At 73.3% G+C, this 230,686-nt stretch carries 182 protein-coding genes, 5 tRNA genes and 1 pseudogene (2 of these 188 only partly in view); 68 read left to right on the top strand and 120 right to left on the bottom strand.

The genetic code is table 11. The features are described from left to right. On the bottom strand, positions 1 to 869 hold the 5' portion of the coding sequence (gene hrcA, locus MMF93_RS10905; protein ID WP_114018276.1) for a heat-inducible transcriptional repressor HrcA. It extends 148 nt beyond the left edge of the window; the window shows 869 of its 1,017 coding nt (coding positions 1-869); its start codon is at positions 867 to 869; its stop codon lies off the left edge, out of view. A gap of 313 nt (positions 870 to 1,182) precedes the next feature. Here hrcA and MMF93_RS10910 point away from each other — a divergent pair, with 313 nt between their 5' ends. From MMF93_RS10910 to hemW, 4 genes are all read left to right on the top strand, one after another. Next, the gene (locus tag MMF93_RS10910; RefSeq protein WP_242757468.1) at positions 1,183 to 1,902 is read left to right on the top strand and encodes an MBL fold metallo-hydrolase; all 720 of its coding nucleotides are present in this window, start codon (positions 1,183 to 1,185) and stop codon (positions 1,900 to 1,902) included. 100 nt (positions 1,903 to 2,002) lie between these two features. After that, positions 2,003 to 2,863 (top strand): DUF3097 domain-containing protein, encoded by an 861-nt coding sequence (locus tag MMF93_RS10915; RefSeq protein ID WP_242751077.1) that lies wholly within the window; start codon positions 2,003 to 2,005, stop codon positions 2,861 to 2,863. Positions 2,864 to 3,038: 175 nt separating this feature from the next. After that, positions 3,039 to 3,377, top strand: coding sequence for an SCO4225 family membrane protein (locus tag MMF93_RS10920; RefSeq protein WP_242751080.1), 339 nt, complete (start codon positions 3,039 to 3,041; stop codon positions 3,375 to 3,377). A gap of 82 nt (positions 3,378 to 3,459) precedes the next feature. Further along, positions 3,460 to 4,683, top strand: a complete 1,224-nt coding sequence (gene hemW, locus MMF93_RS10925) for a radical SAM family heme chaperone HemW (protein ID WP_242751082.1) — start codon at positions 3,460 to 3,462, stop codon at positions 4,681 to 4,683. Positions 4,684 to 4,732: 49 nt separating this feature from the next. Here hemW and MMF93_RS10930 read toward each other — a convergent pair whose 3' ends face one another. Beyond that, entirely contained in the window at positions 4,733 to 6,055 is a 1,323-nt protein-coding gene (locus MMF93_RS10930; protein WP_423835397.1) for a PP2C family protein-serine/threonine phosphatase, read from the bottom strand. A gap of 243 nt (positions 6,056 to 6,298) precedes the next feature. Here MMF93_RS10930 and MMF93_RS10935 point away from each other — a divergent pair, with 243 nt between their 5' ends. Further along, positions 6,299 to 6,892 (top strand): response regulator, encoded by a 594-nt coding sequence (locus MMF93_RS10935; protein ID WP_242751085.1) that lies wholly within the window; start codon positions 6,299 to 6,301, stop codon positions 6,890 to 6,892. An 88-nt stretch (positions 6,893 to 6,980) separates the two neighbouring features. Here the strand turns inward: MMF93_RS10935 and MMF93_RS10940 are convergent, their stop codons facing one another. Next, on the bottom strand, positions 6,981 to 8,873 hold the full coding sequence (locus tag MMF93_RS10940) for an AMP-dependent synthetase/ligase (RefSeq protein ID WP_242751087.1): 1,893 nt from the start codon (positions 8,871 to 8,873) through the stop codon (positions 6,981 to 6,983). A gap of 264 nt (positions 8,874 to 9,137) precedes the next feature. Further along, positions 9,138 to 11,012, bottom strand: a complete 1,875-nt coding sequence (gene lepA, locus MMF93_RS10945) for a translation elongation factor 4 (RefSeq protein ID WP_242751090.1) — start codon at positions 11,010 to 11,012, stop codon at positions 9,138 to 9,140. 342 nt (positions 11,013 to 11,354) lie between these two features. Between lepA and rpsT the strand changes: the two genes are divergently transcribed. Beyond that, a complete protein-coding gene (rpsT, locus tag MMF93_RS10950) occupies positions 11,355 to 11,621 on the top strand; it encodes a 30S ribosomal protein S20 (protein WP_242751092.1) in 267 nt (88 codons plus the stop codon). 425 nt (positions 11,622 to 12,046) lie between these two features. Here the strand turns inward: rpsT and holA are convergent, their stop codons facing one another. Beyond that, positions 12,047 to 13,033: a DNA polymerase III subunit delta gene (holA, locus tag MMF93_RS10955; RefSeq protein WP_242751095.1), complete on the bottom strand. Its 987-nt coding sequence runs from the start codon at positions 13,031 to 13,033 to the stop codon at positions 12,047 to 12,049. Between the two features lie 177 nt (positions 13,034 to 13,210). On the opposite strand from holA, the gene MMF93_RS10960 reads away from it, so the two are divergent. Beyond that, complete coding sequence (locus MMF93_RS10960) at positions 13,211 to 13,456, top strand: hypothetical protein (protein ID WP_242757470.1); 246 nt, start codon at positions 13,211 to 13,213, stop codon at positions 13,454 to 13,456. A gap of 199 nt (positions 13,457 to 13,655) precedes the next feature. Here the strand turns inward: MMF93_RS10960 and MMF93_RS10965 are convergent. From MMF93_RS10965 to MMF93_RS10990, 6 genes and pseudogenes are all read right to left on the bottom strand, one after another. Further along, positions 13,656 to 16,073, bottom strand: a pseudogene (locus tag MMF93_RS10965) (ComEC/Rec2 family competence protein); the annotation flags it as partial. Between the two features lie 332 nt (positions 16,074 to 16,405). Next, the gene (locus MMF93_RS10970) at positions 16,406 to 17,551 is read right to left on the bottom strand and encodes a ComEA family DNA-binding protein (protein WP_242751097.1); all 1,146 of its coding nucleotides are present in this window, start codon (positions 17,549 to 17,551) and stop codon (positions 16,406 to 16,408) included. 948 nt (positions 17,552 to 18,499) lie between these two features. Next, a complete protein-coding gene (locus tag MMF93_RS10975; protein ID WP_242751099.1) occupies positions 18,500 to 19,345 on the bottom strand; it encodes a DegV family protein in 846 nt (281 codons plus the stop codon). A gap of 35 nt (positions 19,346 to 19,380) precedes the next feature. Continuing rightward, on the bottom strand, positions 19,381 to 20,181 hold the full coding sequence (locus MMF93_RS10980) for a hypothetical protein (protein ID WP_242751101.1): 801 nt from the start codon (positions 20,179 to 20,181) through the stop codon (positions 19,381 to 19,383). A 183-nt stretch (positions 20,182 to 20,364) separates the two neighbouring features. After that, a complete protein-coding gene (gene leuS / locus MMF93_RS10985) occupies positions 20,365 to 23,238 on the bottom strand; it encodes a leucine--tRNA ligase (protein WP_242751103.1) in 2,874 nt (957 codons plus the stop codon). 447 nt (positions 23,239 to 23,685) lie between these two features. Then, positions 23,686 to 23,758, bottom strand: a tRNA-Ala gene (locus tag MMF93_RS10990). A gap of 245 nt (positions 23,759 to 24,003) precedes the next feature. Between MMF93_RS10990 and MMF93_RS10995 the strand changes: the two genes are divergently transcribed. After that, positions 24,004 to 25,326 (top strand): glycosyltransferase 87 family protein, encoded by a 1,323-nt coding sequence (locus MMF93_RS10995; protein ID WP_242757472.1) that lies wholly within the window; start codon positions 24,004 to 24,006, stop codon positions 25,324 to 25,326. On the opposite strand, the gene MMF93_RS11000 is transcribed toward MMF93_RS10995, so the two are convergent. The 8 genes from MMF93_RS11000 to MMF93_RS11035 form a co-directional block, all read right to left on the bottom strand. Beyond that, a complete protein-coding gene (locus MMF93_RS11000; RefSeq protein ID WP_114021268.1) occupies positions 25,305 to 25,538 on the bottom strand; it encodes a hypothetical protein in 234 nt (77 codons plus the stop codon). The genes MMF93_RS10995 and MMF93_RS11000 overlap by 22 nt on opposite strands. 7 nt (positions 25,539 to 25,545) lie before the next feature. After that, positions 25,546 to 25,740, bottom strand: coding sequence for a hypothetical protein (locus MMF93_RS11005; RefSeq protein ID WP_242751106.1), 195 nt, complete (start codon positions 25,738 to 25,740; stop codon positions 25,546 to 25,548). Between the two features lie 335 nt (positions 25,741 to 26,075). Continuing rightward, positions 26,076 to 26,148, bottom strand: a tRNA-Ala gene (locus tag MMF93_RS11010). A gap of 126 nt (positions 26,149 to 26,274) precedes the next feature. Continuing rightward, the gene (locus MMF93_RS11015) at positions 26,275 to 26,928 is read right to left on the bottom strand and encodes a histidine phosphatase family protein (RefSeq protein WP_242757473.1); all 654 of its coding nucleotides are present in this window, start codon (positions 26,926 to 26,928) and stop codon (positions 26,275 to 26,277) included. Beyond that, positions 26,925 to 27,392, bottom strand: a complete 468-nt coding sequence (rsfS, locus tag MMF93_RS11020) for a ribosome silencing factor (RefSeq protein WP_242751108.1) — start codon at positions 27,390 to 27,392, stop codon at positions 26,925 to 26,927. The genes MMF93_RS11015 and rsfS overlap by 4 nt, the downstream gene beginning before the upstream one ends. A 247-nt stretch (positions 27,393 to 27,639) precedes the next feature. Next, positions 27,640 to 29,499, bottom strand: coding sequence for an LCP family protein (locus MMF93_RS11025; protein ID WP_242751110.1), 1,860 nt, complete (start codon positions 29,497 to 29,499; stop codon positions 27,640 to 27,642). Further along, the gene (gene nadD / locus MMF93_RS11030) at positions 29,496 to 30,131 is read right to left on the bottom strand and encodes a nicotinate-nucleotide adenylyltransferase (RefSeq protein WP_242751112.1); all 636 of its coding nucleotides are present in this window, start codon (positions 30,129 to 30,131) and stop codon (positions 29,496 to 29,498) included. The genes MMF93_RS11025 and nadD overlap by 4 nt, the downstream gene beginning before the upstream one ends. Positions 30,132 to 30,198: 67 nt before the next feature. Next, on the bottom strand, positions 30,199 to 30,369 hold the full coding sequence (locus tag MMF93_RS11035) for a hypothetical protein (RefSeq protein WP_181856594.1): 171 nt from the start codon (positions 30,367 to 30,369) through the stop codon (positions 30,199 to 30,201). Between the two features lie 281 nt (positions 30,370 to 30,650). On the opposite strand from MMF93_RS11035, the gene MMF93_RS11040 reads away from it, so the two are divergent. Then, positions 30,651 to 31,808, top strand: coding sequence for a M48 family metallopeptidase (locus MMF93_RS11040; RefSeq protein WP_242751114.1), 1,158 nt, complete (start codon positions 30,651 to 30,653; stop codon positions 31,806 to 31,808). A gap of 76 nt (positions 31,809 to 31,884) precedes the next feature. Here the strand turns inward: MMF93_RS11040 and MMF93_RS11045 are convergent, their stop codons facing one another. The 5 genes from MMF93_RS11045 to proB all read right to left on the bottom strand — a co-directional run bounded on the left by MMF93_RS11045 (position 31,885) and on the right by proB (position 37,290). Next, positions 31,885 to 33,009 (bottom strand): SCO2583 family membrane protein, encoded by a 1,125-nt coding sequence (locus MMF93_RS11045; RefSeq protein WP_242751116.1) that lies wholly within the window; start codon positions 33,007 to 33,009, stop codon positions 31,885 to 31,887. A gap of 146 nt (positions 33,010 to 33,155) precedes the next feature. After that, positions 33,156 to 33,860 carry an SCO2584 family spore wall biosynthesis protein gene (locus MMF93_RS11050; RefSeq protein WP_242751118.1) on the bottom strand — a complete coding sequence of 235 codons (705 nt, stop codon included), beginning with the start codon at positions 33,858 to 33,860 and terminating at the stop codon, positions 33,156 to 33,158. 191 nt (positions 33,861 to 34,051) lie between these two features. Continuing rightward, positions 34,052 to 35,416 (bottom strand): glutamate-5-semialdehyde dehydrogenase, encoded by a 1,365-nt coding sequence (locus tag MMF93_RS11055; RefSeq protein ID WP_274709445.1) that lies wholly within the window; start codon positions 35,414 to 35,416, stop codon positions 34,052 to 34,054. A gap of 136 nt (positions 35,417 to 35,552) precedes the next feature. After that, a complete protein-coding gene (locus tag MMF93_RS11060; RefSeq protein ID WP_242757477.1) occupies positions 35,553 to 35,927 on the bottom strand; it encodes a hypothetical protein in 375 nt (124 codons plus the stop codon). A 256-nt stretch (positions 35,928 to 36,183) separates the two neighbouring features. Further along, complete coding sequence (proB, locus tag MMF93_RS11065) at positions 36,184 to 37,290, bottom strand: glutamate 5-kinase (protein WP_242757479.1); 1,107 nt, start codon at positions 37,288 to 37,290, stop codon at positions 36,184 to 36,186. A 752-nt stretch (positions 37,291 to 38,042) separates the two neighbouring features. Between proB and MMF93_RS11070 the strand changes: the two genes are divergently transcribed. Together MMF93_RS11070 and MMF93_RS11075 are read left to right on the top strand one after the other, a co-directional pair. Then, positions 38,043 to 40,139 carry a hypothetical protein gene (locus MMF93_RS11070; RefSeq protein ID WP_242751120.1) on the top strand — a complete coding sequence of 699 codons (2,097 nt, stop codon included), beginning with the start codon at positions 38,043 to 38,045 and terminating at the stop codon, positions 40,137 to 40,139. Between the two features lie 315 nt (positions 40,140 to 40,454). After that, positions 40,455 to 41,705 carry a phospholipase D-like domain-containing protein gene (locus MMF93_RS11075; RefSeq protein ID WP_242751122.1) on the top strand — a complete coding sequence of 417 codons (1,251 nt, stop codon included), beginning with the start codon at positions 40,455 to 40,457 and terminating at the stop codon, positions 41,703 to 41,705. Positions 41,706 to 41,719: 14 nt separating this feature from the next. Here the strand turns inward: MMF93_RS11075 and MMF93_RS11080 are convergent, their stop codons facing one another. The 18 genes from MMF93_RS11080 to MMF93_RS11165 all read right to left on the bottom strand — a co-directional run bounded on the left by MMF93_RS11080 (position 41,720) and on the right by MMF93_RS11165 (position 65,428). Beyond that, complete coding sequence (locus MMF93_RS11080) at positions 41,720 to 42,313, bottom strand: Uma2 family endonuclease (RefSeq protein WP_242751124.1); 594 nt, start codon at positions 42,311 to 42,313, stop codon at positions 41,720 to 41,722. Between the two features lie 114 nt (positions 42,314 to 42,427). Beyond that, entirely contained in the window at positions 42,428 to 43,876 is a 1,449-nt protein-coding gene (obgE, locus tag MMF93_RS11085) for a GTPase ObgE (protein ID WP_242751126.1), read from the bottom strand. A gap of 201 nt (positions 43,877 to 44,077) precedes the next feature. Beyond that, positions 44,078 to 44,335, bottom strand: a complete 258-nt coding sequence (rpmA, locus tag MMF93_RS11090) for a 50S ribosomal protein L27 (RefSeq protein ID WP_114021255.1) — start codon at positions 44,333 to 44,335, stop codon at positions 44,078 to 44,080. 13 nt (positions 44,336 to 44,348) lie between these two features. Then, positions 44,349 to 44,672, bottom strand: coding sequence for a 50S ribosomal protein L21 (gene rplU / locus MMF93_RS11095; protein ID WP_114018249.1), 324 nt, complete (start codon positions 44,670 to 44,672; stop codon positions 44,349 to 44,351). A gap of 285 nt (positions 44,673 to 44,957) precedes the next feature. Continuing rightward, positions 44,958 to 49,412 carry an Rne/Rng family ribonuclease gene (locus MMF93_RS11100; RefSeq protein WP_242751128.1) on the bottom strand — a complete coding sequence of 1,485 codons (4,455 nt, stop codon included), beginning with the start codon at positions 49,410 to 49,412 and terminating at the stop codon, positions 44,958 to 44,960. A gap of 250 nt (positions 49,413 to 49,662) precedes the next feature. Continuing rightward, positions 49,663 to 50,526, bottom strand: coding sequence for a TIGR03936 family radical SAM-associated protein (locus MMF93_RS11105; protein WP_242751130.1), 864 nt, complete (start codon positions 50,524 to 50,526; stop codon positions 49,663 to 49,665). Positions 50,527 to 50,808: 282 nt separating this feature from the next. Next, entirely contained in the window at positions 50,809 to 52,056 is a 1,248-nt protein-coding gene (locus MMF93_RS11110) for a hypothetical protein (protein ID WP_242751132.1), read from the bottom strand. Beyond that, positions 52,053 to 52,634, bottom strand: coding sequence for a GNAT family N-acetyltransferase (locus MMF93_RS11115; RefSeq protein ID WP_242751134.1), 582 nt, complete (start codon positions 52,632 to 52,634; stop codon positions 52,053 to 52,055). Before MMF93_RS11115 ends, MMF93_RS11110 begins: the two co-directional genes overlap by 4 nt. Before the next feature lie 77 nt (positions 52,635 to 52,711). After that, the gene (locus tag MMF93_RS11120; RefSeq protein WP_242751136.1) at positions 52,712 to 54,637 is read right to left on the bottom strand and encodes a TIGR03960 family B12-binding radical SAM protein; all 1,926 of its coding nucleotides are present in this window, start codon (positions 54,635 to 54,637) and stop codon (positions 52,712 to 52,714) included. 282 nt (positions 54,638 to 54,919) lie between these two features. Then, positions 54,920 to 56,119 carry a rod shape-determining protein RodA gene (gene rodA, locus MMF93_RS11125; RefSeq protein WP_242751138.1) on the bottom strand — a complete coding sequence of 400 codons (1,200 nt, stop codon included), beginning with the start codon at positions 56,117 to 56,119 and terminating at the stop codon, positions 54,920 to 54,922. Beyond that, positions 56,116 to 58,398: a penicillin-binding protein 2 gene (gene mrdA / locus MMF93_RS11130; RefSeq protein ID WP_242751140.1), complete on the bottom strand. Its 2,283-nt coding sequence runs from the start codon at positions 58,396 to 58,398 to the stop codon at positions 56,116 to 56,118. Before mrdA ends, rodA begins: the two co-directional genes overlap by 4 nt. 76 nt (positions 58,399 to 58,474) lie before the next feature. After that, positions 58,475 to 59,224 (bottom strand): rod shape-determining protein MreD, encoded by a 750-nt coding sequence (gene mreD, locus MMF93_RS11135; RefSeq protein WP_242757481.1) that lies wholly within the window; start codon positions 59,222 to 59,224, stop codon positions 58,475 to 58,477. Between the two features lie 9 nt (positions 59,225 to 59,233). Continuing rightward, the gene (gene mreC, locus MMF93_RS11140) at positions 59,234 to 60,169 is read right to left on the bottom strand and encodes a rod shape-determining protein MreC (protein WP_242751142.1); all 936 of its coding nucleotides are present in this window, start codon (positions 60,167 to 60,169) and stop codon (positions 59,234 to 59,236) included. Positions 60,170 to 60,308: 139 nt separating this feature from the next. Next, entirely contained in the window at positions 60,309 to 61,328 is a 1,020-nt protein-coding gene (locus tag MMF93_RS11145) for a rod shape-determining protein (protein ID WP_114021246.1), read from the bottom strand. A gap of 258 nt (positions 61,329 to 61,586) precedes the next feature. Next, positions 61,587 to 62,000, bottom strand: a complete 414-nt coding sequence (gene ndk / locus MMF93_RS11150; RefSeq protein ID WP_242751144.1) for a nucleoside-diphosphate kinase — start codon at positions 61,998 to 62,000, stop codon at positions 61,587 to 61,589. A gap of 176 nt (positions 62,001 to 62,176) precedes the next feature. Continuing rightward, complete coding sequence (locus tag MMF93_RS11155) at positions 62,177 to 62,530, bottom strand: DUF4233 domain-containing protein (protein WP_114021244.1); 354 nt, start codon at positions 62,528 to 62,530, stop codon at positions 62,177 to 62,179. Further along, positions 62,531 to 64,090, bottom strand: coding sequence for a bifunctional tetrahydrofolate synthase/dihydrofolate synthase (gene folC, locus MMF93_RS11160; protein WP_242751146.1), 1,560 nt, complete (start codon positions 64,088 to 64,090; stop codon positions 62,531 to 62,533). Positions 64,091 to 64,159: 69 nt separating this feature from the next. After that, entirely contained in the window at positions 64,160 to 65,428 is a 1,269-nt protein-coding gene (locus tag MMF93_RS11165) for an ABC transporter substrate-binding protein (RefSeq protein WP_242751148.1), read from the bottom strand. 126 nt (positions 65,429 to 65,554) lie between these two features. Between MMF93_RS11165 and MMF93_RS11170 the strand changes: the two genes are divergently transcribed. Together MMF93_RS11170 and MMF93_RS11175 are read left to right on the top strand one after the other, a co-directional pair. Further along, complete coding sequence (locus MMF93_RS11170; protein WP_242751150.1) at positions 65,555 to 66,220, top strand: TetR family transcriptional regulator; 666 nt, start codon at positions 65,555 to 65,557, stop codon at positions 66,218 to 66,220. Further along, complete coding sequence (locus tag MMF93_RS11175) at positions 66,217 to 66,981, top strand: glucose 1-dehydrogenase (protein WP_242751152.1); 765 nt, start codon at positions 66,217 to 66,219, stop codon at positions 66,979 to 66,981. The genes MMF93_RS11170 and MMF93_RS11175 overlap by 4 nt, the downstream gene beginning before the upstream one ends. A gap of 166 nt (positions 66,982 to 67,147) precedes the next feature. Here the strand turns inward: MMF93_RS11175 and MMF93_RS11180 are convergent, their stop codons facing one another. Next, complete coding sequence (locus MMF93_RS11180) at positions 67,148 to 69,790, bottom strand: valine--tRNA ligase (RefSeq protein ID WP_242751154.1); 2,643 nt, start codon at positions 69,788 to 69,790, stop codon at positions 67,148 to 67,150. Positions 69,791 to 69,922: 132 nt separating this feature from the next. On the opposite strand from MMF93_RS11180, the gene MMF93_RS11185 reads away from it, so the two are divergent. The 3 genes from MMF93_RS11185 (at position 69,923) to MMF93_RS11195 (ending at position 73,239) form a co-directional block, all read left to right on the top strand. After that, a complete protein-coding gene (locus tag MMF93_RS11185) occupies positions 69,923 to 70,990 on the top strand; it encodes a hypothetical protein (protein WP_242751156.1) in 1,068 nt (355 codons plus the stop codon). A gap of 357 nt (positions 70,991 to 71,347) precedes the next feature. Then, a complete protein-coding gene (locus MMF93_RS11190) occupies positions 71,348 to 72,337 on the top strand; it encodes a hypothetical protein (protein ID WP_242751158.1) in 990 nt (329 codons plus the stop codon). Positions 72,338 to 72,396: 59 nt separating this feature from the next. Continuing rightward, a complete protein-coding gene (locus tag MMF93_RS11195; RefSeq protein ID WP_242751160.1) occupies positions 72,397 to 73,239 on the top strand; it encodes a hypothetical protein in 843 nt (280 codons plus the stop codon). Positions 73,240 to 73,364: 125 nt separating this feature from the next. On the opposite strand, the gene clpX is transcribed toward MMF93_RS11195, so the two are convergent. The 5 genes from clpX to MMF93_RS11220 form a co-directional block, all read right to left on the bottom strand. Continuing rightward, positions 73,365 to 74,648 carry an ATP-dependent Clp protease ATP-binding subunit ClpX gene (gene clpX, locus MMF93_RS11200; RefSeq protein WP_242751162.1) on the bottom strand — a complete coding sequence of 428 codons (1,284 nt, stop codon included), beginning with the start codon at positions 74,646 to 74,648 and terminating at the stop codon, positions 73,365 to 73,367. Between the two features lie 177 nt (positions 74,649 to 74,825). After that, the gene (locus MMF93_RS11205; protein WP_114021234.1) at positions 74,826 to 75,485 is read right to left on the bottom strand and encodes an ATP-dependent Clp protease proteolytic subunit; all 660 of its coding nucleotides are present in this window, start codon (positions 75,483 to 75,485) and stop codon (positions 74,826 to 74,828) included. A gap of 100 nt (positions 75,486 to 75,585) precedes the next feature. Continuing rightward, entirely contained in the window at positions 75,586 to 76,203 is a 618-nt protein-coding gene (locus tag MMF93_RS11210; protein ID WP_114018229.1) for an ATP-dependent Clp protease proteolytic subunit, read from the bottom strand. A gap of 229 nt (positions 76,204 to 76,432) precedes the next feature. Further along, positions 76,433 to 77,845 carry a trigger factor gene (tig, locus tag MMF93_RS11215; protein ID WP_242751164.1) on the bottom strand — a complete coding sequence of 471 codons (1,413 nt, stop codon included), beginning with the start codon at positions 77,843 to 77,845 and terminating at the stop codon, positions 76,433 to 76,435. A gap of 102 nt (positions 77,846 to 77,947) precedes the next feature. Next, positions 77,948 to 78,024, bottom strand: a tRNA-Pro gene (locus tag MMF93_RS11220). A 56-nt stretch (positions 78,025 to 78,080) separates the two neighbouring features. Here MMF93_RS11220 and MMF93_RS11225 point away from each other — a divergent pair. After that, positions 78,081 to 78,151: transfer RNA gene (locus tag MMF93_RS11225), tRNA-Gly, on the top strand. A 223-nt stretch (positions 78,152 to 78,374) separates the two neighbouring features. Here MMF93_RS11225 and MMF93_RS11230 read toward each other — a convergent pair. Beyond that, entirely contained in the window at positions 78,375 to 78,569 is a 195-nt protein-coding gene (locus MMF93_RS11230; protein WP_114021232.1) for a hypothetical protein, read from the bottom strand. A 589-nt stretch (positions 78,570 to 79,158) separates the two neighbouring features. Here MMF93_RS11230 and MMF93_RS11235 point away from each other — a divergent pair. Next, positions 79,159 to 80,400 carry an acyltransferase family protein gene (locus MMF93_RS11235; protein WP_242751166.1) on the top strand — a complete coding sequence of 414 codons (1,242 nt, stop codon included), beginning with the start codon at positions 79,159 to 79,161 and terminating at the stop codon, positions 80,398 to 80,400. Positions 80,401 to 80,481: 81 nt separating this feature from the next. Here MMF93_RS11235 and MMF93_RS11240 read toward each other — a convergent pair whose 3' ends face one another. The 3 genes from MMF93_RS11240 to MMF93_RS11250 form a co-directional block, all read right to left on the bottom strand. Further along, positions 80,482 to 83,016 (bottom strand): FtsX-like permease family protein, encoded by a 2,535-nt coding sequence (locus MMF93_RS11240; protein ID WP_423835592.1) that lies wholly within the window; start codon positions 83,014 to 83,016, stop codon positions 80,482 to 80,484. A gap of 44 nt (positions 83,017 to 83,060) precedes the next feature. Continuing rightward, positions 83,061 to 83,912 (bottom strand): ABC transporter ATP-binding protein, encoded by an 852-nt coding sequence (locus MMF93_RS11245; RefSeq protein ID WP_242751171.1) that lies wholly within the window; start codon positions 83,910 to 83,912, stop codon positions 83,061 to 83,063. 141 nt (positions 83,913 to 84,053) lie between these two features. Further along, positions 84,054 to 85,217 (bottom strand): PP2C family protein-serine/threonine phosphatase, encoded by a 1,164-nt coding sequence (locus tag MMF93_RS11250; protein WP_242751173.1) that lies wholly within the window; start codon positions 85,215 to 85,217, stop codon positions 84,054 to 84,056. A 124-nt stretch (positions 85,218 to 85,341) separates the two neighbouring features. On the opposite strand from MMF93_RS11250, the gene MMF93_RS11255 reads away from it, so the two are divergent. Then, on the top strand, positions 85,342 to 86,598 hold the full coding sequence (locus MMF93_RS11255; RefSeq protein WP_242751175.1) for a GNAT family N-acetyltransferase: 1,257 nt from the start codon (positions 85,342 to 85,344) through the stop codon (positions 86,596 to 86,598). 80 nt (positions 86,599 to 86,678) lie between these two features. Here MMF93_RS11255 and MMF93_RS11260 read toward each other — a convergent pair whose 3' ends face one another. Both MMF93_RS11260 and MMF93_RS11265 read right to left on the bottom strand, forming a co-directional pair. Continuing rightward, entirely contained in the window at positions 86,679 to 87,527 is an 849-nt protein-coding gene (locus MMF93_RS11260) for an Fpg/Nei family DNA glycosylase (protein ID WP_242751177.1), read from the bottom strand. Between the two features lie 4 nt (positions 87,528 to 87,531). After that, positions 87,532 to 88,029, bottom strand: coding sequence for a ribose-5-phosphate isomerase (locus tag MMF93_RS11265; RefSeq protein WP_242751179.1), 498 nt, complete (start codon positions 88,027 to 88,029; stop codon positions 87,532 to 87,534). 220 nt (positions 88,030 to 88,249) lie between these two features. Between MMF93_RS11265 and MMF93_RS11270 the strand changes: the two genes are divergently transcribed. After that, the gene (locus tag MMF93_RS11270) at positions 88,250 to 89,758 is read left to right on the top strand and encodes an amino acid permease (protein WP_242751181.1); all 1,509 of its coding nucleotides are present in this window, start codon (positions 88,250 to 88,252) and stop codon (positions 89,756 to 89,758) included. A gap of 372 nt (positions 89,759 to 90,130) precedes the next feature. On the opposite strand, the gene MMF93_RS11275 is transcribed toward MMF93_RS11270, so the two are convergent. Next, positions 90,131 to 90,739, bottom strand: coding sequence for a biotin transporter BioY (locus MMF93_RS11275; RefSeq protein WP_242751183.1), 609 nt, complete (start codon positions 90,737 to 90,739; stop codon positions 90,131 to 90,133). A 374-nt stretch (positions 90,740 to 91,113) separates the two neighbouring features. Between MMF93_RS11275 and MMF93_RS11280 the strand changes: the two genes are divergently transcribed. Beyond that, complete coding sequence (locus MMF93_RS11280) at positions 91,114 to 92,565, top strand: amino acid permease (protein WP_242751185.1); 1,452 nt, start codon at positions 91,114 to 91,116, stop codon at positions 92,563 to 92,565. Between the two features lie 191 nt (positions 92,566 to 92,756). After that, positions 92,757 to 93,398: a superoxide dismutase gene (locus tag MMF93_RS11285; protein WP_242751187.1), complete on the top strand. Its 642-nt coding sequence runs from the start codon at positions 92,757 to 92,759 to the stop codon at positions 93,396 to 93,398. 146 nt (positions 93,399 to 93,544) lie between these two features. Here the strand turns inward: MMF93_RS11285 and MMF93_RS11290 are convergent, their stop codons facing one another. Beyond that, complete coding sequence (locus tag MMF93_RS11290; RefSeq protein ID WP_242751189.1) at positions 93,545 to 94,183, bottom strand: DsbA family protein; 639 nt, start codon at positions 94,181 to 94,183, stop codon at positions 93,545 to 93,547. A 166-nt stretch (positions 94,184 to 94,349) separates the two neighbouring features. Between MMF93_RS11290 and pepN (MMF93_RS11295) the strand changes: the two genes are divergently transcribed. Beyond that, positions 94,350 to 96,995 (top strand): aminopeptidase N, encoded by a 2,646-nt coding sequence (gene pepN / locus MMF93_RS11295; RefSeq protein WP_242751191.1) that lies wholly within the window; start codon positions 94,350 to 94,352, stop codon positions 96,993 to 96,995. Positions 96,996 to 97,066: 71 nt separating this feature from the next. Here the strand turns inward: pepN (MMF93_RS11295) and MMF93_RS11300 are convergent, their stop codons facing one another. Continuing rightward, on the bottom strand, positions 97,067 to 98,128 hold the full coding sequence (locus tag MMF93_RS11300) for a LysR family transcriptional regulator (RefSeq protein ID WP_242751193.1): 1,062 nt from the start codon (positions 98,126 to 98,128) through the stop codon (positions 97,067 to 97,069). 284 nt (positions 98,129 to 98,412) lie between these two features. Here MMF93_RS11300 and snpA point away from each other — a divergent pair, with 284 nt between their 5' ends. Further along, on the top strand, positions 98,413 to 99,105 hold the full coding sequence (snpA, locus tag MMF93_RS11305; RefSeq protein ID WP_114021220.1) for a snapalysin: 693 nt from the start codon (positions 98,413 to 98,415) through the stop codon (positions 99,103 to 99,105). 260 nt (positions 99,106 to 99,365) lie between these two features. Here the strand turns inward: snpA and pepN (MMF93_RS11310) are convergent, their stop codons facing one another. Both pepN (MMF93_RS11310) and MMF93_RS11315 read right to left on the bottom strand, forming a co-directional pair. Next, positions 99,366 to 101,975, bottom strand: a complete 2,610-nt coding sequence (pepN, locus tag MMF93_RS11310) for an aminopeptidase N (protein WP_242751195.1) — start codon at positions 101,973 to 101,975, stop codon at positions 99,366 to 99,368. A 145-nt stretch (positions 101,976 to 102,120) separates the two neighbouring features. Then, complete coding sequence (locus MMF93_RS11315; protein ID WP_242751197.1) at positions 102,121 to 103,026, bottom strand: LysR family transcriptional regulator; 906 nt, start codon at positions 103,024 to 103,026, stop codon at positions 102,121 to 102,123. Between the two features lie 74 nt (positions 103,027 to 103,100). Here MMF93_RS11315 and MMF93_RS11320 point away from each other — a divergent pair, with 74 nt between their 5' ends. Continuing rightward, the gene (locus tag MMF93_RS11320; protein WP_242751198.1) at positions 103,101 to 103,826 is read left to right on the top strand and encodes an EamA family transporter; all 726 of its coding nucleotides are present in this window, start codon (positions 103,101 to 103,103) and stop codon (positions 103,824 to 103,826) included. Between the two features lie 39 nt (positions 103,827 to 103,865). Then, complete coding sequence (locus tag MMF93_RS11325) at positions 103,866 to 104,081, top strand: EamA family transporter (protein WP_274709536.1); 216 nt, start codon at positions 103,866 to 103,868, stop codon at positions 104,079 to 104,081. A 44-nt stretch (positions 104,082 to 104,125) separates the two neighbouring features. On the opposite strand, the gene MMF93_RS11330 is transcribed toward MMF93_RS11325, so the two are convergent. The 7 genes from MMF93_RS11330 to MMF93_RS11360 all read right to left on the bottom strand — a co-directional run bounded on the left by MMF93_RS11330 (position 104,126) and on the right by MMF93_RS11360 (position 111,459). Further along, positions 104,126 to 105,031, bottom strand: coding sequence for a hypothetical protein (locus MMF93_RS11330; protein ID WP_242751200.1), 906 nt, complete (start codon positions 105,029 to 105,031; stop codon positions 104,126 to 104,128). 121 nt (positions 105,032 to 105,152) lie between these two features. Continuing rightward, the gene (locus MMF93_RS11335) at positions 105,153 to 105,389 is read right to left on the bottom strand and encodes a hypothetical protein (RefSeq protein ID WP_114021217.1); all 237 of its coding nucleotides are present in this window, start codon (positions 105,387 to 105,389) and stop codon (positions 105,153 to 105,155) included. Between the two features lie 47 nt (positions 105,390 to 105,436). After that, the gene (locus MMF93_RS11340; RefSeq protein ID WP_242751201.1) at positions 105,437 to 107,146 is read right to left on the bottom strand and encodes an alpha-L-fucosidase; all 1,710 of its coding nucleotides are present in this window, start codon (positions 107,144 to 107,146) and stop codon (positions 105,437 to 105,439) included. A gap of 124 nt (positions 107,147 to 107,270) precedes the next feature. Continuing rightward, positions 107,271 to 109,130 (bottom strand): 4-alpha-glucanotransferase, encoded by a 1,860-nt coding sequence (locus MMF93_RS11345; RefSeq protein WP_242751202.1) that lies wholly within the window; start codon positions 109,128 to 109,130, stop codon positions 107,271 to 107,273. Continuing rightward, positions 109,130 to 109,411 (bottom strand): hypothetical protein, encoded by a 282-nt coding sequence (locus MMF93_RS11350; protein ID WP_114018208.1) that lies wholly within the window; start codon positions 109,409 to 109,411, stop codon positions 109,130 to 109,132. Before MMF93_RS11350 ends, MMF93_RS11345 begins: the two co-directional genes overlap by 1 nt. Positions 109,412 to 109,816: 405 nt before the next feature. Beyond that, positions 109,817 to 110,653: a YwqG family protein gene (locus MMF93_RS11355; protein ID WP_242751203.1), complete on the bottom strand. Its 837-nt coding sequence runs from the start codon at positions 110,651 to 110,653 to the stop codon at positions 109,817 to 109,819. A gap of 266 nt (positions 110,654 to 110,919) precedes the next feature. Beyond that, a complete protein-coding gene (locus MMF93_RS11360) occupies positions 110,920 to 111,459 on the bottom strand; it encodes an HNH endonuclease (RefSeq protein ID WP_242751204.1) in 540 nt (179 codons plus the stop codon). Between the two features lie 276 nt (positions 111,460 to 111,735). On the opposite strand from MMF93_RS11360, the gene MMF93_RS11365 reads away from it, so the two are divergent. After that, positions 111,736 to 112,722, top strand: a complete 987-nt coding sequence (locus MMF93_RS11365) for a mechanosensitive ion channel family protein (protein WP_242751205.1) — start codon at positions 111,736 to 111,738, stop codon at positions 112,720 to 112,722. A gap of 140 nt (positions 112,723 to 112,862) precedes the next feature. On the opposite strand, the gene MMF93_RS33800 is transcribed toward MMF93_RS11365, so the two are convergent. The 7 genes from MMF93_RS33800 to MMF93_RS11405 form a co-directional block, all read right to left on the bottom strand. Next, positions 112,863 to 115,313: an FHA domain-containing protein gene (locus MMF93_RS33800; protein WP_479685624.1), complete on the bottom strand. Its 2,451-nt coding sequence runs from the start codon at positions 115,311 to 115,313 to the stop codon at positions 112,863 to 112,865. Positions 115,314 to 115,397: 84 nt separating this feature from the next. Then, positions 115,398 to 116,747, bottom strand: coding sequence for a vWA domain-containing protein (locus tag MMF93_RS11380; RefSeq protein WP_242751206.1), 1,350 nt, complete (start codon positions 116,745 to 116,747; stop codon positions 115,398 to 115,400). A gap of 179 nt (positions 116,748 to 116,926) precedes the next feature. After that, the gene (locus MMF93_RS33675; protein ID WP_423835399.1) at positions 116,927 to 118,054 is read right to left on the bottom strand and encodes a PP2C family protein-serine/threonine phosphatase; all 1,128 of its coding nucleotides are present in this window, start codon (positions 118,052 to 118,054) and stop codon (positions 116,927 to 116,929) included. 662 nt (positions 118,055 to 118,716) lie between these two features. After that, positions 118,717 to 121,500 carry a serine/threonine-protein kinase gene (locus MMF93_RS11390; RefSeq protein ID WP_242751208.1) on the bottom strand — a complete coding sequence of 928 codons (2,784 nt, stop codon included), beginning with the start codon at positions 121,498 to 121,500 and terminating at the stop codon, positions 118,717 to 118,719. Next, the gene (locus MMF93_RS11395; RefSeq protein ID WP_242751209.1) at positions 121,497 to 122,825 is read right to left on the bottom strand and encodes a hypothetical protein; all 1,329 of its coding nucleotides are present in this window, start codon (positions 122,823 to 122,825) and stop codon (positions 121,497 to 121,499) included. Before MMF93_RS11395 ends, MMF93_RS11390 begins: the two co-directional genes overlap by 4 nt. Positions 122,826 to 122,899: 74 nt before the next feature. Next, the gene (locus MMF93_RS11400) at positions 122,900 to 123,946 is read right to left on the bottom strand and encodes a glutamate ABC transporter substrate-binding protein (RefSeq protein WP_242751210.1); all 1,047 of its coding nucleotides are present in this window, start codon (positions 123,944 to 123,946) and stop codon (positions 122,900 to 122,902) included. Positions 123,947 to 124,026: 80 nt separating this feature from the next. Continuing rightward, entirely contained in the window at positions 124,027 to 125,463 is a 1,437-nt protein-coding gene (locus MMF93_RS11405) for a hypothetical protein (protein WP_242751211.1), read from the bottom strand. 501 nt (positions 125,464 to 125,964) lie between these two features. On the opposite strand from MMF93_RS11405, the gene MMF93_RS11410 reads away from it, so the two are divergent. The 6 genes from MMF93_RS11410 to MMF93_RS11435 all read left to right on the top strand — a co-directional run bounded on the left by MMF93_RS11410 (position 125,965) and on the right by MMF93_RS11435 (position 136,196). Then, on the top strand, positions 125,965 to 126,735 hold the full coding sequence (locus MMF93_RS11410; protein ID WP_242751212.1) for an ABC transporter ATP-binding protein: 771 nt from the start codon (positions 125,965 to 125,967) through the stop codon (positions 126,733 to 126,735). Then, positions 126,732 to 127,808 carry an ABC transporter permease gene (locus MMF93_RS11415; RefSeq protein WP_242751213.1) on the top strand — a complete coding sequence of 359 codons (1,077 nt, stop codon included), beginning with the start codon at positions 126,732 to 126,734 and terminating at the stop codon, positions 127,806 to 127,808. Before MMF93_RS11410 ends, MMF93_RS11415 begins: the two co-directional genes overlap by 4 nt. A gap of 106 nt (positions 127,809 to 127,914) precedes the next feature. Then, positions 127,915 to 128,316 (top strand): globin, encoded by a 402-nt coding sequence (locus tag MMF93_RS11420; RefSeq protein ID WP_242751214.1) that lies wholly within the window; start codon positions 127,915 to 127,917, stop codon positions 128,314 to 128,316. Positions 128,317 to 128,478: 162 nt separating this feature from the next. Next, positions 128,479 to 132,036, top strand: a complete 3,558-nt coding sequence (locus MMF93_RS11425; RefSeq protein WP_242751216.1) for an FtsX-like permease family protein — start codon at positions 128,479 to 128,481, stop codon at positions 132,034 to 132,036. Between the two features lie 3 nt (positions 132,037 to 132,039). Continuing rightward, positions 132,040 to 134,934 carry an ABC transporter permease gene (locus tag MMF93_RS11430; RefSeq protein ID WP_242751218.1) on the top strand — a complete coding sequence of 965 codons (2,895 nt, stop codon included), beginning with the start codon at positions 132,040 to 132,042 and terminating at the stop codon, positions 134,932 to 134,934. Continuing rightward, entirely contained in the window at positions 134,931 to 136,196 is a 1,266-nt protein-coding gene (locus MMF93_RS11435; protein ID WP_242751219.1) for an ATP-binding cassette domain-containing protein, read from the top strand. Before MMF93_RS11430 ends, MMF93_RS11435 begins: the two co-directional genes overlap by 4 nt. A 22-nt stretch (positions 136,197 to 136,218) precedes the next feature. Here MMF93_RS11435 and MMF93_RS11440 read toward each other — a convergent pair whose 3' ends face one another. Genes MMF93_RS11440 through ettA form a run of 3 tightly spaced genes read right to left on the bottom strand, consistent with a single transcriptional unit; the run spans position 136,219 to position 138,974 of the window. After that, positions 136,219 to 136,899, bottom strand: coding sequence for a DUF8185 domain-containing protein (locus tag MMF93_RS11440; protein ID WP_242751220.1), 681 nt, complete (start codon positions 136,897 to 136,899; stop codon positions 136,219 to 136,221). After that, entirely contained in the window at positions 136,880 to 137,305 is a 426-nt protein-coding gene (locus MMF93_RS11445; protein WP_114018194.1) for an acyl-CoA thioesterase, read from the bottom strand. Before MMF93_RS11445 ends, MMF93_RS11440 begins: the two co-directional genes overlap by 20 nt. Before the next feature lie 4 nt (positions 137,306 to 137,309). Further along, positions 137,310 to 138,974 (bottom strand): energy-dependent translational throttle protein EttA, encoded by a 1,665-nt coding sequence (ettA, locus tag MMF93_RS11450; RefSeq protein ID WP_242751221.1) that lies wholly within the window; start codon positions 138,972 to 138,974, stop codon positions 137,310 to 137,312. Between the two features lie 535 nt (positions 138,975 to 139,509). Here ettA and MMF93_RS11455 point away from each other — a divergent pair. Then, positions 139,510 to 140,205 carry a hypothetical protein gene (locus MMF93_RS11455; protein ID WP_242751222.1) on the top strand — a complete coding sequence of 232 codons (696 nt, stop codon included), beginning with the start codon at positions 139,510 to 139,512 and terminating at the stop codon, positions 140,203 to 140,205. Positions 140,206 to 140,707: 502 nt separating this feature from the next. On the opposite strand, the gene MMF93_RS11460 is transcribed toward MMF93_RS11455, so the two are convergent. The 4 genes from MMF93_RS11460 to MMF93_RS11475 all read right to left on the bottom strand — a co-directional run bounded on the left by MMF93_RS11460 (position 140,708) and on the right by MMF93_RS11475 (position 149,668). Then, on the bottom strand, positions 140,708 to 142,201 hold the full coding sequence (locus MMF93_RS11460) for a TQXA domain-containing protein (RefSeq protein WP_242751223.1): 1,494 nt from the start codon (positions 142,199 to 142,201) through the stop codon (positions 140,708 to 140,710). Positions 142,202 to 142,392: 191 nt separating this feature from the next. Next, positions 142,393 to 143,151, bottom strand: a complete 759-nt coding sequence (locus tag MMF93_RS11465; protein ID WP_242751224.1) for a single-stranded DNA-binding protein — start codon at positions 143,149 to 143,151, stop codon at positions 142,393 to 142,395. A 125-nt stretch (positions 143,152 to 143,276) separates the two neighbouring features. Further along, positions 143,277 to 146,012 carry a GTPase gene (locus tag MMF93_RS11470; RefSeq protein WP_423835593.1) on the bottom strand — a complete coding sequence of 912 codons (2,736 nt, stop codon included), beginning with the start codon at positions 146,010 to 146,012 and terminating at the stop codon, positions 143,277 to 143,279. Between the two features lie 1,289 nt (positions 146,013 to 147,301). Then, on the bottom strand, positions 147,302 to 149,668 hold the full coding sequence (locus tag MMF93_RS11475) for a GTPase domain-containing protein (protein WP_242751226.1): 2,367 nt from the start codon (positions 149,666 to 149,668) through the stop codon (positions 147,302 to 147,304). Between the two features lie 343 nt (positions 149,669 to 150,011). Here MMF93_RS11475 and MMF93_RS11480 point away from each other — a divergent pair. Beyond that, positions 150,012 to 150,084 (top strand) — tRNA-Arg (locus MMF93_RS11480). A gap of 300 nt (positions 150,085 to 150,384) precedes the next feature. Here the strand turns inward: MMF93_RS11480 and MMF93_RS11485 are convergent. After that, a complete protein-coding gene (locus MMF93_RS11485) occupies positions 150,385 to 151,278 on the bottom strand; it encodes a LysR family transcriptional regulator (protein WP_242751227.1) in 894 nt (297 codons plus the stop codon). A 91-nt stretch (positions 151,279 to 151,369) separates the two neighbouring features. Between MMF93_RS11485 and MMF93_RS11490 the strand changes: the two genes are divergently transcribed. Further along, positions 151,370 to 152,233 carry a PhzF family phenazine biosynthesis isomerase gene (locus MMF93_RS11490; RefSeq protein ID WP_242751228.1) on the top strand — a complete coding sequence of 288 codons (864 nt, stop codon included), beginning with the start codon at positions 151,370 to 151,372 and terminating at the stop codon, positions 152,231 to 152,233. Positions 152,234 to 152,359: 126 nt separating this feature from the next. Here the strand turns inward: MMF93_RS11490 and MMF93_RS11495 are convergent, their stop codons facing one another. The 4 genes from MMF93_RS11495 to MMF93_RS11510 form a co-directional block, all read right to left on the bottom strand. Continuing rightward, the gene (locus MMF93_RS11495) at positions 152,360 to 153,241 is read right to left on the bottom strand and encodes a glycosyltransferase family 2 protein (RefSeq protein ID WP_242751229.1); all 882 of its coding nucleotides are present in this window, start codon (positions 153,239 to 153,241) and stop codon (positions 152,360 to 152,362) included. Between the two features lie 161 nt (positions 153,242 to 153,402). Next, the gene (locus MMF93_RS11500; RefSeq protein ID WP_242751230.1) at positions 153,403 to 154,494 is read right to left on the bottom strand and encodes a glycosyltransferase family 2 protein; all 1,092 of its coding nucleotides are present in this window, start codon (positions 154,492 to 154,494) and stop codon (positions 153,403 to 153,405) included. Positions 154,495 to 154,503: 9 nt separating this feature from the next. After that, the gene (locus tag MMF93_RS11505; protein WP_242751231.1) at positions 154,504 to 154,695 is read right to left on the bottom strand and encodes a DUF2795 domain-containing protein; all 192 of its coding nucleotides are present in this window, start codon (positions 154,693 to 154,695) and stop codon (positions 154,504 to 154,506) included. Positions 154,696 to 154,977: 282 nt separating this feature from the next. Next, on the bottom strand, positions 154,978 to 156,273 hold the full coding sequence (locus MMF93_RS11510; RefSeq protein ID WP_242751232.1) for an MFS transporter: 1,296 nt from the start codon (positions 156,271 to 156,273) through the stop codon (positions 154,978 to 154,980). 711 nt (positions 156,274 to 156,984) lie between these two features. Between MMF93_RS11510 and MMF93_RS11515 the strand changes: the two genes are divergently transcribed. From MMF93_RS11515 to MMF93_RS11570, 12 genes are all read left to right on the top strand, one after another. Then, positions 156,985 to 157,983 (top strand): NAD-dependent epimerase/dehydratase family protein, encoded by a 999-nt coding sequence (locus MMF93_RS11515; RefSeq protein WP_242751233.1) that lies wholly within the window; start codon positions 156,985 to 156,987, stop codon positions 157,981 to 157,983. Positions 157,984 to 158,084: 101 nt separating this feature from the next. Further along, a complete protein-coding gene (locus MMF93_RS11520) occupies positions 158,085 to 159,842 on the top strand; it encodes a carbamoyltransferase family protein (protein ID WP_242751234.1) in 1,758 nt (585 codons plus the stop codon). Next, the gene (locus MMF93_RS11525; RefSeq protein WP_242751235.1) at positions 159,839 to 160,873 is read left to right on the top strand and encodes a glycosyltransferase family 2 protein; all 1,035 of its coding nucleotides are present in this window, start codon (positions 159,839 to 159,841) and stop codon (positions 160,871 to 160,873) included. The genes MMF93_RS11520 and MMF93_RS11525 overlap by 4 nt, the downstream gene beginning before the upstream one ends. Further along, complete coding sequence (locus tag MMF93_RS11530; RefSeq protein ID WP_242751236.1) at positions 160,870 to 161,616, top strand: D-glycero-alpha-D-manno-heptose-1,7-bisphosphate 7-phosphatase; 747 nt, start codon at positions 160,870 to 160,872, stop codon at positions 161,614 to 161,616. Before MMF93_RS11525 ends, MMF93_RS11530 begins: the two co-directional genes overlap by 4 nt. Then, the gene (locus MMF93_RS11535) at positions 161,613 to 162,812 is read left to right on the top strand and encodes a glycosyltransferase family 9 protein (RefSeq protein ID WP_242751237.1); all 1,200 of its coding nucleotides are present in this window, start codon (positions 161,613 to 161,615) and stop codon (positions 162,810 to 162,812) included. The genes MMF93_RS11530 and MMF93_RS11535 overlap by 4 nt, the downstream gene beginning before the upstream one ends. Beyond that, positions 162,809 to 163,774 carry a glycosyltransferase gene (locus tag MMF93_RS11540; protein ID WP_242751238.1) on the top strand — a complete coding sequence of 322 codons (966 nt, stop codon included), beginning with the start codon at positions 162,809 to 162,811 and terminating at the stop codon, positions 163,772 to 163,774. Before MMF93_RS11535 ends, MMF93_RS11540 begins: the two co-directional genes overlap by 4 nt. Beyond that, positions 163,774 to 165,036, top strand: a complete 1,263-nt coding sequence (locus MMF93_RS11545) for a glycosyltransferase (RefSeq protein ID WP_242751239.1) — start codon at positions 163,774 to 163,776, stop codon at positions 165,034 to 165,036. The genes MMF93_RS11540 and MMF93_RS11545 overlap by 1 nt, the downstream gene beginning before the upstream one ends. Before the next feature lie 193 nt (positions 165,037 to 165,229). After that, entirely contained in the window at positions 165,230 to 165,910 is a 681-nt protein-coding gene (locus MMF93_RS11550; RefSeq protein ID WP_242751240.1) for a D-sedoheptulose-7-phosphate isomerase, read from the top strand. Between the two features lie 61 nt (positions 165,911 to 165,971). After that, a complete protein-coding gene (gene rfaE2, locus MMF93_RS11555; RefSeq protein ID WP_242751241.1) occupies positions 165,972 to 167,609 on the top strand; it encodes a D-glycero-beta-D-manno-heptose 1-phosphate adenylyltransferase in 1,638 nt (545 codons plus the stop codon). Next, entirely contained in the window at positions 167,606 to 168,856 is a 1,251-nt protein-coding gene (locus MMF93_RS11560) for a glycosyltransferase family 9 protein (RefSeq protein WP_423835400.1), read from the top strand. The genes rfaE2 and MMF93_RS11560 overlap by 4 nt, the downstream gene beginning before the upstream one ends. Next, positions 168,853 to 169,746 (top strand): polysaccharide pyruvyl transferase family protein, encoded by an 894-nt coding sequence (locus tag MMF93_RS11565; RefSeq protein ID WP_242751242.1) that lies wholly within the window; start codon positions 168,853 to 168,855, stop codon positions 169,744 to 169,746. The genes MMF93_RS11560 and MMF93_RS11565 overlap by 4 nt, the downstream gene beginning before the upstream one ends. Positions 169,747 to 169,980: 234 nt before the next feature. Then, positions 169,981 to 170,538 (top strand): type 1 glutamine amidotransferase domain-containing protein, encoded by a 558-nt coding sequence (locus MMF93_RS11570; RefSeq protein ID WP_242751243.1) that lies wholly within the window; start codon positions 169,981 to 169,983, stop codon positions 170,536 to 170,538. A 90-nt stretch (positions 170,539 to 170,628) separates the two neighbouring features. Here the strand turns inward: MMF93_RS11570 and MMF93_RS11575 are convergent, their stop codons facing one another. The 3 genes from MMF93_RS11575 to MMF93_RS11585 all read right to left on the bottom strand — a co-directional run bounded on the left by MMF93_RS11575 (position 170,629) and on the right by MMF93_RS11585 (position 174,510). Further along, complete coding sequence (locus tag MMF93_RS11575) at positions 170,629 to 170,877, bottom strand: hypothetical protein (protein ID WP_242751244.1); 249 nt, start codon at positions 170,875 to 170,877, stop codon at positions 170,629 to 170,631. A 41-nt stretch (positions 170,878 to 170,918) separates the two neighbouring features. Then, on the bottom strand, positions 170,919 to 173,564 hold the full coding sequence (locus tag MMF93_RS11580) for an ATP-binding protein (RefSeq protein ID WP_242751245.1): 2,646 nt from the start codon (positions 173,562 to 173,564) through the stop codon (positions 170,919 to 170,921). A gap of 214 nt (positions 173,565 to 173,778) precedes the next feature. Beyond that, positions 173,779 to 174,510, bottom strand: coding sequence for a Crp/Fnr family transcriptional regulator (locus MMF93_RS11585; protein WP_242751246.1), 732 nt, complete (start codon positions 174,508 to 174,510; stop codon positions 173,779 to 173,781). A 195-nt stretch (positions 174,511 to 174,705) separates the two neighbouring features. On the opposite strand from MMF93_RS11585, the gene MMF93_RS11590 reads away from it, so the two are divergent. Together MMF93_RS11590 and MMF93_RS11595 are read left to right on the top strand one after the other, a co-directional pair. Further along, positions 174,706 to 175,464 carry a hypothetical protein gene (locus tag MMF93_RS11590; RefSeq protein WP_242751247.1) on the top strand — a complete coding sequence of 253 codons (759 nt, stop codon included), beginning with the start codon at positions 174,706 to 174,708 and terminating at the stop codon, positions 175,462 to 175,464. 10 nt (positions 175,465 to 175,474) lie between these two features. Further along, positions 175,475 to 175,885 carry a hypothetical protein gene (locus tag MMF93_RS11595; protein ID WP_242751248.1) on the top strand — a complete coding sequence of 137 codons (411 nt, stop codon included), beginning with the start codon at positions 175,475 to 175,477 and terminating at the stop codon, positions 175,883 to 175,885. Positions 175,886 to 176,240: 355 nt separating this feature from the next. Here MMF93_RS11595 and MMF93_RS11600 read toward each other — a convergent pair whose 3' ends face one another. After that, the gene (locus tag MMF93_RS11600; RefSeq protein WP_341483328.1) at positions 176,241 to 177,647 is read right to left on the bottom strand and encodes a helix-turn-helix domain-containing protein; all 1,407 of its coding nucleotides are present in this window, start codon (positions 177,645 to 177,647) and stop codon (positions 176,241 to 176,243) included. Positions 177,648 to 177,827: 180 nt separating this feature from the next. Between MMF93_RS11600 and MMF93_RS33340 the strand changes: the two genes are divergently transcribed. Further along, entirely contained in the window at positions 177,828 to 178,457 is a 630-nt protein-coding gene (locus MMF93_RS33340) for an NAD-dependent epimerase/dehydratase family protein (protein ID WP_274709537.1), read from the top strand. Then, positions 178,451 to 178,897: an NAD-dependent epimerase/dehydratase family protein gene (locus MMF93_RS33345; protein WP_274709447.1), complete on the top strand. Its 447-nt coding sequence runs from the start codon at positions 178,451 to 178,453 to the stop codon at positions 178,895 to 178,897. Before MMF93_RS33340 ends, MMF93_RS33345 begins: the two co-directional genes overlap by 7 nt. Here MMF93_RS33345 and MMF93_RS11610 read toward each other — a convergent pair. Continuing rightward, positions 178,894 to 179,733 carry a glycosyltransferase family 2 protein gene (locus MMF93_RS11610; RefSeq protein ID WP_242757487.1) on the bottom strand — a complete coding sequence of 280 codons (840 nt, stop codon included), beginning with the start codon at positions 179,731 to 179,733 and terminating at the stop codon, positions 178,894 to 178,896. The genes MMF93_RS33345 and MMF93_RS11610 overlap by 4 nt on opposite strands. A 119-nt stretch (positions 179,734 to 179,852) precedes the next feature. Between MMF93_RS11610 and MMF93_RS11615 the strand changes: the two genes are divergently transcribed. Both MMF93_RS11615 and MMF93_RS11620 read left to right on the top strand, forming a co-directional pair. After that, on the top strand, positions 179,853 to 180,536 hold the full coding sequence (locus MMF93_RS11615; protein WP_242751249.1) for an LbetaH domain-containing protein: 684 nt from the start codon (positions 179,853 to 179,855) through the stop codon (positions 180,534 to 180,536). A gap of 393 nt (positions 180,537 to 180,929) precedes the next feature. Next, positions 180,930 to 181,568, top strand: coding sequence for a transglycosylase SLT domain-containing protein (locus MMF93_RS11620; RefSeq protein WP_242751250.1), 639 nt, complete (start codon positions 180,930 to 180,932; stop codon positions 181,566 to 181,568). A 161-nt stretch (positions 181,569 to 181,729) separates the two neighbouring features. On the opposite strand, the gene MMF93_RS11625 is transcribed toward MMF93_RS11620, so the two are convergent. The 13 genes from MMF93_RS11625 to MMF93_RS11685 all read right to left on the bottom strand — a co-directional run bounded on the left by MMF93_RS11625 (position 181,730) and on the right by MMF93_RS11685 (position 194,700). Then, positions 181,730 to 182,707: a lantibiotic dehydratase C-terminal domain-containing protein gene (locus MMF93_RS11625; protein WP_242751251.1), complete on the bottom strand. Its 978-nt coding sequence runs from the start codon at positions 182,705 to 182,707 to the stop codon at positions 181,730 to 181,732. Beyond that, positions 182,704 to 185,592 (bottom strand): hypothetical protein, encoded by a 2,889-nt coding sequence (locus MMF93_RS11630; protein WP_242751252.1) that lies wholly within the window; start codon positions 185,590 to 185,592, stop codon positions 182,704 to 182,706. Before MMF93_RS11630 ends, MMF93_RS11625 begins: the two co-directional genes overlap by 4 nt. Next, positions 185,589 to 186,698 carry a PqqD family peptide modification chaperone gene (locus tag MMF93_RS11635; protein WP_242751253.1) on the bottom strand — a complete coding sequence of 370 codons (1,110 nt, stop codon included), beginning with the start codon at positions 186,696 to 186,698 and terminating at the stop codon, positions 185,589 to 185,591. The genes MMF93_RS11630 and MMF93_RS11635 overlap by 4 nt, the downstream gene beginning before the upstream one ends. A gap of 198 nt (positions 186,699 to 186,896) precedes the next feature. Further along, positions 186,897 to 187,067 (bottom strand): thiocillin family RiPP, encoded by a 171-nt coding sequence (locus tag MMF93_RS11640; protein ID WP_114018164.1) that lies wholly within the window; start codon positions 187,065 to 187,067, stop codon positions 186,897 to 186,899. 70 nt (positions 187,068 to 187,137) lie between these two features. Beyond that, complete coding sequence (locus MMF93_RS11645; RefSeq protein WP_114018163.1) at positions 187,138 to 187,314, bottom strand: thiocillin family RiPP; 177 nt, start codon at positions 187,312 to 187,314, stop codon at positions 187,138 to 187,140. Between the two features lie 62 nt (positions 187,315 to 187,376). After that, positions 187,377 to 187,556: a thiocillin family RiPP gene (locus MMF93_RS11650; RefSeq protein ID WP_114018162.1), complete on the bottom strand. Its 180-nt coding sequence runs from the start codon at positions 187,554 to 187,556 to the stop codon at positions 187,377 to 187,379. Between the two features lie 41 nt (positions 187,557 to 187,597). After that, entirely contained in the window at positions 187,598 to 187,765 is a 168-nt protein-coding gene (locus tag MMF93_RS11655) for a thiocillin family RiPP (RefSeq protein WP_242751254.1), read from the bottom strand. A gap of 148 nt (positions 187,766 to 187,913) precedes the next feature. Next, the gene (locus MMF93_RS11660) at positions 187,914 to 188,672 is read right to left on the bottom strand and encodes a nitroreductase family protein (protein WP_242751255.1); all 759 of its coding nucleotides are present in this window, start codon (positions 188,670 to 188,672) and stop codon (positions 187,914 to 187,916) included. Then, the gene (locus MMF93_RS11665; protein WP_242751256.1) at positions 188,669 to 190,348 is read right to left on the bottom strand and encodes a nitroreductase family protein; all 1,680 of its coding nucleotides are present in this window, start codon (positions 190,346 to 190,348) and stop codon (positions 188,669 to 188,671) included. Before MMF93_RS11665 ends, MMF93_RS11660 begins: the two co-directional genes overlap by 4 nt. A 6-nt stretch (positions 190,349 to 190,354) precedes the next feature. Then, positions 190,355 to 191,050 carry a TOMM precursor leader peptide-binding protein gene (locus MMF93_RS11670; protein WP_242751257.1) on the bottom strand — a complete coding sequence of 232 codons (696 nt, stop codon included), beginning with the start codon at positions 191,048 to 191,050 and terminating at the stop codon, positions 190,355 to 190,357. Between the two features lie 55 nt (positions 191,051 to 191,105). Beyond that, entirely contained in the window at positions 191,106 to 192,647 is a 1,542-nt protein-coding gene (locus MMF93_RS11675) for a YcaO-like family protein (RefSeq protein ID WP_242751258.1), read from the bottom strand. Further along, positions 192,647 to 193,822: an ABC transporter permease gene (locus MMF93_RS11680; RefSeq protein WP_242751259.1), complete on the bottom strand. Its 1,176-nt coding sequence runs from the start codon at positions 193,820 to 193,822 to the stop codon at positions 192,647 to 192,649. The genes MMF93_RS11675 and MMF93_RS11680 overlap by 1 nt, the downstream gene beginning before the upstream one ends. Further along, positions 193,819 to 194,700: an ABC transporter ATP-binding protein gene (locus tag MMF93_RS11685; protein WP_242751260.1), complete on the bottom strand. Its 882-nt coding sequence runs from the start codon at positions 194,698 to 194,700 to the stop codon at positions 193,819 to 193,821. Before MMF93_RS11685 ends, MMF93_RS11680 begins: the two co-directional genes overlap by 4 nt. Positions 194,701 to 195,206: 506 nt before the next feature. Here MMF93_RS11685 and MMF93_RS33680 point away from each other — a divergent pair. Beyond that, a complete protein-coding gene (locus tag MMF93_RS33680) occupies positions 195,207 to 195,515 on the top strand; it encodes a helix-turn-helix domain-containing protein (RefSeq protein WP_359188810.1) in 309 nt (102 codons plus the stop codon). A 214-nt stretch (positions 195,516 to 195,729) separates the two neighbouring features. Here MMF93_RS33680 and MMF93_RS11690 read toward each other — a convergent pair whose 3' ends face one another. Together MMF93_RS11690 and MMF93_RS11695 are read right to left on the bottom strand one after the other, a co-directional pair. After that, positions 195,730 to 196,065, bottom strand: coding sequence for a winged helix-turn-helix domain-containing protein (locus tag MMF93_RS11690; protein ID WP_242751261.1), 336 nt, complete (start codon positions 196,063 to 196,065; stop codon positions 195,730 to 195,732). Continuing rightward, the gene (locus MMF93_RS11695) at positions 196,062 to 196,493 is read right to left on the bottom strand and encodes a hypothetical protein (RefSeq protein WP_114021166.1); all 432 of its coding nucleotides are present in this window, start codon (positions 196,491 to 196,493) and stop codon (positions 196,062 to 196,064) included. The genes MMF93_RS11690 and MMF93_RS11695 overlap by 4 nt, the downstream gene beginning before the upstream one ends. A gap of 527 nt (positions 196,494 to 197,020) precedes the next feature. Between MMF93_RS11695 and MMF93_RS11700 the strand changes: the two genes are divergently transcribed. The 3 genes from MMF93_RS11700 (at position 197,021) to MMF93_RS11710 (ending at position 199,564) form a co-directional block, all read left to right on the top strand. After that, positions 197,021 to 198,091 carry a PucR family transcriptional regulator gene (locus tag MMF93_RS11700; protein ID WP_242751262.1) on the top strand — a complete coding sequence of 357 codons (1,071 nt, stop codon included), beginning with the start codon at positions 197,021 to 197,023 and terminating at the stop codon, positions 198,089 to 198,091. Between the two features lie 98 nt (positions 198,092 to 198,189). Then, on the top strand, positions 198,190 to 198,621 hold the full coding sequence (locus MMF93_RS11705; RefSeq protein ID WP_242751263.1) for a pyridoxamine 5'-phosphate oxidase family protein: 432 nt from the start codon (positions 198,190 to 198,192) through the stop codon (positions 198,619 to 198,621). A 253-nt stretch (positions 198,622 to 198,874) separates the two neighbouring features. Then, positions 198,875 to 199,564 (top strand): LysM peptidoglycan-binding domain-containing protein, encoded by a 690-nt coding sequence (locus MMF93_RS11710; RefSeq protein ID WP_242751264.1) that lies wholly within the window; start codon positions 198,875 to 198,877, stop codon positions 199,562 to 199,564. Between the two features lie 147 nt (positions 199,565 to 199,711). On the opposite strand, the gene MMF93_RS11715 is transcribed toward MMF93_RS11710, so the two are convergent. The 11 genes from MMF93_RS11715 to MMF93_RS11765 form a co-directional block, all read right to left on the bottom strand. Next, the gene (locus MMF93_RS11715) at positions 199,712 to 201,280 is read right to left on the bottom strand and encodes a vWA domain-containing protein (RefSeq protein WP_242751265.1); all 1,569 of its coding nucleotides are present in this window, start codon (positions 201,278 to 201,280) and stop codon (positions 199,712 to 199,714) included. 146 nt (positions 201,281 to 201,426) lie between these two features. Then, the gene (locus tag MMF93_RS11720) at positions 201,427 to 205,245 is read right to left on the bottom strand and encodes a BTAD domain-containing putative transcriptional regulator (RefSeq protein WP_242751266.1); all 3,819 of its coding nucleotides are present in this window, start codon (positions 205,243 to 205,245) and stop codon (positions 201,427 to 201,429) included. A 102-nt stretch (positions 205,246 to 205,347) separates the two neighbouring features. Then, positions 205,348 to 205,827, bottom strand: coding sequence for a pilus assembly protein TadG-related protein (locus MMF93_RS11725; protein WP_114021160.1), 480 nt, complete (start codon positions 205,825 to 205,827; stop codon positions 205,348 to 205,350). Then, entirely contained in the window at positions 205,824 to 206,279 is a 456-nt protein-coding gene (locus MMF93_RS11730) for a TadE/TadG family type IV pilus assembly protein (RefSeq protein ID WP_423835594.1), read from the bottom strand. The genes MMF93_RS11725 and MMF93_RS11730 overlap by 4 nt, the downstream gene beginning before the upstream one ends. A gap of 2 nt (positions 206,280 to 206,281) precedes the next feature. Beyond that, on the bottom strand, positions 206,282 to 206,662 hold the full coding sequence (locus tag MMF93_RS11735; protein WP_242757491.1) for a TadE family protein: 381 nt from the start codon (positions 206,660 to 206,662) through the stop codon (positions 206,282 to 206,284). An 87-nt stretch (positions 206,663 to 206,749) separates the two neighbouring features. Continuing rightward, a complete protein-coding gene (locus tag MMF93_RS11740) occupies positions 206,750 to 207,016 on the bottom strand; it encodes a hypothetical protein (RefSeq protein WP_114021158.1) in 267 nt (88 codons plus the stop codon). A gap of 48 nt (positions 207,017 to 207,064) precedes the next feature. Next, positions 207,065 to 207,991, bottom strand: a complete 927-nt coding sequence (locus tag MMF93_RS11745; RefSeq protein WP_114021157.1) for a type II secretion system F family protein — start codon at positions 207,989 to 207,991, stop codon at positions 207,065 to 207,067. Beyond that, a complete protein-coding gene (locus MMF93_RS11750) occupies positions 207,988 to 209,022 on the bottom strand; it encodes a type II secretion system F family protein (RefSeq protein WP_242751267.1) in 1,035 nt (344 codons plus the stop codon). Before MMF93_RS11750 ends, MMF93_RS11745 begins: the two co-directional genes overlap by 4 nt. Before the next feature lie 5 nt (positions 209,023 to 209,027). After that, a complete protein-coding gene (locus MMF93_RS11755) occupies positions 209,028 to 210,344 on the bottom strand; it encodes a TadA family conjugal transfer-associated ATPase (protein WP_242751268.1) in 1,317 nt (438 codons plus the stop codon). After that, a complete protein-coding gene (locus MMF93_RS11760) occupies positions 210,341 to 211,657 on the bottom strand; it encodes a hypothetical protein (protein WP_242751269.1) in 1,317 nt (438 codons plus the stop codon). Before MMF93_RS11760 ends, MMF93_RS11755 begins: the two co-directional genes overlap by 4 nt. Before the next feature lie 289 nt (positions 211,658 to 211,946). Continuing rightward, positions 211,947 to 212,693 (bottom strand): hypothetical protein, encoded by a 747-nt coding sequence (locus MMF93_RS11765; RefSeq protein WP_242751270.1) that lies wholly within the window; start codon positions 212,691 to 212,693, stop codon positions 211,947 to 211,949. 425 nt (positions 212,694 to 213,118) lie between these two features. Here MMF93_RS11765 and nhaA point away from each other — a divergent pair, with 425 nt between their 5' ends. Continuing rightward, on the top strand, positions 213,119 to 214,642 hold the full coding sequence (nhaA, locus tag MMF93_RS11770) for a Na+/H+ antiporter NhaA (protein WP_242751271.1): 1,524 nt from the start codon (positions 213,119 to 213,121) through the stop codon (positions 214,640 to 214,642). 3 nt (positions 214,643 to 214,645) lie between these two features. Here nhaA and MMF93_RS11775 read toward each other — a convergent pair whose 3' ends face one another. Next, positions 214,646 to 215,905 (bottom strand): hypothetical protein, encoded by a 1,260-nt coding sequence (locus tag MMF93_RS11775; RefSeq protein WP_242751272.1) that lies wholly within the window; start codon positions 215,903 to 215,905, stop codon positions 214,646 to 214,648. A 423-nt stretch (positions 215,906 to 216,328) separates the two neighbouring features. Between MMF93_RS11775 and MMF93_RS11780 the strand changes: the two genes are divergently transcribed. The 3 genes from MMF93_RS11780 (at position 216,329) to MMF93_RS11790 (ending at position 219,309) form a co-directional block, all read left to right on the top strand. Beyond that, on the top strand, positions 216,329 to 217,696 hold the full coding sequence (locus tag MMF93_RS11780) for a hypothetical protein (RefSeq protein WP_242751273.1): 1,368 nt from the start codon (positions 216,329 to 216,331) through the stop codon (positions 217,694 to 217,696). Continuing rightward, entirely contained in the window at positions 217,696 to 218,529 is an 834-nt protein-coding gene (locus tag MMF93_RS11785) for an SDR family NAD(P)-dependent oxidoreductase (protein ID WP_242751274.1), read from the top strand. The genes MMF93_RS11780 and MMF93_RS11785 overlap by 1 nt, the downstream gene beginning before the upstream one ends. Positions 218,530 to 218,664: 135 nt before the next feature. After that, the gene (locus tag MMF93_RS11790) at positions 218,665 to 219,309 is read left to right on the top strand and encodes a dihydrofolate reductase family protein (protein ID WP_242751275.1); all 645 of its coding nucleotides are present in this window, start codon (positions 218,665 to 218,667) and stop codon (positions 219,307 to 219,309) included. A 122-nt stretch (positions 219,310 to 219,431) separates the two neighbouring features. Here MMF93_RS11790 and MMF93_RS11795 read toward each other — a convergent pair whose 3' ends face one another. Both MMF93_RS11795 and MMF93_RS11800 read right to left on the bottom strand, forming a co-directional pair. Further along, positions 219,432 to 220,127, bottom strand: coding sequence for a DUF5701 family protein (locus tag MMF93_RS11795; RefSeq protein ID WP_242751276.1), 696 nt, complete (start codon positions 220,125 to 220,127; stop codon positions 219,432 to 219,434). A gap of 254 nt (positions 220,128 to 220,381) precedes the next feature. Then, a complete protein-coding gene (locus tag MMF93_RS11800; protein WP_242751277.1) occupies positions 220,382 to 221,110 on the bottom strand; it encodes an MBL fold metallo-hydrolase in 729 nt (242 codons plus the stop codon). 196 nt (positions 221,111 to 221,306) lie between these two features. Between MMF93_RS11800 and MMF93_RS11805 the strand changes: the two genes are divergently transcribed. From MMF93_RS11805 to MMF93_RS11820, 4 genes are all read left to right on the top strand, one after another. Further along, complete coding sequence (locus MMF93_RS11805; protein WP_242751278.1) at positions 221,307 to 221,786, top strand: hypothetical protein; 480 nt, start codon at positions 221,307 to 221,309, stop codon at positions 221,784 to 221,786. Continuing rightward, the gene (locus tag MMF93_RS11810) at positions 221,783 to 226,063 is read left to right on the top strand and encodes a DUF6531 domain-containing protein (protein ID WP_242751279.1); all 4,281 of its coding nucleotides are present in this window, start codon (positions 221,783 to 221,785) and stop codon (positions 226,061 to 226,063) included. Before MMF93_RS11805 ends, MMF93_RS11810 begins: the two co-directional genes overlap by 4 nt. A 453-nt stretch (positions 226,064 to 226,516) precedes the next feature. Next, positions 226,517 to 226,843 carry a hypothetical protein gene (locus MMF93_RS11815; RefSeq protein ID WP_242751280.1) on the top strand — a complete coding sequence of 109 codons (327 nt, stop codon included), beginning with the start codon at positions 226,517 to 226,519 and terminating at the stop codon, positions 226,841 to 226,843. A 122-nt stretch (positions 226,844 to 226,965) separates the two neighbouring features. Further along, positions 226,966 to 229,149, top strand: coding sequence for a pentapeptide repeat-containing protein (locus tag MMF93_RS11820; protein ID WP_242751281.1), 2,184 nt, complete (start codon positions 226,966 to 226,968; stop codon positions 229,147 to 229,149). Positions 229,150 to 229,204: 55 nt separating this feature from the next. Here the strand turns inward: MMF93_RS11820 and MMF93_RS11825 are convergent, their stop codons facing one another. Continuing rightward, positions 229,205 to 229,603 (bottom strand): hypothetical protein, encoded by a 399-nt coding sequence (locus tag MMF93_RS11825; RefSeq protein ID WP_242751282.1) that lies wholly within the window; start codon positions 229,601 to 229,603, stop codon positions 229,205 to 229,207. A 469-nt stretch (positions 229,604 to 230,072) separates the two neighbouring features. Between MMF93_RS11825 and MMF93_RS11830 the strand changes: the two genes are divergently transcribed. Together MMF93_RS11830 and MMF93_RS11835 are read left to right on the top strand one after the other, a co-directional pair. Further along, entirely contained in the window at positions 230,073 to 230,504 is a 432-nt protein-coding gene (locus MMF93_RS11830; RefSeq protein ID WP_242751283.1) for a hypothetical protein, read from the top strand. Beyond that, on the top strand, positions 230,491 to 230,686 hold the beginning of the coding sequence (locus MMF93_RS11835; protein ID WP_242751284.1) for a DUF6571 family protein. Its footprint extends 2,108 nt past the window's final position; the window shows 196 of its 2,304 coding nt (coding positions 1-196); the start codon lies at positions 230,491 to 230,493; its stop codon lies off the right edge, out of view. Before MMF93_RS11830 ends, MMF93_RS11835 begins: the two co-directional genes overlap by 14 nt.

Below are 230,686 nucleotides of genomic sequence, written 5' to 3' on the forward strand. Positions count from 1 at the left end.
GTGGAACTCAGTCCCTCGTGCTGGTTCTCGTGCCCGATTCGTACGGTCATGCCCGAGTCCTTCGCCTCACCGAGCAGCTTGAGGAGGACGACCTGCTCCTCCAGCGCCTCCAGGACCGGGCGGATCGTGAGCGGGAAGTCGTGCCCGAAGCGGGTGAGGTTGGCGGTGCCGCCGATCATCAGCCGCTCCTCGGTCTCCTCGACCAGGGTCTCCAAGAGGGTGGCCAGGACCGTGGAGATGGTGGCGCGGTCGTCGGCGTCGAACGCCTCGGGCAGGTCCTGCACCAGGGAGGGCACCTCGGTGAAGCGCTGCCCGACCACGCGGCTGTTGAGCCGGGCGCGCAGATCGGCCAGCACCGTCTCACCGATCGGCGCCGGGCAGTCGATCAGGCGCTGCTCGACGCGTCCGGTGTCGGTGATCAGCACCAGCATCAGCCGCGCGGGCGCGAGCCCCAGCAGCTCGACGTGGCGCACCGTCGAACGCGTCAGCGAGGGATACTGCACGACGGCGACCTGCCGGGTGAGCTGCGCCAGCAGCCGCACCGTGCGCCCCACCACGTCGTCGAGGTCGACGGCGCCGTCGAGGAAGTTCTGGATCGCGCGCCGCTCCGGCGACGACAGCGGCTTGACGCCGGCGAGCTTGTCGACGAACAGCCGGTACCCCTTGTCCGTGGGGATGCGCCCCGCGCTGGTGTGCGGCTGTGCGATGTAGCCCTCGTCCTCCAGGGCCGCCATGTCGTTGCGCACCGTGGCCGGCGACACCTTCAGGTTGTGCCGTTCCGTGAGGGCCTTCGAGCCCACCGGCTCCTCGGTGCCGACGTAGTCCTGGACGATGGCGCGGAGCACTTCCAGCCGGCGCTCGCTGAGCATGGCGCACACCTCCCGTCCGGCCGCTGGTCCTGGTTCGTTCCCTGGCGGTCATCCCTGGCACTTCGCCTGGCACTCTGCAGGCCGGAGTGCCAAGCCCCTGAGCAAGTGTACGGCCGGTCACCACAGCCGGGGCAAGGGCCGCCTCATCCGCCGCCCCGAACCGTACCCCGGGCGCCGGGAGGGGGCGCCGGCCGCGCACTGCCGTTAGCGTCGTCGTATGCAGGCGCAAGGGGACAGTCGTACGCACACGCCACACATGCCGCACACGGCGCACCCACCGCGGGCCGCGGGCGCGGAAGACGCCGGCGTTCTCATGGGTGGCGACGGCCGGGCCTGGGAGCGGCTCGCGGACGGGGTGGTGCGGCGCAGGCTGCCGGAGTGGGACGCGACGGTGGGCGCCGTCAGCGGCGACGACGGGGCCCTGGTGATCGACACCGGCTCCTCGCTGCGGGAGGGCGCCGGAATCCGGGCCGACGTGACCGCGCTGCTGGGCCGCCGGGTGCGGTGGGCCGCGCTCACGCACCCGCACTTCGACCACGTCTTCGGCACCGCCGTCTTCTCCGGCGCGCAGGTGTACGCGGCGGTCGGTGCCGCCGCGTTCCTCGACCGGCACGGGGAGGCACTGCGGGACGACGCCGTCGCACACGGGTTGCCGGAGGACGAGGCCGCCGAGGCGGCCGACGTCCTGGCGCGCCCGCACCACCCCGTCAGCGGGCAGCTGACCCTCGACCTGGGGGGACGCGAGGTCGTCCTGGTCAACGTGGGTCCGGCGCACACCGAACACGATCTGGCCGTGCTGGTGCCCGGAGACCCCGACGTCGTCTTCTGCGGCGACCTGGTGGAGGAGTCGGACGAACCCCAGGCGGGAGCCGACGCCCACCCCGCCCGCTGGCCCGCGGCGCTCGACCGGCTGCTGGCACTGGGCGGCGAGGAAGCGCTGTACGTACCCGGGCACGGGGCCGTCGTCGACGCGGCGTTCGTGCGGGCGCAACGGGAGGAGCTGGCGCGGCGGTTCGCCGGACCCGATGCGTAGCGGGACACCGCCCGACGCGTAGCGGGACTTCGCCCGACGCATAGCGGGACGCCGCCCGACGCGTAGCGGGACCGGGCCGGGCACATAGCAGAATGTGCCCATGCGCAGCCGTCATGACCGTTACGACAACCCCGACCTGACTCCCCCGTGGAAGCGGAAGCAGCCCGTGCCCGAGGTGGCCGCCGAGCCCGACCTGGTGGTCGAAGAGGTCACCACGGGGTTCTGCGGGGCGGTCGTACGGTGCGAGAAGACCGCCGAGGGGCCGACCGTCACCCTGGAGGACCGCTTCGGCAAGCACCGGGTCTTCCCCATGGCGCCGCGCGGCTTTCTGCTGGAGGGGCGGACCGTCACGCTCGTACGGCCCCGCGCCGCCCCCGCCGCGGCAGCCGCCAGGGGACCGCGGCTGACCGCCTCAGGTTCGGTCGCCGTACCCGGCGCACGGGCCCGGGTGGCGCGCGCCGGACGCCTCTACGTCGAGGGACGGCACGACGCGGAGCTGGTGGAGAAGGTGTGGGGGGACGACCTGCGCATCGAGGGGGTCGTCGTGGAGTACCTGGAGGGCGTCGACGATCTCCCCGCCGTCGTCGAGGCCTTCGCACCCGCACCCGACGCACGGCTCGGGGTGCTCGTGGACCACCTGGTGCCGGGGTCGAAGGAGTCGCGGATCGCGGCGGAGGTGGATGCGCGCAGCGGCGGAAACGTGCTGGTCGTCGGGCACCCTTACATCGACGTCTGGGAGGCCGTGAAACCCGCATGTGTGGGGATCGGCGCGTGGCCGAAGGTCCCCAGGGGGACGGACTGGAAGCTGGGCGTGTGCGCGGGGCTGGGCTGGGAACCGAACACGGGCGCCGCCTGGCAGCGCATCCTGGGCAGCGTGCGCTCCTACAAGGACCTGGAGCCCGCGCTGCTGGGCCGCGTGGAGGAGCTGATCGACTTCGTGACCGCCCCGGAGGACGCCTGAGCGGCGGCCCTCGCGCCCCCCGCGCCCCGCCTCCTGTCCCCCTCACGGCTCGCGTACGCGTACCAGGTGAGTACGCGTACTCATGCCGGGCCGCGCGGGGCCTGCCTACCGTGGCAGAGCACACCGCACACCACAGCGTCGCACTCGCGTGCGACCGGGATCAGGGGGTCTGGTCATGGCAGAGTCCGGGGACACGAAACGCCTCACCACCGCTCGGGGACTGCTGCTCAACCCGGCGTCGCTGGCCTACCTCGCGCTGGTCGTGGCCGCCGTGCTCTTCACCATCGGCGTCAGCCTGTTCGACTCCGGGCCCGACGCCTCGTTCGCCGGGGTGTGGATGTTCTTCGCCACAGCGCCCGTCTCCGTGCTCTTCCTGCCGCTCGTCCCCGACAGCGGCTGGGCCATGGCGCTGCTGATCGGCCTCTCCGCGCTGGTGCAGGCCGCCGCGATCGGCGCCGTCTACCGGGCGCTGCGCGGCCGGCGTCTCACCACGGCGGGGGGCACGGCCGCCTGACCCGCGGGCGTCGTCCCCGCTCCTGACCATTGTCCCCGTTCCCGGACGCAGGGCTTCGTCCGGGAACGGGGACAATGGACAGATGCCCTCCGCACTTCCCGACGGCGAGCCGATGCCCGCAGACGGCTCGCTGCCCCGCCACGCGCTCGACGGCGCGGCCACGCGCCCGCTCGGCTTCTATCTGCACGTGCCGTACTGCGCCACCCGCTGCGGCTACTGCGACTTCAACACCTACACCGCCTCCGAACTCGGCGGAACCAGCCGGGACCGGTACGCGGAGCAGGTCGTCGAGGAGATCCGCCTCGCCCGCCGGGTGCTCGGCGAGGACCCGCGCCCCGTCTCGACGGTGTTCGTCGGCGGCGGCACGCCCACCCTGCTCCCTGCGGCCGAGCTGGGGCGGATGCTGACGGCGATCGACCAGGAGTTCGGACTGGCCGAGGACGCCGAGGTCACCACGGAGGCGAACCCGGAGTCCGTCGACCCGGCGTACCTGGCGCAGCTGCGCGGGGCGGGCTTCAACCGGGTCTCGTTCGGCATGCAGAGCGCCCGCGCGCACGTGCTGCGGGTGCTGGACCGCACCCATACGCCCGGCCGCCCCGAGGAGTGCGTCGCGGAGGCCCGCAAGGCGGGGTTCTCGCACGTCAACCTCGACCTGATCTACGGCACCCCGGGCGAGACGGACGACGACTGGCGGGCCTCGCTGGACGCCGCGCTGGCCGCAGGACCCGACCACGTCTCCGCCTACGCGCTGATCGTCGAGGAGGGCACCAGGCTGGCGCGGCGGATCCGGCGGGGCGAGGTGCCGATGACGGACGACGACGTGCACGCGGACCGCTACCTGATCGCCGAGGAGCGGCTGAGCGCGGCGGGCCTGGAGTGGTACGAGGTCTCCAACTGGGCCGCGGCCGGAAAGACGGCCGCCCGGTGCCGCCACAACGAGCTGTACTGGACGGGGGCCGACTGGTGGGGCGCAGGGCCCGGCGCGCACAGCCACGTCGGCGGAGTGCGCTGGTGGAACGTCAAGCACCCCGCCGGCTACGCGAAGGCCCTCGCCGAGGGCCGCTCGCCCGGCGCGGGCCGCGAGATCCTCGACGCCGAGGACCGGCGCGTCGAACGGATCCTGCTGGAGCTGCGGCTGCGGGACGGCTGTCCCCTGGACCTGCTGGCCCAAGACGGGGCGCAGGCCGCACAGCGGGCATGCGACGACGGCCTGCTGGAGCCGGAACCCTACGCACGGGGACGCGCCGTTCTCACCCTGCGGGGCCGTCTGCTGGCGGACGCCGTGGTGCGGGACCTGGTCGACTGAGCAGCCGCCCGGACGGGCCGGCGGGCGGGGTGCGGGGTGCGGGCCGCGCTCAAGCGGTACGGAGGTCCGTGCGCGCTCGAACGTCGTGTGGGAGCCGCGGTGGCCCGCTCGGCACCTGGAGCACCAGCATGGCCAGATCGTCGGCGGGCAGGTCAGGGGCGAAGGCGTGGACCGCGCGCCGCAGACGCTCGGCGGTGGCGCCCGCGTCCAGGCCCGCGCAGTCCGCGAAGAGGGTGGCCAGCCCGTCGCCGTCGTCGAACAGGTGCCGCCCGCTGCGGCGTTCGGTCACACCGTCGGTGACGCACAGCAGCGTGTCGCCGGGGTGCAGGGTGAAGGACTGGCTGTCGTAGTCCACCTCCTGTGCGACACCGAGCAGCAACTGCGGGAGCGCGGCGGTGCGGACGGCGCCCGAGGCGTCGCGCACCAGCGGCAGCGGATGGCCCGCGCAGGTGAGCGTGCAGTCCACCAGCCCGTCGCGGAAGGCCAGTTCGCCGTAGATGACGGACAGGAACCGTGCCTGCTCCCCCACCTCGCGGTTGAGCCGGTTCAGCGTCTCGGTGACCGAGTAGCCCTCCTTGGCGAGCAGCCGCAGCACGGGGCGGGCCAGACCGGTGACGACGGCGGCCTCGGGGCCGCTGCCGCACACGTCGCCGAGCGCGAAGCGCCAGCGGCCCGACGGCAGCCGCAGCAGATCGTAGAAGTCGCCGCCCGCCCACGCCCCCTCGCCCGCCGGCTCGTAGACGAGCGCGGTGTCCAGGCCCGGGACGTGCACCTCCTCACTGGGCAGCAGCCCTCGCTGGAGGACCTGGCTGATGGTGGCCTGGAGGGTGTAGCGGCGCGCCGAGAGCACGGCGAGAGCCACCCGGCGTGCGAAGTCCTCGACCAGTCCGAGGACTCCGTCGGGAAACCGCGGCACCCCCTCCCGCCCGAGCACCAGCGAACCGAGGGTGCGCCCACCGACCACCAGGTCGCAGCGGACCTCGGCACCGGCAAGCCCGGCGGCGCCGGCCGGTTCCTGGTGCCGGTGCCAGGGGACGGCCCGGCCCGGGAGGGCGCGGGGGGTGCCCAGCGGCGGGTGAAGGGTGAGTTCGGCGCGCAGCGCGGCGATGCGGCCCTCCTGCGCATGCCACACCCGGGCGAGCCGGGGCGGCCGGGGACGCTCCTCGTCCCGCAGCCACACCGCGCACCAGTCGGCGAAGCGGGGCACCATCAACTGCCCGGCGAGCGAGGCGACCTTGTCCTCGTCGGTGTGTCCGGCCAGCAGGTCCGAGGCCTCCGCGAGAAAGGAGAGGGCACCCTGACCCGCCCAACCGCCGCCCTGACCGGCGGCGACCCGCGTGCCGGTCTCCGCCTCCGCCTCCGTGTGCGGCATCGTGCCTCTCCCCCTGGCCCAGCTGCTCCGTCACCGCTCAGCGCGGTGAAGCAAGAGTGACAGAAGGGGCCCGCTCATACGCGTGGAGTCACGGAAAAGGTGGCTGAAAATCCCCTCACCGGGAAGTAAAGCGTCCCCTAACCACCAAGCGCCCCCCGAAGGTTGACACACCGCGACGGCCGGGTACCGTGCTCGCCTTCCACCCGTTCGAGAATCAACCACCGGCGACACCGACGAGGAGCGATGAGCAGGGGATCCACGAGGGGCACCGGCCGCCCACCACACGACGCGGGCGTCCTGCTCGTCGACGACATGGAGGACAACCTCGTCGCGCTGGAAGCCGTGCTCTCGACGTTACACGTCCCGCTGGCGCGTGCGGCGTCCGGCGCGGAGGCGGTGACCGTCCTCGAACGGGAGGAGATCGCGCTCGTCCTGCTCGACGTCGCGATGCCGGGCATGGACGGCTTCGAGACAGCCCGGTGCCTGAAGAGCTCCGACCCGACCAAGGACCTCCCCGTCATCTTCCTGACCGGACCGCACGCCACCCGCGAGTCCGGCCCCTCCTTCCGGGGCTACGCCACCGGGACCGTGGACTACGTGCCCAAGCCGTTCGACCCCTGGGTGCTGCGCACCAAAGTGAGCGTCTTCCTCGACCTCGACCGCAAGAGCCGCCGGCTGTGCCAGTTGCTGACGGAGGAGCAGCACCGGCTGGACGACTTCGCACGCCGGCTCGAGGCGGTCGAAACCCACCTGGCCGACGGCGGCACCGACACCGCGCGGCTCGCCCGCGACGTGAGCCACCTGGCCGACACGCTGAACGAGCTGCGCGGCGTCTGAACGAACTGGGCGGCGTCTGAGCGAGCTGCGCAGCATCTGAACGAGCCGCACGGTGCCGCGCGAACGGTGTGCGAGCGCTGCGGCGGGCTCAGCGCTCGCGGGCGCCCTCGTACATCTCGTCGATCAGGTCGCCGAACTTCTTCTCCACCACCGGGCGCTTCATCTTCAGGCTGGGCGTCAGCTCTCCGTGCTCGATGTCGAGGTCACGCGGGAGGATGCGGAACTTCTTGACCGTCTGCCAGCGCTGCAGGCCGCTGTTCAGCTCCTCGACGTAGCCGTCCACCAGGGCGCGCACCTGCTCGGAGACGACGACCTCCGCGTACGGCTTGCCCTTGAGGTCCTCCTGGTCCGCGGCCCAGGCCATGACGGCGGGCTCGTCCAGCGCGATCAGGGCCGTGCAGAAGTTCCGTCCCGCACCGTGCACCAGGATGTTGGACACGTACGGGCAGACGGCCTTGAACTGGCCCTCCACCTCCGCCGGCGCGATGTACTTGCCGCCCGAGGTCTTGATCAGGTCCTTCTTGCGGTCGGTGATCCGCAGGTAGCCGTCCTCGGACAGCTCGCCGATGTCGCCGGTGTGGAACCAGCCGTCCTCCTCCAGCACCTCGGCGGTCTTGTCCGGCAGGCCGTGGTAGCCCTCCATGATGCCGGGGCCGCGCAGCAGGACCTCGCCGTCGTCCGCGATCCGCACCTCGGTGCCCGGCATCGGCTTGCCGACCGTGCCCGTACGGAAGTTGTCGCTGCGGTTGCAGAAGCTGGCGGCCGACGACTCGGTGAGCCCGTAGCCCTCCAGCACCGGGATACCGGCGCCCGCGAAGAAGTAGCCCAGGTCGGGGGCGAGCGCGGCGGATCCCGACACGCAGCCGACCATGCGGCCGCCGAACGCCTCCCGCAGCTTGCTGTAGACCAGCCGGTCCGCGATGGCGTGCTTGACCCTGAGACCGGCGGGCGCGTCCGGCACACCGGTGCGGCGCTGGTTGTCCTGCGTCGCCTTCGCGTACTCGCGGGCGACCTCGGCCGCCCACAGGAAGATCTTGTACTTCGCCGGCCCGCCGGCCCGCGCCTTCTGGGCGACGCCGTTGTAGACCTTCTCGAAGATCCGCGGCACCGCGCACATCTTCGTCGGCTGCACGACCGGCAGATTGTCGATGATCTTGTCGATCCGGCCGTCCACGGCGACGACGTGGCCCGAGTCGATCTGCACCGAGATCAGCATCTTGCCGAAGACGTGCGCCAGCGGCAGCCACAGGTACTGCACGTCGTCCTGGGTGAGCAGGCCCGCCTGCGGGACCGCCCTGGCCATGTACGACCAGGCGTCCTGCGGCAGCCTTACCCCCTTCGGCCTGCCCGTCGTGCCCGAGGTGTAGATCAGCGTGGCCAGCTGGTCGGCGCGCAGGCCCTCGACCGTCTCGGTGACGGCGCGCGGGTGTTCCTCGCGGTAGGCGGCACCGCGGCGCTCCAGCTCCGCGAAACCGATCACCCAGCCGCTCGCGGCGTCCTCGGCCTCGGGCTCGCCGTCCATCAGCACCACGTGCGCCAGCTCTGGCAGCTCGTCCCGGTGCGCACGGACCTTCGCGAGCTGGGTGGCGTCCTCGGCGATCAGCACACGGCTGGCCGAGTCGGCGAGAATGTAGGCCACCTCGTCGGCGTTCGTGCTGGGGTAGACCGTCGTCGTGGCCGCCCCCGCGCACAGAATCCCCAGGTCGGTCAGGATCCACTCGATCCGGGTACCGGAGGCGATGGCGACCCGCTCCTCGGGGCGCACCCCCAGGTCCATGAGGCCAGCCGCGATGGAGAAGACCCGCTCCGCCGACTCGCGCCAGCTGTAGGAGCGCCACTCGTCGGGTCCCTCGCCCTGCCCCGCGGGACGGATGACGGGGTACCGGTAGGCCTCCGCGTCCGGGGTGGCCTCGACCCGCTCCAGAAAGAGCGTCGCCACGGAAGGCGGCCGGTTCTCGATCAGGGACTGTGTGTCGCTCACGCCATCCTCCGGGACCCGCGTCCTTGCGTCCTGTGTGTCGGCTGCTCGCTCGAGTCGGCTCGCCGCGTCGCCTCGCGCTCACCGGCTCTGCCTGACCGACAAGTTTTATGACTGGCGAGTAACTACTGAGCAGAGATCAGACTAAAGGCAGCAGCCCCCTTACGTAAGGGGGCTGCTGCGCGGAACGCCGCCGAAGCGGAGGGTGACGGCACCGAGCCCCTTTCCCGGGGCTCGGAGGCCTTGTGGCCCGGCGTCGGACGCGGGCTACTTCTTGGACTTGCCCTCGCCGCCACCACCGCTGTCGTCGGTCGACAGCGCCGCGATGAACGCCTCCTGCGGCACCTCCACCCGGCCGACGACCTTCATCCGCTTCTTGCCCTCCTTCTGCTTCTCCAGCAGCTTCCGCTTCCGCGAGATGTCCCCGCCGTAGCACTTGGCCAGCACGTCCTTGCGGATCGCGCGGATCGTCTCGCGGGCGATGATGCGGGCACCGACCGCCGCCTGGATCGGCACCTCGTACTGCTGCCGCGGGATCAGCTCGCGCAGCTTGTTGGCCATCCGGGTGCCGTAGGAGTACGCCTTGTCCTTGTGGACGATCGCGGAGAACGCGTCCACCTTGTCACCCTGGAGCAGGATGTCGACCTTCACCAGATCGGCCGTCTGCTCGCCGGTCGGCTCGTAGTCGAGGGAGGCGTAACCCCGGGTGCGGGACTTGAGCGCGTCGAAGAAGTCGAAGACGATCTCCGCCAGCGGCAGCGTGTAGCGCAGCTCGACCCGGTCCTCCGACAGGTAGTCCATGCCCTGCAGGCTGCCGCGCCGCGACTGGCACAGCTCCATGATCGCGCCGATGAACTCGCTGGGCGCGATGAGCGTCGCCCGCACCACCGGCTCGTGCACCGTCGCGGTCTTGCCGGTGGGGAACTCGCTGGGGTTGGTCACCACGTGCTCGGTGCCGTCCTCCATCTCCACCCGGTAGACCACGTTGGGCGCCGTGGCGATCAGGTCGAGCCCGAACTCGCGCTCCAGCCGCTCCCGGATCACCTCCAGATGCAGCAGCCCCAGGAAGCCCACCCGGAAGCCGAAGCCCAGCGCCGCCGAGGTCTCCGGCTCATAGGTGAGCGCGGCGTCGTTGAGCAGCAGCTTGTCCAGCGCGTCCCGCAACAGCGGGTAGTCGGAGCCGTCCAGCGGATACAGCCCCGAGAACACCATCGGCTTCGGGTCCTTGTAGCCCGGCAGCGGCTCCTCGGCGCCCTTGGTCTGCTGGGTGACCGTGTCACCCACCTTCGACTGGCGCACGTCCTTCACGCCGGTGATCAGATAGCCGACCTCGCCCACACCCAGCCCGTCTGCGGGCTTCATCTCCGGCGAGTTCGCGCCGATCTCCAACAGCTCGTGCGTGGCGCCCGTCGACATCATGCGGATGCGCTCACGCTTGCTGAGCAGCCCGTCGACGACCTTGATGTAGGTCACCACACCGCGGTACGCGTCGTAGACCGAGTCGAAGATCATCGCGCGGGCCGGGGCGTCCGCCGCCCCCGTCGGCGGAGTGACCTGACGGACGACCTCGTCCAGCAGCTCCTCGACGCCCTCGCCCGTCTTCGCCGAGACCTTCAGCACGTCCTCGGGCTCGCAGCCGATGAGGTGCGCCAGCTCCGCCGCGAACTTCTCGGGCTGCGCGGCCGGCAGGTCGATCTTGTTCAGCACGGGGATGATCGTGAGGTCGTGCTCCATCGCCAGATACAGGTTGGCGAGGGTCTGCGCCTCGATGCCCTGCGCGGCGTCCACCAGCAGGATGCACCCCTCGCACGCCGCCAGGGAGCGGGAGACCTCGTAGGTGAAGTCGACGTGCCCCGGGGTGTCGATCATGTTGAGCACGTGCGGGGTGCCCGGATCGTCCGAGGGCGCCCAGGGCATCCGCACGGCCTGGGACTTGATCGTGATGCCCCGCTCGCGCTCGATGTCCATGCGGTCGAGGTACTGCGCGCGCATCTGCCTCTTGTCCACGACGCCGGTCAGCTGGAGCATCCGGTCGGCAAGCGTGGACTTGCCGTGGTCGATGTGCGCGATGATGCAGAAGTTACGGATCAGCGCCGGGTCGGTACGGCTCGGCTCCGGCGCGTTCGTTGGGGTCGCGGGCACGCAGTGTCCTGTCGGGTCTGGCCTGTCGGGATCTTCGGGCGGTGTCTCGTCGTCGGACGCTGTCTGGTCGTCGGACGGTGTCTCGTCGTCGGGCAGGGTCTGCCGTCGAGCTGGCTTCGTCGTCGGGCTGGTTCTGTCCTGGGGCTGGGTCGAGCTGGGATAGAGCTGGGTTCGCGGGATTCGCGCGGGTGTGTCGCACACCATGGTCCCATGCGTGCGGGACACCGAGGGGATTGGGAGGGGCAGGTGCCCGACTGGTAGCCTGGGCGACTGTGCCTTATGGCACTGATGCGGTGCCCCACGGCACCGGCGTTGGAAACTCCGAACCGCAAAGGCTCTTTCGTGGCGAACATCAAGTCCCAGATCAAGCGGATCAAGACGAACGAGAAGGCGCGCCAGCGCAACAAGGCCGTCAAGTCCGAGCTGAAGACCGCGATCCGTCGCACCCGCGAGGCCGTCGCCGCCGGTGACACCGCCAAGGCGACCGAGGCGCAGAAGGAGGCGGCCCGCAAGCTCGACAAGGCCGTCAGCAAGGGCGTGCTGCACAAGAACAACGCCGCCAACAAGAAGGCGGCGCTGGCCAAGCACGTCTCCACCGTCAACGGCTGACCTCTCCTCTCTCATCCTCTCTCAGCTCGACGGGGCACCGGCCCCATCCGGCTCGGGCGTCGTGAGGCGGGCCCTCTCTCATCCGCCGTACGCCCGGACCACCGCTTGAGACAGCGCTCCGCACGCGGCCTGCGTTCGCCACGCGGGTGCGGCGCACACACAGCACACCACGGAAGACCCCGCTGCTTTCCTCTTCCCCAGGGAACGGCGGGGTCTTTCGCATGCCCGGGGCCCTCTCTCCCCGGTGGAGGCCTGGGTCTGTGGGGCGTGGGCCTAGTGGCACCTACGCCCACGGGGCCGGGGCCGGGGCCCGGATGTCGGAAGGGGCGGGGAGGGCTCGGGTCAGCGGGAAGGGGCGGGCTCGTCGGTCAGCAGGAGTCGGCGAGACGTGGGGGCCTGCGGGAAAGGGCCGGGCCGGGCTTCGGTCAGCGGGAGCGGGCGGCGCCCGCGATGGTGACGACGGCCTTCTCCAGCGCGTACTCCGGATCGCTGCCGGCACCCTTGACCGCCGCGTCCGCCTCCGCGACGGCCCGCAGCGCGGCAGCCACGCCGTCCGGCGTCCACCCACGCATCTGCTGGCGCACGCGGTCGATCTTCCACGGCGGCATGCCCAGCTCCCGCGCCAGGTCGCCGGGGCGCGCCCCGCGCGGGGCGCCGGCCAGCTTGCCGATCGCCCGCACCCCCTGGGCCAGCGCGCTGGTGATCAGCACCGGCGCGACACCGGTGGACACCGCCCAGCGCAGCGTCTCCAGCGCCTCGGCCGCCCTGCCCTCGACCGCCCGGTCGGCGACGGTGAAGCTGGAGGCCTCCGCCCGGCCCGTGTAGTAGCGGCCGACCACGGCCTCGTCGATCGTTCCCTCGACGTCGGCGGTGAGCTGCGTGCAGGCGGAAGCCAGCTCCCGCAGGTCGCTGCCGATGGCGTCGACCAGCGCCTGGCACGCCTCGGGCGTCGCCGAACGCCCCAGCGTCCTGAACTCCCCGCGCACGAAGGCCAGCCGGTCGGCCGGCTTGGTCATCTTCGGGCACTCGACCTCGCGCGCGCCCGCCTTGCGTGCCGCGTCCAGCAGCCCCTTGCCCTTCGCGCCGCCCGGGTGCACGAGGACAAGAGTGATCTCCTCCACCGGCGCGGACAGGTACGCCTTCACGTCCTTGACCGTCTCCGCCGCCAGGTCCTGGGCCGCGCGCACGACCACGACCTTCCGCTCGGCGAACAGCGAGGGACTGGTCAGCTCGGCGAGCGTGCCCGGCTGAAGCTCCCCCGAGGCGAGGTCACGCACATCGGTGTCGGCGTCGGCGGCCCGCGCCGCGTCGATCACAGACCGCACGGCCCGGTCGATGAGCAGCTCCTCCTGGCCCACCGCGAGGGTCACGGGGGCCAGCGGATCGTCGGAGGTCTTCTTACGCGCAGCCATTCCGACCAGGATCCCACGCCGCACCGACAGCTGAGCACCTCCCGGCCCCGGCACCGGCCCCCACGCCAGGCTCGGTCCCACTCGCGGTGGTCTGCCCTCAGGAGCAACCGAGCCAGGAGCAACCGAGCCCCCCGCCGCCCCGGCAGGGCCCTCCGCTGGGAGAATGCCCCGGTGACGGTGAGCGACACGCGGCATGTACTGGTACTGCCCGACAGGGACGCGGCCGAGGAGGTGGCCGTCCAGCTGGAGCTGCGGCTCGGCCTCCCTGATGAGCCCGAACTGGTCCGCGACGCCCTCGCCGGGGAGGACGACGCGGAGGACGCACAGTGGCTGGTCGTCCTCGAAGACCCGCACGCCGCCTACGACACCGCCCTCCTGGCCTCCCTCGCGGAGGAACACGAGGGCTGGCTGGAGACCGACTGAGCCGCCCGGCACGCTCGTCGTACCCCGCTGCCGCCGCGTGCCCCGATGCCACCGAACGCCCCGCCGCCGTGTAGTCCGGCGCCACCGCGTGACCCGACGCCGATGCGTGGCCCGGCGCCGCTGTGTGGCCCGGCGCCGCTGTGTGGCCCGGGGTCCCTCCCGCCGCGACCGGGTCGCCCCGCTGGGTGACCACGGCAGGGGTGCCGTCCGGGCGCCGCACCAGTGCCAGTGCCCCGTTGCGGTCCGTCCGCGCGACCAGCGCCCCCGCGGCGGCCAGCGCATCCAGCGTCTCGGGGGCCGGATGCCCGTAGGGGTTGTCGCGCCCCGCCGAGACGAGGGCCACCCGCGGGCGCAGCCGCCGCAGCAGCTCGGGATCCTGGAAGCGCGAACCATGGTGCGCCACCTTCAGCACGTCCGCCCGCGGCAGATCAGGCCGCAGTGCCAGCAGTCCCTGCTGCGCTTCCGGCTCCAGATCGCCGGGCAGGAACAGGCTGAGACCCGCCGTACGGACGAGCAGTGTGACACTCGCGTCGTTGGCGCCTTCCCCGCTCTCCCCACTCTCCCCGTCAGCCTCGCCGCTCCCTCCCCCACTGCCGCCGCTTCCCTCCGGCACACCGCCTCCCGTGGCCTGGGGCCACACCACCTCCCATCGCAGGTCTCCGACGCGGCGCCGCTCGCCCGCGCGGGCGGTGAGCACCGGCACCCCCGCCCGCCGTGCCGCCTCGCGCACGAACTCCGCCTGCCCTGGGGGCCGCGCCAGCCCCGTCGTCTCGACGGCTCCCACCTTCCTGCCCCGCAACACCCCCGGCAGGCCCGCCACGTGATCGGCGTGGAAGTGCGTCAGCACGACCAACGGCACCGACGTCACGCCGAGCCGGCTCAGACACCGGTCGACCGCTGCGGGATCGGGCCCGGCGTCCACCACCACGGCTCCGCCCGCCCCACCCCGCTCCGCGTCCACGGCCAGCACCAGCGCGTCGCCCTGGCCCACGTCGCACGCGACCATCCGCCACCCCGTCGGCGGCCACCCCGTGAACGGCCGGACCAGCGGCACCGGCCGCACCACCGCCACCAGCAGTGCCAGCACGCACGCGGCACACCACCACGGCCGGTACGGCAGCCGCAGCCGGGCCGCCACCAGGATCAGCCCCGCCAGCAGCGCCGCGAGCCCCAGCGCCCCCGACCAGGACCCCGGCCAGCCGATCTCCGCGCCGGGCAACTCCGCGCCCGTCCGTGCGATGCCCGCGATGGCCTCCACCGGCCAGCTCGCCAGCCACGCCAGTGCCTTCGCCACCGGCATCGCGAGCGGCGCGGCCACCAGCGCGGCGAAGCCGAGCACGGTGGCCGGCGCGACCGCGAACTCCGCCAGCAGGTTGCACGGCACCGCCACCAGGCTCACGTGCGCCGCCAGCACCGCGACCACCGGCGCGCATCCGGCCTGCGCCGCGGCTGCCGCGGCCAGGGCTTCCGCCAGCCTGCCCGGACACCCTCGTCTGCGCAGGGCCGCGGACCAGCAGGGCGCCACCGTCAGCAGGGACGCGGTGGCCAGCACGGAGAGCAGGAATCCGAAGTCGCGCGCCAGCCAGGGGTCGTAGAAGACCAGCACCAGCACCGCCGCGGCCAAGGCGGGCAACAGCGAACGCCGCCGCCCCGTGCCGATCGCCCATACCGTGATCAGCCCGCAGGCCGCCGCCCGCAACACACTCGGCTCCGGTCTGCACACCACGACGAAGCCCAGTGTCAGCATGGCCGCGACCACCGCCGTGGTCCGCAGCGGAAGCCCGAGTCGGGGAGCGAGCCCCCGCCGCTCCGCCCGGTGCGCGAGCCCCGGCGGACCGATGAGCAGGACCAGCAGGATCGACAGGTTCGCTCCGCTCACGGCGAGCAGATGCGTCATGTCCGTGGCACGGAAGGCCTCCTCGAGCTCCCGGCTCAGCCCGGAGGTGTCGCCGACCACCAGCCCCGGCAACAGCCCCCGCGCGTCCTCGTCGAGACCGGTGACGGCGTTCCGCAACCCGGCGCGGAGCCGGCCCGCGGCCCGTTGCACGGCTGTCGGCCGCCCGACGACCTCGGGCGGACCCGAGTCGGCCCGCAGCACCGCCGCGATGTCCCCGCCTCCTCGCCCGTCGGAGTCGGGCGGCACGAGGTCGCCGTGCACCCGGAGGCGGGTGGAGGGCAGCAACCGCAGCCAGGCGGCGCGGGACGGCGCGGCGCTCGCCTCCGGGCCGCTGTCCCGGCCGCTTTCCTCGCCCCTCCCCTCCTCCGTGCTTCCCTTGCCCCTCCCCTCCCCCGCTCCGCCCTCCTCCCCGTCCAGCCTGACCAGGAGCAGTACCGGTGTGCGCAGCCGGGTCCTGGAGTCGTCCCCGGCCACGAGGGCGACCGCCTCCGCCTGGACCACCACGACTCCGGGCGACTGCTGTGATCCCCACACCCGGGGCCGGGTCGCCCGGGGATCCTTCGTGACGGTGACCTCGACGGTCGCCTCCGCCTGCCTTTCGGCCAGCTCGGGCAACGGCCCCCTGTGCAGATCGGCCGCGTGGAGCGCGGCGCTGCCGCCCGCGGCCGCCGCGCACAGGAGGCAGACCGCCGCGCCGAGGAGCACGGTGCGCCTGCGCATCCCGGTGCCGGCCTGGGCCTGGGACCCGGGGGCCGCCCGGTCCGCAGCACCGGTCGGGGTGGTGGCTCGCGCGGAGGGGCCGGCCCTCGCGCTCCCGCCCAGCAGTGCGAGGGCCACCAGCACGAGCCCGGCCAGGCCGCTCAGGGCGACACCGACCGCCGCCCGCGTCCCGGAGACGCCCAGTGCTCCGGCGGCCGCCGCCCAGGCCGCCAGTGCGGGCCCGACCAGCCGTAAGTCCCGTGGCTCCTTCGGTGTCTGTGCTGCTTCCGCTTCGCCCGGGCGGCCGTCGGGACGAGCCGGGTCCGAGGCTGCCGCCCGTCGGCGGCTCGTGCTCACGGTGTGACCTTGGGTTTGATGTCCGCGAACCGCTTCTCGCCGATGCCGTTCACTTCCTTGAGCTGGTCGATCGACGTGAAGCCGCCGTGTTCCGTGCGGTAGTCCACGATGTGCTGGGCCAGCACGGGCCCGACGCCCGGGAGGGTTTCCAACTGCTCCGGGGTGGCCGCGCTCAGGCTGACCGGTGCCGCGGGCCCGCCGCTCGCCGCGCCGGTGGACGCACCGCCGCCCGCGGTGGCGCCGGGCGGCGCGGCGGCCCCGCCCTTGCCGGGCTTCCCCACGACGATCTGCTCCCCGTCCACCAGCAGCCGCGCCCGGTTCAGCCCACTGGTGTCGGCCCCCTTGCGGAGCCCGCCCGCCGCCTCCAGCGCGTCGGTCACCCGCGATCCCGCAGGCAAGCGGTGGACTCCGGGATCGCGCACCTTTCCCGATACGTCCACCACGAGCCGCTTGCCCGGCGACGCGCTGGTGGAGGCCGCGGGCTCACCGCCAGAGCCCGGGCCGGGGGAAGCGCCGCCCGGTGAGCGCGCTGTCGGGCCTCCTTGCGGGGCGCCTTCCGCGCTCGGGACGGCGACGCCCTGGGGCCGGCCCGTCCAGAAGTGGTGCACCGCGAACCCCACCGCGACCAGCAGCACCAACACGAGCGCCACCAGTGTCTTCGGCTCGATTCCGCAGCGCAGCCGCAGCCACGTCGGCAGCCGTTCCTCCAGTGCGAGCCCCCAGCGCTCCCGCCAGGGCAGCCCCGCCCGCACTCCGCGCTCCCCGTCGCGCTCGGTGAAGAACCCGCCTCCCACCCGCCCCGGCTCGGAGCCGTCGCCCGGCCCATGGTCCTCGTCCTCGTCGTGCTGCCCCGTGTGCTCCTCCCCGTGCCGCCGTGCGGCAGGCGGCAGGTGTTCCGCTCCTCCTGCACTCCCTCCAGCGCGTCCTCCCGCCTGCTGCCTGCTCCTGGGAGGCTCCGGCCGCTCGCCACGGTGGGGCCCGGTGCCCGGCGACCGGCCCGCGCCGCTGCTCCACTCCTCCTCCGGTTCTGCACGCCCCCGCCCCGGGCCCGGGTGCAACCGCTTGCGGCTCCGCTGGACGGCCTCGCGGGCCGTCGCGATGGCCTCCGCCCGGGGCATGGCGATGGCCTCCGCCCGGGGCATGGCGATGGCCTCCGCCCGAGGCATGGCGCGGGGCGCGGCCCACGCCTCGTGCTCGGGCGCGGGCCGCTCAACGAGAGGGCGGGTCCTGGCGCGTGGCTCGGGCAGCTCGTCCGCCCCGTCGAACGGCTCAGCGAGTGGCTCGCCAAGTGGCTCAGCGAAAGGTGCGCCGGGAGGCGGCGCCCCCTCGTGGAGAGGGGGCGCCTCGCCCGGGAGCTGCGCCGTCTCACGAAGCGACGCCGTCTCAGGGAACGGAGCCGTCTCATCCCGGAGTGGGGGATCGGCGAGCAGCGACCTTGCTCGGGTGGCCGGCCCTCCCGGATCGGGTGCCGTGCGCCGCGAGCGGCGTACGAGACGGTGTCCGTCCCGCCGGCCCGGGCCCGTGCCCGGATTGCCCCGCGGACCTCGGGGCGGTCGGCGCCGGGCCGGACGACGGCTGAGCGCGCCGGCCGCGCGCACGTCGGCCCGGCCGCCCGCGACGGCTACGCCGTCCCGTTCCCCACGCGGGCCCCCCGTCCCGCCCTGTGCACCTCCCGGATCCCCCACCACCCCGCCCTGGCCACCGGCCGGGGCCGGCGCTTCTCCTCCGCGGGCCCCGGGCGGGCCGGCCGTCCCCGCGTCGTCGTCGCCATCGGCCCAGCGCGGCGGCGGCCTCCGGCCGCTCGGTGCTCCGCGCGCTGCCGCACGCGCCGAGGCCGCGTCGGCCGCGTCGGTCACCCACGTCTGCGGGCGCCCCCGTACCCCGCGCTCCGCTCCGGGCTCTCCCACTCGTTCGCTCATGTCCAGGACGGTAGGCAGCCCTGTCACCGCATGATGATCTTGCTCGAATCCGGTGGAGAACCCGCGAGTTGTGGATAACTCGCTCACCCACCCGGGGGACACCGGGGGAAGGGTGAGAGCAGCTGCGCGGAGCCGTGAAGCGCCCGGGAGAGCAGCCTGGCTGAACGAGCCTCACCTGACGGACAGCACGGCCCCCAGCAGCCCAGGCCCCGTGTGGGCGCCGATGACGGCGCCCACCTCGCTGACGTGCAGTTCCCGCAGTCCGGGTACTCGCTCGCGGAAGCGTTCCGCGAGCTTGGCCGCGCGTTCGGCCGCGGCCAGGTGGTGGACGGCGATGTCCACCCGGGCGTCCGCCGCGCGGTCCACGATGATCTCTTCGAGGCGGGCGACGGCCTTCGACGCGGTACGGACCTTCTCCAGCATTCCGATGCGCCCGTCCTCCACCTCCAGCAGCGGCTTGACGGCGAGTGCCGAGCCCAGCAGGGCCTGTGCCGCGCCGATCCGGCCGCCCCTGCGCAGGTAGTCGAGCGTGTCCACGCAGAAGACCGCGCAGGTGGCCTCCGCACGCTTCCGTGCGGCGGCCACGGCCTCGTCCAGCGTGCCGCCCGCCTCGGCGGTCTCGGCGGCCGCCAGGGCGCAGAAACCCAGGGCCATCGCCACGACGCCGGTGTCGACGACCCGCACCGGGACGGAGGCTTCCCTGGCCGCCAGCAGGGCCGCGTCGTAGGTGCCGGAGAACTCGGAGGACAGGTGCAGCGAAACGATGCCCTCGGCCCCCGCTCGTGCGGCGGCCCGGTAGGCACGGGCGAAGGTGTCGGGGCTGGGCCGGGACGTGGTCACGGGGCGCCGTTCGCGCAGCGCGGCCTCCAGCGAGCGGGCCGAGATCTCCGTGCCCTCTTCGAGCGCCTCGTCACCGAGTACGACGGTGAGCGGCACGGCCTCGATCGCGTGCCGCCGCAGGGCCTGGGGCGGCAGGTAGGCGGTGGAGTCCGTGATGATCGCGAGGCGGCCGTGCATGGAACGGAGCGTATCGGGCGGGTGAGGGGGCGGGCTCAGGAGGCGCTGCGCGGGGGTCGTTTCCCGAACGTGTGCGGCGTACGCCCACGGTCGGCCGCCGGGTCGGTCCACGACGGGTCGAGACCCTGCCCCGACGGGCCGAGCTCGGGCCGGCTCTCGGTTCCCCCGGCGGCTTCTCCGGTACCTCGCCGGTTCGTTGCGGGGGGCGTCTCGCGCTTCCTTCCGCTGGTGGACCGCTGCGCTTCCGCGTCGGCGGGCGCGCTCGCGGTCGGGTCGGACTCACGGGCCGGGCTCGGGGTCCAGTGGCGCAGGGCGCCGGACTCGATGTCGATCTGGCCCCGCAGCGCGTCCAGCCCCTCGGCGTCGAACTGGCGTGCCCGGTCCTGGGCCGCGAAGCGCAGCGAGTCGGCGGACTCCTTGATGCGGTGCATCCGCTCGCGCGCGTCCTGAAGCCTCCCGGTGACCCGCGTTCTGTCCGGTTCGTGCTCCATCAGGAGCCGCAGCTCGCCGTCGAGCTGGCGGGCGTGCTCGTGCAGGCGGTCCAGCAGGTGGACCGCGTCGGAGAGCCCCGGGTCGTCGCGGGCGCCGGCCTCCAGTGCGGCGCGCGTTCCGTCGATGGAGTTGCGCAACTCCAGGCGGATGCGGGCGGCTTCGCCGACCGGTCCCGGCTGGGCAGAGCGGGCCTTGAGCGTCGTCTCCTCGACCGTACGGCGCACCTGCGCGCCCGTGCGCTCCACGCCTGTCTTGACGGCTCGCACGCCCCGCACGGTCGCGACCGTGACCAGGGCGAGGACGGCCAGCACAAACACCAGCCCGATGACGACTGCCACGTCCACAGGTCGCTCCTCCGTCGTCGGTCCGTCCCACCGTCTCCGTTCAGCCTAAACGGACGGGGGCCGCCGCGGGTTCCGCAGAACCCGGAGCAGCCCCCGTGAAGCCCCGTAGGGGTCGGCCCGGACACTCAGACCGCAGCGACCAGGCCGGGGAGGCCCAAGGCCGGAAGTCAGGGGCCGGGAGACTCAGGCCGGGACGATGTTGACCAGCTTCGGCGCGCGGACGATCACCTTGCGCACCTCGGCGCCGCCCAGCGCCCTGACGACCACGGGCTCGGCCAGGGCCGCCGCCTCCAGGTCCGCCTCGGAGGCGGAGGGCGAGACTTCCAGGCGGGCCTTGACCTTGCCCTTGATCTGGACGACGCAGGTGACCGTCTCGTCCACCAGGTAGGCCGGGTCGGCCAGCGGGAAGTCCTGGTAGACGACGCTCTCCTGGTGGCCCAGCCTGCGCCACAGCTCCTCCGCGACGTGGGGAGCCAGCGGGGCGATCAGCCGCACCATCGTCTCCACGACGGAACGCGGAACCTCGCCCAGCTTGGTGACGTGGTTGTTCAGCTCCGTGATCTTCGCGATGGCGGTGTTGAAGCGCAGTCCGGCCATGTCCTGGGTGACGCTGTCGATCGCCTTGTGCACCGCGCGCAGCGTCGCCTCGTCCGGCTCCGTGTCGACGACGGTCGTCTCGCCGGTCGCCTCGTCCACCGCGTTGCGCCACAGGCGCTGCAGCAGCCGGAACTGGCCGACGACCGCACGGGTGTCCCAGGGCCGTGAGACGTCCAGCGGCCCCATGGCCATCTCGTACAGCCGCAGCGTGTCGGCGCCGTACTCCGCGCAGATCTCGTCCGGGGTGACCGCGTTCTTCAGGGACTTGCCCATCTTGCCCAGCAGGCGGCTGACCTTCTCGCCCTGGTAGTAGTACGCGCCGTCGCGCTCGACCACCTCGGCGGCGGGCACGGCGATACCGCGCGCGTCCCGGTAGACGTACGCCTGGATCATGCCCTGGTTGTACAGCTTGTGGAACGGCTCGGCCGAGGAGATGTGCCCCAGGTCGTGCAGCACCTTGGACCAGAAGCGCGCGTACAGCAGGTGCAGCACCGCGTGTTCGGCGCCCCCCACGTACAGGTCCACACCGCCGGTCGGCTGCCCCTCGCGCGGGCCCATCCAGTAGCGCTCGACGTCGGGGTCGACCAGCTTGTCGTCGTTGCGCGGGTCCAGGTAGCGCAGCTCGTACCAGCACGAGCCCGCCCAGTTGGGCATGGTGTTGGTTTCGCGGCGGAAGCGCCGCGGGCCCTTGCCGTCGCCCAGGTCCAGCGTGACGTGGACCCACTCCTCGTTCCGCGACAGCGGCGTCTCGGGAGAGGTGTCGGCGTCGTCCGGGTCGAAGGTGCGCGGGGAGTAGTCCTCGACCTCGGGCAGCTGGAGCGGCAGCATCGACTCGGGCAGCGGGTGGGCGATGCCGTCCTCGTCGTAGACGAGGGGGAACGGCTCGCCCCAGTAGCGCTGCCGGCTGAACAGCCAGTCACGCAGCCGGAAGTTGACCGTGCCCTCACCCAGCCCGTGCTCCTCCAGCCAGCGCCGCATCCGCTCCTTGGCCTCGGCCACGCCCAGGCCGTCCAGGCTGATGCCCTCGCCCGTGGAGTTGACCAGGGCGGCGTCGTAGGAGCTGAAGGCGTCCGCCCACGCCGACGGGTCCAGACCGCGGCCGTCGTTCGGCTCCACGACGCAGCGCATCGGCAGTTCGAAGGCGCGCGCGAACTCGAAGTCGCGCTGGTCGTGCGCGGGCACCGCCATGATCGCGCCGGTGCCGTAGCCCATCAGCACGTAGTCGGCGATGAAGACGGGCACCTGCTCCTGGCTGACCGGGTTGGTGGCGTAGACGCCGGTGAAGACACCGGTCTTGTCCTTGGCCTCCGCCTGGCGCTCCACGTCCGACTTGGCCTCCGCCTGCGCGCGGTAGGCCGCGACGGCCTCGGCGGGGGTCGCGTAACCGCCGGTCCACACCTCGTGCGTGCCCTCGGGCCATGCCTGAGGGACCATGGAGGCGACCAGCGGGTGCTCGGGCGCCAGCACCATGTAGGTGGCGCCGAAGAGGGTGTCCTGGCGGGTGGTGAAGACGTCGATCGTCGCGTCTCCCACGGGGAAGGCGATACGGGCGCCCTCGCTGCGGCCGATCCAGTTGCGCTGCTGCAGCTTGATGGCCTCGGGCCAGTCCAGGTCGTCCAGATCGTCCAGCAGCCGGTCCGCGTAGGCGGTGATCCGCATGTTCCACTGGCGCAGCTTCGCCTTGAAGACGGGGAAGTTCCCGCGCTCGGAGCGCCCGTCCGCGGTCACCTCCTCGTTGGCCAGCACGGTGCCCAGGCCCGGGCTCCAGTTGACCGGCGCGTCCGAGGCGTAGGCCAGCCGGTACTCGCCCAGCAGGTCGGCCCGCCCGCGCTCGCTCAGCTCGCTCCACGCGCCCCAGCCCTCGGGGGTCGGGCGGGCGCCGGAGGAGAACTGTTCGACCAGTTCCTCGATGGGGCGCGCCGTGCGGGCCTCGGCGTCGTACCAGGAGTTGAAGATCTGCAGGAAGATCCACTGGGTCCAGCGGTAGTACTCGGGGTCGATCGTCGCGAACGACCTGCGCTGGTCGTGGCCCAGGCCCAGGCGGCGCAGCTGCGCCTTCATCTGGACCATGTTGGCCTCGGTCGAGGTCCGCGGATGGGTGCCCGTCTGCACGGCGTACTGCTCCGCGGGCAGCCCGAAGGCGTCGAAGCCCAGGGTGTGCAGCACGTTGTGCCCGGTCATGCGCTGGTAGCGGGCGTAGACATCGGTGGCGATGTAGCCCAGCGGGTGCCCGACGTGCAGCCCCGCACCCGAGGGGTAGGGGAACATGTCCATGATGAACTTCTTGGGCCTGGCGGCCGTCGCGGGCTCCCCGCCCAGCGGGCCCTCGCCGGGGTTGGGCGCCTCGTAGGTGCCCTGCTTCTCCCAGAAGTCCTGCCAGCGTGCCTCGATGTCGGCAGCCAGCGCCGCCGTGTAGCGATACGGGGCCGCGGTCTCGGCGGCGGTGGTGGTCTCGCTCATCGTCCTCAAAGCTCCATCGGTCGTCTCTGCCCAGCGCTCCTGAAACGAAAAAACCCCTCGCACAGGAGGGGGAGCCGCGCCGATTCCGGTCCGCGGAGAAGGGACCGGCAGTGGTTCAGCGCGGCTCGCTAAGCAGAAGGCGTACGGCACGCATAGCGCTCAGGGTACCGCACGGGAAAAGGAGCCCAACCGGAGCCCGGGAGACCCAGCACGAAGAGATCATCCCTCCGATTCCACCCCGACGACACGACAGAGCCAAACCCGGAGAGACGAAGACAGCCCCCCCAACCAACACAACAGAGCTCGCGAGGGGTTGACCCCAATTCGGCCGGCAACCCTCAAAGGGGGTGTGGGTGGCGAAGCCCCCACAAACGCGGCGAAGCCGCAAAAACAAAGGAAGCGAGACGGCCTGCGCTCTCCGCAGGCACACCTCGCCTCTCGCTTCCGTGGAGCTAAGGAGAATCGAACTCCTGACCTCTTGCATGCCATGCAAGCGCTCTACCAACTGAGCTATAGCCCCGTGGGGTGGTCCGCCGGGGTCTTCCCCGCGGCGGCTCCGCCAGCTTACACGGCGTGGGCGGCGTTTCGCCAAATCGGTTTCCCGCCGCACCGGGGACGGGCGGCACGGGCCACCCGTTCCCGCCACTGACCAGCCGGTACTGTCGCCCCGTGAGCACGTTGCAACAGGCCGTCGAGAGCAAAGGGACACCGACGCTCAGGGGGTACCTGCTCCGCCGCCCGGTCACGCTGGCGGCGGCCCTGTGCATGGTGTCCTTCGCCGCCTTCTGGGCGGCACAGCGCACGGCGGACGTCTCGATGATCGACCTGATGGTCTACCGGGCGGAGGGATGGACCGTCCGCGGCGGCTACGACCTGTACGCGATGCGGGCCACCCACGCCGACCTGCCGACCACGTATCCGCCGTTCGCCGCCCTGCTGTTCATGCCGCTGACGCTGCTGGACGTGACGGACATGCGGGGCGTGGCGACCTTCGTCAATCTCGGCCTGCTGGTGGCCCTCGTCCATCTGACGCTGCGGCTGCTGGACCGCCCACTGCGCGTCCCCCGTACCGCCGCGACGCTGGTGATCGCCGCGGTGGCCGTGTGGTGCGAACCGGTGTGGACGACGCTGCGCTACGGGCAGATCAACCTGCTGCTGGCCGTGCTGGTGCTGTGGGACCTGACGCGGCGCGAGGGGCACCGCTGGGCGGGGGTGGGGATCGGTGTCGCGGCGGGCATCAAGCTCACCCCCGCACTGTTCGCGGTGTTCCTCGCCCTGTGCGGCCTCGTCCACGGCGTGAGCAGGGTGCGCCGTACGGGCCGCGCGAACGAGCTGTGGAACCCCTGGATGCGGCAGGCTGCCGTGGCCACCGCGACCTTTTCGGCCACCGCGCTGCTGTCCGCCGTGCTGCTACCGCGCGACTCACGGCACTTCTGGGGAGAGGCCCTCTTCCAGTCGGGACGGGTGGGTCGCACCGAGATCACCGACAACCAGTCGCTGAGCGGCGTCGCCGCCCGTCTGCTGCACACCGGCGATCCGGGTGCGCTGTGGGTCGCGGCGGCGGTGACGGCGGCCGTGCTGGGGCTGGGAGCCGCGACGGCGGCCACGCTGGCCGGACAGCGGCGGCTGCCGCACGCCTCCGCGTGGGGGGCCGTCGCCTGCGCGGTGACGGCGCTGCTGATCAGCCCCATCTCCTGGTCCCACCACTGGGTGTGGTGCGTTCCGCTGGTGCTGCTGCTCGGCACCGAGGCGCACCGCCGTGCCGGCCGCCGCTGGGTGGCCGCGGCCGCGGCGACGATGGCGGTCTTCTGCACCTACGCGCTCTGGTGGGTGCCCCGCGACGCGGACGCCGCCCGCGCCCCCGAACTGGGCCAGAACGGCGCACAGATGCTGCTGTCCGCCTGCTACCCGCTCGCCGGGACGGCGTTCCTCGTGCTGACGGCGGTCGTGGCGCTGCGGGCCCTTCGCGGGCGGAGTGCGGGAGAGCGGCAGATCTCAGCGGGGCGGGCCGGCGGCAGACGTCAGAGGCGCGGGACGACGGAAGGTGTCAGGACGGCGGCGCGGAGTCAGGCCGTCGCGAAGGAGTAGAACCGCTTGAGTGCGCAGTGGGCGTCCAGCAGGCGTCCGTAGATCGGCTCACCGTCGAGCTCACGGTAGGTCTCGATCGGGTCGCCCTTTATGATCAGCGCTCGCGCACAGTCCTCGCACCAGTACTGGTACGCGCTGTTGGCCGGCTCCATGTCGCGCACGATCGGGGTGCCGCTGCCGCACCAGTCGCACTTCCTGCTGTGGGCACCCATCGCTCACTCAGCTCCAGATGTGGCCGCAAGCCGTGCACACGTAGGACACTCCTCCATTGTCGCCGAGCACTTGGGCGACGTTCGCCGAACCACAGGACGGGCACTGCAGGTTGTCCGGGACGCCCTTGGGGCGCTCCTGGCGGGGCGGGGACCATGCGGATGCGGGCTCGGTGGCGTCCTCGCCGAGGACCGTCGCCGGCATCGCACTCGTCCCTCCCTGGGCCTTCCCCCCTCCAGCCGTCACGATTCTGCCACGTTCCGCAGCCCTGCCTTAAGGCCCGGTCAGCGATCCGCTGCGGGGCCCCGCCTCCTACGCCGCTTCCCCGCAAAGGACTTCCGAACCGCAGAAAGAGAGAACACGGACGAAGAGAGAACACGGAGGAAGGGCGACACCGTCCGAAGAGAGCACCGTCTCTCTCGCCGAGCCCGCGTCGGGGGCGGGGGTGGCGAAGCCCACAAAGCGCGGCGAAGCCGCGCAAAACGAAGGAAGCGAGATGGCCTGCGCTTCCCGCAGACACATCTCGCCTCTCACTTCCGTGGAGCTAAGGAGAATCGAACTCCTGACCTCTTGCATGCCATGCAAGCGCTCTACCAACTGAGCTATAGCCCCGCGCTCCGGCACCTGAGTGCCGCGAACGAGAAGAATCCTAGCGGGTGGCCAGGCCGAATGAGAAATCGGCCCGAGGGCCGCCGACCTCGGCCACCCCGCCACCCGGTCCCGGCAGGAGCCGCCGGCTCAGTCGTCGTCCCCGAGCACGGGCTCGGGCAGGCTGCCCGCGTTGTGCTCCATGAGCCGCCAGCCGCGCACCGTCTCACCCAGCAATGACCAGCTGCAGTTGGACAGGCCGCCCAGCGCCTCCCAGGTCGGGGAGGGAAGGCCGATGAGCCGCCCGATGGTGGTCCGGATGGTGCCGCCGTGGCTGACGACGACGAGGGTGCCGTCGTCCGGGAGCTTGTCGGCGCTGCGCTCCACGACGGGTGCCGCGCGGTCGGCGACCTCCGTCTCCAGCTCGCCGCCGCCGCGCCGCACCGGCTCGCCCCGCTTCCAGGCCGCGTACTGCTCGCCGTAGCGGGCGACGATCTCTTCGTGCGTGAGCCCCTGCCAGTCACCCGCGTAGGTCTCCCGCAGGCCCTCGTCGTAGGTGACGTCGATCCCGGTGAGGGCGGCCAGCTCGGTCGCGGTGGCCACGGTGCGCCGCAGGTCGGAGGAGACGATCGCGTCCGGGCGCAGCGCCGCCAGCAGCCGGGCGGCACGCCGCGCCTGGTCGAGCCCCGCGTCGGTCAGCGGGATGTCGGTCGTGCCCTGGAAGCGGCGTTCGAGGTTCCACGCCGTCTGGCCGTGCCGCCACAGAACGATCTTGCGGTTGCGGACCGCCGCGGTGCCGTTCAGCGCAGCTCTCCGTCCAGCTCGTCGGACGTGTCCGCCGCGGCGTCCTCCCCCTCGGCGCCTGCCGCGTTGGCGTGCTCGGCGCCCTTGCCGCGGGTCGCCTCGGCGTCCTCGGGGAGTTTCAGTTCGGGGCAGTCCTTCCACAGCCGCTCCAGGGCGTAGAAGACCCGCTCCTCGCTGTGCTGCACGTGGACGACGATGTCGACGTAGTCCAGCAGCACCCAGCGGCCGTCCCGCTCGCCCTCGCGGCGGGCGGGCTTGGCGCCCAGCTCCTTGAGCAGGCGCTCCTCGATCTCGTCGACGATGCCCTTGACCTGCCGGTCGTTGGGGGCCGAGGCGAGGAGGAAGGCATCGGTGATGGCGAGCACGTCACTGACGTCGTAGGCGACGATGTCGTGGGCGAGCTTGTCGGCGGCCGCCTGCGCGGCGGTTTCGATGAGCTCGAGGGAACGGTCGGTGGCGGTCACAGGCAAGGCTTTCGAGTCGGAAGCATGTCGTATTCCAGGGTCTCACGGCCGCCCGGCGGCCTCTGTCCTTCGCCCCCGCGGCCGGGCCGCCTGGCGGCCTCGCTCACAGAGACCGAGGCCGCGCTCACGGAAGGTGACGCGCACGCGTGCGGCGGGCCGCATGCGGCGGCGCGCAGACACGGGCACGGCAGGGGCGCACGGGCACGGCACGGTACGCGCGCACGGGCCCGGGGAGGCGGGCAGGGTCTCAGCCTTCGTAGTCGGCGCCCAGCTCGACGGTGACGTCCGCGTTGGCGGTGGTGTCCTCTCCCTTGCGTACGGCGCTGCCCGGCAGGCCCAGGGTCTTGGCGACCTGCTCGGCCCTGGACTTCTGGGCCGCCTCCGCGTAGGTGACCAGCGAGGTGGTGCGGGTGGCGCCGGTGCCGCCCTTGACGACGGTGTAGCCGCCGTTGACCAGGGCAACGGACGCGGTGGCGTCCAGGCCGCGCTTTCCCGTGGCGTTCTTCAGGCTCACTCTGGGCGCCGCGTCGGGGTCGGAGTTCTTGACGGTACCGCCGAGGACCTTGCCCACGATCCGGTCGCTGACCTGCCCGCTGAGAGTGCCGTTCGCCCGCACGGGAACCACCTGCGAGCGGTAGTCGCCCTTCTTGGCGTGCGCGGCCAGCTTGGCGAGCGAGGCGCCGAGCTGCGGCTCGGACAGCGACGGGTCGGGGATCTGGCCCAGCGACTCGACGGTCCTGGTGGCCCCGCGCGGCTCGCTGGAGACCTTCTTGAGGACCGCCCGCATCACCCGGCCGAAGCGGGCGAGCTGCTTGTCCTGCGGCTCGCCCTGGGCCCGGTAGGTGGCGTAGGCGACGGCGGCCCTGCCGTCCATCTCCTGCGCCGAGCCCTGCTCGACGAGTGGTCCCGAGCCCTTCTTCTCACCGGGCACGGCGGTGTCCGTGTCCACGGAGATACCGCCCACGAGTTCGACGAGCTTCTCCAGGAAGGGCGTGTCCAGCCGCCAGGTGCCCTTGATGTCGGAGCCGAGCAGGGTGTTGAGCGCGTCCCTGGTGGGCCCCGCGCCCTGGTCGTCGACCGACTTGCCGAGCGTCGTGGTCGTCCCGTCCTCCGTGGTGACGGCCAGTGCGTTCGGCAGCAGCAGGGACGTGCCCTGGCCCGTGCCTGCGTTGTCGACCAGCAGCGCGGTGGAACTGTCGCCGTTCTCCTCGCGCAGGTGTACGACGATGACGTCCCGGTGCTTGCCCGCCGCGGCCCCGCTCTTGTGCTCGTCGCCTCCCGTGCCCGGCAGCATGCCCGCGTACCAGAGGTAGCCGACGCCGCCGGCCACCACGAGCGCCAGCACGACGACGAGCGCGACGATCCGGTTGCGGCCCCGGCGCTTGGCCTCCTCGCGGCGCTCCGTGCGGGACTCGCTGAACTTCAGCCAGTCGATGACGTCCTCGGACTCGTCGCTGGCCTCCTCGACGAAGGAGAACTGCTCGGTCTGGTAGCCGTCCTCCCCGCCACCGGACTGCTGACGCGCCTGCGGCGGCCGCCCGGGCGGATGCTGGCCCTGCTGCGCCTGCTCCGGCGCCTGGCGCTCTCGCGACGGCTCCCCGGGGCCGTAGGTCCCCTGCCCGGCCTGCTCCGGTGCGTACTGCTCCTGCCCGGCCTGCTCCGGTGCGTACTGCTCCTGCGCGGGCGCCGGGGCCTGCTCGGGGAACCAGGCCTGCTGCCGGGTGTGCTGCGACTGCTGCGGGGCGGCCGGCTGCTGCCCGTACGGGGCGTGGGCGCCGTAGCCGTACGTGCCCGCGTGGCCGCCCTGCTGCGGGGCGGTGTCCGGATGGCCGGAGTACGCGTCGTGACCCGGCTGCTGCCCGGCGGCGCCGGCCTGGCCGTAGGGGTCGTAGGTGCCGTACCCACCCTGGCCGGCCGCGGCGTCGTAGCCGCCCTGGGCCTCGTAACCGCTCTGGGCCTCGTAGCCGCCCTGGGCGCCGTAGCCGCTCTGGGCGCCGTAGGGCTGGTCGTACGCGTCCTGCCGGCGGTAGACGGGCCTGCCGTACTCGTCGTAGCCGATGATCTCGGGTTGTGGTGCGTACGGGTCGTATCCGTAGCCGTCGCTCACGCTTGCGATTCCTCCCCTGGGCCGCTCCGGTACAGCGCGCGTTTGCTGATGTACCGGACCACGCCGTCAGGGACGAGATACCAGACCGGATCGCCGCGTTCCACCCGTGCGCGGCAGTCCGTCGAGGAGATGGCGAGCGCCGGGACCTCCACCAGGGAGACACCCCCCTGGGGCAGCCCGGGATCGGCCAGCGCGTGCCCCGGACGGGTGACGCCGATGAAGTGGGCCAGCGAGAACAGCTCTTCGGTGTTGCGCCAGCTGAGGATCTGCGACAGCGCGTCGGCGCCGGTGATGAAGAACAGGTCCGTGTCCGGGTTGGCCTCGGCCAGCTCGCGCAGCGTGTCGATGGTGTAGGTCTTGCCGCCGCGGTCGATGTCGATGCGGCTGACGGAGAACTGCGGGTTCGACGCGGTCGCGATGACCGTCATCAAGTAGCGGTCCTCGGCGGGCGAGACCTGCTTGTGGCTCTTCTGCCACGGCTGCCCGGCGGGGACGAACACGACCTCGTCGAGGTGGAAGCGTGCGGCCACCTCGCTCGCGGCCACCAGGTGGCCGTGGTGGATGGGGTCGAAGGTGCCCCCCATCACGCCGAGCCGCCGCTTACCGGTGCCGGGCACTATGTCCTCTCCCATGCGGGACGACCCTATCCTGTGCCGTTTCGTGAGACGTGTGTACGGACGCCCGCGCCCGGTGGGACGCTCAGCGGTCCCGGTTGAAGCGGGTGGTGATCCACAGCAGCAGGAAGAGCGCGACGAGCGCGCCCCCACCCGTCAGATACGGGCTGAGGCTCTCGTGCCGTGCGCTCTCGCCGTGCTCGCCGCTGGAGGCGAGGGTCAGCAGGGCGTCGTGTGCGGTGCTGGGCAGCATCATCGTCGGCAGAACCTATCCCGTGAGGCGCGGACACTGGGTGGCGCTTCTCCGGGCCGCACACCAGGGGGCGGCACGAAGTGCGCAGCCACATCGTAAGCGGCCGCCTCGCGCCGGCTCACGCCGACTCAGCCCACACGGGTCGGGAGGCCCGCGAAACAGGTGGGGAGCGGGCGGTGAGCGGGGTGGTGCGTGAGAAGGGAGACGTCCGGACGCAACGGGAGGGCCGCGCTCCGCGTCCCACACTCTAGTGTGGACAGCCCAGTCGAGGAGGGGGAAAGACCATGACAGACGGCACTGGCGGTACGGATCGCCTGCCGGGCCGCGAGAGGCGGCGCTTCCCGGGTATCTCATCCCGGGCGTACGAACACCCGACCGACCGCTCGGCGCTGGTGTCGCTGCGCAAGCTGAGCGGTTTCGACACGGTCGTCAAGGCGCTGAGCGGGCTGCTGCCCGAGCGCAGCATGCGGCTGCTGTACCTCTCCGACTCGGTCCGGGTCAGCGACCAGCAGTTCGCGCACCTCAACGCGATGCTGCGGGACGCCTGTTACATCCTGGACCTGGAGAAGGTCCCGCCGATGTACGTCACGCAGGACCCGAAGCCCAACGCGATGTGCGTGGGCATGGACGAGCCGGTGATCGTGCTGACCACGGGCCTGGTCGAACTCCTCGACGAGGAGGAGATGCGCGCCGTGGTCGGCCACGAGGTCGGGCACGCGCTCTCCGGTCACGCCGTCTACCGCACCATCCTGCTGTTCCTGTCGGACCTCGCCATCAAGATCGCGTGGATTCCGCTGGGCAGCGTGGCGGTGCGGGCGCTGGTGATCGCCCTGCGCGAGTGGTTCCGCAAGTCGGAACTGTCGGCGGACCGCGCGGGGTTGCTGGTGGGCCAGGACCTGCAGGCGTCCATGCGGGGCCTGATGAAGCTGGCAGGCGGCAACCACCTGCACGAGATGAACGTGGACGCCTTCCTGGCGCAGGCCAAGGAGTACGAGGCGGGCGGCGACGTGCGCGACTCCGTGCTCAAGATCATGAACGTGCTGCCGCGCAGCCACCCGTTCACCACGGTGCGCGCCGCCGAGCTGAAGAAGTGGGCGGAGAGCCGCGATTACCAGCGGATCATGGACGGCCACTACCCCCGGCGCCAGGAGGACAGGGAGGCCTCGATACGGGACTCCTTCCGTGAGTCCGCGACCCACTACTCGGACTCGATGCGCAACAGCAAGGACCCGCTCATGGGCATCGTGCGCGACATCGCGGGCGGTGTCGGGGACGTCGGCGGCCGGCTGCGCGACACCTTCACGGGCCGGGGCTCCGGCGGCGGCCAGGGCGGCTCGAACGGCAACACCAACGGCGGCAACGACAACGGCGGCAACGACAACGGCGACACCGGCTCGGACGCGGACGGCACCGGACGCCCCGGCGGGTCAGAACCGAGCTGACGCCGGCCCCGTCACCGACCCCGCGACGCCCCTCGGAAGGGCAGGGAGAAGGGCTGAGGCTTCTCGGAGAAGAGCCTCAGCCCTTCTCCCTGCCGGGATGGGCCGGGCTCGGCTGGGCACTGGGCGACAGCAGCCCGCACATGGAGGCGGTGGACCGGCCCCGCGCGAAGGGGTCGGTCCCCGCCTTTCCCGCGTCCTTGGCCCTCTCCCCCGCCAGCAGCGGCGCCAGGCTGTCCGCGGGGTCCTCGCCGCAGTTCATCGGCCCCGCCCGCATCGAGACCTGACGCAGGGTGACCTGGTGGTCGCGCAGGTCACCGCGCTCGAAGTGGAAGCGCACCTCGCGGCGCACGGAGAAGAGCGAGGTGCCCCGCTCGGCGTCCTCGCCCTCGCCGGCGTCGGCGGGCCGTACGGCGTACACGAAGACGTGGTCGGCGGTGACCTCCAGCGCGTTGGCGGAGACCTCCTGGGCGGTGAGGGTGCCGTGGACGCGTACCTGCTCGCCGGCCAGCGCCGCCTTGGCCGGGTCGAAGCGCACCATCCAGGCGGTGGCGGCATGCCGTCCGTCGTTGCGTGGGTTGTTCACGCTCTGGTCGAACTGGCGGTGCTGGCGCGGGTCGAGCAGCTCGCGCACGGGCCGCACGGCGCTGCCGGTGAGGACCCTGGGGTCGAGCGAGCTCTGGACGATGTAGTCCTTGGCCCCCAGTAGCGCGGCCTGAACCTGGTTTTGGGTGAAGTGGTCGCTGCTGCGAACGGGTGAGGGCAGCGTCACCCCGTCGGCCCCCTTCTCGAAGCTCGCGGCGGGGCTGTGCTCGAACAGGTCGTCGGGGGTGGCGCCGGCGACAGGGTCGAGGGGGGCGAGCGGCATCAGTTCGCTGTGCACGGGCTCCGCCTCCGGCTTGGCGGGCGACCTGTAGGGGTTCCGTATGCCCATGTAGATCGCGGTGCCGAAGGCCAGGGCGATGAGCAGGACCAGGATCAGACCCTGCCGGGAGAAGCCCAGGCCCAGCCGGCCGTGGCGTTCACCCTCGGGGCGGGCGCGGACGGCGGCGTGCTCCTCGTCGTCCAGCCGCTCCTGGGCGGAGAACTCCTGGAGCTGCGCAGCGTTGACGAACGACTCGTCGAACACCAGGGACCGGTATTCGTCGTCGCCGCCGGGAGCCCCGTCGGGCGTCCCGTCAGGAGGTTCCACTCGCCCTGCCATACCCACAGGGTAGAACCGCGCGCAGGGAGGTAAACGACGCGGTCCCGGACAACTTGCCGAAGCGCCGGTGTCCTGTTCTCCTACGCCGTCCGCCGGGCGCGCGGGGCGGTGGGCGGGCGGCGTCAGCCGCCGGGGGGCTGCGTGCGTCAGCCGCCGGGTGGCTGCGCGGTGACGGTGGGCAGCGCGCCGGGATCGGTCGGCTCCACGCCGGTGGAGGCGGGCGGCGGGACGGGCTCGTCGCGCTGGTCGGAGGTGCCCCGGTAGAGGGCGGAGAAGGCGAGCGCGACCATGCCGATCCCCATCACGACGGCGAGCACCCAGGCGATCGGCCGCTGCCAGCTGCGGTGGCCCCGGTAGGGGCGCGGAGCGCTGCCGCGCGCCGCGTACGGGCCGTGGGCGCCCCGCGCGTACCCGAAGTCGGCGCCGTGTTCGTACGCCTCCAGCTCGGGCGGGAGCCCGCCGGGACCGTACTCCCCGTAGCGGCCGGGGCGGCCGAACCTGTCGTCGTCACCGTCCGGGTCCTCGTCCCAGACGCCCTCCTCGGGCGGCTCGCCGTACGGGGAGTCCGGGAATTCGGCCATGCCGCGGCCGTGCACCAGGCCGTCCTCCGCCACCCGCGGAGCGTCGGTCTCCGTGTGCTCTGGGTTTTCTGCGTGCTCTGCGCGTTCCGCGTGCGACTGGGCAGCGGCCGCGCGCACGCGCTCCGCCGCGCTCGGCTCATGGACCTGCGCGGCCCGTACGAAACTCTCGTCGAGCACCACGGAGGCGAACACGTCGTCCGCCGCCCCGTGGTCGCGGTACTCGGGCTCCTCACCGTCCGGGAACGGCTGGCCCCCCACCTCGTCCGGCACGCGGTCCAGCGTAGACCTATGCGGTCAATTTGGGCAGGGCGAACGGGAATCCGGCCAGAGTCGGCGGGAAGAGGGCGGGAAACGCACCCGGCGCCGCCCGCCCGTACCGGTCCAGCGGCTCCGCGGGACGGCGGCTCAGCAGGACGGCGGCTCAGCAGGACGGGGGCGGCAGAACGGGGGGGCTCAGCGGCTCAGCGGCGGATGTGCCCCTCACCGGTGACCACGTACTTCGTCGAGGTCAGTTCGGGCAGCCCCATCGGGCCGCGGGCGTGCAGCTTCTGCGTGGAGATGCCGATCTCGGCCCCGAATCCGAACTGCGAGCCGTCGGTGAACCGGGTGGAGGCGTTGACCATGACGGCCGCGGCGTCCACCAGCGCGGTGAAGCGGCGGGCCGCCGCCGTGTCCGAGGTGACGATGGCCTCGGTGTGACCCGAGGACCACGTGCGGATGTGCTCGACGGCGGCGTCCAGCGAGGGCACGACCGCCGCGGCGATGTCGTGGGAGAGGTACTCGTCGGCCCAGTCCGCCGCGGTGGCCGGCACCACCGCGAGGCCGTCCGCCGCGCCACCCGCCTTCTGCCAGGCCGCGTCGCCGTGCACCGTCACGCCCGCCTCGGTCAGCGCTTGCAGGGCCCGCGGGAGGAAGACGTCGGCGATGCCCTCGTGCACCAGTACGGTCTCGGCGGCGTTGCAGACGCTGGGACGCTGCGCCTTGGAGTTGACGAGGATGGCCAGCGCGGTCTCCACATCGGCGCTCTCGTCGACGTAGACGTGGCAGTTGCCCGTGCCGGTCTCGATGACGGGCACCGTCGACTGCTCGACCACCGTCTTGATCAGCGAGGCGCCGCCACGCGGGATGAGCACGTCCACCAGGCCGCGGGCGCGCATCAGCTCGGTGACGCTCTCACGGCCGCGTCCGGGCACCAGCTGCACGACGTCGGCGGGGAGCCCCGCCTCGGCCACCGCGTCCCGCACCACGGCCACCAGAGCCGTGTTGGAGGCGTGCGCGGAGGAGGAGCCGCGCAGCAGGACGGCGTTGCCGGACTTGAGGCAGAGCGCGGCGGCGTCGACGGTGACGTTGGGGCGCGCCTCGTAGACGATCCCGACGACGCCGAGCGGGACGCTGACCTGCCGCAGCTCCAGACCGTTGGGCAGGGTCGAGCCGCGCTGGACCTCGCCCACGGGGTCGGGCAGCGCGATCACGTCGCGCACGTCGGAGGCGATGGCCGCCACCCGCTCGGGCGTGAGGGTGAGCCGGTCGACGACGGACTCGGGGGTGCCCTCGGAGCGCGCCGCGGCCACGTCGTCGGCGTTGGCGGCGACGATCTCGCCGGTGCGCGCGACGAGTGCGTCGGCGATACCGGCCAGCGCGGCGTCACGGAGCGTGCGGGGCGCCGGGGCGAGAGCCGCTGCGGCGGTGCGCGCACGCCGCGCCACCGCGTGCACGGGGCTGTCCGCCGCCGGTGCGGCGGCGCCGGGCCGCGCGGCGTCGGCCGGAGGCGTCGGGGCCCCGTCGGCCGGGGACGTCGGGGAGCCGCTGGTCTGGGATGCGCTCATGGCGCGCATGGTAGCCGGGACCCGCGAGGAGGCGCCCCGGCGTCTCACGGCTGCGCCGCACGGGCCGGCCGCGCACGGCACAGCCCGCGTACGGGTGGCAGTCCGCGTACGGGTCGGAGCAGCCCCCCCGCGCGGGTCAGAAGGGGTGGACGCCGACCGGGCTGGCCGGTGGCGGTCCGTAGCCCTCCGCCACCCGCTGGTGAAAGGTCTCGCGGCCGATCACCTCGAGGCCGACGATCTCCCAGGGCGGCAGCTTGGCCGAGGACCGGTGCTCGCCCCACAGCCGCAGCGCCACGGCGGCGGCGTCGTGCAGGTCCTCCGCCTCCTCCCAGTAGCGGATCTCGGCGTGATCGTTGGCGTAGCGGCTGGTCAGCAGGAAGGGGTGATCGTGAGCGAGCTGTTCGAGGGCGCTGCGCACCTCGGCGAGCGGCGCCTCCCGCCCGGCGACGCTGAGCGTGATGTGCCAGAGCCGGGAGCCGATGCGTTCCTCGGACTGGGGAGAAGGCGCCATGTCGACGCTGGCCAGTCGTCCCACCGGTGGCCTCCTGGAGTGGTGCTGGTGAGTGCGGCGTGGGGAGGGGTGCGTGCACGTGCGGGTGCACGTGCCGCGCGGACCGCCCGAGTCAAAGTTGACCAGTCCACGCGGGCCCGTGGGGCCGTTTTGCGGAAGGTGTCCGTGGAAAGGCTGGTCTTTTTCCCTGTCCCCATCGGGTAGGGCACCGCTCAGCTGTACGACCGGCACGGGCCGCACAACCGCCCGGAAGTCCTCACGAGCGCAGCAACACCAGGTCGTCGCGGTGGACGACCTCCCGCTCGTAGGCCGGGCCCAGCTCCCTGGCCAGGTCTCGGGTGGAGCGGCCGAGCAGCCGCGGCAGCTCCTTCGCGTCGAAGTTCACCAGCCCCCGCGCCACCGCGCGCCCCGCGGCGTCCCGCAGCTCCACCGGATCGCCCGCCGAGAAGTCGCCCTCCAGACCGGCGATGCCCGCGGGCAGGAGCGAGGTACGGCGCTCCACGACGGCCCGCACGGCACCCTCGTCCAGGGTGAGCGCCCCGGTGGGCGCCGAAGCGTGCGCGAGCCACAGCAGCCGCCCCGCAGCGCGTCGCCCGGTCGGGTGGAAATAGGTGCCCGTCTCGCGACCCGCCAGCGCGTCCGCCGCGTGCACGGCGGAGGTCAGCACCACGGGCACTCCGGCACCGGCCGCGATGCCCGCCGCCTCCACCTTGGTGACCATGCCACCGGTGCCCACACCCGCGCGGCCCGCGCTGCCGATGTCCAGGCCCTCCAGTTCGGCCGGGCCGCGCACCTGGTCGATGCGGCGGGTGCCGGGCGTGGCCGGGTTGCCGTCGTAGAGGCCGTCCACGTCGGAGAGGAGGACCAGCAGGTCGGCGCGGACCAGGTGGGCGACGAGCGCGGCGAGCCGGTCGTTGTCGCCGAAGCGGATCTCGTCCGTGGCCACCGTGTCGTTCTCGTTCACGACGGGCACGGCGCCCATCGACAGCAGCTGCCCGAGGGTCCGGTAGGCGTTGCGGTAGTGGGCGCGGCGGCTGGTGTCGTCCGAGGTCAGCAGCACCTGCCCGACGCGGCGCCCGTAGCGCGCGAAGGACGCGGTGTAGCGGGCCACCAGCAGCCCCTGGCCGACGCTGGCCGCGGCCTGCTGGCGGGCCAGGTCGCGGGGGCGCTTGGTGAGGCCCAGCGGGGCGAGTCCCGCGGCGATGGCGCCGGAGGAGACGAGCACGATCTCCCGGTCGGGGCGCCCGGCGTGCTGGGCGAGGACGTCGACGAGGGCGTCCACCCGGTCGGCGTCCAGGCCGCCGGCCGCGGTGGTCAGCGACGAGGAACCGACCTTGACGACCACGCGGCGGGCGTCCCGCACGGCCGCGCGGTACGACGCCTCGGGCCCCGGCCGGCGGCGCGCCGCACCACTGTCCGTGCTGCCCGCCCCCGGCACCGCGTCGGCCGCGCCGCCCCCTGGCGCCCCGGCCGCACCGTGCCCTGGCCCCTCGGCCACACCGGCCGACGGCACCTCCGCCACACCGGCCGACGGCACCTCCGCCGCACCGGCTGACGGCACCTCCGCCACACCGGTCACCGGCATCTCGGCGGAATCGGCCGACGGCCCCTCGGCCGCACCTGTCACCGGCGCCACGGCCGCCCCGGCCGCTCCGGCCGACGGCGCCTCCGCCGTACCGCCGTCGGGCGGGCGCACCACGCCGTCGCCGGGTGTCGCCTCCCCGCCGTCGCCACGCGACACGGCCGCGCCCGCGGCCGCGCCGTCGCCGCGCCGTTCGTCGCCGGTGGTTTTCGTCCTGCCTGCCACGCCCGTACGTACCCCTCGTACCCATGCCGCCGCGGCGCGCCCGGGGTGTCCGTGTGCGCCCCTGACCGGTGACCCGCCGCGGGTTCTCGTCCGCAATCTACGTCAGCGCTGGTCCGGGGCGCTCATCCGTTCCGCGCAATGGACGGGGGCGGATGGTTACCTTTGACCACGTAAGCACGTATCCGGGTCCGTCGAAGATTGTCACTTGACCCGCGGGCGACATACGGTCAGGGGTCGACCCTGGCCCCACCGCCACCGGCCGCCCCTTTTTCTGCAGACCCTCGATCTCCATGCCAGGAGCCCAGCCCGTGCCCTCTGCCGGACTCTCCCCACGACGCGCCGTGCAGCTCGCGGCGCTGCTCGCGCTGGCGGTGTTCTACACCGCACAGCTCGCGGGTGCGCTGTTGCCGAACGTGCCCGTCTTCCTCACCGCCTCCCTGGCGGGCCTCGCTCTCGACCTGTACCTGACGCACCGGCAGCCGGGGCTGCTGGCGCTGCTCGGGAAGGTCCGTTTCGACGTCACCACCCGCCAGCTGCTGCGCGACATGCTGATCGTCATCGGGCTGGTCCGGATCCCCGACGTGCCGCCGGACATAGAGCGCCCGCTGACCCTGTTGCTGCTGCTCGCCTACGCGGCGCACTTCCTGTGCCAGGCGGTGGCCCAGCTGGTGCGCCGTACCCGCACGCTGCCGGTCGTCACCCGCAACATCGACGCCTCGGCGCTGCGGCTGACCGACGCGCCCTCCCGGCTGCTGGCCCGGCAGCCCAGCCGCAGGCTGCTGCGCTTCTCGATCCCCGGCACCGTCGGGCTGATGCTCTCCGCCGGCCTCTCCCAGCAGGAATGGGGTCTGGTCGGGGTCAGCTGCACGTTCCTGCTGTCGCTGGGCAGCGCGGTCTACCTGGGCACCTGGCTGCTGCCCAAGAAGCGCTCCCGCAGCGAGAACGAGGTCATGGCGTGGCTGGACAAGTGGCTGGCGGCCTACAAGCCGACCGTCGGCATGTACTTCTCCGGCGGGACGACCAGCGCGTACCAGGCGAACATGTGGCTGAGCACGCTGGCCGAGCTGGACGGGCGGCCGCTGATCGTGCTGCGTGAGCGGTTCATGGTGCAGAAGATCGACGCCACCGACGTCCCGATCGTCTGCATCCCCAAGGTCGCCCACCTCATGCACCTGGAGCACTCGACGCTGAAGGTGCTGCTGCACCCGGCGAACTCCGGCAAGACCTCGCAGGTGCTGCGCATCCCCACCCTCAAGCACGCCTTCATCAACCACGGCGAGTCCGACAAGCTCTCCTCCTGCAACCCCTACGCCAAGGCCTACGACCAGGTGTGGGTCGCCGGCGAGGCCGCCCGCGAGCGCTACGCGCTCGCCGAGGTGGGAGTGGACGACAAGGACGTCGTCGAGGTCGGCCGCCCCCAGCTGACCCCGATCCAGCACGCCGACGAGCGGGCCGCGGCCGCCGCGAGCGACTACACCACGGTGCTGTACGCGCCGACCTGGGAGGGCTGGGACGGCAACCCGGGCAACACCTCGGTGCCGCTGGCGGGCGAGCACATCGTCGCCGCGCTGCTGGCCGACCCGAAGGTGCGGCTGCTGTACAAGCCGCACCCGATGACCGGCTCGGTCGACCCGCGCGCGGGCGCCGCCGACCAGCGCATCCGCGCCATGATCACGCAGGCCAACGTGGAGCGCGGCGCCGGGCGCCGCGACCCGCAGGCCACCGCCGAGCTGGAGCGGCGGACGGCCGTCCTGGACGAGGCCACCACCACGGCGTTCCGCGCCAGCGCGGACGAGATGGAGCGGATGAAGGGCCAGGGCACCCCGCAGGAGGGCAACGCCGAACGGGTGCGCGAGGCGACCGAGGCGTGGGAGGCCGCCTACTGGGCGTCCTTCCCGGTCTCCGAGCACCAGATCGTCACCGGGCCGCGCCCGGCGATCTTCAGCTGCTTCAACCAGGCCGACCTGCTGATCTCGGACGTCTCCTCCGTCGTCTCGGACTACCTCAGCAGCGAGAAGCCGTACGCGGTGGCCAACACCAGCGGCATGACCGAGGAGGAGTTCCGGCACGCCTTCCCGACGGTGCGGGCCGGAACGGTCCTCACGCCCGACGCCCAGCAGATCCCGGCCCTGCTGGAGTCGGTGCGCGACGCGGGCAAGGACACGCTGGTGGGGGCGCGCAAGGAGCTCAAGACGCGCCTGCTGGGCCCCTCGGAACCGCCGTCCCTCGCGCGCTTCAACGCCGCGGCGCTGAAGCTCGCCGACGAGACGGAGGCCCGCAACGTGCGCGTCGCGCGGCGCACGGCCGAGATCCCCGGACAGCGGGAAGCGGAGGAGGCCGCCGAGGAGGCGGAGATGGAGGCGCCGGGCGGCGCCTCCGATCCGGAGGACGCGGTCACCCCGTAGCCGCGCATCCAGTAGCCGCGCACCCGGTCCGAGTGCCCCGGCGGAGCCGTCACCCGTTCGGGCGGCGCGTGCGGCGCACACCGGCGCACGGGAGCGCGAGACGGTGGAAGGGCCCCAGGAGGATTCGCCTCCTGGGGCCCTTCCGTCTTCGTGCGTCACACCAGCCCCACGCGTAGCGGCTGGCCGGCGAGACGGGCTGAGCAGGAGCTTCTGGCGTCCCTACCCTCGCTTGCGACCCGGCCGTACCTCCCGGTACGGCCGCACGGTCCGCACCAGCCAGCCGCCAGGAGGGCCCCTTTGTCGCGTTTGTCGCGTTTGTCACGTCTGCGAGCCGCCGCACCACCCCTCGCCCTGCTGCTCGGCGCCGGGCTCACGCTCACCACTCCCCCGTCCGCCGCGGCGGCCTCCCCGGGCACGGGACCGGTCTTCAACCAGCCGAACGGCACCGCCGCGCAGCAGCGCGCCATCCGCAGCGACCTGCTGGACCGCGTCGAGGCCGCCGCCCCGCGCTCCACCATCAAGGTCGCGCTCTACCACTTCTGGGACGCCGAGGTGGCCCGCGCGCTCGCCACCGCGCACACCGCGCCGGAACGCCGCGTCAACGTCCAGGTGATGCTGGACGAGTCCAGCGTCAGCTCCATGCCCTCCAGCACGTCCTACTCCATCCTGCGCAAGGCGCTGGGCACCGACCGGGCGAAACGGTCCTTCGTCGGACTCTGCCCCGAGAACAAGTCCTGCCTGGGCGACCCCTCGGCGGGCAACTCCATCGCGCACAACAAGTTCTGGCTCTTCTCGCGGACCGGCGGTTTACGCGACGTCGTGGTGCAGACGTCGTCGAACTTGTCGACGGGCAGCTACACCAAGTTCTGGAACGACGCGATGGTCGTCGCCCAGCGCGGCACGTACGCCGCCTACAGCCGCTACTTCGACAAGGTCGCGGGATCCGACTGGCGCTCCTGGCGCTACACCCGCGCCGCCGCCTCCCCCTACACCAGCTACTTCTTCCCGCGCCCGCGCGGCGGCGACACCGTGACGGGCATTCTCGACAACGTCACCTGCCGCTGGAAGGACGCCTCGGGCAGCCACCGCACCCGCGTGCGGCTGGCGATGTTCAAGCTCACCCGCCAGGGCGTCGCCGAGAAACTCGCCTCCCTCCAGCGCCAGGGCTGCGCCGTCGACATCGTCTACGCCCAGACCGACAGCGAGGCCAGCACCGGCTCCCCCGGCACCTGGGAGGCCCTGCACGCGCCGGGCGGTCCTGCCGTGCGGTGCCTGCACTACGACGACGACGGCGACCCCGGCACCTCCCGCGAGGTCGTCCACTCCAAGACCCTGATGATCGAGGGACGTTACGCCAAGGCCACCGACAAGCTGGTGTGGACAGGCAGTCACAACTACTCGGGCCCCGCCCTGACCAAGAACGACGAGACGCTGTTGAAGGTGGACAGCGACAGCGTCCACGACGCCTACGCCGACCGCTACCGCGCCCTGCGCGCCTCGGCCCTGCCCGGTACCAGGGACAACACCCCCAGCTGCAAGGGCGTCAGCCCCCAGCCGGAGGACTGAGGGCCTCGGGGACGTCAGGGAGAGGGGGCCCGCCGCCCGGTCGCGGCGAGGTCGACGTCCACCGCGAACGGGACGGAGACCTTCAGCCGGTCGTGATGGATGCCCGTCAGCGCATACCCTCCGCTCGCCGGATCCCTCTCGTACAGGTACGCGGCCGTGCCGCCGCCGTTGTTCTCGATCCGCCAGTAATGGGGAATGCCGGCGGCGGCGTACTTGCGTGGCTTGGTGTCGCGGTCACGGTCCTCGGAGTCGGGTGAGACCGCCTCCAGTGCCAGTACCACGTCTTCGGGCAGGTAGTAGGTGGAGGGTGACTCGCGCTCGTACGCCTCGGCGGTGACGACCACCACGTCCGGTTCTGGGACCTGCCGCTTGGCCAGGCGGACAGCCATCTCGCGATCGGCGCGCAGGTGCCCGGGTGCCTGGCCGTCCAGCGCGGCGAGCAGGAGGTTGATCACCCGGCTGTGCCACTTCTCCTGCGGGCTCACGAAGACCAGGCTCCCGTCGATGAGCTCGGTGTGCGGAGGGAGGCCGGACAGCCGCAGGAAGGCCTCGGCGGTGAAGCCGCCTGGTGGCGGGATCACCCAGTCCGGAAGCGGCTCGACGCTCATGGGGGCAGAATAGCGTCCGTCCACGGGCAGTCGCCTTCCGCCCGTGGACGGACGTGGGGAGGGCCTCCGGGGGGGCCGTGCGAGGAGACGCGGTCCGGAGGCGCTGTCAGGCACTCACTCGAACGGGTCGAAGCCCTCGTACTCGCCCAGAGCCGCGTCCTCGTCGGCACGCTCGGCCTCGCGGTCGCGGCGGCGCTGCGCCGCGGGGCGCGGCGCGTCGAAGCGCTGGTCCTCGCCGCGGCGGCCGAGCATCTCGGCGCCGCTGATCATGGTGGGTTCCCAGTCGAAGACGACCGCGTCGTCCTCGGCGCCGATGGCCACCCCGTCGCCCTCCCGGGCGCCGGCCTTGAACAGCTCCTCCTCGACACCGAGGCGGGCGAGGCGGTCGGCGAGGTAGCCGACGGCCTCGTCGTTGTTGAAGTCGGTCTGCCGCACCCAGCGCTCCGGCTTCTCGCCGCGCACCCGGAACATGCCCTCGTCGAGGCGGGTCACCGTGAAGCCCGCGTCGTCCACCGCCTTGGGGCGGATCACGATGCGGGTGGCCTCCGGCGCAGGACGTGCCGCGCGGGCCTCGTCGACCAGGCGGGCGAGCGCGTACGACAGGTCCTTGAGGCCCTGCCGGGAGACGGCCGAGACCTCCAGGACGGGCAGGCCGCGGGCCTCGATCTCGGCCCGTACGAGGTCGGCCAGGTCCTTGCCCTCGGGAATGTCGGTCTTGTTGAGGACGACGACGCGCGGGCGGTCGTCGAGACCGCCGTAGCGGGACAGCTCCGACTCGATCACGTCGAGGTCGCTGAGCGGGTCGCGGTCGGTCTCCAGCGTCGCGCAGTCCAGCACGTGCACCAGCACGGAGCAGCGCTCGACGTGCCGGAGGAATTCGAGCCCGAGGCCCTTGCCCTCGCTGGCGCCGGGGATCAGCCCCGGCACGTCCGCGATCGTGTAGACCGTCGCGCCCGCGGTGACGACGCCCAGGTTCGGCACCAGGGTGGTGAAGGGGTAGTCCGCGATCTTGGGCTTCGCCGCGGAGAGCACCGAGATCAGCGACGACTTGCCGGCGCTCGGGTAGCCGACGAGCGCGACGTCCGCGACCGTCTTCAGCTCCAGCACCACGTCCCGCTCCTCGCCGGGCTCCCCCAGCAAGGCGAAGCCGGGCGCCTTGCGCCGCGCGGAGGCCAGCGCGGCGTTGCCGAGCCCGCCCCGGCCGCCCTGCCCCGCGACGAAGGTGGTGCCCGCGCCGACCATGTCGGCCAGCACCTCGCCGTGGCGGTCGAGGACGACGGTGCCCTCCGGCACCGGGAGCACCAGGCTCTTGCCGTCCTGCCCCGAACGGTGGCCGCCCTCGCCCGGCCTGCCGTTGGTGGCCTTGCGGTGCGGGCTGTGGTGGTAGTCCAGCAGCGTCGTCACGTCCGGGTCGACGACGAAGACGACGTCACCGCCGCGCCCGCCGTTGCCGCCGTCCGGGCCGCCGAGCGGCTTGAACTTCTCCCGGTGCACGGAGGCGCAGCCGTGCCCACCGTTACCCGCGGCGACGTGCAGTTCGACGCGGTCCACGAAGGTGGTCATAGGGGTGTGCCTCCAAGGCGTGCTGGCGTGCTGATGTGCTGCGGTACCGGGGTATCGCGGTGCTGCGGTATCGCGGGACCGCTGACGTACTGAGGGGGGAACGCACCGAGGGCGGACCCGCTTCCCCGCCGTACGGCGCGTGCGCGTACGGCGGGGAGAGGAGGTCCGCCCTCGGAGTGAGTGAGTGTGCCGTCCGGCTGCTTACTGAGCGGCCGGGACGACGTTCACGACCTTGCGGCCGCGGTGGGTGCCGAACTGCACCGCGCCCGCGTCCAGCGCGAACAGGGTGTCGTCGCCGCCGCGGCCGACGCCCGTGCCCGGGTGGAAGTGGGTGCCGCGCTGGCGGACCAGGATCTCACCCGCGCTGACGACCTGACCGCCGAAGCGCTTCACGCCGAGAAACTGCGGGTTGGAGTCGCGACCGTTCCGGGTGGACGATGCGCCCTTCTTGTGTGCCATCTCTCCTCAGTCCTTACTTCTTGGCCGGGGCGGGGATGTCGGTGACCTTCAGCGCGGTGTGCAGCTGGCGGTGGCCGATGCGCTTCTTGTATCCGGTCTTGTTCTTGTACTTCTGAATCCGGATCTTGTCGCCCTTGTGGTGGTCCACCACCTCGGCCGTGACCTTGACACCGTCCAGCACCCAGGGGTCGCTGGTGACCGCGTCACCGTCGACGACGAGCAGGGTCGAGAGCTCGACGGTGTCGCCGACCTTGCTGGTGGAAATACGGTCAACCTCGATGACGTCGCCCACAGAGACCCTCTGCTGGCGCCCGCCGGTGCGCACGATCGCGTACACGCGGAACTCTCCTTCGCTCGAAACGGTGCCCCTGATGCCAGCCGTCCGACGCCCACGCCGAGCGCGGAGCTGATCCGGAAGGATTGAACGGCCTCTCCCCCGGAAGGGGAGGTGGTTGCTCAGGAGCGGCGCGCCGCAGAAACGACACGCCGACGGTCAAGGATACCCCATCCAAACGGGCCTCCCGTCCGGCCCCGTGGCACCCCCGACCTCGCTGCCCGGCGTCCGGGGGCGGGGCGCACCACACGTGCGGCACCCCGCCCCGGACGGCAGCTCATGCCGGGGTCACTCCTCGGAAGTCGGCGCCGACACCGACGACGTGCCCTCCTGACCGGCCGCGGCCGTCTTCTTGGCGGCGCTCTTCTTCGCGGTCTTCTTGGCGGTCGTCTTCTTGGCGGTCGCCGTCTTGGCCGTGGTCTTGGCTGCCGTGGTCTTGGCCGCCGCCTTCTTGGCCGTGGCCTTCTTCGCCGTCGTCGTCTTCTTGGCCGCGGCCTTCTTGGCGGTCTTGGCCGTCTTGGCGGCCTTCGCCGTCTTCTTGGCGGCCTTCTTCTCCGGTGCGGACTCCGACTCCGGCTGCGCGTCCGACTGCGACTCGGAGCGGGCTTCCGCCGCGGCCTCCCCTTCGGTGGCCGTGGTGGTCACCGTGCGCGTCACCCTGCGACGGCGCCAGGCGGGAGCCACGTCGGTGACGACTTCGCCACCCTCGGCCGGCTCGGCAGCGGCGGCGGGCGCGGGCGACTCCTCGGCGGTGACGACCATCACCGCGCCGGTGTCGTCACCCGTACGGGGCGATCCGGCCGGAGCGCTCGCCTTCCGCGTCGCCCGCCGGCGGGCCCGAGGCGCCGCGGCAGCGGGCTCGGGCGCCGACGCCGGCTCCGCGGCGGGCACCGGCTCCGGTGCGGCCTCGGCGGTGGGCTCGGTGGCGGCCGGCTCGGCGGGGCGGACCACCTCGGCGGCCTCGCTCGCGGCCTTCGGCGGCGAACCGGCGGGCGCGCCCGCCTTCCGGCTGCCCCGGCGGCGGCCACGGCCCCGCGAGCCGGACGCCGCCGCCTCCGCCTCGGCCGCGCTGCTGAACAGGTCCTCGTCCGGGACGAACTCGACGGGCGCCGGCGACAGCTGCGCCGCCTCGGGCGCCGTGTCGGCGGGCTCCACGGCCGCGGCCGCCGGGGCGGTCGCGGGCGAGGGCTCCGCAGCGGCCCGCTCCTCGGCCCGCTGCGACCTGCCGCCATGGCGGCCGCCGCTCTTGCCGGAGGTCTCGCCCTTCCCGGGCGCCTCCGACCTGGCATCCGCCTCGGCTGTGTCCTTGGCTGTGTCCTTGGGCTCGGACTTGGGCTCCGCCTTGGCCTCGGCCCTGGCTTCCGCCTTCGTCTCGCCCTTGCCCTTGCCCTTCTTGCCCTTCTTGCCGCCGCCACCGGCGCCCGACGCGGCCGTCACCTGGTCCAGGTGCACGATCACGCCGCGCCCGTTGCAGTGGACGCACGGCTCGGAGAACGACTCCAGCAGCCCCTGACCGACCCGCTTTCGGGTCATCTGGACGAGGCCCAGCGAGGTGACCTCCGCCACCTGGTGCTTGGTGCGGTCCCTGCCCAGGCACTCCAGCAGGCGGCGCAGCACCAAGTCGCGGTTGGACTCCAGGACCATGTCGATGAAGTCGATGACGATGATGCCGCCGAGGTCGCGCAGCCGCAGCTGGCGGACGATCTCCTCGGCCGCCTCCAGGTTGTTCCTGGTGACGGTCTCCTCGAGGTTGCCGCCCTGACCCGTGAACTTCCCGGTGTTGACGTCGACGACGATCATCGCCTCGGTCCTGTCGATCACCAGCGAGCCGCCGCTGGGCAGCCACACCTTGCGGTCCAGAGCCTTGGCGAGCTGCTCGTCGATGCGGTAGGTGGCGAACACGTCCACGTCCGAGGTCCACTTCTGGAGCCGGTCGGACAGGTCGGGCGCCACGTGCTCGACGTAGCCGTGGATGGTCTCCCACGCCTCGTCGCCGCTGACGATGACCTTGGAGAAGTCCTCGTTGAAGATGTCCCGCACCACGCGGACCGTCATGTCCGGCTCGCCGTACAGCAGCGTGGGCGCGTTGCCCTTCTGGGACTTCTTGCGGATGTCCTCCCACTGGGCCTGCAGCCGCTCCACGTCGCGGCGCAGCTCGTCCTCGCTGGCGCCCTCGGCCGCCGTGCGCACGATGACGCCCGCGTCCTCGGGGACGACCCGCTTGAGGATCTGCTTGAGCCGCGAGCGCTCGGTGTCCGGCAGCTTGCGGCTGATGCCCGTCATCGAGCCCTCGGGCACGTAGACGAGGTAGCGTCCCGGCAGCGAGACCTGGCTGGTCAGACGGGCGCCCTTGTGCCCGATCGGGTCCTTGGTGACCTGCACCAGCACCGACTGGCCCGACTTGAGCGCGGTCTCGATGCGGCGCGGCCCGCCCGACATGCCCAGCGCCTCGAAGTTGACCTCGCCCGCGTACAGCACGGCGTTGCGGCCCTTGCCGATGTCGACGAAGGCGGCCTCCATCGACGGCAGGACGTTCTGCACCTTGCCGAGGTAGACGTTGCCGACGTAGCTGGTCGACTGCTCCTTGTTGACGAAGTGCTCGACGAGCACGTCGTCCTCCAGGACGCCGATCTGGGTGCGCTCGCCGCTCTGGCGGACGATCATCTCCCGCTTGACGGCCTCGCGGCGGGCGAGGAACTCCGCCTCGGTGATGATCGGCACCCGGCGGCGGCCCTGCTCGCGCCCCTCGCGGCGGCGCTGCTTCTTGGCCTCCAGCCGCGTGGACCCCTTGATGGCCTGCACCTCGTCGGCCGGCTCGGTGTCCTTCTTCTTGCGGGGCTCGCGGACCTTGACGACGGTGCGCTCGGGGTCGTCCGCTGTGGCGGGCCCGCCCGAACGCTCCTCCGCGTCCCCCGAACGGCGACGGCGGCGCCTGCGACGGCGCGAGCTGCTCGTGGAGCCGCCGCCCGCGGCGTCGCCCTCCTCGTCACTCTCGTCACCTTCGGCAGCCTCAGCGCCGGCGGCCTCAGCGCCCCGGGGGCCGGCTTCCGCCTCGTCGGAGTCCGCGCCCTCGCCCAGCTCCGCGCTCTCGCCCCGGCGACGGCGGCGACCGCCCCGGCGGCGGCGGCGCGTGGGACGCTCGCCGCCCTGCGCGGCCTCGTCCTCCTCGCCCTCCGGCTCGCCGTCGCTCTCAGCTCCGGTCCCGGCGTCGGCGTCGGCCTCCTGCTCGGACGTACGGGCCTCGCGCTCTTCCCTGGGCTCCTCACGGGGTGCCTGCTCGGACGCGTCCGCACGGCGGCGACGGCGACGGCGCGTGGCGCCCGCGCCCTCCTCCGCCGCCTCCGGCTCCGGCTCGGTCTCCTCCTCCGGTTCGCTCCCGGCCCGGCGCTCGGCCTCGGCCGCGGCAGCGGCGCTCTGCGGGGTCTGGAAGGCGGGCTCGGTGAAGACGGGGGCCTGGAAGACCGTCATGGGCGGTGTCGGGCGCTTGCGGCGACCGGCCTTCTCCTCGGCCTCCTCCCCCTCGGTGGCCTCGGCCGCGGGCTCGGCGCGCTGCCGCTTCTTCGGCGTCGGCGGCGCCGCGAAGCCGCGGGCGACCCGCGGGGCCGCACGGCCCTGGTCACTCTCCTCGGCCCCGGCCTGCTCGCCGGCGCCGGCGGCCGGCTCCTCGGCCCCGTCCGTGACCCGGCGCCTGCCCGCCTTGCCGCTCCTGGCCGGCTGCCCTGCCTGCTGCGTCTCGTCCGGCGTGCGGGTCGCGCGGCGCCGGGAGCGGCCCTGCGCGCCGGAGGACGGCTCGGCCGCGGTCTCCTCCTCGGCAGCGCTCTGGGGCGCGGCGGGCGCCTCGGCGTCCCCCGCCGGCTGCGCGGCCGACTGCCCGGTCGCCTCGGTCGCGCCCGACGCGCGGGTGGCGCGGCGACGGGTGCGCGGCGCGGGCTGCTCGGCGGCGTCCTCGCCCGCGGACCCGGTGGGCGTCGTCTGTGCGGTGGCGGCGGTGGCCGTCTCCTGCTCCGGGGTGGCGGACGAGGCCTTGCGGCTGGTGGCCCGGCGTCGGGTACGGGCCTTGGGGGCCTGCTCCCCGGGCTGCCCGGCTTCGGCCGGCGCGCCGGAGGCCTCCCCCTCGGCGGGGCCCCGCTCGGGCTGCTCGGCCGCGGCCGGGGAGCCGGCGGGAGCGGTCGCCTTGCGGGTGGCACGGCGCCGGGTGCGCGGCTTCGGCTCCTCGGCGGCGTCCTCAGAAGCGGCCGCCGGCACCTCGCCGCTCCGCTGGTCGCCGTCGGCCGAGGGCTGCCGCGCACCGGTGGCCGGGGCCTCGGCGGGCTGGGTCTCGGCGGGCTGGGGCGCGGGGGTGGCCGGGGGCGGGGACCCCGCGGGGGCCGTCGCCTTGCGGGTGGCGCGGCGGCGGGTGCGCGCGGCGGGGGCCGGGGCGTCGGCGGCGTCACCGGCCTGCGGGGCGTCGGTGCCTTCGGAGCCTGCGTTCTGCGGCGCCTGGGCCGCGCTGTCCCGCACGGTGAGGGCCTCGGGCCCGGAAGCGGACGCGTCAGCGCCCGTGGGCGGGCCCGCTGGGCGGCTGGCGGCGCGACGGCGGCGGGGCGGCAGCGTGTCGCTGGGCGTGCTCTGCGCACCCCCGGCGGTCTGTGGCGCCTGGGCGCTCCCGCCACCTGCGGTGGCCTCGCCGGAGACGACGGACCCCGCGGAAGCGGCGCCTGTCGTGGAAGCCTCTGCCTCGTTGGATTCAGTTGGTTCGAGCATGCGGGCGGTTCTCCCGTCACGCTCCCGGGCGCCGCGCTCGTTCGTACCGGGGCGGCCCACCCGGGGGGGGGCGGGCCGCTCTCCGGGGCGCGGGCGCCGCACGGGAGCTGTTGTCTCACTCGCCGGTTCCGGCCCTCGTCCGGCCCGGCTACGGCGAAAGTCTGCTGGTCTGTGCGCTCGCCTGCCGTACAGCGGCCCGGGTGGCTCCCTGGCGTGCGTTCAGCGGCGGCGCGCGGCTTCGGCGGCGCTCCTACGCGGTGTCGCCCGGCACCGTCCCGGCGCTGGAAACCCCGGCGCCTGTGGGCTCCGGGACCGCGTCACGGTCGGGTGCGAACGGGTCGGTCACCGTGCCGCTCTCCTCGTCGAGCGGCCCCTGCGCCAGCCTGGTCACCGCTGCGGGGACCGGCGGCGCCAGGTCGGCCGTAGCGCGGAGACCGGACAGGACGTCGTCGGGTCGTACGGCAGGTGTCACGTGTCGTACTACCAGCCGCAGTATCGCACAGCCCCCCTCGCCCGGCCTATCGGTGGCGTCCTTCCAGGAGGCGGCGTCCTGCCCGGAGGCGGTGGTTCCCCCGGCTCTCGGCTCCTCCCCCGGCATGCGGCCGGCAGGTACCCCCGAAGCAGAGGAGACCCCGAGCGCGAGGACGGCGGCGCGGGCGTCGAAGGTGCGGATGCCCTTCTTGGTCCGGCGCTCGACCTCGACCGTCTCGGCCGCCAGGAACGCCTCGGCCGCGGCGCGTGCCGTCCCCGGCTCCACGCGGTCGAGCCGCAGCTCCCACTCGGAGGCCTCGAGCCGGTCGCTGAAATCGGAGCCGTGCGCCTCGACCGCGTCGACGACGTCGAGGCCGTCCGGCATGGAGGCGTCCAGCAGCGCGCGCAGCCGCTCGGGGTCACGCCGCTGGACGAGGGCGATCTCCAGGTACTCCGCCTCGCTGCCCGTTCCGGTCGGAGCGGCGTTGGCATAGCTGACCTTGGGGTGCGGGGTGAACCCCGCCGAGTACGCCATGGGCACTTCGGCGCGGCGCAGGGCCCGCTCGAAGGCTCGCTGGAAGTCGCGGTGGCTGGTGAACCGAAGGCGGCCTCGCTTGGTGTAGCGCAGACGGACGCGCTGCACGGCCGGTGCGGGCGGCGGGCCTTCGGGCTGTCGCTTGCCCAGTGGTTCTCTCCTCGGTGCCGGGCGGCACGCTCAGGCGGGCCGCCCCTGTCTGACAGGACGATACGAAGGCGGAGGTCCGCACCGGCCGCCCTGGCGGCCCCCGCGCGAGCGCGGAGCACCTCGCCTGCGGCCGAACGCCACGCATCCCGGCGGGCCCGTCCCCGGGGTCCCCTGGGACCGGTACCCGGACGCGTTGTGCGTTTGTGCGGATGATCCTTCTGCCCAGGGTACGCGGCCGTCCTACGGCAGCGGCTCCCGCTCCCGGGAGCGGGGCGCTCCGACAAGGGCGCGCCGCAGCTCGCTCCTGGTCGCGCGGAAGGAGGACCGGGCCGCGGCGAGGGCCTCGCCGACCGCGCGCCCGGCATCCCGCAGGGAGCCACCCACCGCGCGCCCGGCATCCCGCAGGGAGCCACCCACCGCACGCCCGGCATCCCGCAGCGCACGGCCCGCGGCGCGTGCGGCCCGGGCCGTGGGCCGCCACACCCACCCGCGCAGCGCGCGGCCCACCGGAGCGAGCACGTACCGCCACAGTGCGACGCACGGCACGATCAGCAGCACGTACAGGCCCCGGCCGACAGTGTGGAAGACCGCGAGCGTCACCCGGCCCGCCACCTGCCAGGCCACCACGGCCGCGCCGGCGATCTCCCGCACGACCAGAGCGAGCGCCCGTCCGAGCGGTGCCAGGACCCAGCGGTAGAGGGCGAGTGCCGGGAGGACGCACAGGTGGCGGCCGAGCCACGCCAGGGCCGCGCCGGTGCCGCGGACGACGGTCACCACGGCGTGCCCCAGCGGGGTGAGGACGCGGCGGTGGAGGCCCGCCGCGGGTGCCACGACCAGCCACCGCCACAGCCAGGCCGCGACCGCGCCGACGCCCCTGCCCGTGGGGGCCAGCACCCGACGCCACAGCAGCACCACGGGCAGCACCAGCAGATACCGGCCCAGCAGGCCCAGACCGCGCCCGGTGCCCCGGGTGAGCGGCGCGAGGACGTGGGCGTACAGCCGGCGGGCGGGAACGACGACGAGGGCCCTTCCGAGCGAGGCGATCCCGTCGGCGAGCGCGCGCCCGGCCACCACCAGGCCGCGTCCGACGGCGGCCACGCCCCGCCCCGCGGCGGCCAGCCCGCGCCCGGCGGGTACCAGGACGTAGCGCCACAGGCCGGCCCAGGGCCAGACGAAGAGAGCCTTCGCCGTCCAGGCCAGCACGAGGGCGATGCCGCCGCACACAGGAGCGAGCAGATGTCGCCACAGCCACCCCGCGGGCGTCACGACACAGGTACGGCCCAGCCACGCCAGCCCGCGCCCCAACGGCACCAGTACACCCCGGGCGAACGCCCGCCAGGCCAGCCGCAGCCCGTCCCAGGCCATGCGGACGGGCAGTACCAGCACGAACATCACGATCCGCACCGGCCACCGGACGACCGCGGTGAGACAGCCCCCGGGGTCCTCGCCGCGCGGAACCGGCCCGTGCCGTGGCTGATATGCGGTCACGCGGAAGAGGACGGGGGCGAAGGCGCCGCCGGTTCGGCCGCCGGTGTGGCGATCCAGTAACGGAGCTTGACCCCGCGCCGGTCCTCGAACACACCGCCGCACGCCTCGATCACCTTGCGGGACGCCACGTTGTCGTGGTCGCAGGTCACCAGCGCCCGCTCCAGACCGAGCGCCGCGGCGCGCGGCAGAGCGGCACGCAGCATCGCGGTCGCGTACCCGCGCCGCCGCGCGGTCGGCCGCACGTCGTAGCCGATGTGGCCGCCGTACTCCAGCAGCATGGCGTTGAGCCGGTGGCGGACGGCGATGCGGCCGTAGTACGTGCCGCCCTCCACGTACCAGTAGGTGGAGGTGGGCACGTAGCGCAGAGCGGCGGCCGTCTCCTCCGTGGCCTGGCTGCGGGCGAAGGCCACGTACTCGGCGAAGACGTCGGCGTTCTGCCAGCTGTCCCCGAACCTGCGCAGGTCGCGGGCGATCGCCGAGCCGTCCTCGGGCGCACCGCGCCCCTCGGCGGTGAACTCCTCCATCGCGGCGAGGAAGGAGTGGTGCACGGCGGTCGTGGGCTCACTCAACTGGGGCATCGCGCCAGTGTGCCAGCGCCCTTGGCCGGCGGCCCCGGAGGCCGGCGGGGGCCGGCGCATCCGGCCTCCTCGCGCGCCTACTTGACCACGGTGAGCGGCAACAGCTTCTTGCCCGTGGGCCCGATCTGGATATCGGTGCCCATCTGCGGGCACACCCCACAGTCGAAGCAGGGGTCCCAGCGGCAGTCGGGGACCTCGGTCTCGTCGAGGGCGTCCTGCCAGTCCTCCCAGAGCCAGTCCTTGTCGAGGCCGGAGTCGAGGTGGTCCCAGGGCAGGACCTCCTCGTAGGAGCGCTCGCGGGTGGTGTACCAGTCGACGTCCACGCCGGTGCCGTCCAGCGCCTCGGCGGCCGAGTCCATCCACAGGTCGTAGGAGAAGTACTCGCGCCAGCCGTCGAAGCGCCCGCCGCGCTCGTACACCTCGCGGATCACCGCACCGATCCGGCGGTCGCCGCGCGAGAGGAGGCCCTCGACGATGCCCGGCTTGCCGTCGTGGTAGCGGAAGCCGATCGAGCGGCCGTACTTCTTGTCGCCGCGGATCTTGTCGCGCAGTTTGCCCAGGCGTGCGTCCGTCTCCTCGGCCGACAGCTGCGGCGCCCACTGGAAGGGGGTGTGCGGCTTGGGGACGAACCCGCCGATGGAGACGGTGCAGCGGATGTCGTTGGACTGTGCGACCTCGCGGCCCTTGGCGATGACGTTGACGGCCATGTCGCCGATCTGGAGGACGTCCTCGTCGGTCTCGGTGGGCAGTCCGCACATGAAGTACAGCTTCACCTGGCGCCAGCCGTTGCCGTAGGCCGTCGCGACGGTGCGGATCAGGTCGTCCTCGGAGACCATCTTGTTGATGACCTTGCGGATGCGCTCGCTGCCGCCCTCGGGGGCGAAGGTGAGGCCGGAGCGGCGGCCGTTGCGGGTCAGCTCGTTGGCCAGGTCGATGTTGAAGGCGTCCACCCGGGTGGAGGGCAGCGAGAGGCCGACCTTGTCCTCCTCGTAGCGGTCGGCCAGCCCCTTGGCGACGTCGCCGATCTCGCTGTGGTCCGCCGAGGAGAGGGAGAGGAGGCCGACCTCCTCGAAGCCGGTGTTCTTCAGGCCCGCCTCGACCATGTCGCCGATGCCGGTGATGGAGCGTTCCCGGACCGGGCGGGTGATCATGCCGGCCTGGCAGAAGCGGCAGCCCCGGGTGCAGCCGCGGAAGATCTCCACGGACATCCGCTCGTGCACCGTCTCGGCGAGCGGGACCAGCGGCTGCTTGGGGTAGGGCCACTCGTCCAGGTCCATGACGGTGTGCTTGCTCACCCGCCACGGGACGCCGGAGCGGTTCGGCACGACGCGGGAGATCCGGCCGTCGGGCAGGTACTCCACGTCGTAGAAGCGCGGCACGTAGACGCCGCCGGTCTTGGCCAGGCGCAGCAGCACCTCGTCCCGGCCGCCCGGGCGGCCCTCGGCCTTCCAGGCCCGGATGATCTCGGTGACCTCCAGCACGGCCTGCTCGCCGTCGCCGATCACCGCGACGTCGATGTAGTCGGCGATGGGCTCGGGGTTGAACGCCGCGTGCCCGCCCGCCATCACGATCGGGTGGTCCTCGGTGCGGTCCTTCGCCTCCAGCGGGATGCCGGACAGGTCGAGTGCCGTCAGCAGGTTGGTGTAGCCCAGCTCGGTGGAGAAGGAGACGCCGAACACGTCGAAGGCGCCGACGGGGCGGTGCGCGTCCACGGTGAACTGCGGGACGTCGTGCTCCCGCATCAGCTTCTCCAGGTCAGGCCAGACGCTGTAGGTGCGCTCCGCCAGGACGCCCTCGCGCTCGTTGAGCACCTCGTAGAGGATCATGACGCCCTGGTTGGGCAGACCCACCTCGTACGCGTCCGGGTACATCAGCGCCCAGCGGACGTCCGTCTCGTCCCACGGTTTCACCGTGGAGTTCAGTTCGCCGCCCACGTACTGGATCGGCTTCTGGACGTGCGGGAGGAGGGCCTCTAGCTGGGGGAAGACCGACTCGACGGGCATCACGGCGCGCTTTCGTACGAACTGACAGGGCCAGTCGTCCAGAGTAACGGGTGCGGCCCGCGCCCCATGACGGGCGCGTTGCCACTCCCGTCCGGCTCTTGTGGCCGTTCTCGCTCCGGCACGGGGGTGCGCTGCCCGTGGCGCCCGGTCTGCGGGCAGGGGGTGGCTGATCGCGCAGTTCCCCACGCCCCCTCCGGGGCGCGTCCCCCGAGCGAAGCGACTCGGGGGCTGGGCGCGGAGCCCCCCGGGGACAGTGAGATGGCCCCCGGACGGAGGGGACCCCTACGCCGCTATCGGCTTCTGCGTGCGGATGGACTGCAACAGGCCCACCGCGATCCAGACGGCGAACATGGACGTGCCGCCGTAGGAGACGAAGGGCAGGGGCAGTCCGGCGACGGGCATGATGCCCAGCGTCATGCCGATGTTCTCGAACGCCTGGAAGGCGAACCAGGCGATCACGCCGGAGGCGACGATGGTGCTGTAGAGCGACGTCGACTCCCGCGCGATCCGGCAGGCGCGCCAGATGAGCACGCCGAGGAGGACGAGGATGAGTCCGCCGCCGACGAAGCCGAGTTCCTCGCCTGCGACGGTGAAGACGAAGTCGGTCTGCTGCTCGGGGACGAACTGCCCCGTGGTCTGGGTGCCGTCGAAGAGGCCCTTGCCGGTGAGGCCGCCTGAGCCGATGGCGATGCGGGCCTGGTTGGTGTTGTAGCCCACGCCCGCGGGGTCCAGCGCGGGGTTGGCGAAGGCCGCGAACCGGTTGATCTGGTACTCGTCGAGCAGCCCGAGCGCCCACACCAGCACCGCGCCGAGGGCCCCGGCCAGGCACAGGCCGATCACCCAGCGGTTGGAGGCGCCGGAGGCCAGCAGGACGGCCAGCACGATCACGACCAGCACCATGACGGAGCCGAGGTCGGGCATCGCCAGAATGATCACGATGGGCAGGGCCGCCATGCCCAGCGCGTGCAGCACGGTGCGGTGGTCGGGGTGTTCCCGGTCGCCGGCGTCGACCTTGGCCGCGAGCAGCATCGCCATCCCGAGGATCACCGTGATCTTGATGAACTCGGCGGGCTGGACGGTGAAGCCGCCGCCCAGGTTCAGCCAGGCCCTGGAGCCGTTGATGGTGGCGCCGAGCGGGGTGAGGACGGCGAGGGCGAGCAGCACGGTGATGCCGTAGAGCACCGGTACGGCGCTGCGCAGCCTGCGGTGGCCGAGCCACACGGTGGCGCCCATCAGGGCGACGCCGATGATGAGGCTGATGATGTGCCGTACCAGGAAGTAGTGGGGGTCTCCCTGGTTGAGCTCGGTGCGGTTGCGGGTGGCCGAGTAGACGAGCAGCGAGCCGATGATGGCGAGGACGGCGCCGGACAGCAGCATGACCCAGTCCATGCGCCACACGACCGAGTCGCGTGCGGTCAGCCGGTTCCAGGCGGAGCGCTTGCGGGGGCCGTAGCCGTCCAGCGCGAACGTGCGGGTGCTCACCGTCGTTCACCTCCCGCGAGCTGGCGGGTCTGGTGTGCCTGGCGGCCGCCGTCGCGTTGTCGCTGCTGCCGCTCGCCCTCGTGGCGTGCGGCCTGGGCCTCGCCCCGGGTGTCGGGGGTTTCGGCGGGGGGTTCGGCCTCGCGGTGCTTGGCGGCGTCGTCGGCGGGGCGCTTGTCGCGCTCGGCGACGATGGTGCCGTCCTTGGAGATCTTGGGCAGCGCGGACTGCGGCTTGGGCAGCAGGGCCTTCTTCTTGTCGATGCCGCCGTCGTCGCCGACGCCGTACATCGCGTCGTAGATGTTGCGCACGGCGGGTCCTGAGGCGCCGGATCCCGTACCGCCCTGGGAGATGGTCATCACGACGGTGAAGTCGTCGGTGTAGGTGGCCAGCCAGGAAGTCGTCTGCTTGCCCGCGACCTCGGCCGTACCGGTCTTGGCGCGAATCTTGATCTTGTCCTGGGGCCAGCCGGCCTCGCCGAACCGCCAGGCCGCCGAGCCGCGCGTGGCGACGCCCTGGAGCGCCTTGTCCATCTGCCCCAGCGTCTTCTTGGTCAGCGGCAGCTTGCCGTGCGAGGTGGGCTCGATCTCGTTGACGGTCTTGCCGTCGGGGCTGATGACCGCCTTGCCGAGCGTGGGGTCGTAGAGGGTGCCGCCGTTGCCGAGGGCGCCGTAGATGGTGGCCATCTGGATGGGGGTGACGAGGGTGTCGCCCTGGCCGATGGAGTAGTTGATGCTGTCACCGGCGCGCATCTTCATGCCGGAGACGCAGTTCTCCTTGGCGATCTTCTCGGCGTAGCTGGGGTTGTCGCCGCCGTCCTCGGCCTGCTTGCACCAGGCGTCCTTGTTGGCTTCCCAGTAGTTCTTCTTCCACTCGCGGTCCGGGACGCGGCCCGAGACCTCGTTGGGCAGGTCGATGCCCGTCTTCTTGCCGAGGCCGAACTGGTGGGCCGTCTTGTAGAAGTAGTCGTGGGCGCCCTTCTTGGGCATGTTCCCGCCGTCCTTCTTCCACTCCCTGTGGGCGAGACGGTAGAAGACGGTGTCGCAGGAGACCTCCAGGGCGCGGCCGAGGCCGATGGCGCCGTAGCCCTTGGACTCGTAGTTCTTGAAGACCTGGCCGCCCACCTTGTAGTCCGAGGAACACTCGTAGTTGCCGTCGAAGGGGTAGCCCGCCTTGACGGCGGCGCTCGTGGAGATCACCTTGAAGATCGATCCCGGCGCCGACAGGCCCTGGATGGAGCGGTTGAGCAGCGGGTAGTTGGAGTCCTTGCCGGTGAGCTTCGCGTACTCCTTGCCGGAGATGCCGCCGACCCAGGCGTTGGGGTCGTACTCGGGGTTGGAGGCCATGGCCACGACGCGGCCCGTCTTGTTCTCCATGACGACGACGGCGCCGGCGTCGGCCTTGTAGTTGCGGCCGGTGTTCTTGTCGAACTCCTTGCGCGCGTTCTTCATCGCCTGGTCGAGCTGGGTCTCGGCGACGGCCTGGACGCGGGAGTCGATGGAGGTGACCAGGTTGGATCCGGGGCGGGCCTTCTCGCTCTCGGCCTCGCCCATCACCCGGCCGAGGTTGTCGACCTCGTAGCGGGTGACGCCCGAGCTGCCCCGCAGCTTGCTGTCGTAGGTGCGCTCCAGGCCCGAGCGGCCGATCTCGTCGGAGGGCAGGAAGGGGGAGTCGGTGTCCTTGGCCTTCTCGATCTCCTCGTCGGTGACGGGCGAGAGGTAGCCGAGCGCCTGCGCGGTGTTCGCCCCGTACGGCGCCGGGTAGCGGCGTACCGCCTCCGGCTCGGCGGTGATGCCGGGGAAGTCCTCGGAGCGTTCCCGGATCTGGAGGGCCTGCTTGGGCTTGGCGTCGTCGGTGACAGGGATCGGCTGGTAGGGCGAACCGTTCCAGCAGGGCTGGGGGGTCTCCGCGTCGCAGAGGCGGACCTTCTGCTTGACGGTCTTGGCCTCCATGCCGAGGACCTTGGCGAGCCGTTCGAGGACGGCCTCGCCCTCGTCGTCCTGCTTCATCAGTTCGGTACGGGAAGCGGAGACGACCAGCCGGGTCTCGTTGTCGGCGATGGGCACACCGCGCGAGTCCAGGATCGAGCCGCGCACGGCGGGCTCGACGACCTGCTGGACGTGGTTGCCCTTGGCTTCCTTCTGGTACTCGTCGCCGTTGCGGATCTGCAAATACCACAGCCGCCCGCCGAGCGTGAGCAGCAACGACATCACCAGAACCTGAATGGCGATCAGCCGGATGGTGACACGGGAGGTGCGGCCGGTCTCAGGAATATTGCTCACGGCGCGATGCGCCTCCTTGAGGGGTGGTGGTCGGGTGGGGGCACCTCCCGGCCGCAGGCTGGGGGAGGGCTGGCGCTCACAGGCGCTTGACCCCCTTGAGCCCCGCCGTCTTGGACCGGCCGCCGCCGCTCAGGTTCCCGCGGGTACGTGCAGTCATCGTCTTGTTGCGCGAGGTGCGCTTGCCTGCCTTGACCTTGCCCGGCTTGCCGCCCTTGCCGAGCAGGCCGCTGCCCGAGGGGCTGAGGCTGGCGCCGGAGGCGAGCCAGCCGTAGGCGCGCATGCCGCCGCCGGCGCTGCCGCCGCCGGGTTCGGCGCCGAGCGGATCCTTTTCGCCGCGCCGTGCCAGCGCCATGACCAGCGGGACGACGAACGGCGCGAGCAGCAGGTCGTAGATCGTGGCGGTGGCCAGCAGTCCGGTGAGGCCGACCTGCCGGGCCGCGGTGTCGCCGACCAGCGCGCCGACACCCGCGTACAACAGGGTGGAGCCGATCGCGGCGGAGGCGACGACGAGCATCGGGACGGTCGCCGAGCGGTGCTGTCCGGCCTCCGGCTTGGTCAGGCCCGCGGCGTAACCGATGAGGCAGAGCACCAGCGCGTAGCGCCCCACGGCGTGGTCGGCGGGCGGAGCGATGTCGGCCAGCAGTCCGGCGACGAAGCCGACGAGGGCGCCGGCGGTGTGGCCGTAGACGAGCGCGAGGCCCAGGACGGTCAGCAGCAGCAGGTCGGGGACGGCTCCGGGCAGTTGGAGCCGGGCCAGCACGGTGACCTGCACGATGAGGGCGACGACCACGAGAGCGGCCGTGAGAAGCATCCGGTTGACGTACAGCACTGCGGATCAGCTCCTGGGCGAGGGTTCGCCGCCGGGGGTGGCGGTCACGGTCTCCGTGGGTGCGGGCTTGGGCTTGGCGGGCTTCTTGGACCTGAGGACCTCGTCCCTGGGGTCCTCGCGCGGCGGTTCGACGACGATGCCGACCACGTCCAGCCGGGTGAAGCCGACGTAGGGCTTGACCTGGACCGTGCGGGTGAGGGTGCCCTTGTTCCGCTCGACCTTGGTGACCTCGCCGACGGGCACGCCGGGCACGAACGGCTTGTCGTTGCTGGAGCCGAAGGTGACCATCCGGTCGCCCTCGCCGACCTTGGCCTTGCCGTTGAGGAGCTGGACGCTGAGCGCGTTGCCGCCGCGCCCGGTGGCGAAGCCCAGCTCGTTGGTCTTCTCCATGCGGGTGCCGACGGTGAAGTCCGGGTCGTTGGCGAGCAGCACGGTGGAGGTGGAGGAGCCGACGGTGGTGACCCGGCCGACCAGTCCGTCGCCGTTGAGGACGGTCATGTCGCGGCGGATGCCGTCCTCGCGGCCGGCGTCCAGGGTGACCGTCCACGAGAAGCCCTGCGCCGCGCCGATCGCGATGACCTGTGCGCCCTTGACTCCGTAGCCGCCCGCGCCCGCGGTCTTGAGGAGCTTGTCGAGTTCCTTGGCGCGGGCGCGGTTGCGGTCCTTGGAGCCGAGTTGCTGCTTGAGCGCCGCGTTCTCCTGCTCCAGGCGGGTGATTCTGTCGTGGCGGTCACCCGAGTCGCGGACGGCGGCGATGGCGTTGCCGACGGGATCGACCGCGGAGGCCACCCCGTTCTCGACCGGGCCGAGCGCGGAGGCGGCCCCCTGCCGTACGCCGTCGAGCGGAGACTGCTCGCCCCCTCTGAGGTCCACCGTGATCAGTGCGAACGCGATGGCGATCAGCAGGACGAGCAGCAGCCGGCTTTCTCGTGTGTCCCTCACGTGCGGCGGCCGTGCCTTTCTGGTGAGGCAGCCCCGCCGGGGCGGGGTGCGTGACGGCGGCCGCCACTGGGCTTAACGACCCGCCGCTGAACGGTCGGTTATTGCGGTTGTCGCGAACAGGTGTGCCGGTGTTCGCCGGTCAGCGGCGCGGCTGGGAGTCGAGCACCTGCTGGAGCGCCTCGAACTCCTCGACGCACTTGCCCGAGCCCAGCGCCACCGAGTCCAGCGGGTCCTCGGCGATGTGGATGGGCATGCCCGTCTCCCGGCGGAGCCGCTCGTCCAGGCCGCGGAGCAGGGCGCCGCCGCCGGTGAGCACGATGCCGCGGTCCATCACGTCACCGGACAGCTCGGGCGGGCACTTGTCGAGCGTCGTCTTGACCGCGTCGACGATGGCGTTGACCGGCTCCTCGATGGCCTTGCGGACCTCCCCCGCGGAGATCACCACCGTCTTCGGCAACCCGCTGACCAGGTCACGGCCGCGGATCTCGGTGTGCTCGTCCTTCTCCAGGTCGTGCGCCGAACCGATGGTGATCTTGATGCTCTCGGCGGTGCGCTCGCCCAGCAGGAGGCTGTACTCCTTCTTGATGTGCTGGATGATCGCGTTGTCCAGCTCGTCACCCGCCACCCGGATGGACTGCGCGGTGACGATGCCGCCGAGCGAGATGACGGCCACCTCGGTGGTGCCGCCGCCGATGTCCACCACCATGTTGCCGGTGGCCTCGTGCACCGGCAGCCCCGAACCGATCGCCGCGGCCATCGGCTCCTCGATGATGTGCACCTGGCGGGCGCCGGCCTGGGTGGACGCCTCGATGACGGCACGGCGCTCGACACCGGTGATACCGGACGGCACGCACACCACCACCCGGGGCCTGGCGAGATAACGGCGCTTGTGAATTTTCAGAATGAAGTAGCGGAGCATCCGCTCGGTGATCTCGAAGTCGGCGATGACGCCGTCCTTCAGCGGCCGGACCGCGACGATGTTGCCAGGGGTGCGGCCGATCATCTTCTTCGCTTCGGCGCCGACCGCGAGGATTCCGCCCGTGTTCGTGTTGATCGCGACGACGGACGGCTCGTTGAGGACGATCCCGCGACCCCTGACGTACACCAGCGTGTTGGCGGTCCCGAGGTCGACAGCCATATCACGGCCGATGAACGACATGTTGGTTCCCATGGATGCGTCTGGCCTTCCAAGTGGGGCGATGTGGAGTGCGGCTACGGAAGGATGTGGGTACGCGCCGGGTGCGTGCTCAAAGCGCGAGGGTTCCATCGTAGACGCGCTTGCTCGAACACGTGGAGACGGTTCCTTTGCCATTGTCGGCGGAAGTGGGAACCGCGACCGTAATGGTGACGTCGTGTCGGGAGCGCTCCGGGCGCCTCTCGCGCCTGAATCGGCCCCCGTGTCGGTAAGCCGCCCGCCTCAGGCAAAACTCGGGAAAAAAATCTTCATCTCCCGCTCCGCGGACTCCTCGGAGTCCGAGGCGTGAATGAGGTTCTCCCGCACGATGGTGCCGAAGTCTCCGCGGACGGAGCCGGGAGCGGCGGCGATCGGGTCGGTGGGCCCAGCCAGAGCACGCACCCCCTCGATCACCCGTTCGCCCTCGACGACCATGACGACGGACGGGCCCGAGGCCATGAACTCCACCAGCGGCTCGTAGAACGGGCGCCCCTCGTGCTCGGCATAGTGCTGCTCCAGCGTGGCGCGGTCCAGGGTGCGCAGTTCGAGAGCCGCGAGGGACCAGTCCGCCTTGCGCTCGATACGGCCGATGATCTCGCCCGTCAAACCACGTCGGACGGCGTCGGGCTTGAGGATGACGAGGGTGCGCTGGGGCATGGTGCGGTGCTCCTTGGCTGGTCGTGCGACGGCTGGGCACACCTCCCGGCCGGAGTCCCCCGGCTGCCGCCGGGAGGTACCCCCAAAGGGGAGGGCAGGCTCCGCCAGGCCGGGCGCGGTGACGCGATGTGAAGCCCGGCGGTCAAAAGAGGCTACATGGGTGAGGGAGGACGCTCTCACGCAGCGTCCGGCTCGGGCGCGGCCTGGGCCGCGAACCGCGCCTTCGCCTCGTCGATCTTCTTGCCAAAGTGCATCGAAGCCCACCACAGCGCGGCGAAGCAGGCACCCAGGAAGAACATCACAGGAACGACGAAACCGCTCGCGATCAACGCGATCTGAAACACCCAGCCGAGCTGCACGCCACCCGGACGGGTGAGAAATCCGCACAGCAGCACGCACAGCACCATCGCGATACCGCTGACCGTCCAGACGGTGGAGACCGAAAGGTCACTCGTTCGCATCGCGACCAATCCGGCGAAACCGATGATGAAGAATTCGGCGATCAGCGTGGACGCACCCAGCATGCGCATCTAGCGCCTCCCTCGCAGCAGCAGCCGGGCCTCGCCGACCGTGATGACGGAGCCGGTGACCAACACCCCGGCCCCCGCGTACTCGCCCTCCTCCTCGGCGAGGGTCACCGCCTCCTCCAGCGCCAGATCCAGCCGCGGCTCGACCTGGACCCGCTCCTCGCCGAAGACCTCCACGGCGATCGCGGCCAGCTCGTCCACGTCCATCGCGCGGTGGCTGGAGTTGCGGGTGACGACGACCTCGGCGAACAGCGGCTCGAAGGCCTCCAGCACGCCGCGGACGTCCTTGCCCGCGCTCGGGGCGACGACGCCGACCAGCCGGCTGAAGTCGAAGGCCTCGCTGACGGCTTCCGCGGTGGCCTGCGCCCCGCCCGGGTTGTGCGCGGCGTCCAGCACCACCGAGGGGCTGGTGCGCACCACCTCAAGCCGGCCCGGCGACGAGACCGAGGCGAAGGCCTGGCGCACCACGTCGATGTCCAGGGCGCGGGCCTGCTGCCTGCCGATACCGAAGAAGGCCTCGACCGCGGCCAGGGCCACACTCGCGTTGTGCGCCATGTGGGCGCCGTGCAGCGGCAGGAAGACGTCCGGGTACTCGCCACCGAGACCGCGCAGGGTCAGCTGCTGGCCGCCGACCGCCACCTGCCGCTCGACGATGCCGAACTCCATGCCCTCGCGCGCGACGGTGGCGTCCACCTCGACGGCCTTCTTCAGCACGACGGAGGCCGCCTCCACCGGCTGCTGTGCCAGCACCACCGTGGCGTCGGGCTTGACGATGCCGGACTTCTCCACCGCGATCGCCTCGGGCGTGTCGCCGAGCCGGTCGGTGTGGTCCAGCGAGATCGGGGTGATCACCGCGACGCCCGCGTCGATGACGTTGGTGGCGTCCCACCTGCCGCCCATGCCCACCTCGACGACGGCGACGTCCACCGGCGCGTCGGCGAAGGCCGCGTACGCCATGCCGGTGAGCACCTCGAAGAAGGAGAGCCGGTAGTCCTGCTGCGCGTCGACCATCTCGACGTACGGCTCGATGTCGCGGTAGGTCTCGATGAAGCGCTCCGCGGAGACGGGGGCGCCGTCGATGCTGATGCGCTCGGTGACCGACTGCACGTGCGGGGAGCTGTAGCGTCCGGTGCGCAGTTCGAAGGCGGACAGCAGCGCCTCGACCATGCGGGCCGTGGTCGTCTTGCCGTTGGTGCCGGTGATGTGGATGGAGGGGTAGGAGCGCTGCGGGTCCCCCAGCACGTCCACCAGCGCGGCGATGCGCTGGACCGAGGGGTCCAGCTTCGTCTCGCCCCAGCGGGTGGCCAGCGCCTCCTCGACCTCGCGCAGCGCCCGGTCCACCTCGGGGTCCTCGGGCCTGCCGGGCACGACGTCCGGCTGCGGGGGCCCCGCCTGGGCCCGCAGGGTACGGCTGCCCGCCTCGATCACCGCGAGATCCGGGTCGCGGTCGGTCTCCTCGCCGACGATCTCCTCGAACGCGTCGGGCGACTCGTCGGGGTCGAGGGACTCCGCGGGCTCATAGAGGGACGGGTCGGGTTCGTGGGGCTGGGGCTCGTCGCTCACGCGGACCAGTCTACGTAAGGGTGGCGCGGCGGGCGCAGGCCGCCGGGTGACACCGGGGCGGCCCGCCCGTCAGTCGCGGCGGGCCGCGCGGTCGGCCTCGTCGGCCGCCCTCTGCAGAGCGTCGAGAACAGCCCGCGGGGACGGCCCCTTCGGGTCGACGGCCTTGCCGACGGAGCCCTGCACGCGGGTGCGCACGGTCGGCCAGGAGGTACGCCCCACCGGCTGGAACTCGGCGTCCGGCATCTGGTCGATGAACCGGCGCAGCGGCTTGCCCGAGGGATCCGCGCGCAGGGCGCGCGAGCCGGAGACGGTGACGGGGAGGGTGCCCTGGCCGCTGCCGTACTGGCGCACGGAGGTGACCTGGTAGAGGAAGTTGAGGAACGCCGCGCACTGCTCGCGGCGGCCGCCCGCCTTGAACGCCATCAGCCAGTCGGAGAGGCCGACGGGCGGGGCCGCGCCGCCGTCCTCCTTGGGGAAGGCGGCGTGCGCGTAAGGGAACTTGGCCTTCTGCGCGCTGCCGAGCAGCACCGGGTGCGCGTTGAGCATGCCTATCCGCCCCTTGAGGAAGCCCTCGTAGGCCTTCGTGCGGGTCAGCCTGTCCGGATGGGCGCCGGCCAGCCCTTCGGCGACCAGGCGCTCGCGCAGCCAGGTCAGCGCGTGGACGTTCTCCGCCTTGCCGAAGTCGTAGCCCGCGGTGCTGGAGTACCCGCCGTCGGCGGCCAGCATCCAGGCGAGCGCCTCGTCCTCGGCTGCCTCCGGGCCCAGCGCGAGTCCGTACGGGGTGGGCACGCCCGCCCGCTTGAGCGCCTGCGCCGCGGTGCGCAGCTCCTCCCAGCTGCGGGGCGGACCGCTGATGCCGGCCTTCTCGAAGAGGGCGGTGTTGTAGAAGAGGCGCGGGGTGCTGGCCAGAAACGGGATCCCGTACTGCGCGAAGTTCACCTCGCCCGCCTGTGCGAAGGAGGTGATGAAGTCGGCCTGGACCGGGATCTTGAAGACGTCGCTTGCGGGGAAGAGCCTGCCGTCCTCCGCGTAGCCGGCGAAGACGTTGCCCTGGGAGATGTCGGGCGGGTTGCCGTCCTCGACCCGCTTGGCCAGCTCCTTGTCGATGCGGGTGAAGGGGACGAGCTGCAGATCGACCTTGATGTCCGGGTGCTTCTTCTCGAACGCCTTGATGACGTCGCTCCACTGGTCGGTGATGCCCGAGCCGACGCTCTTCTCGTAGCTGGAGGCGAGCACCGTGAGCGTCTGCTCCCCGCCCTCACCTGAGCACCCGGTGAGCCCCAGGCCCGTGGCGGTCGCGAGAGAGGAGGCGCCGAGGAGGAACTGGCGTCGATGCACTGGTCTTGCCACCCATGGTCGTACGGTCGCTCGTCTCCCCCGCTCGCGCCCGTGCCCGCACCGGGCGCACCCGGGCCGGTTTCGGCCGCGGTGGCAGATTGTGCCATGCAGGCATAGTCTGCTGACATGCCGGTCGCCAGTAACCCGTCGAGTCCGCTCGCCGAGAGTCCGTCGAGCTCACTCACCGAGCGCCGCAAGGCCGAGACCCGCACGGAGCTCGCACGCACCGCCGCCGCGCTCTTCGTCGAACGCGGCGTGCGGGACACCCGGGCCGAGGACATCGCACGGGAAGCGGGCGTCGCACCGCGGACCTTCTACCGCTACTTCCCCACCAAGGAAGAGGCCGTCGCCCCGCTCTTCGCGGCCGGGGCCAGGCAGTGGGTGGACGCCACCCGGGCCGCCCCCGCGGACCTGACCCTCGCCCAGGCCCTCGTGCACGGCACCCGCGAAGCGCTCGCCACCGACGACGCCGCCAACGCCGCATCCCTGGAGTGGGTGCGCGCACTGCTGCGGCTGGCCGCGGCGAACCCCGCGCTGCGCTCGGTGTGGAACGACGCCTACCACGCGTCCGAAACCGACCTGGCGGCCGCGCTCGCCGAGCGCGCGGGCGACCCCCGGCGCGCCACCGCACTCCCCGTGCGGCTGGTGGCCGGCACAGCGGCGACGGCGGTCCGGGTGGCCGTCGAGACCTGGGCGGCCGGTGACGCACCGGCCGACGGACCCGAGGGCCCCGCGGCGCTCGCCGCGCGCTGCATCACATCCCTGAGCGAATCCCCCTGGAGCACCACATGACCGACCTGACCGGCAAGACCCTCCTGATCACCGGCGCCGCGCGCGGCATCGGCGCCGAGACGGCCCGGCAGGCCGTCGCCGCGGGCGCCAAGGTCGTACTCACCGACGTCCTGGAGGACGAGGGCAAGGCCACCGCCGCCGCGCTGGGCGACCACGCCCGCTTCGCCGCGCACGACGTCACCTCCGAGGAGGACTGGCAGCGCGTCGCCGGCCACGCCGTCTCCGAGTTCGGCGCCCTCGACGGCCTCGTCAACAACGCGGGCATCTCCACCGGCGCCCCGCTGGAGTCCGTCTCCACGGAGTTCTTCCGCAAGGTGCTCGACATCAACCTGACGGGCGTCTTCATCGGCATCAAGACCGCGATCCCCGCGATGCGGGCGGCAGGCGGCGGCTCCATCGTCAACATCTCCTCGGCGGCGGGGCTGATGGGCCTGGCCCTGACCGCCGGCTACGGCGCCTCCAAGTGGGGCGTCCGCGGCCTCACCAAGATCGGCGCCGTCGAGCTGGGCACCGACCGCATCAGGCTCAACTCCGTGCACCCCGGCATGACCTACACCCCGATGACCGCCGAGGTCGGCATCCAGCAGGGCGAGGGCAACTACCCCAACACCCCGATGGCCCGCGTCGGCGAGCCGGGTGAGATCGCCTCGGCGGTGTGCTTCCTGCTCTCGGACGCGGCGTCGTACATCACCGGCGCCGAACTCGCCGTCGACGGCGGCTGGACCACGGGACCGACCGTCAAGTACGTGATGGGGCAGTAGTTCTCCGGCCGTGTGCCAGTAGTTCTCCCACCGCCGCGGCGGAACACGAGAACGACGTGAGCGGCGGTGCCGAACCCGGCTCAGGCCGGTGCGGCACCGCCGCTCACGTCGCAGATGGTTCCCGCCGCTGGGGCACCTCCCGGCCGGAGGCTGGGGGAGGGAGAAACTAGGCGAGCCGCTCCAACTGCTGCGTCAGGCGGGCGATGTCGGCCTCAGCCGCTGCTCGCCGCCCCTTGATCTTCTCCACGACATGGCTCGGCGCCTTCGCCAGGAACGCCTCGTTGGTGAGCTTGGCCCCCGTCTGCGCCAGCTCCTTCTCGGCTGCGGCCAGGTCCTTCGTCAGCCGCTTGCGTTCGGCCTCCACGTCGATGACGCCGGACAGGTCGAGGCTGACGGTGGCGCCCGCGACCGGCAGCGAGGCCGTGGCCTGGAAGCCCTCGCCCGCCGGCTGGAGCCGCAGCAGCTGCCGGACGGCCTCCTCGTGGGCCACCAGCGGGGTGCCCGCCAGCGCGAGGTCGGCGGGGACCTTCTGGCCTGGCTGGAGGCCCTGGTCGGCGCGGAAGCGGCGGACCTCGGTCACCGCCTGCTGCACGGTGGCGATCTCCGCCTCGGCGGCCGCGTCGCGGAAGCGGGAGTCCGCAGGCCAGGCGGCCACGACGATGGACTCGCCGCCGGTCAGCGTCGTCCACAGCTCCTCGGTGACGAACGGGACGATCGGGTGCAGCAGCCGCAGCGTGACGTCCAGGACCTCGCCCAGGACGCGGCGGGAGACCTCCGCGGCCCGCCCGCCACGGGCGAAGGTGGTCTTGGACAGCTCGACGTACCAGTCGAAGACCTCGTCCCAGGCGAAGTGGCGCAGCGCGTCGGCCAGCTTGGCGAACTGGTAGTCCTCGTAGTAGCCGTCGACCTGGGCCAGGACGGTGTTCAGCCGGGAGAGGATCCAGCGGTCGGTGGCCGCCATCTCGCTCGCGTCCGGCAGCGCGCCCTCGACCGTGGCGCCGTTCATCAGCGCGAAACGGGTGGCGTTCCAGATCTTGTTGGCGAAGTTGCGGGACGCCTTGACCCAGTCCTCGCCGATGGGCACGTCGGTGCCGGGGTTGGCGCCCGAGGCGAGGGTGAAGCGCAGCGCGTCGGAGCCGTAGGCGTCCATCCAGTCCAGCGGGTCGACGACGTTGCCGAAGGACTTGGACATCTTCTTGCCGTGCTCGTCCCGCACGAGGCCGGTCAGCGCGATGGTGTGGAACGGCGGCTCGTCCATGACGTACGTGCCGAACATCATCATCCGGGCGACCCAGAAGAAGATGATGTCGTAGCCGGTGACCAGGACGTCGGTGGCGTAGAACTTCGCCAGGTCCGGCGTCTCGTCCGGCCAGCCCAGGGTCGAGAAGGGCCACAGGCCCGAGGAGAACCAGGTGTCCAGGACGTCCGGATCCTGGTGCCACCCCTCGCCGGCCGGGGGCTCCTCGTCCGGGCCGACGCAGACGACCTCGCCCCCGGGGCCGTACCAGACCGGGATGCGGTGGCCCCACCACAGCTGGCGGGAGATCGTCCAGTCGTGCATGTTGTCGACCCAGTCGAAGTAGCGGGACGCCATGTCGGCCGGGTGGATCGTCGTACGGCCGTCGCGGACGGCGTCGCCCGCCTTCTGCGCCAGCGGGGCGACCTTGACCCACCACTGCATCGACAGCCGCGGCTCGATCGTCGTCTTGCACCGCGAGCAGTGGCCGACGCTGTGCACGTAGGGGCGCTTCTCCTGAAGTACACGGCCCTGCTCGCGCAGCGCGGCGACGATCGCCGAACGCGCCTCGAAGCGGTCCAGGCCCTGGAAGGGGCCGTGCGCGGTGATCACGCCGCGCTCGTCCATGACCGTGAGCATCGGCAGGTCGTGGCGGCGGCCGATCTCGAAGTCGTTCGGGTCGTGGGCCGGGGTGACCTTGACCGCTCCCGTGCCGAACTCGGGGTCGACATGCGAGTCGGCGACGACGGGGATGGTGCGGTCGGTCAGCGGCAGCTTGATCTGCTTGCCGATCAGGTGCCGGTAGCGCTCGTCGTCCGGGTGGACGGCGATGGCCGTGTCCCCCAGCATCGTCTCGGCCCGGGTGGTGGCGACGACCACCGTCTCCGTGTCGTCGTCGATCTCGCCGTACGTGAGCCGGACCAGCTCGCCGTCGTCGTCCTGGTACTCCACCTCGATGTCGGAGATGGCCGTCAGACAGCGCGGGCACCAGTTGATGATCCGCTCGGCGCGGTAGATCAGCCCGTCGTCGTACATCTTCTTGAACACGGTCTGGACGGCGCGCGAGAGACCCTCGTCCATGGTGAAGCGCTCGCGGGACCAGTCGACACCGTCACCGAGGCGCCGCATCTGGCCGAGGATCCTGCCGCCGTACTCCTGCTTCCACTGCCAGACGCGGTCGACGAACGCCTCGCGGCCCAGGTCCTGACGGGACCTGCCCTCCTCGCCGAGCTGCTGCTCGACCTTGTTCTGGGTGGCGATGCCCGCGTGGTCCATGCCCGGCAGCCACAGCGCCTCGTAGCCCTGCATCCGCTTGCGGCGGGTGAGGGCGTCCATGAGGGTGTGCTGGAAAGCGTGCCCGAGGTGGAGAGATCCTGTGACGTTCGGGGGCGGGATGACGATGGTGTACGGCGGCTTCTCGCTCTTGGCGTCCGCCTCGAACCAGCCCGCCTCCACCCAGCGCTCGTACAGCTTCCCCTCTACCTCGGCCGGCGCGTACTGGGTCGGCAGATCTGCGGGGATGGCGCTGTGCGGCCCGTGCGCGTCCGGGCTCTGCTGAGTGTTGTCGGTCACGACCGCCAGTGTACGGGCGCGGATGTCCCGGTCTCGAATCGGTTTGAGGACCGGTGCAGCGCTCGGGGACGGCATCCGTCACTATGTGCGTCAGCGCATTCGACTACATGTTCACGGAGGGGAAGCGCCGCCATGAGTGACAACCAGCCCGGCCCGTACGGCGGCCAGCCAGGCCAGCCCGGACCCTACGGCCAGCAGCCGGGGCCGTATGGGCAGCAGCCCCAGCAGCCCGGCGGCCCGAACCCGTACGGCGGCGCCCCGGGGCAGCCCGGCTACGGCTATCCGCAACAGCCCGGCGCACCGCAGCAGCCGCCCGGCCCTCCGCCCCAGCAGGGCGGAGCACCGTACGGCTATCCGCAGCAGCAGCCCGGTATGCAGCAGCCCGGTATGCCGGGCCAGCCCGGCGGCCCCTACGGGCAGCCGGGGATGCCAGGGCAGCCGGGGATGCCGACACCGCCGCCGAGCGGCGGCGGCAAGGGCAAGACCATCGGCATCGTCGTCGCGGCCCTGGTCGTCGTCGGCGCGGTGATAGGCGGCGTCGTCCTCTTCACCGGGAAGGACGACGACAAGGGCGGCGGCAGCGGCGGAGGGGGCGGCTCCTCGGTCGCCGACGACGGCAAGAAGTACAAGCTCATCACGCCGGAGACGGTGGCGTCCGAGTACGACAAGAAGCCGGGCTCGGAGAACAACTCCTCCAGCGGGTTCAGCGAGTCCGACCGGGAGAAGTTCGAGCAGTTCGGCGTCAAGGACCCCAAGAGCGTCTCGGCGACCTACGAGAGCGGCGAGGGGATGAGCGCCAAGACCCTCAACTTCGGCGGGGTCTACGGCGAGATCGAGAACCCGGAGGCGGTCGTCAACGCCGCGCTGCTGATGGTGGCCAAGGAGGCGGAGAAGGACCCGAGCACCGGCGGTGGCGGCAAGGCCGAGCTGGACGGCAAGCCGCAGGAGGTCAACCCGTCGAGTCTGGGCGACGACGCGGTGATGAAGTGCCAGAAGGTGAAGTTCACCGCGCCTCCCGGTGACACCTCGGGCATCGACGGCTTCACCATGCCGTTCTGCATGTGGGGCGACCACAGCACCATCGGCTTCGTGGTGACCGCCTCCTCGGCCGACGTGCTCAGCGGCAAGGACACCCCCGTGTCCGAGGCCGGCGAGACGACGGCGAAGGTCCGCAAGGACGTGCGCGTACCGCTCAAGTGAGCCCGCACGCCTCGGGCGACGAGGGTGACGAAGGCGACGAAGGCGATACGGGGGACGAGAGGTGAGGACGGCGCCCGGCGGTCTCCGCCGGGCGCCGTCGCGTCACACACCGCGTGTCACACACCGCGCGTCACACCGCCTGTCACACCCCGCGCCCCGGGTCGCAACACCGCGCGCCTCGGCCCGCACACACCGCGCACCACGGGATATTGCGCGCAGAGCGGGGCAATGCGCTGCGCGAGTTTCACGATTGCGTCCCCGCCCGGCACCGATTCGGCGCCCGGTGCGGCGTTCTCGTCGTGCATCCGTCAAGATGAGCTGGCGCGATAAGCACATCAACGGAGGGGAAGCGCCGCCATGAGCCACAACCAGCCAGGCCCCTACGGCCAGCCGGGCCCTTACGGTCAGCAGCCGCCGCCCGGAGGGCCAGGCCCCTACGGCGGCGCTCCGGGCCAGCCGCAGCCCGGCTACGGCTACCCCCAGCAGGGCCAGCCGCAGCAGCCCGGTTACGGCTTCCCGCAGCAGGGCCAGCCGCAGGGCGGCGCACCGTACGGCCAGCCGGGGCAGCCGGGGATGCCGGGGCAGCCTCCGGGCATGCCGGGCCAGCCGGGCCCCTACGGACAGCCGGGGCAGCCCGGGATGCCAATGCCGCCGCAGGGCGGCGGCGGCAAGGGCAAGACCATCGGCATCGTCATCGGCGCGCTGGTGGTCGTGGGCGCCATCATCGGCGGACTGTTCGCCTTCGGCGTCCTGGGCGGCAGCGGCAACAGCGACGTCGCCGACGACGGGCCGCACAAACTGACCGTTCCCGACCAGGTCGGCGAGTACAAGACCAGCTCGTCGGCGGGCGGCAGCGGCGGCGGCCCCGTCGGCGCGACGGACTCGGCCAAGGCCGCCGAACTCGGCGTCGAGGACGCCAAGAAGGTGTCAGGCGGCTACACGACCGGGACCGGCACCAGCAGCAAGTCGATGAGCTTCAACGGCGTCTACGGCACGATCGACGACCCGGAGAAGACCATCGACGACGCCTTCTCCAAGGCCAACGAGAACTCGCAGGACACCGGCGACAACGTCGGCGAGTCCGAGAAGGTCGCCTGGGACGGCGAGGCCGAGTCCGTCGAGCCCGCGGGGCTGGACGGCGCGCTGATGAAGTGCCGGACCGCGAAGGTCACCGAGGGCAGCAGCAGCCTGTCCATGCCGATCTGCGTGTGGGCGGACCGCAGCACGATGGGCACCGTCGTCGGTGTCGACGTCGCCGCGGCCATGAAGGGAACCGGCGGCGTCTCCAAGGACGAGGTCGCCAAGTTCGCCGCCGAGCTGCGCACGAAGGCCCGCGTCAAGTCCTGAGCCGAGCCGGCAGCCGGCCGGACGTTTTCCATGCACGTCCAGGGGAGGGAGCCCACCGCATGACCCAGCCACCCGGCCCGAACCCACCGGGCGGACACGGGCAGCAGCCTCCGGGCCCTTACGGCGCCCCCGGCCCCTACGGACAGCCCCCGCAGGGCCCCGGTCCTTACGGAGCGCCGCCCCCGGCCGGTGGCCCCCACGGAGCGCCGGGGCCCTACGGCGGGCCCCCCGGCGCTCCCGGCCCTTACGGCGCCTGGCCGCCGCCTCCCGTGCCGCCGCCCCGCCGCGGCCTGGGCGGCGGGGCCATCACGGCCATCGTGCTCGGCAGCCTGGTGGCGGTCGGCGGGGCGCTGTTCGGCATCGGCGCGCTCGTGTCCGCGAGCAAGCCGCACGGCACCGAGAAGATCCGGTTCCCCGCCACCCTGGAGAGCGGCTCCTACAGTCGCGTGGACGACAACGCACAGGTGAGCGAGCAGGAGCGGCAGCTACAGGACGAGCTGCCGGCCGACGGCGTCGCCAAGGTCGCCACGTACTCCGCCGGTTCCGCGGGCAGCCCGACAGCGGGCGGGCTGGCCATCTCCGGTGCCTACGGGGACATCGACGCCTCGCCGTCCGAGATGCGCGACGACATGCTGGACGGGATGGGGCAGAGCCAGAACGGGCGGGTCGTCGGGGAGCGCAAGGAGTTCACCCGCGGCGGCGTGGAGATCTCCTGCCAGCTGACGAACCTCTCCCAGGGCGGCGTCAGCGTCTACGCGCCCGCCTGCGCGTGGGCGGACGAGTCCACGATGGCCGTCGTGCTGGAGGTCGACATCGCCAACACGAGTCCGGGCTCCATCGACCTGGAGAAGTTCGCCGGCCTCACGGTCCGCGTCAAGGACAAGGTGACGGTGCCCAGGTAAGGCGCCCGCCGGACGGCAACGGTGAGGGCCCGCACCCCGGCCGGGGTGCGGGCCCTCACCGTTGCCGTCCGGAGCGCGGGGCCGGGCCCAGTGGGCTCGCGGACGCGGGGCGGCGCCGTGGGCGCTCAGGCGCTCTTCTCGTGGCGCTGCTGCTCGCCGTTGCCGCGGGCGCGCGGGACCAGCGTCGGGTTGACGTTGGAGTGCACGACCTCCTCGGTGATCACGACGCGCTCCACGTCCTTGCGGGAGGGCACCTCGTACATCACCGACTGGAGGACCTCCTCCATGATGGCGCGCAGGCCGCGCGCCCCGGTACCGCGCAGGATGGCCTGGTCGGCGATGGCCTCCAGCGCGGGCCGGTCGAAGTCCAGCTCGACGCCGTCGAGTTCGAACAGCCGCTGGTACTGCTTGACCAGGGCGTTGCGGGGCTCCATCAGGATCTGCAGGAGCGCCTCGCGGTCGAGGTTGTGCACCGAGGTGATGACCGGGAGCCGCCCGATGAACTCGGGGATCATCCCGAACTTCACCAGGTCCTCCGGCATGACCTCCTCGAACTGGTTGCTGGCCTCGATCTCCCGCTTGGAGCGGATGTCGGCGCCGAATCCGATGCCCTTGGCACCGGCGCGGGACTCGATGATCTTTTCCAGCCCCGCGAAGGCACCGCCCACGATGAACAGCACGTTCGTCGTGTCGATCTGGATGAACTCCTGGTGCGGGTGCTTTCGGCCGCCCTGCGGCGGCACGGAGGCCGTGGTGCCCTCCAGGATCTTCAGCAGCGCCTGCTGCACGCCCTCGCCGCTGACGTCGCGGGTGATCGACGGGTTCTCACTCTTGCGGGCGACCTTGTCGATCTCGTCGATGTAGATGATCCCGGTCTCGGCCTTCTTGACGTCGTAGTCCGCCGCCTGAATGAGCTTCAGCAGGATGTTCTCGACGTCCTCACCGACGTAGCCCGCCTCGGTGAGCGCCGTGGCGTCGGCGATGGCGAAGGGCACGTTCAGCATCCTGGCCAGCGTCTGCGCCAGCAGCGTCTTGCCGGAGCCGGTGGGCCCGAGCAGCAGGATGTTGGACTTGGACAGCTCGATGCCGTCGTCCCGCCCGCTCCCGTTCTCGCCCGCCTGGACGCGCTTGTAGTGGTTGTAGACCGCGACCGAGAGCGCCTTCTTCGCGGCCTCCTGGCCGACGACGTAGCCCTCGAGGAACTCGTAGATCTCCCGGGGCTTGGGCAACTCGTCCCAGCGCACCTCGGAGGACTCGGCGAGCTCCTCCTCGATGATCTCGTTGCAGAGATCGATGCACTCGTCGCAGATGTACACACCTGGCCCCGCGATGAGCTTTTTCACCTGCTTCTGGCTCTTGCCGCAGAACGAGCACTTGAGCAGATCGCCGCCATCACCGATGCGTGCCACGAGGAGCTTCCCCTTCGCCTGGGATCCGTCAGGGATATACGGACCGAGGTACGTGCTGAGACGACGGTACCTTGCCCGGCCGCCGGAATGGGCCCCCCTTGGAACGACCTGGCCGACACTTCCCGTGCCGCGCCGTGTCGTTCCAAGGGGCTGTGGGCCGCCTGAACGGGCTGTCCGTCAGACTCCCACGGAGGACTTGCGGGTCGTGACGATCTGGTCGATCAGCCCGTACTCCAGGGTCTCCTCAGCGGTGAGGATCTTGTCCCGCTCGATGTCCGAGGAGATGACCTCGCGCTCCTTGGTGGAGTGCTTGGTGAGCATGTCCTCCAGCTGGTCGCGCATCCGCTGGATCTCGTTGGCCGCGATCTCCAGGTCGGAGACCTGGCCCCGGCCCGTCTCGCTGTAGGGCTGGTGGATGAGGATGCGGGCGTTCGGCAGCGCCATCCGCTTGCCGGGCGTGCCGGCGGCGAGCAGCACCGCGGCGGCGGAGGCCGCCTGGCCCATGCAGACGGTCTGGACGTCGGGCTTGACGAACTGCATCGTGTCGTAGATCGCCGTCAGCGCCGTGAAGCTGCCGCCCGGGGAGTTGATGTAGATCGAGATGTCGCGGTCGGGGTCCATCGACTCCAGGCACAGCAGCTGCGCCATGACGTCGTTGGCCGAGGCGTCGTCGATCTGCACCCCGAGGAAGATCACGCGCTCCTCGAAGAGCTTCGCGTAGGGGTCGTACTCCCGCACGCCCTGCGAGGTGCGCTCGACGAAGCGCGGGACGATGTAGCGGGACTCGGGCGCGATGCCGGTGAACTCGGCCCGCGGGCCCGGCTGAAGTGAGGTCATCGGGAGGTTCTCCTGGAGATGAACGGGTGGCTGCGGTCGGGGCGGGAGCCGTGCGGCGCGGGGCCGCACGAAGGCGTGCCGTGCGGCGCTGTGGCGGGCCTCACGCGCCCGTTCCGCCGCCGCCCGGGAGCTGCGCGGCGCTGCCGTAGACCTCGTCGATGAGACCGTACTGCTTGGCCTCCTCGGCGGTGAACCAGCGGTCACGGTCCGCGTCGCGGGTCCACTGCTCGACGGTCTGGCCGCTGTGCGCCGCAGACAGCTCCGCCAGCCGCTTCTTGGTGCGCAGCAGCTGCTCGGCGTGGATCTTGATGTCGGTGGCCGAGCCCGCCAGGCCCGCGGAGGGCTGGTGGATGAGGATGTCGGCGTTGGGCAGCGCGAACCGCTTGCCGGGCGTGCCGGCGGTCAGCAGGAACTGGCCCATCGACGCCGCGAGTCCCATGGCGATGGTGACGACATCGTTCTTGATGTACTGCATGGTGTCGTAGATCGCCATGCCCGCCTGGACGGAACCGCCCGGGCTGTTGATGTACAGGAAGATGTCCTTGTCCGGATCGGCGGCGAGGAGAAGGAGCTGGGCGGTGATCTTGTTGGCGATGTCGTCGTCCACCGGCTGGCCGAGGAAAATGATGCGCTCGTCGAGCAGCCGGTTGTAGACCTGGTCGCCGAGGCCGCCACCGTAGTTGGGCTCACCGGCGGCGGAAGGCTTCGGAAGCGTCACGTGTCCACCTGCTCGTGTCCGGACGGCCACGCGAAGCTGGCCGTCACTGGGGTCTTCGTCTACTGGGGACCCTAACGCGCCATCCGGCGGCAGCCATCCCGGTCAGAGCGCATTTCGCTGTGAGCGCAGGTTCCCCGACCGGCCGGGCCGACAGCCGAACGGGGGGCGCCAGGAGCGTGCTCTCGCGCGCCCTGGCGCCCCCCGTTCGTGGGTCCGTTCGGGGGCCCGGTCAGCCCTCGGTCTTCTCCGCGCCGGACTTCTCGTCACCCTCGGCGGCGGCCTCGGCCGTCTCGGCGGCGGCCTCGGTCCCGTCCTCGCCGTCCTCGCCGTCCTCGTCGCTCAGGTCGACGACCTCGCCGTTGGTGTCCTTGACGGTGACGGCCTCGACCACGGTCGCCAGGGCCTTGCCGCGGGCGACCTCACCGACGAGGACCGGCACCTGGCCGCCCTCGACGACGGCCTGCGCGAACTGGTCCGGGCTCATGCCCGAGGACTGGGCGCGGCGCATCAGGTGCTCGGTCAGCTCTTCCTGGCTGACGTTGAGCTTCTCCTTGCTGACCAGCTCGTCCAGGACGAACTGGGTGCGGATGCCCTTCTCCGCCTGCTCCTTGAGCTCGGCGTCGAACTCCTCCTCGGACTTGTCCTGCATCTTCAGGTACGAGCCCAGGTCGAGGCCGAGCTGGCCGAGCTGGTGGTTGACCAGGTTGTGCTTGCGGCTCTCGATCTCGTCGGCGAGCAGCTTCTCCGGGACCGGCACCTCGGTCAGCTCCAGAAGGGCGTCGAGCACCTTCTCCTGGGCCTGGGTGGCCTGCTCGTACTTCTTCTGGTCGGCCAGCCGCTTGCGGCTGTCCTCGCGCAGCTCCTCCAGCGTGTCGAACTCGCTGGCCATCTGCGCGAACTCGTCGTCCAGCTCGGGGAGTTCCCGCGCGGAGACGGACTCGACCGTGACGGAGACCTCGGCCTCCCGGCCGGCGCCCGAGCCGCCCTTGAGCTCGGAGGCGAAGGTGGCCGAACCGCCGGCCTCCAGCCCCGTGACGGCCTCGTCGATGCCGTCCAGCAGCTCGCCGGAGCCGATCGTGTAGTCCACGCCCTGGGCGACGCCGTCCTCCAGGACCTCGCCGTCGATCTTCGCCTCGAGGTCGACCTTGACCACGTCACCGTCGCCGGCGGCGCGCTCGACGACGGAGGTGGAGGCGAACCGCTCACGCAGCTGCTCGACGGCCTTGTCCACGTCCTCGTCGGAGACCTCGACGGCGTCCACCTCGGCCTCGATGCCGCTGTAGTCCGGAATCTCGATCTGAGGACGGACGTCCACCTCGGCGGTGAAGGCCAGCAGCTCGTTGTCCTTCAGCTCGGTGATGTCCACCTCGGGCTGGCCGAGCACGTTGAGCTCGCCCTCGTCGACGGCGGACTGGTAGAGCTTCGGGAGCGCGTCGTTGACGGCCTCTTCGAGGACGGCACCGCGGCCGAAGCGCTGGTCGATCAGGCGCGCGGGGATCTTGCCCTTGCGGAAGCCGGGAACGCTGACCTGCTGGTTGATCTTCTTGTACGCCGCGTCGAGGCTGTCCTTGAGCTCCTCGAAGGGCACCTCGACAGTGAGCCGAACCCGGGTCGGGTTCAGGGTCTCCACGGCGCTCTTCACGGTCGGTCTCCTTGGGGCTGGCATTGGGGGTCTTGCTGATTCTTGGGCTGCGCCCCGTATGCATGCAGACACGACACAGGCACGCGCGTCTTTCATAGTACGTGGTCGGGGTGGCCGGATTCGAACCGACGACCTTCCGCTCCCAAAGCGGACGCGCTACCAAGCTGCGCCACACCCCGTCGATGCGACACGTAGAGTACATGTCGTAGGATGCGGCTGTGCCGATCCGGCCTCTGCGGGCGTAGCTCAATGGTAGAGCCCTGGTCTTCCAAACCAGCTACGCGGGTTCGATTCCCGTCGCCCGCTCGCAACGAAGGCCCGGCCCCCTCGGTGGGGGCCGGGCCTTCGGCACGGAAAGAGCCTGCTCAGCGGCGCTGGGCGGCGCTGTGGGTACGCCCGGCCGCCCCGTGGGCGCGCCCGGCGGCGCCGTCGGCGCGCCGGGCGTGTGCGCCCTGTGTCCGCGCGCGGACACCCCGCGGCCGCCCGTGGCGTTCCAGGGGCGGCCGGGGTTCCGCGGGCGGCGGTACGGCTAGAAACTGATCTGGTTGATCGTGTCGGCGATCGAGTTCAGGAACCTGTTGATCGACGGCGCCATGCCCGTGGAGGCAAGGAAGAAGCCGAAGAGCATGGCGACGATGGCCGGCCCCGGCTTGATGGACTTGCTCCTGATCATTACCACCAGGATGACCGCCAACAGCACGACTACGGACAGCGAGATGGCCACAACTGCTCACACCCTCATGGTCGGAACCTCACCCGGCCTGGGGGCCTGCCACCGTGGCCACACCCCCGCGCACACGGCGCCCACCCATCGTGCCACCAACTCCGGTGACGCAGGGACCGGGTGACCGTCCGTCGGCCCCATCATCGGGTAAATCCTCACCGTTGGCAGGGGTACGTGCTCCCCGATGTTGACGGGGCGCGCCCGGGGAGGGGCAGCCGGGCCCGTAATTCAGCCACCGGTTTCGGCCTTTCGGCCTGATCAATGCACGGCGTCGCATATGTGCACGTGGTGCATTGCGGTCGGCACCGGGTGCCGTTTGTCGCCGGCCTGTGAATTGCTGGTGCAGGGCTGTGAATTGTGGGCTCGCTCACAGGGCTCTGCGGGACGCGACAGGGCCTCGCGCGGCACCGACGGGGGCGCGAACACGGGGCGCCGGCCCCGTGATCCCGGGCTCGAGGGGGGCAACGGGCGCCAAACCGAACATTCGCGCCATGATCCGTCAGCATCGTTCCGGTGCCGGGGGAATAGGACGCGGGGAGGCGGGAAGAAGAGCCGCGACGAGAATTTACGGTCCACAGGTTCGCGCGCTATGGTGCGGCAGATGTTGCACGCTGGTTATGAGCGGGCGCCGCTCCCCCCCGTCCGCCAGGAGTCACCCTCCGAGACGCCACCGGCGTCGCCGGAGGAGCCTGCGAAGCCGCAGTCCCCCAAGGCGCAGAAGAAACCAGCAGCCAAGCAGCGGGACCCGTTCTTCGACAACGCCAAGTACCTGACGATCGTTCTCGTCGGGATCGGCCACGCCTGGGACCCGCTGCGCGAGGACAGCCGTACGGCGGAAGCGCTGTACTTCGTCCTCTACACGTTCCACATGCCCGCTTTCATCATCATCTCCGGCTATCTGTCCAGGAGTTTCGAGGGCAAGCCGAAGCAGGTGCAGCGGCTGGTCACCGGGGTCGTGGTGCCCTACCTGGCGATTCAGTTCGCCTACACCTTCTTCATGCGCTGGGCCAACGACGACCCGGACCGGGAGTTCCACTTCCAGGAGCCCGGATTCGCACTGTGGTTCCTGTGCGCACTGTTCGTCTGGCGGCTGACGACCCCGCTGTGGAAGAGCCTGCGCTGGCCGATGCCGGTCGCGCTGGTGATCGGTGCCGCGGCCAGTGTGACGCCGTCGATCGGCGGCGACCTGAACCTGATGCGCATCGGGCAGTTTCTGCCCTTCTTCGTGCTCGGCCTGCAGTTGCAGCCCCGCCACTTCCAGCTGGTCAAGCGCAAGGAGGCGCGGTACATCGCCGTGCCGGTCACGCTGTGCGCCATGGTCTTCGCCTACTGGGCGGTTCCCAGGATGTCCAAGGCCTGGTTCCTGCACGACAAGGCTGCCGCTGACATGGGCGTGCCCTCCTGGGCGGGCGCGGTGATGTATCTCGCGCTGTTCGGCTGCGGCCTGGTGATGACGGCCTGCTTCCTGTCCTGGGTGCCGAGGCGGCACATGTGGTTCACCGTGCTGGGCGCGGGCACGCTCTACGCGTACCTGCTGCACATCTTCTTCATCCAGGGCTCGCGCCAGTTCGACTGGTACGAGATGGACTGGGTCGACCACCCGCTGAGCCGGGTCGCCATCACCGTGCTGGCCGCCGTGATGATGACGGTGCTGTGCACGCCGTGGGTGACGAGGCTCTTCAAGTTCGCCATCGAGCCGAAGATGGGCTGGTTCTTCAAGCGCGATCCGGGCGCCATGGCCCGTAAGAGGGAGTCCTCCTCCCCCGCCACGGGCTCCGCCCCCGGATCCGGTGAGGCCACACGGCGCCCGGTCTCCCATCGGAAGCGGTAAGCCCGCACCCGCTCGCGGCTCGGCCCCCTCTCCCTTGCACGGGAGCAGGGGGCCGGCTCGTGTGCGCGGGGCCCGGGCCCGTCAGTTCCGGGCGGCCGGGGCAGGCGCGGGCAGCACCGCACGCGCGGGCACCGTCGTGGAGGCGAAGGTGAGCACCGTCACGGTGGCCGCGATCGCCGCGTACAGGGCGGGGGGAACGTGCGGCGGCGCCTGGAAGAGCCCTTCGGTCATCGGGCGGAGGGTGAGCAGGGCGATCCCGGTGCCCAGGGCGAGGGCCGAGACGGTGATCAGCGCCGCCTCCCAGTGCACCATCCGCAGCACCTGGCCCCGGGTCGCGCCCAGCAGCCGCAGCGCGGCCATCTCGCGGCGCCGGCCGGCGACGGTCATCACCAGGGTGTTCGCCGCGGCCACGGCGGCGAAGCAGCCCAGGACGAGGGCCATGGTGAGGTTGCCCCACCTGTTAACGGCACGGTCGCGGTCCGCCGCCCTGGTCCAGGCCGAGGTGTCGAGGACCTCGCCCAGGGCGCTGAGGGCCTTGGTGACCCGCGCGGTGTCGGCGCCCGGCTCCTGGCGGACCAGTACTTCCGCGTCGTAGGGCGAGGCCAGGTGCCCCTCCAGCGTCGCGCGGTCCAGCACGATCGGGGAGAGTCCGGTGCCCCGGGTGTGGACGGCGACCACCTCGGGCCGCGCCTCGGTGCCGTCCGGCAGCCGCAGGCCGATCCGCTCACCGAGGCCCACGCGGGCGCCGCGGGCGACGAGGCGGTCGATGGCGACGGTGCCGTCCCGCAGGTCGTCGAGCGAGCCGTGGCTCACGCCCAGGTCCTCCACCGCGGACAGCCGGCCCCCGTGCTCGCTGACGCCCTGCGCGTCCGCCGTCTGCAGGAAGGTGCCGCCGGAGCGGATCTCCACCAGCACCGTCGTGCGCAGCACGCCCACCGCGGCGCTCACGCCGGGCGTGCGGGCCGCGCGCTCCGCCGCGGTGCGCGGCAGCCCCGCGCTCTCGTCACCACCTGAGCCGGTGACGATGTGATCGGCACGCAGCCCCGCCCGCTGCTGGAGGTCGGTCTGCCAATCCTCGCTGGTCTGGAGGAAGAGCAGCGTGCAGCCGAAGGACATGGCCAGGACGACGGGCGTGAGCGCCGAGGCCAGCCTGCGGGCGTTGGCCCAGGCGCCCGCGGCGGCCAGCGCGGAGGCGGCGGAGCCGGCGCGCAGCGGCAGCCCGAGCAGCCAGGAACAGGCCTTGGCGACGTACTGGCCGAGCAGGGCGACCGCCGTCATCAGCAGCAGCACCACGCCCAGCGCCAGGTTCGCCGCGTCCTCACCGCCCTCCCGGCCCGCCACCCGCACCATGGCCAGGCCGCCCGCCAGCGCGCCGAGCCCCAGGAGGGTGCGCACGACGCCGGGCCTGAACCGTTCGCGGGCCGCGTCACCGAGCGCCTCCTTCGGCCGCGTCCGCGCGGGGCGGCGTGCGGCGAGGTGGCCTGCCAGCAGCGCGGTGCCGACGGTGACGCCGACGGCGACGGCCACCGAGGTCGCCCCGAGGTGCAGGTGGACGCTCTTCGGTACGGCGTCGCGCTCGCGCAGCGCGCCGAACCACCAGCGGGCCAGCGCCGCTCCGGGCAGACAGCCCAGCACCCCGGCGAGCGGCGCGACCAACAGCGCCTCGGTGGCGACCGTGCGGCGTATCTGGCGTGGGGTGGCGCCGACGGCGCGCAACAGGGCGAACTCGCGGCGGCGCTGCGTGAGGGAGAGCGCGACGGTGCCCGAGGCGGTGAAGACGGCGGTCAGCGCGGCGAGGGCACCGAAGGAGACGCCGAGGGCCTCCAGCGCCTCCTTGCCGTACGCCACGTCCGCGCCCTCCGCGGCGCCTTTGGCCTGGCCGGTGCGGACGACGGGCCCCTCGCCGAGGGCGTGGCGCAGCCGGGAGGCCACCGCCTCGGTGTCGGCTCCCGGCGCGGTCAGGACGGCGAGGGCGTCGGCGCGAGAGGGGTGGCCGGCGAGCGCCCGTGCCCCGGCGTCGGAGAACCAGGCCGCCGTCCCCTCGTCCTCCCGTCCCGCTCGTGCGACGCCGGTCACGCGGAACGCGCGGTCTCCTTCCGCGGTGGTGAGCCGGAGGGTGTCGCCGGGGGCCAGGCCGCGGGCCGCCGCGGTGTCCGCGTCGAGGACCGCGTCGCGGTCGGTACGGGGCGGAGCGCCTGCGGTGAGTTCGGTTCCCGTGAAGGCGGCGGAGCCCCAGCCGTGGCCGGTGAGGGTTGCCGCGGGGTGGTGGGCGCCGACGGTGGCGGTCACGTCGGGGACGACGCGTGCCACGCCCGCCACGGCGCGCGCCGTGGCCGTGGCCTTCCCCACGGCGATCCTGGCGCGTTCGGGTACGGTCTCGCCGACGTCCTCACGGGCCTCGCCGCTGCCGGTGAACAGGTGCGCGCGCTGGTCGGCGGTCACCACGGCGGGCACGTCGGCGTAGCGGTGCGGCACCGCGCGGGCGCGCGCTCCCGTGTCCGCCAGGAAGGCGCAGGCCGAGATGATCATCGCGGTCATGGTGAGCGCGACGAACGTGCCGGCGAAGGCGACCGGATGGGCGCGGACCGCGGACCGCGCCAGCCCGTTGGGCAGCATCCTGACCGGCCAGGGCGCCCGTGGGCGCAGGGTGCCGTGCGGGCTCACGCGACGGCCTCGGGGCGCGGCTGCGGCCCGCACGGGTCCTGGCGGGCGGTGAGGGCGCTCATGCGCGCCGCGATCAGGCCGGCCGTGTGGGCGGTGTCCGTGCCCGCGCGGCAGGCCAGGGTGTCCACCAGGGTGCCGTCCGCCAGGAAGAGGACGCGGTCGGCGTGGGCCGCGGCGGCCGGATCGTGGGTGACCATGACGAGCGTCGCGCCGGTGCCCGCGGGGCCGACCGGTTCGGGCGGGGCGTCCACCGCGGCGCGCAGCAGGGCGAGGATCTCGCCCGCCGTACCGGTGTCCAGGGCGCCGGTCGGCTCGTCGGCGAAGATCACGTCGGGTGAGGTGACCAGCGCACGGGCGAGCGCCACTCTCTGCTGCTGCCCTCCGGAGAGCTGGTCGGGACGGCGGCGCGCGTACGCGCCGAGTCCGACCTGGGCCAGCACACGCGCCGACCGCCGTCGGTCGGGGCGGTGCCCGGCCAGCCGCAGCGGCAGCAGCACGTTCTGTTCGACGGTCAGGGACGGCAGCAGGTTGAACGCCTGGAAGACGAAGCCGAGCCGGGTGCGGCGCAGCGCGGTGAGCTTGTTCTCACCGAGCGAGGCCAGGTCGGTGCCGCCGAGGCGGACGGTGCCCGAGGTGGGCCGGTCGAGTCCGGCGGCGCACTGCAGCAGGGTGGACTTCCCCGAGCCCGAGGGGCCCATGACGGCCGTGAAGCTGCCGTACGGGAGCGTCAGGTCGATGCCGTCGAGGGCCCGCACCCCGCGCCCGTAGCGCCGGGTGACCCCGCGCAGTTCCACGGCGCCCCTCGCCCCTCCCGGTGCGAGGGGCGCCCCCTTCGGGTGCTCGCGCATGCCGCTCTCCGTCCCTGGTGATCCCGCGAGTTGGCCACCTCGAACGTATGGATTACGGGTGGGCCCTGGCCATCCCGCTTGCCCCAGAGCCGGGGTGGGGACAGCACCAGTACGGGACGTGGGGCAGGCCGGGTGCGGCCCTCAGTCCCGGCAGATCAGCAGCAGTGCGCGGTCGTCGTTGACGTCGCGGGCCACCGATTCGATCAGGTGCCAGGCGGCGCCGTGGAAGCTGGAGGAGACGTAGCGGTCGGCCTCGCCCGCGAGGCGGTCCATGCCCTCGGTGAGGTCGCGTTCCGCGGTCTCCACCAGCCCGTCGGTGAAGAGCATCAGCACGTCGCCGCGGCGCAGCGTGCCCTTGACGGGGTCGAACTCGGCGCCGTCGTAGACGCCCAGCAGCGGCCCCTCGGCGGCCTTCTCCTCCCACTTGCCGCAGCCGGCGTTGAGCTGCATGGCGGGAACGTGGCCCGCGGAGAGCAGCTCGTAGTCGCCGCTGTCGAGGTCGAGGACGAGGTGGACGGAGGTGGCGAACCCCTCGTCCCAGGACTGGCGCAGCAGATAGCCGTTGGCCGCGGGCAGGAAGGCGTGCGGCGGCAGCGAGCCGAGCAGCCCGCCGAAGGCACCGGACAGCAGCAGGGCGCGGGAGGCGGCGTCCATGCCCTTGCCCGAGACGTCGGTGAGGACGAGCTCCAGGGTGCGCCGCTTCGGCCCGGTCCTGGCGGCGACGACGAAGTCCCCGGAGAAGGACTGGCCGCCCGCGGGGCGCAGCGCCATCTCGTGGTGCCATCCGGCGGGCAGCTTGGGCAGCTCGCTCTGGACGCGGATGCGTTCACGCAGGTCGAAGAGCATGGTGCCGCCGCGTCTCCAGGGCACGCCGACGCGGCTGCGGAACTGGGCGATGAGCAGGCCGGAGAGTCCTGCGGCGGCGACCACCAGGATGGTGCCGGGGGTGACGCGTCCCGCGCCGTCGCTGAACTCCCAGGGCTCCAGCAGCAGTGACTCGGCCATCAGCGCGATCGCGGCCGCGGCGTAGAGCGCCAGCAGGCTGGCGGGCCGCAGCAGCAGCCCGCCGGCGATGAGGGGCAGCACCAGCGCCTCGGGCGCGCACCACAGCGGGGTGAGGACGGTGGCGCACGTCAACGCCGGGACGGTGAGCAGCAGTCCGGCCAGCGCGACCCAGTCGGAGGCACCGCCGCGGAAGTAGTCGACGGCGGACTTGCGCAGGTGGGTGCGGACCCGGTGCCAGGCCTTGAGTGCCTGGTGCGACCGGGTCGTCGCTGTGGAGGGTCCCGCGCGGCGCTGCGCCATGCTCACGGAGCCTAGCCACCCCTCTGGTTGCCCGTCGATTCCCGGCGTGGGCAGTGGGGGCGTGCGCCGCGCCCGCGGTCAAAATCGTTAGCCGGTGTTCGAATGGCCTGCTGTGATGGGCTGTATGACGACTGAGCCGCGTGTTCTCCAGCCCTCCGAATGGGGTGCCTGGTACGAGAGGGTGCTGAGTGCGTTCGCGGGCGAGGAGACGCCCGAGGAGCACGCTTTGTACCGCTCGCTGACCGAGATCGAGCGCTGCCTGGGGGTGTGGGACGAGGGGCGTCCTGTGGCCACGGCGGGGCTGCTGTCCTTCCGGATGGCCGTTCCCGGAGGCGCGGTGGTGCCCACCGCCGGGGTGACGATGGTGAGCGTGGCACCCACCCACCGCAGGCGCGGCATCCTGCGGTCCTTCATGCGCCGCCAGTTGGACGACATCCGGGCGGCGGGTGAGGAGCCGCTGGCCGTGCTGACGGCGTCGGAGGCGGCCATCTACGGGCGGTTCGGGTACGGCCTGGCGGCGGGCCGTATGGCGGCCAGGATCGACACCAGCAGGAGCACGCTGAGCCTTCCCGCGCCCCTGGCCGCCGAGGCGGACGGGCTTGAGCTGCGGGCCTCGGACACGGCCTCCGCACTGCTCGCGGAGTGCGAGGCGGTCTACGCGCGGGCCGTGCCCCTGCGCCCGGGAATGCTGGAGAGGCGCCCGGGATGGGAGCACGCGCCCCTGCTCGACCCAGAGCGCCGGCGCGGCGGCGCCTCACCGCTGCGCTGCGTGGTGGCTCTGCGCGACGGCACGCCCGTGGCGTTCGCCCGCTACGCGGTCAAGCTCGGCGCCTCCGCCTCGGGCGCGCCCGAGGGCGAGGTGCGGCTGCAGAACCTGGAGGCCGTGGACGCGGCCGGACACGCGGCGATGTGGCGTTTCCTGTGGTCCCTGGACCTGACGACGTCGATCGTCACGGACAACCGGCCGGTGGACGACCCGTGGCTGTACCTGGTGGACGACCCGCGCAGGTCCGTGAAACACCTCAACGACGACACGCTGTACGCGCGCCTCGTGGAGGTGGGCGACGCGCTGGCCGCCCGTTCCTACGGCGCTCCGCTGGACGTCGTCCTGGAGGTCGAGGACACCTTCTGCCCGTGGAACAGCGGACGGTGGCGGCTGTCGGGCGACGAGAAGGGCGCCGTGTGCCGGCCCACCCGCGACGCGGCCGATCTGTCGCTGTCCGTGCGGGAGCTGGGCCGCGCTTATCTGGGCGGCGTCTCCCTGGCCGCGCTGGGCAGCGCGGGTCTGGTGCGCGAGGTGCGGCCCGGGTCCGGCGCGCTGCGGGCGGCGGCCACCGCCTTCACCAGCGAGACGGCCCCCTGGCTGCCGCACGGCTTCTGACGAGGCGCGCGGGCCTGCGCGGGCGCGGGGGCCTGCGCAGGCGCGGGGGCCTGCGCGGGCGCGGGCACGGGCCCGGCGCCTCATGGATCCCGCGGGCGCTCCCGCTGGCAGTGCGGGCACCAGAAGAGGTTGCGAGCGGCCAGTTCGCCGGTGGCGACGGGGCTGCCGCACACCAGGCAGGGCTGCCCGGCGCGGCGGTAGACGTAGACCTCGCCGCCGTGGTCGTCCACGCGTGGCGGGCGTCCCATGGCCTCGGGGGTGTGCGCGTGTCTGACGGTGTCGATGCGGTTCTTGCGCACCCCGTCCGTCATCAGGGCGACCAGGTCCTCCCACAGGGCGTCCCACTCGGCGCGGGTCAGGTCGCGGCCGGCGCGGTAGGGGTCGATGCCGTGCCGGAAGAGGACCTCGGCGCGGTAGACGTTGCCGACACCGGCGACGATCTTCTGGTCCATGAGCAGCGCGGCGATGCTCGTGCGGCTGCGGGAGATCCGCGCCCAGGCGGCCTCGGGGTCGGAGGCGGCGCGCAGCGGGTCGGGCCCGAGCCGGTCGCTGACGGCGCTCTTCTCGGGTGCGGCCAGCAGCTCGCAGCGGGTGGGGCCGCGCAGGTCCGCGTAGTGCAGGGGCCCTGCGGGGCTCTCGCCGGGCCGGGTGGCGAGCCGCAGCCGTACCTGGCCGACGGGCTCGGGGGGTACCCCTTCGCCGAAGCGGAAGGTGCCGTACAGGCCCAGGTGTATGTGCACCCAGCCGACGGGCCCGAAGCCGAGGAAGAGGTGTTTGCCGTGCGCCTCGGTCGCCGTCAGCGCCGCGCCGTCGAGCAGCGCGGCTCCGTCGGCGAACTTGCCCTGGGGGCTGGACGCGTCCAGCGCGTGCCCGGCGAACCGGTCCGCGACGTCGCGGGCCAGCCGGTGGATGGTGTGTCCCTCGGGCACGGGCTCAGGGCTTGGAGGGCGCCTGCGGGTGGTGGGCGGGGACGGGCGGCAGCTCACCGGTGCGCTCGTAGTCGGCGAGCATGCCGATGCGGCGCCGGTGGCGCTCGCCCTGCGAGAAGGAGGTGTTCAGGAACGTCTCGACGAAGGAGACGGCCTCCTCGGTGGTGTGCATCCGGGCGCCGACGCTGACGAGGTTGGCGTCGTTGTGCTCGCGGGCGAGCGCGGCCGTCTCGGCGGACCAGGCCAGGGCGCAGCGCGCGCCGGGGACCTTGTTGGCGGCCATCTGCTCGCCGTTGCCGGAGCCGCCGATGACGACGCCGAGGGAGCCGCTGTCGGCGACCGTGCGTTCGGCGGCGCGGAGGCAGAACGGAGGGTAGTCGTCTTCGGCGTCGAAGAGGTGGGGCCCGCAGTCGACGGGCTCGTGGCCCGCGGACTCCAGCCACTCGACGAGGTGGTTCTTCAGTTCGTAACCGGCATGGTCGGAGCCGAGGTACACGCGCATACCGAGAGTGTGTCATCCCCGCGGCGCGTGGCCCCGCGCAGGGCCGGGAAGGCGGCACGGCATGTCACGCCGGTGACCGTACGCGGTGGCCGCGTCCCGGTACGTCGCCGTCCGCTGTTGCGCGGGCAACAATCCGGATTCGGCTCTTCCGTTGTGGGCAGCACGACCTCTTACATGTGAACGCTCGTTAAAGACGACCTCACGAGGAGCCGGCTGCCCCATGAGTTCCCAGCAGACCCCGCGTACGCCGGGGGAGCCGCCGCAGAAGCCGCCGCCCCGGTCCGCAGCGGCCCCCGCGGCCGCACAGGACGGCGACGGCCTCCAGGCAGGCCTCAAGAACCGCCATCTGTCCATGATCGCCATCGGCGGCGTCATCGGCGCCGGCCTGTTCGTCGGCTCCAAGGCCGGCATCGCCGACGCCGGACCCGGCATCCTGCTCTCCTACGCGCTGGCCGGGCTGCTGGTCGTCCTGGTGATGCGGATGCTGGGCGAGATGGCCGCCGCCGACCCGGCCTCCGGCTCGTTCTCCACCTACGCCGACCGGGCGCTGGGCCGCTGGGCCGGGTTCACCATCGGCTGGCTCTACTGGTTCTTCTGGGCCGTCGTGCTCGCCGTGGAGGCGACGGCCGCCGCCGACATCCTGGAGGGCTGGATACCCGCCGTCGACCAGTGGGTGTGGGCCCTGCTGGTGATGCTGGTGCTGACGGGCACCAACCTGATCTCCGTCGGCTCCTACGGCGAGTTCGAGTTCTGGTTCGCGGGCATCAAGGTCGTGGCGATCATCGCCTTCATCGTCATCGGCATGGTCGCCTTCGTGGGCCTGCCGCCCGCCGACAGCGCGGCCGGGCTCTCCCACCTGACCGGGCAGGGCGGGTTCCTGCCCAACGGTCCCGGCGCCATCCTCTCCGGGATGCTGCTGGTGGTCTTCTCCTTCATGGGCAGCGAGATCGTCACGCTGGCCGCCGCCGAGTCGCCCAACCCGGTCGCCGCCGTGCGCAAGGCCGTCAACAGCGTGATCTGGCGGATCGGCCTGTTCTACATCGGCTCGATGTTCGTGATCGTGGCGCTGCTGCCGTGGGACTCCAAGGCCATCGCCGCCGACGGCCCGTACGTGGCCGTGCTCGACGCGCTGGACATCCCCTACGCGGGCACCGTCATGGACGTCGTCGTGCTGACCGCCGTCCTCTCCTGCCTCAACTCCGGGCTCTACACCGCCTCGCGGATGGCGTTCTCGCTGGGTGAGCGCGGAGACGCCCCGGCCTCCTTCGGCCGCACCAACAAGCGGGGCGTGCCGACCGCCGCGATCCTGGCGTCGGTGGCCTTCGGGTTCGTCGCGGTCTTCTTCAACTACATCGCCAAGGACACCGTCTTCGAGTTCCTGCTCAACTCCTCGGGCGCCGTCGCGCTGTTCGTGTGGCTGGTCATCTGCGCCTCGCAGCTGCGGATGCGGCGCCGCATCGAACGGGAGGCGCCCGAGCGGCTGACGGTGCGGATGTGGCTGTACCCGTACCTGACGTGGGCGACCATCGGCCTGATCGTCTTCGTGATCGGCTACATGTTCACCGACGACGACGGCCGCACCCAGATGATCCTCTCGCTGGCCGTGGCGGCGGGCGTGCTGATCACCTCGCTGGTCAAGGACCGCCTCGGGCGCGGGAAGGCGCGGGCCGGGGAACCGCTGGGCGAGGCGGCCCAGGCGCCGCCGCGCTCCCCCGCCGACGCGGGCTGAGCAGCGTGCGCCCCTCCGGGGACGCGGGAGGGCCCGGCGCCTGTACGGCGCCGGGCCCTCGATGCGCGGAGCGCTGCGCGCGGCAAGCGCGGTGCGCGGCAAGCGCGGTGCCCGGTGCGCGTGCGTGCGCGGTGCCCGGTGCGCGTGCGTGCGCGGTGCCCGGTGCGCGTGCGTGCGCGGTGCCCGGTGCGCGTGCGTGCGCGGTGCCCGGCGCGTGCCCGGGCGCGGCGCGCGGCGAGCCCGGTGCGCGGCAAGCGCGGTGCCCGGTGCGCGGTGCCCGGTGCGCGGCGAGCGCGGTGCGCGGCGAGCCCGGCGCGCGGTGCGCGTGCGTGCGCGGTGCGCGTGCGCGCGGCGCGTGGCGTGCGAGTCGGCTCAGCCCTTGCGGCCCGCGAGCTTCCAGGCGGCGGGCAGGGCGCCCATCGCCAGCGCCGCCTTGAGGGCGTCGCCGACCAGGAAGGGCACCAGGCCCGCGGCGACCGCCTCGCCGAGCGACATGCCGGTCGACAGCGCCAGGTAGGGAACGCCGACGGCGTAGATCAGCGCCATGCCGACCGCCATCGTGCCCGCCGTACGCAGCGCGCCCCGGTCGCCGCCGCGGCGGGCCAGCGTGCCCACGGCGACGGAGGCCAGCAGCATGCCCATGACGTACCCCAGCGTGGGCAGCCCCGCACCGGAGGAGGCCTCGGCGAACCACGGCATCCCGGCCACGCCCGCCACCGCGTACAGCGCCAGCGCGAGGAAGCCGCGCCCGGCGCCCAGCCCGGCGCCGACCAGCAGCGCGGCGAAGGTCTGTCCGGTCACCGGCACGGGCGAGCCCGGGACCGGCAGCGCTATCTGCGCGGCGATCCCGGTCAGCGCGGCGCCGCCGACGACCAGCGCGGCGTCCCGCACGCGGGCGCGGGCGGCGCTGGAGGCGGGCAGCAGATCCGCGAGCACGGCTCCGGGGCGCGGGGTGGCTGCGGCGGAAGTGAGGGCACTCATCTGGCATCTCCGTCTCGTCGGTCTCGTGGCCCCATGACGCTAGCCGAAACCGTCCGATGGCCGTGCGTGAACGGACCGTGAGCTTGGCGACAGTGCCCGGGGCGGGGGCGGGGGCGGCGACAGTGCCCAGGCCGGGTGCGGACCGTGAGCTTGGCGACAGTGTCCGGGCGCGCGTGGACGGGGTGAACCGCGCGACAGCCCGACGCGGGTGGGCGGTTCACCCCGTATTCACCCGCGACGCGGCCTGTCCGTATCGCGGGATGGGCTGCACGATTATTGATGTGCCGGGGCTGCCTCCCGAACACTGTGGGGGCACCACGCACCACGCTTCGCTCTGTCCCCGTTCACCCCTCACACCCAGGAACGGCCCCCCTATGACGCGCACCGAGACGTCCGACGCGCCGCACCCGCCCGGCGAGCCCGCCAAGCCCTCGGGGCCGGACGGCGGCGCGTCCGACGGGCGCTCCCTCTCCCACGGTCTCAAGCAGCGCCACCTGTCGATGATCGCCCTCGGCGGTGTCATCGGCGCGGGCCTGTTCGTCGGCTCCGGCGCGGGCATCGCCGCGGCGGGCCCCTCGATCGTCCTCGCCTACGCCGCCTCCGGGGCGCTGGTGATGCTGGTGATGCGGATGCTCGGCGAGATGTCGGCGGCCCGCCCGGCCTCCGGCTCCTTCTCCGTCCACGCCGAGCGTGCCCTGGGACCTTGGGCGGGTTTCGCCAGCGGGTGGATCTACTGGACGCTGCTGTGCGTCGCCATCGCGACCGAGGCCACGGCCGCCGCCAAGATCATGACGGGTTGGCTGCCGGGGACCGAGCAGTGGATGTGGGTCGCGCTGTTCATGATCCTGTTCTGCGCCAGCAACCTGGCCGCGGTCCGCAACTTCGGTGAGTACGAGTTCTGGTTCGCCACCTTGAAGGTGCTCGCGATCAGCGCGTTCCTGGTGCTGGGGATCCTGGCCATAGCCGGGCTGCTGCCCGGCACCGACGCGCCGGGCAGCAGCCATCTGACCGGCGACGGCGGCTTCTTCCCCACCGGCACCGACGGGCTGATCGTCGGCCTGCTCGCCTCCGTCTTCGCGTTCGGCGGCCTGGAGACGGTGACGATCGCGGCGGCCGAGTCGGAGAAGCCGGTCTCCGGCGTCGCCACCGCGGTGCGCACCGCGGTGTGGCGGATCGCGCTGTTCTACGTGGGTTCCATGCTGGTGATCGTCACCCTGATGCCGTGGAGCGACGAGTCGGTCAAGTCGGGCCCCTACGCCGCCGTGCTGGACTACGTCGGCATCCCCGCGGCCGCGCAGGTGATGAACGTGGTGGTGCTCATCGCGCTGCTCTCGGCGATGAACGCCAACATCTACGGCGCCTCGCGCATGTCGTACTCGCTGGTGGAGCGGGGTGAGGGCCCGGCCTTCCTGAACCGGCTGAGCCCGCAGGGCGTGCCGCGCTACGCGGTGATCGCCTCGTCCTTCTTCGGCTTCGTCGCGGTCCTGTTGAACATCTTCTGGGAGAAGACGGTCTTCACCTGGCTGCTGAACATGGTCGGCGCGGCCACGCTGGTCGTGTGGGGCTTCATCGCCGTCGCACAGCTGGTCACCCGCTACCGGCTGGAGCGGGAGGCGCCCGAGAAGCTGGTGGTGCGGATGTGGCTCTTCCCTGGCCTGACGATCGTGGCGGTGCTGGCGATCCTCGCCGTCCTGCTGCTGATGCTGCGCGAGGGCGACACCCGCACCCAGCTCGCCTTCACGGCAGGCCTGACGGTGGTACTGGCCGCCGTCGGCTACGTGCGGCAGCGCACCCGCCCGCGCCCCGCGGTGACCGAGGACGCCTGACGGCGCCTCGGCCGCGAACCCGGCACGGGCCGAAAGAAAGGACCGGGAGGGCCGGTAGGGCCTAGGTCTCCGGTCCCCATGCCAGGAGCGGAGCGCCCCTCGGATCGAGGGGCGCTCCGCTCTTTCGCGTGCTCTTGCTGCTAACTTCTTGTTGCAAGTAATGTGCATTAGCGAGCGAAGGGCGAGAGGGCATGTCGACATACACCTTGCCGGAGCTGCCGTACGACTACTCCGCGCTGGAGCCGGTCATCAGCGGCGAGATCATCGAGCTGCACCACGACAAGCACCACGCCGGGTACGTGAAGGGGGCCAACGACACCCTCGAACAGCTCGCCGAGGCCCGCGACAAGGACGCGTGGGGGTCCATCAACGGCCTGGAGAAGAACCTCGCCTTCCACCTGTCCGGGCACATCCTGCACACCATCTACTGGCGCAACATGACCGGTGACGGCGGCGGCGAGCCCCTGGAGAAGGACGGCACCGGCGAGCTGGCGGACGCCATCGCCGAGTCCTTCGGCAGCTTCGCCAAGTTCAAGGCCCAGCTGTCCAAGGCCGCGGCCACCACCCAGGGCTCGGGATGGGGCGTGCTGGCCTACGAGCCGGTCACGGGCCGGCTGATCGTCGAGCAGGTCTACGACCACCAGGGCAACGTCGGGCAGGGCTCCGTGCCGATCCTGGTCTTCGACGCCTGGGAGCACGCCTTCTACCTGCAGTACCGCAACCAGAAGGTCGACTTCGTCGAGGCCATGTGGCGCGTCGTCAACTGGCGCGACGTCTCGGCCCGCTACACGGCCGCCAAGGAGCGCGCCAACAACCTCCTGCTGGCTCCGTAACCCGGCGGCGCGGCAGCCCGGCTTCCGTCCTCGTGATCGTCTTCTCAACCTTCGCGGCGGGCGGGAGAAGAAAAGGGAGCGGCCCCCTGTGCGGACGTGACGCACAGGGGGCCGCTCGCCGCCCCCGGGCAGAGTCGAAGAGCGGCTCAGTCGAAGATCGGCTCCACGTCCCTGGTGCGCTTGATCTCGAAGAAGCCGGGGGTCGAGGCCACCATCAGGGTGCCGTCCCACAGCCTGGCCGCCGCCTCGCCCTTGGGCGCCGGAGTGACCACAGGACCGAAGAAGGCGACCTGCTTGCCCGCCGCGTCCGGGACGGCGATGACCGGCGTGCCGACCTCCTGACCCACCAGGGAGATGCCCTCCTCGTGCGAGGCGCGCAGGGCGGCGTCGTAGGTGTCGGTGTCGGCGGCGTCCGCCAGCGCGGTGGGCAGCCCCACCTCCTCCAGCGCCTCGATCAGCACCTCGCGGCCCAGCTCACGTCCGCCCGGGTGCACCCGGGTGCCGATCGCGGTGTAGAGCGGGCCGAGCACCTCGCTGCCGTGCTCCTGCTCGGCGGCGATGCAGACGCGGACCGGGCCCCAGCCGCGCGCCATCAGCTCGCGGTAGCGCTCGGGCAGGTCGTCGACCCGCTTCTCGTTGAGGACCGACAGGCTCATCACGTGCCAGCGGACCGAAACCGGCCGCACCTTCTCCACCTCCAGCATCCAGCGGGAGGTCATCCACGCCCAGGGGCACAGGGGGTCGAACCAGAAATCGGCGGGTGTCGCCTCGGGCGTCTCGGACATGCGCTCTCCTTGGCAGTGGGGCGGATCGTCTCGGACGCCGACAACGTCGGCGGCACCGACCGCATTCCCGGGTACGGAGGCTCAGCGGCACGTGCGATGCTGAGCGGGTTGTTCACCATACGAGACGTGGACGGACCCAGACCCTGAAGCGAGAGGGAGCGTGGCAGTGCCCGGAGAGAACCTGACCCGCACCGAGGCCCGGCAGCGCGCCGCACTGCTGAGCGTGAGCGGGTACGACGTGGCGCTGGATCTGCGCTCGGCCGTCGAAGCACCACCGGCCGAGGGGCCGCGCACCTTCAGGTCGACGACGACCATCCGCTTCACGTGCGCCGAGGAGGGCGCCACCACCTTCGCCGACCTGGTGGCACCGCACGTCCACTCCGTCACCCTCAACGGCGCCTCGCTGCCCGTCGACGAGGTCTTCGACGGCACCCGCGTCACCCTGCCGGGGCTGCGCGCCGACGGTGAGAACGTGGTGACGATCGACGCGCGGTGCGCCTACAGCCGCACCGGCGAGGGCCTGCACCACTTCCTCGACCCGCAGGACGGCGAGGTCTACCTCTACACCCAGTACGAGCCGGCCGACGCGCGCCGCGTCTTCGCGAACTTCGAACAGCCGGACCTCAAGGCGCCCTTCGACTTCTCCGTCACCGCGCCGGCCGGCTGGACGGTGCTGAGCAACGGCGCCCAGGAGGGCGAGCCCCGTCCGGTCGACGGCGGCAGCGCGGCGGTGTGGCGCTTCGCCCGCACCCAGCCCATCTCCACCTACATCACCGCCGTCGTCGCCGGTCCCTACCACTACGTGACCGACACCTACCGGCGCACCTTCGCCCAGGGCACCTCGCAAAACGAAGGCTCCCAGGCAGGCGGCGAGCTGGAGATCCCGCTCGGCGCGCTGTGCCGCAAGGCGCTGGCCCCGCACTTCGACGCCGAGGACATCTTCACCGTCACCAAGCAGGGCCTGGACTTCTTCCACGACCACTTCGGCTACCCGTACCCGTTCGGGAAGTACGACCAGGCGTTCGTGCCCGAGTACAACATCGGCGCCATGGAGAACCCCGGATGCGTCACCTTCCGCGAGGAGTTCGTCTTCCGCGGCAAGGTCACCGAGGCCTCCTACGAGGGCCGCGCCAACGTCATCCTGCACGAGATGGCGCACATGTGGTTCGGCGACCTGGTCACCATGGAGTGGTGGGACGACCTGTGGCTCAAGGAGTCCTTCGCCGACTTCATGGGCGCCTTCTCCCTCGTGGAGGCCACCCGTTTCACCGGCGGCTGGATCACCTTCGCCAACCGCCGCAAGTCCTGGGCCTACCGCGCCGACCAGCTCCCCTCCACCCACCCCGTCACCGCCGACATCCGGGACCTCCAGGACGCCAAGCTCAACTTCGACGGCATCACCTACGCCAAGGGCGCCTCGGTCCTCAAACAGCTGGTCGCCTACGTCGGCAAGGACGCCTTCCTGGAGGGCGCCCGCCGCTACTTCCAGCGCCACCAGTGGGGCAACACCCGCCTGGAGCACCTGCTCGCCGTGCTGGAGGAGACCTCGGGGCGCGACATGGGCGAGTGGTCCAAGGCGTGGCTGCAGACCGCCGGGGTCAACACCCTCACCCCGCAGCTCACCTACGACGCGGACGGGCGCGTCACCGAACTCGCCGTCCTCCAGGAGGCCCCCGACGCGCACCCGGTGCTGCGCCCGCACCGCGTCGCCGTGGGCCTCTACCGCCGCGACGCGGCCGCCGGCGCGCTGGAGCGGTACGCGCGCGCCGAGGTGGACGTCACCGGAGCGCGCACCGCCGTCCCCGAGCTGACCGGCGCCGACCGCCCCGACCTGGTCCTCGTCAACGACGCCGACCTCACGTACTGCAAGGTCCGCTTCGACGACGCCTCCCTGGCCACCCTCCGCGACCACCTCGGCGAACTCACCGACCCCCTCGCCCGTGCCCTGTGCTGGTCGGCGCTGTGGAACCTCACCCGCGACGGTCTGATGCCCGCCAGGGACTTCCTGGCACTGGTGCTCAGGTTCGCCGGCGACGAGAGTGAGATCGGCGTCCTGCAGATGCTGCACGGCCAGGCCAAACTCGCCCTCGACCGCTACACCGCGCCCGCCCGGCGCGCCGAGGGCGCACGGCTGCTGTCCGAGGGCGCCGTCACCGGGCTGCGCAACGCCGAGCCCGGCAGCGGCCACCAGCTGGCCTGGGCGCGCTTCCTGGCCGCCGTCGCCAGTGGGGAGACGGAGCTGCGCCTGCTGCAGGGCCTGCTGGCCGGCACGGCGCGCGTCGACGGGCTCGGGGTGGACCAGGAACTGCGCTGGACGTTCCTGGGCACGCTCGCCGCCGAGGGGATCGCCGACGAGGCCGCGATCGGCGCGGAGCTGGCCCGGGACGACACCGCGTCGGGCAAGCGGCACCAGGTGCGGTGCCTGGCGGCCCGGCCGTCCGCCGCGGTCAAGGCCCAGGCGTGGGCCGAAGTCGTGGAGTCCGACACGCTGTCCAACGCGCTCGTCGAGGCGACCATCGCCGGATTCGACCAGAGCGGCCAGGCTGAGCTGACCGCGCCCTACGCCGAGCGGTACTTCGAGGTGCTGGAGTCCGTGTGGGCCTCGCGCTCCATCGAGATCGCGATGGCCATCGTGCGGGGGCTGTTCCCCGCGGCGCAGGGCGACCAGGCGACGCTGGACGCCGCCGACGCCTGGCTCGGCGCCCACGCGGAGGCGGCGCCGGCCCTCAGGCGGCTCGTCGCGGAGTCCCGCGACGACCTGGCCCGCGCCCTGCGGGCCCAGCAGGCGGACGCCTCGGCCGGGGGCGCGTGAGGGAGGCCCTGCCCCGCCCGTTCACCGTTTCCGTGGGGGGGCTCCGCCCCCCGGAATCGCTTCGCTCGTCCTCAGTCGCCGGACAGGCTGAAATCAGCCTGTCCGGCGATTGAGGACCGGGGGGCTGAGGGAGGCGGCCCCAGGAAACGGTGAACGGGTGGGGCCGGGGCATCGTTCCGGGTGGTCAGCCAGCGGGCGTAGGCGGGGCTCGACCTGGCGACCGCCTCGTAGGAGGCCCGCAGGTCGGCGAAGACGGCGTCGCCCTCCTCACCGAGCCCGGTACCGCAGCGGAAGCCCACCACCAGCCGGACCCCGAGCGGATCGCCCTCCAGGGGGACGATGGACATGCCGGGCCGCGGCTGGGCGGTGGGCTGGCAGGGGGTGACGACCTCGCCCGCCGCCACCAGGTCGCCGGCGGACAGGTAGTCGCCGTAGACGATGCGCGGGTCGACGCCCGCGTCCGTGAACACGCGGCGCAGCCCGTCCCAGTCGCCGTCGACGGACGGGTCGACCATCCACTTCTGGTCGGCCAGTTCGGCGAGGGCGACGGCCCGTCCGGCGCGGGCGGCCGCGTGGGTCTCGGGGACGGCCACGAACTGGGGTTCGCGGCGCACCAGGACGCGGAGTTCGACGCCGTCGGGCACGCGCAGCGGCGAGCCCTCCACCTCGTGCACGAAGGCGGCGTCGAGCTGGTTCCCCGCGACCATGCGCAGCAGGGTGTTGGCGGAGACGTCGGTCTGGAAGGTGATGTCGCGCTCGGGCAGCCTGCCGTTGAGGCGCCGCAGCCAGCCGGGGACGGCCCTGCTGCCGGTGCTGCCGAGCCGCAGCCGCGTGCCCGGGCCGCCGGGGCCGAGCCCCGCGGCGTCCTTGGCCTCGCGGACCAGTTCGGTCATCTGCGCGACGATCGGCCGGGCGCGGGTGAGGACGGTGCGGCCGAGCGGGGTGGGTTTGCTGCCGGTGCGCTGCCGGGTGAAGAGCTGGCCGCCGACGGCCTGCTCGATGCGGCGCAGCTGAGTCGTCAGCGACGGCTGTGTCATGCCGAGTTGGCGGGCCGCCTTGTGCACGCTGCCGGTGTCGGCTATCGCGCACAGTGCACGAAGATGCCTCACTTCGAGCTCCACGCCTGGGAGCATAGCGGCGGTGTCAGTGGTCGTACCAGACGGCGACGGGGCCGCGAAGCGGCGGCGACGGCGCGGTGAACGGGGCCGCCCGCCGGCCGGGTGCACTCAGGGAGGACGGGGAGCACGGGGTGATAACCCCGTCCTATCGCCACCTGGCATCATTCCGGAACGCCGTCCGCTCGAACAGACTCTGCCGCAGCGAGCATCCGTCCCAAGGAATCCGCCCCAAGGGACCGGCGGCGCCCCCACGCCTTTTCGCAGCGGCGCCGGTCCCTCGGAACTCGAGGAGACCCCCCATGAGATACCGCACTTCTGTTCTGTCCGCGGCGATCGGCCTCGGCACGACCGTCGCCCTCGGTCTCGGTGCCGTCCCCGCCACCGCCTCCGACGCCGGTACCGCCGACTCCCACGCCCCCGTCGCCGCCACCTCGCACACCGACGCGGGCAGCACGCAGGGCTACACCGGGGAGAGCGACCGCCAGAACCAGGAGTTCTTCAAGTTCATCGTCAAGGAAGCGCTCAAGCAGCAGGGTGAGAAGCCCGGCTTCCAGCAGGTCACCGTCAAGTACGACGCGAGCGGGGCACCCAGCTTCCGCAGCCAGATAGCCAACAGCGCCGCCGTGTGGAACTCCGCCGTCCAGAACGTGCAGCTGGCCGAGGGCAGCGGCGCCACCTTCGACTACCGCGAGGGCAACGACTCGCGCGGCAGCTACGCCTACACCGACGGGCACGGCAGCGGCTACGTCTTCCTCGACTACGCGCAGAACCAGCAGTACGACTCCAACCGCGTCGTCGCGCACGAGACCGGGCACGTGCTCGGCCTGCCGGACAACTACTCGGGCCCCTGCAGCGAACTGATGTCCGGTGGCGGCCCGGGCCCGTCCTGCACCAACGACCAGCCCAACGCGACCGAGCGCTCCCAGGTCGAGCAGCTGTGGGCCAACGGTGTCGCCGAGGTGATGTTCGAGAAGGCGGCCCTGCTCAGGTGATCCCTCCGGGCGTCTGACCTCCCCAGCACGCCCCGCACTTCCCGGCACCGTTCCGTCTCCCGGCGTCCGGCCCCTTCGCGGCGCCGGGACGGCGGCCGGGCGCCGGCAGCTCCACCGGGGCTCCGCCCACCGGCTCAGAGGGCCGCTCTCCTGCCACCCCCCACCGGCCCTCTCCCCCACGGGCCGGGCCGGAGCCCCGCCTCCCCGCACGTCGGCCCCCGGCTCGAAGCCGGGGGCCGACGTCCGCGGTATGGGGACGGTCAGCGAGCGGCGCCCGCCGCCTCGTCGGCCGCCTGGGCGCGCAGCGCCCGCTCGACACCGGCCCTGGACTCGGTCACCAGGCGGCGCAGCGCCGCGCTGGGCTGGGCGGAGGCGAGCCAGGCGTCGGTGGCCTCCAGCGTCTGCTGTTCGACGTGCAGCGCCGGGTAGAGGCCGACCACGATCTGGCTGGCCATCTCGTGGCTGCGCTCCTCCCAGGCCCCCTTGACGGCGGCGAAGTAGCGCTCGGTGTAGGGCGCGAGCAGGGCGCGCTGGTCGGTCTGCACGAACCCGGAGATGACGGCCTCCTGCACCGCGTTGGGCAGGGTGTCGCTCTCGACGACGGCGCGCCACGCCTCGGCCTTCGCCTCCGGGGTGGGCCGCGCGGCACGGGCGGCCGCCGCGTGCCGCTCGCCCGCCGAGGTCGCGTCCCGGGTCAGTTCGGCGGAGATCTGCGCCTCGTCGGCCCGCCCGGTGGCGGCGAGCCGCTGGAGGAAGGCCCAGCGCAGCTCGGTGTCGACGGTCAGCCCCTCGAAGTACGCGTCGCCCTCCAGCAGCGCGGCGAGCAGATCGAGCTGGGCGTCGGTCCTGGCGGCGGCACAGAAGGCACGGGCCCAGGCCAGCTGGTGGTCGCTGCCGGGACGTGCGGCGCGCAGCTGCTCCCAGGTGGCCTCGGCCCAGCGGGTGAGCCCCGCGTCGCGCCAGTCGGGCGCCGCGTACAGGTCGAGGGCGAGCTTGACCTGGCGTTGCAGGGACTGGACGAGGCCGATGTCGGACTCCTTGCCGACGCCGGTCAGGACGAGGTCGAGGTAGTCGCGGGTGGCCAGTTCGCCATCCCGGGTCATGTCCCAGGCCGAGGCCCAGCACAGGGCGCGCGGCAGGGGGTCGGCGAAGTCGCCCAGGTGGCGGGTGACGACGGCCAGCGAGTCGGCGTCGAGGCGGACCTTGGCGTAGGTGTGGTCCCCGTCGTTGAGCAGCAGCACGTCGGGGCGCTTGCGTGCCTTCGGCAGCGGCACCTCGGTCAGCTCGCCGTCGACGTCGAGCGCCACGCTGTCGGTGCGCACCAGCTTGCCGTCGCGCAGGTCGTAGAAGCCGACACCGAGGCGGTGCGGGCGCAGGGTCGGCTCTCCGGTGGCGCCCGCGGGCAGTGCCGGCGCCTCCTGGCGGATGGCCAGCGCGGTGAGGGTGCCGTCGGCGTCCGTCGTCAGCTCGGGGCGCAGGACGTTGATGCCCGCGGTCTCCAGCCACGCCTTCGACCAGGTCTTCAGGTCGCGCCCCGAGGTCTCCTCCAGGGCGCCGAGCAGGTCGGCCAGGCGGGTGTTGCCCCACTCGTGGCGCTTGAAGTAGGCGCGGACGCCCTGGAAGAACTCCTCCATGCCGACGTAGGCGACCAGCTGCTTGAGGACGGAGGCGCCCTTGGCGTAGGTGATGCCGTCGAAGTTGACCAGGACGTCGTCCAGGTCGCGGATCGGCGCCATGATCGGGTGGGTGGAGGGCAGCTGGTCCTGGCGGTAGGCCCAGGTCTTCATCTGGTTGGCGAAGCTCGTCCAGGCGTGCGGCCAGCGGCTGGAGGGGGCGTGGGCCTGGCAGGCGATGGAGGTGTAGGTGGCGAACGACTCGTTCAGCCACAGGTCGTTCCACCACTCCATGGTGACCAGGTCGCCGAACCACATGTGGGCCAGCTCGTGCAGGATGGTCTCGGCGCGGCCCTCGTAGGCGGCGTCGGTGACCTTGGAGCGGAAGACGTACTGGTCGCGGATGGTGACCGCGCCCGCGTTCTCCATGGCGCCCGCGTTGAACTCGGGCACGAACAGCTGGTCGTACTTCTCGAACGGGTACGGGTAGTCGAACTTGTCCTGGAACCAGTCGAAGCCCTGCCGGGTGACCTCGAAGAGCGCCTCGGCGTCCAGGTACTCGGCCAGCGACGGACGGCAGTAGATGCCCAGCGGCACGCTGTGCCCCTCGCCCTCCCAGGTGCTGTGCACCGCGTGGTACGGGCCGGCGATCAGCGCCGTGATGTAGGTGGAGATCCGCGGTGTGGGCGCGAACCGCCACAGCGTCCCCTCGGGCTGCGGCGTCGGCGAGTTGGAGATCACCGTCCAGCCCTCGGGGGCGCGGACGGTGAACTGGAAGGTCGCCTTGAGGTCGGGCTGCTCGAAGTTGGCGAAGACGCGGCGCGCGTCGGGGACCTCGAACTGGGTGTAGAGGTAGGCCTGGCCGTCCACCGGGTCCACGAAGCGGTGCAGGCCCTCACCGGTGTTGGTGTAGGCGCAGTCCGCGACGACGCGCAGCTCCTGCGGCCCGGCGGCCAGCCCCCGCAGGGCGATGCGGGAGTCGGCGAAGACCTCCGCCGGGTCGAGGGAGGTGCCGTTGAGGGTGACCTCGCGCACGGCGGGCGCGATCAGGTCGGCGAAGGTGTCGCCGGCTTCCCTGGCGGTGAACCGGATCGTGGTGACCGAGCGGAAGATCCCCTCGCCGTCGTCGGGACCGCCCGGTGCTGCGGTACCTCCGCCCTGCGCGCTGCTGAGGTCCAGCTCGATCTCGTAGGAGTCGACGGCGAGCAGGCGAGCCCGCTCCTGGGCCTCTTCGCGCGTCAGATTCGTGCCAGGCACTTGGTGATCTCCCCACTCTCGCGAAACGCTCGCGGCTTACGGCGCAGTCGTGCAGGGGCCATCCTTCCACGCGGGCGCCGCGCGGAACGGCGGGTGGCCGGGGCGGCCGAGGCCCCTGGAGCGGGCGGCGGGGCGCCCGGCGGTTTCAGCGCGCCCCCGCCTCCGGCTCGCCGGCGGTGAGGGCCGCCAGGCACGCCCGTACGGAGGGGCTGTCGCCGCCCGCGCGCCAGGCGGCCCGCACCTCGCGGGTCAGCGGCGGGTCCACGGGCACGAAGGCGACCCCGGGCGGGCAGGGCCTCTGCCCCATCGCGGGGATGAGCGCCGCGGTCAGTCCCCGGGCCACGAAGGCGAGCTGGGTGGCGTACTCGGCCACCGCGTAGCGGATCCTGGGCTCCATACCGCGCTCCCGCAGCGCCTGCACCAGCGCCTCGTAGGGCTCGGTGCCCGCGGGGCAGCTCGACCAGACGGCGCCGGCCAGCTCGGCGAGGTCCAGTGCGGGGCGGTCGGCGAGCGGGTGCACTGCCGGGAGCGCGACCCGCACCTCCTCCACGGTCAGCGTCCTGACCCGGACACCGCCGGGCAGCGGCATGGGGCGGCTGTGCCAGCTCTCGATCAGCAGCAGGTCGAGTGCGTCTCCGAGCAGCAGGGGCAGCAGGTCCACGGCCTCGCCGTCGACGACGGTCACCCGCAGCCGGGGGTGGGCGGCGGTGAGCGCGGCGAGCACGTCGGGCAGCAGGGTGCGCACCGTGCTGCCGACGCCGCCGAGGCGCAGGGGGCCGAGGATCTCGTCGCCGAGGTCGGCGAGGTCGGCTTCGGCCGCGGCGAGTGAGGCCTGGACGCGGGCCGCGTGCTCGGCCAGCACCCGTCCCGCGTGGGTGAGGCGGACGCTGCGGCCGTGCGGCTCCAGCAGGGTGTGGCCGGCCTCGCGTTCCAGCTTGGCCAGCTGCTGGGAGACGCCGGAGGGCGTGATGTGCAGGGCGCGCGCCGCGCGGGCGAGGGAGCCGTGCCGGGCCACGGCGTCGAGGGCGCGGAGCCGGTCGGAGTTCAACACCCCAGCGATGCTAACGAGTACCGGACACGAATCGTCGCTTTTGCTTGCGGGTGGAGCCCGGCACAGTGGCTGTCATGGTCACTGCGGAGGAAAGGACACGGCAGGCACCCGCCGGCGGCGCGGGCGGCGGGCTGGCCGGGCGCGACCCGGTGTACCTGGGTATCGCGGCCTCGGCCTGCGTCTCGGCGTCCGCGATGTTCGTGAAGCTGTCCGGGGTCAACGCCGGGACGGCCGCACTGTGGCGCTGCCTGCTGGCGCTGGTGGCCCTGGTGCCGTTCGCGCTGGCCGAGCGGCGCAGGCTGGGCGCGCGTCCGGCGCGCGCGCAGGCCTGTGACGCGCTGGCGGGCGCGCTGCTGGGCGTCGACTTCGTCTTCTGGGCGCAGTCGATCCACGATGTGGGCTCCTCCATCGCCACCGTGCTGCTGAACGTGCAGATCGCCGTCTTCCCGCTGCTCGCGCTCGTCCTCACCCGCGCCCCCGCGGGCGCGCGGTACTGGCGCACCCTGCCCGTACTGCTGGGCGGCGTCGCCCTGGCCAGCGGCGCCATCGGTCACCCCGAGCCGGGGAGCAGCCCGGTGTCCGGCGTGCTCTACGGGGCCGCGGCCGGCGTCGCCTTCGCGCTCTACCTCTTCCTGACCCGGCTGGGCGGCGGCAGCGGCCACACCGTCCACCCGGTGTGCGTCTCCACCCTGGCCGCCGCCGCGACCTCCGGCACCCTCGGCGCCCTGTGGACGGGCGTCGATCCGGCACCCGGCTGGGGACCGCTGGGCTGGCTCGCCCTGATGGCGCTGCTGGGGTAGGCGGTCTCGCTCGTCCTCCTGGGCCCCGCGCTGGCCCGGCTGGCCCCGGTCACCAGCGCCGCGCTCCTGCTGCTCCAGCCGGTGCTGGCCGTCCTGCTCGGCGTCCTGTTCCTGGGAGAGCGGCCCACGGCGACCCAGTTCGCCGGGTGCGCGCTGGTCGTCCTCACCGTGTGGCACACCAGCCGGGGCGGTGCGCCCTCGTCATCCGGTACGCCCCCGCCGCGCGCCCCGGTGGAGGCCGAGCGGCACGGTTGAGGCCCGAGTGAGGCGTTCCGCGTCCTGTCCTGGCGGCCGCCGCGTCAGCGCGGCAGGACGTTCAGGTAGGCGGCGGGCTCCCGCTCGCCCGAGGTCATCAGCGCTGTGCGGACCACCGTCGCCTGCTGGGCGAGGGCGTCCCGCAGCTTCGCCTCGGTCACGTGCACGACGGTGACGCCGAGCTGTTCCAGCGTCTCGCGCTTGCGGGCGTACGCGTCCCAGGCCGCCTCCGCACCGGCCCGGGGCGTGCGCGCGTCGATCTCCAGCGCGACACCGTGGTCGGGCCAGTACGCGTCCACGGCGCCGACGGGCGGGCCGCCGGGGACGCGGAGCTCGACGTTCCAGCAGGGGTCGGGGAGCCCGTGGGTGAAGACCATGGCGTACAGGCAGCCCTCGGTCAGCGCGCGCCCCTCGGCCAGCAGGCTGTCCACGGCGTCGGCGACGTGCGGCAGCCCCAGCAGCCGGGCGCGGGTCAGCTCGCGGACGACGGGCTGCGGGTCGCAGTGGCCGCCGCGCACCGCCTCGACCAGCAGCCGCCGCACGTCCTCGGCGTCGGTGAGACCGGCCACGGCGTCGGCCAGGGCGCGGGGCGCGGGCGCCACCGGCAGCCCGGTGATCTCCTCGGGCTCGGGCAGGATGCGGGTGCGCACCAGGTGCGCGGAGGTGTAGGCGCAGGCAGCGGGGGACGGGGCGCGGGGTCCCGGGTGGGCGCTGTCGTCCAGCTCGGGGACGAGCACGTCGATCCGCTCCAGGTCCAGCAGGGAGGGCGCGGCGGAGAAGCAGTGCAGCGCCAGCGCGGCCAGACCCGTGATCATCGCGCGGTGCGGGGCTCTGGAGACGGCCCCGGGCGGGGCGGCGGCGTCGGTGCCGGCGTACCGGAGCGCGGCGTGCAGCCGCTGCTCGCTGGTGGGCAGTCCTGTGCGGGGCGGGAGTGGTACCTCGTGCGTCATGTCGGGGCCACTTCCCCGCCGCCCGGCGGCTGCCACCGCTTGTGACGAAGCTGTCGCGGAACGCGGACAACTCTGCCCTAAAGCACGGCCGTTCGAGCGCCGATAACGGTCCGCCGCTCCGTCAGTGGCTCTTCTTGCGCTTGTCGCCCAGCGTGACCAGCCCGGCGATCACCAGGAAGAGCACGATCGGGATGGCGACGTAGAGCCCCAGCGTCTCGGCGACGCTCAGACCCGGGCCCGGGTCGTCGCCGTCGTCGCGGGTGAGCGCGAAGGCGGGGGACGACAGGAGCATCATCAGCGTCGCACCGGCGGTGACCGTTCCGGCGCGCAGGGCGTTCTTGTTGACCTTGTTGCTCACCCCGCCAAGATATCGGACGGGTGAACACCCCGCGCGCCGGGGTGGGCTTATCGGACGACCGCCGCGGCCCGCGGGTGCGCCGGCTTGGCCGACTGCTTGGCCAGGTGCAGCGTGAGGGGCCGCAGGTGCGGCTTCCCGCGCGACTGTTCGACCTTCACCCGCACCTGCCGTGCGGTCACCGGCTGCGGCAGCGCCAGGATGCGGCGGTGGCCGATCGTCGTACCCGAGGCGATCTCCCGCCACGTACCGTGCGACCTGGCCTCGACCGTGAAGCGCTCCACCCGCTGCCCCTTGCGGATGTCCTCCCCCACGGCGACGCGGTCGAACGTGCGGGGACCCGGGCCGCGCTCGCTCAGGTCGGTGCCGTAGATGTCGCGCACGGCGTCACCGAACGCCGTCAGCTCCCGTACGTCGGCCGCGTCGATCCTGCCGTTCTTCGCGGGCGGGACGTTGAGCAGCAGCGAGGCGTTGCGCCCGACGCTCTTCTCGTACAGCTCCAGCAGCTGCGCCGCGCTCTTGGGATGCTCGTCGGCGTGGTGGTACCAGCCCGGTCTGAGCGAGACGTCCGCCTCGGCCGGATACCACTGCAGATACTTCACCGACGGGTCGAGGAGCTTCTTACGGGAGCCGATGTCGGGATCGGTGGAGTCGTTGGGCAGCCCACCGGCGTACGCCGTCCACGGGTCGAGGGCCGACGGCGTCACGCTCCACTCACTCTCGCGTGCCACGCCGTTCTCGTTGCCCACCCAGCGCACGCCCTGCGGGCCGCCGAAGACGGGCGTGCCGGGCGCCAGCTCGTGCAGGGCGCGGAACAGCTCGCTCCAGTTGTACTCCTGGGTGATCCCCGCGTCCCTCCACGGGTTCGCGCCGTCCAGCCACAGCTCGTCCAGGGGGCCGTACTCGGTGACGATCTCGTAGACCTGGTTGAGGTAGTAGGCGTCGTAGTCGTTGACCTTCGCCGTGAAGCCGGGCAGCTCCCCCGAGGCCACCTTCTCCGCGCGGTCGTCGCCCGGCACCAGGGTGGGGAAGGTGCGCTCGGTCGGCTCGCTGCCGTTGCCGTACCGGCCCTTGCCCCGCGGAGGACCGCCGTCGGCGAGCGCCGTGCGCTCCACCGTGGTCAGCCGCTCGCCCGCGTCCTGCTTCGCCTGGAGGTCCGCCAGCCACTTCTCGTGCCAGCCGTGCGGCAGTTCGGCGCCGTCTGCGGGAGAGAGATAGATGCCGACCTTGAGGCCTGCCTTGCGGGCCGCCTTCACGTACTGTCCGACGATGTCGCGCCCGTAGGGGGTGTTCTCCACCGAGTGTTCGGTGTAGCGGCTGGGCCACAGCGCGAACCCGTCGTGGTGCTTCGCTGTCAGCATCACCTGCTCCGCGCCCGCCGCCTTGTAGGCGCGCATCCACTGGTCGAAGTCGATGTGCCCGGGGTCGAAGAGGGAACGGTCCTCCGCGCCCGAACCCCACTCGCGGTCGGTGAAGGTGTTCATGCCGAAGTGCGTGAACGCCGTCACCTCCCGCTGCTGCCAGGCGTACTGCCCCTTCGTGGGCACGGTCTTCGCGGCCTTCTCGATGACGCGCTGCGGGCCGTCGCAGGGTTCGATCCGCATCTGCGAGGCGGGGCGCACGGGCCGTTGACAGCCCGCACCCTCCGACCCGCGTGCGGCCCCGGAAGCCGACTGCGCGGGCGCCGACAGGGCGGCGCCGGCCAGGGCCAGCGCCAGCGCGGACAGCAGCAGCCGTGCGCGGGGGCGGCGTCTCACCATGAGTCCTCCACCTTCCTCACCCGGAGAGATCCGATCTCTTGGGGGGTACGTGGGCATGGTGCCGCAGGTGTGGGACGACGTGAAGAGATAGGTCCGATCTATTGGGGAGGTGCACGTGCGGCTCTCAGCCGCGGGGTGCGCCCCGCTCCGCGCGCAGTTCCCTGCCCCGCGGCGAGGCGGCGAGCTCCTCCCAGGGCACGGGACGGCCCTGGAAATCCACCACGGGAAGGGGCAGGACGGGACACTCCGGCCACGACACCGAGGCGCCGCGCGTCCGCCGCACCGCAGGCTCCTCCGACGCCGCCGGCTCTCCCAGCGCCGCCGACTCTCCCAGCGCCACCGGCTCCCCCAGCGCCACCGGCTCCCCCGGCGCCACCGGCTCCCGCGCCCCGGGCCCGGCGGTGCCCGGGTCCTCGCCGAGGACGGCGGCACCCGCCCGGTGGGCCTCCAGGGCGAGAACACCGCCCATCGCCTCGGCGTCGCAGCGCACATAGGTGCCCTCAGCGGGCGGGCGGCCCTCGGGGATCCACCACAGCCTGGAGCCGCCCATGGCGCGGCCAGGACGCAGGGCCCCGGCGTGCCTGAAGAGCCCGGCGAGCACCTCGCGGTAGGGCTCGTACCCCGCCCGGGCCAGCGCGTCCGGCCGCCAGGGCGGCAGCCCCCAGTCCCGGCCCCTGGCGTCGCGCCCGCTCGGCGGCGCGCCGACGGTGACGCCCCGCGCCAGGCTGCCCTGATGCGACCAGGCGTCCGAACCGCCGGGATGCGCGCCCGCCGCCGGATCGAGCACCAGACCGACGGCCATACCGGCCTGCCGCGCGGTGTGCTGGGCCGCCGCGAGCTGGCAGTCGGTGAGCCACGCGGCCCAGGCGTGGAAGTCGACCCGGTCCTGGCGCTGCGCGCGTACGCGGGCCGTGTGCGCGGACCGGGGATCGTCGAGACCGGCGGGCCAGGAACGCCAGTCGGAGCCGTAGGCCTCGGCGAGGGCGCACCAGGTGGCGTGGTCCACCAGCGCCTGCCCGCGTTCGGCCACGAAGTCCTCGTACGCCGCCCGGCGCCCGGGGCCGAGCGGAACCGAGCGCACCAGCTCCAGCGCCTCCCGCTTGAGTTCCCACACCGCGCCCCGGTCGAGGGGCGCGTGACCGCCGAGCACGCCCTGGCGCAGGGCTGCCGCCCGCCCCAGGAGCGTCTCGGCCCGGCGCCGCCGCTCCTCCCCCAGAGACGCGAACTCCGCGATCTCCTCGACGCGCAGGTGCACCGGATCGGGAAAGCGGCGGGAGGAGGGCAGGCGGAACGAGAGGCCGGCGTGGCCCGCCGGACCCTCCCCGGCTCGCCCGCCCGGGACGGGCACGGCGCTGTGCGAGGGGTCCAGCTGGAGGAAGTCGGCGCCGAGGCAGCGCCCCGCCCAGTCGGCCAGCTCACCGAGATCGGCCAGGTCCCCCATCCCCCGGGAACGGGCCGACAACAGCGCCCGCAACTGGACGCGGAGCCCCCTGCCGCGCTCGCCCGAAGCGCGGGTCCGAGGGGCGGGGAAAGCTTCGGGCGCCACGATGAGCGTGCTGTGGGCCGCGCGCTCGTCGGGCGCGTGCCCGAAGAGGGTGTGCACCCCCAGGGGCAGGCGGATGCCGGGGCCCCAGTCCAGGGTCGTACCGCTGTCGGTGACGACGCGCAGCACCGTCCCGCCGGGAAGCCGGGATAAGCACGAGGCGGGAGCCGGCGCGGACACCGGCCGCGCGCCGGAGCGCAGCACGACGGTGGGCGGCAGCAGCTGCCGGCCATCCCACGCGTACCGCTCCAGCGCCGCACGGACAGCGCGCGGCGTCGAGGCGTCGACACCCAACGCCGCCAGCACCTCCACGACCGTCCCCTCGGGCACCTGGACGCGCCGGCCGGGTTCGGGCTCGTGGGAGAGGGCGACGCCGTGGGCCTCGGCGAGCCGCGCGAGCCGGGTGGGGTTCCCCCCGGACCGTGCCTGGGGGTGGGGCATCAGATGTCCGCCGGCTCCGTGCCGTAACCGACCCCGGTGGGCTCGCTGGTCAGCGGCGCCTCGGCGAGGGGCGGCTCACTGGTCAGCGGGATGGCGTCGGCGAGCGGGGGCTCGCTGGTGAGGGGGGCGTCGGCGCACCCGCACGTGCACGAGCCGTCGAGTCCGGAGTCGGGGTCGGACACACCGGACAGGTCTACCGGCTCGTGCCCTCGTTTGGAGAGTGTGCGCTGCTGCGGAAGCGGAGCGAGCGCGGACAGCAGGAGTTCAGCGGACGCGGCCACGACGGGCCTCCGTTCGTTGACGAATTGCGGACAGGACTCGCCCTACCCAGTCGACCGGAGTACAGACGTGTCCGCCCCGAGAACGTGTCCCAGCTCACGTCGGTTCCCGCGATGAATCGCCGACGGGACGGAGCGGCAAGCGGAGAAACGAGGGACGAACCGGACACCCGACGGCAGGTTTTGCGGGCCCCGGCACGGTGGTGCCCCGGAACCATGGAGTCCGGGGCACCGGGGGTGTAGGGTCCGCGCCCGGCCGCGGGCCCGGGGCGCGGGCCCGCGCCCCGGAGTGTGGGTGGCACGCGCCCCGGAGTGTGGGTGGCCCGCGCCCCGGAGTGTGGGCGGGCGCGTCCCCGGCCGCGGGTGTGCGTGCGGGCCGGAAGGGCGTCCGGGACCCGTGAGAACCGCTCAGGCCATCTGCCAGGTGAACATCGCCCGGTCGAACCGACGCTCTTTCAGGTCATGGGGGCGTATCAGCCAGTACAGAATCCCGGAGTCGCCCCAGACCATGTCCGCCTCGTCGACACCATCGAACTGCGCCAACAGCACCCACTCGTCGGCCTCTGAGCCCGCGACCTCGCGTTCGACGAGGTCTTGGATCGATTCGGCGTAGCCACCGATCTGGTGAACGCTGTCGGCGTCGTCCTCGCACTCGAAATCGATCAACGCGTCGACGAATTCCTCCTCGCGGATCGGGTGCTCATAGGAGTCCGGGTACGACGTGCCCGGCGCGAACGCCGCCACTGCCCTTGGATGCGAGGGATCGGGCGGCGTCATCACGGTCCGCGCGGTCAGCGGGAGAGACGGGAACGGTGTGAGCTCGGCGGGCGCGTCACGCACCGGCGCGTCCTGCCCCTCCGGCACGTAGAGGACTCGGGCGCCCGAGCGGCTGTCACGGACCGACGTCCCTTCCGCCCAGGACGCGTAGGCGTCCAACTGGCCGTCGAAGAAGAAGAACAGCAGTGTGCCTTCGCTCGGAAGGGGGATGTCCACGGAGTCGGCCGGCAGCTCAGCGCAGTCGATCGAGGCGATGAGCGACAGCGGTCCGTGCCCCTCCCATACCGGCCACTCCTGTCCGTCCGGCAGCCGGGGAAGCCCGCCGATCCTCCCGACGACACCATCCGAGTCGTCGTCGACCTCCAGTCGTACGGCAGGGCGCAGGAGTTCCAGCCACTGCTTTGCGACGTCGAAGGGGAGGTGCTGCACGGCGAAGTCACGCCAGGCGTCGAGAGAGGCAGATGTCATGGTGACCATCATGGCCGACCCTTCTGACACACCGTTTCCGTTGGGTGCGCCGGCGCGGACCCGTGGGGCGGATGGGGACGGCCCCCGCGGGCCAACGGCCACATGTGATGCGGTCGGAAGGCCGCACGGGTGCGGGCTGCACGCCGCATCCGGCGCGAGGGGAAGCCAGTTGCGGTCCGGACGGAAGGCGGGAAGCGGGGCGCGGTGGGGGCCGCTCCTGACCGTCCCCCACCGCGCCCGCCACCCGACACAACAAAGCCCGGAACTCAGGCAGTGGCTCTGCCGTCGATCCGGGCGAGATCATCGTCCGCGCCGTATGGCATCAGATACGGCAGCCAGCGCGGATCCCGGTGCCCCGTGCCGATGATCCGCCACGCGAGACCGGACGGTGGCGCGGGCTGGTGGCGCAACCTCCAGCCCAGCTCGGCGACATGGCGGTCGGCCTTCACGTGGTTGCAGCGGCGGCAGGCCGCCACCACGTTCTCCCAGGCGTGCACCCCGCCCCTGCTGCGCGGAATGACGTGGTCGACGCTGGTTGCGACGCCACCGCAGTATGCGCAACGGCCGCCGTCCCGGGCGAACAACGCACGGCGCGTGAGAGGAACACTGCCGCGAAAGGGCACCCTCACAAAACGCTTGAGACGGACGACACTGGGCGCGGGTATCACACGGGTCGCGCTGTGCATCAGGGCGCCGGAGTCCTCCAGGCTGACAGCCTTTTCGTTGAGGACGAGAACGAGCGCGCGGCGGAGCGGTACGACGCCGAGCGGCTCGTACGACGCGTTGAGGACCAGGACATGCGGCACGGTGCCTCCTCGTACGTCGGCGGCGCGTGGCTCGCGCCGTGACGATCTCCCCTCAGTGTGTCCCGTGCCCTGGTCACTCCGCCACCACGACCGGGCAACGAGCTCAGCGTGTTTTGGACCACACCTCACACCATCGACGCGGGATCGAACGTCTCCCTCGAACGCCTGGCCCCATACTGCTCGGTGGCACCAAATGTGAAGCCCCTGCGCCGTTAGTGTGGTCGAGGCATCCGTTCGTGTGCCCTGTGGATGTGACTCGCACGGAAGGTCGATCCTGTGTACTGGCTGCTCAGCGCCTCTCCCCCGCCCGAAGGACCCCAGCCGCCGCGGTCCCTCGAGGACGCCCAGGACAGCGCGAGCGAGGCCGCGGGGTGGATCCAGGACAACTGGACGGACTGGCTCGCCTCCGGCGTGCGCCTCGTCTTCATCTGCGTCGTCGCCATCATCCTGCGCTACCTCATCCGCCGGGCCATCACCCAGCTCATAACCCGCATGAACCGCCGCGCCGAGATCGTCGACAGCGGCAACGCCCTGCGCGGACTGCTGGTCAGCGGAGAACGCCGGCGGCAACGGTCCGCCGCCATCGGCTCCATCCTGCGCAGCGTCGCCTCCTTCGTCATCCTGGGCACCGCAGCGCTGACCGTCCTGTCAGGACTGGGCATCAACCCGGCGCCGCTCCTCGCCAGCGCGGGCGTCGCGGGCGTAGCACTCGGCTTCGGCGCCCGCAACCTGGTCATGGACGTCCTCGCCGGCATGTTCATGCTCCTGGAGGACCAGTACGGCGTCGGCGACCGCATCGACGCCGGCGAGGCCTCCGGCGTCGTCATGGAGATCGGCCTGCGCGTGACGCAGCTGCGCGGCGACGGCGGCGAGATCTGGTACATCCGCAACGGCGAGATCAAACGCATCGGCAACCTCAGCCAGGGCTGGGCCATGGCCGCCCTCGACGTGCGCGTACGCGCCGACGAGGACCTGGACGAAGTCCGCGCCGCCGTCCTCGCCGCGGGCGAGGGGCTGAGCAAGGAGAGCCCCTGGGACGAGGTCCTGTGGGAGCCCGTCGAGGTCCTCGGCCTGGACGAGGTGACACTCGACTCCATGGTGCTGCGCGTCTCCGTCAAGACCATGCCGGAGAAGAGCCTCGGCGTCGAGCGCGAGCTGCGGTGGCGCGTCAAGAAGGCGCTGGACGCGCGGGGCATCCGCCTCGTCGACGAACAGGCGCTCGCGCTCGACGCGGCACGGGCGCCCGTGCCGCTGGAGAAGTAGCTCCGCCCCCGGCGCTCCCGGCGCTCGGTTGGGCTCAGCGCCCGGTGGAGCCGGACTCCCGAGCCTCGGAGCCACCGGGCTTCCAGGCCTCCCGTGTCGACGGTTGGGCGCACCTGCCGGTGCGCCCAACCTGGGTTGCACTACCGCCGCGTCAGCGTGATCGTCGTCCAGGCGCCCACGTGCACCCTGTCCCCCTCCTTGAGCGGAACAGGCACGTACGGCTGTATCGGATCCTCCGCACCGTTGAGCGTGGTGCCGTTGGTCGAGTCCTGGTCCACCACCGACCAGGAACCATCCGGCTGCTGCACCAGCACCGCGTGCTGGTGCGAGACCCCCGGATCCTCCGGCGGACGGCCCAGATCGATGTCCGGCGCCTCACCCGTCGACGCGCGGCGCCGACCGATCGTCACCTGCGGACCCGTCAGCGGCAACTGCTGCTCCGGGGAGTAGGCGGGCAGGTTCAGCGACGCCGCCTCCGGGCCACTGCGCTGCATCATCGCCGCGAAGTACTCGCGGTCGGGGCCGATGAGCGCCGTCCACGCACCGCCGCCCTGCGGGGCCGGAGCCCCGCCCTGCTGCGGCGCGAACTCCGGCGCCCCCGGAGCGCCGGGCCCCTGCGGGGCCGGTCCGCCGGGGGGCTGGACCGGCTGACCCGGCTGCCCCGGCTGCCCCGGCTGACCCGGCTGCCCCGGGTGGCCCTCCGGCACGCCCGCAGGTGCCTGCGGGGCGCCGACGCGCTGCTCGGCGGCTCCTGGCGGGGACAGCTCCCAGTCCCCGCCGGTGGGCTGCCCGCCGTAGGCCTCGTTCGCCGGGAACGGCCGGCCCTGGCCCGGCACGCCTTCCCCGCCGCCGGGTGCCCCCGGCATCTGCGGTCCGGGGCCGCCCTGGCCCACGCCCTCGGCTCCGGGACGCCACCCGGGGCCACCGTCGGCCGAGGCGGACTGCCCAGGCCCTTCCTGGTGGCCTGAGCCACCAGGTCCGCCCGGCCAGCCGGGAGCCCCCGGCTCACGCTCACCCGGGGCACCACCGGGCCGCCCCGCGTCGGAACCGTAAGGACCCGCGTGCGGCCCCTCAGGGCCCGGGCCGCCAGGCCTTCCGGGCTCACCCGGCCCGCCGGGGAAACCAGGCCCACCAGTGCCACCAGGCCCACCAGGTCCTTCGGGCCCGGGGCCGGGCGGGCCACCGGGACCGCCATGTCCGCCGGGGCCGGCCGGGGCACCGGTGCCCCCCGGACCGCCCGGGAAACCGGGGGTACCCGGGCCCTGGGAGCCAGGACCCATCGGACCCTCGGGACCAGGCCCGCCAGGGCTGTCAGGACGAGCCGCACCACCGGGACCGCCCGGGAAAGCAGGAGCGCCGGGCCCGTCAGGCCCGGGACCACCAGGGCCGCCGGGGCCGGCAGGAGCGCCCTGTCCGCCGGGACCCGACGGGGCGCCGGGGCCGCCCGGAAAACCAGGACCAGCCGGGCTCTCCGGGCCAGGCCCGCCAGGACCACCCGGGGCGCCGGGGAAACCGGGACCGCCCGGGCCCTCGGGGCCGGAAGCGCCCGGACCACCAGGACCGCTCGGGCCACCGGCGCCGCCGGGCCCCGCAGGAGTGCCGTCTCCGCCGGGACCAGCCGGACCACCGGGGCCGCCTGGGAAACCAGGTCCGCTCGGGCCCTCGGGCCCGGGACCGCCAGGACTCTCCGGACCGCCCGGGAAACCCGGGCCTCCGGGGCCGGGAGCGCCCGGGCCGCCATGTCCGCCAGGGCCCGCCGGGCCGCCGGGGCCGCCCGGCGCGCTGGGGCCGCCCGGGAAACCGGGGCCTGGCTGGCCCTCGGGGCCGGGAGCGCCCGGGCCGGGGAAGCCGGGGTGACCCGCGCCCTCGGGGCCGGGGCCCGCCTGGCCGGGGAACGCGGGAGCGTCCTGGCCGCCGGAGCCGGGCCCGTTCGGTCCGGGGAACGCGGGGCCGGGGCCGCCCGGAGGCGGGAAGCCGGGGGGTGTGCCCGGGGCCGGCGGGGTGTCGGGGCCTGGCGGGGTGCCGGGGTAGCCGGGGGTCCGCAGGGGGTCGGGGCCGGGCTCGTCACCGGGGGCCGGGTAGTCGGGCCCCGAGTAGCCCGGGGTGCGCAGCGGGTCGGGAGCCGGGTCGGCGGGGCCGGACGGGCGCGGGAAGCCGGGAGGCCCGTGGGCGTCGGGACCCGGGGCCCCGGGCGCGGCGTGGGGCGCGGGCGGCGGCGCGTACGTGGTCGGCGTGTGGGTGAGGAAGTTGTAGCGGCATTCCTCACAGAAGGGAGCCTGCGACTCGCGCGGCGTCCCGCACTGGGGACACAGCTCCGGCCTGCCGGAACCAGCACCGGGGCCGGGGTAGCCGTAGCCAGCGGGGGCGGCCGGGGGCGGGGGCGCGCCGGGGCCCGGGTAGCCGTACCCCTGCCCGGGCGCGGGCGGGGGCCCGGGCGGGCCGGGATAGCCGTAGCCGCCGGACGGTGCGGGTGGCGGAGGGGGCGGCGGTACGGCCCCAGCGGGCGACGCGGGCGCGTCGGTCATGCGGTGACCGCAGACCTCGCACCAGTCGTCGGCCGCCGACTGGTGGCCGTTCGGGCAAGTCGGCATGGTGAGTGCCTCCCCCTCCGTGCTCCTGCTCGGGTGCGTACCCGGCGCCTCGCCGGGTAGGGATGCGCGCCGCGGCCGGTGCGGCTAGCGCTTGACGCGGACCGTCTTGGTGGACCGCGTCTCCAGCGTCATCTCATCGGCCTCGGCGACCTTCGCTTTCAGTCGAACAGTACCCGTCGCGGCATCCACCACGTCGACCACCTTCGAAAGCAGTTTCGCAGTATCCGTGTTCCCCGAGGCGCTGGCCAACTGTACGGCTCGTCCCAGTTTGGCCGTTGCGCCCGCTTCGTCACCGGCCTTGCGCAGATCGAGTCCCGTCTGGATGGCCTGGGCGAGTTCGGCCTGTCCCGTGTAGTGCGCGACCTGCGGGTTGAGGGAGGTGGTGGCCACCATGTCGTCCGTCCACACCGCCCGCACCAGGCCCTGGGAGAGGGTCTGCGGGGTGCCGCCGTCGGGCGCGGGCAGGACGAGGGAGACCCGGGCCGCGAGCATCTCCTGGCCGATCTCGGCGGCGGGCACCTCCACACAGACGTGGTAGTCGCGTGACTCGTCACCCCATGACCCCGTCGGGTAGTCCCCGGCGCGCGGGCCCGCCTCCGTACGACGCTCGGTCAGGTTCTCGACGGTGGGCGCCACCTGCTTGACGTACTTGATCCGGGTGCCCTGCGGCGTCCACAGGCGGAGCGCCACGTCGGCGACCTCCTTGCCCATGGCGTTCTCCATCATCTGTGTGAAGTCCCCCGCGAGGCCGCCGGGGTCGGCCACGATGTCGGCGGTGCCCAGCAGCGCGGAGGCGATGCCGGTGACCTCCTTGACCTCCCAGTCGGTGCCGACTCCGCGGGCGTCGCAGGTGAAGCGGCCCGCGCAGGCGTCGAGCGCGGCCCTCAACTCGGCGGGCGACTCGTGCTCGTTGCGGCCGTCGGTGAGCAGGATGCCGTGCCGGATGGCGACGTCGGCGGAGCCGAGCAGCCGGTCGGCGAGGGTGAGCCAGGTGCCGATGGCGGTTCCGCCGTTGGCGCTCAGGGCGCGCAGCGCGTCCTTGGCCTCCCAGCGCGTGGTTCCGCCCGCGACGGCGAGCGAGCCGTTGCCCGGGTAGATCTCGCGGGCCTTGTGGGTTCCGGCGACGACGGCGAACCTGACGCCGTCGCGCAGGGTGTCGATGGCGGCGGCGGTGGCCTCGCGCGCGTTGCGCATCTTGGTCGGCGGGTAGTCCATCGAGCCGGAGCAGTCGACCATGATGACGACGGCCGCGTCCGCTCCCGCGCCGCCGTGTCCCGCATCGGTCGCCGGGAGGGGCAGGCCGCCCGTGGTGCCGCCGCCGGTGGAGGTGACGGTGACGATCGCGTTCACCTCGCGGGCGCCCTCGGGCAGGAACTCGTTCTGGTAGACGTCCACGGAGAAGCGCGGCGCGTTGGACTTGGCGAAGTTGGCCATGTTTTCCGCTCCTGTGTGTGCTACGGCGACGGGTAGGCGAAGGGGCGGGCGGAAGTGTGCCGGTGCGCGTGCTGCTTCCCCCCGGACGGTGTCCCCACGACCGTCCCTGTCCCCCGGTTGTGCGGGCCCCCTGTTGTGGTGGGCCCCCGGTCGTCGCGGGGGCCCGCGGTGTGCGCGGCTCAGGCCGGCCTCGTCCCTTCCGGCGGTGCGGACGGCGGCGCGGGTACGGGCAGTACCGCGACCGTCACGTTGTCGTGGCCCCCGCCGTCCAGCGCGTAGCCGACCAGGTGCCGGGCGGTGTGGAGCGGGTGGGTGCCGGCGTCGGGAGGCAGTGCGGCGGCCATCTCGTCGGCGGACTCGGCGTAGTTCCACAGCCCGTCCGTGCACACCACCACGACGCCTGTGCCCTCGGGCTGGAAGGAGGCGGTGTGCGGGTCGAGTTCGTAGGCGTCGGCGCCCAGCCACCCCGTGATGGCGTGCGCGCGCGGGTCCGCGTAGGCCTCGGCCTCGCTCATCAGTCCGGCGGCGACCATCTGCGCGGCCCAGGAGTCGTCCTCGGTCAGTCGCGCGGCGCCGGCGCCGCGGTCGTCGGGCACCCAGTAGGCGCGGCTGTCACCGATCCAGCCGACGGTCAGAATCCCCGCGCAGTTGAGCGCGCCGACGACGGTGCAGGCGGGCGCGTTCTTGGCCGGGTCGACGGGGGTGTCGGCGGCCAGTTCGTTGACCGCCTCGGCGGCGACGACGAGCGCGTCGTGCATGGCCTGCTGCGCGTGGCGGCCCTGCGGCAGGGCCGTGCGCAGTACCGCACTGGCCGCCTCCGCCGCGGCGGCTGACGCCTCGTCGGGGCGGGTGGCGGAGGAGACGCCGTCGCAGACGACGGCGATCGTCACGGGCGCGCCTTCGCCCGTGGTCGTCTCGGCGAGGGCGTAGAAGTCCTCGTTGCGGTGGTGGCGCAGGCCGCGGTCGCTGGCGGCGGCCACGGTGGCCAGGGCCGACTCCATGTGGTCGCGGTCGCGGGGCTGCTTGTGGCCGCAGTGTTCGCAGTAGCCGTCGTCGTCGATGGTGCCGGTGCCGCAGGCGACGCAGGTGGGGCCGAGCGGTTCGGGGCCGCCCGTGACACCGTCGGATACGCCGGTCGGTCCGGCGACTTCGCCCGTGTGCCGCGCGGGGTCGTCGGAGACGGCGCGCGGGTCGGGCCCGCTCGGTGCGGGGCCCTGCCCGTGCGGCGTCTGAGCGTCCGCGTCCTGGCCCGGTGGGGCCCCCGCACCGACAGCCTGTGCGGCACCCGCCCCGTCGACCGGTGGCACGGACCCGTCACCAGTCGGTGGGATGGTCCCGTCACCGGCCGGTGGGACAGACGCCGCACCGGCCGGCGGAACGCCCGCCTCAGCGGCGGGCGGGACCGGACCGGCGTCGGTCGGTGGTGGGGGCGGCGCCACCGGCTCACCGGCCGCGGGCGGCAGGGTGAAGTCCTGCTCGGCGGACGGGGACGCCGAAGGGGGCACGGGTGGCGGCGGGCCTGCGGGCGGAAGGGCCTCCCCGCCGCCGGCCGCCGGCTGTTGCGGGACCGCACCGGCGGCGGCACCCGGCTGGGCGGGCGGCGCGGGCGGAGGCGGCGGGACGGACGCGTGAGGCCGAACAGGCGGCGCAGGCGCGGACGCGTGCTCCGGGACGGGCGGCGGAGACGGCGGCGGGACGGCCGCCTGGCCCTGAGCGGGCGGCGGCGCGGACGCATGACCCGGGGCGGGCGGCGGGGCGGGAGCGTGGCCGCCCTGGCCCGGCGGGGGCACCGTCGGCAGGCCGTCGGGGAGCGTGGGGGTGCGCCCCTGCGTGGCGTCCTGCGCGCCGGCGGCGAGGGCGCGGGCGGCGGCTTCCAGGTCGGCGCCGCAGGCACCGCAGAAACGGTCACCCTCCTCGAGCGGCTCCGCGCAGCTCGGGCAGGCGGACAGTTGGTCGAGCTGAGGCATGGTCACACCCACGTCCGGGGGCGGAAGCGGTTGGCCCGTTCCACCAGTTCGATCCTCTCGGTTCCGGTCTGCGCGTGCCGGGCGAGCAGCCGGTAGGAGCGCTCCAGGCCGAAGCGCAGCCCCTCCTCGGTGAGCGGACTGTCCAACAGCCGTACCCCGGCGCCGGGAGGTGAGCCCGGCGCACCCGCAGGCGCGGGCCCGGAGACCGTCCCCCGGGCGGCACCAGCCTGGCACAACAGCCAGTCGAGCGCGCAGCCGAGTACCTCGCAGGTCAGCTCGTGACGGCGGACGGCGTCCAGTCCGACGTCCTCGAGAGCGGCGACCTGCCGTGCGGCCGCCGCCAGGTCGTCGAGCAGCGGCTCGTGCGGCGAGCGCTGCCGCAGGCGCGCCCTGACGGCCGCGACGCGGGCCGCGGTGAAGTGGATGGAGGAGGCCGGGACCGACTCCAGCACGCGTACGGCGCCGGCACGGTCGCCGGTGGCCAGCCGGACCCGCGCCAGTCCGAAGGCGGCGCTCACGTACGCCGGGTCGGTGGTCCACACCAGGTGGTAGTACGCGGCGGCGTTGTCCCACTGGCCGAGGACCTCCGCGCACACGCCGAGCGCCAGCTTGGGTGCCGGCTCGCCGGGGAAGGCGTCGTAGACGGCGTCGAAGGCGAGGGCCGCCGTCTCCCGGTCGCCGGTCACCAGGGAGGCCACGCCGCGGTACCACACGACCCGCCAGTCGTCGGCGTGCCGGGCCTCGAGCGCGCCGAGCGCGTCGAGTGCGGCGTCCGACCCCTGCGGCCCCGGCCCGAGTTCGAGGTGGGCGCGCAGGGTGCGCAGCCGCAGTTCGGGCGAGTCGGTGGCGGCGGCTTGCAGCGCGGTGAGCAGGTCAGCGGGGGCCGAGGCCATCAGCCCCGCGAGGAAGCCCGCGTTCGGATCGGACGGGTCGACGCGCGGTACGGGCAGCGCGAGCGCCGTCGCACCCGCCTCCAGGGGGCGCAGCGCGATTCCGGCCGCGCCCGCCGCTGCGGCCGCCGCCGGCGTGGGGAAGGAGGAGAGCGGCGCGGGCGCGCTGCGCGCGGCGGCGCCGGTCTGGGCGGTGCCTGAATCGGTGGCCGCGGTGCCCGGGACGGCGGCCGGGACGGCCGAAGCCGCGCGGGCGGCCCCGGCGGAGACCGGAGTCGCCGCGAGGGCCGCGGCGTTCTCGGTCGCGGGGGCGGCCGCCTGAGCGGGCAGCGTCACCTGCGCGGGCCCGCCGCCTGCCACGGGCCCCCGGCCGCGCCGGCCGCTGCCGCGCGCGCCCGTGCGGGCCCCCAGCAGCGAGACGTCGCCCTGCTGGGCGGTGACCAGGTCGGTGTCCACGACGCGGAGTTCCGGGCCGAAGAGGGTGGAGAGGGCGGGCCGCGGCCGCCCCGACTGGACGGCGACGACCTCGCGGAGCACGCCGAGCAGCTGTTCCGACATCTCCTCGGCCGAGGCGAACCGGCGCTGCGGGTCGGGGTCCGTGGCCCGTACCAGGAAGCGGTAGAAGGACTCGTATCTGTGGAAGACGTCGATGTTGCCGGGCTCGGGCAGGCTGTCGACGTAGACGTTGGTGTAGCCCTGGAAGTCGAAGGTGAGGACGGCCAGGGTGCGCGCCACCGTGTACAGGTCGGAGGCGATCGAGGGGCCCTCTTCGGCGACTTCGGGCGCCTGGTAGCCGACGGTGCCGTAGATGGCGCTGTCGTCGTCGTCCATGCGGCGCACGGCGCCCATGTCGATGAGTTTGAGCTGGTCGCCCTGCTGGATGGCGTTGTCGACCTTGAAGTCGCAGTAGAGCAGGTGGCGGCTGTGCAGGTGGCCGAGGGCCTCCAGCGCCTCGATGCCGTAGGCGCAGGCCACTTCGACGGGCAGCGGGTCGCGCTTCCCTTCCGGGGTGCGGCGCTGGTTGGCGATCTGTTTGAGCGAGCTGCCGCCGACGTACTCCATGACGATGTAGCCGTCGAGGCTGCCGGTGCGCTGGTCGAGGTGCTCGACGAAGTTGTAGATGCGCACGATGCCCGAGTGTTCGATCTCCGCCAGGAAGCGCCGCTCGGCGATCGCGGCGGCCATGGCGTCCTCGTCGCCGGTGTCGAGCAGGCCCTTGAGGACGACCCAGCGGTCGGAGACGGCGCGGTCCACGGCGAGGTAGACCCAGCCGAGCCCGCCGTGCGCGAGACATCCGGCGACCTCGTACTGGCCGTGCACGATGTCGCCCGGGCCCAGCTTGGGCACGAACGAGTAGGGATGGCCGCACTGGGTGCAAAACCCCTCGGTGCGTCCCGAGCGCGCGCCGCTGGAGCGGCCGACGGGAGCCCCGCACTCGCCGTTGCTGCAAAACCGCTTCCGCTCGGGGACCTCGGGGTCGGCCAGCACCACGGTGGCCGGATCAGGCCGCGGCACGTCGGGGACCTGGACGAGTCCGGCGCCCAGCCTGCCGCGGGACGAGGAGGCGGTGGAGGAGCGGCCGCTGCGCACCGACACCGAACGGCTGGTCGAGCGGCCCGAGAGGGAACCGGTGAGCCGCCCGGAGACCGAGCGGCGGGAGGAGCGGGAGCGCGCGGAGGCGCGCGCGGAGCCGGTGCGGGCCGACCCCGTGGAGCGGCTGCCCCGCCCCGGGCTGGTCATCCCCGTCGGCGCCGAGCCCAGCACCCCGCCGGGCGCCACCACGGGCGCGAGCCCGCAGGTGTCGCAGTACAGCTCCCCGCCGCCCATGTCCTCGTAGGCGCCCTCGCACTGCGGCCGTTGGCACGGCCGCCGCGGCGCGCTCGCCTGCTCGCTCACTCTGCCCCCATGTTCATCGCTCCGCCCGCGGTGTGCCGGGCCTCTCGCTGCCGCTGGGCCAGCGCCTCCTGTGCGGCCCGCTGGTAGCGCAGTACGGCCTCCTCGGCGGCCCGCAGGTCGCAGGGCGCGCTCCACAGCATGCGGCGTGCCGCGTCGTAGCGCTCGATGAGGATGCGGTCCTCCGCCAGGCCGTTCTGTGCCACCTTCGCCTTGTACGCGTCCAGGCGCCCGCGCAGTTCCGCGCGGACGGCCAGCGGCGCGGTGACGGCGGACAGTTCGGCGCGGGCCCGCTCCAGCTCCTCCTCGGCGCGCTCCTCCAGGCTCTCCAGCAGCGGGGAGAGCCGGTGCCAGCGCGCGTGCCTGCGGTGCTCGGCGGCGGTGGCGAGCTGTTCCTGGAGTGCGGTGGGCGGGCCGCTGACGGCGGGCACGTCCCAGGCGGCGATCTTGGCGAGCACCTCGCCGCGGGCGGCGCGTGCCTCGGCGAGGGTCCGGTCCGCGCGGCTGAGCACGTCGCGGAGTTTCATCAGCCGCGTCTCGGCGTCCTGCCGCACGGCGAGCACGGCGTCGATCTCGCGCCGTACGTCCTCCAGGGTGCGGGCCGCGTTGTCGTAGCGCGTGGTGTCGGGGCGGCCGCCGCCGGGGGCGCCACTGCCCGAGGTGGGTGTCCAGAAGGCGAGCGGGTCGGCGACGACCTCCTCGCGCAGCGCGGCGAGTTCGGCGGTGGTTTGCTCCAGGTCGTCGGCGGCCGGGTGTTCGCCGGGGCGCACGCCGACCGAGTGCGCCAGGGAGCGCACGCGCCCCAGTTCGGCGGCGAGCAGATCGATCCTGGCGGGCAGCGCGGACCACACCGAGTCGGCGGCGGCCACCACGTCGAGTGCCTGCGCGTACCACTCGTTCATCCGCTCGACGAGCCGGCTCAGCGTCAGCTCCTCGGCGAGTTTCGGGCTCTGGGTCGGGCTCGCGCCCGGCGAGAGCGCCAGCGCGCCCCCGGAGACGGTGAGCGTGCCGCGCAGCAGGCGGGTCAGTTCGGCCAGGTCGTCGCGGCTGGGCCAGCGGCGGCGGGCCCGCAGCTCGCGCGCCCGCTCCAGCGTGCGCGAGTAGGCCTCGAACCCGTTCCACAGCGAGGTGATGGCGGTCTCGGCGCGCGCCCAGCGGTGCGCGGTCGTCCCGGTGAGCCGCGCGCCCTCCAGCAGCCTGCGCCCGGCGTGGTCCTGGAGTGCCAGCAGGGAGGACTCGACGGCCTCGTGCTCGGCGTCAAGACGCTCCAGAGCGCGGTCGGCCTCCTCCCGGCTCATCACCTCTTTGGCGGGCCCGGCGGTCCCCATCGATCACCTCGCTGTTCGACGCGTACGTGCACTCACGGACCGGCGCTGGCGGCGATCCGCGTCCCGGCACCGGTTCAGTCACGGTAGAGCGGTTTCGGCGGTGCGGGCTTCTTCCCTTCCGTACCCACGATGTCGTCGGCGAGCCAACGCTCGTAGGAGGACTTCCACCCGTCCTCGCGGTAGTCCTCCAGCACCTTGTTGACCCTGCGGACCAGATCCTCGTCCTCCAGGTTCATCGCGACGCCGTACGGCTCGATCGTCTGCGGCTCGCCGATGAGTTCCACGGACGGGTCCTGCGCCGCCTGTCCGGCGGCCAGGGCGCTGTCGGTGACGGTGGCGTCGGCCTCGCCGAGCTGGAGGCGCACCAGGCAGTCGAGCTGGTTGGGGACGACGACGGGCTCGGCACCCAGTTTCGCGTACGCGTCCGACTCCATCATCGTCTCCGCCGTCGAACCCGAGGCGTAGCACACGCGTTTGCCGCGCATACTCGCGTCGAAGCCCTTGACGCGGGCTCCCTGCTGCGGAACCAGCAGCTGCTGCCCCGCCTCGAAGTAGGCCGTGGAGAAGGCGACCTTGTCCTTGCGGTCGCAGGCGATGGTCATGGTCCGCACGACCATGTCCACCTCGCCCTTCTCGATGGCGGGGATGCGCTGGTCGGTGGGGATGGTCTTGTAGGTGATCCTGTCGTCCCCGTCGCCGCCGAGCAGGTCGCGGGCGATGGCCTTGACCAGGTCGATGTCGAAGCCCTCGATCTTGCCCGTCGTCGGATCCCGGTAGCCCCACAGGTAGCTGTTCTGGTCGACGCCGACGACCAGCTTGCCCGCCTTCTTGATCCGCTTGACCGCGTCCCCCGCCTTCCCCGAAGCCTCGAGGCTCTCGGCGGGGTTGCTGCCGTCCTCGCACTTCTCCGGCTCGGGTTCCTCATCCGGGTCGGTGGCCGAGGCGGGACGCCCCGCGGCCGCCCCCGCGCCGTGCGCAGCGCCGTCGGGCGGAGAGGGCGGAGAGGGCGGGGAAGGCGGGGCGGGCGCGGGAGTGAGCAGCGCGGCCGCGACGAGGGCCGCGGCGGCCGACAGGCCGCCCGCGGCGGCGGCCCACCGCGCGCCGATTCCACGGGGGCGCATGCCCCCGCCGCGCGTGCCCGCCGGCTGTGTGTGCGCGGTGCCTGTGCCCGTGCCCGTCATCGCGTCCCCCCTCACCGGCCTCACCGGTACTCCGCCAGCCTGCGCCCGATACCCAGTACGGCCGCCGCCGCACCGAGAACGGCCAGCACCAGGGCGCCGGCCGTCAGCCCGCGGAACCTGCCGCGCGCGCTGTCCGCTGCCTGCTCGAACTGCTCCTGCTCGTGCGCGGTCGCCCGGCCGAGGCTCTTGTCGACCTGGTCGAAGCTCTGCCCCGTGCTGTCCACGGTGCCGATCACCTGGTCGACGGCGTCCTCGTAGTCGCCGTCGTTGTCCTTGACCCGGGCCGCCAGATGCCGCCGCTGCCACGCCTCGACGGCCTTCTCGGCGTCCCGCACGGCCTGCCGCCCCGTACGGTCGTCCGCGAGGTGACGGGCTTCCTCCAGGAGACTCATCCCCGGCGCGCCGTGCGTCTGGTCACCGGCCTTCCCGCCGCCCGCGATGGCCCGCATCCGCTTGCGGTAGCTGTCCTCGTACGCGGCGCCGCCGCCCCGGGCGACCAGCGTCATGTTCTCGTCGCCGCGCGCCTGGAGGGTGGCGATCCGCGCCTCGTTGAGCGCCTGGAGGGAGGCGGCGCCCCTGGTGTCCGACTCGTGCAGCCCCGAGCGGGCCAGCGCGTGGCCGCCCGTCAGCCACACCAGCGCCACCAGCACGACGGCGCTCGCGCCCAACAGTCCCTGGTTGAAGACCCGGTTGGTGCGCAGGTAGGTGCGGCGCTGCGCCCAGCCCAGCGCTCCCAGCGCGACGACACCGGCACCGACGGCGAGCAGGGGCCACGACGTGGCGTCCTCGTAGTCGCCCTCGAGACGCCCGCTCTCGGCCGTGTACAGCTTGCGCGCGGCGGGCAGGAGTTCGCCGCGCATCTTCTCGTTGGCGTACCGCAGGTAGGCGCCGCCCAGCGGCAGGCCCTGCCTGTTGTTGGCCCGCGCCGCCTCAACCAGCCCCGTGTAGACGGGCAGACCGCGGTTGAGCACGGTGATCTGCCGCTCCGCCGTGCCCGAACCCGAGGAGTCGGCCGCCGCGTCGGCCAGCAGCCCGGACGCCTCGCGGATGTCGTCCTCGTACCGCTCGCGCACCTCGTCCGGCTCGTCCCCGCCCGCCAGGAACCCGCTGGAGGCGGAGGTGTCGGCGTCCGCCAGCGAGCGGTAGACACGTGCCGCGTCCGCGCTCAGCGGCTGACTGTGTTCGGCCACCGCGTCGGCGGCGGCCTTCCGGTCGGCGACCTGCCAGGACGAGACCGCTCCGAACACCACGACCAGCAGGGCCAAAGCGGCGCCGATCGCGCGCAGCCGTCCCGGCTCGGTCGTCACCGCGGCCCGCAGCCGCGCCCTCCCCTCGGACCAGCCGCTACGGCGTCCCGCGCCGCTCGCGGCCGAGCCCGGGGCGCCCGGCGGCCGCGCGCCCGGTGCCGGACCCGGGGCACCGCCCGCGGCGTGCCCGGCTTCCGGTACCGCTGGCACGGGCGGCGGTGTCGGTGGCGCGGTCGGCGGCTGTGTCACGGCTGAGCCCTCCCCCTCGGTCGCTGACGGACACCCTGCCGGTTGCGCTCGCCCCCGCTCCCCTCCGTGCAGCCCCCGGCTCCCCTGCCCTGGGCTGCGAGCGCCGGGGCGCCCGACTGTGGTGCCTCGGTGCAGCAGTATGGCCGCAGTGGCCGGTGACCACACCGGATGGGGCGGGATCTTGTTCGTATCGCGACCAAACGCCCCGTACGCGCCACCGAACCCGCCCCGCCGACGTGTCCTGCCCGCGTCCCGCTCGCGCTCCCTCCTGTTCTGTCCACACGCGCCCGGTGCCACCGCGGTTCCCTCGCCCGCGGGGCAGCCCGCGCGGGGACGGGCGCGAGCCGCGCGTCCGCTGCGGGTCCGAAGCGATGACCAGGCGAGACCGGATGCGGGGACCGGACGAGACCGGACGGGACCGGACGGGACCGGAATGCGTGCTTCCCCCCTTACGCTCCCGCCATGTCACCGCGAACGATCACAGACCCGGGTACGGCACCCCGGCACACCGGCCCGGCGATCACGGCCGAAGGCCTGCGCAAACGCTACGGGGAGACACAGGCCGTCGACGGCGTCTCGCTGGAGGTGGAGCACGGCGAGTTCTACGGCATCCTCGGCCCCAACGGCGCCGGGAAAACCACCACCATGGAGCTGCTGGAGGGGCTGCGCCGGCCCGACGAGGGCCACGCCCGGCTGCTGGGGACGGCCTCCTGGCCGCGCGACCCGGCGCTGCTGCGCCGCATCGGCGTCCAGTTGCAGGCCTCCGCGTTCTTCGAACGGCTGACCGCCCGCGAGCAGCTCCGCACCTTCGCCGCCCTCTACGGCATACCCGAGACCCGCGCCGACGAGATGCTGGAGACCGTCGGGCTGACGGAGAAGGCCGGCACCCGCGAGGACAAGCTCTCCGGCGGCCAGGCGCAGCGGCTCTCCCTCGCCTGCGCCCTCGTCCACGACCCGGAACTGGTGTTCCTGGACGAGCCGACCACCGGCCTCGACCCGCAGGCCCGGCGCAACCTGTGGGACCTGCTGCGCAGCAGCAACGCGGCAGGACGCACGGTGGTGCTCACCACCCACTCCATGGACGAGGCGGAGACGCTGTGCGACCGGGTGGCCGTCATGGACCACGGCCGGGTGCTGCGCGTGGGACCGCCGCGCGCGATGGCCGAAGAGGCCGGAGTCGACTCCCTGGAGGACCTCTTCCTCCAGCTGACGGGGCGGGAGTACCGGGAGTGAGAGCGTTTGTCAGCCTGTCACTGGCGATGGCCCGCGGACTGCTGCGGGACCGGGCCGCCGTGTTCTTCACCCTGATCTTCCCGCTGATGTTCCTGCTGCTGTTCGGGGCGCTGTTCAAGGACCAGGGCGTCGAGCAGTCCACCCTCGTGCAGGTGGGCGACGTGCGGGTGCTGGACACGATGCCGCACGAGACGCGCGCCCAACTGCGCGACGTCCTGACGATCGAGAAGACCGACGGGTCGGCCGCGGCCCGCAGGCAGGCGCTGGAGAAGGTCCGCGAGGGTGACGCCGACGGGGTCGTCCTCCAGCACGGCGGCAAGGTCGAACTCCGCTACTCCGCCGCCGACCAGGTGCGCTCCGGCACGGTCCAGGGGTTGCTCAACAGCATCGTCCAGCAGGCCAACCAGCGCGCCACGGGACAGCCGCCCGCCTACGCGCTGGGCAGCACGGCCGTGGAGGACGAGTCGGTCAAGCCCATCCAGTTCCTCACCCCCGGGCTGCTCGGCTGGGCGGTGGCCATGGGCGGCGTCTTCGGCGCCGCCTTCAACCTGGTCAGCTGGCGGAGGAAGCGCATCCTGCGCCGCCTGTGGCTGGCACCCGTCGCCGCGCGCAGCGTCATCGGGGCCCGGGTAGGCGTCAACCTGGTCATGGCCTTCGCACAGACAGCCGTCTTCCTGCTGATCGCCTCGCTGCCCTACTACGGCCTGCAACTGACCGGACAGTGGTGGCTGAGCCTGCCGCTGGTGGCCTGCGGGACGCTGGCGTTCTTGTCGATCGGGCTGCTGGTCGGCTCCTTCGCGAAGACCGAGGAGGCCGCCAACGGGCTGGCACAGATCATCATTCTGCCCATGGCGTTCCTCTCCGGCTCGTTCTTCCCCCTGGACGGCGCCCCGCAGTGGGTGCGCACCATCAGCGACGTGCTGCCGCTCAAACATCTCGTCACGGCGATGGAGGCCGTCCTCAGCCGCGGCGGCGGCTGGGGCGACGCGCTCCCCGTGATGGGCGGGCTGCTGCTGTTCGCCGCGGTGCTGACGCTGCTCGCCTCGCGGCTCTTCCGGTGGGACGCGGCGTAGGGCCCGCCCGCGGGGGCGCGGCGTAGTAGGGCGGGGGAGGCCCGGGCAGGGGCGGGGTCGTAGGTCCGGGGTCCTCCGTCGGGACGTCTGCCACCATGGACGGGTGATGGAGATCCGGCGCGGCAGCCTTCCCACGCAGACCTACTACGAGCAGGTCGGCGGCGAGGAGACCTTTCGACGGCTCGTGCACCGCTTCTACCAGGGGGTGGCCGAGGACCCCCTGCTGCGGCCGATGTACCCCGAGGAGGACCTGGGCCCCGCCGAGGACCGGCTGGCGCTCTTCCTGATGCAGTACTGGGGCGGCCCGCGCACCTACAGCGAGTCGCGGGGCCACCCCAGGCTGCGCATGCGGCACGCACCGTTCAAGGTCGACCGCGCCGCGCACGACGCCTGGCTGCGGCACATGCGGGACGCGGTGGACAGCCTGGAGCTGCCCGAGCATCTGGAAACCCCGCTGTGGGACTACCTCGTTTACGCCGCCGGGTCTATGGTCAACTCCGCGGACTGAGCGGACCGTCGGACCGCGATCCCGGCGCGTGCCGACCCGCACGCGGGAGCGAGAGCGAGAGCGCACCATCCCGCGCACGTAGCGGGACAACGCGCCCCGGCGGCCCCACACGCGGAGGGGGACAGGGGGCGGCAGGGCTTGACCGGGTTCGTCGTGGCACGCATGCGTGCACACCGGCTGCTCCTCGCCTCCGCGCTGCTCTGCGTCCTGCTGGCCACCTGCGTACTGACCACCCTCGCCGCCTTCGCCACCGCGGTCGGCGACGCCGGGCCGCGGCGCGCGCTGGAGCACAGGGCGGCCCCCCGTACCGTGCTGGACGTCCGCTCGGACGTCACCGCCGGAAACCGGAAGGCCACGGACGCGGCCGTCCGCGAGGCGGCGCGTGACGCCTTCGGCGGGCTGCCCGTGCGGACCGCCGCCAGCACCCACTCCGGCGCGTACGCGCTGCCCTCCTCGCTGCGCCCGGGCGCCGACGCCCGCGACCGGACCGCCGACACCTCTCGCACTTCGGGCACCTCGAATACTTCCGGCGCATCGGACGCTTCAGCCGGCTCGGGCACTTCAGGCGCTTCTGGTTCTTCCGGTTCCTCCGGTTCCTCCGGTTCCTCCGGTGCCTCGGAGGACGACGAGCCCGCTCTGACGCGCTTTGCCACCTTCGACCGCGCCCGCGTGAGGATGGTCGACGGCTCCTGGCCGCACACCCTGCGCACGGGCGAGCACACCGTCGCCGCGGCGGTGCCCCAGCGGGCGGCCGAACGGCTGTCGTTGCGCCCGGGCGACACCTTCCGCGTCACGAGCAGGCTCGAAGGACCGCCCGACGTCCGCGTCGAGGTCACCGGCGTCTACGCGCCCGCCTCCCCCGGCTCCCCCTACTGGAGGTGGCTGGACCCGCTGGCGGGTCAGGGCATGGCGGTGGGCGACTTCACCACCTACGGCCCGCTCGCCGTCCCGGACGGCGCCTTCGCCGACGGGGACGGTGCGGCGGAAGAAGCCCACGGCGCGGGCGGGGCGCTGTGGCCCGCAGAGACCCGGTGGCAGGCGGACGCCGACTTCGCCGGCCTGGACACCTCCCGCCTCGACGCGCTGGGCGCCGACGTGGCCAGGGCCGCCGACCGGATCGGCACCTCGCCCTCGACCCGGCACGCCGTGGCCACCACGGACCTCCCCGAGGTGCTGGACTCCCTCACCCGGTCGCTGCTCGTCATGCGCTCCACCCTGCTGATCGCCGCGCTCCCCCTCGTGCTGCTGACCGGGCTGACGCTGCTGCTCGTGGCGCAACTGCTGCATACCGAGCGGGCCTCCCAGACGGCACTCCTGCGGGCCCGCGGCGCCTCCAGGACCCGGGTGTGCGCCCTGGCCGCAGCAGAGGCGCTGCTGCTGGCGCTGCCCGCCGCACTCGCCGCACCCCTGCTCGCCGGGCCCGCGGTGCGGTGGCAGGCAGCGCACGGCGTGCTCGCCCGCGCGGGGGTCGAACCGGGCGCCGGGGTGCCCGCGGGAGGCTGGTGGGTGGCGGCCGCCACAGCGCTCGGATGCGCGCTGCTGATCGCCGCGCCGACGCTGCGGGCCCGTGGCCGCGCGGGCGAGGAGGACCCGGAGAGCGGAGCCACCCGCGGCGGCCCCCGCACGCCCGCACGGAGGCGGCGTACGGCGGCGACCCTGCTGCGCGGCGGCGCCGACCTCGCGCTGGTCGCGCTGGCAGCGGTCGCCTACTGGCAGCTGGAGCGGCGCTCGGGCGGCACCGGCGTCCTGTCAGCACGCGAGGGCTCCGGCGCGCGGGGCGGGTCAAGCGGGGCGCTGGGCATCGACCCGGTGCTGGTGGCGGCGCCCGCGCTGGCGCTGCTCGCGGGCACCGTGCTGGTACTGCGGGTCCTGCCGCTCGCGGCGCGGCTGGGCGAGCGGTTCGCCACCCGGGGGCGGGGGCTGGCCGCGGCACTGGCCGGCTGGCAGCTCAGCCGCCGCCCGCTGCGCGGCGCGGGGCCCGCGCTGCTGCTCGTGCTGGCCGTGGCGACAGGGGTGTTCGCGGTCGGCCAGGGCGCCAGCTGGGACCGCTCGCAGGACGACCAGGCGGACTTCCGCACCGGGGCCGACCTCTCCGTCAGCGGCTCCACCGCACCCCCGCTCGCGCAAGGCGGGCTGTTCACAGGGCTCCACGGGGTCGAGCAGGTGGCGCCGGTGGCGCGGGCGTCGTTCAGCACGGCGGGCGACCGTACGGCGCAGCTGCTGGCCACCGACGCGCGTGCGGCAGGCCAGGGGGTCCTGCGGCTGCGGGACGACCTGGCCGACGAGCCCCTGTCCCGGCTGCTGCGGCCGCTGGCCGGCGAGGACCGCAGGGAGACCGGTGTGCGGCTGCCGAAGGACACACGGGAGCTGCGGCTGCGCGTACGGCTGGAGAGCGAGCGCGCCGCCCCGGGCGGGGAACAGAGCTCCGGTACGGACACCCTCTCGCTCACCGTCGAGGACCGTTCCGGCGTGCCCTACCGGATACCGCTCGGTGACCTGCCGGACGACGGCGAGGCGCACACGCTGAGCGCCGCCCTCGCGCAGGACGGTGGCACACCGGCCGGGCCCGTGCGGCTGACCGGGATCGGCGTCTCCTACCGCGCACCCGCGCACAGCCGGCAACGGAAGCTGACCGTCGAGGAGATCGGCGCCGCGGGACCGCACGGCAGCCGCACGGTGCACCCCGCACGGCAGGAGCACTGGACGCCACGGGTGAGCGCCGACGACGCGCAGGCCCGGCTGGGGCGCGGCCCGTACGCCGACGCCGACGCCCGCACGGCCGAACTCCGTCCGGACGGTGCGGTGCTGACCGCCCGCCACACCACGGGCTCCGCGCCCTCTCAGGCCTCGCAGGGAACCGACCCGGTGACCGTCTCCGTCCTGTGGTCTCCCGGCGCCTCGTCGGCCGGCGCGCACCGGCCACTCGCCGCCGTCGCCACGGACGCCTATCTGCGGGCGAGCGGCGCCGAGGTGGGTGACACGGTCAGGGTCGACGCCCTGGGCACCGACCTGAACGTCCGTATCACCGGCGCCGTCCGCGCCCTGCCCACCGTCTCGCCCGTACCGACCGCCGACGGTGAAGCCGCCGCCGGAGCCCTGCTGTTCGACCTGGGGACGCTGAACCGGACGCTGGCGGGGCGCGACGCCACCCTGCTGGAGCCGCGCACGTGGTGGCTGTCGGTCGCCGACGGCGCGGGCGACCGGGTCGCCGCCCAGCTGCGGGCCGAACCGGCCGTGGGCACCGTACGGGTACGCGACGAGGCCGCCGCCGAGCTGCGCGGCGACCCACTGGGCGCGGGGCCCCGCAGCGCGCTGACCGCACTGGCCGCTGCCGCCGCCGTACTGGCGGCGGCCGGCTTCGCCGTCAGCGCCGCCGGGGCGGCGCGGGAACGCGCGGGCGAATTCGCCGTCCTGCGTGCTCTGGGCGCGCCCAGGCGGCGGCTCGCGCACGCCCTCGCGGCCGAACAGGGGCTGGTGCTCGTGCTCTCGGCGGCGCTCGGACTCGGTCTGGGGGCGCTGCTGGTGCGGCTGGTGGTGCCGCTGATCGTCGTCACAGGAGACGCCCGCGCGCCCGTGCCCGACCTGCTGGTACGGCTCCCGGCGGGCGGGACGGCCGCCCTGCTGGCGGCGGTGCTGGCGGTGCCGCTGGTAGTCGTCGCCGCCACCGCCTTCCGCCGCACGGGCCCCGTGGCGGCTCCCCGCACGGAGAGGGGAGAGTGACCGGTGCCGGACCTCGCGCGCCCCGACAAACAGGCCGCGCCCCGCGGCGGGTGGCTGCGGGCGCGGCTGCGAACGGCGCCCGGCGCGGCGCTGGCGTTCGCCGTGCTGGTGCTGGCGACGGCCTTCCTGGCGGCCGCGCTGCCGCGGGCCGTCGACGCCTCAGCGGACGACGCGCTGCGCGCCGCCTACGAACGGGCCCGCCCCGCAGACCGCGCGCTCCGGGCCACGGCCTCCGCGGCGCCCGACGCCGGCAGCCCCGCCGAGCTGCGCGCACGCGTCGCGCCCGCGGCGGTGGACCGCGCTGACACGGCCCTCCGCCGCGCCGTCCACGCCCCGCTGCACCTGGCGGCCGGTCAGGGGGCGTACGGGGTGCGCAACACCAGCCCCGCGGACACCGACGATCCGGCGCTGCCCCGCCCCTCCCCGGACGTCGCCCCCAAAGCCACGTTGGCCGCGCAGGCGGGTCTGGCGCGGCATACGACCCTCACCAGGGGCCGGATGCCCGGCCCTGAGCGGGCACGGAAGGGGCACCCCGTGCAGGCGGCGGTCACCGAGGCGACCGCCCGCCGGATGCACCTCGCCCCGGGCGACACCTTCCACCTGCCGGACCGTACGGGCACGGGCGGAAGCGATGTCACGGTCCGGATCACCGGCGTAGTGGCACCGCGCGGCTCCCCGGAGCAGGTCGGCCACAGCCCCTTCTGGAATGCCGAACAGAGCCTGGCGCGCCCCTCCCTGCTGTCGATCCCGCCCTCCGGCGGAGGCGGAACACCGAAGCGCTACTGGCACTTCACCGCGTTCCTCCACCCGAAGGCCGCGCCCACGCTGCTGTCCCTGCGCGACGGCGCCGAACTGTACTTCCACCACCCGCTGGACACGGACGCGCTCGCCGGGCACCAGGCACGGCAGGCCGCGCAGGACCTCACCCGGCTCGCCTCCGGCGCCGACGCGGCACGGCTGCGCGAAAGCGCCGGCGTCGGCGAACTGACCTTCGAGACGGGGCTGACCGAAACCCTCGCCGCCTTCCAGCGGGAGAACTCCGCGGTCACCCCCCTCCTGCTGATCGCCGCACTCGGGCTGGCCACCACAGCGCTGATGGTGCTGCTCCTGGCCGCGCTACTGACCGCCGAACGGCGCGCGGACGAACTGGCGCTGCTGCGTGCCCGCGGCGCCTCACTGGCCGGCCTGGCGGGCAGGCTGCTGGCTGAGAGCGCCACCGTGGCGGTGCCGGCGGGAGCGCTGGGCACCGGCCTCGCGCTCGCGGCCACCGACGGCACCCGCAGCACGGCCGCACTGACCGCGGCGGCGGCCGTCACCGCTCTGGCGGCGCTGGCCCTGCCGGTGCGCGCGGCGCTGGCGCACCGCCGCGTCCGGTCCGCCGCACCGAGCGGCGACCTGGCCCGGCGACGCCCCTCGCGGCGCCGCACGGTGGTGGAGGTCAGCACGTTCGTGCTCGCCGTCGCCGCCGTCGTCGCACTGCGGCAGCGCGGCACCGGCGGCCCGGACAGCGCGCAGGAGACGGCCGCGACCGGCGGCGGGGACGCGGCCGGCACAGCGGGCGACACGGACCTGCTGCTGGCGCTCGCCCCCGTGCTGGTCGCACTGGCGGCCGCGCTGCTCCTGCTGCGCTGCTATCCGCTGCCGCTGCGGCTGCTGGAACGGCTCACCGCGCGCAGCACGGGCCCCGTCGCGTTCCTCGGAGTGGCCCGCGCGGGCCGCGCGCCCTCAGCCGCCGTGTCGGGGCCCGCGCTGCTCGCCCTGCTCGTCGCGCTCACCGTGGCCTCGTTCGGCGGCACCGTCCTCACGGGCATCGCACACGGCCGGGACACCGCCGCCCTGCGCGCCGTCGGAGCGGACGCCCGCATCGAGGCACCCGGCGCGGAAAACCTGCCCGAAGGGATGACGAAAAAGGTCCGCCACGCGCCAGGGGTGGACACGGTTACGGCCTACCGTGCGCACGACGACGGCGAACTGACCGGCGTCGCCGACGCGGTGACCGTCGCCCTGGTCGACGCGCCCGCCTACGCCCGCCTCACCGGACACGACAGCCTGCCCTCCTTCTCCGCCGACACCCTGGTACCCGAAACCTCCGAGGCCTCCACCGAGCCCCTCCCCGCACTGATGTCCCCCGGCCTCGCCCGGAAACTCGGCAACGGCACCGAGTACACCGACCTCGTACTGCCCGGACTGCAACTGCCCGTGCGGCCCGCCGTGATCCGCGAGGCCACACCCGCCGCCCAGCAGGGCGACTTCGTCGTCCTCTCCCGCGAGGCCGTCGCCCGCGCCCGCCCCGACGCGCGCGGCACCGCACTCCTCGCCCCCAACACGCTGCTGGCGGGCGGCCAGGCCCCCCACGCCCGCACGCTGCGCCGGCTGGCTGCCGCTGCCTTCCCCGACGCGGACACCGGCCCCCTGGTCTCCCTGCGCGCCGAGGAACGCGCCGAGTACGCCGGCACCGTGCTCCAGTCCGGCGCCGAACACCTCTACACCCTCGCCGTGCTGGCCGCCGCCGGCTACAGCGCCCTCGCCGTCGGGCTGTCACTGGCACAGACCGCGCCCGGCCGCCGGGCACTCCTGGCCCGGCTGCGCACCCTGGGACTGGCCCGCCGCCAAGGCCGGGGCGTACTGCTGCTGGAGAGCCTGCCGCTGTACGTACTGACCGCCGCGGCAGGGGCCGCCACCGGGCTGGCCATGGTGCCGCTGCTGGGTCCCGGCATCGACCTGGGCGCCCTTGCGGGCACACCCGACACCCTGCCCGTGGGGCTGACCGCCGACGCCCTGCCCCTGCTCGCGCCGCCGCTGGCGCTGCTGGCCCTGGCCACGCTCGGACTGCTGGCACAGGCCCGGCGCCGCGGCCGGGCGGCGGACCTGCGCACGGAGAACCAGGAGCCCGCATGACACCGACACCCCAGCCCCGGCACCCCCGGCCCGGTACCCCCGCCTCCGCCTCGGCAGGCGGCGAGGAGCGGACCACCACACTCGGCGACCTGGAGCGGCGCGCCGCCGCCGGACGGCAGGAGCGCGCCTACGGCGCCGACGCGCTGATCGCCTGCGACCGCCTGGTGCGCATCTTCAGCGGCGACGGCGTCGAAGTCCAAGCCCTCCAGGGCCTCGACCTCCTCGTACACCAAGGCGAACTCACCGCCCTCGTCGGAGCGTCCGGCAGCGGCAAGTCGACGCTGCTGAACATCCTCGCTGGACTCGACACCCCCTCGGCGGGCAGCGCGAGCGTCGCCGGACACGACCTGCTGGCCATGGACGCGCGCACCCGGCTGCACTACCGCCGCAAGGTCGTCGGCTTCATCTGGCAACGCACCGCGCGCAACCTGCTGCCCTACCTGACGGCCGCACAGAACGTGGCGCTGCCCATGAAACTGAGCGCAGGCGCCGGACGCGCGGGAACAGGCGGCGGACGCCCCGGCACAGGCGGCGGACGCCCCGGCGCAGGCGGCTTGCGCCGGGGCAGGGTGCGGGCCGGGCGGGCCCTCGAACTCCTCGACCTGCTCGGCATGGCCGACCACGCCGGGCAGCGCCCCGCACAGCTCTCGGGCGGCCAACAGCAGCGGGTGGCCATCGCCGTGGCGCTCGCCAACGACCCGTCCGTCGTCCTCGCCGACGAACCCACCGGTGAACTCGACACCGCCACGGCCGCCGAGGTCTTCGCCGCGCTGCGCCGCGCCAACAGGGAACTGGGCACCACCATCCTGGTCGTCACCCACGACGCGGCCGTGTCCGCGCAGGTCAACCGCACCGTCTCCATCCGGGACGGGCGTACCAGCACCGAGACGCTGCGCACCGTCGCCCCCGACGAGGAGGGCGGCGCGGCCACCGTCGGGCGCGAGTACACGACCATCGACCGCTCGGGCCGCCTCCAACTGCCGCCCGAGTTCACCACGCCGCTCGCCATCCGCGACCGCGTACTGCTGGAACTGCGCCCCGACCACATACAGGTCCGCCCGGGCGAGCGCACCCGGCCGGAGGAGACCAAGGCGCCCGGGGCCGCGACGGAGTCCGGGCCGGAGCCGGGGCCCGGGCCGGAGCCGGGGCCCGGGGCGGGGACGGAGCCGGGGGCTGGGGCTGAGGCTGGGGCTGAGGGGGGTGGTGGCGGCGGTGCCGGGGCGAAGGACGCGCCCGGCCGCCGGGAAGAGGAGCCCGGCTGAGCGCCGGGCGCGGCTCACCGGCTCACACCGGGGTGACGCTCAGTCCGGCGCCCGCGCCGGCCCCCGCACCGCCCCTGCGCCGTACCGCGACGGAGCCGTAGAGCGTCCGCAGCCGCAGCCACGCGCCGGCCTCCAGCAACGTCACCGGATCGGTGCCGCGCAGAAAGCCCAGCGCGTGCGCCGCGTGCGCGGCGCGCAGCGGCAGCTGAGTGCGCCCCAGCGGGCGGGACCAGATCTCCTCGGCGAGCGCGTCCAGCGCCTCCCGGCCGCGCCGCTGCGCCGGCAACTTCTCCGCACGCTCCCGGAACTCGCCCACGGCCGCCGCCGCCACCGAACCGACAGCGTCGACCGGCACCCGCGCGAACTCGTGCCACCCGCCACGCGGCGGCAGCACCCCCGCCCACGAAGGACCGGTGACGGCCTGCGGAACGCCGACGGACTCGCGCTCCTCCTCGACCAGTTCGAGCAGCGCGCCCGCCGCCACCGTCACATCGAGCTCGACGGGCTCCAAGAGCCGTCCCGTGCGCACCGCCAGCACCTCGAAACGGGCCGGCTTGGCGAACACCCCCGCCACGCCATCGCCCGCCTGGATGCGCACGGCGGCGTTCTTCTCCCAGCGCACCAGCCGCTCCAGGAAGGCGGCGAGTCCCGCCGCCTCCCCGGGATCGGCGAAAACCAGCCGGTCAGCCCCTGTGGCTGTCATCGAAGTAGCCCTCCAGGAAGGACCGCTCGGCCGGCGACAGCCGCCGCGGATACCCCTCCTTGATGTTGTACGGCGCCACGACCGTCCTGGCCCGCACATACGGGCCGCCGCCACCGGCCGCGTCCTTGATCTCGTACGCGAACGTCACCGAGGCGGCCGTCAGCTTGACCACCCACAGCTCCACCGTCACCGGGTCGGCACGGTGCACCAGCTGCCGCAGATAGTCGATCTCGTGCCGCGCCACGACCGTGCCGCCGGTGAACGCCTCCGGGTCCGCCACCCGCGCCGCCAGGGCCAGGAAGTCGATCCTGGCCTCCTCCAGATACCGGAGGTAGACGGTGTTGTTGACGTGCCCGAAGGCGTCCATGTCCGACCAGCGCAGCGGACACGCGTAGCTGTGCCGCACGCGCTCAGCTCCGCGTCAGCTTCTTGTGCGTCGCCCGGTGCGGACGCGCCGCGTCCGGACCCAGTCGCTCGATCTTGTTCTTCTCGTACGACTCGAAGTTGCCCTCGAACCAGAACCACTTGCTGTCACCCTCGTAGGCGAGGATGTGCGTGGCCACTCGGTCGAGGAACCAGCGGTCGTGGGAGACGACCACCGCACAGCCGGGGAAGTCCAGCAGCGCGTTCTCCAGCGAGGAGAGCGTCTCCACGTCCAGGTCGTTCGTCGGCTCGTCGAGCAGCAGCAGGTTGCCGCCCTGCTTGAGCGTCAGCGCCAGATTCAGCCGGTTGCGCTCACCGCCGGAGAGCACACCCGCCGGCTTCTGCTGGTCCGGGCCCTTGAAACCGAACGCCGACACATACGCGCGCGACGGCATCTCGACCTGGCCGACGTTGATGTAGTCCAGCTCGTCCGAGACGACCGCCCACAGCGTCTTGTCCGGGTTGATGTTGGCGCGGCTCTGGTCCACGTAGGAGATCTTGACCGTGTCGCCGACCTTGATGGAGCCCGAGTCCGGCTCCTCCAGCCCCTGGATCATCTTGAACAGCGTCGTCTTGCCCGCACCGTTCGGACCGATCACGCCGACGATGCCGTTACGCGGAAGAGTGAACGACAGGTCCTCGATGAGGACCTTGTCGCCGAACGCCTTGTTCAGCTTGTCCACCTCGACGACGACGTTGCCCAGGCGCGGCCCCGGCGGAATCTGGATCTCCTCGAAGTCCAGCTTCCGGGTCTTCTCCGCCTCGGCCGCCATCTCCTCGTACCGCGTCAGACGCGCCTTCGACTTCGCCTGCCGCCCCTTGGCGTTCGAGCGGACCCACTCCAGCTCGTCCTTGAGACGCTTGGCCCGCTTGGCGTCCTTCTGGCCCTCCACCTTCAGACGGGCCTGCTTCTTGTCCAGGTAAGTGGAGTAGTTGCCCTCGTAGCCGACGGCACGGCCACGGTCCAGCTCCATGATCCACTCGGCCACGTTGTCCAGGAAGTACCGGTCGTGGGTGATCGCGATGACGGTGCCCGGGTACTTCGCCAGGTGCTGCTCAAGCCACTGCACCGACTCGGCGTCCAGGTGGTTGGTGGGCTCGTCCAGCAGCAGCAGATCGGGCTGCTCCAGCAGCAGCTTGCACAGCGCCACCCGGCGCTTCTCGCCACCGGAGAGGTTGACGACCGGCCAGTCACCGGGCGGGCAGCCCAGCGCGTCCATGGCCTGCTCCAGCTGCGCGTCCAGATCCCAGGCGTTCGCGTGGTCCAGCTTCTCCTGGAGCTTGCCCATCTCCTCCATCAGCGCGTCGGTGTACTCGGTCGCCATCTGCTCGGCGATCTCGTTGAACCTGTCGAGCTGCTGCTTCGTCTCCGCGACACCGTCCTGGACGTTCTCCAGAACCGTCTTCGACTCGTCCAGCGGCGGCTCCTGCAACAGGATGCCCACGCTGTAGCCGGGAGCGAGCATGGCGTCACCGTTGGAGGGCTGCTCCAGCCCCGCCATGATCTTGAGCACGGTCGACTTGCCCGCGCCGTTGGGGCCCACGACACCGATCTTGGCGCCGGGCAGGAAGCTCAAGGTGACGTCGTCGAGGATCACCTTGTCGCCGTGCGCCTTGCGCGCCTTGCGCAGGGTGTAGATGTACTCAGCCAAGAGGAACCGTCCGAGCTTCTGTAGGTAGTCGTACGCGGCCGGGCCGCGCGGGTCGTCTCATCATGCGGCAGCGCGCCGCGCCGCTCGCCGGTGAGTGAGCCGCGGCCGTACCACGTCAGGCATACGCACCCCATCTTGCCGCACCCGCCCCCCACCCCGGAAACGGGCTCCGAGTCCCCCCGCCGATCCTGGCAGGGGCCGGGGCCGCGACCTGGACACCAACCGAGCGTCAACCACGCGGCCCGCCACTGGCCAGCTGACGTCTCCCGCCGCGTCCACCCTCGCCCGGGGGCCCGGGGCACCCGCTCGAAAACGCCGTCCCGGCCCCGCGGTGAAACCCTCTGTGCAGCCCAAGACACGGAAAGTATCGCTCGGGTGCATCCCGCCAAGCCGTCCAGTACGGAACGTCCACACCAGTGCGGAGGGGGCGGACAGCGCGAAGGGGATGGCCACCTCGGCCGCGGGTACCCGAACGGGTCTCACGGTGAAGCCCGTTCGGGCAGGGCCGGTTCGATGTCGAGGGGGGCGGCAGCAGGTGAGGACAGGGGACAGACAGGCGTCCGCCGACCGGCGCACACTGGTTCTCCAGCTCTTGGGCACGACGGTGGCGGCGGTGCTGTGGGGCATGGCAGCCGGCGCACTGACAGTGAGCAGCGGCCGCAGGACCGCCGCCCTCATCGGTGCCGGCCTCCTCCTCACCATCGCCGTGACGGTGATGTCCGTGGTCTGGTACCGCGAGCGCCGCAGAGCGCGCGAGGCCGGCCTGGCGACCAGCCGCTACCTACGGCTCGCGCAGCGCCTCCGGCGCGGCGTCATCCCCGACCACCCCGCCGAACGGCAGGCGGCCGCAGCGATTCTGGCCCGCCAAAGCCGTGCGCTGGAACAATGGAAGACGGGAAACCGCCAGATCGCATATGGGACGGGCGCTGTCCAAGTGCTCGCCGCCGCAATGCAGAGAGGAGACCGCGCCTACGGGTTGGGCGCGTTACTCCTGTTCGCCGCCGCGTGCAGCTTCTCGAATCCCGCCATGTCGCGCCGTCAGCAGCGGCGCAACGAGGCGACGTGCCGTGCGCTGCGCCGCCGATATGACCCGGAAGGAGGCCGGACGGACGAGGAGCGGCACGCGGCCTCGGCGCCCGCCGACGGGCCCGACCCACCCGCCTGCCGGCCGACCACGCGGACGACTCACACCTCACCGGAGCGCGGCGCCCACCCCGCGGAAGAGAACTGAGGCACGACAGGCTCGTCTCCTACGCTCCGACAGCCATGGGTCTCTTCGTCCTACTGCGCAGCGAAGGGTTCCTTCAATCCGCTATGTCGCATCACCGGAACCTGGCCGGCGACCGAGCCACGAGCGCCCAGCCCTCCCATGAGACTGGGCCGCGGCCTGACGGGGCACCCCCGCACCGATGCCGCCGTGCTCTACGGGCGGCACCCCGTCTGAGCCGCCGCGGCCGAGAGGCCCGAGGAGGGCAGCCTTCCTGGGAGGGCTGGTCTCGGCCGCCCGTATCGCGCGGACCAGATCCCCTTCGCCTGTTGCAGATCCTCGCCCAGCGTGGCGTCACGCCTACGAGCCCCACCCGAGGGGCGGGACGGGGCCGGAGCCACCCGAAAGGCACGGGCCACGGTGGGGCACGTCCGGGCCACCGGGAACTGCGGACCAAGGCGAGTCGTGTGCGGGCCCGCACGGACGTGAGGGCTGCCCGACGCGGGTGAGCGTCGGGCAGCGCTGCTCAGTTCCCGCCGCGGCGCACGATCCGCAAGGTGGTGAAACCGACCGCGAGGAGGCCGATGGCCACCGCCGCGAACAGCCGGGTGTTGCCGCCGCCCGTCCGGGCCAGGTCGCCCTCGCCCACGACGGCGCCGCCACCGCCGACGGTCGCCGGGCGCTCCGCCGTCGCCGGGGCGCTGCGCCGGGTCACCCCGCCCACCGCGGCGGAAGTGGTGCAGTCGAGGACACCGCTGAACGTCTTCGCGTACCCGTGCGGCCCGCGCACCGGGATGCGGTAGGGCTGGTCCTCCTCGACGGGCACCGTCACCGTGCCGCGCTCGCCACCGGCGATCTCCTCCCGCTCCTTGCCGACCCGCAACGGGAAGGTCGCGTCCCCGCTGTTGTCGACGTTGATGTCCACACCGTGCCCCGCGCAGTTCTCCCGGGACGTGGTGGCCGGCACCGGGCCGCGCTCCGCCCAGTTGACCGAAGCCGTGGCCGAAACCGTCGCCTGACTGGAACCGGCCAGGATCTGCGCCTGGCTCCTGCCGCGCTCCCCGGCCCCGGTCAGCACCCTGCCCACCGGAACCTTGGCCGCCGCCTGCGCGGTCAGCGACGCGGCCCCGGGATCGGCCGACTTCGGCAACTCGAAGTACACCTTCGTGCCGTTGCGGGCGGACTCGACCGGCTCGCCCTTCTCGTCGACGACCCGCACCCCTTCGGAGGCGGCACGGGGACTCGGCGCCACGCTGACGGTCGAGGCGGACGTGCGGACCGTCACAGGACCGGTGCGGCTACCGCTCTTGCCGGAGACCTCCGCCCGGTCGAAGGCCAGGGACGGGCCGGGCTCGGCCATGCTCCGGGCCCTCTTGACGAGGTAGCCGGCCAGCTTCCGGGCGGCGGGGTCGGTGGGGGTGATGGAGGGGGGCTCTTGGGGGGCCGCCCCCCTCCCCCCTCCCCCCACGTCCCCCCGTGCCCCCTTCTCGGCGAACCGCCAGATGGCGACCTGCGTGCCGGCAGCGGCGGCCTGCGGGGTGAGCCGCTTGGCTCCCGCCGCCCTCGCCAGTGCCTGGAGGTCGTTCCTGTGCGGGTAGGAATGGGCGACGACCCAGCGGATCCGGCCCGCGTTGCGGTTCTCCCACAGCGGAGAGGCCTTCCACTCCCCCTCCGCGTAACGCGACTGCTCCCGTACGGGATTGAGCGCATCGATGCCGTAGGTCTGCAGGGTGCCGCCGCCGTCGACGGCCATCTCGAAGAGCCCGGCCTTGATCTCCTGCCGCTCGCCGTCCACCGTGATGACCGCGTCATCGGCCGTCGTGAGGCCGTTCAACGTGGCGGTTGCCCCGTTGTGCTGCTCCGGCTGCCCTCCGGCGGGCACACCCTGAGCGGCGTTTGGGCCCGCCGCCGGGTGTGCCGCCGCCGGTGGCGCACCCGCCGCTACGCCGGCTGCGGACAGCCCGGTGGCCACGGCGGCGGCCATGAGGCGGTGGGCCGTCCGCGCGCGTACAGAAGTCATGGTCTTCCCCTCTTGGCAGCGCGCGCACGAAGCCGTCTCGCCCCCGTGCGGCCGGTCTGCCGCAAAGCTGAACCCCCCAGTCGGTACGGGTGGGATCGTAGGAAGATCAACAGCGCGGAATCCCCAGGATTCACGTCGGACACACATTCCGACTCGGAATCGTTATCAGCGAATCCGGCGGACCGGGACGATCACGGCGCACCGCGCTGACCTGGAACGCTTCCTTCCGCTGCGGCTTCGGACATCAACGCCTCGCCACGCGACCCCCTTCCCTCAGCCGGATCCGCGCCGGAATTGCCCGTTCCGTCGGCGCGTGCTCGCCCCTTGCTGGCGGACCGCCCGGGCCGGGCATTCCGGACGAGTCGACCAACGGGTTCCCCCACTACGGATTTCTCGACGACGGGTTCCGCTGCGACGGACTCCCCGGCGGTTTTCTCGAGGGTTTTCTCGGCCTTTCCTCCCCCCGTACCCCAATCGACTCGTTCGCCCCCTCCGGCCCGGAGCGGCGCGGAGGTCCCGAACGGGTCGGGCACCGCCGCATCCAACGGCGGCCACGCGGGCGCCGGGCCCCGCGACAGCTCCGGGGCCGCACGGGAGACCCGTACGAAGGCGGCCGTGCCGCGCGACAGGTCGTGCCCCACCGTGGCAGCCGTCAGGTCGGCGTTCAGGTAACGCCTGCCCTCCCGTTCCTCCTCCGCGAGCCGCAGCTGCCCCCGGACGACGACGGGTTCGCCACGGGACACCGACGAGGCGACATTGGTGGCGAGGGAACGCCAGGCCCACACCGTGTAGAAGCTGGTGGAGGCGTCCGTCCACTGCTCGGTGCGCTTGTCGAAGCGCCGCACCGTGCTGGCGAGCCTGAACCTGGCCACCGGGACCCCGGACGAGGAGGTCCAGTGGTCGACCTTCGTCGCCACGTTTCCCATCACCGTCACGTGCGTCTCATACATGCGAACCACCCCCGTGCAGCGGCGGGCCGGCCGCCGCTGCCTCGTGTTTCTCTGCCGTCTTCTGCTTCGGTTTCCAGAGTGGGACAGGAAGCGGGGACGTGGGGAAATGGACTCAGATCTGTGTATTACTCGCCGGTTGTGCACAAGTCGGTCACCGATGTGGGTGACGGCCCGCTGCCTGCGGCCTCGGGCCGACCGGAAAGGTCGGGTCGGCCCGGCCCCTCGGGCCGGTCCCCGAGACCCGGCCGGTCCGCGGGGCCCGGCCGGTCCGCGGGGCCCGGCCGGTCCGCGGGGCCCGGCCGGTCCGCGGCGTCCGGCCACTGGCTCTCGGCGGTCGGCGGTTGCCGCCACGTGCCCAGGGGGTCTCCCGCGGCTCCGACCGAGCCCGCCGCGATGGCGAACTGCTCCCGTACCTCGCGGTACCGGACGAGTTCGGCCGCCACCGGCTCCAGCACCCGCTCCCTGCCGCTGGAGGCAGCGAGCTGCCGCAGCCTGCGTTCCGCCTCCAGCCCGTAGGCGCGGGCGGGCCCTCGCGCCGCCCTGCGGCTGCCCCAAGCGAGCAGCGGTCCGGCCAACGTGGCCGCCACCAGGGCCGCGCAGGGCAACGAGACCGCGCGCGTGACGCCACCCGCCATCACGACCGTGGCCAGCGCCCACACGACGGCGGCCAACTGGAGCCCGAGGAGGAGCCACTGGCCGCCCAGTGCGGCGGTGTGCCACGGCGGGCGCGACGCCCGTGCCGGCCGACGCCGCCCCGCATGACCCGCGCGCCCCACGCCGGCCGAACGAGCCGCACGAGACGAACGGGCCGAGCGCGAGAGGTGAGAGGGACGGAGGAAGCGGGAAAGGCGCGGTGCGCGCGAGGCACGGGAGGCCTCCGGCCGCGTACCGTCCGGCAGCACGTCGCCCGCCTCGCCGGAAGGCCGACCGTTCGCGGACCGCTCACTTGAGGGCTGCTCACCCGGGAGTTGCTCGCCCGAGAACTGATCACCCGCAAGCTGGCTGCCCGGGAGCTGATTACCCGAAAGCTGGTTGCCCGGGAGCTGGCTGCCCGGGAGCTGATTACCCGAAAGCTGGTTGCCCGGGAGCTGGCTGCCCGGGAGCTGGCTGCCCGGGAGTTGCTCGCCCGCAAGCTCAGACATGGACGTGCTCACGTCCGCGTCCACGTCCTCCGCGCCGGGGGCCGGCGGGACGCCGGGGGTCTGCTCGTCGCCGTGCGGGCGGTGGTCCGCGGGGGCGGGAACGACGCGGGTTTCGGCGGCGCAGGTGGTCATGACCTCGTCCAGGCGCTCCGGCAGACCTGCCGCACCGCGCCGCGCGGACTCCCGTACGGTGCGCGCCCACGCGGCGGGCAGGCCGGCGGCAGCCGCGTCGGCCAGCTCCCGTACGGCTTGCGCGACCACGGGCCGGGCGGCACGCGGCTGCTGCAGCGTCTCGCGTTCGCGTCCGCCGCCACGGGCGCGTTCGCCGCTGTGGACGCCGGCTGCGGGCTCGACGGCTGCGTCAGCTCCGGCACGGGACTCCGGCGCCCGCCCCGGTTCCGGCCCCGGCTGCCCCGGTTCGGGCTCCTGCCCTGGCTGCGTTTCCGTAGCGGCCGTCGCCGGTTCGCGGGAGTGTTCGGCGCGGTCGGCGAGGCCGGGACGGGAGGCGTACCAGCGCAGGGCCCGTACCCAGGGGGTGCCGCAGGAGCGTGCGGCCTGGCGCAGCCAGGCGCGTTCGGCGGCCTGCCCCGCGGCGGCGGCGCCGACGGCGACGGCCAGACGGTCCTCGAAGTCCCCGCGGGCGCCTTCGGTGAGCCCGGCGGGACCGCCCGCCGCACCAGGACCCGGATCCGCGTAGACGGGTCGGAGACGTTCCATGGTGCCGTCGAGGTCGGCGCTGAGCCGCAGGACGGCGGCGTGCTGCTGTGCGACGAACTCGCCCAGTTCCTCGTGCAGTACGCCGATGCCCTCGTGGGTGAGCGCGGACGCGGACAGGACGACGGCACCGGGTTCGCCGTGCTCGCCCAGCGCCATACCGTCCTCGTCCAGCAGCCGCCGCAGGTCGTCGAGGACCGCGTCGACGGCGTCGCGGGTGAGCCGGTCGGTCTGGTTGAGGACGACGAAGGTGACCTCGGCGTGTCCGGCCAGGCGGCGCAGGTAGTTCTCGTGCAGGACGGCGTCGGCGTACTTCTCCGGGTCGACGACCCACACCACCGCGTCGACCAGTCGCAGCAGCCTGTCCACCTGCTCGCGGTGCCCGGGTGCGGCCGAGTCGAGATCGGGCAGGTCGATCAGAACGAGACCGCTCAGCCCGATCTCCCGCGTACGGTGCCGGGCGTGGTGCGGGATGCCGAGCCTGTCCAGCAGCCCGTCGGGGCCGGCGTCCCCCTCGCGGCCGGCCGTCTCCCAGGTGCAGGCGACGGGGGCGGCGGTGGTGGGGCGGCGCATGCCGACCTCGGAGAGGCGGGCCCCCGCCAACGCGTTGAACAGCGACGACTTGCCGCTGCCTGTGGCGCCCGCCAGCGCCACGGTGGTGTACGAGCGGGGCAGGCCGCGCCGGGCCGCCGCCTCGTCCAGCACCCGTCCGGCCTCGGCCAGTACGTCGGCGTCGAGCCGGGTGTGGGACAGGCCGACGAGTTCGCGCAGGGCTCCGAGCCGCTGCCGCAGCATGTGCTCTCCGGCACCCCGGGCGTCGAGCGCCTCCGCCCCTTCGCCCGTTTCCCAGGCGGCACGGCGTGCGTTCTGGTGCGCGTCCCGGTGTGCGGCCACGTACTCGTCCCAGGGGAACCCGTCGGCCGCGTCCTTGTCCGCGCCGCCGCCTCGCCCGGTGTCGGCGGCGCGGCTGCTGTCGGAGACCGGCCTGCTGTCGGCGGCGGGCATGTGGTCGGGGACGGGCCTGTGGTCGGTGGGCCTGTGGTCGGTGGGCGTGCTGTCGACGGTGGGCCCCGGCGCGTCGGGGCCGGGGGCCGGCCCCGGGTCGTCACATCGCGCCTCTCCCTCCGCCGCTCGGGGAATCCGGGCGGCAGCCGGAGCGGAGACGGGGCCGGGGGCGGCCCCGTCCGTGGGGAGAGCGGCCCCGGTTTCCGTGGCGACATCCCGGCCCGTGCCGCGGTCGGCCTCCGAGCCGGGGGCGGCGGCGCCGGTGCTCGTGACGGTGCCCGTGCCCGTGCCCGTGCCCGTGCTTGTCTCCGTGACGGTGTCGCCGCCGGCGCCGGTGGCATAGGCATCCGGCCAGGACGCGCTGCGCCAGGGCGGTGCCAGACCGGGGGCGAGGGAGTCCGTCTCCCGCCTCGCGCCGTCACCCGCAAAAGCGTGGGCGTGCGTCAGCGGTGCCCGATCGTCCGGCTCCTGGAGGGGTTCGGGGCTGTGCTCCGTGGGTTCGGGCGTGCGCTGGGCGCGGACACGACGGGCGATGACACCGTCGTCCCAGACGAGCCCCGTCTCGCTCGCGACGGCCCGCGCGCCCTCCGGGCCGCCCGCAGCCCGCGAGCCCGCGTCCCCGTCCGCCTCCACCCCGGGCTCGTATCCGGAGCCGGACCCAGTCCCGGAGCCGCGCCCCTCGTCGGTGGCGGCCCTCACCTCGGTTCCGATTCCGGTTCCGGTTCCCGTTCCGGTGCTGGTTTCCGTTCCGGGTTCGGCTCCGGCGCCGGGTCCTGTGGGGGTCGACGCCCCGTCCACCGGGGTTTCGGCCTGTTGGTGGGGCACCGGTACCACCCGGGACGGTACGCCGCCCGCACCGACTCCGGGATCGTCCCCCAGGCTCGCCGCCATGGCGGCCTCACTCGCCGCCGCCGAGGACACCACAGGTGGTTCTGCGGTCCCCGCATCCGAGGGAACATCCGTGCGGGCGCCCTCCGGCTCAGCGCCCCGCGCGGGCTCGGACACGGCGTCAGGTCCGGGCGTAGGCCCGGGCGTAGGCCCGGGCTCCGGCACGCGGTCCGCCCCGGACACAGGCGTGGACGCAGGCGCGGGCTCCTCCCCCACCGGGACGGCCGCCGGGCCGGCCGCTGAGCCAGTCGCCGAGCCCGGCTCCGGCTCCGGCTCCGGCTCCGGCTCCTCGTCGAGGGACAGTTCCAGTTGCCCTTCGACGTGACCGGGCGTGCCGACGTACCAGCGGTCGGGGGTCTCGTCGGCTCCGCCGACGGCAGCATCGGTGGACGTCACTGCGGTCACCTCTCCATGTGCGCGCTCTGCAGGCCGCGCTGCGGGCCACGCTGCGTGCTGGTGTGCAGGCCGAGCGGGGTACGCGTCGGCGGGAAGTCACGGGTCGGCGTCTCGGCTCCGACCGGTTCGCGCAGCCGGTGCGGGGCCTTCTCGAGCCGGATCACCGCGGAGAACGCGGCGATTAGTTCCATTTGCGGCGCGGGGCCTGTGTCGACGTCGTCCAGCGGGGCAAGGCGCAGATCGCGTTCGCCGTTCAGGACGCGTTCGACGCATTCGTCCAGCATTTCCGCGCACTGTTCGCGCAGCTCGTGGGCGTTGTCGTCACCGAGCAGGGCGGCGAGGGAGTCGTCGGCTCCAGCGGCGCGCCGGCCGCCGAGCAGGGCGGCGACGAGGAGGCCCGCCACGCGTTCGGTGTCGCCGTCCGGCGCGCCTGCGCGGCCGGCGGCGCGGGTCTCCTCTTCGGCGAGTTCTTCGACGCAGCGGCGCCAGCGGCGGACCATCACGCCGATCCGGCCCGCCGCCTCGCCGCGTTCCCCCTCGCCGTCGGTGCCCGAGGGGCCGCAGTGGTCGAGCGCGGGGGTGGCCCGGCGCTGTTCGGCCACGCGTTCGTCGGCGGCAGCCACCGCTCCGCACAGCAACGCCGCCAGCCCGTCGCAGAGGGCGTCGAGGAGTTCGTCGCCGTCGCTGTCCGCGGGGAAGCAGCGCCAGTGTTCGGCGGCGTCACCTGCCAGCAGTTCGCCCTCGGTGATCCGGGCGCGCAGCCGGGTGCCTGCGTGCTCGTAGGCGGTCTCGATGTGCCGGCTGAGGCGGTGGACCGCCGCGTACTGGGTCGCCGAGGCGCCCGCGAGGGCGGCGATCCGTGGGCGCAGCGAGGCGAGCGCTCCCGCGGCGGTGCGGTCGGCGGCTGCCTGGTGTGCGGCGGGGTCGGCGGCGCGTCCTTCCAGCCAGTCGCGCAGGCCGCTGACGGCGGAGACGGGCAGCAGCCCGGAACCCGAGGCGGATTCGGGCAGCTCGGGGATGGTGAAGCGGGGCACCTCGCCCAGGCCCTCGCGGTCGAGCAGCAGCCCGTACTGTGCGGCCACCTCGCTGGCCATCTGGTGCGGCACGCGATCCAGGACGGTGGCGAGGGTGACGTCGTACTCCTTGGCGCTGCGCAGCAGGTGCCAGGGGACGGCGTCGCCATAGCGGGCGGCGGTGGTCACCAGGACCCAGATGTCGGCCGCGCAGATGAGTTCGGCGGCCAGGTCGCGGTTGTGGGCGACGAGGGAGTCGATGTCGGGCGCGTCGAGGAGCGCGAGGCCGGGCGGCAGGCCGCTGTCGGTCTCGATGCGCAGGGTGGGCGGCGGCGCCTCGCCTTCGGCGGCCTCGTCACCGTCCCACCCGGGTTCCCAGCCGTGCTCCCCTCCGGCTTCCCACGCCGGCCGGCGTCCGGATTCCCACCCGGTTCCCCCGTCGGCCTCCCACGCGGCGCCCCTGTCGGCCTCCCACTGCGTTCCGCGGGCCTGCCACGGGGACTCGCCGTCCTGCCACCGCGACCCGCCGGTCTGCCACTGCGGCTCGCCGGTCTGCCACTGCGACCCGCCGTCGGTGCCCCAGGCAGCCGGCTCGTCGCCGGAGCCCCACGCCGTCGGCTCGCCATCGGGGCCCCAGGCGGCCGGGTCGCGATCGCTGCCCAGGTGCGCGGGCCGCTCGCCGTCCCGGCTCCGGTCGCTGCCGCCTCTCCAGCCGCCGCCGTGTCCGCTCCTGCCGTCGTCGGCGGGCAGGCCGACGAAGCCGACGCCCTCACCGGCGCCGCCGCCGGGACCGCCGCCGCTTGCGACGTCACTGCCGCGCCGCCCAAGCCCGCCTGCGCCTCCGGCTCCGGCTCCGGCTCCGGCTCCGAGTCGGGTTCCGGTTCTGGCCCCCGCTCCCGCTCTCGTACCGGTCCTCGGCCCGCCGGCGCCGCCGACACCTCCGGAACCGGAGCCGACGGCGGGGTCGGGGGCGTCCTGTCTGGGGACCCACGCCCTCTCCAGTCCCGGCAGCACGCGCCTGCCGATGAACCAGGCCCGGTCGTCCGGGTGGCAGACCAGCACCGGAGTCCGTGTCGTGGGCCGCAGCACCCCCGCCTCGCTGACCTTCCGCCCGACCAGCGAGTTGACCAGCGTCGACTTGCCGGCACCCGTCGACCCGCCGATCACCGCGAGGAGCGGCGCCTCGGGGGTGCGGACGCGCGGGAGGAGATAGTCGTCGAGCTGCGCGAGCAGCTCGTCCCGCGAGCGTCGGGCGCGTTCGGCACCCGGCAACGGGAGGGGAAAGCGCGCGGCGGCGACGCGTTCGCGCAGTGCGGTGAGCGCGTCGAGCAGTTCGAGCCGTACGTCCAAGATCGCCACATGCGCAGAATGCCCAATTTTGCGGCAGTTTTGAAGCGTATCCGCATCACGAGGCGGGGAAAATAGGTGCTTTAGGGGCTCAATGGCCTCTTTCGCCGCATTAAGGCCCGATGTACCACCTGCAACCCGGCCGCACCCATAACGACTGCGCAACACCCGCACCGCGCGCCGCCAAAACCGCTGCGTGAATCGCACCAGCCTGCGATTATCGGGACCGCTTCACGGAACCTCCACAAGACGTCGCGGACGTGAAGCGCACAGGACGAGCCGCACGGCCCCCTATCCTTGACCCCGCCGTGGTCACTCCGGGGGACGGCGAGCCCGCCCGCCGCAACGGAGACCGGCCCCCGTAGCTCAGTGGATAGAGCAGGCGCCTTCTAAGCGCTTGGCCGCAGGTTCGAGTCCTGCCGGGGGCACACGACACGCCTCACCAGCGGAAACGCCGGTGAGGCTTTCTCGTGCCGGTGAGCACGTCCCGCACGGGCCAAGCGCTTCGAGCGCCCGCGGCCGAGACGCACGGTGATGCCCGTCACGCCGGACGCCGGTCTGACGGACGCCGGTCTGACGGACGCCGGTCTGGCCGGACGTCAGCCTGACCGACCGGCGTGTCGTCGGCTTCGGCCGGACCCGGCCCCGACCCCGGCGCAGACCCCGGCCCCGACCCGGGCGCCGATCCCGACCCCGGCCCGGGGCCCACGGCGCGCCGAAGACGCGGCCTACCGTGCCGTGCGGAAGTGGCGCACCACCTGAGCCGTGACGGCGCGTGCCGCTCGGGAGGGGTGGCGGCGGCGGTGGCGCGCCAGGTGGACGGAGATGTCGGGAAGGACGGGCCCGCGCACCACCGCGAGGCGGCCCTCGTGCAGTGACCGTGTCACGTTGGCGCGGGGGAGCACGGTCAGGCCCAGTCCGGCGGCGACGCAGGAGCGAGCGGCTTCGATGCTGCCGAAACGGGTGATCCGGGGGCGGGTGCCGGCGACGGCCCGCAGGCGCTGAGCGAGCCAGTCGCTGTAGGAGCAGCCCTGCTCGTGGAGGAAGAAGCTCTCCCGGGCCAGTTCCTGCCACGTCGCCGGCTCTCTCAGACCGGCCAGGGGATGCTCGGGCGCGCACAGCAGCACCAGCGGCTGGTCCGCGACGCGTTCGGCCGTGACGTCGGGGAAGTCGGCCTGCTCCTCGAGCAGCAGAGCGCAGTCGAGGTGGCCCGCCCGCAGCCCTGTCACGGCGGCAGCCGTCGCGCACGGCTGCAGGTGGACCTCCACGTCCGGGTGGCGGCTGCGCAGCGTGCTGATCACGGCGGGCAGGTGGGCCGCGCACAGGGTCTCGGCCGCGCCCACCACCACCGTCCCCGCGACGGGGCCGTCCTCGTGGGCGGCGGCGAGCAGACGCACCTCGGCCTCCCTCACCTCTTCGGCCAGGGTGAGCAGCCGCCGGCCGGCCTCGGTGAGCAGCGCTCCGCGGGGGAGGCGGTCGAAGAGCCGGGTTCCCAGTTCCTTCTCCAGCGCCTTGATCTGAGCGGTGACCGTGGACTGCGCGAGCCGCAACTCGGTTGCCGCGCCCGTGAAGCTGCCCGTCCTGGCGAGCGCGCCGAAGGTCTCCAGCAGTCGGGTCTCCATGGCCGGATGCTAGCAAGCCATCACGAACACCGATGGAGGCGATCGATCATCATCGTTGGATTCAATACCGCCGAAGCGGGAGCATGAGCGCATGCCTCACACCACGGATGTCACCGTTCTGCGCTACGCGGCCTTCACCTCCCACCCCGGGGGAGGGAACCCGGCCGGCGTCGTCCTCGACGCGGCCTCACTGGACGACCGGCAGATGTCGGCCCTCGCCGCCGAAGTCGGATACTCCGAGACCGCGTTCGTCACCTCCGGCGACGCGCCGCGCCGCCGCTTCACGCTCCGCTACTTCAGCCCGCTCGCCGAGGTCGCCTTCTGCGGGCACGCCACCGTCGCCACAGCGGTGGCTCTCGCCGAGCGCACCGGCCCCGGCGACCTGACCTTCGACACCCCGGCGGGCGAGATCCACGTGGAGACCGCGGCCGACGCCGACGGAGCCGTACGGGCGGCGCTCACCAGCGTCCCCACCCGCTCCGCCCCGGCCTCGGCCGCCCAGGTGGACGCCACGCTGGCCGCGCTGGGCTGGGAGAGGGGCGACCTCGACCCCGCGCTGCCGCCGCACGTCGCCTTCGCCGGTAACGAGCACCTGGTGCTCGGCGTCGGCACCCGCGCCCGACTCGCCGCCCTCGACTACGACTTCGACACCCTCGCCGAGGTGATGCGGGACCACGGCTGGACGACGGTGCACGCGGTCTGGCGCGAGAGCGACAGCCACTTCCACGCACGTGACCCGTTCCCCGTCGGCGGGGTGGTCGAGGACCCGGCGACCGGGGCGGCGGCCGCCGCGTTCGGGGGCTACCTGCGCACGCTCGGCTCCGCTCCCACGGCCGGCCCGGTCACCATCCGCCAGGGCGAGGACATGGGGCGCCCCAGCGACCTGACCGTCGAGTCGCTCCCCGGCGGCACCCGGGTCCGCGTCAGCGGCCACGCCGTGCCTCTCACCCGCTGAACCCCGGGCCCCGCCCCTCCGGGGGCCTCCCGGCACCGCCTCACCCACGGCAGCGGGAGCGATCGCCGCCGACGTCAGCAGCCCACGCGATCTCAGCCCACGGCAGCGAGGGCGGTCCCGCCGGATTCAGCCCACGTACTGGCGTGCCGTCGACTCCCGTTGGGCGCGCTCCAGGGTGGCCAGGCGGCGCTCGATGTGGGCGGGGACGGGGCGGCGTTCTGCGACGACCCAGCCGAGACCTGCCAGGGCGCGGGCGAAGGCGCGGGCGCTGGCCGCGTCGCGGGGCACCGACCGTGCCAGGTACCAGGTGCGGCGCAGCGCGGCGGGAAGCGGGCGGCGCAGCCAGGTGTACCAGAGGGTGTTGCGCAGCCCGTCCACGCGCCGGCCCGTGGCGTCGCGGGCCCTGGAGGGGGCGTGGTGGATGGTCAGTTCCTCGGCGAACGCCAGCCACCAGCCGCGGACCGCCAGGTCGGTGGCCAGCAGTTCCTCCTCGCCGCCCAGCCACAGCCTGGGGTCGAAGCCGCCCGCCTCGCGGAACGCGGAGACCCGCAGGCAGGTCGCGGCCGCGAGGAACGAGCCCAGCGCGGGGCCCGGGAGCCACGCGGGGCCGCGTACCGGTGAGGTGCGCAGCTCCTCCACGACAGGGTCCTCGGTGCCTTCGGGTTCGACGACGATGCGTGCCACGACGCCCGCGAGCCCGGGGTGGGCGTCCAGGTGGCCGGCCGCCGCGGACAGCGATCCCGGCGCCCACCACGAGTCGTCGTCGCAGAACGCGACGTAGGGGGTCGTCACGTGGCGTACGGCCAGGTTGCGGCCCACAGCTCCGGTGTTCCGGCCCGGCTGCAACAGCCTCACCTGCGGATGTGCGGCCCGCACGGCGGCGGCGGTGCCGTCGCGGGAGGCGTTGTCCACGACGACGACCTCCGGCCGCTCGGGGAGGCCGGCCAGCAGGCCCAGCGTGCGGAGGAGCTCGTCGCGGCGGTCCCGCGTGATGACGACGACCGTCACCCGCCGATCCGGCCCCAACCGGTCCGGTGCCCCACGGTCCGGCCTCCGCGCCGCGGAGCCCCGCGGCGCCGCATCCCGCGGCACCGGATCCCGCGGCACCGGGCCCCGGCCGGGCGGCCCGCCGGGGCCGTCCTGGCTTGGGGACGCGCCGTCGGCCGGTGTCATGCTCCCGCTCCCTCCGGGGACGGGGCGGCGCCCGGCGCGCGGGTCTCCTCCGCCGGGTGCGCCGCCTCGACGCGGCGCGCGGCCTCCTCCACGTCCCGCGGGAGGGGGCGGCGCAGCCGCAGGGCGGCCGGGAGGCGCGGCAGCAGGGCGCGGGCGACGCGGCGCGCCTGGGCGTCGTGCACGGCCTCGCCGCACAGCGCCGCCGTGCGGCAAAACGCCACGGGGAGCGGCCGGCGCATCCAGGCGATCAGGAGTTCGTTGCGGCGGACCAGGGCCTGCCGGCCGGGTCGGGGCGCGTCGGCGGGAGAGTGCCGGGCGACCACGTCGGGGCAGTGGAGGACCTCCCAGCCCGCCGCGGCCAGGTCGTAGGCGAGCAGGGTCTCCTCGGCGCCGAAGAACAGCAGCGGGTGGTAGCCGCCCACGTCGAGGTAGGCCTGTCTGCGGACGACGGCGGCGCAGCCGAGGAAACCGAGCACTCTGCGGCTGCGCGGGGCAGAGCCCTCCCCCAGCGGGGAGGCGGCCAGCACGGTGTTGAGCGGGTCGGGGGCGCCCTCGGGGCCGACGGTGATACCGGCCGCCAACAGTCCCGTGGCGGGGCGGGCGGCGAGCAGGTCGACCGCTGTGGCCAGGGCGCCCGGCTCCCACCAGGAGTCGTCGTCGCTGAAGGCCACGTAGGGGGTGTGCAGGGCGCGGACGCCCTCGTTGCGGGCCAGCGCTCCCCGGTTGACGGTCAGCCGCAGTACCTCCACTCCGGGGAAGGACCGCGCGACCATGTCCGCCGTCCCGTCCGCCGAGGCGTTGTCCACCACCAGGATGCGGGGGGACTCGGGGAGGGCCAGCAGCCGCTCCAGGGTCCGGGCGAGGGTCGCGCGCCTGTCCCTCGTCGCGATGACGACACCGAGCTGTCCGCGCAGGTCACGCGGACAGCTCTCGTCCGGCCGCTCCTCGCTCCCATGCCCATGCCCGTGCCCGTACGGGTGCCCGTGTGCACGTCCGCCCCCGTGGGCGTGGCCAAAGACGCCGCCGGGCCCTTCCGGAGGGCGTGGGCCGTCCGGGGGGCCGGGCGTGCTGCGCGGAGTGGCTGCCATGGTGTCGCGTCAGCCGCGGAACATCTCCTTCTCGACCTGGTCGGGTCCCTCGATGCGGTCGGTCTTCATGTGGGAGATCTTGTCGACGACGTTGTCGCTCGCCTTGTTCTTCTTGGCGAGGTCCGTGAGGGTCTGCCGGTCGGTCGGGTAGGAGGCGCCCTTGAGGGCCCGCTGAACCTCGATGGGGTTCACGTCGCTCATCGTTCCTCCACGGGTGTGCCGCACGGGCACGGGTGCGCCGTACGGGAGTGAGTCGGATGTCCCTTATGCCCTTTCCTGCTCACTCCATGGTGGGAGCCACCCGTGTGGCCCGCAACACAGGACGCCCGTGGAGGCGCGGCACAAAGGCGCGGGGCCCGCGCCCTGCCGGTCGGGCAGGGCGCGGGCCCCTGGGAGCGTCCCCTGGCTCCCGGTTCCCGGGCCGTGGCCGGGCTCTTGGCCCACGGCCACGGCGGAGCGGGCTGAGGCTGCCGCAGGGCCGCCTCAGGCCGTGGCGGGCTCCGCCTCGGCCACCGTGGCGGCCGGCGCCGCGGCGGTGCCGGAGGAGGCACGCCGCCGCGGGCGCGGCAGCCGCACGGGCCGCTGCTGGAGGAGCTGGGCCGCGCCGGTGACGGCGACGATGGCCAGCCCGCCCGCGATCAGTCCGCCGCGTGCGCCCGCGAACTCCATCAGGGCGCCCAGCAGCGGCGGGCCGACCAGGCCCCACCCTGTGGAGGCGCTGCGCCACACGCCGAGCACGCGGCCGCGCATGTGGGCGGGCGGTTCGGTCTGCAGCACGGTCGTCCCGGCGGTGTCCGAGATGGCCTCGACCACGGCCATGGGGGCCACCAGCAGGATCAGGAAGGCCAGCGACGGGGAGAAGCCCGCCACCACCTGCAGCAGCGCCCCGGCCGCGGCGAGGGTGGCCACGTGGCGCACGGCGGGCTTGCGCAGGCAGCCCGCGAGCACGGCGCCGGCCATGCCGCCGACGGCCAGCACGGTCGAGACGGTGCTGAAGGCGCCGGCACCGGCGGCCAGCGGCCCGGTCACCAGGACGGCCAGCGTCAGCTGGTAGTTGCGGCCGAAGATGGCGGAGATGCCGGTGATGGCGGCCAGGGCGACCAGCCGGGGGTTGCGCGCGAAGTAGACCAGGCCCTCGCGGGTGTCGCCGCCGAGCCCGGCGCGCCGCCCCGCGGGCTTCGCGGCGGCCGTGCCGGGCCGCTCGTGCGCGGTCTGGGGTTCGCGCTCCTCCTTGGGCACCAGCTTCAGGAACGGGATGACGGCGGCCACCGCCAGGAACGAGACGCCGTTGACCAGGTAGGCCGAGGCCATGCCGAACCAGGCGACGGCGGCACCGGCCGCGGCCGTACCGATCAGCCGCCCGGCGCTGTGCACCACGGAGCCGAGCGCGATGGCCGAGGGCACGTCCTTGCGCTTGACCAGGTCGTTGCCCAGCAGGGAGCAGGCGGGGTTGTCGACCGTGGCGATGGATCCGGTGACGGCGGCGAGCACCATCAGCAGCGGCACGGTGAGCATGCCGGTGGCGACGAAGGCGGCGGTGGCGAAGCCGACCAGACCCAGCAGGGCCTGACTGACCGAGGCGGTCAGCTTGCGCGGCCAGGAGTCGACGAGGCTGCCGCCGACGAGGCTGAGCAGCAGCCCGGGCGCGGCCTGCACGGCCAGGGACAGCCCCGTGGTGGCGGCGGACCCGGTGAGTTGCAGGACGAGCAGGTTCTGCACCGTCAGCTGCATCCACGTGCCGACGTTGGAGACGAGGTTGGCCGCGGACCACCAGCGCATGCTGGGGTACCGCAGCGAGCGCCAGGGGTTGCGTTCGGAGCGGTCGGAGCCGCCGGAGCCGCCGGAGCCGCCGGAGCTGTCCGAGGTGTTGTCGGCCCGGTTCTTGCGGAGACCGAGGGCCCGCGTGGGCAGGCGGTCGCGGAACCGTGCGCCGGGGCGGCGCCGGTCTGCGGGGGGCTGACTTACCGCGGGACTTTCGGCAGTGCTGTCGGCAGGACTGTCGGCAGTCGAGTGAAAAGGCATGAGAATGCACGCAGGAAGGCAGGGGACGGGAGGATGAGGGAGGGCGCGGGAACGGGCGGGAGCAGGCGGAAAAGGGCTTTCGCGGTGCTCTCGCCCCGGCCCTCAGCCATATTCACAGACGGCTCGCGCCGACCCGGTCGCCGTTGTGCCGACCGGCGCACCGGCGCTTCCCCCGTGCCCGGGATGACCAGCGGGAAAAGGGGCCGGGTTGCCTTGCTCACAGGCCGGGAATCCCGACCTGCCCCCTTACGCGGCGTTCGCGCCCGACCCCGCTGCACAGCGCTCGTTCACGCAGCGCAGCGCCACGGTGAGCAGCGCTCGTCAGCCTCTCGGTTGCGACGCGGTGCGGGTCGCCGCAGGCTTGTGAGGGCGAGCACACCGGTGCTCGGCACGGCGGTTTCCCGCGCGGTTCCTGACGGTGTCGCGCGCGCTCTTCGGGACAACTGAGCGAAAGCCTCAGGAGTGCTCATGAACAAGCCCACCGACTCCATACCCGGTTTCCGGGGATTCCGGCACGCCGTCGTCACGGGCGGCGCCGGATTCGTCGGCTCGCATTTGTGCACCGCGCTGCTCGAAGGCGGGTGCGAGGTGACGTGTGTCGACGATTTCTGCACCGGCAGGCGGGAGAATGTGGCGCATTTGACGGACCGCCCGGGATTCCATCTCGTCGAGGCCGACATCTGCCACCCGTTCGACGCCGAGGTGGCGGGCGCAGGCGCCGGCCTTGCCCCCGACCTGGTGCTGAACTTCGCCTCGCCCGCCTCCCCCGCCGACTATCTGCGCATGCCCCTGCACACCCTGGAGACGGGCAGTTCCGGCACCCGCAACGCGCTGGCGCTGGCCCGGCGCCACGGTGCGCGTTTCCTGCACGCCTCCACTTCGGAGGCCTACGGCGATCCGCAGGAGCATCCGCAGAGCGAACGCTACTGGGGTCACGTCAACCCGGTGGGGCCGCGCAGCGTGTACGACGAGGCCAAGCGGTTCGGGGAGGCGCTGACGGCGGCCGAGGCCCGTGCCCGCGGCGCCGACGTGGGCATCGTCCGCCTCTTCAACACCTACGGGCCCCGGATGCGCGGCTACGACGGCCGCGCCGTCCCCACCTTCGTACGGCAGGCGCTGGCGGGCGAGGAGCTGACGGTGACCGGGGACGGGCGCCAGACGCGGTCGCTGGCCTACGTCGACGACACCGTGCGCGGCGTCCTGGCGATGGCGGGATCCGAGCTGCCCGGGCCCGTCAACATCGGCAACCCGGACGAGATCACCATGCAGGAACTGGCCCGGCTCGTCATCGAGCTGACCGGCTCCGCCTCGGGGCTGCGCTTCATCGAACGGCCCAGCGACGACCCGGCGGTGCGCTGTCCCGACATCACCCTGGCCCGCGGCAAGCTCCAGTGGGAGCCGACGGTGACCGCCAGGGACGGACTGCGGCGCACCATCGACTGGTTCAGGCAGCACGCCGCCGGATGACGCCGCCCCTCCCCGTCCCTCTCGCCACACCCCCCGCGTCCCCCTCCCCACCGCCCCCCCTTCTCCAGTCGGCGCCCGTCCGGCGAAAGGCGGACCAGACCATGCGCGTTCTCGGAATCAACGCTCTCTTCCACGACCCGGCGGCGGCGCTCGTCATCGACGGGCACACCGTGGCCGCGGCGGAGGAGGAGCGGTTCTCCCGCCGCAAGCACGGCAAACGCCCGGTGCCGTTCGCCGCCTGGGAGCTCCCCCAGCAGGCGGCCGCCTGGTGTCTGGCCGAGGCGGGGCTGCGTCCGCAGGACCTCGACGCGGTGGCCTACTCCTTCGACCCGGACCTGGCCAAGCCCGCGGCGGACATGGGTCTCGACGACCCGTGGGACCCGCTGCGCCTCACCTACGCGCGTGAGGCCCCTTCCTTCCTGTGCGAGGCGCTGCCGGGTCTGGAGCCGGAGAAGGTGCACTTCGTGGCGCACCACCTGGCGCACGCGGCCTCCTCGGCGTTCGCCGCGCCGGACGCGGACCGCTCCTCCGTGCTGGTGGTGGACGGACGCGGCGAGTCGACGTCCCATCTGGCGGGGCGCCGCCGGGGCGGTGTCGTCGAGCCGCTGCGCGGGCAGCAGCTGCCGCACTCGCTGGGGCTGGTCTACGAGGAGCTGACCGCGCACCTGGGGTTCCTGCGCTCCTCGGACGAGTACAAGGTGATGGCGCTGGCCTCCTACGGGAAGCCGCGCATGGCCGCCGAGCTGAGCCGGTACGTGCACTCCACCGGGGACGGCGGGTTCGTGGCCGAACAGGTGCCCTGGGAGAGTTTCGCGCCGCCCGCCAGGCCGGGGCAGGACTTCACCCAGGAGCACGCCGACCTGGCGGCCAGTGCCCAGCGGTGTCTGGAGGACACGCTGCTGGACATGGTCCGCTGGCTGCACGGGCAGACCCACGACGAGCTGCTCACCATGGCGGGCGGCGTCGCGCTCAACTGTGTGGCCAACTCGCGGATCGCCGCCGAGGGCCCGTTCTCGCAGGTATGGGTGCAGCCGGCGGCGGGGGACGCGGGGACCGCGCTGGGCGGGGCGCTGGCCCTGGCCGCCCAGGGCGGTGACGCCACCGCACCGATGGCCGGGGCCGACCTGGGGCGGCGCTGGGAGGACAGCGCGCTGCGCGAGTGGCTGACGGTGGCGGGGGTGCCGTTCGAGGAGCCCGACGACGTGGCCGAGACGGTGGCCCGCGCGCTGGCCGACGACGGGATCGTCGCCTGGTTCCAGGGCCGCAGCGAGTACGGGCCGCGCGCCCTGGGGCACCGCTCGCTGCTGGCGCACCCGGGCAGGGCCGCCAACCTGGAGCGGCTCAACGACGTCAAGGGCCGCGAACAGTTCCGTCCCGTGGCCCCCATGGTCCTGCGGGAGCGGGCGCCGGAGATCTTCGACGGGGTGCTGCCCAGCCCGTACATGCTGTTCGTGCACGAGGTGCGGACCGCCTGGCTGGACCGTATCCCGGCGGTCGTGCACACCGACGGCACGGCCCGCATCCAGACCGTCAGCAGCGAGAGGGAGCCACTGGTGGCGCGGATGCTGACCGCGTTCGAGCGGCTGACGGGGCTGCCCGTCGTCGTCAACACCAGCCTCAACACGGCCGGCCGTCCCATGGTGGACGATCCACGCGACGCGCTGGAGTGCTTCGGCTCCTCCCCCGTCGACCTCCTCGCCATCGGCCCGTACGTGGTCCGCAGAGCCGACCTCTTCCACCGCACGGCCGACGCGCCGTCCCACGCCGCCGGCTCGCCGCCCCGGGAGGCCGAGGCACCGCCCCCGGAGGCCGACGCGCCGCCCCGGGAGACCGAGGCCGTCCACGGGGAGGCGGCGTGAGCCGCGCGGGCGGCGGACGCCGGGCGCCCGCGTTCGCGGTCGTCATCCCGACCCTGGGCAGGCCGTCGCTGAACCGTACGCTCCAGGCGCTGGCCGAGGCCGGGCCGCCGCTGCCCCGCCGGATCGTGCTCGTCGACGACCGCCCGGCCCAGCAGTGCGACCCGCTGCCCGTCGAGGTGCCCGCGGACCTGGCCGAGCTGGTCACGGTGGTGCCCGGAGCGGCCGCCGGGCCCGCCGCCGCGCGGAACGTGGGCTGGCGCGCCGCCGAGGAGGAGTGGATCGCCTTCCTCGACGACGACGTCGTCCCCGGTGAGCGCTGGACGGCACGGCTGGCCGCCGACCTGGCGGCGGCGGACGCCTCCCCCCTCCGCACGGCGGGCACCCAGGGGCGCATCACCGTCCCGCTGCCCGCGGACCGGCCACCCACGGACTGGGAACGCAACACCGCCGGGCTGGCCACCGCGCAGTGGATCACCGCCGACATGGCCTACCGGCGCGACGCGCTGGAGGCGGTCGGCGGCTTCGACGAACGCTTCCGCCGCGCGTTCCGCGAGGACGCCGACCTCGCCCTGCGGCTGGACGCGGCGGGGTGGTCGCTGGCGGAGGGCGAACGGCACACCGTTCACCCGGTACGCGCCGCCGACCGCTGGGTGTCGGTGCGGGCACAGCGCGGCAACGCGGACGACGTGCTGATGAACCGGCTGCACGGCCCCGGATGGTGGCGGCGGGCCGGCGCGGCGCGCGGCCGGCTGCCCCGGCACCTGGTCACCACGGCGGCGGCAGGGGCCGCCCTCGGCGGGCTGGCCGCCGGAAGGCCCCGCGTCGCGGCCGCGCTGGGCGGGCTGTGGCTGCTGGGCACCGCGGAGCTGCTGACCGCCCGGTTGCGCCCAGGCCCCCGCACCCGCGACGAGGGCGTCACCATGGCCCTCAGCAGCCTGCTGATCCCGCCGGTGGCCACCTTCCACTGGGCCCGCGCCCAGCTCCAGGCCCGGCCCGCCCGGTGGTGCGACGGCACGGGGGTGTGGCCATGAGCATCCGCACCGCGGCCCAGCCGCCGCACGGCACGGCGCGCGTCGGCGTGGTGCTCCGTACCGCGGCCGCCACCTGGTACCAGGACGGGCCTGACGCGCCGCTGCTGCGGATCCCCACCGGCAGCGCGCTCGCGCCCGGCAGCGCGCCGAGGCCCGACGCCCCGCCCGAAGGCGCGCCCGCGGCCGTGCTCTTCGACCGGGACGGCACCCTCATCGAGGACGTGCCGCACAACACCGACCCCGCCCGGGTACGGGCCCGGCCCCACGCGGCGGAGGCCATGCGGCTGCTGGAGGCCGCGGGGACACGCGCCGCCGTGGTGACCAACCAGCCCGACATCGGGCGCGGCCTGCTCACCCTGGCCCAGCTCGAAGCGCTGCACGCGCGCATGGCGGAACTGCTGGGGCCCATCGAGGTCACGGCCGTGTGCCCGCACATTCCCGGCGCGGGATGCGGCTGCCGCAAGCCGGCGCCGGGACTGGTGCACGCGGTCTGCCGGGTACTGGGCCTGCCCCCGGCCCGCACAGTCGTCGTCGGCGACATCGGCACCGACCTGCTGGCCGCCCACCACGCGGGCGCGCCCGGCCTGCTCGTCCCCAACGAGGCCACGCGGCCCGAGGAGACCGACGCGGCCCCGCGCACCGCGGGCCACCTGGCCTCGGCGGTCCGCATCCTGCTCGGCCCCGCGCACGGCCCGGACGACACACGCGCCCACACCCGCTCCCGTCCCGGAGGCCTCGGATGACGCGCCCGGAACGCACGCCCCGCCACCCCGCGCCCGGCGGCCTCGCGCCTCGCGGCGCGGACCGGCCCCACACGCTCGTGGTGCGGCTCGACAGCGTCGGTGACGTCCTGCTGGCGGGGCCCGCCGTGCGGATGGCGGCCGCCGGGTCGCGACGCGTCACGCTGCTGGCGGGACCGCTGGGGCAGACGGCGGCACGGCTGCTGCCCGGGGTCGACGAGGTCGTCACGTTCGACGCCCCGTGGGTGGGGCGCGACCCGGCCGCGGTGGACGGGCAAGCCGCCGACGCGCTCGTCGCCGCCCTGGCCGCCCGGCGTTTCGACCGCGCGCTGATCCTCACCTCCTACCACCAGAGCCCGCTGCCGGCCGCGCTGCTGCTGAAGCTGGCCGGGGTGCCATGGGTGGCCGCCGACAGCGAGGACTATCCCGGCTCGCTGCTCCAGCTGCGGCACCGCAGGGGGCGCGGGCGGCACGAGGCGCGGGCCGCGATGGACCTGGCGGCCGCCGCCGGATTCGCCCTTCCGCCCGGCGACCACGGCGGACTGGACATCCAGCCCCCGCCCGACACGGGCCCGCTGACCGGCACTGACCCCTACGTCGTCGTCCACCCCGGGGCCACCGCGCCCGCCCGCGCCTGGAGCGAGCGGCGGGCGGCGCGCGCGGTGGCGGCGCTGGCCGGGGCCGGGCACCGGGTGGTGGTCACGGGAGGCGCCTCGGAGAAGGAACTGACGGCCGCCGTCGCCGGGGAGCACGCCCTCGACCTGGGCGGCCGCACCGGGTTGCACGAGCTGGCGGGCGTACTGGCCGGTGCCCGCGCGGTGCTCGTCGGCAACACGGGCCCCTCCCATCTGGCGGCGGCGGTGGGCACTCCGGTCGTGTGCCTGTTCGCGCCCGTCGTCCCGGCCGGACGGTGGGAGCCCTTCGGGGTGCCGCACGTGCTGCTGGGCGACCGGGGAGCGCCGTGCGCCGGCACCCGCGCGGTGTCCTGCCCCGTCTCTGGCCACCCCTGCCTGGACGGGATCGAGGACGCCGAGGTGCTGGCCGCGCTCGACCGGCTGCCGCCCGCCGCCCGTTCGCGCTCCGCCCGTACGCCACGCACCAACCGTGCGGACAGCACCACCCCAGCGCACAGCACCGCAGACGCGGCGCGCGGCGCGGTCCGCGCGCCTGTGACGACGAACCGAAAGGCCGGGGCATGAACATCCTGATCTGGCACGTGCACGGCTCCTGGACGACGGCGTTCGTGCAGGGACCGCACACCTATCTGGTACCGGTGCTGCCCGACCGCGGTCCCGACGGGCTGGGCCGCGCCGAGACGTTCACCTGGCCCGACTCCGTACGCGAGGTGACCCCCGAGGAGCTCGCCGAGGCGGACGTGGACGCCGTCGTGCTCCAACGCCCCCACGAGGAGGAGCTGGCCACCCGCTGGCTGGGCGGGCGCCGCCCGGGGCGCGACATCCCCGCCGTCTACCTGGAGCACAACGCGCCCGACGGGAACGTGCCGGACACCCGCCACCCGTACGCGGACAGGCCAGGCCTGACACTGGTGCACGTCACCCACTTCAACCGGCTCTTCTGGGACAACGGCTCGACACCCACCACCGTCATCGAACACGGCATCGTCGACCCGGGACACCAGTGGACCGGCGAGCTGGAGCGGGCCGCCGTCGTCGTCAACGACCCCGTGCGGCGCGGCCGCCACGTGGGCACCGACCTGCTGCCCGCGCTCAGCGAGGCCGCGCCGCTGGACGTGTTCGGCATGCGCACCGAAGGCCTCCCCGCACACCTGGGTCTCGGCCCCGAGCGGTGCCGGGCCGAGGATCTGCCGCAGGAGCGGCTGCACACCGAACTGGCACGGCGGCGCTGCTACCTGCACCCGGTGCGCTGGACGTCGCTGGGCCTGTCCCTGCTGGAGGCCATGCACCTGGGCATGCCGGTGGTCGCGCTGGCCACCACCGAAGCCGTCGAGGCGGTGCCCGAGGGCGCCGGGGTGCTCTCCACCAGGCCCGAGGTGCTGGCCGACGCGGCCCGCCGCTATCTGCACGAGCCCCAGGCGGCCGCCGAGGACGGCGCCCGTGCGCGGCGCGCCGCACTGGGCCGCTACGGGCTCAAACCGTTCCTGCACAGCTGGGAGCGGCTTCTCGAGGAGGTGACCCGCTGATGACGGGCGGAAAGAAGGAGCAGGCGCCGCTGCGGATCGCGCTGGTCTCCGAGCACGCCAGTCCGCTGGCCGCCCTGGGCGGGGCCGACGCGGGCGGCCAGAACGTCCACGTGGCGCGGCTCGCCGAGACGCTGGCCGCCCGCGGGCACCGGGTGACCGTCTACACCCGGCGGGACTCCCCCGACCTGCCCGAGCGGCTGCCGCTGCGCCACGGTGTCGACGTCCACCACGTGCCCGCAGGACCGCCCGAACCCGTGCCGAAGGACGAACTGCTGCCCTACATGGGCATGTTCGGCGCTTTCCTGTCCGCGCAGTGGGCCGCCGAGCGGCCCCACCTGGTCCACTCGCACTTCTGGATGTCGGGGCTGGCCACTCTCCAGGCCGCGCAGGAGCGGGCGCTGCCGTTCGCGCACACCTACCACGCGCTGGGCACCGTCAAGAAGCGGCACCAGAAGGAGGCCGACACCAGCCCGGGGGAGCGCATCCCCTGCGAGACGGCGGTCGGCACCGCCTGCGACCGGATCATCGCGACCTGCCGCGACGAGGTCGAGGAACTGGCCGCGATGGGCGTGGGCGCCGACCGGGTCTCGGTGGTGCCCTGCGGAGTCGACCCGGACGTGTTCACGCCGACGGGACCGCTGTGGCCGCGCCCGGCACGGCGTCCGCTGCTGGTCCAGGTGGGGCGTCTGGTGCCGCGCAAGGGCGCGGCCGTCTCCATCGCCGCGCTCGCCCGCGTACCCGGCGCCGAACTCCTCGTCGCGGGCGGTCCCGGCGGCGAAGCGCTGGACCGGGACCCGGAGGCGCGGCGGCTGCGCGCGCTGGCGCGTGAGCTGGGCGTCGCCGACCGGGTGCACCTGACGGGCGGACTGGGCCGCGAGGAGGTGCCGCGGCTGATGCGGGCCGCCGACGCGGTGCTGTGCCCCGCCGACTACGAGCCGTTCGGCATCGTCCCGCTGGAGGCCATGAGCTGCGGCACGCCCGTGGTGGCCACCGAGGTCGGCGGCCAGCGCGACACCGTCGCGCACCGCGGCACGGGGCTTCTCGTGCCGCCGCACGACCCCGCCGCGCTGGCGAGCGCCGTACGGACACTGCTGGCGATGCCCGCGCGAGGCCGGGCCTACGGTGCCTCCGGGCGGCGCCGGGTGCTCTCCCGCTACAGCTGGGAGCGGGTGGTGAGCCAGACCGAGGAGGTCTACCGGGACGTGCTCGCGGCCCGCTCCGCGCCCGCCGCCGAACCGGCCACGGTGACGGCCGCCCCGTGACAGACCTCCCCTGACGGCCGCCCCCGGCGTCACCCCTGACGGCCGCCCCGCGGCGTCACCGTCCCGTCCGTCCCGCCTCTTGCACCGCCCCTGTCATCTCACGTCACACGAGTCATCTCACGTCACACGAGTCGTCTCCCGTCACACGAAGGAGGGAGGCCGCGGCCCCACCACCCGGCCCGCGGCCACCACCATGCTCCCCATCGACCCCGCACACGCCCACTGCCAGGCGCTCGAACAGGCCGTCGCCGCCTTCCGGCGGACCCACGCCGCCCACGTGAGCGCGTGGGGTGAGGAACTGGCCGAGGTACTGCGCGACGGCGGGCGGCTGCTGGCCGCGGGCAACGGCGGCAGCGCCGCCCAGGCACAGCACCTGACCGCCGAGCTCGTCGGCCGCTACCAGGGCGAGCGTCCCCCCTACTCGGCCATCGCCCTGCACGCCGACACCTCCGCCGTCACGGCCATCGGCAACGACTACGGCTTCGCCGAGCTGTACGCCCGCCAGGTCGCGGCCCACGGGCGCCGCGGCGACGTGCTGATGCTGCTGTCCACCTCGGGACGGAGCGAGAACCTGCTCACCGCAGCGGCCGCCGGACGCCGCGCCGGGCTGCGGGTGTGGGCACTGACAGGGCCGGGACCCAACCCGCTGGCCACGGCCGCCGACGACGCGCTGTGCGTGACCGCGGCCACCACGGCGACCGTGCAGGAAGTGCACCTGGTCGCCGTGCACCTGCTGTGCGAGGCGTTCGACGCGGCCGGCAGGCCGGCCGCCGGCCTGCTCGCCGCGACGGCCCCGCCGCCGGCCGTGGACGGCCAGGTGAGGCTGCCGGCGGCGGAGCACACGTCTGCGCCCGAGATGTCGCCCGAGAGGTGACCTGAGGGGCGCACCGTCGCCCGGGCCACCCGCTGAAGCCCCGCCCCCGAAGGAGGCGTGCATGCCGCGCAACCGCCCGCTCGTCGTCGTCGGCGACACCCTGCTGGACACCGACGTCGAGGGCCAGGCCAGCCGGCTGGCGCCGGACGCGCCCGCTCCGGTGCTGGACGTGTCCGAGGAGCACAGCAGGCCCGGCGGCGCCGGGCTCGCCGCCGTCCTCGCCACCGCCTTCCCCGATCCGGACGCCGACCGCCCCCGGGTCGTCCTGGTCACCGCGCTGGGCCAAAGCCGCTCCGACCAGCTCGTCCGCGACCTGCTCGCCCCGCACGTCGAGGTGCTGGAGCTGCCCCTGCGCGGCAGCGTGCCCGTCAAGACCCGGCTGTGCGCCGAGGGGCGCCCGCTGCTGCGGGTGGACCGGGGCGGCGGCACCGTGGGACCCGTCACCGACGAGGTGCGGGCCGCGCTCGCCGGGGCGCACACCGTGCTCGTCGCCGACTACGGGCGCGGCGTCGCCGCCCGGCTGCGCGCCGAACTCGCCGTACTGGCCGGACACACCCAGGTCGTGTGGGACCCGCATCCGCGCGGCGAACCCCCCGTGCCCGGCGCCCGCCTGGTCACCCCCAACGCCGCCGAGGCCACGGCCCTGTGCGCCGACCCGCACCCCGACGCGGACGGCGAAGGGCTGCACGGGCACGGGCGGCGCGGCGCCGCCCTCGCCACCGCGTGGCGCAGCGCGGCCGTGACCGTGACGCTGGGGCGGCGCGGCGCCGTACTGGCCAGGCCGGGAGACGAGGCCCCCCTCTACTTCCCGCCGCTCCAGGAAGCCGACGGCGACCCGTGCGGCGCCGGCGACTGCTTCGCCGCGACAGCGGCCCGCGCCCTGGCCGAGGGCGCCCTGCCCGAGGAGGCCACCCACGAGGCGGTGCGGCAGTCCGGCGCGTTCGTGGCCGCGGGGGGCGTGCGCAACCCCCGGCTGTGGGGCGGCGTGCCCGGCAGCGCCCCGTCGGCGTCCGCCGCGCCGCCGCCGGTCCGCGCCGCCGACCGCTCGCTGACGGACGCCCGCGCCCTGGCCGCCTCCGTGCGGGCACGCGGCGGCACCGTCGTCGCCACCGGCGGCTGCTTCGACCTGCTGCACGCCGGGCACGTCGGCATGTTGCAAAACGCCCGCCGCACCGGGGACTGCCTCATCGTCTGCCTCAACTCGGACGTGTCCGTGCGCCGGTTGAAGGGCGAGGGCCGCCCCCTCACCCCCGAGGCCGACCGGATCTCCGTGCTGGCGGGGCTCGACTGCGTCGACGCGGTCGCCGTCTTCGACGAGCACACCCCCGAACTGCTGCTGCGCGACCTGCGCCCGCACGTGTGGGTCAAGGGCGGCGACTACGGCACCGAACGCCTCCCCGAAGCCGCCACGTTGGAGGAGTGGGGCGGCCGTGTCCTTCTCCTGCCGTACCTGGACGGCCGCTCCACCACCGCACTCGCCCGCCGCGCAGGACGCTCGGCAGGGGCGGGCGGGACGGCAGGGGCGGGCGGGACGGCAGGAAGGGGCAGAACGGCAGGTGCGGGTGGGACGGGCACGGCGACAGCGGCGGGCGGGGCGGCTGATACGGGCAGGACTGCCGGGGTCGCCGATCCGGGTGGCGGAACGGCGGGTTCGGACGGGCGGGCGGGGCCCGGCGGGCGGTCCGGGGTGGAGTCGTGAGCGGGAGCGGCCCCGGCGCGAGAGGGCCGGGTCCCGCCGGCGGTCCGGCCAGCGGCGAGGAAGACGAGACGCGGCCCGTCGCGCTCCGTGCGGGTGCCGGGGTCCGGGCGGGGACGCCCAGGACGCTGGTGCTGCGGGCGCTGGGGCTGGGCGACCTGCTGACCGCCGTACCGGCGCTGCGGGCGCTGCGGCGGGCCCACCCCACGCACGAACTGGTCCTGGCGGCACCGGCGTGGCTGGCACCGGCTGCCCGCGCCGCCCAGGTCGCCGACGTGCTGCTGCCCGCGGGCGGCGCGGCACGCGAGGTCCCCTCCGCACTCGGCTGGCCGTGGCCGCCGCCCCGGCTGGCCGTGGACCTCCACGGCAACGGCGCGACCAGCCGCGCCGCGCTCGCGGCGAGCGCACCGGCCCGCCTGCTGGCCTACGCGGAAGGCTCGGCACCCGCCTGGCGGGAGAACGAGCACGAACGGCTGCGCTGGTGCCGCCTGCTGCGGTGGTACGGCATCCCCGCCGACCCCGGCGACCTGCTGCTCGGCGACCCCGAGGTGTCCTCGCCCGCACCGGGCGCCGTCCTCGTGCACCCGGGAGCCGACGCGGGCGCCCGGCGGTGGCCGGCCGAACGGTTCGCCCAGGTCGCGCGGGGCCTGCGGGCGCGCGGCGACGAGGTCGTGCTCACTCACGGCCCCGGCGAACTCGCCCTGGCGCACGAGGTGGCCGCGCGCGCCGGGCTTCCGGCGCGCGCGGTGCCGGGCGGCGCCTCGGGCCTCCCCTTCGAGCTGCTGGCCGCGCTGGTGGCCAGAGCCCGCGCCGTGGTGGTCGGCGACACGGGCGTGGCTCACCTCGCCTCCGCCCTCGCCGCCCCGTCCGTCGTCCTGTTCGGCCCCGTCTCCCCCGCGCTGTGGGGACCGCCACCGCACCCCCGGCACCGGACGCTGTGGCGCCCCTCCCCCGGCGAGGGGCCGCGCCCCGGCGACCCGCATGGCGCCCGCCCCGACCCCCGCCTGCTGCGGCTGCACCCGGCCGACGTGCTCGACGCCTGCGCGCGCCTGGAGGACCCGGCCCCGCGGCCGTCCGGCGAGGCGTACCCGCGCGGCGCGGACCCGAGAAAGGCGAGCACCGGCGCGACGAAGGCGCACGGCGCGCGGGGAGACGGCGGGTCCGGCGACGTCGCCGCACGCGGCGCGACGGACGGGACGGTGCCCGCGACCGCCGCGCCCGCCGCGGGCCGGGAGGGCGGAACACCGTGAGTTTCCGACGGGCGCTGCTGGCGGGGTGGTTCAGCTTCGAGGACGGGGAGGCGACCGCCGGGGACGTGCTGGCGCTGCGCCGCGTCGAGGGCGTGGCACGTGAGGTGGGACTGGCCTACGACGTGGCGTGGAGCCCGGCGTTCCGGCCCGGCGAGCTGTCGCTGGCCACGGTCCGCCCCGAACGCTACGACCTGCTGGTCTTCGTCTGCGGGCCACTGCACGGCCCGCAGGTCGCCGCACTGCACGAGGAGTTCGCACACTGCCGCCGCATCGCCGTGGGCGTCTCCGTCATCGACCCCGGGTCACCCGCGGTGCGCGGTTTCGCGGAGGTGATCGCCAGGGACGGGTTGCCGTCCACCGACCCGAGGCCCGACCTGTCGGCGGGCACCCGGCCTCCCCGGGAGCCGCCCTGTGTGGTGGCCACCGTGCTGACCTCGGGCCAGCACGAGTACGCGGGGCAGCGCCGCCACGAGGAGACGGTGCGGCGCCTCACCGCGTGGCTGGGGGCGCACGACTGCGCGCGGCTGCCGCTGGAGACGCGGCTGGACACCCGCGACTGGCGGCTGTGCGCCACGCCCGAGCAGGTGGACGCCCTCCTGACCAGGTCCGACCTGGTGGTGACCAACCGCCTGCACGGGCTGGTGCTCGCGCTGCGCGTGGGCGTGCCCGTCATCGCCGTCGACCCCGTGGCGGGCGGCGCGAAGGTCAGCGCCCAGGCGCGGGCGCTCGACTGGCCCGCCGTGATCCCCGCCGAGCGGCTGGACGGGGAGACCTTGCAGCACTGGTGGGACTGGGCCCGCACCGAGGGCCGCGCCCGGGCCGCCGCCCACGCCGCGGCGCCACCCCCCGACACCCTGGCGGGACTGCTGCACGGCACCCTCGGCAGCTGACTCACGGTGACACGGGCCGCCTCTCGGTGACGGATGCGGGCTCACGGTGACGGATGCGGGCTCACGGTGACACGGGGCTGGCTCACGGCGACGCGGGGCCGACTCGCGGTGACGCGGGCCGACCGCGCGGCATTTCCTCCCCGTTTGACACCTTTGGGCGGCCGGATGGGAGCCTGTTGTGGTGAGCGGACGCCGGACACGGAGTCGGCACCGACAGCGGAGGGACACCGCACCATGACCGAGGAACTGCACGGCAAGAAGGTCGCCATTCTCGCCACCGACGGGGTCGAACGCGTCGAGCTGGAGGAGCCGCGCGGCGCGCTGCACGGCGCCGGCGCGGAGACAGAGCTGGTCTCCCTCCACACCGGTCAGATCAACGCGCGCCAGATGGACATCGACCCGGCGGGCACCTTCCCCGTGGACAAGCAGGTGGCCGACGCCGCCGTACGGGACTACGACGCCCTGCTGCTGCCGGGCGGCACCATGAACCCCGACCAGCTGCGCACCGACCCCGACGCGGTGCGCTTCGCGCGGGAGTTCATGGAGGCCGGCAAACCCGTGGCCACCATCTGCCACGGCCCCTGGACCCTGGCAGAGGCGGGCACACTCAGCGGGCGGCGCCTCACCTCGTGGCCCAGCATCCGCACCGACCTGCGCAACGCGGGCGCCGAGGTCGTCGACGAGGAGGTCGTCGTGGACGACCGGCTCATCTCCAGCCGGGGTCCGCACGACCTGCCCGCCTTCTGCAACGCCGTCGTACGGGAGTTCACCGGCGCGCTCCAGCCCGCCTGAGGCCCACCCCGCGGGCAGGCGGCGGAAGTCGTCCGCTGCCGCCCGCCGCCCGGCGAGGTGGAGGGACCGACCGGGCCTGGCCTGCACCGGCTAGGCCCCCTCGGTCCCTTCGGCCTGGTGGATGTGCAACTCGCCGTTCATGACGGTGTAGACGCTGGCGTTGTCGCTCGCCGTGTTGGTCTGGGTGTCCGGGGTGTTCCCGGGCTCGTCCCCGGCCCCCGACGCGCCGCCGGCCGGGGCGTGTCGGGTCTCGACACGGTTGTCGTGACCGGCCACGACGGGGCCGGAGGCGTCACCGCCGACCCTGACCGAGTAGCTGTTGTCCGGTGCGGGTGCCATGGGGTCTCCTCGTCGTCGCAGGCGGAAGAAGGCGGTCGGTGTCACCGCAGACGGGTGATCGTTCGCGTTCCACAGGTGGTGCACTGGATCCTCTGCGAGGACCCCGGACGCAGCTGTTCCGTGTACTGGCCGGTGTCGCTGTCGTCCCCACCGGCGAGGGTGATGGTCGCACTCAGGTCCAGTCGGCCGCACGAGCCGTTGACCTTCGCGGACACCGACGGATTTCCGCGATAGGTGCCGTTGCCGCCTCTGAACTCCGCGGTGGTGAAACCACCGGTGCAGGCAGCGAACTTCATGGTGTAGACGCCGGGTGCCTTTTCGGAGAGCGAGAAGATCTCCCCCCGACTGTCTCGCCACGTCCCGGCGAGTCCGGTGGGGGTCGGGGTCGGTTCCGGAACCGGGTCCCGCGTGAACGTCGGCTCCGGCGGCTCGGTGGTCTCCTCGCGCGGTGCCGGATCCGGCGCGTCGCGCGTGGGAAGGTCCAGCCTCGGCGTCGGAGTGTCCCGGAGCGGTGTGGGGGTCTCCAGCGTCGCCAGATCCTTCCGCTCTTCCGACTCCTGATGCTTCTCGTAGGCGATCCCGCCGATGGCGACGGCGGCGACGACGGCGATCGTGGTCAGCACCGCCGTGCTCACGGAAGCGCCGCCCGTGGCGGCGGCCCCCGTCGCGGCCGAGGAGCCCGCGTGGGTGGTGCCCGCTGTGCCGCCGGCTCCTCCCGCGCCGGACGGTACCTGCGCCGTCGTAGCGCTGGACACGTCCGGCGCGGGGCCTGGACCTGCCGGGCCCTGGGCGAACTCCCCCGTGTGAGCCGCCGGGTGGTCGGTCAAGCCGGGATCGGCGGTGAGGCCGCCGTCAGGGGTGGCGTCCGGGGTGGCATGGGGGCCGGGGTCGGGGGTCGCCGTGGCGTCCGGGGCCGTACCGCTGTCCGCGGGGGCGCCCTGTCCTGTCTGCCCCGCGGTGCCGTCACCGTACGAACCGGAGTCCCCGTACGAGCCCGAGCCGGCGGACGAACCGGGGTCACCGGCCGAGCCGGAGTCGAGGGACGAGCCGGGGTCGACGGACGAGCCGGGGTCACCGCTCTGGGGCGCGTCACCGGGCGAACCGTTGACGCCGGAGGAAGACGGGTCGGCGTTCGGGGCCGTCGCGGCGCCTCCGTCGGGTGCCACGGAGGGCGGGGCGGGCGCGTACTGCCCCGCGCCCGCCGCGGCGTCGGCGCCGACATGGTCACCGAGTTGGCGCCAGAGCACCACGGCTTCGGACAGCAGGACCCCGGCCACGACACGCCGCCCGGTGACCAGACTCCGCACGCCGCTCTCGTGGGTGAAGTAGGCGATCGCACGGGTGTCGCCCGTGCGCTGGGCCGCTTCGAGGCCGATGTCGAGCATCCGCCCCCACGCGTCGGTCCGCAGCGCGCGGGCCAGAGCGGGAGCGGCGGCGCGCGCGAGGTCGACGGTGAGGTCGGGGCGTCCGGCGTACTCGGCCAGTTCGGCGGCCGCCTCCAGGGCGCGCGCGTGACCGGCGACGTCGGCGGGCGGGGTGGACGGCTGCGCGGCCCACCGCGCGAGGTGAAGACACAGCCGCTCGGCGGGGAACGGTTCCGGGTGGCGTTCCCGCACGACCTGTACGGCGTCGGCGGCGCACCGGTACCCGACCTCCGTGACCGTGGCGAGACCGAGGTCCACGAGGCGTCCGCACACGGCGGCGGGGTCGGGCACCTCGGTCAGTGCGCCGATGTGCGCGGCGGCGAGTTCGGCGTCGGCCAGGGTCGCCAGGAGGTGCAGCACGTGCGCGGTGTCGCGGTCCAACTGGTCGAGGAGCAGCGGCAGCAGCTCCGCGCTCGCGCCGGGCCGTGGCAGCAGCACGCTGCCGGAGGCGTCCCGCCGGGCGAGGGCCGCCGCGCGCAGAAGCAGCAGGGGCACGCCCTCCGCCGCCTGCCACAGCTCGGCGGCGGCCTGCGCTTCCTCGGGCCGGGGGCGGCCGAGTTCGCGGGCCAGCAGTTCCAGGCCCGCCGCACGGTCCAGCCCCTTGATCTCCAGCACCGTGCCCGCGCCGAGCAGCACCCGCTCGCGGCTGGTGAGGACGAACGTGGCGTCGGGCGCCGCGTCCATGAGTTCCTGTAACTGCTCGGCGGTCAGGTCGACGTCGTCGAGGTAGACCGTCACCTCCACACCGGCCATCAGGCGGCGCATTTCGGTGCCGGAAGGGGCGTATCCGTCGGTGTCGTAACAGGCTTCGAAGATGTCCTGCGCCAGGTCCCTGGGTTCCCTGTGGGCGGCGGACAAGAGCAGCACGCCGTCGGGGCCGGGCGAGAGGTTGCGCGCGGCGTGGCGGAGCAGGGTGCTCTTGCCGACGCCGGGAGGCCCCCACAGCAGCACCGGGCCGCCGGAGCCGACGGCGTCGGCCAGGGCCGCCAGTTCCGCGTTGCGGCCCAGCGGGGTGTGTCGCCGCCCGGGCAGCAGATGGACACGGTCCCGGCGGACGGGCCGGGGCCGCTGCCCCGCCATCAGCAGGGTGACGGCGGACCCGTGCTGGGCGTCCACCACCACGTTGTGGTGGCCCGCGATCACCGGTCCGCTCGCGGCGCCGCCGATGTCCACCCGGTATCCGGCCGCCCGGCCCGGTTCCCGCACGCCGCCCTGTCCGGAGCCGGTGGTCGCCGCGTCGTTGTGGTCTTCCGGCTGTTCCATGCCTCACCACCGCCTTCCCGGGCCGCGCGTCCGCGCGGCCCGTATCCTCGCCCCTCGGTCTCCGTGCCCCTCGGTCTCCGTGCCCCTCGGTCTCCGTGCCCCTCGGTCTCCGTGCCCCTCGGTCTCCGTGCCCCTCGGTCTCCGCGCGCCACACTAGGAACGGTCCGGTGCGGCGATCCCGTCACACGACGGTTTCTGCTCGATTCCTCCACCGTCACGGGGCGGCGAACGCCACGCCGCGCAGCAGGGCGAGATCCTCCACCGTGATGGACCGGTACCCCGTGGAGATCACGCCCGTCTCGCGGAGCCTGCGCAGCGCCTTGTGCACGGTGGGTTCCGCCGCACCGGACAACGTGGCCAGCTCCGGCTGGGTGAGGGGCCAGCGGATGACCGCCCCGGCGCCCAGCGGCTCCCCGTACGTCATCGCGATCTGGTGCAGTACCCGGGCCAGCCGGGTACCGGCGTCGCATCCGGCGAAGTCGACACGGTGCCTGTTGGCGGCGCGCAGCTTGGTCACGATGGAGGCGTTGACGGCGTGCGCGATCCGCGGCTCCCTGCGCAGGCAGTCGAGGAAGTCGCCGCGGGTGACGAGCCTGGCGGCCACGGCCCCGCACGTGGTGACCGTCGCCGAGCGCGGGCCGCCGTCCACGGCGGCGAACTCGCCGACCAGGTCGCCGCCCATGCGCACCGCGAGCAGCGCGTCCCGCCCGTCGTGGGTACGCGCGGTCACCTTCACCACGCCGCCGAGCAGGACGAGGACGAAACCGGTCGGCTCCGCCTCGCGGATGAGCACGCGGCCGGCCTCGTACCTGGTGTGCACACCCAGGGCGAGCAACTGATCGCGCGCCACCCCGCCGAGGCCGCCCAGCAGGCTCGGGGCGGGCCAGCCGGGGCCGGCCCGCGACCGTCCACCGCGGGCGTTCCGACAGGCGCCTGCGTCCCCCACACGTCCCCCCTGACTCGCTGCTTCCCGACCAGTGTGCGCCGCGCGACGCGCCGCGGGTGGGGTCTTCACCGACAACCGGCCCCGCGAATTTCGGCCGAATCCCGTACGGCGACGGGATCCGGGCGCCGCCGAGCGGGCATCGTGGCGCTCGGCGGACACAGGTCGCCAGGAGTCACCGCCGTCGTGGAGGAACGCATGGAACCGAGACTGGAACACCGGGCCCTGCTGGCCGTCGACATCGCGCACTCGGCGGCGCGCGGCAACGTGGCGCTGCACCGGATCCGCGACGTGCTGCGCGAGTCGCTCCGCGAGGCCCTCGAAGAGAGCGGCATCGACTGGGACACCTGCCTGCGGGACGACCTGGGCGACGGGTTCCGGATCACCGCGCCGCCCGGCGTCCGCAAGAGGCGGCTGATCCATCCGCTGCTGCCCGAACTCGCGGTCCGGCTGCGCGCCCACAACCGCATGGCGGGCCCCCTGACCAGCATCAGGGTCCGGGTCGCGCTGCACGCGGGAGACGTCTGCCTCGGCCCGGACGGCCAGGTCACAGGGCGTCCCCTCGAAGTCCTCGCCAGACTCCTCGACGCCCGGCAGGCGCGGGCCGCCCTCGACGCGGCCCCCGACACCGTGACCGCCTCGCTCCTGATCTCGCAGCACTTCTACGACGAGACCGTGCGCCACGGCTACCCCGGCATCGAACCCGAGACCTTCAGCAAGGTCGCCCTCGTGGAGAAGGAGCACGCCGCGGACGCGTGGCTGCACCTGCCCGGGTACGCGAGCGCCCCACGCGTACCCGAACCCGACGCCACCACCGCACCGACCGGCGACTCCCCGGCCGCTCCGGCCCCGCCCGCTCGGGCCCCGGGAAAGATGATCAACCGGGCGTCGGGCAACGGGGTCGTCTACGCGACACAGAACGGCACGCAGAACATCCACCTCACCCGCGGCCAGTGAAGGAGCGTACGTGACCCAGGAGTTGGTGGCCCTCGCCGAGACGGGCGCCGCGGCGGTCGTCGCGGCCATGGCGACGGACCTGTGGCAGAACACGAGAGGGGCCGTCCTGCGGCTCTTCCACCGCGACGAGACCCCCGACCGCCGGGCCGCGATCGCCGCGCAACTCGACCACAACGCCGCCCTCGTCGACGAGGCCACGGCACCCGACGACGTCCGGCGGACCCTCCTCGGCCTGTGGACCCTGGAACTGACGGCTCTCCTGGAGCGGTCCCCCTCCTGCCGCCGGGACCTGGCCAGACTGGCCGCCGAGGTCGGCGCCGCCCTCCCCCAGGAACGCCGCACCGTCCTCTTCGCACAGACCAACGACGCCAGGGACTCCGGCACCATCATCGCCGTCCAACACGGCGACCTCCACACCTGACCGGGACCCGGGGACCGGACCGGTCAGCCCTCGCCCCGGGCCCACACCGCCATCCGGAGGGCCTCAAGGTGACGCGGAACAGGCACACAGACTCCTCGAACGTCCGGCGTCAGCCGACCAGTGGCATGCGCCGCGTGAACGAGGCGGCGTCCCTGGCGACCCCCTTCCGGCCGCTCGTTGCGAGGGAGCGAGGCGATGGATGTACCTATTCCGCTTCGACGCAGCCGCGACGTCTTCGGCATGCACCGGGCACCGGATGTCGTCGGCAGTCAGGCTTCGTCGTGAAGGACAAGCCCGGCTCAGCCCAGGCAGACGTCAGGTTCTCGTCGTCAGGGTCACCGCCAGTGGCGCCGGCTCACGGGCGGGAGGCTCCTACTCGGGTAGCGAGGCCGCGGAGGTCGGGTGTGGTGCGGCCGGAGAGCAACAGGCCGGAGACGAGCGCCCGGACGGCTGGTCGTGCATGCGTCTCTTGTGGAGCACAACGCTCGGCGGCCAGGATGCTGGTGACGCAGGCATCGCGGTGCCCCCACCTGTGGTGGGCGTGAGCCATATCCGTATGGAGACGGGCGCGCCGTTCGGCGCTGGGCAGAGTCGCGGGGTCGACAGCCTCCGCCGCCGCGAGGGCCCGGCTGGGGTCTCCGGCGCTGTTCTCGGCGGATACCAGGTGTAGTTGGACGGTGGCGGGGCTGAACCCACCCACTTCCAGGTGATACGTGCCGCCACCAAGATCTGCGGCGACCGCGGCGGCTTCGGTGGTCAGCTCGCGCATCCCGGCGGCATCGCCCTTCCAGGCAGATGTGTAGGCGGCGGACTGGATGAGCAGCCCGCGGAGTGCTCCGCCCGGGATGCCGGCCTCACGCAGTTCGGGGGCTTCGGCTGCGGTGAGAGCGAGAGTGAGAGTGAGCGCCTGATCGTGCCACTGTGCTTTGCGGGCGAGGACGGCGAGTTGGCGCGAGGACTCAGCGACAAGGACGGCGGCTCCTGATGTGGCTGCCAGTTGCCGTGCCCGGTCGGCAGCCATCCACCCGAGTTGCTGTTCGTCCAGCTTGATCAGGAGCCGCGTGGTGAGCAGATAGCTGCGGGCGAGCAGGGTGTGGTCGGGCGACGGCGCCGCGTGGGCGGTGCTGAGGAGGCGGGGCAGACGGACGGCCAGGCTGGCGTATCCACCGGTGCGGTAGTCCCTGTGAGCGTGGTCGAGTTCTGCGGCTAGGTGGTCACCGTCGCCGCACGGTGCAGGTGTACCAAGGCCCAGCATCGCGTCTCTCAACCGGGAGACGAGCAGTTCGCTCAGCTGAGTATCGTCGGCGTGAGCTTGGCCGCCGGGGAGTGCGGCGGCGGCCGTGACCGCGGCTGCGGTGGTTGCCAGAAAGCGTCGTCGCCTCACGTTGTCACCGTCCTCCCTGCGTCTCAGCGTAGGAGTGGGGAGGCTGGGATAGGGACCGGTTGGGCCATCGTGTCCCCGGCCGCCCAAGGTGATCGCGTTGAATGCGGTGCTGATGGTTTCCGCTGGAATCCCGAGGGCGTCCGCGATGAGGCGGAGGGCATCGACCGTCATGGGCGCGAGTTCCCGTTCGAGACGGGAGAGCTGAGAAGCTGAGTACCCGGTTCTCTCACCCAGCTGCTCCAGGGTGAGCCCCCGTTCTCGCCGGACACTCCGGACCAGTCCCCCCGGTGTTACGTGTTCGGCCGTGAGGGCGCGTAAGCGTGCGCCGGTCGCCGATCGCATTGGAACCAACCCCCTGGGTGCTGGCGAGGGCTCCATCGTAGGCGCAAGCCTGATAATGCTCACTTTTGCATGACATGCAAACGCGATGCGCGCCAACACGATGTCTCTCCCGTCCAGCGGCCGCTTGGGGCTCAATCGGTGAGTGCGCCCCCGTGGCGGGGCGCTGCATCTACCGGGCCGGGAGGCAGCGTGAGGGATACGTATCTGTCAGAGCTGATGGGGCGGACCGTTCTGGTGACCGGAGGAGCTGGTCTGATCGGGAGTCGTATCACCGCCCGTTTGCGCGCACTGGGAGCGCGTCCTCGCGTGCTGTGCACCCTGGACGCTTATCCAGTTCACACCTACCGGGACGTCTTCGGTGTCGATCTCGACAATCCTGACGTCATCCAGGGAAGCGTCACCGACCCGGCTGCGGTGGCGCGCGCTGTCGACGGGGCCGACTACGTCATTCACGCGGCGGCACTGGCCGACGTGGCTGACTGCACCCGCCACCCGCACGACGCCATCGCGGCCAACATCATCGGCACCCAGACGGTGCTGGACGCCGCTGCCGGCAGCGGCCGCCTACGCCGGTTCGTGTTCGTCTCCTCAGCGAGCGTCTACGGGAACGGCGAGCCGGACGACACACCCCGATGCCTCGAACTGCGCTCCCTGCGGCAGCTGCTGGAATCCGTGTATGGACAGGCCCCGTCGCGCTTTCATGAAGAGACGCCGCTGCGTCCGGTTTCCGTGTACGGGAGTACGAAAGCGTGGGGGGAGACCCAGACGCGGCTGACGCTGAGGGCGGTCGGCGTTTCTCACACGGTGGTGCGCTACTTCTCCGTCTACGGAGAACCCAGGTGGTGAAACCGGGCAGCCACTCATGGATGGTCGCCTGGTTCTCCGCCCGAGCCGCTCTCGGGCTGCCGCTTCACCTCCACGGAGGCGGTCGCCAGATCCGCGATCTCGTACACGTCGATGATGTGGCCGAGGCCACGGTGCGCAGTCTGATCGCACCGCGCGCCCACAACGAGACGCTCAACGTGGGAACGGGCACGCCCACCAGTGTGCGAACCGTGGCCGACCTGGTTCGCGAGCGCTTTCCTGGCACACGGGTGCTGGACACCCCCATGCCCCCGGGCGATCCAGTGGGCGGATACGCCTCGCCCCACCGGATGATCTCCACGCTGGCATGGAAGCCTGCCATCACCGTCGCCGACGGTGTGGAACGCTACGTGCGGTGGCTGGGCAAGACCCCGGATGCCGTGCCGGAATGGCTGCAAGCTGAGCGGTCGGCGTCCGTTTAGAGCACCGGCGGCCGGCCGAGACGCGTCATGCGCCAAACCGTGGCCCAACGCATCGGCCGCCGTGGCGGGCACGCGACGCGCACGCCTTCGGCGAACCCTCCGAACCAGGCACGGAGTCCGCTCCAGGAGCGGGTGCGGGCCAGCGTGAGCAGCGTCCAGGCGCCCAGGTAGGCGGGTACGAGCAGTGCTGGAAGGTGGCGTTTGGCCAGCCAGACCCGGTTGCGGGCAACCATGCGGTGGAAGACCGCGTGACGGGTCGGTGAGGTCCACGGGTGCTGGAGCACCAGGCCGGGTTCGTAGAGCACCTTCCAGCCCGCGTCCAGTGCCCGCCAGGCGAGGTCGGTTTCCTCGTGGGTGAAGAAGAAGGCGTCCGGCCAGCCGCCGGTCTCCTTCAGCATCCGGGCCGAGAGAGCGTGGCCGCCACCGAGGAAGGTGGTGACCAGTCCGCCGTGCATCGGGTCGGCGGCGCGCAGCCGCGGCACGTGGCGCCGCTGCGTGTGGCCGTGCTCGTCGCAGATGCGGAAGCTCACGATGCCCAGCCGCTCATCCCGTTCGTACGAGTCAGCCAGACAAGTGAAGACGTCCTTGCTGATCAATAGGCCGTCGTCGTCCAGATCCACGATCACATCGACGTCTCCGAACTGCTCGAGACGGGTGAGTGCGGCGTTCCGGCCACCGGCTACGCCCAGGTTCTCGGGAAGCTGCACCCCCGTCACCCCTTCGGGCAGCGGCGGCAACGACGCCCCGTTCCCGACCACCACGACGCGCTGCGCGGGTGTCTCCTGCATCGCGACCGACTCCAGCAGTTCCGTCAGCTCGGTAGGCCGGTTGCCCATCGTCAGAATGGCGACGCCGATGCGCGGGTGGTGACTCACGGATGAACGCTCCGTTCCTGGGGACTGACGCAGATGCTAACGACCCGGGAACAGAGCCCGACCGCATGCGAGGAGGGTCCATGTCGCGGCTTCGCATCGGCGACTACGTCACCACGCCCAGCTCCGGACTGCTCGCCGACACCCCGTACGCCGGCCTCGAAGAGACCGACCTTGCCGACTTCCTGGCAGGGTGGGAGGAGTGGCACCGCCTGGCCCTTGAGGTGCTGCCGCACCGCATCCATCCGACAGCCGAGATCCACCGCACGGCGCTCATCGGAGATGACGTGATCATCGGGCCGGGAGTGCGGGTGTGGGAGTTCTCCACGGTCCGGGCCGGTTCCGTGCTCGGCGCGGGCGTCACCGTCGGCTTCAACTGCGAGGTCACACGGGCTTTCGTAGGCGACGGAACTGTGCTCGGGCACCGGATCGGCCTCAACCGGACCATTGTTGGATCCGGAGCGCACCTGTCGGCGAACGTGACGGCCGCAGCCATCAGCTTGTGGAGCACCCACCTGAGCCGGCCCGAGCGCGAGATCCGCTTCCGGGTACCAGGAGGGATCTACCGCTGCGGCACGCCACGCTTCGGCGTGCTCCTCGGCGACGGCGTCCAGACCGGTAACAACATCAGCCTCGGCCCAGGTCTGGCAGTCGGCCGTGGCTGCCGCATCGCGAGTGGGGTGACCCTGGCCGGGCGCACCTTGCCCGACCGCAGCATCGTGACCGCACCCCACACCGCCGAAACGCACGTGCGACGCGGTCGGTGACAGCCGAGGGCACGCCCTGGGGCCGCCTTGCGCTGTTGTCCGCGCACGGGCGAGCCACACGCACCGCCGGGAGGGCCCGTTGGGGGCTGGGTTCCGGCTACGGTGGGTGAGGGGTCTCTGAGCTGTCGGTGAGGGTGGCGGGGGGTGCGTGTGAGGGCACCCATAGGGGCCACGTCACATACGAAGCGGCTTCGGATGTCCGTTTTGCCCCGGACCGGGGGTCATGGCGGCGAACCCCTCGCCGCTCGGCGAATCGGACGAAGCGGGATAGTACGTCACATAGTTGTCGGGGCGGGGAGCCGGTCCGCAGGGTGGGCCCAGGTCGCGACGAGACCGGGCACGGAGCCCGGGAGCGCGGCCGGATGTGTCCCCCTTCGAAAGGCATCCGCTCGCATGCGTACTGCTCTGCGCAACACCAAGCTGTCCACCGGCCTGACCGTCCTGGGTGCCGCCGGTATCGCCACCGCCACGCTGACCGGCACCGCCCACGCCGCCACCCAGGACGAGGCGAAGCCGGCCAAGCCCGCCTCCTACGCGGTCAAGGTGGACGAGGTCGCCAAGGCCGACACCGCCGCCCACGCCCCCAGGCCCGGAACGAAGCCCGCCACGGCCGACGCGAAGGACGAGGCCAAGTCCGCGAGCCCCGAGAGCAAGGGCAAGGTGGAGACCAAGGCCGAGGGCAAGCCCGAGGCGAAGGACGGCAAGTCCTACCCGGACAACCTGGACGGCTGGATCCGTGAGGCCAAGGCCATCATGGACAAGCACGGCATCCCCGGCTCCTACGACGGCATCAAGCGCAACATCATCCGCGAGTCCGCCGGCGACCCCAACGCGGTCAACGACTGGGACGTCAACGCCCAGAAGGGCACCCCCTCCAGGGGCCTGCTCCAGGTGATCCAGCCCACCTTCGACCAGTACCACGTCAAGGGCACCCCCGATAAGCTCACCGACCCCGTCGCCAACATCGTCGCCGCCTGCAACTACGCGGCCGACCGCTACGGCACCATGGACAACGTCGACTCCGCCTACTGAGCAAAAGGCCCCCAGCAGCCGACACCACACACACACACCACGCACCACGCGCACACGCGCACACGCACCACGCATGCGACACCCCGAGCGGGTGGGAGGAACGCCCTCCCACCCGCTCGTCGCGTGTGAACGTCCCGGCCGGGACAGCGCGGCGTGGTCCCTCAGTGGGCCATCAGACCGCGCGCCACCAGCACCAGCGCCGCCTCCTCCGGTGGCGGGAAGCCCAGCCGGTTGTGGGCCATGTGGACGTGGTGGAGCAGCAGCTCGGCGCGGGGGACGGGGACGCGGGCCGCGGCGCAGCGGTCCAGTATCCGGCAGGTCTCCTGCACGTGCGCGTCCAGTCGGGCGCGCACCGCGCCCTCGGGCCACGGTGCGTCGCGTACCGACGACGCCAGGGAGTTGAGCCGCTGCCGGGTCTCGTCGGCCGGGAGCGCTATCCGCAGGCGGGCCAGCCAGCGGCGGCGGTGGGCCGTCCAGAAGGCGTCCCTCTCGCCCGGGGCCAGGCAGGCGGTGACGAGGGCCTGGGTGAGGGCCACGGCGGCGGCCGCGCGGGCGTGCGCGGCGGGGAGGGCCACCAGGTCCGTCTCGGCCAGCAGGGCACAGCCGTCGGTGAAGACGTCCTCGGCGAGGCGGATGCCGCAGACGCCGCCGTACTTGGCCAGCTCGGGTGCGTACGGCGCGGGGCTCACGCCGACGGGCTGGCGGCGCGGGGCCATGCTCGGTTCGGCCGGCAGCAGTCCGCCGCCCGCCTCCCCCGCGTGGCCTTCCGTGCCCTGCGGCAGGTCCGTCAGCAGGGCGCGCAGCTCGTCCGTGCGGGCGTGCAGGGCGTCGGCCTGGTCGGGCGTGCAGCGCAGGCGCAGCCGCAGGTGGTGGCCCGTCGCGTCCCAGAAGCGCAGGAAGTGCCAGGCGGGCGCGTCCACCTCGGCGGCGCGGGCCGCCAGCCAGGGGAGGGCGGCGCGGACGGCGGCGTCCATGGCGCCGGGGCCGCCGGGGTAGGCGCGCACGTACCACCAGTCCGCCGCCGGTGCGCCGGGGACGTCCCCCGGCGACGCGTTCTCGCGGGACGACGCGGCGTACGCGCGTGGCGGCCGGGTCGCCGTCCCGGTGCCGCTCCCGCCCCCAGGGCCGGTGCCGGTCATCGGTTCTCCTCCCCGTCGGCCCAGTGCAGCAGCACGGCGTGTTCGGCGGCGCGCCGTTCGCCGTCCGCGTCGCGCAGCGGGTGCTGGTGGTGTGCGGGCAGTGCCTCGACGAGCCGCAGGTGCCCCGTGTCCGGGGTGATCCAGTGGGCCAGTACGTCGAGCGAGACGGCGGAGTCCAGCCGGATCCACAGGGGCTTGCGGTCGTGGTCGGGGGACATCCCGCCGCTCGCGGGGAGCAGGTAGGCGAACAGTTCGCGCGGCATGCCGTGCCGGCGGCGGAACGCGTCGGCCGCCGCGACGGCGTCCGCGTCGGTGGCGTCGGCGCCGAGGAGCGGCAGGTGGCCGACGGGGACGATCCACTGGGCGCGCCGCGTCACCACACCACCCGCGCCGCCGTCGCCCTCGCCCCCGTCGGGGAGCGTGGTCAGTGTCTGCCGTTCCAGGGCAGTCACGCGGTCGGGCTCGCGGGGCAGTTGGAAGGGCATGCGGTAGTCGGACAGGGGCGAGCCGTTGACCCACGGGTCGGAGAGGATCGCCAGGAAGCGGGCGAACTTCGGGAACAGGTGGGTGGGCACCAGCCCGGTGTACGCGGCGGCCAGCGGAAGCCCGTCGGGGGCCAGCAGGGTGAGGGTGTCGCGGCGCGGGTCGTGGACGAGGCGGACCTCGGTCAGGTCGAGGGCGCCGGGTCCGTCGAGTTCGCCGGGCAGGGTGAGCGGTGGCAGCAGCCCGGCGGACTGGGCCTGCGCGGTGCCGCACTCGGTCCACAGCACGAGTTCGTGGTGGTGCGCGGCGTGCGGCCACAGGCGGCGCACGTGGCCGCGCAGCGCGTCGGCGAAGTCGTCGCCCAGCAGCCCCTTGAAGCGGGTGAGGAGCCCGCCGGTGCCGGGGTTGAACTGGTTGACGACGAGCCGCGGGCCGTCCGCTCCCTCAGTCCCGCCCGGACCACCCGGACCGCCCGGACCGCCCGGACCATCCGGCCGTGTGGCGATGTGCTGGACCAGGAGGGCCGCCGACGGGGACGCGCTGCTGGGCCCGACCGGCAGCCACGCGCGTTCGCCCGGGTCCTCGCGGGCGGCGAGGTCGAGGCGTACGGCGCGCTCCATGCCGGGGTCGCGGTCGGTCTCGGCGCCGCAGCGCATGGCGAAGCCGAGCACGTCCTCGCAGGTGCCGCCGCTGCCGTGGTCGGCGACGAAACGGCGCACCAGTTCGTCGTAGAGGTGGGAGCGGAACAGCCGGGGCCTGAGTGCCTCGCCCAGCCGGCCCAGGTCGGCGGCGGTAGCGGCGTCGTCGAGCACCGGCGGGAGCCGCAGGTCGCAGGCGGCGTCCTCGTACCAGACCTCGGTCGGCTCGAACCGGTCCCAGCCCGCTGCCCGCGCCCAGCCCCTGCCCAGCTCGCGCACGCGCGCGACCGCGGCGGCGCGCCGCCGCGGCCCGTCGGTGAGGGGTGCGGCCGCCTCCGGGGCCGCCTTGGAGACCGCGCCCGTGCCGGCCTGGACGGCCGTGGAGCGCCGGTCGTCCGTCAGCGCTTCGCGCTCGTCCTCGAGGGCCCGCAACTCCCTGACGACGTCCAGCCCCGAGCGCCCCGGACCCGAGGCGTCCTCCGGGGCACTGGAGGGTTCCGGGAGCTCCAGGTGGCTCGTGAGGTCCAGCAGGACCCGCACCGCGTCCTCGCCGCGCTGCCACGGCGCGAGGGGGGACAGTACGCCGGTATCCAGCAGGCGGCGGAAGCGGCGGAAGGGATCGGCGCCGCCGAGTGTGCGCAGCACCGCCGCGTGGCCGAGGGAGCCGTCGTCCTCGCCGGCGCGGGCCAGGGCGCGGGCCCAGTCGGCGGCCGCGCCGGCCTCCACCACGTGGTCGTTGCGCCAGGTGACACCGCCCGTGGCGACGTACTCGGGGTGCAGCATCAGGGAACGCGCGGGCTCCCCCTGCCCGGTGCGGGCGGTCGCCGGGCGGACGGGGGCGGGGCGGTAGCGCAGCAGGGGTGCCGTCTCGGGGGTGCGGGCCAGCGCGTACAGGGCGGTGAGGGCGACCGTGGCCGAGACCTGGTGGACGGCGTGCCCCGCGTGGTCGCGGCCGGGTACGCCCACGGTCGTCAGCCGCGCGAAGGGGCTGGTCTTGGCCGCGGCGCGGACGGTGTACGAGTAGAGGGTGCGCAGCGCGCGCTGCCGCTTGCGGGTGCGGCGGGCGTTGCCGTAGCGCACCCAATCTGGGGTGGCCAGGGCGAGGGAGTCGGCGAAGCCGGGGGCTCCGAGGGCGGTGGTCAGGGTCTTCTCGGCGGCGGCCCGGTCGTCGGCGAGCGCCGCGTCGAGCGCGGTGGCGCTCGCCTGCCGAGCGGAGGTCAGCGCCTGCCAGCGGGCGAGCGCCTCGCGGGTCTCCTCGTCCGCGTGCGCGGCGACGCCTGCGCAGGTCGTCTCGTCCCAGCCGAAGGGGGCCAGCCGGTGGGCGGCGCGGCGGGCGGCGAGCACCTTGCGGCGCAGCGAGGTGGCGCCGTCGCCGGCCGCGTCCAGGACGGGCACGAGGGCGTAGAGCGCGTCCTCCACCCGCGGACGCAGCTCTTCGAGGGCGGCCTGCGCGGCGGCGCGCTCGTCGAGGAGCGCGGTGGTGCGCTCCGCGGGGCGCGGGCAGAACGCGGCGGGCAGCCCGGCGACCCGGGTCACCGCCACGCCGCCCAGCGCGGGAACGGCCGAGGCGGTGCCCGACGCGGCGGGCTGCGCGACGGCCGGCCCGGCGTCGGTCCCGGCCTCCGGCCCGCTCCCGGGCGCCGGAGCGGTTCCGGGCGCCGGAGCGGTTCCGGTCCCGGCCTCGCCGGTCGGGTGCGCGGTGCCGGTACCGGTACCCGCACCGGCACCGTCCCGCGTCTGGAGGTTGCGCACTGTCGTCGTCACTGGTTCCACATCCCCTGGATGCTGCTGTACGAGAACGCCGTGCCGCGTACCGCCGCGTAGGCCAGCACCAGCACGTACAGCGTGCACAGTGCCCCGTAGGCCAGGTGCAGTCGCCGGGCGGCCGGTGTCATGGCCGCCAGGTGGGAGGGCAGCGGGCGGCGCAGCAGCACGTGCTTGAGCAGTCCGAAGGCGCGGCCGCGTGCGTCGACGGTGCCCATCCCGGCCTCCAGGGCGGCGTAGCCGTCGCTGGGCAGCAGCGGGTTGAGGTTGGTGATGACGCTGAAGACCTGGAAGACGAGCATCGTGGCCGCCACGGTCGCCACCGTGCCGTTGGCGGTGACGGCCACCAGCGCGGTGATCCCGGCGACCCAGCCGTCGTTGACGGGCCCGGCCAGTGCCAGGACGACTCTGCTGCCCCGTTCCCGCAGCCGGTAGGCGTCGGTGCGGTCGACGTAGGCGAGCGGCATGAAGTAGAAGAGCAGCGCGAACCCGAAGCCCCGTACGGGCACTTTCAGGATCTGCGCGACCATCGCGTGCGCCGTCTCGTGCAGCACGATCTGGATCAGGAAGAGCACGAACGCGATCAGCGTCGTCCAGTGGGCGAGCCTGGGGTCGGCCGAGGGGCCGGCGAACAGGGCCCACACGGCGACGAGGGTGCCCACGACGCCGCCCACGAGGTGCACGCCCGCCAGCGCGCTGCCGGACACCTTGCGCAGGACGGCGGCCACCGGCTCCAGCAGCCGGGGCATCATCGTGCGGCTGACGACGAAGCGGGGCATCATCTGGCTGCGCTTGCCGCGCCGCCCGGCATGGTGGGCCCGCTGCGGCGTGGGCGAGCCGTCGAGCAGCCCGCTGTCGTAGAGGTTCTGCACGAAGCGGTCCAGCTCGGTGCGGGCCGCCTCGGGTGTCTTGGTGCCGCGCTGCGTCATCAGCGTGGCGATGTCCTCCAGGGACCGGGAGCCGTCGAGCCGCTGGACGAGCCCGGCGGCCGACCGGCTGAGCCGGTGGTAGATGCCGGAGTCCGCGTCGTAGAGCAGCGGGTGGTCGTCCATCCCGCGGATGACTTCCAGGCCCTCGCGGAGTTTCGGTCGGGTGAGGGTCTCCATGCACAGCTCCTGTGGTGGCACGTCTCCCGGTAGCGGTTCGGCAGGCGGACCGCGGCTAGCCTGAGCGTGCTCGCGGGTCGCGTCCGCGAGCACCCGGTTCCGGGGCGCTTCGCCCGCTCCGGAACCGGGGTTCACCTCAGCGCGCGGTCCGGTGTTCGCGTGTCACCGGGCCGCTGGACGAACGGGGTCTCCCGTGCGTCAGTTGCCGTTGGAGGAGAAGCAGCCTGCCGTGCCCAGACAGGCGGCGGGGCAGCTGCCGCAGCCTGCGGTGGCGGCGCAGCCGAAGGTGGTGAAGGGGCTGTCCGACTCGGGCAGTGCCTCCAGTTCCAGGTCCTCGGCCCACAGTTCGAGCTCGACGCTGTTGTCCATGTGTGTCACCTCCTGTGTGCGACTCGTGGTGTGCGGGGGTGCTCCCCCGGCTTGCGGGGGCGCCGTGCGCTCAGCCGTAGCTGGAGGCGCACGACGAGGAGGAGGCGGTGCTCCAGGGGCAGGACGCGGAGCCCGCGGTGGTGGCGCTGGACCACGTGCTCAGCGCGGTGCCCTCGCTCAGTTCCTCGACGGCGAGGTCGTCGTCGAACGCCTCGACGAACAGGTCGAGGTCGTCGCTGTTCTGCATCTCTCATCTCCTTTCTGCGGAGGGGTGTCGGACGGGTAGGGCGCTGTTCCGGTTCTGGCGCGTCAGCCGATGCAGGACGCGCTGCCGACGGTGGCAGCGGACGAGCCGGGGCAGGACGCGGTCGACGCGGAGCCCGCGCAGGCGAAGCAGCCACCGGGCGCGTTGCCGTCCGGCAGCTCCTCGACGGCGAGTTCCTGGTCCTCGATGTAGAGGTCGAGCTCGAGGTTGTCCATGGCTTCCATGGGTGCTCCTCTTCCTGAGTAGGCCTGATCCGGCGGGTTGGTCAGCCGTAGCTGGAGACGCTGGACGCGCTGGACGCGCTGGACGCCGGGCACGACGCGGTGCTGGCGCTGGTCGAGGTGGAGAAGCTGGCCAGGGCGTTGCCCTCGGGCAGCTCCTCCAGGGCCAGGTCGTCCTCGGCCACCGCGTACAGGTCGATGACGTCTTCCATCGCGCATCCCTCCTTTCCTTCTCGGTGTTCTGCCACGGGCACCGGGTGGTGCCGGGCCGGTGCCCGGCCGCCGCGGACGGCGGCCGGTCGTGCATCCGTCGGCCCGTGCCGGGGGACACCCGTCACCCCGGGGCGCGCCTCCGGACGGTCAGGGGCCGGCCGCCGGGGCTCCGGCGGGCGGCGCGGCGCCGCCGCCGGGCGGGGCCGCGGGCGGGTGGCCGAGCGCGAGCGCGAACACCTGCTGCCTGCTGGTGCCGTCGGAGCGCAGCGGGGTGCGGACGGAGGCGGGGATGAACCCGGCGAACGCCGAGCCGGTCAGCCCGTGCGAGACGCCGGCGAGCCACATGGTGTGGACCGCCGCGCCCGCGCGGGTCAGCAGCGTCCGGTAGCCGTGGCCGCCGTCGCGCAGTTCGGCGGTGTGCGGGTCCACGGCGACGGAGACGATGGCGGGCGCGTCGCCGAACTCGGCCTGGAGGGTCAGGGTGCGGCGCCGTTCGGGCGGCGGCAGCTCCATGACGGGGCGGGTGGTGCGGGCCGGCCCGTCGAAGCGGTGCACGGCGGGTTCCATACCGGCCACCCGGAAGGCCACCACGGTGATCTCCAGCGGCGTGTAGGGCTGTTCGTCAGGCCACTCCTCGGCGTCGGCCGTGACGCCCTCGCCGACGATGTCCGCGAGCAGGGGTGCGGGCAGCGGCTCGGGCGACCAGAGCCGGCTCGCGCGCCGGGTGCGGAGGGTGTCCAGCAGGTCGAGCCGTTCGGCTTCGGCCGTGCCGGGGCCGATGTGGGCGTCGGGGCCCAGCGGCCGGGGGTGGGCCGCGCGCTGGGGTGGCACGTCGGCGCGCGGGTGCGCGGGCGCGTGCTGGAAGGACTCGACGAGCTGGAGGGCGAGGTCGTCAGGGGCGATCACAGCGGCCTCCCGAGGTCGGTGACGGCGGTGACGGGCTCGACGCGCGGGTCCGCGCCGAGCGCCGTGGTGACGGTCCGCTCGTCCCAGCGCCGCACCGGGGTGCGCGGCAGGCCGAGGGTGTGGCAGACGCGGCGCAGTGTCGCCTGGGCGCAGCCCGCGTCGAGCAGGGTGACCCGCAGCGCGAAGGAGTGGTACTTCTTGGCGACCTTGCCCAGGTTGCCGGTCAGCGCCAGGGTCACCGGGGCTCGCCCCGGGATGCCCGCCGTCGCCTCGGCGCCGGGCGCGAGCAGGGCCAGCCGGTGGCCGCCGGGCACGTACCCGTAGATTCCCGGGGCCAGTCCGGGCACGTCGCGGACGGCGAGGTGGGCGAGGACGGAGCCGATGTTCCCGCCGCTGGGGGTCCAGCGGCGCAGGAAGTCGCCCTCGGGTTCCTGGATTCCGGCGACGGTGGCCAGGACGAGCGAGAGGGTCTCCAGGTCGGTGGTGGCCTCGCCCGCGCCGCGCTGCTGGTAGGGCAGGCCTGCGAGGCGGGTGGTGTCGGGCGCCGGCAGTGCGGCCTCGGGGCAGACGGGCCAGGTCTTCTCCTGGCGTTGGAGCGCCAGGTTGGACGGCTTGTAGTGCTGCTGGTGGCCCTTGAGGTCCATGTACTCGTGCGGCGGGAAGCCGATGAAGGCCTCGTAGCGGGCGGCCAGCGGCGCCGTGCCGGGGCCTTCCGGTGCGGGCGGGAGCGCCGAACAGGTGGGGCAGCCGGGGCGGGTGGCGCCGCTGTGGCGGCGCTGCCCCAGGTCGTCGAGGGCGACGGTCCGCCACTGGTTGGGGTAGGGGGAGGGCACCGACCGGCTCAGGAAACCGAACAGGTCGTGCGCGGCGAGCGCGGCGGTCAGCGCCGCCGCCTCGTCGTCGGTCTCCTCCGCCGCGTCCCCGTCCGGCCTCGTCTCCTCCGCCAGCAAACAGTCCAGGCAGGGCGTGTAGCGGGGGTGGACGAAGGGGCCGAGGTGGGCGGTGCCGTGCGCGGCAGCGATCCGCACGAGGGGGATCTCCCGCTCCCGGCAGACGGCGGCGGCAGCGGCCAGCTCGGCCGGTGGCGCGTCCGCGGCGACGGCGAGCGTGGTCCCCTCGGGCGGCACCGCGTCGGGACCCGAGACGCGCGTGAGGGCGACAGAGGGGGCGAGTTCGTCGGCCAGCGCGATCGCCGTAGGACCCGTGCCGTAGAGCACGACCCGCGCGGACGCCAACCGCAGCGCCCCCGCCTCCCACGAGGGGTTGGCGCCGGTGGAGTCGCCCATCCGGGAGAGGTAGTCGGCGAGTTCGTCCGCCAAGGCCGCGCCCGCCGTCGCCGCGGGCCCGTCCCGCGGCGGGGTGTCCTCGATGACGCCGCACATCCACAGCAGCGACAGCGCCTTGAAGACGGCATGCGGGCTGATGCCCAGTTCCTCGGCGAGCGCGGTGCGGTCACGGGCGCCGTCCAGCAGCGGCAGCAGCCGGGGCAGCAGCGCGGTGGCGGCCTTGCCGCGGAAGACCTGCGGCGCGGGCAGCCCCTCGACGACCAGGCCGCCGCCGGCCTGGTAGCAGGCCACGCCCCTGCGCAGCCTGGGCAGTGCGGGCACCGACAGCTGCGGGTCGCGCAGCGCGGCGGCGCCGGTCTGTTCGGCGGTGAGTACGTCCCCGTTGGCCATCGTCGTTCAGCTCCCCACCGGCGCGGCGTCGGTCAGCGGTTCGAAGATCCGCCAGGAGAGGTCCTCGCCTCCCCGGGCCGGACGGCAGCGCGGGCACTGGTCGACGGCGACGACGCGGTGGCGCGCGGTTCTGCCGTCGGCGAGGTTCACGGAGCGGACGTGGGCCGCGGCACGCGGCCCCTGACCGCCGGCTGCGCCGCCGTCCTCGGCGCCGGCGTCCGGGTCGAAGAGGTCGCGGACGGCGGCGCGGGCCAACGCGACGGCCATGCCGACGTGGTGGGGCGCGTAGCCGGTCACGCGCTCCGCGTCCGGGTCCTTGGTCTCGCGGCGGCGTGCCTCGGCGGGCAGGGGTGAGCGGTCGTGCTGGGCGCGGCGCCGGGTGAAGCAGCGGTGGCAGGCGCCGGCGCCGGGCGCGACGGCGGGGCCGCAGCGCAGCTCGACCGGCTCCAGCTCGATCGGGAACCAGGGCACGCCCCAGGCGTACGCGGAGCGCTCCACCGCCTCGGCCAGCGCGGGGCGCGGATGGTCGGTGACCAGCACCAGCAGGTCGCTGACCGGCCAGAAACTGGGGTGGCTGCCCTCGTCGGCGCCCATGACGACGGCGCCCGTGTACGCCTTGGCCAGGCGCTCGGTGACGGCGTGTCCGAAGGCGCCCGCCGCGAGAAACAGCGGTCTGCGGGGACCGGTCGTTCCGGTGTGCATCGCTTCTCCTGCCCGGGTGGTGGATGGGGACGCGCGGGTGGCGGCGCGGGGCGCGTCAGGCGAACGGCTGCGGGAGCGGGGTGATCTCGTCCTCGGACAGCACCGGATGCCCCATGGCCCGCGGTGCCTCGTACAGCCTCGGGTGGCCCAGGTAGCGGGCCCGGTGCACGAAGGAGAGCGGCATCAGCTGCGGCACGGCCACCCGCACCGCGGTGGCACCGACCTGGCGCGCCTCGTCAGTCGTCAGGTCGACGGCGACGACCTCGCAGCCCCGGGCGTGCAGGCGCCGCAGCAGCCAGGACAGCACGGTGTGCGGGTCGGTGGCCGTGGGGCGCGGCAGCGCGGACAGCGGCCGTTCCTCGCGCTCACCCTCCAGCAGGAACGAGAAGCGGTCGCGGGCGGCCAGGGGGCCGGCCTCGGCCGCTCCCCCGACGACGTTGACGAGCTGTTCGTTCCCGCCGTCCGCGTCCGCCTGGCCAGCGGTGGCGCTGGTGGTGACGTGGTGGCGCAGCGCGATGCGCAGCGAGGCGGCCTCGCGGTAGAGCTTGGCGACGGCATCGCCGGGGTCGGGGTCGCAGGTGGCGGCGACGACCTGGGCCAGCGCGGGGTCGGAGTCGGCCAACTGCACCCCGTAGATCACGGGGATGCCGAGGTCGGTGGTGGCGTCGAACAGCTGGGTGCGCACGTGCGGGTTGTCGGCCCGCTCGACGAACTGGCGCTGCTTGGGCGTCAGTCGTCCGACGTCGAGGGTCAGCCGGGGCAGCCGCAGCCGTTGCAGCCAGGTCAGCGCGATCGAGTCGCGTTCGACGACCTCCAGCAGGCCGTTGACGACGGCGGAGGTCACGTCCGTGTGCACGGCGCAGCCGGTGGAGACGGGGTGGCTGACGCGCTCCCCCAGCGCCTCGGGCGGGTTCTTCAGCCACACGTGCACCGCCGGCACCCACACGGGCCGCCGCCGGGTGAAGGACCAGCCGCGTACCCAGCGCATCGGCGCCCGGGGGTCGGGGCCGACCAGGCCGTGTCCGCCGGCCGCGAGTTCGGCAGCCGACAGCCTGGGCCAGGACGCCAGCGGCACCGCCTCGTCGCCGAGTTCCTCGGCGGTCGCCCAGCGGTAGCGGTCCGCGTCGCGGGCGCACGAGGAGTACCGCTCCAGCGACTCGGCGACCGCCAGCAGCGCGGCACGCTCGGGGGAGAGGTCACCGCCCGCGCCGTCGAAGTTGCCATGCTCGGCGCCCAGGTCCCAGTCCTCGTGCCCGGTCAGCACGTGCCCGGGGTCGCCGAGGGAGGCGGTGAAGATGGGGAAGTCGGGGTCGCCCGGGCTGCCGGGCAGCCGGATGGCGCCGCTGACCAGTCCGTACGGCGAGACGAGGTCGCCCATCCTGCGCAGCGAACCGGGCGGCTCGGCGGTGGCGGCGTCGTACCGTGGCGCGCCCTCTCCCGCGCCCGCGCCCTCGCCGCTGTGCGGGGTTGCCTCGGTCGCGGTCCCGAGCGCGGCGGGCGGTGCGGTGGGCGTCCCGGCGGGCGTGGTCCCGGGTGCGGCGTCAGGTGCGGGTACGGCGTCGGCGTCGGGGCGCTCGGATGTCGTCGTCGGATGCATCAGTTCTTCTTCTCCGTGTCCCAGCGGAAGGCGCGGACGGCCGCGAAGGTCAGCACGGCGGCGGTGGCGGCGATCAGCAGCCAGTCCAGCCACTGCGCGTGCCGGGTGACGCCGCCGGTCACGTCGTGCCGCAGCGCGTCGCCCAGGAGCGCGACCGGATTCCAGGACAGGACGTCCGCGAACCCGTCGGGCATCAGCTCCAGGGGGAAGAGGACGCCCGAGCCCATCAGCAGCAGGGGCGTGAGCAGACCCGAGATGGCGTTGGTCAGCTCCGGTGAGCGCAGGGTGCCGCCGAGGAGGAAGCCCACCGACATCAAAAGCCACATGCCCAGCGCGGTCGTCAGCAGCATCGTCAGCCCGGACAGCGGCGTGAGCAGTCCCAGCGCCGTGGCGGCGACACCCGCCACGGCCAGCAGCGCCAGGCCGAGCGCGCCCCGCGCCGGCAGCAGCGAGGTGAGGATGGCCTGCGGCCTGGCCGGGGTGGTGCGCAGCAGCCGCAGTGTGCCGTTGGCGCGGAGCGAGACGAGGGTGCCCGCGGTGGCGCTGAGGGCCAGCGACATCAGGGCGAAGACGAGAACTCCCGGCACCACGAACGGCATGGGCTCGAACGGCGGTGTGCCGTCGGTGCCCAGCGCGTCGATGCCGCGCCCCTCCCAGCCGGTCTGCGGCAGCGCGTCGCGCAGCGCGGTGACCACCGAGGGGCTCTCCGGGTCGGTGAGGACCCGCAGCGTGTCGCCGTCGGCGGTGGGCGCGACGACCGCGTCCATGCCCTCGGGCGCGCCGCGCGGCGAGTCGAGCGCGGTGACCTCCGACCCGTCACCGAGCGCGTCCGCCAGCTGGGTGGCCTGGCTCCCGCTGCCCACCACGGCGATCTTGAACGGGCCGTCGGCCCAGGTCAGTTGCATGATCGCGACGAACAGTCCGGCGAGCAGCACCGGGAAGACGACGCTGAAGAACAGCGCCATCGGATCGCGGACCAGCTCCTTGGTCATGCCCTTGGCCAGCGGCGCGAACTGCCCCCGCGTGCCCGTGCTGCCGCTCTTTCGCGGTCCGCCGCCCGTGCCCGGCCCATCGCCCGGGTGCGCCGCGCGGGCCGTCTCGCGCGCGCCGGCCTCGTCGCCGGACGCGTCGTGCGGACGGTCCGTCCTGGCCGTGCCGGTCTCCACCGTGCTCACTGCTCGCTCCCCTCGCTCGCGCGGGGTCCTTCGGTGCCGGTCGCCGCGAGGAAGGCGTCCTCCAGCGTCGGCCGGTGCACGCGTACGTCGGCCTGGGGCGCCCGCTCCTCGAACCAGGCGACGGCCCGCTCGGGGCGCTCGGTCGCCACGCTGAACCGGGGGGTGCCGCCGCCACCCGCCCGCTCGTGGACCGCGTCGGCGCCGAAGTGTCCGCGCGCGGTCTCGGCGAGGCCCTCCTGATCCGACCTGACGGTGACCGTGCTGCCCTGGGTGAGGTCGCGCACGATCCGCGCCGGGGAACCCGAGGTGAGCAGCCGCCCCTCGTGGAGGATGGCCAGCCGGTCGCACATCTCCTCGGCCTCCTCCATGGCGTGCGTGCTCAGCAGGAAGGTCGTGCCGCGGGACCTGGCCCGGTTGATGACCGCCCAGGCGTCGCGGCGGGCGTGCGGGTCGAGCCCGGTGGTCGGCTCGTCGAGGACGACGAGCGGGGTGTTGCCGACCAGCGCGGTGGCCAGCAGCAGCCGCTGCTGTTGGCCGCCGGAGAGCTTCGCGGCGCGGGTGCGGGCCTTCTCCGCCAGGCCCAGCTCATCGATCAGCGCGGGCACGGGGCGGGGGTCCGGATACAGGGACGCCCACATCCCCAGCGTCTCCTCGACCGTGAGACGCGGGAACAGGCTGGTCTTCTGCGGCTGGAGGGAGAGGGCACCGCCCAGCCACGTGCCGCCGCGCGGCCCGTCCTCGACGTTCCTGCCGAGCACGCTCACCCGGCCCTGCGCGGGCCGCAACAGCCCGGTGACCGCCGCGATGGTGCTCGTCTTGCCCGCCCCGTTGCGGCCGAGCAGGCCGAAGACCTCACCGCGTCCGACGGTGAACTCCACGTCCTTTACCGCCGTGAAATCCCCGTATCGAACGGTGAGTCCGCCGACGGCGAGCGCATGCGAGGCGCCTTCTTCGGTTTCTTCGGAAATCGACGATTTCGGGCGTTCGCTTTGCTCTGCAATCCTGAACATAGACGCTGCATCCCCACGTCACGCGCATTACGTCGGCACGTTCTGCGCTATGCGTCCTGTCGGCTGGTCGGCGGTGAACGCGGCCAATGCTTGCCCGCTCGCGGCGGGCACGGCAAGAGGTGTTCGGCAAGACCGAAACCCGGGAACCGGACTGCCGCGGGAGGCAGTTGAGCGTGCAACCGAGGTACCCGTCCAGCCCACTGGCCGTCAGGCTCCTTGTGTCGCAGGCGGCTTGGGCGGAATAGTGGCATCCGACATACGGATACCGCGGGATGACCTCCCACGCCCGGGCTGCACCGCTCGCAACGCCCTTGTGTCCGTAAAACACCGAGTTTGCGTAATTTGCTACACGGGGAGACTCAGTGAACGATCGGATGCTTCGCGCATTTGTGACCTGCGCACGCACAGGCAGCGTCACCAGGACCGCCACCGAATTGGGCTACTCGGCGGCCAGCATCAGCGATCAGATAAGACAGCTCGAAGTCCACACCCAGCAGCCGCTGTTCCGCCGGACACCGGGAGGCATGAGCCTGACGGAAACGGGTAGGCGGATGGTTCCGGTCGCGCACGACATTCTGTGCCGGATGGACTTGCTGTGCCGGACACAGCCGAAGTCCCGGCACACCTATCGCGCGCACGCGGGACAGCGGCCCGAACCGATGCGAAAAGCAGGGGCCGCTTAATACGCGCGGATTGACGCGAGCCGGTAAGGCTATTCGCTTCCGAAAAGAAGAGGAGAAGGCGGGGAGCGATGGGCGAAGCATCGCTCCCCGCCTTCGGCTCGCGGCCCCGCCGCGCGCCGGGCATGACCCAGCGCGCCCGGCTCGGTGCACACGGGCCTGCGTACGCACCGCCGGCGTGCGCCGCGCCCCCGCCTGGCACACCCCCGCGTTTCCGCTAGGAACCGTCCACCGGAAGCCGGTCCGCGTCGACACCGCGGGCGATCTCCCGCAGGCAGGCGCAGTGCTCCTGGAAGACCTCCCTGCCCTTCGGGGTGGCGGACAGCCAGGTGCGCGGGCGCTTGCCGAGATACCCCTTCTCCACCTCCACGAGCCCCGCCTCCTCCAGCGTCGCGGACTGCTTGGAGAGGGCCGAGTCGTTGATCTCCACCGCGTCCCGCACGAAGCGGAACTCCAGCCGCTCGGCGGAGGCCAGCGCCGCCATCACGGAGAAGCGCACCGGCGACTGGAGCAACGGGTCCAGCCGGTGTCTCGGGTGGCGCGTGGCACTCATCGGCGTCCACGCGCCCGTCGCGCCAGCAGCGCCGCACCACCGCTCCAGGCGCCGAGCACCACGAACGACGCCCACCACCAGGCGGCCGGGGCGCCCCCGCTCCACACGGACCCGACGACGACGGCCGCCACGTACAGCACCGTCCAGCCGAGGCTGAAGACGGCGTGGAAGCGGCGGAAATCGCGGGTGACGACGGGCCGCGTGCCCGCGTACCCCATCGCGGCGATCCCGAGCACCGCGCCCACCGCGTTGAGCGTGACACCGACCGCGGGTTGCGTCCGTGCCGCCGCCGCGGCCCCGAGCAGCAGCAGCGTGAAGACGAGGAAGCCGAGCAGATACCACCCGTACCACTCGGCGTGGGCCCGTCGCCCGACACCCTGCACCGCGTCCCGCCGCGCCAGTGCGGCCCGCGCTTCCGCTGCCTCCATGACATGCCTCCCCGTGCTGACGATCCCTTACGTCTTGCACGGTAGCCATCTACTTTCCATGTTGGCAAGTAGTTGTCACCGGAGCATCTCGCCGAGGCGCGGAGGAGAGGGTGGCGGGGAAGACCGGCGCCGCTCGCGCGGCTCCCGCCCGACCACCCCCGCCACCCTCTCCTCGCCCCCGCTTCCCCCGTTCCCCCCACTTTCCCCCTTTTCCCCCGATTCCCCCGCGCTCCCCCTCCCTCCTCCGCCCCCGCTTCCCCCGTGTCCCCCGTCGCCCCGGTACCGCACCCGGTCGGTGTCCGGCACCGTCCCCCGGTCCGTGCTCGACACCGCCCCCTGCCGGTGTGAGGCACCGGGACGCTTCCCCGTTCCCCCTCACCACGCATACTGGCGGACCCGCAGCCCTCCCCGCATTGCCGGAACCCGGCAGAGTTCTCTAGTGTCTGCGTGCCGGACGGCGTCAAGAAACCGTTAAGAGGCCCGCGGTCCGGCGGAAACCTCGAGGACGACGGAGTACGGGGCAGCGGATGAGCGATGCGGCGGAGATACCGCAGGAGTACCTGGCCGGATACGCGCAGATCCTGTCGGAGGTGTGCGCGAGCGGACGGCGGCTGACCCGCGACGAGTTGGAGGCCCGGCGCGCGCTGGGCGAGCGGGCGGCCGACGCGGGATACGGACTGCGCGACCTCGTCGGCGCGCACCTGAAGGCGACCCGCGCCGCGTGGCCCTCTCTGCGCGGTGACCCCGACAGCCTGCTGGCCGGGATGCACCAGGCCGTCGACGCGGTGGCCGAGGGGTACGAGCGCGCCCAGCGGCAGGCCGTCCGCCAGGAGGAGGCCGCGCGCCGTGAGTTCATCGACGACCTGCTGCACGGCCGCAGCGACCTGGGCAGGCTCGCCGAGCGCGCCGAACGCTTCGGGCTGCGGCTCTCGCACAGCCACGCGGTGGCCGTCGCCCACGGTCCCGTCGCCTACGACGAGGGCGATCCGGTGGCGCGGCAGGTCGAGCGGGCGCTCATCGCCCGCTTCCAGAGCCGCAACACCCTGCTGACCACGAAGGACGGCAGGCTCCTGTGCGTCGCGCCCGGCGACCAGCCCGACGTGCTCACCCACTTCGCCAAGCACAGCTATGCGGCCACCGACGGCGGCCAGGTGGCGATCGGCCGCGTGCAGCCGGGGCCCGGCGGCGTGGTGCAGTCGTACGAGGAGGCGCTGAGCGTGCTGGATCTCGCGGAGCGGCTGGAGCTGGCTGAGCCGGTGCTCTACGCGGCGGATCTGCTGGTCTATCCCGTGCTGACGCGCGACCGGCAGGCGATGGCCGATCTGGTGCTGGCCACCCTGGGGCCGCTGACCACGGCGCGCGGCGGCGCGCAGCCGCTGCTGGAGACGCTGACCGCCTATTTCGACACCGGCTGCGTGGCCGCGGAGGCCGCTCGCCGGCTCTCGCTGAGCGTGCGGGCCTTCACCTACCGGCTGGCGCGAATCGAACAACTGACCGGTGCCAGCCCCACCGACCCCTCCCACCGCTACATGCTGCAGACCGCCGTGATCGGCGCGCGCCTGCTCGACTGGCCCACCACGCCACTGCGTTCCCCCTGAGCAGCGACTCGGTCCCCTCAGGGAGCGGCCCGGCCCCCCTCACGGAGCCGCTCGGCTCTCCCGCGGAGCGGCCCGCCGCGGGCGGTAGCGTGCCCGGCATGAGCACACCGACCCCCAACGGGCCCGCACAGCCGGACCCCGGCGACGGCTCCCTCGGCTTCTGGGAGGAGCGCCGCACCTGCTTCCTCACCACCCCGCGCCCTGACGGCACCCCGCACCTGGTGCCGGTCGGGGTGACCTACGACCCGGCGACGCGCCTCGCACGGGTCATCAGCAGCCGCTCCAGCAAGAAGGTGCGCAACGTGCTGGCCGCGGGTTCGGGCGTGCGGGCGGCGGTCAGCCAGGCGGAGGGACGGCGCTGGTGCACCCTCGAAGGGACGGCCGTGGTGCGCGAGGACGCCGCGTCGGTGGCCGACGCCGAAGCCCGCTACACCCGCCGCTACAAGCCGCCGCGTCCGAACCCCGAGCGGGTCGTCATCGAGATCGCCGTCGACCGCGCCATGGGCACGGCCAAACCCCCCGGCTGGTGATCCCGCGCCCAACACCGCACAAATGCCCCATTCCTGTGACGCTTGTCTCCAACGGTTACGTCACACCCGGTTTTACCGATCTCCGTGTAGGCGCATCACCAGCACAGATGCCGTCATTGCGTGTCAAGCGCCAGGAAGGATCTTTGCGGTCACTAATTGGAGCATCCGGACAGCTGTGCCTACTGTCGCTCCCGCTCGACACGTTCGTCCGAACTCCTGGGCGAACAGCCGCGACCGTAAGGAACGAAAGACCATGCTGTTCTCCGGCAAGGGCCGTCACCGTCGACCCACCAAGGCCGTGCGCATCGCCACCGTGACCGGCGTCGCCGGCGCAGCCGTCGCCCTTCCTCTGGTGTCGGCCACGGGTGCGAACGCCGCCTCCGTGGACACCTGGGAGAAGGTCGCCCAGTGCGAGTCCTCCGGCAACTGGCAGGCCAACACCGGCAACGGCTACTACGGTGGCCTCCAGTTCAACAACTCCAGCTGGGCCGCGGCCGGCGGCACGAAGTACGCGCCGCGCGCCGACCAGGCCACCAAGGAGCAGCAGATCGCCGTCGCCGAGAAGCTGCTCGACATGCAGGGCCCGGGCGCCTGGGCCTGCGCCGGCGCCGGCGGCCTCACCTCCGGTGGCCCCGCGGCCGACGTGAACCCCGGCGGCGGCAGCAGCGACAGCGGCTCCCAGCAGCAGGCGCAGCCGCAGCAGAAGCAGGCACCGCAGCAGGAGCAGCAGCGCCCGCAGCAGCAGGCCGAGCCGAAGCCCGCGCAGCCGCAGCAGGCCCCCAAGAAGGGGCACGGCAACTACACCGTCAAGTCCGGTGACACCCTCAGCGAGATCGCCGAGGCGCACGACACCACCTGGCACAAGGTGTACGAGGACAACAAGTCCACCGTCGGCGACGACGCCGACCTCATCTTCCCCGGCCAGAAGCTCCAGGTCGGCTGAGACCCGGGCTTCCCCGTGGAGACCGCCGTGGCCCGTGCCTCTTCCCCCGAGGGCACGGGCCACGGCCCTTTTCCGCCTCTCCCCCCTCCTCCCCTTTTCCGCCTCTTCCCTCTTCTCGCCCCGCCGCCCGGGGCCGCGCCCCGTCCGCTAGCCGGCCTTCCGCGCCCTGCTGATGTTCGCCGCCAGCCCGGCGGCCGACCGCAGGTCCGACGTCTTCTCCAGGCGGACCGCCTCGGTGTGCAACTCGGCGAGCGAGCGCTTCGCCCCGAACTCCCGCGCGGCGTCGGCCGGGCCCCTCCCCTCCCTGCGCAACGCGCCCGCGAAGGCGGCCGCGACGGCCGCTTGCCGCAGGTAGGGGGACACCTTCCCGCCGTCCCCCGTCGACCGCGCCGCGCTGCCCGTCGTCCACACGAGGCCGCCCGTCAGCGCGTCGGTGTTCACCGCACGCGAGGTCTCGTGCGACTCGCGGTCGTCGGGGCCGAGCCAGCGCACCGTCGCCGTGGCGGCCCGCCCCTCGGCGCCCTCCCTCACCTTGACCGCGTACAGCGCCGTGACCGTGTGACCCGGGCCGATCTCGCCCCCGTCGACCGTGTCGTCGCGGAAGTCCTCGTCCGCGACCACGCGGTCCTCGTAACCGAGCAGCCGGAACTCCTCGACCGCCCCGCGGTCGAAGACGACCTGCGCCTTCGCCTCCCGGGCCCGCAGTTCGACGTTGCGCGGCAGCTGGTTGACGAAGACGTCGCGCGCCTGGCGCCGGGTGGAGACGTACACGGTGTGCCCGTCGCCCTTGTTGGTGAGGCGTTCCATCAGCGCGTCACCGTACTGGCTGCCCACGCCCACGCCGAACAGCGAGATGCCCTGCTCCTCGCGGTACCGCTCCACGCTCGCGAGGATCGCGTCCGCGTCGGTCTTCCCCCTGTTGGCCAGCGCGTCCGACATCAGGACGACGCGGTTGGTGGCCTTCGCGCGCCGGTGCTCGGCCGCCTGCCGGTAGCCCTCGCGCAGCCCCGCGCCCAGGTCGGTGCTCGATCCGGCCTCCAGGGAGGCGACGGCGTCCTGGAACCGGGCACGGCCGCCGTCGCCCAGCCGGGTCATGGGCAGCACCGTCTCGGCCCGTCCGCTGAAGGTGACCAGCGAGACGGAGTCGCTCGCGCGCAACTCGCCGGCCGCCGCCTCCAGCGCCTCCTTGACCAGGTCGAGCCGTCCCGGGCCGCCCATCGAACCCGACACGTCCAGGACGAAGGTGAGCGCGGCAGGGCGCCGCGGCGCGTCCGGGTCGCTCTTCTTCGTCGCCAGCCCCACGCGCAGCAGCGACCACCCCTCCTCCCCGGTGCGCGCCCCGTCCGCCGAGACCGAGAAGCCGTCGCCCGCGGGCCGCTCGTACCCCTGCGGGAAGCTGTTGACGAACTCCTCGGTGCGCACCGTCCGCGGAGCGGGGCGGGCGCCGTCCCGCAGCGTGCGTGCGGCGTAGCCGTAGGACGCCGTGTCGACGTCGAGGGCGACCGTGGAGCGGAAATCGGCCGGGCCGGTGGGCCTGGCGCTGGGTCGGTCCGTGCCCCCTCCGCCCTGCTGGTAGCCGGGCGGAGCGGGCGCGCCGGGCGGCGCTGCGGCGCCTTTGTCCCGGGACGCCTCCGCCAGGTTCTCGGTGTCCGGCGTACAGCCCGCGAACACCGTCGCCGCCACCAGTGCCGCTGCCGCGGCCCCTCCCCGCTTCATCCCCGCTGTCCTCCCGCGCGCCTGCCGCTCCGTGCGTATCCGGGCTGAGACGTACCAACCCCGCTGCCGGCTCCCTCGCGTTGGGGCGACGAGCCGGCTGCGGGGCGGGGGCGGGCGGCGACCCGGGGGCCGGGGACGGCGGCCGGTTACGGAAGGGTGGTCGGGGCCGGGCTCCAGCCCGGGGCCAGCTCGTCGAGGAGCGCCGCCGTACGCGGCGGCACGCCCCGCACCGGGTCCGCCCTCTCGACCACCCACCGCACGGCCTCGTCCAGCGCGGCGCGCTCCCCCGTGGCGTGCGCGGCCCGCACCAGCTGCTCCCCCAGCCGCTCGTCCGCCGGGGCGGTGTGCAGCGCCGAGCGCACGGCGCGCACGGCGGCGTCGGGCGCACCGGCCCGCAGGTGTTCGGTGGCCAGGGCCAGCCCGATCTCGGCGACGAGCACGGGGTGCTGCGCCTCGGCGACGTGGTGGGTCAGCCAGCCGTACCGCCCCGCCGGCCGGTCGGCGAGCAGCGGGCCGCGGGCGAGGTCGAGCGCGTCGGTCAGCTGCGCCCGGCGCACGACGGCGGACAGCTTGGCGCCGCGTTCGCCGGTGCAGCCGTGGTGGAGGGTGCGCAGCACGTCCCAGTCGGAGACGACGGAGCGCCGCAGGACCAGGCGTCCGTCGTGCGACGTGGTGAGCCGGGGCGCGCCGTCGCTCTCGTGGCCGAGCCAGTGGCGCAGCCGCTCGACGAGGGCGTCGCGGACGTCGTCGGTGACGCCCCTGGGCCACAGCGCCGAGGCCAGGACGCGGGGGTGCACTCCGTCGCGGTTGAGCAGCAGCAGCGCGAGCGCTTCGTGGAGGAGCGGGCCGCGGTTCTCCTCGGGTGTCCCGACACCGGTGACCTCGTAGCCGCCCATCAGACGTGCGTAGACGGCGGGGCGTCCGCTCTCGCTGAGGTCGACGCGGAAGCCGGGGCCCTCGCTGCCCCGGGTCTGCGCGTCCTCGGTGTCGGCGAAGAGTGCGAGGACCGCGGCGCGCAGGTCTCGGGGGAGCTGCTGGGCGCGTACGTCGAGTCCCATGCGGGGGGCGGCGAGGGTGCCGTCGTCGTCGATCTCGAACTCCCACACGACGCTGGGCATGGGCAGTCGGCCGGTGGAGACGCCGACGACGAAACCGTCGGCGGGTGCGCCCGCGCCCGAGTCCCCTGCGGTGGCGAGTGCGGCGAGGCGGCGTGCCTCCTCACCGGTCGGTTCGGCCCCGACGAGCACCACCCGCTGCCGCCCGCCCGTCTCGTCGCGCGGCACGGAGACCGCGGGCTGTGCGGAGGGCTCCCCTTGTGCGGCGAGCAGCGCGGGGACGTCGGGCAGGTGGCGCATCCGCTCGGGGGCCAGCGCGGTCAGCTCCTCGCCGAAGCCGACGAGGGTGAGGTGGAGGTTCCGCGACCAGGTGCCGGTGGCGAGTTCGGCGGCGACGGAGGCCAGCACGGCCTCGCGCAGCGCCGGATCGCCCGCGACCGAGACCAGTCCCGGCACGGACTCCACGTTGAGCAGGAGCCGTGCCTGGCCGCGCAGCCCGAGACTGACCAGCCCCGGGTAGGGCGGGGCCTGCGCGGTGTCGACGTCGAAGCGGGTGTGGGCGCGCTGGATCGTCCAGAAGGCTTCGCTCTGCCCGTACCGCCAGGGCGCGGGGGGTTCGCCCGCCGAGGCGGCGAGTTGGAGGTGCAGTTCCTGCTCGGTCAGCCAGGCGGCGTAGACGACGGGCAGCGGGCGGCCCGCCGCGCGCAGGTCCTCCGCCAGCCCGCGCAGTGCCAGGTCGAGGAAGCGGACGGCGCCGGGATCGGCGCCGACGAGCAGCGCGTCGCGCGCCCGGGCCGCCGGATCGGACGGGGGCGCGAAGTCGTCAGCGGGCGCGCGCCGGGTGCCGCCCGTGACGGTACGCCACAGTGCCGTGCGGCGCCTGCGGCCCAGCGCGGCGAGGATGCCGGCCGCCAGCAGGGGTGCGCCGAGCAGCGCTTCGGGCAGACCGACGGGGCCGAGCGCGGTGCCGTCGGCGTGCTCGTCCCGCGGGGAGGAGGAGTCGGAGTGGGCGCGGTCGGCATCGGCGCCGTCCGCGCGGTCGAGGTCCGTGGGAGTGTCGTCACCGTTACCGCCGTTACCGCCGTGGCCGCCGTGGCCGCCGTGGCCGTCTTGGCCGCCGCGGCCGTCCGAGTCGTCAGCCGAGGGGTTCTGGCCGCGCGCGTCGTCGCGCGGGCTCTCGGGCGTGCCCGTCCGGACGTCGTCCGGCTGATCGACGCCGGACCCCGGGCCGCCGTCGTCGTCCGTGCCGCCGCGAAGGTGGTCAGGGTGTGTCGGCTGCCGGTCGGCGGGCCCCTCGGGGACGGACTGCTCCTGGCGGTCGGGGTCGTGTTCGTCCGGTGCGACGTCCACGGTCTCGTCCGGGCCGCCGCCACGGCCGGCACCGCCGTCGTCCGATCCGACGGCGCCGTCGTCCTGCCCGGAGGTGCCGTCGTCCGCGTGGCCGCCGCCGTCCTGGGCGTCCGGGGCCGGCTGCATGGGCGGCCGGTCGGTGCTGCTGTCGGGCACGCTGGGCTGCTGGTCGGGGTGGTCGGCGCCGTCGTCCGTGCCCGCGTCGTCGTCGACGCCGGGTCCCGTGCCGGTGCCGTCCGCGTCGCGGCCGGGGTTGGCATCGGCATCGGCATCGGCGCCTGCATCGGCGTCTGCGTCCGCGTCGGGGCCCGCGTCGTCGGGCGTGGTGGGCCGGTCCGGCTGGTCGGTGCTGTCGGAGGGCTGATCCTGCCCGTCCCGCTCGACGTGCCCGTCCCGCTCGTCGCCCCCGTCCCGCCGGCTGCCGTCGTGGCCGCCGCCGTCGCGCTCAGCGTTCCGGTCCGGCGAGCCGCCGTCCTGCGCGTCCCCGTCTTGGGCGTCCCCGTCCTGCGAGCCGCCGCCGTCCTGGTGGCTGTTGCCGCCGCCCCGGCCGCCGTCACCGTTCCTGTCCCGGTCGCCACCACCCGCCTGGTAGTGCTCGTACTGGGCGCGTTCGCGCTCGCCCAGGTCCTGCGTGTCGTCCGGCATCTCGACGAGTTCGCCGCCGTGTGCGTCTGCGGGCATCTCCATGATCCAGCCAGGCCGGATGAGGCTGGCCTCGGAGAGCCGGGAGCCGTCCGGCTGGAGGCGGTCCTTGTTGAGGCGGTAGATCTCCTTGTAGCGGCGGCCGTCGCCCAGGTGGCGCTGGGCGATCTCCCACAGGGAGTCGTGGTGGCGCCCCTCGGGCGGCTGGATGCGGTAGAACTTCGTGCTCGCGCTGCCGGCATCGTGGGCCGGCTCCCGGGTCGAGGCGGGCCGGGCCGCCCCCGACTGCGTACCGGCGCCTGCCAGGACGACGTCCGTGCCGGAACCGCGTCCGCCCAGGGTGGAGAGCCCGGCGCTGTCCGCGTGCGCCGCGCCCGGGGACGCCTGCTGTGTGCCGGGCGTCAGCTGGGCGGAGGCCACGGTCTGCTGCGGTTGGTGCGGCTGCATGGTGTCGCCGAGCTGTGCGAGGCCGGGGGCGAAACTGCCGGTGCTGGAGCCCAGCAGCAGCAGCGCCGCAATCAGTTGGCGGGCCAGCAGCTGGCTCGGGCCCGCGCCCGGCACCCGTGCGGGCAGTCCGACACCCGAGAGCGCGGCCTTCGCCTCGACCAGGACACAGGCGGTGAACTGCGCCCACGCCAGCCACACCACCACGGTGAGGACGTTGATGAAGACACCGACGCTCACCTCGTCCCGCAGCATGTCGAAGGTCGGCATCCGGCGCGGCAGCGGCCAGCCGAGGAAGGAGGCGAGCGCCAGCGGTACGCCGACGACGAGCGCGGCGAGCGCGACGAACGCGAGGAAGGCCTTGAGCACGTCCCCGGCCGTGCGGCGGGTGCGCACGGGCACGGGCGTGCGCGAGCGCGAGCGGGATCCGGACCCGCGCGGGTCCGGTGCCGGTGTCGAACTGCGGCGCGCCATCTCGTGTGCTCCTGGGGTGAGAAGTGCGGTCGGGATCGGGGCGGATGCGGGAAGGAGACGGGGGGTCGGGTGCGGTGCGGCCGGCCCTGGGGGCCGGCGCGGTCAGCCGGTCACGGACTCCGCCGTCGCCGTGCCGTGGACGGTCAGCGGTGCGCTGTAGAACAGGCCGGTCAGGACGGGCCGGTAGGTGAGCCGGATGCGGACCTCCACCTGCTGCGCGCTGGCGGACACGCAGCCCGAGGCGGCCACGTCCGCGGAGGAGAGCCCTGAGCGGCCGGCGAACTCGGCCACGCGCGCGGCGCAGTTCTCGTAGTTGATGGGGGCGTTGCGGCCCTCGCTGGCGCGCAGCGCCTCCTCGTCGATGTCCTGTGCCGCGTACCTGGCGGCCTGTTCGGCGATGTCGGCGGCGCGTTCACGCTGGGAGATGGACAGGCCGCCGTCCACGACGAACGCGGCCAGCACCATGAACAGCAGCGCGAACATGATGACCGCCGCGGCGCCCGAGCCCCGGTCGTCGCAGGCCGCGCGGACACGCCGCGCCGACGCCACCGCGCCGCGGACCCGGACCAGGACCCGGCTCATCCGGTCCTCCGATAGGGGTCGATGGGGGAACTGGAGCGCCCCGAGATGTCCTTGGCGATGTCCAGGCCGAGCATCCCCAGACCGCGCACCCGGCAGCTGACCTCGACGGTGAACAGGCCGCCCGAGCGGTAGTCGCTGCCCGCGTCCCTGACGGTCACCCCTCCGGCGCAGGTGCCTTTCAGCGTGGCGGTCGCCGCCTGCTGCGCGGCGGTCATCGCCGCGGCGTGACTGCCGTGCTGGAGCGACCCGGCGCGCGCCGCGTCGCGCGCCGCGCTGTCCACGGCGCCGCGCCCGTCCACCAGTTGCCCGAAGGCGACCAGGACGAGGATGAACAGGATCATCACCGGCGCGAGGATGACGACCTCGATGGTGGACAGGCCCGCGTCCCCCCACCGGCTCCGCCCGCCGACCGGCAGGTCCGCTGCTCTTCGTGCCCGCGCCACCCTGGTCACGCTCACGCGCCCCCGTCCGGTACGAACCGCTCCACCGGCCCCTGGGAGAGCGCGTACACGTCCAGGTCGAGGCCGGGGAAGACGGACGGCACCCGGGCGCGGATCTCGACACCCACGGTGTTCTGCTCGGGATGGAGCATCGTCACGTCGGGGTCGAGGATCAGCTCGGGCCCCAGCTGCTCGATGTAGGAGCCGGAGGTCTCCCGCGCCTTGGCCCGCCAGCCGCCCGGGTCGGCGTCGGCCTCCTGGCGGGCCTTGCGCGCTCCCGCCTGCGCGGCGGCCTGCGCCACGTGGTCGGCGAAGAAGTACAGCGCGAACTGCACCGTCGCGAAGATCAGGAAGAACAGCACGGGGGTGAGGATCACGAACTCGATCGCGCTCATGCCGCTCTCGCCGCGGAGGGTGGCCTCCACCCTTCTGCGGCGTACGAACGCGGCGAGCCCTCGCTCCCCTGACACCTTGCCTGCCCCCTACTCGCAGGTGCCGTTCTGGTCGGCACCGTCGATGCAGTCGCTCACCTTGTCGGCACCGTTCTTGAGCGCCATGTTGATGATGGCGGCGACCACGCCGACGATCGCCACCACGACCGCCGAGATGATCACCCACTCGACGGCCGAAGCGCCGCGGTCCAGCTCGCCCGAGCGGGCCCGCTGGACGCGGCCGCGCAGGAAGGTGACGAGGAAGTCGAGAGCGGGATGACTGACGGAGCGCAAGGGGTTGCGCGAGGTGTTCGGCATCGTCCCAGTCCTTTCTGAGGCACAGCTGCGGGATGTCACGTCCGGGCGTCAGATCTGGAAGACGCGCATGGCCGCGGGGTAGATGAGGAAGACGAGGAAACCGGCGCAGAGCATCAGCTGGGCCACGAGCATCGACTGGGACTTCTCCCCGGCGCTGCCCTCGATCTCGGCCAGCTCCCTGTGCCGCATGGTCTCGGCGCGCGAGGAGAGCGAGGCGCGTACCTTCGCGCCGTCGTCCGCCACCAGCGCCAGCGACGCGGACAGGTCTTTCAGTTCGTCCACGCCGAGCCGTACGCCGAGGTCGCCGAGGGCCGCCCACTGGCTCTGCCCGGTGATCCGCGCGTCGGCGAGAGTGTCGCGGATGCGGCGCAGCGCCCATCCTTCGCTGACCTCGCTGGCCGCTTTCAGCGCCTCGGGCAGCCCGCGCCCGCCCGCCAGGTTCATCGCCACCAGGTCGAGATAGGCACCGACCACGCGCCGCAGGTCCCGACGCTTGGCCGCGGCGTCGCGCCGCACCTCCAGGTCGGGCAGCATGAAGAACAGCGCGGCGAAGAACAGTGCCAGCCACACCGGGATCAGCGGGCTCTGGCCGAAGCCGATCAGCCAGGCGACGGAGAAGAGGAACGGCCCGAAGAACAGTCCGGCCGCGCCCAACAGCACCTTCGTGGCCAGGAAGTTCTCCCAGCCGCGCTCCAGCACGTCCAGGTCGGAGCGCAGGCTGCGCAACTCCCAGCCCTGGCGCAGGTACAGCTCACCGATGCGGGCACCGAGCCGGACGCGGACGGCGGCGAAACCCTTGGCGTCCTGCGCCGCCGTGCTCCCCGGCTGGTGGGTCGCGGCGCGGGCGCGCAGCGCGTCGATCTCCGCGACCGAGGCGACGGCGCCCTTCTTGCCGGGCGCCAGCGCGCGGACGAGCAGGAACAGACCGAGGCCGACGAGGGCCCCGGTGAGCGCGGTGAGAGTCAGCGGGTTCACCGCTCCAGCACCTCCTTGCCGTCCGGAGCGCCCGGCGCGCCCAGCGTCCCCGGCAGGCCCTGGGCGCCCTGTGCGCCCTGTGTGCCCTGTGCTGCGCCCGGCTGCGCGGCGCGCGGCGTCTGCGCCGCCTCGCCTGACCGCACCAGGAACCGCTGTGGCGTCTCGATCCTGGACAGCTTGCGCAGCCACCAGAAGCCGCAGGCGAACATGGCGCACACGCAGGCGAGGACGGTCTGGCCCAGCGGGCTGCCGTACGGCTCGACGAAGTCCCGGTTGAAGACGGCCAGGCCCAGCACGAACGCCACACTGACGCCGACGACGATCTGCACGCTGCGCCGCGTCGAGGCGCGCTGCGCCATCACCCGCTGCCGCATGTCGACCTCCTCACGCGCCGACTTCGCCAGCGCCCCCAGCACCTCGCGCAGGCCGGGCCCGCGCAGCCGCGAGTTGAGGATCAGCGCCGCGACGACGATGTCCGCCGACGGGTCGTCCAGCTCGTCCGCCAGGTGCTGGAGCGCGGCCGGCAGCGGAGTGCGGGCCCGCAGCCGGTCGATGAGGGCGTCCAGGTGCGGCCGCAGCGAGGGCGCCGCGGCACGGGCCGACGCCGGAATGGCCTGCTCCAGGCCGACGGCGCCCGCGATGGTGTCGCGCAGCGACTCCGTCCACGCCGCCAGCGCCTCCACCCGCTTCATCGCGGCCCGCTCCTCGCGGGCACCGCCGAAGAGGCGGTCCCACAGGAAGACCAGGATGCCGGTGGCCACCGCCGCGACGGGCCAGCGCGTCAGCAGCAGCACCACCAGGCCCGCGCACACGGCGATCGAGCCGCGCTTGCTCATGAACCGCGCCAGCTCGGTGGCGCGCTTGCCCGCCTCCCCGCGCTCGCTCGCCGGCTTGGCCGGCAGGCCGCGCAGCGCGACGATCAGCAGCGCGATGCCGCCGCCGACCGCGACGCCGCAGGCGAGCGCGTACAGGGTGGCCACCGAGAAGAGACCGCCCGCGGTGACGGAGAAGGCCGTGTACGCGTACGGCATGCCACTCACCCCCAGTTCCCGGTCGGCCGGTATCCGAAGACGGCCAGCTCCTGCGCGCAGGAGACCGGCGCGTGCGCCAGCAGCCGTCCGTCCGGCGCCTCGGCGAACACCTCGCTGGAGAGCACCCGCCCGTCCACACCGTTGACCTCGCGGACCGAGGTGACCGCACGCGTCAGCCGGCCCCCGGTGGTGTAGGCGTTGCGCCGCTCGACGAAGACGACGAAGTTGATGGCGCCCGCGATCAGCATCTGGGTGGCCTCGATGGGCAGCCGCTCGCGGGCCTGGAGCGCGTAGGTGGAGACGCGGTTGAAGACCTCGCTGGAGCTGTTGGCGTGGATCGTGGAGAGCGAGCCGTCGTTGCCCTGGGTCATCGCGTTGAGCATGGTGACGATCTCGTCGCCGAGCACCTCACCGACGATCACCCGCGAGGGGTTCATGCGCAGGGAGCGGCGCACCAGTTCGGCCATGGTGATGGCGCCCTGGCCCTCCGAGTTGGGCAGCCGCTCCTCGAACGCCACCACGTTCGGGTGGAGTTCGGGGAACTGGTCGAGGCCCAGCTCCAGCGCCCGCTCGACGGTGATCAGCCTCTCGTGCCGGGGTATCTCGTTGGCGAGGGCGCGCAGCAGGGTCGTCTTCCCCGCGTTGGTGGCGCCCGCGATCATGATGTTCTTCCTGGCCCGCACCGCCGCGGTCAGGAAGCTGCCCAGCTCCGGGGTGAGCGTGGCGTTGCCGACCAGGTCCGAGATGAACACCTTGCCCATCCGCGCCCGCCGGATCGACAGCGCGGGACGCCGCGTCACGTCCATCACGGCCGAGAGCCGGGAGCCGTCCGGCAGCCGCAGGTCCAGCTGCGGATTGGCGGTGTCGAACGGGCGCGAGGACAGCCCCGAGTAGGCGCCGAGCACCTGGATCAGCTCGACCAGCTCCTCGTCCGACTCGGCGACCGGCTCGCCGTGCACCTCGCGGCCGTCCGCGTAGCCGACGAACACCTGGTCGTAGCCGTTGACGTCGATGTTCTCGACCTCGGGGTCGTCCAGCAGCGGCTGGAGCCTGCCGACGCCGAACAGCGCGGCGTGCACCGCCGCCGCGTACGCCTCCTCGGACTGCGCGTCCGGCGGGGTGCGGCCTGCGTTGATCTCCGCCCGCGCGTACTCCTCCAGGATCTGCGCGATCACGGCGCGCGCGAACTGCCGCTCGTCCTCCGTGGTCATCGCGGCCACACCGGACGCCTGGTCGATCCGCCGCTGCTCGGCGATCCGGTCCCCGGCCTCCTGCCGGAACCGCTTCACCAACTGGTGGTCGACGACGCTCTGGACACTCACGACCCCGCCTCCCCGTCCCGCGGCGGCCTGCCACCCGGCAGGGGTACGGGCTCGGTCGGTGCGGGGGCGGGCGGCCTGGGCCGCCCGCCAATCGCCCGGAACTGCTGCGTGGTCTCGCCCTGACCGGGCGGGCCGCCCTGGCCGGGCGGACCGGCGTGACCGGGCGGACCGGCCTGGCCGGACGGACCGGCCTGGCCGGACGGACCGGCCTCTGGAGCGTGCCCGGACTGCGGGGTGTGCCCGGAGTGTGGAGGTTGTGGAGTGTGTGGGGGCTGGGTGGCGTGTGGGGGCTGGGCAGCCCGCGGTGGCTGTGCGGCCTGCGGGGGGCCGGGGGCGTTCGGGGTGGGTTCCGGCCACGCCGGCTGTCCGCCGTACGGGCCTTGGGGCTGCGGGCGGGGCACGGGTGTCGCGCCGGTGTCCGCGCCCGGCGCGGGGCCCGGGACCGCCGAAGGGGCCCCGGCGCCCGGTGGCATGCCGGGCGCCGGCCGGCGCGCGGGAGAGCCCGTCGTCCAGGAGGCGGCGTACTGCTGGTGGAGGTCGGTGGCGACCTTGCGGACCGAGCGGACGAGGAGGGAGCGGTCCACGCGGCCCCGGCGCCGCCCTGCCAGCTGCTCCGCGCCCGCCGGGTCGTGGGCGAGGACGCCGACGACCCGGGCACCGGCACGGGAGGCGACCAGCATGTCGTTGACCTGGCCTGCGACCTTCGAGGCACCCTGCGCCTCGGTGACCAGCAGCACCCCGATCAGCGGCTGCGCGAGCTGCGCCATGCCGCGCTGCGGCCCGTGCAGCCGCGCGGCCAGAGCCAGCGCCCGATCCCGTACGCGCGCGATCTGCTCCGGCTCGCCCCGCGCGACGAGCAGCACCAGCGCGGCGTGCGGGAAGAGCCCCACCGAGGCCGCCTCGGGTCCGATGCGCCCGCAGTCGGCGATGACGTCGGCCGCCAGTTGCGGGTGCGGGGTGTCGGCGAGGGTCGCGAAGGCGCGCCCTACGGTGTCCCATTGGCCCGCCAGCCCGGCCGACTGCTCGGCGGTGCCGAGCCCCACGAGCACGTCGAGTCCCCCGGAGAGCCGCTGCGCGTGGTCCCACAGCTGTTCGGGGGCGAGGCCGCGGCGCGCGGCGGCGGCGAGCGAGAGCATGCCGGTGTTGGGGTCGAGCGGCCGGCCGTCCGTGCCGGGGCTGCGGTAGACGAGGTCGCCGCCGGCGGTGTCCGCCTCGGCCAGCAGGGCGCGGCGCGGCCACACCGCCGCGAGGGCGACGGCGGCCGTGGTGACCCCCGGTGCCCCCTTGTCGGCGGCGAGTGCGATCAGCGCCATCCGGCTACGCCTTTCCTCGACTCTGTCGACTCGTTCAGATCTATCGGCTCTATCGGATCTATCGGCTCTGTCAGCCCTGTCAGCCCTGCCGGTTCTTCGTCGAAACGTCTGTGCGGCCTGGTGGCCGGCACCACGGTGTCCGTACGGGCACCGTGGTGCCGTAGCGGACGACGACAGCGCTGCGCGGGGCGGTTCCACGGGTGGCACGGCGGGCGCAGCGGCCCGGGACCGGCGGGTGCGGTCCTGGCGGGAGCCGGTGGGCGGATCACGGCGGGCTCCTGCCGGCCCGTCAGCCGCCGCTGCCGGAGTCGAGCACGAGGGAGACCTCCCCGTTGGAGGCGGCGGCGGTCAGCTGCGCCACGTCGCTCTTGTCCACGACGACCGAGACGGGCAGGTTTCCACTGGAGGCGACCGAGTCGCCGCCGTCCTTGCTGATCGACTGCACCCGCACGCCCTCGGCCAGCGCCGCGCTGCCGCTGTTGCCGCGGCCGCCGCTGCCGCCCTGTGACTCGTCGTCCGAGCCGCCGTCCCCGCCCGAGGAGGCGCTGCGGCCCACCCGGTAGGCGGAGACGGTGTCGCCCTCCTCCAGCCGTGGCGGGTACTGGCCGCTCTTGAGGGAGAGCCCGACCACCGCCTTGCCGGGTTCGAGGCCCTTGTCCTTGGTGAGCATGCTGCCGACCAGCACGGTGCCGCCGACCAGGTCGGTCGCGGTGCGGTACTTGGTGAGCAGGCCGCGCTGATCCCAGCGCACGTACTCGATGTCGCTGTCCTCGGCGACCATCACCGACTTGATCGCCGACTGGGGGACGGGCTGGCCCCGGGGCACCCGCTTGGTCAGGGCAACGGCCTCGACCCGGTCTCCGGCCCGCATCACCAGGACGGTCGCACCGAGCGCGCCGAGCAGGACGAGGAGAACGGCCAGCGCGGCGAGCGCCGGCTTGCGTTCGCGGGGTGCCGAGGGCAGCCGGTCCCCGCCCGGAGCGGGGAGGGCGGCCGTACGTCCACCTCCGGCGGCGCCGCGCTCCTGGGTCTTCACCTCACCACCCCCGTGGCTTGTGCGTGGGCTTGTGCGCCGCACGTCGAACGTGTCACAACGAGAACCTGCCCCCCACCGCCGAGCCGGTCGTTCCCCCACGTTCCGGCCGACGCTCACGCCATGTAAATCCAAGGCACAGTATCAACAGCCCCCCACCCCCTCAAGGCGGTTCCGTGGGCCATGCGCCGCCACGCGCCGCTACCGTGCGGGCAGTTCGCACCGGGTCGCGCCCGGTTCCGGAGGAAAGTGCTCCGTTTGCCGGCGCCAGGCTCCTGGCCTGGTATGCACGGACGGGTCCGCACGAGTACGGTGGCAGCGCGGCGTCAGGATCGCGCCAGAAATTGTCATAGGTGTGCCGGGAAGTCTGGTCGGCGATGCGGGGACGTATCCCCGCGTCCCGCCCGTACCGACCCTCCGGAGCCACCATGACCCCGCCCCCGTCCCCCGCGGACGACGGCCGCGCACCGCGACAGCCCGAGAACTCCCCCGACGCCGCGGAGCCCGACACGTCCGGCACCGCACGGTCGGGCGGCACCTCCGACTCCGCGCAGCCCGGTGACGCCCCCGACACCCCACAGCCCGGTGACTCCGACTCCGCGCGGCCCGGCGCCCGGGCCGCGCTCTTCGCGCGGCCCTCCGCCAAGGAGCGGAGGCTGCTCACCGACGCGCTGCGCACCGAGACGGTCGGCGGCACGGTGCTGCTGGCCGCCGCCGTGGTGGCGCTCGTCTGGGCGAACACCCCGCTCGGCCACCTGTACGAGACCGTAAGGGCGTTCCACTTCGGCATCCCCGCGCTCGGCCTGGACCTGTCCGTCGAGCACTGGGCCTCGGACGGCATCCTCACGATCTTCTTCTTCGTCGCCGGCATCGAACTCAAGCGCGAGCTGACCGTCGGTGAACTGCGCCGCCCGGCCGCCGCCGCGCTGCCCATGGCCGCCGCGGTGTGCGGCATGGCCGTACCCGCGCTCTTCTACGTCGCCGTCAACGGGGCACGCGGCGGCAGCCTCGACGGCTGGGCCGTGCCGATGGCCACCGACATCGCCTTCGCCCTCGGCGTCCTGGCCGTCATCGGCACCAACCTGCCCTCCGGCATCCGCGCCTTCCTGCTGACGTTGGCCATCGTCGACGACCTGGGCGCGATCCTGGTCATCGCCGTCTTCTACACCTCCACCCTCAACTGGGCGGCGTTCGCGGGTGCCGTCGCGGGGCTGGTGCTCTTCCGTGTTCTCCACGTCAACCTCCGCGTCCGCGGCTGGTACGTGTACGTGCCGCTCGGCGTCCTCATCTGGGGGCTGGCCTACAACAGCGGCGTACACGCCACCATCGCCGGCGTCGCGATGGGGCTGCTGCTGCGCGTCGCCCCCGACGATCCCGCGGACCCCGGCAGCACCTCCCCCGCCGAACGCGTCGAGCACCGGGTCCGCCCGCTGTCCGCGGGGTTCGCCGTGCCCGTCTTCGCCCTGTTCTCCGCCGGTGTCGCCGTCTCAGGATCCGCGCTGGGAGAAACCTTCCGGCAACCGGAGGCGCTCGGGGTGATGCTCGGCCTGTTCGCGGGCAAGTTCGTCGGCGTGTTCGCCGGTACCTACCTGACGGCCCGCTTCACCCGCGCCCGGCTCAGCTCCGACCTGGCGTGGGCGGACGTCGCCGGGGTCGCGATGCTGGCCGGTATCGGCTTCACCGTCTCGCTGCTGGTCTCCGAACTGGCCTTCACCGACGCGGCCGTCACCGAACACACCAAGGCCGCCGTCCTCATCGGCTCCCTCGCCTCGGCGCTGGTCGCGTGCGTCCTGCTGAAGCTGCGGGACGCGAAGTACCGGGCGCTGTGGGAGGAGGAGACCCGCGACGAGGACCTGGACCAGATCCCCGACATCGACCAGGAGGTCGATCCGGTGCGCCGCCCCACGGAGGCCGCCCGAAGGCAGCGCGAGCGCGACGACCACGGCTCCTGACCCCTACGGGGTTTCCGCCGGCCCGATGTCGAGCCGGAGGAAGCGCGGCCGGTACAGCGCCACGTTCCGCTGGATGGCGCCCGTGTCGGTGCCCAGCACGTTCACGTCGTAGCTCAGCAGCAGGCCGTTGCCACTGCTGCCACCGCCGCCCTCCCCTGCGCGGGAGAACTCCGGATGCGCCTGCGGGTTGTACGGCACCGCGCCCACGCGGTCCGCCCCCTCGGGCAGCGGGGGCTGCGCCACCCGGTGCGGGCCGCGCCAGGGTCCGGTCGGCGAGCAGGCCCAGTACGAGACGACGTCCGTGATGCCGCCCCCGTCAGGGGCCCCGGCGTCCATGGTCAGCAGCAGCCACCCCGCACCGTGCCGCACCACCGTGTACGTCCCCGTGGCGCCGCGCTGAGCCGTCCCGCCCACCAGTATCGGCTCGGACCCGGCCGGATCCGACCGCCAGCCGCCCCCGGACGGATCCATTCCGGGGGAACCGCTCCAGTACCGCCAGGCCTTCGGATCGTCCAGCTCGCCGCGCGGCACACGGGCCACGTGCGCGCGGGACGCCTTGCCCTCGACGCTGCCCTCGTCGGCGCCGAAGACGTAGGTCCACCGGCCGCGGGTCAGCGCCGAGGTGCCGTACAGCACCCGGCGTTCGGGGTCGGTGTGGCGCGGCCGGTAGAGCGTGGTGATGCCCTCCAGCCGCAGTTCCGGCAGGGAGAACGTCGCCACCTCGGTCGCCCGGGGCACACCGAAGATCCACGGCGCGCTGCCCGCCTCGCGCTGCCACAACAGGACCCTGACGACCTTCTCCCGCGCTCCGGGCCGCCGCCGCTCCACCACCGCCTGCACCGGCCAGCGCCACACCTCGCGCCCGTCGGCGGTGGCGGTACCGCCGAACAGGGCGGCCGGACGGCTCTCGGTGCCCCCCAGAAGCGTCCGCTCGAAGCGCCCGTCCTCGGACATGACCAGCGCCGCGTTGCGCACCCACACCGGGTCGGGCCTGCGGCTGTGGTGCCCGCCCGCGTCAAACACCTGGTCGAGGAAGGTGTCGGCGAACAGCCACAGCGTGCGCCCGTCGGGCAACCGCACCGAGCGGGTACCGTCACCGCCGGTCCAGTCGTCGTGCCGCACGTTGTCGTTCCCGTACCGCGCCAGCTCGGCCGTCATCCGCCCGTCTGGACGCCAGCCGGTGACGCGCGCGCCCGAGCAGTCAGGTGGCGCCTCGTCGCCTGGCACGGACAGCCCCACACCGAGCAGGATGAGGACCGCCACCAGCCCCAGCCCGAGGCGCCACCGCCGCCTGCCCGGTCCGCCCGGCCCGCCTGGTCCGCCCGGTCTGTTTCTCCCGCTCGTGAACCTTCCCTGACGCCGCATCGGGTCCAGGCTAGGCAGCAGCGGCCGTCCCCCGTACCGCACGCGGCCCACGGAAACGAGCCGTCCGCGGCTCAGCGCGGTGACTTGACACACGGGGCGAGCCCTTATGCCCGACGCGCCCCGGCACCCGGCACTGTCGGTGGCACCGCCTAGAGTGCTGCGCACACGAGGGGCGAGAACACGCGAAGCACGGGGGCGAGAGCGATGGCGAGTACTGCCGCCCAGCGGCGGGGGCCGGAGCCAGAAGGCGGCGGCGCGGCGCGCGGTGGGGATCCCGGGCGCGGTGACGGCGCCGGGCGCGGCGGGGCCGCGAGCGGCGCAGTGGCCGGAACGTCCAGCGGCGAGGCGCTGCTCCGCTCCGAGCTGGCGCCGCGCGAGTTGTGGGCGCGGGTGGCGCTGATCGTCGCGCTCTGCGCGGGCTGCGGCTTCCTCGCCTCCGGCCTCTACGACTACACGCACGCGAGCCGCCCCGAAGGGCTCGCGGCGAACCTGTCCCTCGCCGTCGGCGCCGCACTCGTGCCGACGACGCTCGCCCTGCTGGTTCCGCTGCGGGCCCGGAGCCGTGACCGGCGCAGGCTGATCGAGCTGTACGGCGTGCCGAGCGGCGCGGGCAGGGCGGAAGGCGGGTTGCGGGGGCGCCGCTCCGGCTGGCTGGCCATGTCCGTCCTGGCGCTCACCTTCGCGTTCGTCTTCCTCGCCGCGGGACTCGGCCAGGCCCTCTCCTCCGACCCGTACGAGGAGCCCGACCCCACGGTGTACGGCACCATGCTGGCGTGGGCCGTGATCCTGACGGCGGCCGGATGCGCGGGCATCGCCAGGAGCCGCAGGTACCGGGCGCGCCCGGGCGTCGTCACGGGAACGTACGAAGCGGGCGCGGGCACGTACGGAGCGGGCGCGGGCACGTACGGAACGGGCACCGGCGCGTACGGAGCGGGCACGCCGGACGGTGCGGGCCGCACCACAACTCCTCCCTCGCCCAGGGCCGCGCTCTACGCGCGGCTCGGCGGGCAGCCCGCGGCGCCGCACCGCCTCAGCCCCCGTCTGGACGCCCGCATCCAGCGGCTGTCCCGCTCGGCCGCCCTGGCCCTGGGGACGTCCGCCGCGCTGTTCGGCTGCGCGCTGGCGGGCGCGACGATGCTGGTGCCCCGGTACGTGGGCGGCGGCAGACCTCTGTTCTGGGTGCTGCTCTCGCTCACCGGCCTCTACCTGTTCGCCCTGCTGCTGGAGTTGACCCACTACGGGCCGCGGCGCCCCTATCTGCTGCTCGTCCTCTTCGCAGGGATCGCCCTCCTCCCCGTCGTCGGAGTCGGCTACTCCACCTCCGTCCTCCTGGAGCGGGGCGCCTGGGTGGACGTCGAGGTGACGGCGGAAAAGCACCACGCCAAGGGCGGCCCGACGTGCGAGCTGCGCTCGCTGTCGCCGCGGGTGGTCCCGGCGGACACCGCTTTGAGCATCGGTTGCGACGGCGCCGAGGTCGGCGACACCTTCCGCGTCTACGCCGACCCGCGGGGCGAGGCGGGCCCGCGCCGTTCGTCGCCCAGCAGCCTGGCGAGCTTCTTCGTCGGCTGGGGCGCCGCGAGCACCGTGCTTGTGGGCGGCGCCGTCGGGGCCGCGCTCCACGGCCACCGCCGCCGCACCGAGCTGGGCCTCACCGGGCCGGGCCTCACCGCACGCGAGGGGGAACGCTGATGCCGCCGACCGACAGCGGACGCGGTGCCGGGGCGGAGCCCCCGGCGGAGGGCCGGCCGCACCCCTCCGGCGTGCCCGTCTACCCCGACCTGGCGGGCAAGGTCGCCGTGGTGACCGGTGGTTCGCGCGGGATCGGAGCCGAGACGGGCCGGGCCCTGGCCGCGCAGGGCGTCGCCGTCTGCCTGGTGGGCCGGGACCGTCCGGCGCTGTTCGCGGTGGCCGAGGAGATCGGCAAACGGGGCGGCACCGCGATCGGTGCCGTGGCGGACGTGACGGACGCGGGCGCCCTGCGCCGCGTCGCCGACCGGGTGGCTGCCGAACTCGGCCCCGTCGACGTCCTCGCCGCCTTCGCGGGAGGCCAGGGCTCCCCCACGCCCACCCCCGACCTGACCGAGGAACGCTGGCACCAGGTCCTCGACGCGGAGCTGACGTCCGCGTTCCTGACCGTCCACGCCTTCCTGCCCGGCATGGTCGAGCGGTTCAGCGGCAGCATCCTGACCCTGTCGTCGTCCGCCGGCCGCCAGCCAGGACAGGCCAACCTCGCCTACGGCGTCGCCCACGCGGGCCTCACCATGCTGACCCGCCAGCTCGCCACGGAGCTGGGCCCCCAGGGCATCCGCGTCAACTGCCTCGCCCCCACGGCTGTGCGCACCGAGAAGACCGCCGCGACCATGCCCAAGGAGACCCAGCACAAGCTGGCCCTCCGCCACCCCCTGCGCCGCATGGGCGAGCCCGGCGACATCGCCTCGACCGCCCTCTTCCTCGCGTCCGACGCCGCGGGCTACCTCACGGGCCTCACCATCGACGTGGCGGGCGGCCGCATCACCAACTGACGGCTCGGACTCCACCGGAGCCGGGGGCGGCGGCATGTCGTGGCCCCCCGGCTCCGGGCAGGGCCGGTTCCGTCCCGGCGATGAGTTTCGCCGTCCCCGGTGGTCCAACCGTCACCGACCACCAAGGAGAGTGACGTGCGCCAACTGCTGAGGGTCCAGAACTTCACCGTCTCGAGTGACGGTTTCGGCACCGGTGAGCACCAGAGCCGGGAGAGGCCGTTCGGGCACGCCGAGCCCGAGGAGCTGTTCGCCTGGGCCGGCGCCACGGCGAGCTGGCCGAACCGTGCGGACGCCGCGGGAAGCCGGGGCCTGGACGACTACTTCACGCGGGACTACGGCCGCAACATCGGCGCCGAGATCATGGGGCGCAACAAGTTCGGACCCCAGCGCGGCCCCTGGCCCGACCACGCGTGGCAGGGCTGGTGGGGGGACGAGCCTCCGTTCCACACCCCGGTGTTCGTCATGACCCACCACAAGCGCCCGTCGTTCACCCTGTACGACACCACCTTCCACTTCGTCGGCGGCGACCCGGCCTCGGTCCTGGCGCAGGCGCGGGAGGCGGCGCGGGGCAAGGACGTGCGGCTCGGCGGCGGACCGACCGTCGTCAGGGAGTTCCTCGACGCCGGCCTCGTCGACAGCCTGCACGTGGCGGTCCACCCGGTGAAGCTGGGGGCCGGGGTGCGGCTGTGGGAGTCGCCCGACGAGCTGCTCGACCGCTTCCACCTGGACGTCGTGCCCAGCCCCAGCGGGGTGACGCACCACGTGTTCTGGCGCAGGTGACACCCGCCCGGCGGCCACGTGGCCGCCGGGCGGGCGCCGTCCCTACGAAGCCGGGGCCCTACGAGGCCGGGGCCTTACGAGGCCGGGGCCTTACGAGGCCGGGGCCCTATGAGGCCGGGGCCTTACGAGACCGGGGGCCGGCGGTCGGCCGCTGAGGCGAAGCCCAGCCAGGTGTGCCGGTTGCCGGCCCAGCACCAGCCGACCTTGGGCGCGTTGCGGCGCTCGCGGCCGTCCCGTCCGGTGCCGTTGCTGATCCAGAGCGCCGGGGTGCGGGCGTCCAGCGCGCCACCGGCCTTGCGCAGCCGGGAGCCGATGGTCATGAAACAGCGGTTCCGCTCCAGGGCGGCGGGCTGCTGCACGACCCAGTGGATGCCCTCCGTGAGCAGCAGCGGGGTGCGTCCCTGCGCGGTGAGGGCGGGCAGCGCCTCGTCGGGGCTCCAGTTCGCCATCGCGTCACCGCGGTCGAGTCCGGTGACGAGGTAGAGCGGAGTGTCGGGCAGGGCGACCGTGTCGAGCGGGGCGAAGAGATCCACGTCAGGCATGTCGGTGACGACGAACCCCGGCTTGTCCGGCACTTCGTCGCGGCGGAGCAGCGGCGCGAGGGCCGAGGCGGGGGCCCGCTCCGGGTGAACGGCGAGGAGGGCACCGCCTTCGCCGGGTGGGTTCTGCGCCTCCCTCGCGAAGGTACGGACCTCGTCGGCGGACAGTCCGGCGATCCGGTGCACCCCCGCCTCGATCAACCGCTCGGCTTGTGCGCGCGGTTCCGGAAGCGTTGGAAGGGTGGTGGCGGTGGAGGTGCTGGGTGTGGTCTCGGACACGATCCTCCTCGGGACAGCGACGTGGTCGGCTCGAACACAACGAGGGGGCCGGCGGAAGCGTTCCCGCCGTGTCGCAGACGTCCAGGAGACGTACGGAAAGACGCCCGAGGCGACGGAACCGCTGACCGATACCGGAGCCTCGCTGTGTCCACGAAGAGGGACAGCACTTGGTGACGAGTTCGGAAGGCGGCCCGCGCTCGCGCGGATTCGACCCGTCCACGACCGTGCGCACCGCGCTGGGGCTGCTGTGCGTGTCAGAGAGTAAGGACCATTCCCTCGTCCGCGGCCAGGATCTCCCCGCTGTAGGCGACGCCGGCCTCGGCGAGGGACTGCATACGGTCGGCACCGGGCCAGAAGTGCGTCAGCACCAGGCGCGCCACGTCCGCGCGAGCGGCCCACTGGCCGGCCTGAACGGCGCTGAGTAGGTGCGGGTCGGCAGTCGTACCCTGCAGTGTCGCGCCGGCGATCAGTGGATCCGCTCCAGCCGCCAGTTCGCTGAGCACGCGGTCGGGGCCGGCGTCGCCGCTGTAGGCCACGGTCAGGTTGGGGGCGGTCAATCGGACTCCCGCGTGTGGCACGTGATGGGGAAGGAGTCGCCCGTCCAGGAGGAAAGGACCGACCTGGTAACGGCCCGGCAGCGGATGCGGGTCGAAGACCTCGCGGAGGTCCTCCGTCGGCTCCATCGCCTGGACCCGTCCCAGCACTCCCGTAGGGCAGTACAGCGGTACGCGGTCCTGGCGACCGCCATAGAGCAGCACTCGGCACAGGGCGCTCAGATCCGCGCAGTGGTCCGGATGCTCGTGGGTGAGGACGACGGCGCCGAGCTCGTTCGCCGTGCACCGGGCCAGCAGCCGGGGCAGCGTCGCGTAGCCGAGGTCCATGACCAGGCGGAAGCCGTCGGCTTCCAGCAGGAAGCCGCTCGCGGCCCGCCCTGCCTCCGGCCATGCACCACACGTACCCAGCACTGTGAGGGAGTTGCGCATCGCTCACATGCTCCCACGAGAGAGTAGACGGGCCGTTCCTGTAGGCGCTGTGCGCGGAGCCGCGCTCGGCAGCAATGCGTGCATGGGGAAGTTACCAACCGACTACACTCAGCTGCCTCCGTACACAGTTTCGAGGCTCGGCCGCGTCGCGCCACATCGCGTCGAGCCGCGTCGCGCCGAGTCGTAGGAGGCGCTGATGTCCGCTCCGGACCGCCCCGTCCACACACGGGTGAACCACACCACCAGCTCGGACTACGGGGCGGGTGCGACCAAGGGCGGCGAGGTCCTGGGCATCCAGGTGCCCGAACTGAAACTGGCGGCTCCCGTCTTCGGCGAGCAGAGCAGGAAGCTGAGCCGGGCGCTCACCACGTTGATCACGACGTTGGACGGGCTGGGCGAGCCCTGGGGCGACGACCCCCCGGGAAAGAACTTCGCGAAGGACTACCAGGCCAACCAGCGCTCCATCGAGGGCTCCGCGGGGATTCTGGTGCTCGGGCTGGTGAGCATCCACGAGGCGCTCGACGACATGAAGGACGGACACGTCGACAACGAGCACCTGATCGAGGGCATGTTCACCAAGGCCGACCCCGGACACGGTGAGCACGGTGACCGTGACGCGCACGGTGGCCGTGACGCGCACGGTCGTGGAGGCGACGGGAGCGGTGGCGGCTCTTGAGCGCACTGGAGAAGGCGTGGGAGATCCTCGAGGGCATGGGGCTGATCTGGCCCGACGGTGACGAGGGGAAGCTGCGGGACGCGGCCAAGGCGTGGCGGGCGTTCGCGAAGGACGCCGACGAGGTGCTGGGGGACACGAACCACTCGGCGCGCGGAATCATGGACGTCAACAGCGGCGAGGCCGTCGACGCGTTCGAGAAGTTCTGGTCACGCTACGTCGGCAAGGGCGAGAAGGGCTGGCTGCGCAATCTCCCCGAGGCGGCCGGGGACATGGCGAAGGCACTGGACGCACTCGCCGACGACATCGACGACACCAAGAGCCAGATCAGAAGCGAGGTCGTCGGCAGTGCGGCGCTGATCGCGGCCGGGATCGTCTTCACCGGCCCCACGTTCGGGATATCCGACGTGGCGGCCGGTGCCGCAGCGACCCGGATCGTCACCCTCAGCGCCGAGAAGTCCGGCTCCCTGGCGGCCCGAGCGGGCGCGCTCTTCGCTCGCGTCACGCGGGCCGCCGTCCTGACCGGGGCGACGAGCGTCGCCATGGACCTGGCCGTGGCGCAGCCCGCGCGCATCCTGGCCGGGCAGCAGGACGGGATCAGTCTGGAAGAGGTCAGCAACGCCGCGAAGTACGGCACGCTGTTCGGCGGCGTCCTCGGTGGTGGCCACACCTTCGCCCCGAAGGCACCGCCCTCTTTGCGAGTCCGCTCCCTCCGCCCGAAGCTCATCAAGGAGGGGATGTTCTCCCGCTCGCCCTCCCGCACCCCCACCAAGGGCGAGCCGGTGGACGTGGCGACAGGAACGATGCTCATGGAGCAGACGGACCTGACACTGCCCGCCTCCCTGCCCCTCGTCCTCACCCGCACCCACCTCTCCTCACACCGGGTCGGTGTCCACTTCGGCCCCAGTTGGGCCTCCACGCTGGACGAACGCGTCCAGATCGACCAGCACGGCGTGGTCTTCCTCGCGGCGGACGGGATGCGGCTCGTCTACCCCGTGCCGGAGCCCCACCAGCCGCTGCTCCCGTCGAAGGGGCCGCGCTGGCCCATGGAGTGGGACGGCAAGCCCGACGGATCCCTCACCATCACCGACCCTGGCTCCGGTGTCGTCCGTACCTTCGCCGACCCGCTGCCCTGCGGCGATCCCGAGGCGGCCCACCTCGCCCTGGTCTCCCTCCGGGACCGCAACGGCGCGCGCATCGAGATCGACCGCGACCTGAACTCCACCCCGCTGGCGGTGCGGCACTCGGGCGGCTACCACCTGAGCGTCGAGACCGAGAACCAGCGCGTCACGGCGCTGCGGCTGCTGCACGAGGCCCCCGACGCCTACGGGCCCGGGGACGGCACCCCGCCTCCGAGCACGCTGGTCATGCGCTACGCCTACGACGAGGCGGGCAACCTCACCGAGGTCGTCAACTCCAGCGGAAGGCCGCTCCGCTTCACCTACGACCACGAGGGCCGCATGCTCTCGTGGACGGACCGGAACGGTGTCACCTTCCGGTACGAGTACGACGCGGCGGGACGCGTCGTCCGCACCCTCGGCCCCGACGGCATCTACGACGGCGCCTTCGCCTACGACGAGGCGGCCGGCACCACCGTCTACACCGACTCCCTCGGCCACCGCACCACCTGCCGCTACAACGCCGACGGCCAGGTCGTCGCCGAGACCGACCCGCTCGGCAACACGACGCGCACCGAGTGGAACGACCGCGGAACCGCACCCCTGTCCGTGACCGACCCGCTGGGCCACACCACCACCTACACCTACGACGAGGACGACAACCTCACCGCCGTCCACCTCCCCGACGGCTCACACGCCCGCGCCACCTACAACGCGCTGCGCCAGCCCCTCGACGTGACCGAACCCGGCGGCGCCGCCTGGCGGCACACCTACGACGAGGCGGGCAACCTCACCGAAACCGTCGACCCGGCCGGGGCCACCACCCGCTACGGCTACGACGAGCGCGGCCGCCTCACCGCCGTCACCGACGCGCTCGGCCACACCCGCCACCTCACCTGCGACGCCGCCGGACTCCCCACCGCGCTGACCGATGCCCTGGGCCACACCACCCACGTCGTCCGCGACCCGTTCGGCCGCATCGTCGAGATCACCGACCCGCTCGGCCACCGCACCCGCATGGCCTGGACGACAGAGGGCAGACCGAGCCGGCGCGAGGACCCCGAAGGCGCCTGCGAGAAGTGGACCTGGGACGGCGAGGGCAACCTCCTCAGCCACACGGACGCGGCCGGCCACACCACCCGCCACACGCCGGGCCCCTTCGACGCCCCGGCCACCCGCACCGACGCCGACGGTGCCTCCTACGCCTTCGCCTACGACACGGAGATGCGCCTGACACGGGTCACCAACCCGCAGGGCCTGCACTGGTCGTACGCGTACGACGCCGCCGGACGTCTGATATCCGAGACGGACTTCAACGGCGCGACGCTCACCTACGAGCTGGACGCCCTCGGCCGTCTGGCCTCCCGCACGAACGCGGAAGGCCAGACACTCCACTACGCCCGCGACGCCCTCGGCCAGGTGACCGAACAACACGACGTCTCGGCGGACGCGACCACCACCTTCGCCTACGACGCCGCGGGCGAACTGGCCGCCGCCACGAGCCCCACAGCCGACCTCGCCCTCACCCGGGACGCACTGGGACGCGTCCTGTCCGAGACGGTCAACGGTCGCGCCACGACCTTCGCCTACGACGCGCTCGGCCGGTGCGTGCGGCGCACCACCCCGTCAGGGCTCACCTCCACCTGGACCTACGACGCGGAGAGCCGTCCCCGGGAGTTGGCCACCGGCCACGGCACCCTCTCCTTCACGCACGACGCGGCAGGACGCGAGACCGAACGCCGCATCGGCTCCCTCGTGCTGCGGCAGGACTGGGACCGCGCCGACAGACTCACCACCCAGACCACCCGTACCCCCACCGCGCTGCTCCACCACCGCGACTACGCCTACCGACCCGACGGCTACGTCACGGAGATCCGCGAACTCACCTCCGGCACGCGCCGCTACGACCTCGACCCGGTAGGCCGCGTCACAGCCGTGCGGGCGCACGGCTGGCGGGAGACCTACGCCTACGACGCGGCCGGCAACCTCACCACGGCCCACGCCCCCGACCACCCCGCCCCCGGCGACCGCGCGGTGGAGGGAACCCTCCTCCACCGCGCCGGACGCACCTCGTACACGCACGATGCCGCGGGCCGCCGCACCTCCAAGACGACCCGTCTCCTCAACGGCCAGAAGCGCACCTGGACGTACGCGTGGAGTGCCGAGGACCGTCTCACGGGCGTCACCACTCCAACCGGTGACGAGTGGACGTACGTCTATGACCCGCTGGGCCGCCGCATCGCCAAACAGGGCCCGACCGGTGAGAAGGTCACCTTCACCTGGGACGGCACCCGCCTGGCCGAACAAACCACCGCCGAGGGCCGGACGACGACCTGGGACTACGCCCCGGACACCCACCGCCCGCTCACTCAAACGGACCACACCCCCCTCACCCCCGAACCGGGCACCTCACTCCTCACCAAACTCACCGCCCCCCTCCCCCGCTTCCAATCGGTCCTCACCGATGTGACAGGCACACCGACGGAGCTGGTCGACCCGGACGGCAACGTCACCTGGCGCCACCGCACCACCCTCTGGGGAACCCCACTCCCCACCCCGACCCCGCCGAACACCCACACCTGCCCCCTCCGCTTCCCCGGCCAATACGCAGACGACGAGACCGACCTCCACTACAACTGCATTCGTTACTACGATCCCGAGACGGCCCGCTATCTCTCGCCCGATCCACTCGGCTTGGCAGCCGGAGCCAATCAGATGGCCTACGTGGTCAATCCCCACACCGGATGCGACCCTCTCGGCCTCTACGACTGCGAAAAGGTCAACAAGGTAATCGACAAGGCCGTAGAACGAGCCGCAGGTGGGCGGCGCAGGACTGCGGGCAAATATCACGGCCACCTCACACCAGAAAAGGAACTGGAGATCCTCTCTCAACCAGACGGTGTCTACATATCACAGGGTGGCGCAGAGCGACTCATCTTCCACAAAGGTGAGGATATCGTCGTGATGGAGAGCTCTGGAGCCAAAGGTGGAAACGTCATTACAAGCTACGGCCCCTCGGGTCCAAAGAATGAAAGTGGTGCCGCAGCATGGGGAGGTTCCGCAACCGACCCGGGGCCGCCAGTAACACGCAAGCAACTGATAGAGGGCGGGATCCCTACTCCGAAAGGCGGAACCCTCCCTCCGGCAACCCCACTCCGATAGGCAGGATCGATGTGCAACAACACCTACCTTGAGCTGGGGCCTGATGTCAGAGTGACCCCATCTGGCTCCCCTCTCTCGCAGACTCCCCGATACTCCCTCCCAGACGGTTACCTGACAGTCTCACCTTTTTATGACCTCCCCTCCCACGAAACTCTGCTCAGCGAGACGACGGGTAGCGTCGACTGGCTGTGGTCTGGCGATGATGAACTTCGGTTCGAAACGACCGCTCGCCAACTCATCGGATGCGGTCTGACGGTCCCCGAGAAGCCAACTCCGCACGGATGGTCCCCCGGGGAGTGGTTCGAAGCACCCCGCACAAGTACCGGAATCCGTCGCCTGTCACCGAATAACTTCGATTGCCCTCCGATGGCGGAACGGTGGGTTAGTGACACCGGCGACGCACTCGTGTGCGTACCCGAAGATCCACCCACACCGAAGAAGAGTCTGCACCGCTTGAACGTCGGCCCTGACCTGGATTTCGTCTTTGTGGACGGCATGTACACGGGCTGGCTTTTCCGCAACCCTGCCCACTACCTTGTGCACGCCTGGGAGCAGCCACCCTCCCACCCAGTAGCGGAGGGGTCTTCGCTTGCGCTGCGCGATTACCTGCTTCTCTTCACTGAGTCGAATGTCGAACGGATGCAGGATGAAGACGTCCACGTCCTGGGTGAACTGGACGCACTGCGAACGCGGATCGCCGCGCTCTCAGTGGATCCAAGAAATGAAGTGATGCGCAACCATGTCACTCGGCTACGAGAAGACTGGTACAGCAGCTCGTAGAGGCAGCAGAGCCATCTGTTGAAGCTGGCCTGGTCGGCCGAAATGAGGCCTTAACGCCTCGCTGTCTGCGGGCGTCGCACCGACAAAAACCCGCAGGGCTCATGCAGGAGGGGGAAGGTGGTATGCCGATGGAGCCGCCGCACTGGCCGCACTGTGGGTGGGGGGCCGACGAGGAGAACCGCACGGGGTGCCGGGGCCGCCGGGTGTCGCCGTACACGCGGTGTCTGGCGCATCTCCGGGAGGAGGAGCGCGCCGAACATCTGGGGGCGCTGCGTCCCGGGGCGGGCGTCGACTACTCCGGTACGCGGTTCGCGCCCGCTCTCCTTCAAGAACTGCTGTCAGCGTTGCGGGGCCCGGACGACATCGCCCGTTTCGGATGGGCTGCTTTCGAGCAGGCGGTGTTCGCGAGTCACGCGTCGTTCTTCGGGGCGCACTTCGGGGCGGGCACCCGGTTCGACGGGGCGGAGTTCGGGAACGACGTCTCGTTCAAGAAGGCGTTGTTCGAGGGGGCCGTCTGGTTCAGCGGAGCCTCGTTCGGGGAGAACACCAGTTTCACCCTTGCGCAGTTCGGTGACGGAACGCTGTTTCCCGCCACGCGGTTCGGTGACCGTGCACGATTCCGGGGAGCCGTCTTCGGAGCGGGCGCCGACTTCCACTCCGCCGTCTTCGGTGAGCGCGCCCACTTCGAGGAGGCGCGGTTCGGGGAGGGCGTGTCTTTCGGGGCCGCGCGATTCGGGGCACGGCTGAGCTTCAACAAGACCACCTTCACCGGCAGGGCCACGTTCGCGGACACGCAGTTCGGCGACAGGGCCACCGTGGAGCGTGCCGCGTTCGCGGGGCTCGCCTCGTTCGACAGGGCGCGGTTCGGTGACAGGGCGAGCTTCGCCGAGACCGTCTTCCACCGTGCGGTGAACTTCCACGAGGCCGGTTTCGACGCGCGGCCGTCGTTCCGTGCCGCCCGGTTCCACGGCGTCAGCCAGTTCGGCTCTTCCGCCTTCGGCGAGCGTGCCTCTTTCAGGCAGGCGGCGTTCAGGAGGGAAGCGCATTTCGGCGGTGCTCGTTTCTCCTCCCACGTGTCTACGAGAGGCGCGGTGTTCGAGGGGCAGTGTTTCTTCAGCAGGGCCACGTTCTCCGACTCCCCCGAGTTGACGGATGTGCGCTTCCTGGCGGGCGTGGATTTCACCGGCGTGACCTTCGACAGGACGGCGCGTTTCGGCCCCCTGGTATGCCGTGGAACGCTCGACCTGTCAGAGGTCACGTTCTCCGACCCGGTCACCCTGGAAGTGGACGCGGATCGTGTCACCTGCTGGCGGACGCGGTGGGCGGCGACGGCCATGCTGCGCGTACGGCGCGCCGACGTCGACCTGTCGGATGCGGTCTTCGAGCAGCCCATGAGCCTGGTGGCACACGCCGAGCCGTTCCCCATGCGGTCGGCGGACGGAACCACGCACGACGCACGTGCGGGAGACGCAGAGGCCGCGTCTCCCGTGCGGGTGCTCTCCCTCCGGGGCGTGGACGCGGCGCAGCTCATGCTGGACAGCGTCGATCTGAGCGCTTGCCGCATGGCCGGTGCCGTGCACCTCGACCAGATCAGACTCGAAGGGGAGTACCGTTTCGGCCGCGTACCGCCCGGATGGCACCGCCGAGGCCGCTTCCCCACCCGGTGGACGTCCCGGATCACCCTCGCCGAGGAACAGCACTGGCGGGCCGCACGGAACCTGCCGGGCTGGGACGCGGGGCCCGACGGCGCGCGGGTGCTGTCCCCGGCCGCGTTGGCCTCTCTCTACCGCCAGTTGCGCAAGTCGTTCGAGGACGCCAAGGACGAGCCGGGGGGAGCCGATTTCTACTACGGAGAGATGGAGATGCGGCGCGCGGATCGCACCCGTCCGCGGGGCGAACGCGCACTCCTCCACGCTTACTGGGTGCTCTCCGGCTACGGCCTGCGAGCGACGCGCGCCCTCGCCTGGCTGGGCCTGGCGATGGGGGCGACGGTGTTGGTGATGATGGCCTGGGGCATCCCCCAGCACGCTCCCGCGCAGGAGGCGACCGGCCGGCTGAAGGGCGACGAGGCCCGGCTGGTGATCGACACGCCCGATCCGGGCCGCCCGCCTTCGCCGCTTCACGCCCGGTTCACCGCGGACCGGTTCGACCAGTCGCTGCGTGTGGTCCTGAACTCCGTCGTCTTCCGCTCCTCAGGCCAGGACCTGACCACGGCCGGCACCTACGTGGAGATGGGCTCCCGCGTGTCCGAACCGATCCTGCTGGGTCTGGCGGTCCTCGCGGTACGGGGCCGCGTGAAACGCTGACGCTTCGCCGCACCGCACCGCACCGCACCGCGCCGCGCCGCGCCGCTCCGCTCCGTCAGCGTCGGCCTCTCCTCTTCTGCCCGTCCTGTTTGAGCAGGGGGCTTTCGCGTACCGCCTTACTCCGCTTGAGGCGACCTGGCTCCTGCGACTGTTCGTTGTTCTTGCTGCCGCCGCCCCTCGGTGCGCCGGGAGGTGCGTACGTGCCCGCGCCGCCGGGAACGGGGTTGCCGGGTACCGAGGAGAGGTCTTCGCTGCGTGCGGCTTCCGGCGCACTCATGTAGAGGGAGTTACGCAGCCAGGGAGCGTTGGCGCTGACTCCCCGTGCCTGACTGTCGGGAAGCGTGGCCGCTGTCTGGTACGCGTACGAGTCGGGCAGAGAGACACCGCCCAGCCACGGCTCGTTGGCACCGGCAGCGCTTGCCCCCGCCGTCCCCTGGCCTTGCCGCTGGGTCACCTCAGCGGACTTGGTCTCCTTCGTGGGCCAGGCAGTTGTGCCGGACTCGATCGGCGATACAGGCGAACCCGGGATCCCGAATTGGTTCTGTTCACCTGGGCTCAAAGGGGATACGGGTTCGTATCCCGGTGGTTGCGTCATGGCCTCTCCCGTTGCGGTCGCTCACTTCACCACGGGAGCAGGACCGAAACCGGTTCATCGCGCGCGGCTGACATCAGGCCCGTCCCCGCACCCTCCGCCACCACCTCGACTCAGTCGCCGCCCTCCGTTTGCTGCAACTCCCGCACGCAGTACTCGTCACCCTCCGCTGCCCCCGGTGGCGTTCGGTGACATAGCCTGTTAGCTTTGGGGACCGATTTTCCAAGCGGCCGCTCAGCAGACCCTTCCCGTGGACCAGCGGATCTGAGGGCCTACTCATCGGCATGGGGCGGTCTCACGTGAACGAGAGACCCAGGGGGGCGAATACAACATGGGGGACGACAAGGAATCGGATCTCAAACGCAGGCCGGGCATGAAACCCGGCGGGCATGTTCCGAAAAGGTCCGATCTTGCCCATAATGAGGCGAAGAAGCAATCGGCAGCGATGTACATCCACGACACGTTGGGCCCGGCAACGAACACAGCCGGCTCCGTCGCGGATGCCGACACGGAACTCATATCGGGCAACCCGCAAAGCCCGACCACCTCACGCGGGAAACTCCACGGTTGGGAAGTGTGGGCTGGGGTCCGCCATCGACTGACTTCTTGGCGGGAGCATCACAAGCACTTGACCCAGAGCCTTACGTACGAGTACGAGGCCCTGCTGGACGTCAACAAGATTCTCTCTGGTATCGATGTGCAGGTGTCGACCAGCATGGACGTATCCAAGCCTCGGGCCAAGAGCCAGCTTGACGACCTCTGAGGGGCACAACGGTATGGCGGTTTCATACGACGACATCTTGCATGCGGACTTGGGCTGTCTGGAGGAGGCCGCGAAGGCCTGGGAAAGAATGGCCAAGAAGTTCGGGACTCTCGGCCACGATTACAAGGCCCATGTCCGGGCCACTGTCGACGCCGACAGTTGGCAGGGGGAGTCCGCGAAGA

The organism is Streptomyces tubbatahanensis, from assembly GCF_022699385.1.
Taxonomy (GTDB): domain Bacteria; phylum Actinomycetota; class Actinomycetes; order Streptomycetales; family Streptomycetaceae; genus Streptomyces; species Streptomyces diacarni.

What these genes read in the sequence shown, in the direction of transcription:
- MMF93_RS11280 (WP_242751185.1), top strand. Translation starts at nt 91,114, where the DNA reads ATGACGCGCACCGAGACGTCCGACGCGCCGCACCCGCCCGGCGAGCCC.
- snpA (WP_114021220.1), top strand. Translation starts at nt 98,413, where the DNA reads ATGAGATACCGCACTTCTGTTCTGTCCGCGGCGATCGGCCTCGGCACG.
- MMF93_RS11340 (WP_242751201.1), bottom strand. Translation starts at nt 107,146, where the DNA reads ATGGTGAGACGCCGCCCCCGCGCACGGCTGCTGCTGTCCGCGCTGGCG.
- MMF93_RS10915 (WP_242751077.1), top strand. Translation starts at nt 2,003, where the DNA reads ATGCGCAGCCGTCATGACCGTTACGACAACCCCGACCTGACTCCCCCG.
- MMF93_RS11005 (WP_242751106.1), bottom strand. Translation starts at nt 25,740, where the DNA reads ATGCCGGCGACGGTCCTCGGCGAGGACGCCACCGAGCCCGCATCCGCA.
- MMF93_RS11515 (WP_242751233.1), top strand. Translation starts at nt 156,985, where the DNA reads ATGAACAAGCCCACCGACTCCATACCCGGTTTCCGGGGATTCCGGCAC.
- MMF93_RS11435 (WP_242751219.1), top strand. Translation starts at nt 134,931, where the DNA reads ATGACACCGACACCCCAGCCCCGGCACCCCCGGCCCGGTACCCCCGCC.
- MMF93_RS11040 (WP_242751114.1), top strand. Translation starts at nt 30,651, where the DNA reads ATGACAGACGGCACTGGCGGTACGGATCGCCTGCCGGGCCGCGAGAGG.
- MMF93_RS11410 (WP_242751212.1), top strand. Translation starts at nt 125,965, where the DNA reads ATGTCACCGCGAACGATCACAGACCCGGGTACGGCACCCCGGCACACC.
- MMF93_RS11500 (WP_242751230.1), bottom strand. Translation starts at nt 154,494, where the DNA reads ATGGCAGCCACTCCGCGCAGCACGCCCGGCCCCCCGGACGGCCCACGC.
- MMF93_RS11345 (WP_242751202.1), bottom strand. Translation starts at nt 109,130, where the DNA reads ATGCCCCACCCCCAGGCACGGTCCGGGGGGAACCCCACCCGGCTCGCG.
- MMF93_RS11080 (WP_242751124.1), bottom strand. Translation starts at nt 42,313, where the DNA reads ATGAGCGTCGAGCCGCTTCCGGACTGGGTGATCCCGCCACCAGGCGGC.
- MMF93_RS11830 (WP_242751283.1), top strand. Translation starts at nt 230,073, where the DNA reads ATGGGGGACGACAAGGAATCGGATCTCAAACGCAGGCCGGGCATGAAA.
- rpmA (WP_114021255.1), bottom strand. Translation starts at nt 44,335, where the DNA reads ATGGCACACAAGAAGGGCGCATCGTCCACCCGGAACGGTCGCGACTCC.
- MMF93_RS11530 (WP_242751236.1), top strand. Translation starts at nt 160,870, where the DNA reads ATGAGCATCCGCACCGCGGCCCAGCCGCCGCACGGCACGGCGCGCGTC.
- MMF93_RS11800 (WP_242751277.1), bottom strand. Translation starts at nt 221,110, where the DNA reads ATGCGCAACTCCCTCACAGTGCTGGGTACGTGTGGTGCATGGCCGGAG.
- MMF93_RS11540 (WP_242751238.1), top strand. Translation starts at nt 162,809, where the DNA reads ATGAACATCCTGATCTGGCACGTGCACGGCTCCTGGACGACGGCGTTC.
- MMF93_RS11820 (WP_242751281.1), top strand. Translation starts at nt 226,966, where the DNA reads ATGCCGATGGAGCCGCCGCACTGGCCGCACTGTGGGTGGGGGGCCGAC.
- nhaA (WP_242751271.1), top strand. Translation starts at nt 213,119, where the DNA reads ATGACCCCGCCCCCGTCCCCCGCGGACGACGGCCGCGCACCGCGACAG.
- MMF93_RS10930 (WP_423835397.1), bottom strand. Translation starts at nt 6,055, where the DNA reads ATGCCGCACACGGAGGCGGAGGCGGAGACCGGCACGCGGGTCGCCGCC.
- holA (WP_242751095.1), bottom strand. Translation starts at nt 13,033, where the DNA reads ATGGCTGCGCGTAAGAAGACCTCCGACGATCCGCTGGCCCCCGTGACC.
- MMF93_RS11000 (WP_114021268.1), bottom strand. Translation starts at nt 25,538, where the DNA reads ATGGGTGCCCACAGCAGGAAGTGCGACTGGTGCGGCAGCGGCACCCCG.
- MMF93_RS11740 (WP_114021158.1), bottom strand. Translation starts at nt 207,016, where the DNA reads ATGCCGAACACCTCGCGCAACCCCTTGCGCTCCGTCAGTCATCCCGCT.
- MMF93_RS11670 (WP_242751257.1), bottom strand. Translation starts at nt 191,050, where the DNA reads ATGCACACCGGAACGACCGGTCCCCGCAGACCGCTGTTTCTCGCGGCG.
- MMF93_RS11785 (WP_242751274.1), top strand. Translation starts at nt 217,696, where the DNA reads ATGCCGCCGACCGACAGCGGACGCGGTGCCGGGGCGGAGCCCCCGGCG.
- MMF93_RS11270 (WP_242751181.1), top strand. Translation starts at nt 88,250, where the DNA reads ATGAGTTCCCAGCAGACCCCGCGTACGCCGGGGGAGCCGCCGCAGAAG.
- MMF93_RS11705 (WP_242751263.1), top strand. Translation starts at nt 198,190, where the DNA reads ATGAGCACACCGACCCCCAACGGGCCCGCACAGCCGGACCCCGGCGAC.
- MMF93_RS11735 (WP_242757491.1), bottom strand. Translation starts at nt 206,662, where the DNA reads ATGAGCGCGATCGAGTTCGTGATCCTCACCCCCGTGCTGTTCTTCCTG.
- MMF93_RS11590 (WP_242751247.1), top strand. Translation starts at nt 174,706, where the DNA reads ATGGAACCGAGACTGGAACACCGGGCCCTGCTGGCCGTCGACATCGCG.
- MMF93_RS11665 (WP_242751256.1), bottom strand. Translation starts at nt 190,348, where the DNA reads ATGGCCAACGGGGACGTACTCACCGCCGAACAGACCGGCGCCGCCGCG.
- MMF93_RS11485 (WP_242751227.1), bottom strand. Translation starts at nt 151,278, where the DNA reads ATGGAGACCCGACTGCTGGAGACCTTCGGCGCGCTCGCCAGGACGGGC.
- MMF93_RS11055 (WP_274709445.1), bottom strand. Translation starts at nt 35,416, where the DNA reads ATGAGCGCATCCCAGACCAGCGGCTCCCCGACGTCCCCGGCCGACGGG.
- MMF93_RS11720 (WP_242751266.1), bottom strand. Translation starts at nt 205,245, where the DNA reads ATGGCGCGCCGCAGTTCGACACCGGCACCGGACCCGCGCGGGTCCGGA.
- MMF93_RS11710 (WP_242751264.1), top strand. Translation starts at nt 198,875, where the DNA reads ATGCTGTTCTCCGGCAAGGGCCGTCACCGTCGACCCACCAAGGCCGTG.
- MMF93_RS10970 (WP_242751097.1), bottom strand. Translation starts at nt 17,551, where the DNA reads ATGCCCCGGGCGGAGGCCATCGCCATGCCCCGGGCGGAGGCCATCGCG.
- MMF93_RS11035 (WP_181856594.1), bottom strand. Translation starts at nt 30,369, where the DNA reads ATGATGCTGCCCAGCACCGCACACGACGCCCTGCTGACCCTCGCCTCC.
- MMF93_RS11490 (WP_242751228.1), top strand. Translation starts at nt 151,370, where the DNA reads ATGCCTCACACCACGGATGTCACCGTTCTGCGCTACGCGGCCTTCACC.
- MMF93_RS11805 (WP_242751278.1), top strand. Translation starts at nt 221,307, where the DNA reads ATGTCCGCTCCGGACCGCCCCGTCCACACACGGGTGAACCACACCACC.
- MMF93_RS11635 (WP_242751253.1), bottom strand. Translation starts at nt 186,698, where the DNA reads ATGGAGACCCTCACCCGACCGAAACTCCGCGAGGGCCTGGAAGTCATC.
- MMF93_RS11700 (WP_242751262.1), top strand. Translation starts at nt 197,021, where the DNA reads ATGAGCGATGCGGCGGAGATACCGCAGGAGTACCTGGCCGGATACGCG.
- MMF93_RS11725 (WP_114021160.1), bottom strand. Translation starts at nt 205,827, where the DNA reads ATGAGCCGGGTCCTGGTCCGGGTCCGCGGCGCGGTGGCGTCGGCGCGG.
- MMF93_RS11550 (WP_242751240.1), top strand. Translation starts at nt 165,230, where the DNA reads ATGCTCCCCATCGACCCCGCACACGCCCACTGCCAGGCGCTCGAACAG.
- MMF93_RS11570 (WP_242751243.1), top strand. Translation starts at nt 169,981, where the DNA reads ATGACCGAGGAACTGCACGGCAAGAAGGTCGCCATTCTCGCCACCGAC.
- MMF93_RS11240 (WP_423835592.1), bottom strand. Translation starts at nt 83,016, where the DNA reads ATGCTGCCCAACGGGCTGGCGCGGTCCGCGGTCCGCGCCCATCCGGTC.
- MMF93_RS11355 (WP_242751203.1), bottom strand. Translation starts at nt 110,653, where the DNA reads ATGACATCTGCCTCTCTCGACGCCTGGCGTGACTTCGCCGTGCAGCAC.
- MMF93_RS11510 (WP_242751232.1), bottom strand. Translation starts at nt 156,273, where the DNA reads ATGCGCTGGTGGTCCGCGGCCAACCTCGTCTCCAACGTCGGCACGTGG.
- rfaE2 (WP_242751241.1), top strand. Translation starts at nt 165,972, where the DNA reads ATGCCGCGCAACCGCCCGCTCGTCGTCGTCGGCGACACCCTGCTGGAC.
- MMF93_RS33340 (WP_274709537.1), top strand. Translation starts at nt 177,828, where the DNA reads ATGGGGCGGACCGTTCTGGTGACCGGAGGAGCTGGTCTGATCGGGAGT.
- MMF93_RS11650 (WP_114018162.1), bottom strand. Translation starts at nt 187,556, where the DNA reads ATGGAAGCCATGGACAACCTCGAGCTCGACCTCTACATCGAGGACCAG.
- obgE (WP_242751126.1), bottom strand. Translation starts at nt 43,876, where the DNA reads ATGACCACCTTCGTGGACCGCGTCGAACTGCACGTCGCCGCGGGTAAC.
- MMF93_RS11190 (WP_242751158.1), top strand. Translation starts at nt 71,348, where the DNA reads ATGAGCCACAACCAGCCAGGCCCCTACGGCCAGCCGGGCCCTTACGGT.
- MMF93_RS11255 (WP_242751175.1), top strand. Translation starts at nt 85,342, where the DNA reads ATGACGACTGAGCCGCGTGTTCTCCAGCCCTCCGAATGGGGTGCCTGG.
- MMF93_RS11275 (WP_242751183.1), bottom strand. Translation starts at nt 90,739, where the DNA reads ATGAGTGCCCTCACTTCCGCCGCAGCCACCCCGCGCCCCGGAGCCGTG.
- MMF93_RS10920 (WP_242751080.1), top strand. Translation starts at nt 3,039, where the DNA reads ATGGCAGAGTCCGGGGACACGAAACGCCTCACCACCGCTCGGGGACTG.
- MMF93_RS11300 (WP_242751193.1), bottom strand. Translation starts at nt 98,128, where the DNA reads ATGCTCCCAGGCGTGGAGCTCGAAGTGAGGCATCTTCGTGCACTGTGC.
- MMF93_RS11265 (WP_242751179.1), bottom strand. Translation starts at nt 88,029, where the DNA reads ATGCGCGTGTACCTCGGCTCCGACCATGCCGGTTACGAACTGAAGAAC.
- MMF93_RS11460 (WP_242751223.1), bottom strand. Translation starts at nt 142,201, where the DNA reads ATGACTTCTGTACGCGCGCGGACGGCCCACCGCCTCATGGCCGCCGCC.
- MMF93_RS33680 (WP_359188810.1), top strand. Translation starts at nt 195,207, where the DNA reads ATGCTTCGCGCATTTGTGACCTGCGCACGCACAGGCAGCGTCACCAGG.
- MMF93_RS11205 (WP_114021234.1), bottom strand. Translation starts at nt 75,485, where the DNA reads ATGACCTCACTTCAGCCGGGCCCGCGGGCCGAGTTCACCGGCATCGCG.
- hemW (WP_242751082.1), top strand. Translation starts at nt 3,460, where the DNA reads ATGCCCTCCGCACTTCCCGACGGCGAGCCGATGCCCGCAGACGGCTCG.
- MMF93_RS10995 (WP_242757472.1), top strand. Translation starts at nt 24,004, where the DNA reads ATGGTGTCCTTCGCCGCCTTCTGGGCGGCACAGCGCACGGCGGACGTC.
- MMF93_RS10935 (WP_242751085.1), top strand. Translation starts at nt 6,299, where the DNA reads ATGAGCAGGGGATCCACGAGGGGCACCGGCCGCCCACCACACGACGCG.
- MMF93_RS11420 (WP_242751214.1), top strand. Translation starts at nt 127,915, where the DNA reads ATGGAGATCCGGCGCGGCAGCCTTCCCACGCAGACCTACTACGAGCAG.
- MMF93_RS11750 (WP_242751267.1), bottom strand. Translation starts at nt 209,022, where the DNA reads ATGCCGTACGCGTACACGGCCTTCTCCGTCACCGCGGGCGGTCTCTTC.
- MMF93_RS11715 (WP_242751265.1), bottom strand. Translation starts at nt 201,280, where the DNA reads ATGAAGCGGGGAGGGGCCGCGGCAGCGGCACTGGTGGCGGCGACGGTG.
- MMF93_RS11330 (WP_242751200.1), bottom strand. Translation starts at nt 105,031, where the DNA reads ATGACGCACGAGGTACCACTCCCGCCCCGCACAGGACTGCCCACCAGC.
- MMF93_RS11520 (WP_242751234.1), top strand. Translation starts at nt 158,085, where the DNA reads ATGCGCGTTCTCGGAATCAACGCTCTCTTCCACGACCCGGCGGCGGCG.
- MMF93_RS11640 (WP_114018164.1), bottom strand. Translation starts at nt 187,067, where the DNA reads ATGGACAACAGCGTCGAGCTCGAACTGTGGGCCGAGGACCTGGAACTG.
- MMF93_RS11505 (WP_242751231.1), bottom strand. Translation starts at nt 154,695, where the DNA reads ATGAGCGACGTGAACCCCATCGAGGTTCAGCGGGCCCTCAAGGGCGCC.
- MMF93_RS11400 (WP_242751210.1), bottom strand. Translation starts at nt 123,946, where the DNA reads ATGCGCCCCCGTGGAATCGGCGCGCGGTGGGCCGCCGCCGCGGGCGGC.
- MMF93_RS11760 (WP_242751269.1), bottom strand. Translation starts at nt 211,657, where the DNA reads ATGGCGCTGATCGCACTCGCCGCCGACAAGGGGGCACCGGGGGTCACC.
- MMF93_RS11470 (WP_423835593.1), bottom strand. Translation starts at nt 146,012, where the DNA reads ATGCCCGCCGCCGACAGCAGGCCGGTCTCCGACAGCAGCCGCGCCGCC.
- ndk (WP_242751144.1), bottom strand. Translation starts at nt 62,000, where the DNA reads ATGCCCCAGCGCACCCTCGTCATCCTCAAGCCCGACGCCGTCCGACGT.
- MMF93_RS11185 (WP_242751156.1), top strand. Translation starts at nt 69,923, where the DNA reads ATGAGTGACAACCAGCCCGGCCCGTACGGCGGCCAGCCAGGCCAGCCC.
- MMF93_RS10910 (WP_242757468.1), top strand. Translation starts at nt 1,183, where the DNA reads ATGGGTGGCGACGGCCGGGCCTGGGAGCGGCTCGCGGACGGGGTGGTG.
- MMF93_RS11465 (WP_242751224.1), bottom strand. Translation starts at nt 143,151, where the DNA reads ATGTATGAGACGCACGTGACGGTGATGGGAAACGTGGCGACGAAGGTC.
- leuS (WP_242751103.1), bottom strand. Translation starts at nt 23,238, where the DNA reads ATGAGCGAGACCACCACCGCCGCCGAGACCGCGGCCCCGTATCGCTAC.
- MMF93_RS11610 (WP_242757487.1), bottom strand. Translation starts at nt 179,733, where the DNA reads ATGGGCAACCGGCCTACCGAGCTGACGGAACTGCTGGAGTCGGTCGCG.
- MMF93_RS11245 (WP_242751171.1), bottom strand. Translation starts at nt 83,912, where the DNA reads ATGCGCGAGCACCCGAAGGGGGCGCCCCTCGCACCGGGAGGGGCGAGG.
- MMF93_RS11395 (WP_242751209.1), bottom strand. Translation starts at nt 122,825, where the DNA reads ATGGGGACCGCCGGGCCCGCCAAAGAGGTGATGAGCCGGGAGGAGGCC.
- MMF93_RS11580 (WP_242751245.1), bottom strand. Translation starts at nt 173,564, where the DNA reads ATGGAACAGCCGGAAGACCACAACGACGCGGCGACCACCGGCTCCGGA.
- MMF93_RS11045 (WP_242751116.1), bottom strand. Translation starts at nt 33,009, where the DNA reads ATGGCAGGGCGAGTGGAACCTCCTGACGGGACGCCCGACGGGGCTCCC.
- MMF93_RS11690 (WP_242751261.1), bottom strand. Translation starts at nt 196,065, where the DNA reads ATGAGTGCCACGCGCCACCCGAGACACCGGCTGGACCCGTTGCTCCAG.
- MMF93_RS11195 (WP_242751160.1), top strand. Translation starts at nt 72,397, where the DNA reads ATGACCCAGCCACCCGGCCCGAACCCACCGGGCGGACACGGGCAGCAG.
- MMF93_RS11440 (WP_242751220.1), bottom strand. Translation starts at nt 136,899, where the DNA reads ATGACAGCCACAGGGGCTGACCGGCTGGTTTTCGCCGATCCCGGGGAG.
- MMF93_RS11060 (WP_242757477.1), bottom strand. Translation starts at nt 35,927, where the DNA reads ATGGCGCCTTCTCCCCAGTCCGAGGAACGCATCGGCTCCCGGCTCTGG.
- MMF93_RS11545 (WP_242751239.1), top strand. Translation starts at nt 163,774, where the DNA reads ATGACGGGCGGAAAGAAGGAGCAGGCGCCGCTGCGGATCGCGCTGGTC.
- MMF93_RS11425 (WP_242751216.1), top strand. Translation starts at nt 128,479, where the DNA reads ATGCGTGCACACCGGCTGCTCCTCGCCTCCGCGCTGCTCTGCGTCCTG.
- MMF93_RS11535 (WP_242751237.1), top strand. Translation starts at nt 161,613, where the DNA reads ATGACGCGCCCGGAACGCACGCCCCGCCACCCCGCGCCCGGCGGCCTC.
- MMF93_RS11115 (WP_242751134.1), bottom strand. Translation starts at nt 52,634, where the DNA reads ATGCCCCAGTTGAGTGAGCCCACGACCGCCGTGCACCACTCCTTCCTC.
- MMF93_RS11600 (WP_341483328.1), bottom strand. Translation starts at nt 177,647, where the DNA reads ATGGAGCCCTCGCCAGCACCCAGGGGGTTGGTTCCAATGCGATCGGCG.
- MMF93_RS11625 (WP_242751251.1), bottom strand. Translation starts at nt 182,707, where the DNA reads ATGACCGGCACCGGCCCTGGGGGCGGGAGCGGCACCGGGACGGCGACC.
- MMF93_RS11320 (WP_242751198.1), top strand. Translation starts at nt 103,101, where the DNA reads ATGGTCACTGCGGAGGAAAGGACACGGCAGGCACCCGCCGGCGGCGCG.
- MMF93_RS11380 (WP_242751206.1), bottom strand. Translation starts at nt 116,747, where the DNA reads ATGGCCAACTTCGCCAAGTCCAACGCGCCGCGCTTCTCCGTGGACGTC.
- MMF93_RS11675 (WP_242751258.1), bottom strand. Translation starts at nt 192,647, where the DNA reads ATGCATCCGACGACGACATCCGAGCGCCCCGACGCCGACGCCGTACCC.
- MMF93_RS11100 (WP_242751128.1), bottom strand. Translation starts at nt 49,412, where the DNA reads ATGCTCGAACCAACTGAATCCAACGAGGCAGAGGCTTCCACGACAGGC.
- MMF93_RS33800 (WP_479685624.1), bottom strand. Translation starts at nt 115,313, where the DNA reads ATGCCGACTTGCCCGAACGGCCACCAGTCGGCGGCCGACGACTGGTGC.
- MMF93_RS11250 (WP_242751173.1), bottom strand. Translation starts at nt 85,217, where the DNA reads ATGGCGCAGCGCCGCGCGGGACCCTCCACAGCGACGACCCGGTCGCAC.
- MMF93_RS11170 (WP_242751150.1), top strand. Translation starts at nt 65,555, where the DNA reads ATGCCGGTCGCCAGTAACCCGTCGAGTCCGCTCGCCGAGAGTCCGTCG.
- MMF93_RS11120 (WP_242751136.1), bottom strand. Translation starts at nt 54,637, where the DNA reads ATGCCCGTCGAGTCGGTCTTCCCCCAGCTAGAGGCCCTCCTCCCGCAC.
- MMF93_RS11695 (WP_114021166.1), bottom strand. Translation starts at nt 196,493, where the DNA reads ATGGAGGCAGCGGAAGCGCGGGCCGCACTGGCGCGGCGGGACGCGGTG.
- MMF93_RS11235 (WP_242751166.1), top strand. Translation starts at nt 79,159, where the DNA reads ATGGTGCGGCAGATGTTGCACGCTGGTTATGAGCGGGCGCCGCTCCCC.
- MMF93_RS11290 (WP_242751189.1), bottom strand. Translation starts at nt 94,183, where the DNA reads ATGTCCGAGACGCCCGAGGCGACACCCGCCGATTTCTGGTTCGACCCC.
- MMF93_RS11175 (WP_242751152.1), top strand. Translation starts at nt 66,217, where the DNA reads ATGACCGACCTGACCGGCAAGACCCTCCTGATCACCGGCGCCGCGCGC.
- MMF93_RS11145 (WP_114021246.1), bottom strand. Translation starts at nt 61,328, where the DNA reads ATGTCGTTCATCGGCCGTGATATGGCTGTCGACCTCGGGACCGCCAAC.
- MMF93_RS11575 (WP_242751244.1), bottom strand. Translation starts at nt 170,877, where the DNA reads ATGGCACCCGCACCGGACAACAGCTACTCGGTCAGGGTCGGCGGTGAC.
- nadD (WP_242751112.1), bottom strand. Translation starts at nt 30,131, where the DNA reads ATGGGAGAGGACATAGTGCCCGGCACCGGTAAGCGGCGGCTCGGCGTG.
- MMF93_RS11645 (WP_114018163.1), bottom strand. Translation starts at nt 187,314, where the DNA reads ATGCAGAACAGCGACGACCTCGACCTGTTCGTCGAGGCGTTCGACGAC.
- MMF93_RS10975 (WP_242751099.1), bottom strand. Translation starts at nt 19,345, where the DNA reads ATGCACGGCCGCCTCGCGATCATCACGGACTCCACCGCCTACCTGCCG.
- MMF93_RS11615 (WP_242751249.1), top strand. Translation starts at nt 179,853, where the DNA reads ATGTCGCGGCTTCGCATCGGCGACTACGTCACCACGCCCAGCTCCGGA.
- MMF93_RS11155 (WP_114021244.1), bottom strand. Translation starts at nt 62,530, where the DNA reads ATGCGCATGCTGGGTGCGTCCACGCTGATCGCCGAATTCTTCATCATC.
- MMF93_RS11285 (WP_242751187.1), top strand. Translation starts at nt 92,757, where the DNA reads ATGTCGACATACACCTTGCCGGAGCTGCCGTACGACTACTCCGCGCTG.
- MMF93_RS11655 (WP_242751254.1), bottom strand. Translation starts at nt 187,765, where the DNA reads ATGGAAGACGTCATCGACCTGTACGCGGTGGCCGAGGACGACCTGGCC.
- MMF93_RS11620 (WP_242751250.1), top strand. Translation starts at nt 180,930, where the DNA reads ATGCGTACTGCTCTGCGCAACACCAAGCTGTCCACCGGCCTGACCGTC.